Source organism: Alcanivorax sp. (genome assembly GCF_002726155.1).
Classification (GTDB): domain Bacteria; phylum Pseudomonadota; class Gammaproteobacteria; order Pseudomonadales; family Alcanivoracaceae; genus Alcanivorax.
This window is the reverse complement of sequence record NZ_PBSH01000039.1, coordinates 1-198,101: the sequence shown is the minus strand read 5'-3', so window position 1 is coordinate 198,101 and position 198,101 is coordinate 1. Positions and strand designations below refer to the sequence as shown.

The following is a 198,101-nucleotide window of genomic DNA, read 5'->3' as shown; positions in this document are numbered from 1 at the left end:
TGGCGCCACCATGCTCTCCACCCGCGACAACTTCCTCTACCACGAGATGATGTCGCACCCGGTGCTGTTCAGCCACGCCAACCCCAAGCGCGTCATCATTATTGGTGGCGGCGACTGCGGCACCCTGCGTGAAGTGCTGCGGCATCCGAGCGTGGAAAAAGCCACCCAGATCGACATCGACGAAATGGTCACCCGCTACTCCGAGAAATACTTCCCGGAACTGTGCGAGTCCAACGGCGACAGCCGCGCCGAACTGCTGTTCGAAGACGGCGTGCAATACATGCGCGACTGTGAAGACGGCAGCGTGGACGTGATCATCGTGGATTCCACCGACCCTGTGGGCCCGGCAGAAGGCCTGTTCAAGGCCGACTTCTTCCGCGATTGCCACCGCGTGCTGGCCGAGGGCGGCATCATCGTGCAGCAATCCGAATCCCCGCTGCTGCACAGCGATACCATCATCAAGGACCTGCACGCCAACATGCGCGAAGCGGGCTTCACCACCACCCAGACCCTGCCCTTCCCGCAGCCGGTATATCCCAGCGGCTGGTGGAGCTGCACCCTGGCGGGCAAGAACACGGATGTAAGCGAATTCCGGGAAACGGACGCTATCGGGAAAGGGTTTGATACGCGATATTATTCAGCGGCGATTCATAAGGGGGCGTTGGTGATGCCGCCGTTTATGGAGAAGGCGATTAAGGGCTAAGAAGCTAAGAAGCTACGAGCTACGAGCTACGAGCTACGAGCTACGAAAAAAGAATGCCCTTGTCTTCGTTGGAAGCAAGGGCATTCTTCATTAAAAAAGCTTTTGAGAAATGGGAGACCTGACTCTAATCATCCGAAAGGCGAGAAATCTCTTAGCTGTAACTTTCCGAACCAATCCAATCTAGAACCACTAAAGCCCTACTTTTCAAATCTTGTCGACCGCTTTTGATAATAGTATTTAGCGTATAAGTACACTTTCTCAACTTCTGTCTAAGATGCTTATCTTTTTGCGAATCGTTCAATTTTTCAAACTTTTCTTTCATTTTTTCCATAAAATTGAGAGATTCTTTATAATTTCCAGCTTTCGACAAATCATCAGCTCGTCTATATAAAACCTGAATTTCTGTATCGATATACATTTTCACCAAGTGTGAATAAGCATCATTTATTCCTTCAGATATTGAGTCCAGTATCTTCTGTGTTTCATCAAAATCATGCTGAAAAAGAAGCCCCCTTGCTAGAGCAAGAGAAACCTCAACCGAATCGGGATCCGATTTACTCGCAAGCCTAAACTGCTCAACAGCCTCATCCAAACTTTCTTCAGAATACAATAGAAATTTTCCAAACCAGTAATGAAGTTGAGACGTCGCTGGAGAAAGAATAATAGCCAGCTTATATTGCTCTCTAGCATCAGAATAATTTCCACTTTTCTGATAAAAATAAGCCATAAATCTAGCAACCTCAAAATAATCAGGGGCCAGCCTCTGAGCCTCCTGTAGAATCTCAAAGGCAACATCGTGCTCCCCATTCGATATATGATTTTGCGCATCATATAACTTCCTAGCTATAACTCTATCCGACTTATCTCTAAACTTAATATTTCTAGGTGAATATTTGTTCCCTGTTCTTCGACTCATTTGATCTTCAAACATAGAATTAAGCTTATTTCTTTTTCCTCTTATTTCTCTCTGAAAACTCTGCGATGGCTTATGATGCTTCCCTAGATAAGCTCGAGCCAATTCCGAAAGCTGATAGGTCGTTTTTACACTTGCTCCTTTTGTAACAGATGCCTGAGAGAGCATATTTGTTGCCATTAACTCTTGGATTGCTTTTTGAGCCTGTATAGCTTCAAAGTCATTTAGGTACGTCAGCTCAGGTATATCCCGAAGCCCTGGAGAACACTGCATGGAGCTGGTCAATTTTTGCGCATCAGGAGAAAGATACTCGTAAACATTGGACATGCAAAATTCCAAAAAATCGTCAGAATTCTGAAGAACAGTTTCTGGACTCATTCCTGTCTGCACCGAGCTAACGAACCATTTTATATAACTCGGATTTCGATGCATTCTGTTGACATAGAGACGAAGCGTAGCCTCTTTCAACTTAGACAAAGCATCTACACCTCTTATTTTCGCCACTGACCGCAAAAGTTGAGAGGCATAAGACTCTTCAATACCCTGAAGTTTAATAGGATACTCATAAGCCCCCAAACCTATTCTAGATGTAATGATAATCTTACTACCCTGAGGAAGAGCACCAACAAATTCTCGAATATTTTCATCCAAAATTGTTTCTAGGTTATCGATAAACAAAGCAATTTTGAATGTCGCCAGATACTCAACAACCTCATTGAGGTTGCTTTTATCGAAATCATCCCCAACAACCTTTCTACCAATTTCATGAATAACACCAATAGAGCTATCAATTGCCCCTTTTATTTCCCTTATTTCGTTTAGAGTTATTTGTGTGGTTTTAGATGTAACCCACACAACAGCGTCAAAAGGAGAGCTTTTATCTATTAACTCATAAGCCACCTTGAGAGCCAAGGCTGACTTCCCAATACCCCCTTCACCAACAATTGATATTACGGGAAACCCACCTAAACATAGCTGCTTAACCTTCTCGACTTCATCATCGCGACCAATCAATCCAGTCTCATCAAAATCAGGTATAGGAAGGTTGTTATTTATAGATGCATCATCATCCAAGTTAACGATATCCAAAGACAGCACAAAGCTAGGGTCTTTATCAAGCCTTTTAAGAGTACCCTCAATGCCGGGCCACGAAACAGAATCGTCTAGCTTTAACAGCTTATTGCAAAACTCACTTATTATTGGAAGATCATCAAAATTCAAAGGGCGTATATGCATAACCCTATTCCTTATAGATATAATAATCTCCAGATCTTTTGTTACTGACCTTATTAATTTTGAAATATGCTCAGGGAAGCGGGATTTATTAGAGTTGATTGTCTGAAAAGTATCCCCGAGATCAAAATAATCAATTAAGTCATTTAGCCCTATATCGCTAAAAAGCTCACCAATATCCTTTTCAATTCTTCCCTTTGCTCTTTCAAACAAAGCTTGATCGATAATATTTTCGTCAAATAAATGGGTCTTCACTAAAGAGCGAAAATCTTCCTCAATTGCTGCAACCAAAGCGTAAATTGTCATTCTCGTTAAATTAAACGCCATTTCATTTCCTTTCTGATCAAACAATGCATATCAAGCTAGCTCAGCAGGGCTGCCAGCACATATTTCTCTAGCACAGAGGAAGCGGAATATTTTTACGGAAACCAGCCGCAGGCCAGCACAAAGATAAACAGACAGGCATCCCTTCCCCCGATTCGCTTTCGCAGGCCATGCCACCTTGGCTGACCGGTTGTTATTTGTGATCCAGTTCCGAATCTACACAATGCACCCGCACAAATAAATGCACATGGGGAAAAGTCTGTTTACGGCTGGCCCTCGGCCTTGTCGGCGGCGGCGAAGTGGGCCATTTGGTCGGCGTGGGCCTTGATAAAGGCCGGGCGGGCGGTGGCGCGGGTGATGTAGGCCCGGCAGGCCGGGTGATCTGACAGGCCGTCGAAGCGGTCTACCAGGCGCAGTACGTCGACCATAAGAATGTCTGCGACAGAGAAAGTATCGGTGAGCCATTCACGACCGGTGAGTGTGGTTTCCATCTGCTGGAGCCGGGCGGCGAGGAAAGCATCCAGGTGTTGCCGGCCCGGGGTTGGCTGGTTATCGCCGGCGAACTGGTAGAGGGACCAGGGCAGGCTGGCGGCTTCCACGGAATTGAGGGCGGCGAACAGCCAACTGATGACCGCGCTGCGGGCGTTCGGGTCGGTGGGCATCAGCGATTCACTGCGTTCTGCCAGATGCAGAAGGATAGCACCGCTTTCGAACAGCAAGAGATCGCCATCGGTGAGCCAAGGCACCTGCCCGAAGGGCTGATGCGCAAAGTGATCGGCGCCCCGTTCGTGGAACGGAACACTCTGCACCCGATACGGCAACCCGGCCTCTTCCAGCGCCCAGCGCACGCGCAGATCTCGCACGTAACCCCGTGGCATGTCGGGCACCCAGTCATAAGTGGTAAGGGCAAGATCCGTCATAGCGCGCTCCCTCGCGTTAGTCTCTTTTCAAGACCCTGAATCTACACAATATTGGGGCGTGACGACACGAAGCCCAAGTAATCGCCAGCGCTCTGCGCATTGCCAACTCAAGACACGTACAGTATCCTGTACGCATTGATAGCCCCGCGCAGGAGTACATTTTATGGATGCAATCAGCTATACGGCAGCCAGGGCCAAACTGGCAAAAACCATGGAGCAAGTCTGTGAAGACCACTCTCCCGTTATTATCACCAGGAGCAAAGCGCCTTCCGTGGTAATGATGTCCTTGGAGGATTACGACTCTCTCCAGGAAACCGCTTACCTGTTACGCGCCCCGAAAAATGCGAGACGTTTGCTTGAGTCAGTGGCAGAGCTTGAAAATGATGGCGGCCAGGAACGGGACCTCATTGAATGAAGCTCACGTTTTCCGAACACGCCTGGGAGGACTACCTTTACTGGCAAAAGACAGACAAGAAAGTCATTCGGAGAATCAATCTACTGATCAAGGAAATCCAGCGCACCCCCTTTGAGGGAATCGGGAAACCTGAGCCACTCAAGCACAGCCTCTCAGGTTATTGGTCCCGCCGGATCACTGATGAGCATCGCATCGTTTACAAGGTGACAGAATGCTCGCTCCTGGTGGCCCAGCTTCGCTACCACTATTAAGAGCAACAGCTCCGCAACCATAAGCGAGCACTTCTTTTCCCTGTAGCTTGCAGCTATTTTTTCACTTCTTCCTCAACAAAATCCAGCCGGTCCTGCCCGAAGAACATTTCATTGCCCACAAACATGGTCGGCGCGCCGAACACGCCGCGCTTGATGGCAGCTTCGGTATTCACCTTGAGCTGCTCTTTCACTTCGCCGCTGGCGGCTTTGTCCAGCCAGGCTTGCGCATCCAGCCCTGCCTCGTTGAGCACGCGGGTGATTTCGTTCGCGTCTGACAGGTTGCACGGCTCGCGCCACATGGCGTTGTAGAGGGCGGTGATCACGGCATCCTGTTCCGGGGTGCCGATGGCGGCGGTGATGATGCGCATGGGGGTGATGGTGTTCACCGGGAAGTGCGGGTTCATGGTGAGCGGCACCTGGTAGCGCGCGGAGTAACGGGCCAGGTCGCGCATCATGTACATGCCTTTGGCGGGAATGGTGCCGGGGGCTTTATTGCCAATGGCCTTGAAGATACCGCCCAGCAAGACGGGGACGTAGACCAGTTCAGCGCCGGTGCGCTCGCACAGGGCGGGGAGTTGGCTCCAGGCCAGGTACGCGGTGGGGCTGCCCACGTCGAAGAGAAATTCGATTTTTTTGCTCATTGGTTTTGTCCTTTCTGATTGTCATGTAGGAGCGACGCTTGAGTCGCGAAGCCGGCGGTGGAATTCGCGACTCGAGCGTCGTTTTCGCTGCGCTCACCCCTTTCGGGGCCGCCCTGCGGGCGTTGCTTCGCTGCGCTACGCTCCTACGGCGGGTTCTGTTTCAGCGTGTTGCGTGTTGCGTGTCGCGTGTTGCGTTCTTTAAAACGTCTCCATCCACGGGCGCAGGTCGATTTCGTGGGTCCAGGCGTCGCGGGGTTGTTGGTGGAGCATCCAGTAGGTGTCGGCGATGTGTTCCGGGTTGAGAATGCCATCCTGTTCTTTCTGGGCATACTTGGCCGGGAAGTTGTCGCGGATAAAGGCGGTGTCGATGGCACCATCGATGATCGGGTGCACCACATGAATCCCTTCCGGCCCCAGCTCCCGCGCCATGCTTTGCGCCAACGCGCGCAGCGCAAACTTGGCACCGGAAAAGGCGGAGAAGCCCTTGCCGCCCCGCAGGGAGGCGGTGGCACCGGTGAAGATGATGGTGCCCTTGTTGCGCGGCACCATCACGCGGGCGGCTTCGCGGCCCGCCAGGAAACCGGCGAAGGCGGCCATCTCCCAGACCTTGCGGTACACCCGGGCAGTAGTTTCACGGATGGAGAAGAACACGTTGGCGCCGATGTTGAACACCACCACTTCCACCGGGCCGACCTCTTTTTCGATGGTGTCGAACAGCGCCACCATCTGCTCTTCGTCGCGGGCATCGCAGCCGAACGGACGGGCTTTGCCGCCGGCGGCTTCGATCTCCTGCACCAGCGGCGCCAGGGCGTCTTTACTGCGGCGGGTAACGCAGACGGTGTAGCCTTCGCGGGCAAAACGTTTGGCGATGGCGCCACCGGTGGCATCACCGGCACCGATTACCACTACGGCGGATTCTGGCATGGGGCCTCCTGTTCTTCATCAAGGCAAGAAGTAAGTTCCAATTAGGAACTGATAGTCGATTCTTTTTGGGAACCCGTCAAGCGGGTATGATCAGAAAATGTTCCCGGAGGTTTACTATGCGCTGGCAAGACATCGACCAACAGCCCTGCTCACTGGCCCGTTCACTGGCCATTATTGGCGATAACTGGACGTTGCTGGTGCTGCGTGACTGCTTTCTGGGTGTGCGCCGCTTTGATGACTTTCAACAGCGTCTCGGCGTCACACGCCACGTGCTCAGCGATCGTTTGCGCAAGCTCACCGATGGCGGCGTGCTGGAAAAAGTGGCCTACCAGGAACGCCCCCTGCGCCACGAATACCGGCTCACCACCATGGGCCGCGACCTCTACCCGGTGATTGCCCACCTGGCCCAGTGGGGCGACAAATACCTGGCCGACGAGGCCGGCCCCCCGCTGGTGCGCGTGCACCGCCAATGCGGCGAACCGCTGGAGGCCAAACTGCAATGTGGCCATTGCGGTGAGAACGTGGAGCCCAAGGACATTCGCCTGGAAGAAAACCCGCACTGGGCCGGGCAATTATTGCCGACCAAGGCGGGCTAGAGGCTTTGTCGGATTACGCCTTTTAGGCTAATTCGACCTACCCGACTACCAAACCACGCTTCAGGTAGGTCGTGTTCACCCAAGGGCACAGAGAGGCGTAGCCGTAACCCGACATTGAGCGTTGCGAGAAAGACTCAGTGCTCAGTACCGTTGAGCGCATGGAAGATGTGCTCCAACGCCGGGCCAAAGCAGCCATCGGCACCGTAATGGCCATGACTTGCCGGCCACTGCGCCTGCGCCAGGGACACACCCAGCGGCGGTGCCACTAACGCAGTGGCCGCAGCGGCGGCTTCATCATCACTGCGCTGATAAATGCTTTCCCCTTCCTTGATGGTTTCCAGCACGGTCAGTGAATGCAGCGTTTGCGGCTCCACGTCCAGCGGGTTATCCGACAGCACTACAAAGTCCGCCAGCTTGCCCACTTCGATGGAGCCTTTGCTGTCTTCTTCAAAGTGCTGATAGGCGGACCAGATTGTCATGGCCTTGAGTGCCGTCATCACGCTGACTTTCTGAGCGTCCCCCAGCACCTTGCCACTGCGGGTGGTGCGATTCACGGTGGCATCCAGTACGCGCATGGAGTTGGGCAGCGCTACCGGGGCATCGTGATGGGTGGTAAAGCGCATGCCCGCTTCCCGAACCCAGCCGGTGGGCGAAATGTTCTCCGCCCGTTCCGGGCCGAGCACGGAATCGCGGTGCCAATCCCCCCAGTAGAAAGTGTGCATGGGAAACAGGGAGGGGAAGATTCCCAGGGTTTTCAGTTCGGGAACCTGATCCTGGCGCAAGGTCTGGCCGTGAATCAGCACCGGGCGCACATCCACACCGGGCACGGCTGCTTCGGCTTTTTCCCAGCCCATGATCATCTGGTCGATGGCGCGGTCGCCGTTGGCGTGGGTCAGCGTTTGCCAGTGGTTTTCCAGGGCCTTGGTGTACACCTCCACCACTTTTTCATCCTTCACCACACCGTAACCGGCATAGTCATCGGCCTTGCCGTGGGGCGGCTTGTAGTAGGGTTTGGTTAGCCAGGCCGTTTTACCCTGGGGAGAACCGTCCAGGGTCAGCTTGATGCCACCGATGCGAAAATGGTTATGGTACTGCGGTGTGCTGTCCACGTTGTGGTAGAACGGCGGCACCATCAGTTCTTCCACCCCCTCATTGAGGATATCCGGGTAGGACACGATATCCGCTTTCAGCACGCCCGCCTGAGCGGCGCCCATGGCGACTTTCACATGCTGTGGTGAGCTGCGGCCATCCTGCAGGGTGGTGTAGCCGAAACGGGTGTACAGCCGCTCGCCTTCCTTGAGCATGGCCACGGCTTGCTCGCCGTTCATTTTCGGGAACAGTTTACCCAACGCCATAAAGAAGGCATTTTCTTCCAGCAAACCAGTGGGCTCGCCGGTTTTCGGGTCTTTAACGATAACGCCGCCGGGCGGGTTCGGGCTGTCGGTGGTGATGCCGATTTTTTTCAACGCCGCGCTGTTGAGCACCCCGAAGTGGGCGCTTTGATGCACGATCAATACCGGCGTATCAGCACTGACCTGATCCAGTTCTGCACGGCTGGGGTGGCGCTGCTCCGCCAGCTGGGAATCGTCATAACCGAAGCCATAAATAATCCCGAACTGTTTGTTCAGTTCCGAGGTTTTGGCAAACGCCTGCAAGGTAGAAACGAGATCGCCCACGCTGCTAATGCCACCATCCGGCGGCGGTAACAGGTTGGCGCTCATGGCCTGGAAGCCGACAAAAGACACATGGCCATGGGCGTCCACAAAACCGGGCAGCAACGTCTTGCCTTGCAAATCGTGCAGGGCCGTAACCTCACCCTGGTAGCGCATCACGGCGTCTTTATCGCCCACGGCCACAATACGACCGTCGCGTACAGCCACGGCCTCGGCGCGAGGCGCATCATCGTTAACGGTCACCACCGGCCCATTGAACCAGATGGCTTCGGCCGGAGGAGGCGGCGGCAGATCGGTCTGACACCCGAACAAGGCGGTTACTGCCAGGGCACCCGGCAGCCACTTGCTGATGGAATATTTCATTACTCTCCCTTTTTCATTTCTTATCAATTTTTCAAACGTTGTAGCGCCTTTCGACACTAGCAAGCCTGGGAGAGAAGCAATAAACGGAACCTTATAAAAATGTTTCAAAGCCGGAACGGCGTCGCGTTTGCGAGCACCGTTAGGGTGTGTCGGATTACGCCTTTCAGGCTCGCTGTGCCCTTGGGTAAACACGACCTACCAAAACTCCCTTTTAGGTAGGTCGTGTTTACCCAAGGGAACGGAGAGGCGTAGCCGTAACCCGACAGAGCACCTACAACGAAGGCGCGCTTAGCTGGATTTCGTTCTGCATGGTTTGCAGCTGGGCCAGCACTCGCTGGCGCAGCCAGCTGTGCGCCGGGTCCGCACTCTGGTCACGGTGCCAGTAAAGGTGCATTTCCAGCCCGGGTAATTCGCCGGGGAACGGTTTCAGCACCAGGCCCTGACGGCTCAATTGCCCGGCCAGGCTGGCGGGCATGGTGAGCAATAAATCGGTTTGCTGCACGGTGCTGAGCGCCGCCTGATAATGCTGACACCGCAGGCGGATATGACGCCGGTAGCCCTGCCGGGCCAAACCAAAATCTTCCAGCCCCGGCCCTTCGCGACGGGACGATACCAACACATGCTGGGCGGCCAGATAGTCAGGCAGATCCATGCCTTCGGCCAGCGGATGCGACTCACGCATCATTACCACCAGCGGGCCATGCAGCACTGCCTCATGTTCGATGGCTTCCGGCAGCGCCAGCATCACATCGCAGGCCAGATCCAGCCGGCCGCTGGCCAGCTCGGTGGCCATTTGCCGGCGGCTCACGGTGAGTGACTGCAACTTCACCCCCGGCGCTTCATCCATGAACTGGCTCATCAGCGCCGGCAGCAGCCGCCCTTCCAGCCCGTCACGCAGGCCCAGCACGAAGGTGCGCTCCGCCTCGCTGGCATCGAAACCACCCTCTTCGCTCAGGCAACGCTGGAACCCGCCCAGCGCGTGGCGCACAGGGCTGACCATGGCGCGCGCTCTGGCGGTGGGCACCATGCGGCTGCCTTGACGGACAAACAAGGGGTCATCCAGACGGTCGCGCAGCCGCCCCAGGGCATGGCTGACCGCCGGCTGGGTGAGGTTGAGCACCTTGGCCGCGCGAGTCAGCGAGCCCTCGGTGTAAATGGCATCGAAGACCACAAAGAGGTTTAGATCGAATCGCGAAACATGCATCAGATTTATCCAGAATTATTGCAATGATTCATTGGATTTATTGAAACGCGGTCTCTAGCATCGGTCAATGGGCATCTATCATTCATTTTTGTAATACAGACAAACTATGAGCACATCGGCAAACACCACCACATCTCCCCACGCGCAGCGGGTACTGATTACCGGCGGTGCCTCCGGGCTGGGCCGCGCCATGGCCGAAGCCTGGCTGCGCGATGGCGCACGCGTCCTGATCGGCGACGTGAACCAGGAGCGCGCGGCGGAAACCCTGGCGGCCCTGAAGGATCTGCCCGGGGAATTGCAGTACCAGTATCTGGATGTGCGCGATGCCGCCAGCTTCAACAATTCACGGGAATGGCTGGAACAGAACTGGGGTGGGCTGGATGTGCTGGTCAACAACGCCGGGGTGGCTGGCGCCGCCCGCATCGACCGCGGCGACATGGCCGACTGGGACTGGATTTTCGATATCAACGTGAAAGGCGTGGTGCGTGGCTGCAAGGTATTCGTGCCGATGATGAAGCGCCAGGGACATGGCCACATCGTCAACATTGCCTCCCTGGCCGGGCTGCTGAATGCGCCGGTAATGGGCAGCTATAACGTGACCAAGGCTGGCGTGATTTCCCTGTCCGAAACCCTGCGTTTCGAACTGGCGCCCTATGGCATTCATACCACCGTGGTCTGCCCCGGCTTTTTCCGCACCAATCTTCACGAGTCCATGCGCACCCCGGAACCGGGCATGATCGAAACCGTGGACAAACTGCTGTCCAGCGACGAGCTCAACGCCCAGCAGATTGCCGAGATGATCAAGCAGGCGGTGGCCAGGCAGCAGTTTTTCCTGCTGCCTCACAAGAGCGGCCGTCGCGCCTACTGGATGAAACGGTTCATGCCGTTCGTGTTCAACCGGATCATGCTGAAAGGCGCAGTACGCCTGCAGCGCAAACTGGAAAAAACCGAACAAAGAAAAGAGCACTAATTTATGCCGGTGATTTACCTTATTCGCCACGGACAGGCCAGCTTCGGCAAGGAAGATTACGACCAGCTTTCCGAGCCAGGCTGGGAACAGAGCCGTATTCTTGGCCGCGCCTTGCAGAACCAGTCACTGGGCTTTCCCCGAGCCATCTGCGGCACCATGCGCCGCCACCGGGAAACCGCGGAAGCCACGCTGGGCGAGCTGGGCCTGCCCAAAGAATGGCACACTGACACCGGCTTTAATGAGTACAACCACGAAGAGCTGCTCGCCGTGGACTGGCCCCTGGCCACCGACCGCCCCGCGCTCACCGCCTGGTTAGCGGAACAGGAACAACCCCGCAAGGTGTTCCAGGCGCGCTTTGAGCAGGCCCTGCGCCGCTGGCAGCGCGGCGAAGGCGACTACAGCGAAAGCTGGCCTGCCTTTCGTGAACGGGTGCTGGCCAGCACCTACAGCCTGGGCAACAGCCTGAGCAGCGGCGACAGCGCCCTGGTATTCACCTCCGGCGGCGCCATCAGCGTCATCATCCAACAGTTAATGGCTCTGGATTCGGAAGCGCTGATCACCTATAACCGCAACCTGATCAACACCAGTGTGACCCGCGTGCTTGTGAACGCTGGCAAGTTACGGCTAGTGTCAGTGAACGAACACCTGCACCTGCCCAGCGAACAGGTGACGTATAGATAGTTTCGAGTTTCGAGTTTCGAGTTTCGAGTTTCGAGTTTCGAGTTTCGAAGAGAAGAACCCACTCCAACTGAAAGCCAAAGGCTTTGCGTTAACGCTTTTGATTTTCGCAACTCGCTACTCGACACTCGCTTCTGAGTTGCTGCACTCAGACCCATGCCGCAAAGCCGCGCTTCTACCAACACCTTCTATGGAGAAATAATCATGCCCGTCCGCAAGAACATTCTAATCACCGGCGCCAGCTCCGGCCTTGGCGAAGGCATGGCGCGCCTGTTTGCGGCCATGGGTCGCAACCTGGCGCTGTGTGCCCGGCGCATGGATCGGCTGGAAACGTTGAAGGCCGAGCTGGAAGAAAAACATCCCGGCATCAAGGTGCTGATCAAGCCGCTGGACGTGAACGACTACGATCAGGTGTTTGCGGTATTCGACGCCTTCCGCACGGAACTGGCTGGCATCGACCGCATTATCATCAACGCCGGGATGGGCAAGGGCCAACCCCTGGGCACCGGGTATTTCTACGCCAACCGCCAGACCGCCGAAACCAACTTCGTGGCTGCGCTGGCACAAACCGAAGCCGCCATGGAAATTTTCCGCGCCCAGAACAGCGGCCATTTGGTAATGATTTCTTCCATCAGCGCCATGCGCGGCATGAAGAAAAACCTGACCACCTATGCGGCCACCAAGGCCGGCGTGGCCATGCTGGCAGAAGGCTTGCAGGTGGAACTGCAGAATTCACCGATCAAGGTTTCCACGATTTTTCCGGGTTTCATTCGCTCCGAGATTAACGAAAAAGTGAAGAACACCCCGTTTCTGGTAGACACCGAAACCGGTTGCAAGGCACTGGTGAAAGCCATCGAGAAAGAGCCGAAGAATGCGTCGGTGCCTGGATGGCCCTGGGGGCCGCTGGGGTTTGCTATGCGGAATTTACCGTTGGGGATGGTCGGGAAAATAATGTAAGAAGCAGCACGCTGCAATGAGGTTTGAGGTCAGCGAGAAAGAGGATATCGTCGATTATTAAACCCCAGCCTATCTATTAGGTCCCCTCTCCCTTGAGGGGAGAGGGACAGGGAGAGGGTGATACGGCGCTGAAGATTACCTCCAACACCTGATCTGTATTGTTCAAGATATCGTTATTCCAAAATCTGAGAACGCGAAAGCCTTCAGACTTTAACCAGGAATCACGCACCTGATCCGTTTCGCTTTCATTGTGCTGACCGCCGTCAGCTTCAACAATCAGCCTCGCCCCAAGATGAACGAAGTCAACAATGTAGGGCCCTATCGGTTGCTGGCGTCGGAATTTCTGTCCATTTAGCCGATGCGCGCGCAAGTGTTTCCATAGAATGCGTTCGGCATCTGTCATGCGAGTTCGCAAATCCTTTGCGAAGCGGTGACGGTAATCCATTACTCTGCCTTTTGAGCTTCTTGTGCGTTGTAGCCTCACCCTCTCCCTGTCCCTCTCCCCTCAAGGGAGAGGGGACCCTCTAGAAAGGGGAGAGAGGTTTGTGATGGTGCACTCTTTTCCTGCATCCTTGCAGATAAACCCATGCCTATGCATGGATCTCCACTCCATCAACACCCTATCAGTATGGGAGAAGATTTACCTTCACCCCTACTGCCACTTCATAATCGGCGCCCACTCTCGCCAGTCGTCTTCCGGTTGTTTGTACAAATCAAACCGCTCCCCCGCTTTCGCCAGCGGACCCGCTTCGGGCGGGGTGGCGAAGCTGATACCGCCACGGAGTAAATTTTCCAGGGAGCTGGCCTGCACTTCCGCGCCCTTGAACAAGCCGATGTCTACGGTCAGTCCGGAGCTGTTCCAGAAGCGGGTATTGCTGCGCACCAGTCTCGCGTATTTCGGCTCGATAATGGCCTGAATTTCCACAAAACGGCCATCCTGACTGAGTTCACTTTCGCCAATGGTGCCCACCTGCAAGTCGCGGTAATAAATCTTGCGTCCTTTTTTCAGTGACCCCAGATGGTCTGCCACCAGCGTCACTTTCAGCCCCAGATTCGGCTGTTGCTCCGGGGGCGTTTCCAGCCCTTCAAATTCCTTTTCGGGCTCGCCTTCGCCCGGCTCCACGGCAATATATTTGCCTGACACCAGGGTATCCAGATTCCGCGCACCGGCGATGCCCAGTTCCGGTTCCACAATCCAGAACCGGCTTTTCTCCCGGGCCAGTTTTTCCGCATCCCGGTTCAGGCTGGCATGAACACTCACCTGCTTGAGATCATCGCTCAGGACAATTTCATCCACGCTGCCCACGGGCACGCCCCGGTAGCGCAGATCCACCCCCGGCTTGATGCCTGAGCCATTTTCAAAGGTGATTTCGATCTGCACGTCACGCTGCAATAACTGGTCGTACAACAACCAGCCCGCCACCAGCAGGCTGACCAGAGGCACCAGCCAGATAGGGGAAGGCCAGCGGGAATGTTTCACTTCAGGCGTGTCCATGGTCCGCTCCGTCAGGGTCTTGAATCCATAATTGTTGGGGGGAGAAAGCGTGGGCCGACAACATGGTCAGCACCACCGCCAGGGCGAAAGCGAGAATACCCGGCCCCGGTTCCACCCGGGCCAGATTGCCGAATTCCACCACCGCCGCCAGCAGCGCCACTACAAAGACATCCAGCATGGACCAGCGACCAATCCAGTACACCAGCCGATAGGCACGGGTACTGATCCGTGGATTATTTTCGTGGGGAACCCGCCAGTAGATCACCGCCAGCACCAGCACCTTGAAGAACGGCACCAGCAGGCTGGCAATAAAAACAATAATGGCGATGCCGGGCATGCCGGCTTCGAACAGTTGCCAGATACCATCGGCAATGGTGCTGGCTTTGCCACGTCCGGTTTCAGTGACCGCCATGATCGGTAGCAGATTGGCCGGCACCAGCCAGACGACGGCGGCAATCAGCAACGACCAGGCCAGCGCTCGCTGCTGCCCCGGGGACACATCAGTCGCCATTGCGCGCCTCCAGTAACCGTTGCAGTTGATCCGGCTGTGCCAGGGTTTCCACAATCAACCGCAACAACACCGCTACCACCAGACAAAATAGCCCCGGCCCCGGGGTCACCGTGGCCATGTCACCCAGCTTGGTCATGGCGATAAGAATGCCGAGCAGAAAGATATCCGTCATGGCCCATTCCCGACTGTGCCGGTAAACCTTCATCCAAAAAGGGGCGGGCTGCCCTGTCGACGACGTATGATCGCGGGCAGCCCACAACAGGCGCCCTGCTGACAGCAGATTCAGCAACGGCATGATCACCAGCGTAAACAACAGCAGCACCCCGACAGGAAAGTAAACGCCCTCCATAAGCCGCAAGACGCAATCCAGCAAGCTCGCCTCACGGTCCAGGCCGAGGTTTTCCAGGCGCATCAGCGGCAAGATCAGCGCCGGCAGCCACAACACGGCGGTGGCCACGGTCAGCGCAAGCAGGGAGTCGGGCCGCAACGCCCAGGCACCACTCAGCTGGGAGTCACAACGGGGGCAACGCCAGGCGCCACGGGCACGGCGAGCAGGCACAGCAAGCTGCGTGCCGCAATCCGGGCACTGCAGTGCATCAGCAGACATCGGCTCCACTCTCCTGTGTTCCGGCACAGCCACCTCCTTGGAATAACCGTACCAGAATGACGGCAAAAGCGCCGAAAGAACGTGAAAGGGGCGGGAATTTTACGGAGTTTTAAAGAGATGCATCATGCTGCACGCTGCACGCAACAACGCGAGCAGGGTGATTCAGGTGTTGAAACGTAAGAGGCCGCGCTGAATATTACGGCGCGGCCTCTTAGGTTTATATCACCACAGTCCTTGATCGTGTTGTTGCGTGTTGCGTGAAGCGTCTCTTAATCCAAAGGCCCGGGGGTCTTTTTCCGTTTCACTGTGGCGAAGCCACCCTTGGTGTCCTGGGTGGGCGGCTTGGCATTGCGTTTGGGTCTGGCGGTTTTTTTCTTGGCACCGGATTTCTTGATGCCTTTTTTGGCATCTTCTTTCTTCTTCATTTTTTTCTTTTTATTGCCGGCGGCCTTGCCGTTGGACTTCAGGTTTTTCGGCCCCAGGAAGTTGCCACGCAAGGCTTCCACCAGACGGTATTCAAAGTTCTGGCGCAGGTAGCGTTGAATGCCGGCCATCAGGTTCCATTCGTGGGCGGCGATCAGGGAAATCGCGGTGCCTTCACCACCCACCCGACCGGTGCGCCCAATACGATGCACGTACTCGTCGCCACTGCGGGGCATGTCAAAGTTGATCACCAGATCCAGGTTATCCACGTGAATGCCACGGGCAGCCACGTCGGTGGCGACCAGCACTTTCACGGCACCGGCCTTGAGGCGATCCATGGCCAGCTTGCGGTCTTTCTGGTCTTTCTCGCCGTGCAGCACAAACACTTTCAGGTTGGAGGCCACCAGCACGCCGCCAAGCCGATCCGCCTGCTCGCGGGTGTTGGTGAATACCACAGCCTTCTCGTAGGACTCGTTGGCCAGCAGCCATTGCACCAGCCGCTCTTTGTGCTTCACGTCATCGGCGGTAATGATTTGCTGGCTGACGGACTCGTTCAGGTCGCGCACGGAATCGAGCACCAGCGATTTGGGGTCACGGAGTACGCTGCTAATCATGTTTTCCATGGCGTTACCGCCAGTGGTGGCAGAAAACAGCAGAGTCTGCCGCTCGGCGCGGCATTCCGCAGCCAGACGCAGCACGTCGTCGTTGAAGCCCATGTCGAGCATGCGATCGGACTCATCCAGCACCAGCATTTCCAGGTCCTGCAGGAGCAGGTTGCCCGCGTCCAGATGCTCGATAAGGCGCCCCGGCGTGCCAATCAGGATTTCCGGGTTCTTGCGCATTTTCGCGGCCTGCACCTTGAAGTCTTCACCGCCGGTCAACAGCTCTGCCTTGATAAAGGTGTAACGGCCCAGTGCCTCTACCTGCTTGAGGGTTTGCTGAGCCAGCTCGCGGGTAGGCAGCAGAATCAGGGCACGGGTGTCGGTGCGCGGGCGGGAATACTGGAGCAGCTGATGCAGCATTGGCAACAGGAACGCCGCCGTTTTACCGCTGCCGGTGCGGGCCACCACCCGTAAATCACGGCCTTCAAGCGCTGCCGGAATTGCTGCCGTCTGAACAGGGGTCGGGGTGGTAATTTCCAGCTCGCCAAGCGCCTTGATCAGGCGCTCGTGCAGGTTCAGGTCGGCAAACGAAGACATAACGGGCTAACTCCATGAATAAGGCGGCTATTGTAGCATCCGAGGGAGATTAAAGTGGAAAGTTAAAAGTTGAAACGCGGTGATCCGCACCTCTCAGCCGGAGGGGGTATCGCTTCGCGCTGGCAACATAGCTTGAACGCGCCCTCCGCCAACCAACCCACCAACAGCCCAGCTCGCGCCTTTCAACTTTTAACTTTGAACTTTCAACTCAGTCGCCTATCCGCGCAAAACGGGGTTGCACTTTGCCGTCGCGGTCCACTGTCTCGGTGAACATGGTCAATGGGCGCACCCACAGGGCCTGATCCCCGTAGAGCGGGTGGTAAACCACCACGGTTTCACCGGTCTCGGAATGGGTCGCCAAGCCAAGCACCTGGTACTCGTTACCCTTGAAATGCCGGTAGCGACCGGGTTGTAACTCGCTCATGGTAAATCTCCTGGCAACGGGCTGCGTGGCAGGCGCTCGGCAATGGCCGCCAGCACCAGTGGATTCCAGGGTAGCCCTACGTGGGTCCCCTGCACTTCCACATTTTCTGTCATCGGCCCTTCCTCTTCCTGGCTGCACTGCCAGGCTACGATGCCGTCCTCGCGGGTAAAGATGGCCGTGCACGGCACCGGCGGCGCCGCTATTCGTTGATTGAACGCATCCCGGTCCGCCGGCGGCCGGTTCGGGTTGAACAGATTGAAGAGCGTGGAGACATTGTTGGCCTCCGGGTCGCCATTGATGGGGCTACCCAGGGTGAATACCTGACTCACCTGGTCCGGGAAGGCCCGCGCCAGCTCCCGGGCAAACACCCCGCCCAGGCTCCAGCCCACCAGGGCCACGGGTTGCCCGTGGCGGGTATTGATCGCCTGCAACTGGGAAACTAACAGGTTTTTACGTTTGCTGTTCATGCCCAGATTAGTGCCCTGGGCCCAGCCGTAAACGTTATAGCCCAGCTTGCTCAATGCCCTGCGCAGTGGCCGCGTACTGGCATCGCTGGCGCCAAAACCTGGCACAACAAGCACTGGCTGGCCCTTGCCCAGCGGCAGCTGCCGATGGCCGAGCCCACGCAGCAGATAGCGCCCATAGGCCCACGCGGCGCGGCTTTCACCCAGCAGCAACTTGATGGATGGTGGTGCGATCGTTGTTGTCATCACTGGCCCTCCGGCCTTTTTCCTGGCGCCTGCAGCAGGCCGGTTTATTAACCTGCCGGCAACGGCGCATTTGCAACAATGGTAACCTGTCAGGAAGGGGCGCGGATGGCTGACTGGCGACAGCCTGCAGCCAGAGAGTCAATGATTTGCCGGGGAACGGTCTGCGGCGAATACAGTCATACCCTGCCAACAAGGGTGCACACGGCACCCCGTTTACGAATACGGCTTTCACGATCAAGGAGTGCCCATGAAAAAAGGACTCATCGCTTTTATTACCGCCTCACTGCTGAGCAGCACTGGCTTGGCCATGGCCAAATCTCCGGACAGCCCCAAAGTGTTTGGCTGGGTGGAAAAATCCACCTTGATGCCCTGGGGGGTGGAATTGAAGACCAAGCTTGATAGTGGCGCACTCACTTCCTCCCTGCATGCCACGGATGTGGAGGTTTATGAAAAGGATGGTGAGGACTGGGTGCGCTTTACCGTGGATGTGATGGACGAAGCCACCGGCAAGAAAGCGGAGAAAACCTTCGAAAAACCCCGTTACCGCAAGGTGCTGATTCGCGGGGCCGGTGGCACGGAACGTCGCCCGGTAGTGCTGATGAAGGTGTGCATGGGCAACACCGTGTATGAAGAGCAGTTCACCCTGAACGACCGTTCGGACATGATCTATCCAATCCTGCTGGGTCGCCGCACCATTTCCCACCTGGGCTATCTGGACGTGACCCAGACCTTCCAGCATTCACCGCAATGCGATGAAAACTCACCGGTGAAGATGGACAAGGATCAGCAGGACGATGAGGATATCAACGACTAACGCAAGATGCCTCACGCCTGACGCACCACGCAACAACGCGGGTTAACCCTCTTGGGGCTTGAAAGACTGTGCCCGCGCTGACACCTTCAGCGCGGGCACAGCTTTACTGAAAAAGATAACACCCTTCGCATTCTTACGTGATGAGTGCTACGTGATGCATGCAGCGTGAAGCGTCTCTTTAAACTTCAAAATAGCCGTACAGGCTGTCCAGCGCTTCGCGCAGCACTGTGCCTTGCAGGCTGATACGGGCCTGCAATTCGGCGACCGCATCGTCCGCATCCAGCGCATCGATGTTTTCCTGCAATAGATCCAGCGGCTTGATGCGCTTGATCTCCAGCTTTTCGTTGATATCCAGTTCCAGCGAATCCTGCCACGCCAGATTGATACGGGTGGCGACCATGCCGGTTTCCAGGTGCGCGAGGATTTCTTCCTGCCCCAGATCCACGGCGGTGAACTTCACCGCCGCCCCTTCGTCCTTGACGCCTTTCAGTTCGCAACGGTCACCCAACGTGAAGCCTTCCGGCAACAGCTTGGTATCACGCAGCCAGTTACTGAAGCTGGTGTAGGGGGCCGAGTTCGGCGCTGGGTACGCCACAGGCAGAGAACCGATGGCTTTACGCAGGCAGGCGATCACTTCTTCACCGCGACTGGCGGAGGAAGAATCCACCATCACCCGCTTGCGTTCGGTGTCGATGAGCAACGAGGTGCGGCGTGAACGGGTAAACGCCCGCGGCATCAGCTCGAAGGTAATCTGCTCTTTCAGATCCGCCTTTTCCTTACGCCCCACCTTGCGACCTTCTTCCTGCTGGATGTGCTCCACTTTTTCATCCAGCAGCTCCTTGATCACCGGCCCGGGCAGCAGGCGAGCGGTTTCCTGGTAGGTGCAGAAAATAAACCCGTCAACCGCGTAGGCCATGGGGTCCTGCCCCTTGAGCGGCGGCACAAAGCCTTCCGTGCGTTCGGTCTGTGAACCGCACGGCTGGCAGCGGTTCTGGTCCAGAATTTCATCCAGTTCGGCCACGGAACAGGGGAAGGTTTCTTCGCCCACAAAGACAGTCAGGTTCTTGATCCACATAGAGTTTTCCAAAAGCAGGGGCAGTGAGAAAAGGCACTGCCGATAATGAGGGCGGCCAACGCCGGTCGGCCACAGTAGCGAAATGCCGGGGGCGGCTCAAGCAGGGAAACCGCTGAAGCCATGAATCAGGAAAAGAGAGCGCCGTGGAGAATCGAGCAAGGATTCAACGGGAACCCAACAGGGGGGTGCAAAGTCCCTGTAGTAGGGTTGCAGATTGTTTCCCGTCCCGGCGGCCACAAGCCAGCCGGGAGTCGTACGCTTTACAGGAGCAGACCATGAAAACGCTGACCTTCGATAATGGCGATACCCTGCCCATGCTGGGCCTGGGCACCTGGAAATCCGAACCCGGCGAGGTGTACAAGGCGGTGAAGAGCGCCATTGAAACGGGCTTCCGCCACATCGACTGCGCCCATATTTACAGCAACGAAGAGGAAATCGGCCAGGCCCTGAGCGATGTGTTTGCTGCCGGCACGGTAACGCGCGAAGAGCTGTGGATCACCTCGAAGCTGTGGAACAGTGATCATGCGCCGGACGACGTGCAGCCCGCACTGGAAACCACCCTGCGCAACCTGCAGCTGGATTATCTGGACCTTTACCTGATGCACTGGCCGGTAGCGCTGAAGCCTGGCGTGCCGTTCCCGAAATCCGCGGACGACATGGTGTCTCTCAAGGAGCTGCCAGTGGAAACCACTTGGGCGGCCATGGAAACACTGGTGGACAATAACCAGACGCGGCAGATCGGCGTGTCGAATTTCAGCGTGAAAAAGCTGCAGGATTTGATTGGCAAAGCACGCTACAAGCCCGCCATGAACCAGATTGAACTGCACCCCTATCTGCAACAGAACGACATGCTGGCCTTCTGCAAGGAACAGGGCATTGCGCTCACCGGCTATTCTCCACTGGGATCATTTGATCGCCCTGCGGGCATGAAAGCCGATGACGAGCCGGTGCTGCTCGAAGACCCGGTGATCCTGGAAATCGCCGACCGCCACGGCGCCTCCCCGGCACAGGTGCTGATCAGCTGGGCATTACACCGTGACACCGTGGTGATCCCCAAATCCGTGAACCCGGAGCGCCTGAAGCAAAATCTGGCCGCCGCCGAGCTGTCACTCAGTGACGCGGACATGGATGCCATCCGCACCCTGGACAAGCACCGTCGCTACGTGGACGGCGGCTTCTGGGCCCAACCGGGCAGCGATTACACCCTGGCCAATCTTTGGGATGAGTAAGCGCGCCCCCTAAAGAAAAGCCAGACTGTCCTGTAACGACATGGCCGATCCTGTCATCTACTGGTATTCCTTATACACACGTTGCTATCAGTACTGACAAGGATCGACCATGGATTACCTGCGCACCCCGGATTCCCGCTTCGAGCGACTGCTCGACTACCCCTTCGAACCGAACTACGTGGATGTGGGCGGGTTACGCATGCACTACGTGGATGAGGGACCCGCCGACGGCAAACCGGTGCTGATGCTGCATGGGGAGCCGTCCTGGTCGTACCTGTATCGGCACATGATTCCCATCTGTGCCGCCGCCGGCCATCGCGTGATCGCCCCGGATCTGATCGGCTTCGGCAAATCAGACAAGCCTACCGATATCAATGCCTACAGTTACCAGAGCCACATGGATTGGGTGAAATCGCTGCTTGATCAGCTGGATCTCACCGAGATCACGCTGGTCTGCCAGGATTGGGGGTCACTGATTGGCCTGCGCCTGGCTGCTGAAAACGAATCCCGCTTTCGCGCCATCGTCGTGGGCAACGGCATGCTGCCCACTGGCGATCAGCAGGCGCCAAAAGCGTTTCACCTGTGGAAGAACTTTGCGATCTACAGCCCTGTTCTGCCCATTTCCCGCATTCTGAATACCGCGACCTTCCGCAAACTGGGCCCGGACGAAATCCGCGCCTATGACGCACCGTTTCCCAACAGAAAATACAAGGCCGGGGCGCGGGCCTTTCCCAAGCTGGTGCCGGTGACACCGAACGATCCGGCCAGCGATGCCAACCGGGCGGCCTGGACAATTCTGGAGCAATGGAAAAAGCCCTTCCTGACCACCTTCAGCAACGGCGACCCGATTACCCGTGGCGGGGACAAGTACATGCAGGAACGGGTCCCCGGCGCGCAGGGGCAACCGCATCAAACATTGGTGGGCGGGCATTTCTTGCAAGAGGATTCCCCGATGCAGTTTGCCCAGGCCGTGAATGGCTTGCTTGAAAAAATGGGCTAACCCGGGAACGCAAATCTGATTCGTGGGAGCCCGCAGGTGGGCTCCCACACCTGACAACGGTCAGGCAGTTTGCAAACCGGGCTCGGCGCTGCTCACCCGGGCCTTCACGTCCATATTCGACAAAAACTGCCCGAAATTCCGCTCACGCCCCAACTCATCGTCAAACCCCTGAACACGGTCATAGGCCACCCGGCCGTTAATGATGGTGGCCGTCACGGCGTCATCGTTGCGCTTCACCAGGCGGTTCAGCGAGGTGCCTTCCAGCGGCGCCCAGGTGACTTCATCCAATTCATCGGTCAAGCCTTGCGGATTCACGATAACCACATCCGCCCGGCTACCCTGACGCAAGCTGCCCGCCTGCAAACCAAACCAGTCCGCCAGATCCGCGGTTACCGCATTCACGCCTTCTGCCACACTCATGAAGGGCAACCCGGCTTCGTCCGCATCACGAACATATTTCAGCAATCGCAGCGGGAAGTTGTACTGGGCGATAGATTCCAGATGCGCACCGGAATCGGCAAAGCCCACATGGGTATACGGGCTCGCCAGCAGCTTGTGCATGATCTCCGGCCGATGGTTGCCGTAATTGGTTTTCCAGCGCAGATCGCTGCGATATTGCACCGCCAAATCAAAGTAGGCGTCCACCGCATCCTTGCCTTCAACCGCACCGATTTCTTCAAAGTTTTTTCCGATCAGGGATGCATCCGGGCAATCCACCACCCAGCAATCACTGAAATCCCGGTGCCAGAGCCCTTTGGTGAACAAGGCATTAACGTGCTTTTTGAACAGTTTGCGAAAATCGGGATCATCCACCTTCGCGTACATGGCATCTTCATCCTTGTAATCACGCAGCAATTCACCGGATGAAAATTCCTCAAACGCATTCACATTCAGCCCACTGAGATGCAGGGTGAAGGGCGCCGGCAGTGTTTGCCAACGGAAATTGCCGCGCAATATTTTATTGGCAACAAAACCACTCAACCGCGTCACCACGTTAAGCCAGGGATTGGATTTGAGATCCAGAGCAGTGAGCATGGAACATTTCATGGGGCGACGAAAAAGACCGTGGGCTTGCCACAAGAACCGCACCACATTCACTTTTTTTACCGCGTCCGGAGCACCCTGCATTACCGCATTTCGGCGACGCAGAATCCGGAACAACCGTTTGAATTCGTTCCAGCGTGCATAGGTGGACGGCAAGGGCCGCGACCAGGCTCGATCTCCGTCTACTTTGTCCAGCCGTGTCGTCATCAGCGACATGCCAACACAGCCGGCATCCAGCGCTTCTTCCAGCAAGCGCTCCATGTCCTGCAATTCTTTTTCGCTGGGCTTTTCCGGGGAGGTCGCCCGCTCCAGGCCCATGACCGCCACACGAATATCGGAATGCCCCACAAAGGACCCCACATTCGGCCCCAGCGGCTGTTTGTCATAAAAACCCCGGTAGCCGGCAGCGTCACGCCATGTTTTTTTCTCTTCCAGAATCGGTAACACCGCTTCACGGGGCACCGCTTCCACCCGGGTAAAAAGGTCCGAGCAATCTTCCGGCTGGGCATTGATCATACTGATCGAGCAGGAACCGATCAGCACCGAGGTCACCCCGTGACGCACCGACTCTTTCAGTGACGGCGTGGCAATAACTTCCGCATCGTAATGGCTATGGGTTTCGATAAAGCCCGGCGTGACCCATTGTCCGGTGGCGTCATACACTTTGGGCGCCGCATGGTCAGGCAACGGCACATCACTGATGGTGACAACGCGCCCATCACGAATACCCAGATGCCGGATACTGCCGTCCCGGCAACTGCCATCAAAGAACTGCCCATGATTGATCACAATGTCGTAAACGTATTGCTGCATGATGCTCCGCCGCGATGTTGTTGTTGGATGGCACGGAAAATGGCGTACACAATTAACAACCATAGAGTGGGCACAGGAACAGCACCCGGCCATTACGCGACAGGAATTGGTTAATCAGGGACAAGACGTCAGGCTGTAGCCACCTCGAGCATGGCCGATGACCAGAATTCCACCCGGTTGCGCCCGCGTTGCTTGGCCAGGTAAAGCGCATCATCGGCACGGGATACCAGTTGGGATTCCGTGGCATGCTCGCCGGCAAGCGCAGTGACCACCCCGAAGCTGGCACTGACGGTGAGCGACTCCCCCACATCAAGCATCACCGGGGTGCCAACCAGGGCAACGCGACACCGCTCGATCACTTTTTTGGCTCCCTCGTGGCCGGTATCCGGCAACACCAGTACAAACTCTTCGCCACCAATACGCCCTATGCGATCCGTTTCGCGCAGGCATTCACGCAACAATTCTGCCACTCGCACCAGCACCGCATCCCCTGCCGCATGCCCGTGACGGTCGTTGATCTGTTTGAAATGATCCAGGTCCATGACACACACGGAAAGCGCTTCCCCGCTGCGCCGGGCACGCGCCATTTCATGGGCAAACTGGTCAAACAGGGCGCGCCGGTTCGACAGCCCCGTAAGCGGGTCCTGCACGGCCATGGCGCGCACCTGGGCTTCACGGTATACCCAGCGGCGCAGCAGCAGGGACACCAACGTCAGCACCCCCGCTACGAAAGGTACCGAAAAGGCGACAGTACTGGCGATCCAGTAGTAGGACAGGGAGCCCTTGGCCGCCGGATCGGAACGGAAATACAACGCGTAAATATCGTGACCTCGGGCTGCCAGCCAGGACAGCAACAACACCATCACGGTGCTCACGGTGAAACCCCAAATCACTGGACGGAAGCCAAACAGGATGAACCCCACCAGGGGCGAGCCGAGCAATACCATTCCCGTGATCGGGCTATAAAGCCCGAACATCAGGCCCAGCAACAGAAAGCTGACCCCAAAAAACTGCACAAAGCAGTGCACAAACAGCGGCGATTGGCGCCGGCTCTTACGTAATAGTGAAGCCCAGAAAATGAGCAGCAGATAGCCGCTCAAATTGAATAACAGCACCCAGGAAAGCTGCCCGGCCCCGGCCGGGGAAACGTACTGCGCGCCGAAGTCCGTAAAAAACGCGGTGACCAGATGCCAGACCAGATAGAAGGACATGTAGATGAACAGTAACACCGACAACAGCAGGCATTTTTCGCTGTCCTTCCAATCGAGCAACCGGTAAATCGCAGGGGATTTCGAAGCGACTTTTCGCATACACATCTGTGACCTGATTCACGTCCGTTTCGGAATTATGTCACCCTGAAAGCCGCAGCGGAGCCAGCACGAACCACGCTGGTGCAGCCATTGCTACCAATGGTCGGAAAGCGGCGATAAAGTGAGCATCGCCATCGCATTCGGAACGTTATCGCGGCCGCGACGAAGTCATACGCCTTTGCCCCCTTTACCTCAACCGGGGTTGAGGCCGTACTCTCCCTTTTTCTGTTGATGAACCCGGAGCCTGCCATGCCTCTTGATCTGGATGCCTACTGCCAACGCGTCGGTTACACCGGTGAACGCACGCCCACCCTGGCAACCCTGCGCGCCTTGCAACAATGCCACCTGCTGAATATCACTTTTGAAAACCTGAACCCGCTACTGGGCAAGCCGGTGCCTCTGGATCTGACCAGCCTGGAAGACAAGCTGATTCATCAAGGTCGTGGCGGTTACTGCTTCGAGAACAACGTGCTGTTTATGGCGGTGCTGACGGCGCTTGGCTTTACCGTGAGGGGCATTACCGCCCGGGTCTACTGGAACCAACCGGAGGACGCCCAGCCACCCCGCTCGCATATGTTGTTGCTGGTAACGGTCGACGATGAGGAATACTTGAGCGACGTAGGGTTTGGAGGCATGACACCGACAGCCCCGTTAAGGCTGCACAGTCAGGTAGCCCAAAGCACTCCGCTGGAAAATTTTCGTGTTCTTCCCCAGAACGATCACTACCGTATTGAAGTGCAGCTGGGCAGCGTTTGGCGACTGTTGTACCGGTTCGATCTGATGACGCAGTGGCCCATCGATTTCGAAATGGCCAACTGGTATGTGGCTTGCCATCCTGCGTCCAAATTCGTCAATAACCTGATTGCCGTGCGCACCGACGTGGAGTGCCGTCACACGCTCTTGAACGGGCTCTATACGGTACGCTACCCGGACGGGTGCAGTGACAAGCAAAACATAACCGACCCACAGGCGATGACTCGCCTGCTAGCCGATACTTTTCAGATTAATCTGCACGGGCTGGAGCAAGACCTGCAGACTACGCTGACCGATAAGACGCTGCTTTAACCGGTGCCTTTCCCCATGTTAGAACCGTACTGGCAAGGCGAATTTTGCAGGTCGGGTTCACCCAAGGGCACAGAGAGGCGTAGCCGTAACCCGACATCTGCCCGAACCAATAGCGAAAACGGTTAATGTCGGATTACGCCAGTAGGCTCTCTGTGCCCTTGGGTAAATTCGACCTACTTGGCAGCTTAAATTGGATGCGATTCATTCGGAGAAGGTATCGATGAATAACGCTTCCACCTTGTCTCTCGCCCAGGGTGTTTTGCGCAGAAACTTCAAGCTGGACTTCACTGACGGATCGCTGATAAAACAATTGATGCGAATGCGATCCCCCAGCTCGTCCCAGCCATAGTATTCAACCAGGCGCGTCACCACGGTTTCCAGGGTGATGCCATGCAACGGATTGTTCGGTTGGCTCATCTGCGTGGCCCTTCAGTCTGCTTTTGAAAGGACAAAACCGTCGCGGGGAAAATGCACTTGAATCTGCCCCACCACGGGATCATCGCGACGAACCACCAGCGTGCGGTCATCGCAATAACACAGTTCACCGAACACCGGCTCACGGCCATAATCTGACGGTGCCACTCGCACTGCCTTACCCAGCAAAGATGTCTGCTCCACCTGTTCGGGCAGGGCCCGCGGCGTAGCCTGGCGAGCGATCTCCAACGCCTCATCCGCACTGATATCCTTGCGTGTGCCCTGCCCGAAGGCTTGCATGCGGTTCATCCAGGCCTCCACTTTCGGATGGCTGCCCGCAATATTTCGCCCGGCCAGATCACGGCGAAACCAGAGGCTGTGATAGGCGGAAAAGTCACCGGCATTGGGCGCATCACCAAACAGGAAATGCCCGGTCAGCAGGGTTTCCATATGATCCAGATGCGCGGCCACCTTGCGACGCATCTCCCGTGGGCTGTCGGCTTTCACTTTCGACTTGCTGCCCATCTTGATCCGGTCCAGCAACAGGCGCCCCAGATCCAGCAGTGACGACTCTTTCAGCACCCGGCGCAACAGGGTGAAATTCCCGGCCGTGACAATGGAGGCCAGGAATATCTCCAGGTCCACCTCACGGACAAAGGCCTGCACCTCTTCACTGCAATTCTCCACCACCAGCTCGGGCTTGTTGCTCAGCCGGGCAATTTCGCGGCTGAGGGTGCGGGTATCACAAAAAACATCAGCGCCAATCTGCGCCACCGGAATTTTCCGGTAGCCGCTGGCCAGCGGCGCCAACTTGGGGCGCGGTGGCATTTCCGCCACAGTGACCGACTGCCATTGCAAGCCGGCATAACCCAACATGGCGCGGGCTTTCTCGGAAAACGGGGACAGCGTGTAGTGGTGCAGAATCAGTTCTGACATGAAAGCATCCTGAATTAAGTGATCCGTATGGCGGCAAGCCTCATATCCCCGCGCGACAAGGTCAAGCATCCATTGCCCTACCCCTGCGTTGGCAACCCTGTAATATACGCAACTCTTTGCTCTTTGAGCCCCTCACTGCCGACGGACCTGCAGATAATGAAATGGATTTACCGTTTATTGATTGCCGCCTTTATTGCTCTGGTTGTGGGGGGCGCCGTTTCCACCGCCCAGGACCACTGGCGCATGCATCAGGACGCCATGATCCGCATGCAGGAAAACCTGCTCAAGCAACAACAAAAGCAGCAGGAGCTCAGCAACCGTATTGCGCAGACCCGGGCCAAACCCACCCTCAGTGACCACGACCGCTGGTTGATTGCCCACCTGGAAAAGGCCCGTGCCGGCCTAGACAAGATACTGGTTACCCAGCAGTCGGGCGTCTCCCGGCTGCAACGCAGCTTCCTGCGTACCTGGGTCGGCAACCTGGTGCTGTTCATCGCGCTGGCCGGGCTGGGGCTCGGCATAGTGACGCGTTCCGGTAATGCCCTGAACAAGGAAGAGCAGCGCTGGCTGGCCAGCCGCCCGGAGGACATTCCCTCACTCAGGCTGGATCCCGGCGCGCACCGCAACGCGACGGCCCCTACCCGTAACGCCAGTAACTTTGTGACCGGGCGCATCCGGGCCGTGAAGGCTGACCGGCTACAGGTAAAGCGCAGCGGCATACTCAGCGCCATGGGCTTGAGCTTTATCATCGCCCCGCAAGGCGGGCTGATCGTGGAACTGTATTTCCTCTACGACGCGCTGATGGTTGCCCATACTCCGTTTCAACAACTGGAATGGGGCGGCATGATGCAAAGCCTGATGTTATCGATCCCATTCACCCTGGTGGGCCTGTACCTGCTGGCATCCAGCACCAGCCAGGCCAGCATCAATCGTCGCGAACAAATCATCACCCTGCCCGATGGCCCCCGTACCATTGCGTTCAGGGACGTGGAATCCATTCAGCTCAACCAGATACTGAGCACCGGCGAACGCAGCTACCTGAACAGCCAGATTCAGTTAAACCTGAATAACGGCGAGGTCCTGTCATTGCTCAGCCATGGCGGCAAGGAGCAGATCTATGTGGACCTGATCCGCACGGCCCTGTTTATGGACAAACCCGCAGTGCTGTCGCACCACTAGACGACCGGTCTAATTAGGTGATAAAGTGCCGCCCATGAATACGCAAACCGCTATCCGTCAGCCCGGCAAACACCGTGACACCCGCCAGCACCTGCTGGATACGGGCCGTGACATTCTGGCTGCCCGCGGTTTCAGTTCCGTCGGCTTGAGTGCCATCCTGCAAGCCGCCGGCGTGCCAAAAGGCTCGTTCTACCACTATTTCCAGTCCAAAGAACAATTTGGCCAGGCATTGCTGGAAGATTATTTTGCCAGCTACATTCAAGACCTGGATGCCCGCTTCGCCGATGACGGCACACCGGCCATCAGCCGACTGATGAGTTACTGGCAGGGCTGGCAGGAAAACTACTGCGGCCCGGCCGGCCTGCGCGACTGCCTGGTGGTCAAGCTGAGCGCGGAAGTCGCCGATCTGTCTGAAGCCATGCGCATCACTCTGCGCGACGGCACTGACCAGGTCATGGCGCGAATCGCCAACTGCATAGAGGCAGCCATCGCCGATGGCTCTCTGCCCCCGCAACCGGCACACCAAACGGCAGGCAACCTGTACCAGCTGTGGCTGGGCGCCAGCTTGCTCACCAAGCTGCATCGCAATGCCGCCCCCATGAACAACGCCATGATGCTGACCCATAGCCTGCTGGCGCGCTGACACCCACAGAACATGAATGCGGCCTGCTTTCGAGCGGGCTTTTTTACCACTCGACTCTAGACGACCGGTCTAATTTAAATACTTTACCGACCAAGGATACCGCAGCATGAATAACTTCGATTTCTACAACCCCACCCGCATCGCCTTTGGCGAAGGAAAGATAGCCGCCCTCGACACCCTGGTACCTAAAGACGCCAAGGTCCTGGTTCTGTTTGGCGGCGAAAGCGCTCGCCGCACTGGCACCCTGGATGAAGTGGAAGCCGCATTGGACGGCCGCCAGGTGCAACTGTTTGGTGGCATTGAACCCAACCCGAGTTTTGAAACCTTGATGGAAGCCGTCAGCGTGGTGCAGCGCGACGGCATCGATTACCTGCTGGCGGTGGGTGGCGGATCCGTCATCGACGGCACCAAGTTTGTCGCCGCGGCCTCCGTATTCGAGGGCGATGCCTGGGACATCCTGCTAAAGGGCGGCACCAATATTCATCGCGCATTGCCGTTCGGTTCAGTGCTGACCTTGCCTGCCACCGGTTCGGAAATGAACAAGGGCGCCGTGGTGACACGCAAATCGCTGCAAGCCAAATTGCCGTTTCACAGCGAGCAGGTGTTCCCGCAATTTTCCGTGCTGGATCCCACCAAGAGCTTCACCCTGCCCCCTCGGCAGGTGGCAAATGGTGTGGTTGATGCCTTTGTCCATATCGTCGAGCAATATCTCACCTACCCGGCCAATGCACCGGTACAGGACCGATTCGCCGAAGGCCTGCTGCAAACCCTGATCGAGATTGGCCCACAGGCCCTGGCGGATCCGGAAAATTATGATGTGCGCGCCAACCTGATGTGGGTCGCCACCCTGGCACTCAATGGCCTGATCGGCTCCGGCGTTCCCCAGGACTGGGCCACCCATATGCTGGGCCATGAACTCACTGCCCTGCATGGCCTGGACCATGCGCAGACCCTGGCCATTGTGCTCCCTGCCATGCTGACAGAACGCAAAGACGCCAAGCACGACAAACTGGTGCAGTACGCACAACGGGTCTGGTCCATCAATGAAGGCAGCGAGTCAGACCGGGCCGAGGCGGCAATCGAGAAAACCCGTGCTTTCTTCGAAAGCCTGGGCGTAAAGACCCGTCTCGGGGATTACCAATTGGCAGAGGAACATATCGAACCGCTGGTCAACAGCCTTGAAGCCCACGGCATGACCGCGCTGGGTGAACATAATGATGTCACCCCCGACGTGTGTCGCCGCGTGCTGCACGCCAGCCTTTAGCCAATGGCTGAACAGTCTTGCGACAACGCCATCCCGATTCCGGGGTGGCACTGCGATGATAGATAAGGAGAGCACCCCATGAATATTCTGATGATTCTCACTTCCCACGACCAACTGGGCGACACGGGCAACAAGACCGGTTTCTGGCTGGAAGAATTTGCCGCGCCCTACTACGTTTTCAAGGATGCAGGCGCCACCATCACACTGGCCTCCCCCAAAGGCGGCCAACCGCCGCTGGACCCAAAGAGCGATAGCCCCGACGCGCAAACCGCCGCCACCGATCGCTTCAACCAGGATACCGACGCCAAATCTGCACTGGCCAATACCAGGCCCTTGTCCGAACTGGATCCCCAGGCATTTGATGCCGTTTTCTATCCCGGCGGCCATGGTCCTCTCTGGGATCTGGCTGAAGATGCCACCTCCATTGCCTTGATTGAAGCCTTCAACAACAGCGGCAAACCCATCGGCGCGGTGTGTCACGCTCCCGCTGTCTTTCGCCACACCCGCCATAACGGCGAACCGCTGGTCAAAGGCCGCGCCGTCACCGGCTTCACCAATGGCGAGGAAGACGGTGTGCAACTCACCGACATCGTTCCCTTTCTGGTGGAAGACATGCTCAAGGCCAACGGCGGCGTTTATGAAAAAGGCGACGACTGGGCCAGCCATGTAGTCACCGACGGCAACCTGGTGACCGGGCAGAACCCCGCCTCATCAGAAGCAGGAGCAAAAGCCTTGCTGGCATTGCTTTCGTAGCAGGAAAATAAAAAAGGGCGCCAACAGGCGCCCTTTTTTATGGCGGTTTACGCCAGGCATCCGGCGTCGAGCGTTTGGCAAAGCGCCGGGTATGCGGGATAAACCAGGCCGATGGCGAGAAGCATGTTATTTACTCTAATCCGCGAAGCACCTTTTCTATTCGTAGCTCAGGTCTGTGGCCTTGCCGCGAAAGACCCGGTAGATAAAAAACGTATAACAAAGAATCATTGGTAGCGTAATCACCGTTCCCCAGAACGTGAACAACAACGATTCCGTCGCCGATGCGGCTTCCCAGATCGACAACCGCCCCAGCACAATATCCGGAAACAGGCTGTAAGCCAGCCCGATACTCGCCAGCACACACATCACAATCAACGACAGAAACGCCAACCAGCCATACCCGTTGTGCAGAATCCGGTTGCTGTTAAACACCCAGATCAATCCGGCATACGCCAGCCCTGTGGCAATCGGAATGGGCATCAGACCAATGGCGTTGGGCAGGGTGAACCATTTCTCTGCAATCGTGGCACTGACCAGCGGCGTGGCAATGGAGATCAGCAATAAAAATGCCCCCATTGGTAACACCGCTAGCCGCCCCCAATGCACCGCCTTTTTAAATAGCGCCCCTTCAGTCTTGATCAGTAACCAGGAGGCCCCCAGCATGATGTAGAGTGCCGGCAGAGCCAGCGCAATTAAAAAGGCGAACAAGGTGTTAGTGGCATCCCCGGTGAGACCGGTCACAAAAGCGCCCAGCATCCAGCCCTGGGACACCGAGGCTATCAGGGACCCCACGGCAAAAAGCATGTTCCATTTGGCCTTGTGCTTGTCCCCTGCCTTGACCCGGAAATCAAACGACACACCGCGCAGTATCAGCCCCATAAGCATCAGCGTCACGGGCAGATAGAGCGAGGTCAGCACCAACCCATGAGCTTGGGGAAAAGCGATCAGCAAGATACCCACGCCCAGCACGATCCAGGTTTCGTTGGCATCCCAGAACGGGCCGATGGCGGCCACCATGACATCCTTCTCGTCCTCATCGGCAAAGGGCAACAGCAAACCGATGCCCAGATCATACCCATCAAGCACCACATAAATCAGCAGCGCCAACCCCATGGCGCCGGCAAAGAACAGCGGAAGCCAGTATCCCAAATCCATCACGCCTCTCCTTGTGCTGATTCATCGTCGATCCTTTCCGCCTTCATGGCTCGCTGCTGAGGCGTCAGTGTCAGCGAACGCGCCGGTTTGGTCGCCATGTACCGCAACGCGGCTATGTAGGACACCAGCAAAAAGGCATAGAGCAGCACATAACCAAACAAGGTTCCCATCACCGTGGCACTACTGTGATCGGCCACCACCTCGGACGTGCGCAAAAGCCCGCTGACAATCCACGGCTGACGGCCGATCTCGGTCACGTACCAGCCCGCCAATACCGCAACCCAACCCGAGAAGGTCATCACTGACAAGGCTCGCAGCAACCAGATCTGGTTGTCCCGGTTTTCATCACGCCGCCGGAACAGGCGCCATGCTGCCCACCAGCCGACCAACACCATCAGCATGCCCACGCCCACCATGACCCGGAACGACCAGAACACCGGCGCCACCGGCGGAATATCGTCGCCGAATTCATTCAGGCCCTGGATTTCCCCGTTCCAGTCATGGGTCAGAATCAGGCTGGCTCCATGGGGAATGGTAATGGCCATGTGGTTGGTTTTTGCCTCTTCATCGGGGAAGCCAAACAGCGTCAGTGGAGCCCCTTTTTCGGTCTCCCATATGCCTTCCATGGCAGCAATCTTGGCGGGCTGATGCTCCAGCGTATTCAAACCATGCAAGTCACCAATCCAGACCTGAAGTGGCGCGAGCACCGCCGCCATCAATGCGCCGGTACGCATGACTTTCCAGGTCGCCGGACCGTCCACCTGACGTCTGGCTCGCCAGGCACTCACCCCCATGATCAGAAACGCCGCGGTTAACAGCGAAGCATTCAGCATGTGGGCCAGTCGATAGGGGAAAGACGGGTTGAAGATCGCCTCCCACCAGCTGTCTACAAAAAATACGCCGTCTTCAAGACGGAATCCGGTGGGGGTCTGCATCCAGGAATTCAGGCTGAGGATCCAGAATGCGGAGAAACTGGTCCCCACTGCCACCAGCGCACAGGACACCAGGTGAAGGCGGTTGGACACCCGATTTTTCCCGAACAACATGATGCCAAGAAATGAGGCTTCCAGAAAAAAGGCCGTCAGCACTTCATACCCCAGCAACGGGCCGGCGATATTCCCCGCCCGCTCCATGAACCCGGGCCAGTTAGTGCCGAACTGAAAACTCATGGTGATGCCCGACACCACCCCCAGGGCAAAACTGAGAGCAAAAATCTTCACCCAGAAAAAATAGGCATATTCCCAGGCCTTGTCACCGGAGAAGGTGTAGCGCAAACGAAAATAGAACAGCACCCAGCACAGGCCGATGGTGATAGTGGGAAACAGGATATGAAAGCTGATATTGGCGGCGAACTGCAGCCGGGCCAACAGGAACGGATCAAATTCCACCGGGGCGACTCCTTCCTTTCGTCCAGTGACGAAGTTTCATTCCTCCAGACAGTAGCACAGGGGGATGCAGGGTAAATGAGACAAAAGGTCCATGCAGGGCGCCACCGCACGTGAAGAAGACGACAAGAACCAACAGGTGTTAACACTTTGTATACACCCGCAACATTTCCCCGTCCTGTCCACAACACGTTATGCACAGCATCCACCAGGTTTAGCCAACAAAATGCACTTCATGAAACTGGCAATCCGTTTTTGGTCATGCCAGCAAGTTCACTTTCTGGAGAGCACACCATGAAAACAAGAATGGGGCTGGTAGCCCTGGCCACCGCAGCCATATTATCCCTGAGCGGCAATGCCATGGCACTGACCAAGCGAACCTTTTGCGTCTTCGACATCATCGGCGCCAATGGTGACACCTTTAACATCATGCGCGACTACAAGACTGCCGCTGTCGAGTGGGGCGTGGATGTAGAGCTGAAGCCCTACACCGATGAAAAAATTGCCTCTGAAGACCTGAAAGCCGGGCAATGTGATGCCGCCGTGCTAACCGGTATTCGTGGGCGTCAGTTCAACAGCTACACCGGCAGCATGGATTCCATTGGCGCCATCCCCAGCTACGATGCCATGAGAACAGTGATTGCGGTGATTGCCAGCAACAGCCCCAGCGTCAACCAGCATCTGGTTTCCGGCCCCTATGAAGTGGGCGGGGTTGCCCCGCTCGGCGCGGCCTTCCTGTTCCTGAAAGACAAGGAAATCGACACCGTTGAAGAACTGGCGGGCAAATCCATCGCGGTACTGGAATATGACAGCGCCCAGGCCAGCATGGCGTCCCGGGTCGGCATGTCGCCGGTCATGTCCGATATCACCAACTTCTCCACTCGTTTCAACAACGGTTCCGTGGATATCTGCTTTGCTCCGGTAATGGGTTACTCCGCGCTGGAACTGTACAAGGGCATGGCTCCGGATGGCGGTATCCTTGACTACGTACTGGGCCAGCTGAGCGCTCAGGTCATTCTTAAAAAGGATAAATTCCCGGAAGACTATGGCCAGAAATCCCGAGCCTTCATGTTCAGCCAGTTTGATCGCGCCATGAAGCTGATTGATAACGCCAGCAATGAGATTGCCGACCGCTGGTGGATTCGCATTCCCGAGAAAGACAAGCTGCGTTATGACGAAATGATGCGCGAAGCCCGCATCGAGCTGACCAAGAAAGGGGTCTACAGCAAAGACATGATGTCCCTGCTGCTCAAGGTTCGCTGCAAGCAGGATCCATCACGGGCGGAGTGTGTTAACCCGGTGGAATAACCGGCTTTTAACAGACGACTCCGATAAAACGCCGCCAGCATCCCTGGCGGCGTTTTCGTTTCACGCTGGCGCAAACGCCTCACCTTAAGGCCCCATTGCCCTGGCCGAACAGCAATTGAACGCCACCACAAAGCTGGGTAGGTTATTTAAGGAACCTCTGTAAAACTCCTTACATGCTCAGTCTTTCAGAGGTTCCTTAACGCACCGCCTGTGCGGCGCCCCACTTTCACTCTGAGCTGCAACGAGCCATGGCCCTGACTTCCGCGGATGTTCGCAACGCCGAACCACTCCAGAAAGACTACAAACTCCATGACGACAAAGGGCTCTACCTGTTGGTAGAAACCGATGGTAACCGTACCTGGAAACTCAGCTACCGTTTCGACGGCCGCAGCAAAGTCATCACCCTGGGGCCCTGCCCGGAAGTCACTCTTGCTTTCGCCCGCCAGCTTCGCGATGAAGCCCGGGAACTGATAGCCGACGGCATCGACCCGATCAGCCGTTGTGTAAAGCGGGAAGTGTTCAGCCCTTCGGTGGAAACCTTTGAAGCGGTGGCACAGGACTGGCTGGAACGAGTCTACCGATTTGAAGTGTCCGAAGAGCAATTCCGGCGCACCAAGCGGCAAATGGAAAACTACCTGATTGCCAGCATTGGCAAACGGGTCGTCAGTGAAGTGACTCCCGAAGACCTGAAATCCCTGGCGGCCGCTCTTGGCGCCGAGGGGCACCTGGACAGGGGCAAGCGTGTTCTGGGCATCGGCAAGCGAATCTACACCCATGCCCGTGATACCGGCGTGGCCGGCTACCAGCAAACCGGCGCCCTGCGCCGCCGCCTCACCGGCTCCGGCACTGAACCGGAGTTTTTGCTCAGCACCCGTGAGCAGATTTTCAATCTGGCCAGCGGCGTTCTCGGCCAGTGGAGCCGCACCACCACTACCGCCGCCCTCAAACTCACTGTGTGGTTGCTGGCCCGCCCCAGCGAGATCGTCAACGCCCGCTGGTCCGACATGGACCTGGACGCCGGCGAGTGGCGCATTCACCGCAAAAGCACTGAGAGCCCGACGGGTAGCAAGGTCATCACCGTGCCTCTGCCGCGCCAGGCGGTGGAACTGTTGCGGGAAATCGAGCCCATCACCGGCCGCCAGGAGTACATCTTTCCCGGCACCGGCAATCGCAAAAAACACCTAGGCGCCAACACCCTTTCCGCGGCACTGAAAAAAGTCACACGGACCACGCCGGTTTCCACCGACAACCTGCGCACCCTGGCCGCCACCGCACTGGGGGAGCTGGGCTATCAGGCAGAGCAGATTCAGTCCCAGCTGCTCAACCAGACCGGCGACGAACCGGCCGACCGGCAAGCCTACCTGGATAAACGCCGGGAGATGCTGCAGGCCTGGGCGGACTATCTGGACAATACCGCCATCGGCAAGGTCACCCGCCCACGCAGACTCTGATACCCTGTAGGCAGTCACATTCACTGCCATCTTTCAGGATATTGCATGCCAAGCCCGTTCGGCTTCCGTTTCGACAACACCTACCGCCGGCTTCCGCAGACTCTGTTTTCAGAGTGCTCGCCACAGCCGGTCAGTACACCGGCCTTTGCCCTGTTTAACGATGCGCTGGCCCGGGAGCTTGGGCTCGATAGCGAGGCTTTGTCGACGCACCCCGAATTTTTCAGTGGCAATGCATTACTGGAGGGCAGCGAGCCCATTGCCCAGGCGTATGCGGGCCACCAGTTTGGCAACCTGACCATGCTCGGCGATGGCCGCGCTGTACTGCTCGGTGAGCATGTGAGTGACAGCCGGCAACGCCGCGACATCCAGCTTAAAGGCGCCGGGCGCACCCCTTTTTCCCGAGGTGGCGACGGACGCGCGGCGCTGGGCCCCATGTTGCGCGAATACATAATCAGTGAAGCGCTACACGCCCTGAATATTCCGTCCACTCGCAGCCTGGCCGTCACCCACACCGGTGACCGGGTGCACCGGGACACACTGCTTCCCGGCGCCGTCCTGGCCCGGGTGGCAACATCCCATATTCGTGTGGGCACCTTCCAATACGCCGCTGGACAACCGGATCCCGCCCTGCTGGAACAACTGGTGGATTACACCATCGCGCGTCATTACCCGGAATTGCACGGAGCCGACAACAAGGCACTGGCCCTGTTCGACGCCGTGATGGATCGTCAGATAGATCTGGTGGTCAACTGGATGCGCGTGGGCTTTATTCACGGCGTACTCAACACCGATAACGTGACCCTGTCCGGCGAGAGTATCGATTTTGGCCCCTGTGCGTTTATGGACAATTTTGACCCGAACACGGTGTTCAGCTCCATCGATCGCCAGGGGCGTTATGCCTATGGGAACCAGCCCAGCATCACCCAGTGGAACCTGGGCCGCTTTGCGGAAACCCTGCTCGGCCTGATCCACGAGGACACGGACACCGCAATCGAAAAAGCCACCGCCTCGCTGAAGTCATTCAGTCAGCGTTACGAAGAAAAATGGCGCGCCATGATGAACAAGAAACTGGGATTGTTCGCAAGCGAAGCCGGGGACGACAAGCTGGTTGCCGATTTGCTCACCTGGATGCAGGCACAGAACGCGGACTACACCAATACGTTCCGCGACCTGATCAACGACGGCCTGCCTGACGGGGAGCAATACCAGAATGAAACCTTCCAGCAGTGGCACAAACAGTGGCGGGCGCGACTGGCTCGCAACAGCAAACCCCTGGCGTCATCACTGTGCCTGATGCGTAATCACAACCCGGCGGTGATCCCGCGCAATCATCTGGTGGAACAGGCATTGAATGCCGCCAGCGACGATAACGATCTGGCGCCAACCCGTGCCTTGTTAGAGGCGCTCGCCGAGCCTTATGCGGACCGGGACAGTGACGATCCTTATCGGCAATCAGCGGCACCCGGCGAGCAGGTGCTTCAGACCTTTTGCGGCACCTGAAAGAAACCGCGTCTTGGCATTCTGTCGGATTACGGCTGCGCCTAATTCGACCGATCTGAAGCTCAATGTCGGGTTACGCCACTACGCGGCTAACACGACCTACAAACGGGGCCGATGTGGTCACACGGTCGCTATTGTCTGTAGGTCGAATTCACCCAAGGGCACAGAGAGCCTGAAAGACGTAATCCGACACTCCGCGCTAAACGAACGCCCTCAGCCTTGCAGCTTGTCCATGGTCTTCAACTCAAAGTCACTGGCATCGTGACGCTCAAGCAGCTGGCTGGCCGGATCACCCCAGGCCCGGTTTACCATGCGGCCACGCTTCACTGCCGGGCGCTCGGCAATCTGGTTAGTCCAGCGCAACACATTGGTGTAGGTGTGAGCTTCGATAAACTCCGCCGCTTCATACACCTTGTTGGTGACCAGCGCGCCGTACCAAGGCCACACCGCCATATCCGCGATGGTGTATTCATCACCGGCCAGGTATGTGTTATCCGCCAGGCGACGATCCAGCACATCCAGCTGCCGCTTGATTTCCATGGTGTAGCGATCAATAGGGTATTGGTATTTTTCCGGTGCGTAAGCATAGAAGTGGCCAAAGCCGCCCCCCAGCATCGGCGCACTGCCCATTTGCCAGAATAACCAGTTCAGGGTTTCGGTACGGGCTGCCGGGTCCCGGGGTAAAAACTCACCGAACTTTTCCGCCAGATAAAGCAGAATGCTGCCGGATTCAAACACCCGCTGGGTCGGCTTCACACTGTGATCCATCAGGGCGGGAATCTTGGAGTTGGGGTTCACGTCCACAAAACCGCTACCAAACTGATCGCCATCCTGGATATTGATCAACCAGGCGTCATACTCAGCCCCCTGGTGACCTTTCTCAAGCAGCTCTTCGAGCATTACTGTGACCTTCACCCCGTTGGGCGTGGCCAGGGAATACACCTGCAAGGGGTGCTCACCGACCGGCAGTGTCTTGTCGTGTGTGGGGCCGGCAATGGGGCGATTAATGTTGGCAAACTTGCCACCGCTTTCCTTGTCCCATTTCCAGACCCGTGGCGGTGTGTAGGTATCGTCAGACATGTTGGCTCCAAACAGAATGAGTGCAGTTACGATGACAGTCACTATGGCCACCCGCCCCGGCGTGAACAAGGGCAATCAACCGATTGATTCCTTCAGCTGAATGAATCAATCCGCTTGTTGGGCCTTGCGTTGCTCGCGTAACGTTTTTTCCGCTTTCTTCGCATAGTCGGCACAATCCATCCGTGTCGACTGAGAGGCATCGGTATAATCCCAACCACTGGCACCGGGATGCGGCGTCAGCAACAGGTCGCAAGGTAATTGCTTCACGGTTTTGAAGGTACTGGTGAAAGCCTCAACGATATGGGGATAGCGCGGGTTATTCACCAGCTGATAGCCCGGCGCTGTCAGGCTGTCCACGTAGGCAATATCCACCTTTTCTCCGTCTCGCATGCTCTGCCAGGTCCAGGCCATGCTGCCAGGGGTATGGCCCGGAATAAAATGGACGGTGAGTGTGAGGTCGCCCAGTGAGACTTGTTCGCCGTCCTGAATCTGCCGATCCACCCGCACTGGCGGATAAAGGATATCGTCACCAAAATGAATATCGTGGGCGCCCCCGTCCGCCATCAGCATGGCCGTTTCTGCGTTGGCGACGAGCCGGGCGCCGGTGGCCCGTTTGATCGCCGCCAGTGAACCGGCATGGTCGCCGTGGCCATGGCTGACCAGAATCCACTTGAGGGTCTGCGGGGCCACCCCCACGGCCTCCATGTTGGCCAGCAGATGCTCGGCACTCTGGGGCATCCCGCCATCAATAAGGATGGCGCCCTCGCGGGTTTTCAGCAGCAGCGAGGTCAGCTCGTCGGTGCCTATCTGCCAGACGTTATCAGCAATCTGCAGCGGCGCCATGGGCTGCAGCCAGGCCTCCGGCACCGTGTAGGCTTCCAGCTGCGGCAACGGGGTTACCGGTTCGGCCTGGGCCACGCTGACCAGCAGCACCCCACATAACGTACTGCATCGAATGAATGTCATCGCTGTTCTCCCTGGAAAAACCCTTGGATGCGCTTGGCCGGGTTTGGTTCGCCAAGGCTTACCCTTGTTGCTGCTGAAGCCATACCAGCAGCCCCTGGCTGTTCAGGTTAATGTCAAACCCGAGCGCCTCCTGCAGTTCATCCTCCGACAGGGTGACGCCATGGTCGCGGGCCTTGGCAAACAGGTAATCCTGCATGGCCGATTCCAGCCGCTGCAGCAATGTAGCCTCATCACCCGGAGCGGCTTTTTCTGCCAGTGCCACGTAATCATCCACCATCGCCAGCAACCGTTCGCCGGGCTCCCGGGGGGCATCCATGGCCCCATAATGCGTCAGGAACATGCGCTCCGGGTTCAGCGCCAATAGCTTGCGAATAGACGCTTTCAATGCCTGCGGATCGAATTGCACCGGGGTGGTGGTAGGCAGGATGAACGGGCCTTTTTCCGTCGTCAGGGGCGGATAGGCCAGCCCAAAGGTGTCACCGGTAAAAATACCGGCAGACAGCGAATCATAAACACAGAAATGGTGGCGGGCATGGCCTGGCGTATCGTAAAAATCCAGACGACGGTCGCCGACCAGCACATGGTCCCCATCATGCATTTCTCGCACGCGCTGCGCGTCCACAGGAATAATATCCCCATAGACCTTTGCAAAGGCTTCTTCTCCATACACAGCGGTAGCGCCGGCCTTGAGCTTCGAGGGATCAATCATGTGCCGGGCGCCACGGGGATGAACCAGCAAGGTCGCCTCCGGCAACGCCTGCATCAAGCCACCCACACCGCCGGCATGATCAAGATGCACATGGGTCGGGATGACAAATTTGACCTGTCCGCGCTCGATGCCCCGCTGCGCCAGCAAGGCAAGAATAATCGGCACGGTATTGTGGGTGCCGGTCTCGATAATCGCGCACTCATCGCCACCTTGCAGCAGATAACAGGCCGCCAGCCCTTCACGCATCATGGCGGTGTCGATACGGGTAATATAATGGCCGATTTCGGCATAGGGCTGGGATGACATGGCGCGGCTCCTGGCGAATAAACAACAGCCACTGACTATAGTGGAGTTAGCGGCAAAGGTGCACTCGACACAAGTCCACGTTGACGCAAGAAGCATGATGGATGACGCATGACACATGTTTGATGTGTAGAGGCTGGCGTTATCCATGGCGCCACCTTGCTCGCCTCCCTAAACCAGCGCCAACGTCTCCCCCGTTAGACGGGATGCCAACTCGCTGGCCACAAACCTGGCACGAGCCGACAGTGGCCACTCCGCGCGATAAATCAGCCACAATGCATCGACCACACGCGGACCCATTTCCACTACCCGAATCGCCTCCCCTGGGGCATAGGCTTCACGGGCATAACGCGGAATCACGGTAAACCCAAAGCCACGCGCCACCGGCTCCAGAATCAAGCCGACCTGATTAACAAACCCCTTGCAGGCGATACTGCGAATACCCCGATTACCGGGAAACACCCGGCTTAGTAGACGCGATGCCATGGCGTGCCCATCCGGGTGATCAATGAAGCCCAGGCTTTCAAGGTCTTCCCAGCTGTTTACTGTGGCCGTGGCGGGCACCACCAGATCCAGCGGCTCATCGGCAAAGTGGCACGCCACCAGGCGCGGGTCATCCGGCTTGAGGGTAACCAGCCCCAACTCAAAGTGATTGTTGCGCACACCCTCCAGCACATCCTGATCCGGTGCAAAGCGATGGCGCACAGACAGCCCCGGATAAGAGGCCTGCAAATCCAGCAGCAGCGGATACAACGACAGGCCAATGCTGCCCGGGGTGATCAGGCTGATTTCACCCTGCCTGTCGTCCGCCCCTGACAACCGCAAATTCAAGCGTTTTTCCGCCTGCTCCATATCATCGCAATAGCCCAGCAACGCCTGGCCTGCCGGGGTCAATTCAACCTGACGGGGACGGCGAATCAGCAACGGCCCCAGCTGCGCTTCCAAATGATGGATATGCTGGCTGACCGCCGCCTGCGTCAGCCCCAGCTGGTCCGCCGTGCGCGTGAAGCTGCCACGCTCCGCCAGCACCATAAATGAACGCAACCATTGCGGATTTATCATAAGAAAACCTTATCAATACAATAAGCGGCACTCAGTTTAACTTATACCACGAGACCCATACGCTTTCCTCATGCTCGACAACAGCAATCACCATCAACCATGAGGAGCCCCCATGAGCCAGACTTACCCACGCAATTTTTCTCACATTGGTCTTTCCGTCACCGACCTGGACGCTGCCGTGCGTTTTTACACGGAGGTGCTCGGCTGGTATTTGATCATGCCCCCCACCACCATCAGCGAAGATGACAGCGCCGTCGGCGTCATGTGTACCGATGTGTTCGGTGCTGGCTGGTCGTCATTACGCATTGCCCACCTTTCCACTGGCGACCGTATCGGTGTGGAGATTTTTCAGTTCAACAATGCGGAAAAGCCGGAAAACAATTTTGAATACTGGAAAACCGGGGTCTTCCATTTCTGCGTGCAGGATCCGGACGTGGAAGGCCTGGCAGAGAAGATCGTTGCTGCCGGCGGCAAACAACGGATGCCCGTGCGAGAATATTTCCCAGGCGAAAAACCGTACCGCATGGTCTACATGGAAGACCCGTTCGGCAACATTCTGGAAATCTACAGCCACAGCTATGAGCTGACTTACTCGGCTGGGGCATACAGCTAGCGGGCATCCGGCGTCCAGCGGTTGCCAGGGCGGGGTAATGCGACAAGTTCTGAAGCTGGCTGATCACTCAATGCCGCGACAAACCTAAAAAATGTATCGCGGCATTGAGGGAGTGACATGAACGGAGCAGTGTCTTTCCCTCATACCGCATTGCACAGAGAGCCTGGTGCCTGACGAACACCTTGGCGTCAGTCCTTGGCCAGCTGCAGAAGATCCCGCGCATAGGCGTTGATATCAAACGGCGTCTCGCCATCCATGGTCAGCGCCACATGGCTGGCCAGTACATCCGCCATTTTCTCCAGCGCAGCATCATGATCCAGACCATTCTTCGTCAATGCCATCATCACCATCCCCGCCTCACGGGGGTGACCATCCGCAATCTGGTTTTCCACGGCTTCAACCATTGCCTTCTGGGCAAATTCGTCTTCAGCCTGCTCCATTTCATCCATACCGACTCTCGCTTTGATGAATTTTCATGCTGCCACAGGATCCGTGCCAGATTGGCTAACCAGTCTACCCTCGCTATACGCCACGGTATAACCTGCCTTTCCATCATCTCCGGCAACAAGGGACCTTCTTACATTGATCCGGGAAATAATCCCGCCCCATGAAAACAGCAACCGTCAATCACTAACCGCCAAATGTGGGCCCATCTTCTGCCTGGCCGGGACTTTCTGCATCAGGGAGAAACCGGGCGACCAGCACGGTATTGGTCGACCAGATTCCGGGCCTGTTCCCGCTCCGCCTGGATTATCGCTTTCCAGCCATTGAGCCTGGGAGTCAGCTTGGTAACACCGATAAAATAAGCCAGATCACGATAAGCTGCGTACTGCTCCTCGCTGTACCAGATATCCGCCGTGATATTCTGCGGAAAGGCATTGCGCTGGGCGGATTCACTGTCGTAATAGCGGGCCACATTGCAGGAGTAATGGGCCGCCCCCTCCCCCAGATCCGCCAGCGAAGTCAGGCAGGCCTGTTTGGGCGGCACGGCCAGATTGTCAGCCAGCCTGTTTTCATCAAGCGACAGCTTCACATAAATGATCTGGCTTGGCTCTTGCCAGGGAAAACCGGTTGCTGTCAGCTCAAACACACCGGCGCCCTGGCGCTGAATATAATCACCTGCCAGAGGGCACGCGTCTTCGGCACACTTCAGCTCGATCCCCAAATTGGCATCCAGGTTGGCCCGGATACGTTTGAGCGATTCGAATTCATAGTCGGGGTCATGCTCGGCATCCACCACTACAATCCGCCGGGTACCGCGCTCAATCAGGGAATACAGACCAAGGTTCTCGGCATGGCCGCCATCACTAATACGGAGTGTAGCGTGGTAATCCTCCGGCACGACGAACTTCAAGGGGAAACCACCCAACAGCTTGTAGGTCCAGAACCAGGCACTCCCCATAGGGCCTTCCTGGGTGGCCGGGTTGCGCATCTCATAGCCGAGATTCATGTTGGCTGCAGACACAAAAAAGTCTCCCAGCCCCCGCAACTGTCTGGCCCCCTCATCCACTGCCGCCCCGGATGTAGCCACCGCTTTCGAAAAGGAGATGGGGGCCAGCAGCTGTTGCTCTGGCTGGTAACTGGTATGGGCCGACCCCCATTGAACCGGTGAGAAGGTAAAGACACTTTTCTCCAGTGAGGCCATATCATAATTTTCGTCATCATCAATAAAACTGTACGGCCGGATCAGCTTGGTATTGATAATTGGCAGAGACAATGGCGGCACCGCTTGACCGGCATCGACCAGGGCATCCGCACAGCTGTTATAGGCCAGCGCAAACTCCCGCAGATGGCTAAAATGTAGCTCCTCTGTCTGGGATGCCTTGCGCCAAAACAGCACGCTGCCATTTTGGGCATTCATGAACTGATCCGGTTCATGCTCGAAATAGTCAACGTACTCGTCATGGTCGGCATTGGGTGCCAGGCCGTAAGCCCGCTCCAGCCCTTTTCTATAGGCATTGGTAAACACCGAACCATTGATCAGTCGCAGATTCAGAAAACCATCCGTAACCCAGTAGAAAGGCAACGACACCACATGGGATGCAACCAACCCACCGCTCTCGAGGGCCTGTACGGTACCATTACTGGAATAGTTGATAATGTCAGACTGGGCCGCGATATGGCGCTGATAGGCGTCATCCGCCAAGATGCTGCCATCAGTACGCGACAGAAAAAGCGGAGACAGATTGTCGACATTCTGCTCATCCTGGTGCTTGCTTGCCACCAGTTGGCAAAACGGCGTGGCCGCCACATCGGCGGAACCCGCCATGCCTTTCAATACGTTGGCGTAATAATCCCGGTTAGTAGCGGGAAGTTTTTCTGCCAGGCTTCCATCCAGATTTTCCGCGTACATGGTCCCGTAGAAACGCTGCGACATCAGCCAGTAGGAGGTATAGCCACCACCGGAAACCGATGAAATGGCATCCGCTTCTTCCAATAAACCACTGTGATTGAGCGCCTTCAAAACGCCCATGGAAAACGAAGCCGAACGGGCCCCACCTCCTGACAACGCGATCGAAAAGGCATCCCTGGGATAAGGGGTTGCAGACGCCGTGTCATCAAGACAGCGCTGCAAGGCATCGGTGCGACCGCCGCCCTCGTAGCTTTTTACACCAAAGCGCAGTAGCAGCTCCTGACAGAAACGGCTGCGCAAATAACCTTGTTGATCCTCTGCGGTGACCGCCTTGTCCCCGGACACGCCGGTGATCCGGGATAACCGGTCCGGTGTTTCATGTGTGGCGCAGCCGGATAAGACCGCATACAGCATTCCGCCCAGCAGGCAGGCCGTGAAGTTCCTTTTCATGGTGTCCTTCCCCGTTTTATATTTTTCTTACAGAAGTATGCTCCTCCTGAAGGCAGCAAATAAAGGTGGCAGACCAAGACGATTGAGAGGCGATCAGAGCCAAGAGCAACACCTGCGCCGAGAAGACAGCTAACTCGGTATGCCTCATGAGGAGTGCGCAGAGGACAATCCAGCGGGCACCACGGCTACGCAGGCAAGGCGCTGTCAGCAAACCACTGCAGGATAGCCTCACGCTGACGCTTACTGTGAGGGTGGGCCAACAACCCTTCCACCAGAAAGGTGCCCACTGTGGCCAGCATGGTCGCGCGCTCCTGCGCCACACCGTCCGCTTTCAGGGTATGGATCACCGCCGCCTCCACAAAGCGGTGAAACTGGTCATGCCATTCCCGGATCACCGCGGACTGTTCCAGCCGGGCATGCACCGTGGTGACCAGTTCGCGGCTCTGTTCGAATTCCCGCAACGCCCAGGCCATCTTGTCCTTCAAGGGTTCATCCACGATGGTCGGCAGGTGAACGAGGGTCTGCGACATCTGCCGGTTGAGTACAGCCACCAACAGTTCATCCTTGCTGGCGTAATACCAGTACAGGGTATTCGGGGCGACCCCAAGCTCCCTGGCAATACGGCTCATGGACGTACCATCGTAGCCCAGCGACAAGAACAGCCTGGCTGCTGTGCTCTCCAGTTCGTCCTGCTTTACCTTCAGATCAATATCGCGCTTATTCTTGGCCAAGGGGCCTTCTCCCACAGTCGGTCCGGTCATCTTGTATGGTATTCAAGAATGCTAGTCTTTGCTCTTGAATGCCATACAAGACAACTGGAGCCCGACCATGGATACCCTGCGACATAGCCCCCAGGACCTGACCTGTGACAGCCAGCGAACCGGTTTTTACTCTGGCGGGACCTGGTGTGCAGCCACCCTGCACCGGCCAGCGAAGGCCACGGCAGAAACACTGCCAGCTATCCTAATGCTGCACGGCTGGGGTGGGATTCAGGATGCGCTAACGGTGTCCTACTATGAGGAATTTACCCGCGCTGGCTACGCGGTGATGACCTTTGATTATCGCGGCTGGGGCGATAGTGCCGGCCTGCCCCGACACGTCATTTCCGCCCGCCAGCGGGTAGCCGACGGCGACGCCGCCCTGGCCTTCCTGAAAAGCCAGCCGGGCATCGATCCCCGTCGCATCGTGCTGTGGGGCTCGTCCTTTGGTGGCGGCCACGTGGTGGAGCTGGCCGCCGAACACCCGGAACTGGCCGGGGCCATTGCCCAGGTCCCCATGCTTGATGGCATGGCCGCGGTGCGCGCCGTCCCCTTGCCACGACTGCTACGCTTTGGGCTCTACGCCATGGCCGACCTGCTCAAGCCGGGCCAGCCTATCTATCTGCCTGTGGTCAGTGAGCCCGAAGCGTTTTCCTCCATGGACCGGGATGATGCCGGCAAGGCACTGCAACTGGCCGAAACCAGCATCGGTCGTCGCTACGACAACCGCGTGGCGGCCCGCTCCATGATGACCATGGGCCCCTACCGTCCTTTCAAGCGTCTCAAGAACATCCGCATTCCCACCCTGTTACTGGGCGCCAGCCAGGATTCTGTCGCCCCCTTTGTGGAAAGCGCCATCCGCGGCGTCAACAATCCCAACCTGACCATCGCCAGCATTGACGCCAACCACTTCGAGCCCTATTTCGAGCCGACATTCAGCGGCGTGATCCGCCAGCAACTGCTGTTTTTGGAAGGACTGAACGGTTTTGACAAACCGGCGCAAAGGAAGAGAGCCTGAACGTCATGGGCTGTTATTCTCCATTCTCTTACGGATGCGGGCCCCTTCTTTCCGTTTTTCCTTTTCTTTAATACATCCGTCCCGCCACGGGTTTCCCGTGGCAGACAATCTCCCCATTCTACCCTGCCACCACCTGTAACGAACACGGCTCCTGCGCATCGAAGCAATAACTGAACACGCGCAAAGGCTCGTTATGCGTTCATTTTTTTGTCTGGCTCTGCTGCTGCTTTCTGCACCGTTGTATGCCGACAGCACACCATTGATCCTGAACAGCGGCGAAAAGAAGGTGTCACTGATTGAGCTTTTCACCTCGGAAGGATGTAGCAGCTGCCCACCCGCTGATCGCTTCCTGGCCTCGCTGGGAGAGCAGGAAGAGGCGTTCACAACCTTTATCCCGCTGGCGTTTCATGTGGACTACTGGGATTACATCGGCTGGGCCGATCCCTATGCCAGCCCGGATTACAGTAACCGCCAGCGGCGCTATGCCCAGCTGCACGAATCCGGTCGCGTCTACACGCCCGGCTTCTTTATCAATGGCAAGGAATGGCGCGGCTTCTTCCAGCGCAACCGCCACTGGCAGCGCGCGCTGTCTCATGAAGAAGTGGGAAATTTGTCCATTCGCTATGCCAACCATACCCTCCACGCCACTTTCAACGGCACCCTGCCTGATAACGCCAACCTGAACGTGGCCTGGATTGGCTCCGGCCTGCAGTCCTCGATCCGTCGAGGCGAAAACAGGGGAAAAACCCTGAAGCATGATTTCGTGGTGCTGCACTGGAGTCATCAGCCAATGCCAACGGCCTCGCTAACCCTGCCACTTCCCGCTCCCCCCGATAAAGGGCAGAAACAAACAGGGCTGGTGGCCTGGATCCGTCAACTCACCGACCCACATCCCGTACAAGCTGTGGGCGGCTTTCTTTCGCAAAAAAATAATTCAACGTCTTTCCCGGAGTCACCATGATCACTATTCGACAAGCCCTGCTTGGCACATTGAAACGCTTTTCCTGTCTGCTTTTTCTTATGAGTGCCGGTGCTGCCGTTTCAGCAGCTCCCACGGCCATCAATACCCCGCTATCACGGGCACCGCTGGACGACACCAGTCACTTCGGCATCGGCGCCACCACCTCGATAACCGAACGCCCCTTTGTTGGCGTCGACAGCCAGGACGAAGGGCTTCCTTATTTCTCCATTCGTTATAAGCGCTTTAGCGTGGAAGGCCTTGATGCGGGGCTGGATCTTTTCAAAAACGATAACAGCGTCTTTGGGCTGCTGCTGACACCCCGCTTTTATGAAGTGAAATCCAGCTTTGCCGATGACGGTGAACTCAATGGCATTGATACCACCCGCCGTACCGTATTTGCCGGCGTATCCTATCAATACCAACATGCGCTGTTTCAGGTAGCCGCCAACGCCCTGAAAGACGTCGCCGGGGAAAGCGATGGCACAGAAGCAAATCTGACCGTCAGCCGGGGATTCAACTGGGGAGACTTCACCATCGCGCCCTCATTGGGGCTGGTATGGCAGGACGGCCGACTGGTCGAACATTTCTACGGTGTAGCGGATGACGAAACAGCGCCGGGGCGCCCCGCTTATGGCGAGCACAGTTCTTTGAACTATCAGGCGGCCCTGACCGGAATCTGGACGCCGGGAAAGCACTGGCATCTGTTGGCGGTGGTAAAAGAGGACTATCTCGGTGAGGGCATTACAGACAGCCCGATCATCGATGAGCGATCACTGACGTCAGTGGCAGTGGGCGCGGTATTTTATTTCTGGTGACAAGGCCGGGGAAGCCAGCATTAGCACTCAAGAAAACACCCGACAATGACACTACAGGCGGCGTCGCGACCATTGCATGAGCAAAGGGCGCGGGTCGCTCACCGGCCCCACCCATTGCACCGGTTCTGCGTCGGCCAGCGAGCCGGCACAAAGCATGCACTCGCCTTCCGGGGGTGCCGAACTTTCCACATAACGCACGGTATGCCGAGCGCCTCCGCGGTTGCTGGAATACTGCATTCTGCGGGATCGTTCTTTTCTATCCATACTCACCACCCTGGTGACATCAATGTACGCTTGCTGCTCAACGCCAGAACCATCACGGTTTTCCGAACCGGCCCGCACCCGCAGACCCGCGCGCTTTTTCTCCCTTCTTCCTGGCCAACGCCACCGTCATCAGGCGCCGAAACTGTGGGCACTCCAGGTGGCTGGGGGCCTGACACTTTGCCGCATGCCGCAGCCCGTCCCGCATGGCAGACAACCGGCGAATCGTGACGTCCAGCGAATCCGCCCGGTCTACCAGGGTTTGACGGTCAATCTGTGGCTCGCCACGGGCATCAAACATGGCGCCGATTTCGTCGAGTGAAAACCCCGCTGCCCGGCCCAGCGCAATCAACGCCAGTTGATCCAGCACCACAGGCGCGAACAGGCGTTTTATCCCCCGCCGGCCCGTGGACATGATCAATCCCTTCTCTTCGTAATAGCGCAGGGTCGATGCAGGCAATCCAGCACGCTGCGCCACTTCTGAAATATCCAGCACGGCCTTGACCTCAAGTTGACTTGAAGAAGTACGTTACCACCACACTCTCAACGAGGCACCTGAAATGGCCACTACCACCACCTGTTTTCTCGCTGCCCTGATCACCGGGATTACCGCCACTCTGGTCATGGATAGCTGGAGCGTACTACGTCAACGGGCCTTCGCCATTGCCGCCCCCAACTACGGGCTGGTCGGGCGCTGGATACTGCATATGCGCCACGGCCAATTCCGGCACAACCCGATCACCCAATCCGCGCCGGTAGCTGGAGAAACCGTCAGCGGATGGTTCGCGCACTACTTGATCGGCATTGCCTTTGCGAGCCTGGTACTGGCCACGGGAGGACCGGCATGGATTGAGCACCCTACTGCCGGGCTACCCATCCTGATCGGCCTGATCACCGTGGCAGCCCCTTTCCTGCTCATGCAGCCGGGCATGGGTGCAGGCATCGCCGCCTCACGCACCCCGGCACCGAACAAGGCCCGGCTGCAAAGTCTGCTTAACCATGGCGTGTTCGGCGTGGGCCTGTATATCGGAGGCTGGGCCAGCCACCTCATCCTGTACTAGGGAGCCTCTGACAGGAAGAAAGCAAAAACGCGCGGGAAAATGCGATAATGTCACCGAGACAGACAGCAACGACCACGCCCGACCAACGGTGATACGCCATGACCACACTACTGCTGAATTTGCGCCAGGTACCGGACGACGAGGCCGAGGAAGTGCGTACTTTGTTAGATGAACAGCAGATCCCGTTCTACGAAACCACACCGAGCTTGTGGGGCATTTCCTCAGGGGGCATCTGGCTCACCAACCCGGTAGACCGGGAGCGCGCCAAGGCACTGATGGAAGACTATCAGGAACAACGCACCCGGCGGGAAAGGGAGCGGTTCGAGGAAGCCCAGCGCGATGGTACCGCACCAACGCTGGGTGGCCGCTTGCGCGATCAGCCCGGCCGCGCGCTGGGTGTGCTGATCGCCGTCACGGTATTGATACTGGTGACACTGGTGCCCTTTCTGACGCTGGGAGAGCACTGACGCAGGTAAAACAGCCCCAACGCCTGCCTGCTGACTCAGGCGGAGAAGTAATCCTGCATCCAGGTAAATAACGTCTCCCCACTCACCTCGGCCAGATCCATTCGCTGAAAATCCTCGCCAGCATCCTCATCAATGCTGCCAAATTGGTAAAGAAGCACACCGGGCTGTTCATCATGCAGGATCAGAACAATGCGTCCGCGGGTCTGCAGGCAATCAATGGTCATGGCATCGGCAGGAATACCCACATCACGCATGCCACGGCGCACACCCACCACTGGATTAATATGCTCATAGGTCTGCTGGATCCGCGTATGGGCTGCGGTGATCATATCGGACAAGGTTTCAAGGGCGGCTTCTGACATCGATGTCTCCTGGCACGTTAACGGCACAGGGTAGCAAATTGCGTAAAGCGACAACCACCGATAACCACACTGCCACGGCGAAACGCGATTACAGCAAAAGGTCTCCCTCAATGGGAACAAACCGGCTCGCCGCACGGGCCAATGAATCCGCTGTCAATGGCGCGACGCCATAGACATCCACATGCTTGCCCTTGCCCACTCGCAACTTATCCACCAGCAGATCGAAATCACCGTCCCCGGAGACCAGCACCACGCTGTCCACCTGCGCAGCATATTCCAGCGCATCAATGGCGATACCCACATCCCAGTCCCCTTTGGCGGAGCCATCGGCGCGCTGAATAAAGGGTTTCAGCTTCACCTCAAAACCGATGGCACGAAGAATATTCTGGAACTCACGCTGTTTTTTATCACCTCGATCGATGGCATACGCGATCGCTTTCACCACCTGGCCCTCTGCTGTCACTGTGGACCAGAATTGGTTGTAATCGAAGCGGCGATTAAAGGCTTGCCGTGTTGTGTAATACACATTCTGCACATCAACGAGGATCAGTACTGTCTTCATCAGGCTCCTGGTTTTATTTATAGCAATGGCAGACGGCGCAATGCCGGGTGAACCACACTTCACCTATTGAGTCTTTAATTACGCCATTGCCAAGTCAGAATATGCTCGTTACCCACACCATAGAGATAACGACTGTCATTGGAGAACGTTAAGTCTTCCAGATAAACGCTGTCAGCGTTGAGGCGAAGCGGCGCGGAATTACCCCGGACATCCCAGAGGAAGACGAGGCCATTGCCACCATGGATCGCAAGCCAACGGCCGTCGCTCGAGGCAGCAGTGAGTCGCACAGATCCAGCGCCAGGCAGCACCGCTGAATACAACAGCTCGCTCTTATCCGTGTCGAACAGATGCACCCCTGCTAAAGGGCCTCCGTCTTTTTCTTCAAAGCTGAATGCTGTAGCCAACCATTTTCCCTTGGCGGAAACGATTCCTGGAAAGTTACCTTTCATCGCACGGGGATCCAGACCTGGCCATGGTGACGCACCCGGCAGACCGTCCCGTCGCGCGGGCACCTGCAACGAACGCGTGACCCGCCCACTCTCCGGATCCAACTCTGCCACGCCCTGACCGTCTTCTACCCAGGGCGCAGCACCGCCTGCGAGCAGCCGCAAGCCATTGGGAAACCACTCTTTGCGAGGCACCGGCTGTGGCGATGACAACATGCCACCCTCTAAATGGCGCAAATTGCTCACCGAATACGCAGCGATTACCGGATCGTCGCCATTCACCCACCACTGCGCAAAAGGCAGTCGCTGGCGATCTTCGGCGGGTAAATCCAGCGCGCTGACGCCTTCACCCTGCTGGTACTGGAACAGTGCCGTCTGCGCGCTATTTAGCGGTTGACCAGTGAACCAAAACCGCGAACCTTTCGGGTTTGCGTGTAGATCATCGGCGCCGCTCAGGCCCTGCCAAAGTACCTCCGGCGTGGGCGCCTCTGGCACCAGTCGCCAAAGCTGGGCAATCATCACGGTCTCGTCATTCAATCGCGCCTCCCGCTGTACGCCGACAATCAAGGCGCCATCAGGCAAGGAGTGCACTGCGCGCAAGGTCAGCGCATCCGTGGTGCGCAACGAACGAACTGCTGGCTCTATCGCTGCGCTTTCCGGCGGGTGACGCCAATCCGGCGCGGGCAATTCAGGCGGCATCGGCACCGCTGGTTTCCAAACTTCCGGCGATTCAGCCAGGCGCAGAGCGGCATCCGGCAGCGCTTGCGTCAACGCCGCCAAGGTCGCCTGAAAGTCACCACCGGGCACCAGACCTTGCTTGAAAAATTGCGGCGAGTCCGCCAACCCGCTGAGTATCTGCCGTGGCACACGAAGTATATGTTCACGCTTAACGGTCACGGCAGTAACCGGCAAGCCCATAACCAAGCGCAAATCCAGAATGCTGTAATCATCGACCCAGCGGGCATCGTCATCTACGCGCTGTTCGCGATAAAAACGTGAACGTTGCGCCTCCTTGCGAAAAACCGGCACCTGCAGCAACGCGTCTTCAGTGGCTTGAGTACGAACAGCAAGGCGCTGCAAACGCTGACGTCGCTCGGTTTCAGTCAATGCGCCCTCTTTCACTGCCTGCGCGAGAGCCGGCCCATACACACCGTCCACCAGCGCGGAGCGCAAATCGGGCTGAGCTGCCAACATGATCTGCTGCCATTGCGATACCAAATCGGCCAAGGGCAGAGACGCCTTTTCTACCGCATACCCTCGTTTCTCCCAGACTTGTTCCACCACCGGACGCACCGACTCAAAGGGTGCATCAATCAAAATCACCACAGATTCCGAGGCAGTGCGGCGGTTCTCGCCGAGAATCAAGACTGGCGTACGCATGCTCGCCGGGGTCCGCGCATTGAGCGCGGCACGATTCTCCTCAATACGCCAATCGCTTTGTGTCCAGGCCGGGAAGTCCATCTCAGCGGTAACGGGGCCGGTAATCAGCGTGGCCACCAGCATCAACGGTACAGATTTCCAGTTCCCCATCCTTGAACTCCTCATTCAATGCCACGCCTTGTTGCACGTTACTCTCCTCATCACCCTCATTGCCATGCATTACCCCTCAATCAGCCAAGCGGCCATTTTGTCCGCCAACGCATCCAGCACCCCGTCAGGGTCCATGGCGGGCGGAGCCACCAGCACCAGGTGCGTCAGCGTCCCGGCCACCGAAGTGGTCATCAGGTACAGAGTATGCTGCTGGGCGCTCAAGGCGTACTGTTCCCGCGTATAATCCAGCCCTGTCATCAAGACCTGCTGTAATTCGATTTCCAACTGCCGAGTGGCTGGCAGCTGGTGCAAGTAAGGCACCTGAAAAACCAACACACGCAATAACTCTCGATGCTTGCGCATTAGTCTGTAAATCGCGCCCAGAAAATATCGCATGGCGCTGTTTAAATCATTGCGACTGTCAGTGAGCGCCAACCGGCCTTCCAGCATGGCTCTGGCCTCTGTCACCATCTCCTGCACCAACCTCGCCACAATGGCATCCTTGCCAGGAAAGTATTCATACACCGAACCGATGCTGACCCCTGCCACTTCCGCAATCGCATTGGTGCTTAGTCCAGCATAGCCCCGGCTTTCCAAAATCCGAGCACATGCCTGCACCATGGCCTGCACCGAGGCCCTTGAGCGGGCCTGCCGCGGCTCCTTTTTGGCAGTAAAATCAGAGACATCCCAACGAATCCGCCCCATAAAACCCAACACCTTTGCAACGGATAAATCCGAGTATTTCCGAGTATATGCTCAGGTTACACTGGATGCATTAGTCACCCTGATGCATCAAGCCGAGAGTCCACCATGTCCAATGCCGTGAAATTCAGAACCCCAAAAGTCCTGCCTTATGTAAACCGGCTGCGGGATCACTGGGCCTGGCACCTCAAACGTGCTGTTGCGCCCGGCAAAGCATTGCAGCAACGGGTCAACGGCAAGGTCATTCTGCTCACCGGCGCCAGTTCCGGCATTGGTGCGCTGGTCGCCGACAAGTTGGCCGATGCCGGCGCTACGGTACTGCTGGTGGCCCGCAACAGAGAGAAGCTGGAGGCGATTGCCAGCGCCATTCATCAACAAGGCGGCCAGGCATTCGTATACCCTGGCGACCTGTCCGACCTGGAAGAGTGCGACCGCATCTGTCAGCAGGCCTTGCAGGATCATGGCCGGGTGGATGTGTTGATCAACAATGCCGGGCGCTCCATTCGCCGTTCCATCAAGTTCACCGTGGGCCGCTTCCACGATTATGAACGGACCATGCAGCTCAATTATCTCGCATCCATCCGCCTGGCCATGAACCTGTTACCCGGTATGGAAGCCCGCGACGAGGGCCACATCATCAACGTCTCCACTGTAGGCGTACAAGCGAACCCGGCACGGTTTTCCGCCTACCTGGCGTCCAAGTGGGCGCTGGAAGGCTGGACCTGGGTGGCCGCCAATGAGTACGCCCACACCAATGTGCGCTTCTCATCACTCAACTACCCACTGGTGCGCACCCCCATGATTGCACCGACCAAGATCTATAAATACATGCCGGTCATGTCACCGGAAACCGCCGTGAACTGGATGCTGGACATGATCATCACCCAGGACAAACGCAAACTGGGCGTGCTCGGAAAAGGAGCACTGGCCATGTATTACCTGTTGCCGAAAACATCCGAGTCCATCGTCAACTTCAGCTACCAAAGCCTCTATGAAGAGCCGCCCACTCATTACGTGTCCAGCAAAGTACGGGCCGGGGCTGTGGCCAATACCGGCACCGCCGACAATACAAAAAAACGCCGCGCATAAGCGCGGCGTTTTCCATCCTCAGCAGACGCACCACTGAGACGATCAGACCATTATCTGATGCTAACAATCCTGCAAACGTTGCAGTAATCCATCAATGTCCGCCTTGAGCTCTTTATCTTCTATCTTGTTAGCGCTGACTTTGGCATCCGCCAGGCTCTGAATCGCCGCATCGGTTTTACCCAGTTCTACCTGCAGCGTGGCCATGGAAAACGCGATTGATGAGAGATAGTCCTTCGCGTTCATATCGCGGGCTTTGCCCAGCGCCTTTTCGTACAGGCTCAACGCCACTTCCAGCTCTTCAGTGAAGTCAGCCAGGGTTTCCCATTGCTCAGGATGATCTTTATCGGTTTTTTCGTTGTCGGCACAAATCGCCTGCAGCTGGGCATACAACGAATCAAAATGGTCTTTATGCCCTTTTCTGTCAGCCTCCATCAGCTGCTCAGCCAGACCGTAAACCGCCTTGTGCATCTTGGTATTAATCATTATGACTCCACCGCCATCAACAAACCCTGTTCTGGTGGCTCAAACTACCTGTCCGGGGCTGACAAAAACAGTACTTACTGCCACAAAAAACCAGTGCTAACCTGCTGGCAAGCATTGTGATAAAGCGGACCTGACGCCCCATATCGCTTGGCCAAAGCCTTTACGCCCGCGACAAACCGGCAACCCCGGTGCCGTCGTCGTTCCGCACCGCGAAAATAAACAATAAAAGGGAAGCTATCGTGGAAAACGAATTCGATTATCTCATTATCGGCGGCGGTTCCGCAGGGTGCGCCCTGGCTGGCCGGCTGAGCGAAAACCCGGACACCCGCGTCTGCTTGCTGGAAGCCGGCGGCCAGGGGGACGGCTTGTTGGTCAATGTCCCCTCCGGCGCCGTGGCCATGCTCGCCAAGCCCGTCAATAACTGGATCATGGAGACCGTCCCACAGAAAGGGTTGAACGGCCGGCAAGGCTTTCAGCCCCGGGGGAAATGCCTGGGCGGCTCGTCGGCGATCAACGCCATGGTCTATATCCGCGGCCACCGCGAGGATTACGACCACTGGGCCGCATTGGGTAATGACGGCTGGTCCTATGACGATGTGCTGCCCTACTTCCGGCTTAATGAGCACAATGAACGCATCGACAACGAGTACCACGGCACCGATGGGCCGCTCTGGGTAAGCGACAGCCGTACCGGCAACCCTTTCCAGAACTACTTTCTGGATGCGGCCAGAGAATGCAACATTCCCATTACCGATGACTTCAACGGCGCCGAGCAGGAAGGCGCCGGGGTCTATCAGGTCACCCAGAAAAATGGCGAACGCTGGAGCAGCGCCCGGGCCTACTTGTTCCCCCATCTGGATCGCAGCAACCTGACCGTGGAAACCCTGGCCCAGGTCCAGCGCATTGTGTTCGAGGGCAAACGCGCCGTCGGCGTGGAATTCAAGCAGGGCAAACAGCTTCGCAGTGTTCGGGCTCGCAAGGAAGTGCTGCTATCCGCCGGTGCCTTCCAGTCCCCCCAGCTGCTGATGCTTTCCGGAGTGGGCGATTCCCACGAACTCAAACAACATGGCATCCCCGTGGTGCACCACCTGCCCGGCGTCGGCAAGAACCTGCAGGATCACCCGGACTTCATTTTCGGTTACACCACCGACAGCACTGCCACCTTTGGCCTCTCACCGGGGGGCATGTGGCGAGCCCTGATGGCCATGCGCACCTACCGCAAGGAACGGCGCGGACTGTGGACGTCCAATTTTGCGGAAGCCGGCGCCTTTCTGAAAACACAACCGACGCTCTCCGCGCCGGATCTGCAGCTGCACATGGTTACCGCCCTGGTGGACGATCACGGCCGCAAGAAACACTACACCCAGGGCTACTCCTGCCATGTCTGCCTGTTACGCCCGCGCAGCCGTGGCAGCGTGCAACTGGCCAGCGCCAATCCGGACGATCTGCCGCTCATCGACCCGGCATTTCTGGACGACCCGCAAGACCTGGAAGACATGGTCGCCGGCTACAAGATGACCCGGGATATCATGGAAGCCCCGTCACTCAAGCGCTGGATGAAAAAAGACATGTTCACCGAAAACGTGAACAGCGATGAAGAAATCCGCGAGGTCATCCGGCAACGCACCGACACCGTTTACCACCCGGTGGGTTCCTGCAAGATGGGAACCGATGAAGCGGCCGTGGTAGATCCACAGCTACGGGTTCACGGCATCGAAGGCCTGCGCGTCATCGACGCCTCCATCATGCCCACGCTGATTGGCGGCAACACCAATGCACCAGTGATGATGGTTGCCGAGAAGGCAGTGGATATGATTCGCGGGCAGTCGCGGATTGGCTAGCGCCGCCCAAAAGCAGAAATGACCTGACAGCCAGCATGGGGGCAATCGCCCCCGGCACTGTTGCGTAAAAATGCTCTTTACCTTAATTAAGGCTGGCGAGGATCAATCAGAATCTTGGCATGCAGCTCTGGATCACCCAGCGCAGTGAACGCCTCGTCCACCCCACTCAACCCCACGGTCCCGGTAATCAACGGGTCCACATTAACCTTGCCTTCCGCAATCATATGCAGGGCATCACGGAATTCGATGGGCATGTAGCCCAGCACAAAACGCAGATCAATTTCCTTGTTGATCGCATTCACTGGCACAAAGTTGTCGGTCTTCATGCACACACCCACCACCACGACACAGGAGCGTAGCGGTGCCTCGGCAATGATGCTGTTAATAACACCCGGGACGCCCACGCATTCAAAAATCACCGGGCGTTTGGGCTCGGTGGCTCCGGCCACTTCCGCCGCTCGCCACAGGGGCTCCCAGGGAAACGGCGTCACGCGCAACATGGACATGCCATCCAGCGCCATATCGAACAGCTGCGGAGCATTGACCACAAAGCCACGTTTCGCCAGGCCCTCATAGGGGCTCCCCTGAGAGGGATCCACGACCACATGCGCCCCCATAGCCGTGGCGAGCTTGCGTCGTGTCGGCGAATAATCACTGGCAACAATGTGGCGAACGCCTTTTGCCTTGAGCATGGCGATAACACCCAAACCAATCGGCCCACAGCCAATCACAATAGCCGTGTCCCGACGGCCGATCCCGGAGCGATTCACGGCATGTAGAGACACCGCCATGGGCTCGGTGAGCGCCGCATGATCATCGGAAATACCGTTAGTCACAGGAAAGGCCAAAGACTCTTCCACCACCACCTGCTCGGCATAGGCACCCGGTGCCGCCGTGGATAGCCCGGTCAGGTGCGCAACACCATTGCCCCGCCGCATCGGCATGGCCACAATGCGCCGCCCACCCTTCCAGCGGCGATGGGTCTTGGGACCGTAATCCGCAATCTCCCCCACAAACTCATGCCCCAGCACCACATGCTCGTGGCTGCGCATGATATGCGGGTAACCAACGCGCTCGGTGGCCTCCGCCAGCTCATCAGCATGGTGACGAGCATGCAGGTCCGATCCGCAGATACCGCAGCGCAACACGTTAAGCAAAATCTGGCCTTTGCCGGGCTCCGGATCTGCCACGTCCTGAACCTCAAATTCACCGTGATGACATACAACTGCTTTCATGGCCCTTCCCCTCATCCCTGCGTTAACGTCAGCTAGCAGTTTCACTATGCCACAAGACAATAACAGGTCGGGCGGAGCCATTTTTATTTCGACGAATGGGAGGCGGGGATTGTTGACAACAGAACTCGGGCAGAACTCGGGGACACGCATAAATTTATAGCGATGGAATTCACAGTAGCAAGCGGAGATTGTTCTTATTAGAGAGCGATTTCGGAAAGGTGCTATAAGTTGGGCTAATGAATAGAACTTGCTGAGCTCGACTCAAACTCACGGGGCAAGACCTGATCCCAATGTTCGCTTCAATCTTCTGCAAGCCATATCCTACAAATTCAACTTGCGCGCGGGTGAAAAACGGGGGGCTATCCCCGGCCTGCGAAGCCGGGGATAACGGCTTATCGCTGCAATTCCGCCACCTTCCCCCTCGAAAACACCCCATAAAGACTCGGCAACACCAACAACGTCAACGCCGTCGCCGACACCAGACCACCCACAATCACCACCGCTAAAGGCCGCTGCACCTCACTGCCAACCCCTGTCGCCAGCAGCATGGGAATCAACCCCAACATGGAGGTGAGCGCGGTCATCAGTACCGGGCGCAGGCGCGACACCGCACCTTCAAATATCGCCGTCTCCAGCGACTCACCATCCCGCAACCGATGATTGATGGCTTCCACCATGACTACCCCATTGAGCACCGCCACCCCAAACAGGGTGATAAAGCCTACGGAACTGGGCACGGACAGGTACTGGCCGCTGAGGGCCAATGCGAGGATGCCGCCGATCAGGGCCAAGGGGACGTTGACCAGAATGAGAGCGGCCTGGGCCACGGAGCCGAAGGCGAAGTAGAGCAACAGGGCGATCAGCCCGACCGCTACGGGTACCACCATGGCCAGGCGTTGCTGGGCCCGCTGCTGGTTTTCGTATTGGCCGCCGATGTCCACGCTGTAGCCGGCGGGCAGATCGACTTCGCTATCGATGGCCTGCTGGATGTCGGCCACCACAGAGCCCATGTCGCGCCCGGCCACGTTGGCCTGGACAACCACGCGGCGTTGCACATCGTCGCGGCTGATCTGGGGCGGACCGGAAACCAGGGACACGTCGGCCACATCCATAAGCCGCACCCAGGCACCGTCCGCTGCCTTTAAGCGCAGGTTGCGAATCGCTTCTGCATTGTCGCGCGCGTTTTGTTCCAGCCGCACATAGATGTCGTAGCGTTCGTTGCCATTGATTACCTGCCCGGCGCTACCGCCGCCGAGCCCGTTGCTGACCAGATCCATAACCTGATCCACACTAAGACCGTAGCGACTGAGAGCGTTGCGGTCCGGGGTGACGACAAGCTGGGCTTCACCGGCGATTTGCTCCAGTTGCACGTCGGTGGCGCCCTCCACTTCCTTCACGGCCTGGGTGATGGCTTCGCCTTTTTCCTGCAGCACGCTGAGATCCGGGCCGAACAGCTTGATGGCCAGTTGTGCTTTTACCCCGGAAAGCAGTTCGTCTACGCGCATGGCAATGGGCTGGGAAAAGTTGAGCAGCAGGCCGGGGTGTTTTTCCAGTTTCTGCTGAATTTCTTCCTGTAGCTCAAGCCGGTTGCTGGCGCTTTCCCATTCATCTACAGGCTTTAGGCCGATATAGATTTCCACGTTGCTGACCGGCTCCGGATCGCCACCGATTTCCGCACGCCCTACCCGGCTCAACGCATAGGTCACTTCCGGGAAAGTCATGATTTCCTTTTCCAGTTTTTCACCGACCTCCAACGCGGTATCGAGACTGGAGGACGGCGCCAGCGTCACGCGCAGCGCCAACGTTCCTTCTTCCAGCACCGGCACGAACTCGGTGCCGATAAAAGGCGTGGTCGCCAGTGCCAGGGCGAACAAACCGACCGCGCCACCGACTACCACTTTGCGAGCCCGCATGGCTTTGCCTAACAGGGAGCGGTAGCGGGCTTCCAGCCAGTGCATCAGTTTGTTGGGCTTTTCTTCCACGCCGTTACGGAACAGGAAACCCGCCAGTGCCGGCACCACGATCAGCGCCACCAGAACGGCGGCGGTCATGGCGAGCATGATGCTGATGGCCATGGGCACGAACATTTTTGCTTCTACGCCTTCGAAGGCGAACAAGGGCAGGAACACCACCAGAATAATGCTGGCGGCAAAGAACACCGGCCGCGCCACTTCCTGGGCAGCATCCTTCACCCTCAAGGCAATGCCGCCCTGTTGATCGTGGCTTCCCTCTTTGCGGCTCAGGTGCTTGAAGATGTTTTCCACCATCACCACGGAGCCATCCACCAGCATGCCGATGGCCACGGCCAGGCCACCCAGTGACATCAGGTTGGCAGACATCCCCAGGCTGGCCATCGCCAACAAGGCCAGGCCAATGGAAAGCGGAATGGACAGCAACACCAACGCGGTGGCGCGGATGTTCATGAGGAACAGGGCCAGCACGACGACGATAAACACGAAGGCCAGTAGCAAGGCAGTGACCACGGTGCTCACCGCTTTTTCCACCAAATCCGCCTGGTCGTAGAACACCTCGAACTGTACGCCGTCCGGCAGGGCCTGCTGAATACGCGCTTCGCGAGCCTTGATGCCATCGATGGTGGCCTTGGTATTGGCGCCCATGCGCTTGAGCACGATGCCGGCCACCACTTCACCGAGGGCTTCCGGTTCGCCGTTGGCGTCACGACGGGTCATGGTCAGCGCGCCCTGCCGAATCTCGCCGCCGAATTCCACCTTGGCCACATCGCTAACGCGCACCTGGGTGCCGTCCACTTCCTTGAGGGGAATGGCGGCAATATCGCCGAGCCCCTGCTCGCCGCTGCCCACCCAGCCCATGCCGCGAATGACCAATTGCTCGGCACCGCGATCCAGATACCAGCCACCGGCGTTGCGGTTGTTGGCAGCAATGGCATCCATGACCTGTTGCAGTGACAAATCGTAAGCCAGCAAACGGGTAGGGTTAACGTTGACCTGATACTGGCGCACTTCGCCGCCGTAGCTGAGCACATCGGTGACGCCGCTCACGGGCATCAGCAGCAGTTTTACCACCCAGTCATTAAGGCTGCGCAGCTGCATGGCATCCACGTTGGAGCCGGGCTCGGCGGTGAGCAGGTATTGATAGACCTGACCCAGACCGGAGGTGTTGGGGCCCATTTCCGGAGTGCCGACGCCGTCGGGAATATCTTCCCGGGCGGCCTGCAATCGCTCGAACACCAGCTGGCGGGCGAAGTAAATATCGGTGCCTTCGTCGAACACCACGGTGACGATGGACAGGCCGGTCTTGGAGATGGAGCGCACCTCGGCTACCTGGGGCAGTGCGTACATGACCGCCTCGATGGGATAGGTGATCAACTGCTCCACTTCTTCCGCGGCCAAGCCTTCGGCTTCGGTGTTCACCTGTACCTGGACATTGGTCACGTCCGGGAAGGCATCCAGTTTCAGGTTGGGTAATTGCCAGCCGATCACGCCGATGGTGATGATCAGCAACAGCAACACAATGAGGCGGTTATTCACCGCCCAATCGACAAGTCGATTAAACATGACGGTGATCCTCAGTGATTGTGAATATCGAAACCGGACTTGGCCATTTCACTGGCCAGGAAGAAGGCGCCACGAGTGACCACGCGTGTGCCTGGATCAATCCCCGTGACGATGCGACGGTTTTCCAGCTGGCCATTCAGTTGGATTTCCACGGGTTTGTAGTGGCCAGACTCCTCTTCCACGAACAGTTGCCAGTCACCATCGGCGCTACGGGTGAGCGCCTCTTCCGGCACAGTGAGGGCGTTCTCCGGTGCCGCCAACGCCAGTGCCACATCGGCAAACATGCCGGGGTGCAACAGATGGCCCGCATTGGGAATCGCCACTCGTACCGCCAGGGTACGAGTGACGGGATTGAGGCGATGGCCAGACTGAATCACCTTGCCGTCCACGGATGTGCCACCCACGATGACGCGGGCCGAGGTGCCGGTGCTGATCTGCAAACCGGGGCTCGGCGGCAGGGCCGCTTCGGCCCACAGTTCGGATTCATCCACCAGCGTTACCAGCGCGCTGCCCGCGGTTAACCATTGCCCTTGCTGAAAGGCATCTTCCAACACCAGGCCATCGTCTGGCGCAGCAAGGGTATACACCCCTTTTTCGCTTTTTCCGGCTTCGATATCGGTGATGGCGCCATCACTGAGCCCATAGCCCTTGGCTCGGGCTCGCAGGGACTGGTACCGACTTTGCGCATCCAGATAGCGCTGGTTGCCCACGGTACGCCGGCCGAGATTTTTCACCCGCCGCCAGCCGTCCGCCGCCACTTGCAGTTCACTTTGCAACTGCGCCATGGCCGGACTGAACAAAGTGGCAATGGGGTCGCCTTTTTCCATGTGCTGGCCCAACGTGGCGCTGCGTGATTGCACCTGAGAGTCGATACGCACCGGCACCACCCAGGTGCGGTACTGGTTGCTGATAATTTCCGCCGGCACGGTCAGGGTCCGGGTAGCGTCTGCATCAGGCTGCAGGGTAATGACCTGCAGATTCAGCATTCTTTGCTGTTCGGCCGTCAGTTCCAGTGTCGCGTCTTCATTATGGGACGCTGCACTCTCAGCCTCCCTCCCATGAGCATGCTCATCATGGTTACCGCTATTATCCGGGGCAGCCTGCTGTGCATGCTGTTCGGCTTCGTTGCTTTCGTTGTGGGCATGATCATGATTTTCTTCAGCCCAGGTCGGGTTCGCCAGGGTTGCCAGCAAGAAGATGGCCAGAGGCGCTTTCCTGAAAAATGTTTGGGTTTTCATAAAAATTTCCAATTTTTTTGTAGGAGCACCTCTCGAGGTGCGAAGCCGTCTAAGCCTGAATCATTCGCAGCTCAAGAGGTGCTCCGACAGTGATTTTGTTAGTTAGCGAGGCTATTCAGCCAATCGTTGAGTTGGGCGCTTTCATAGAGCCACTGCACCCAGGCCTGCTGCATGGCATCGCGCAGGGCGATGCCGGCCAGCCGGGTATCGAGCCGCTGATTCAAGGCTTGCAGATAGTTCTGAGTGGTGAGTTCACCCTGCTCCCAGACACGCTTGAGTAAGGTGTCGCTGTGCGCCAGGCTATCGCCGGTCAGTTGCTGCCAGGTTTCCCAGCGCTGGCGGCGCTGCTGGTAATCGATCAACACCCCGTCCAGCCTGGCCTGAATGTCGTTGCGGGTTTTCTCCAGCAGCGCGCGACGCGCTTCACTGTCCGCCAGCGCAGCTTCATAAGCTGGCTTGCCGGTATTGAAGAACTTCAATGGCAGACTGAAATCCACACCCCACAGGTTTTCGCCATCTTCCTGGCCCACCCGCAGACCCAGGGTCGGGTCGGTGTTGCGTTGTTTGTCTGCCACCGATACTCCTCGCTCAGCCAGCGCCAGCTGTTGCTCGGCCAACTGAAAATCGAAGCTGGTGGGGAGCCGTTGCACGACTTCACTGGTGAGTGACGGGGCCTGCCAACGGTCCGCCGGCGGCAGGCCCACCGCGGGTTGTTGGCTGGCCAGCTGTTGACGCAATGTGGTGGCGGCACGGGTGGCGGCACTTTCCGCATCCGCCAGCGCCTGCTGGGCCTGGCCCAGTGACAGGTAGGCCAATTGCGCATCCACCTGGCCCACATCCCCCGCCTGTTCGCGGCGGCGAATCAGGTCAGTGAGATCGCGCAGCTGCTGTTCCTGCTCACGGGCGGCCGCCAATTGTTCGCGGGCAGCGGCATAGGCCACCAGTGCATTAAGGCTGTCCGCCAGCAGGCGAGCGCGAGCCTTGTCGCCGCGCAATTGCGCCAACTGATCCTGCACGGCCACCGCGTCTCGGCTGGCGCGGGCCTTGCCGGACCAGTCCAGCGTCTGGCTAAGGCCGACGGTCTGGGTGATATCCAGACTGTCTTCGTAGTCGATATTCAGTGAGGGGTTATAAAGCGGCTGCGCCAAAGCCCGGCTTTGCGCCAACAGCCGCTCCTGCTCCGCCTGGATGGCACGGCTGGCGGGTAGCTGGCTGACCTGGCGCTGCACCCATTGCGCCCATTGCGCGGGCGAGGAAGAAGAATCGGCCGCCGCGCTGGCATACGCGCACACGGCCAGTAACAGTGCGGCCACGCGCACTGCGGTCTGGATTCCCATGGGGAAACTCCTGATGTTTCAAAACGTCATTTCAAACATTCGCTGCAAACACCGCGCAGCACACGCCCACGGCGTAGTACGACAACGGAACAACGAATAACAAAAACGAAGAAACAATCAGGCTATCGGAGGGCGGAACGGGTTATCGGCCGGAGCATCCGGCAAGAAAGGACGCAGCGCCATTTGTCCCGAGGAGGGAGGCGCCAGGCGCAGCGGTTCGCAATCGGTGGAGGCCATGAAACCATGGCACTGGCAGCAATGATCGCCACCCTGGTCCAGCACATCAGCACTGGCCAGATCCAGCTGGACCTGTTCCAGCGAGGCGGCCACCCCACCATCATGCTCGTGATGCATGGCATCCAGCACCAGTACATGGGTACTGATGACAAGCAGCAATGTGTAAACCAGTGCTTTCATGGGATGCCCGCAAACGAGGGAAGCAAATAGACAAAGAGTCGCAACCTTGCGATACCCATAGACCGCCGTCAAGACAATCGGTTCCCTCGACACCTGTAGCTACAATCCGGTCATCCCGTTTTCCGGGCCAACACCGTATAGTGTCGGCACCGTTTCACCGGAATGAAAAGGAGCCCGCGTGAACCACATTGAGCAGATCAAAGACGACATTCTCGCCCACCCACTGCACCGGGCCTGCGAACTGGAATTGGTAAGCGCGGTGGATGGCCGCAGCGAAGTGCGTTTCCCGGTGAATGATTTCACCACCAACCCCCAGGGTGCCCTGCATGGCGGTATCGTTTATGCCTTGATGGACGTGGCCTGCTTTTTTGCGGCGGCCTCCAAATTACCCCCCGAACAGCACGCGGTGACCATCGAAACCCATAGCAGTGTGCTGCGTGCCGCCAGCCGGGGCGAACAGGTCGTGATCCGCGCCCATGTGGACCGCCTGGGCCGAACCCTTGCTGCCATGCGTGCGGAAGCCTATGCCATCAACGCGGAGCAACAGGAGCGCCTGATCGCCACCGGATCCGTGACCAAAGCTATCGTGCAGACCGCGTAGCCGATTTTTTTGTGCGTCCCCCCCCCGTTTTCCCCGTTTTTTTCCGCTTTCTTCCCCGCGATTGCGCGGTTTTCGTCCCTGCCGGATAAACGGCCATCCGGGCCGCATGACCGGCCCCTTGGGGCGCCCCGAATCAATTGTCAGCCCCTATAGCGGGGCGTATCGTAAAACCTGATACCCGTGTGCCAACCCTTTACCCAATGACAGCGTAAAAGGGCGGGCACAGTGTTGTTGAACGCATGCAGTCGCCGGCAGGACGCCAGCGTAGTAGCACGCCGTGAATGAGGGACTCACCATGTATCAGGTCATGGTCGTGGACGATGAGGAATACATCCTCAAAGCCTTGAAGCGCACTATCAATACCTACACCGACTGGGAAGTGGAAACCTACCAGGACCCCCACGAAGCCCTGCGCCGGGCGCGCACTACCGTGTTCGATGCGGTGATCACCGACTATATGATGCCGGAGATGAACGGCCTGGAATTACTGCAGGAACTGCGCGACCTGCAACCGGACACCATTCGTATTGTGCTCACCGGAGTGATCGATATCGAGACGGTCATGTCCGCAATCAACAAAGCCGGCGCCTTCCGCTTTATTCCCAAACCCTGGGACGACGACCAGTTACTCGACAATATCCGCGAAGGCCTGAAGTTCCGCGATATCCTGCTGGAAAACCGTATTCTGGCGGAAACCGTGCGGGAACAACGCGAGACCCTGCGCAGCATGGGCTACGAAGGCTAATTTTTTCAGGCCGACTAACAACAACTCACGGCGCAGCGCATGAATAGCTTGCTCGACAAAACGGACATCGGCTTTGGCATGGAAGCCCAGGGGCTGTTCCTGGTGTCTTCCACGGTGATCCTGCTGATCATCATTTTCTTCCTGTACAAACCCTACCGCACCTCCATCAACGTGGAAGCCAAACTGGCCGAGTTTTCGTCGCTGACGGACAACCGCTTTGGCCGCAAGATGCACCTGATTGAGGTCAACGCGGACGAATACAAACTCAACAAGGCCCTGCTCGGCCCTCTGGCGCGCATCATCGACGAGTACTGCGTGCTGACCACCGATCGCCACGGCACCATCACTTTTGCCAACGGAAAATTTCTCGCCCTGAGCGGCCACTCCTTTTCTCACCTGATCGGCCAGAACGAGAGCTTCAATCATCCCGATGATGATTCACTGCCGGTGATGCAGTGCGACCAGGCGCTTTCCGGGGTGTGGAACGGGGAGGTCTGCAACCGCCACGCGGACGGCAGCCGTTACTGGATGAACATGTTCCTGTTCCCGCTTTCCTACATTTCCGATGAGGACGACGGCTATATTTATTTCGGTACTGACATCACCAGCATCAAGACCGAAAACAATCAACTGATGCAGGCAGTGAAAGAAAAGGACCAGAAACTCAACCAGGTGGAAACCCTGCTGCTGCACTCGGAAAAAATGGCGTCTCTGGGGACAATTTCTGCGGGCATTGCCCACGAGATCAACAACCCCATTGCCTATATTTCTTCCAATCTGAATCGCAGCCGGGATTATCTCGACGCCATGGCCGGTGTTATTCAGGGGCTAAAGAAACGCATCAGCGAAGACAAGTTTCAGCAATTTCTGAGCACTGAAGAAAAGCTGAATGTGGACACAAGAAAACTGGCCTTCATGATGGAAGACTACCCGGCCCTGCTGGATGAAACCGATGAAGGGATTGAACGGATAAAGAAAATTATTCGCGACCTGAAACACTTCTCCCATAACCGGCCCGATGCATTTTCTCCCACCGATATCGCTTCCTGCCTGGCCATTTCACTCAATCTGGCTAAGCATGAACTGAAAAACCGGATTACAGTGACCCACACCCTGCCCGACTCCCTGCCTTCCATTAGCGGATCGGCCAGCCAGCTGTCGCAAGTGTTCATGAATCTTTTCGTCAACGCCGCCCAGGCCATCGAAGGCAAAGGCAGCATCGCCATTGCTGCCCACTACGATGAACAATGGTGCACCCTGACCATTACCGACGACGGACCCGGCATTGCGGATGAATCACTGCAGCAAATTTTCGAGCCGTTCTTCACCACCAAACCCATCGGCCAGGGGACCGGGCTTGGCCTGTCTATTTCCCACGACATCATTCAACACCACGGCGGCACCATGACCGTGGAAAGCCAGCTTGGCACCGGCACCACCTTTACCATCCGGCTGCCCCTAAAGCAGACCGACCGGGCCGATGCAGCCTGATTTCGTTTACACCCTCACCACGCCAGCCGGGGTGCAACAACGCACCCCGATTACGCTGGTTGAGCAACACGGCACCATCGCCATCCCCGATACCTTTACCCCGCCAGACTGGGCCGCGCTGAGTTACCACCAATGCAGCCACTGCCCTCTGGATCCTGACGAACACCGCTACTGCCCCATTGCCCGCAATCTCGCCTATCTGCTGCCTGATTCCGCATTGGGTGATTCGTTTCAAGCGGTCAACCTGGACGTAGAAACACCACAACGGCGCTACCAACAGGACACCACTCTGCAACGGGCACTCAGCTCCCTGTTCGGACTGATTTGCGCGCTGAGCGACTGCCCGCACACCCGTTTCCTTCGCCCCATGGCCCACTTCCACCTGCCACTGAGCAGCGACACGGAAACCCTGGTGCGCACCGCCAGCCTGTACCTGCTGCAACGTTATTTCCTCAACCGCAAACAACCGGACGCCACTGTTTCACTGGAAGGGTTAAACGCTCGCTACGATGCGCTTAATGAACTGAATCGTTGTTTTACCGGGAGACTGCGCCAGCGCGGCGAATCCGATGCGCCGATCAATGCACTGGTGCTATTGCATGTCACCGCGCGGGAAATGCACTGGAATCTGGAAGAGGAACTGGAGAGCCTGGCTGCGCTTTTTCCCGGGAGCGACGGTTAGATAAACGCCCAGGCGCCAGGATGTCGGGTTAGCCGCGTAACCCGGCACCAGCAAACGCAATCCCCCATTCAATCAGCACCCCAACCAAAACCCACCGTTATTCTTCCGCGCCCAGATAACGATTCAATACCGTGCGCCATTCCTGGGTTGGCAGCACTTGCAGCAGGGCCTGGTCCAGAGACTCTCGCAATGCGCTGCCGTTGGCCATGGCAAATGCGTAGCTTTCTTCACGGACCAGGGCGGGCAACACCAGTGCACTGGTGGTGCCGCGTTCGCGCAACATATAACGCATGACCGGTGCATCAGACACCAGCGCATCCACCTCTCCGATCACCACCGCGCGCAAGGCCTGCTCGTTATTCGGATAGGGCACAAAGTTGGTGCCCTGACCGGCCAGCCAGTTCGCGCCACTGGTGCCCTCCACCGCCGCCACTTTTACCCGTGGCAAATCGGCCGCGCCATTGATGCGCGACTGCAACTCATTAAGCGTCACACTGGAAGCGATAGCCGCCGTGAAACCGGAGATGGTGATTATGCTGACAAACATCCAGACCAGACCCAGAACCCGTCCGCCGGTACTCACCGGCGCTTTGTCACCATACCCCACCGTAGTCATGGTCACTGCCGACCACCAGAAGCCACTTCCAATCCCCTGACTGGCGGACCCCCCAAACTGTTCAGGGTTCTTGCGCCGCTCCAGCAACCAGATCAGCAAGCCCACCAATAGCAATACCAACACCAGAGCCAGTACTGCCGACACAAACTTCCAGCTAAACAGATTACGCAGGGTGGTCACCCAGCCGCTGGCTTCGTTACGCGTGGCGATCCCCAGGCCCGCCCGAAACATGGGCTGGGTAAAATCCAGACGTCGCTCCCGGTCCGCGGTCACACTGATTGCCCCAATCGCCACGTCGGCCTGCCCCTGCTCCACCGCGGCCAGCATCTCCGACACCGATCCATAGGGCCGCAAGCGATACTCATAGCCGGCCTTTTCCGCCACCTTTTCCCACAGCTCCACGCTAATGCCGTCCCAGCGTTCACCTTGCTGATAACTGAAAGGAGGCGACGCTTTGACCGCCACTGTTAATGGCGCAGCCTGGACGGTCGAAACCAGACCCCATAGGCAAGCCATAACCAATGCGAGTATTCTGTAATTCAACGGGTTCTCCTTTTTATCACCAGCAATGCGAAAGCCATGAGCGGACTCACGCGAGCACAGCCTCTTTTATTGTTCGTTAACCTGTTCTTTCTCGTGCAGCCTAGCGAGGCTCACGGCATTCTGCCAGATGAAATTCCCATGGCAGCAGGTACCGCCCTGCGTGATCACGGAAACCTGCCGTCACGAACGGCAGTATTCTCCGATCACTGGACACCGAACGCCCTGACTGTCGATCAGGGGCAGGCCCTGATACTGGCGCTTGATAATGCCAGCCCGGAGTGGCACCTGTTTGCGCTGGTGGATGACGTTGCATTGCGCGACCAGAACCTGATACATCAGCTGATGCCGGACCTGCGCAAGGACTACCCCAACACCCGCCTGAGCGAACCCGGTACAACCGTACAAATTCCTTGGCGTTTTGATATGGCGGGCCAATATACGGTTCACTGCGTCCGCGCTGATCACCAACAACACAGCCCCGTACTAACGATTACCGTTCACCCTATCTCCCCCCACTAAGGGGCCTGCTATTAAATCGCGGGCAAAAAAAGCCCCGGCAAGTGCCGGGGCAAGGGGAAACCGGAAAGGATTCCGGTACAGACTCAGCGTTCTTCAGTTCGGTTCTGCATGCTCTTCCTTCACCCGGAACCAGGCCGCGTACAGCGCGGGCAGGAATAGCAGGGTCAGCGCAGTAGCCACAATCAACCCACCCATGATCGCCACCGCCATGGGGCCGAAGAACACGCTGCGCGACAGCGGAATCATGGCCAGCACTGCAGTCAGCGCCGTCAACGCGATGGGCCGAAAGCGGCGTACTGTGGATTCGATGATGGCATCCCAGGCGGTGAGCCCCTGCTCCATATCCTGGCCAATCTGATCTACCAGAATCACCGCGTTTCGCATGATCATGCCGGCCAGTGCAATGGTGCCCAGCATGGCCACAAACCCGAATGGCTTCTGGAACAGCAACAGGAAGAAAGTCACCCCGATGAGCCCCAACGGCGCGGTAATAAAGACCATCAACGACAACGGGAAACTGCGCAGCTGCAGCATCAGCAAGGTAATCACCACCAGAATGAACAGTGGCATCCCTGCATTCACCGATTTTTGACCCCGCGCGGATTCCTCCACCGTGCCCCCCACCTGGAGCAGATAACCCGGCGGCAGATCTGCCTGCACCTGGGACAGAGTCGGCATGATTTGCTGCATCAACGTGGCCGGCAAGGCATCGTCTTTCACATCCGCCAGCACCGTCACCGTGGGCAAACGATCGCGATGCCAGATGATGCCTTCCTCAAACCCGGACTCCAGCGTTGCCACCTGATTCAACGGCACGCTGCGTCCATTTTCCGTCTGCACCGCCAGGTTGCCCAGCAAGCCCAGCGCATGACGCTCATGGCTATCGCCACGCACTTCCACATTGATCAGTTCGTTGTCTTCCCGGTACTGGCTCACCGCCACGCCGGAAAGCGACGCCTGCAACGCAGTGGACAGATCCGAGGTAGTGATGCCCAAGGTCCGGGCACGATCCTGATCCACAATCAAACGCACCACCTTGCTGGGCTCTTCCCAATCCAGATGCACATTGGCAGTGTGCTCGTTGTCGCGAACTTTTTCTGCCACCCTGCGAGCCAGTTCGCGCACCTGGGGAATATGCTCCCCGGAAATACGCAGCTGAATGGGATACCCCACCGGCGGGCCGTTTTCCAGCCGTGAGACACGGGTACGCACCGCCGGGAATTCCCGCTCCAGGGTGTCCATTAACCATTCACGGACTTCCTCGCGCTCTTCCACGTTGCGTGTGAGCACCACAAACTGGGCGACACTGGCGGCGGGCAGTTTTTGATCCAGAGATAGATAAAAACGGGGCGAGCCGCTGCCCATGTAACCCACGTAATTTTCGATCATCTCGTTCTCGCCAAGCATGGCTTCAAGACGCAGGGCTTTTTCCTGGGTCGCTGTCAGCGAGGCCCCCTCTTCCAGCTTCATGTCCACCATTAGCTCAAGGCGACCAGAGGCCGGAAAAAACTGCTGGGGAACAAAACGGAACAAGACAAGAGAGAAAACAAAGATGCCCACGGTCAGCGCGATAACCGTTTTCCGGTATCGCACACACCACTCAACCCAGCCACGAAAACGGCGATAGAAGGGTTTCTGGTAAGGGTCGTGCACATCACCACTGGCATCATGACGAGCCAGGCTGGGCAACAGCTTTTCACCCAGATAAGGAACAAACACCACCGCCGCCACCCAGGACGCCAGCAGGGCAATGGTGACTACCTGGAAGATAGAGCGGGTATATTCCCCGGTGCTCGATTCTGCAGTGGCAATGGGAAGAAAACCCGCCGCGGTAATCAAGGTGCCAGTGAGCATGGGGAAGGCGGTACTGGTCCAGGCAAAACCGGCCGCCTTGATACGGCTGAAGCCTTGCTCCATTTTAATCGCCATCATTTCCACGGCGATAATGGCATCGTCCACCATCAAGCCCAGCGCCAACACCAACGCCCCCAGGGAAATCTTGTGCAGGCCGATGTCGAAATATTTCATCGACGCAAAGGTCATCGCCAATACCAGCGGAATGGAAAACGCCACCACCAGGCCGGTGCGCCAGCCCAGCGAGAAAAAGCTCACCAGCAACACGATGGCCAGTGCTTCCATCAACACCTGAACAAACTCTCCCACACCGGCTTCCACCGCCGCCGGCTGATCCGAGACTTTGCGTAGCTCCATGCCGATGGGCAGGTTTTCCTGCAATCTGGCGAAGGTCTTGTCCAGGTTGTCACCCAGCTTGAGGATGTCGCCGCCATCCTTCATGGAAACGGCTATACCGATGGCATTCTCGCCCATGAATCGCATGCGCGGTTGCGGCGGATCACTGAAACCACGATAGACGCTGGCAATATCGCCCAGCCGCAGGGTGCGGTTTTCCACCTGAATGGGGAAGTTACGAATATCGTCCACACTGGTGAATTCACCGGAAACACGCAGCCGCACACGACTGCTGGGGGTCTCAAAGAATCCGGCGTCGGCGACAGCATTTTGTGACTGCAACGCCTGCTGCACCGTCACCAGCGGGATACCCAGGGAGGCCAGCTTGGTATTGGCGATTTCCACCCAGATTTTTTCATCCTGCAGGCCGATCAATTCCACCTTGCCCACGTCATCCACCCGTTGCAGCGCGAGCTGCAAGCGGTCGGCGTAGTCTTTCATGATGGCGTAATCGAATCCCTGCCCGGTCAGCGCATAAATGTTGCCGAAGGTGGTGCCGAATTCGTCGTTAAAGAAGGGACCTTGTATGTCCTGGGGCAGGGCATGGTGAATATCGCCCACCTTCTTGCGCACCTGATACCAGAGATCCTTGATTTCCTTGGAGCGCATTTCATCGCGAGCCATGAACATGACCAACGACTGACCGGGCCGGGAATAGGAGGTAATGCGCTCGAAGTCGCCGGTCTCCATCAGTTTCTTTTCCACCCGGTCGGTGATTTGCCGGGACACTTCCTCGGCACTGGCACCGGGCCACAGGGTGTTGATGGTCATCAGCTTGAAGGTGAACGGCGGATCTTCACTCTGGCCCAGGTTGGCATAGGAAATGGCCCCCATGGCACCGAGAAGAATCATGGCGTAGAGCACCAGGGTGCGGTTTTTCAGCGCCCATTCGGAGAGATTGAACGACATGGCCATACTCTCCTTATTGGTCCGCGTCTGGGCTTGGCGTCGCGTCTGCACTGTCATCCGCCGGTGCATCCGGGGCCGCCTGCTCGCCAGGTTCAGCCTCAGCCAGATCCAGCTGACGGTTCTGGCGATCCACCGGAATAACCCTCTGTCCTTCACGCAGCAACTGCGTGCCTGCAGTCACGATCCAGTCCTGTGATGTAAGACCGCGCAATACCGGCACTACCTGCTCCTGATAGGGCCCCACTTCTACCGGCGTTTTCTGTAATGTCAGCGCGTCCGGGTTGACCACCCACACATAGGTGTCGCCTTCCTCGGCAGTGAGCGCCGACAGGGGAATACTGAGCACGTCGGCATTGGCGGCTCCGCTGACAAAGACCCGGGCAGATTGGCCCAGATCTGCGCCGACAGTGGCATTTTCGAAAGCGACCCGTGCTTCAAAGGTACGCGAGCGGGGGTCTGCCGCAGGGGACAACTCGCGGATCTTGCCTTCGAATACTTCTCCGGGGCGCGACCACAATTCGATCGCCACCGGCATACCAATTTTGAAGCGGCCCACGTCCTGCTCCGGCAAATCGATCCGCACTTCGCGGTCGCCGTCGATTGCCAGCACAAACACCGCCTGACCAGCAGCCACTACCTGGCCAGCCTCCGCCAATCGCTGGGCAATCACCCCATCGCGGGGCGCTTTCAGCGATGCGTAATCCGCCTGATTACGGGCCACCTTCAAGTTCGCACGGGCCTGGCGTAACTGCGCCACACTGGCGTCATAACGGCTTTCAAAAGAGTCGAACTGGGAACGGCTGATCACATTGCGTTCCATCAGCTCGCGGTAGCGCTCCAGTTCGCTGCTGGCCAGCTTGTGATCGGCCTGGGCAGACGCCATCTGCGCCCGCACCGCATCCAGTTTCAGGCTGACATCGTCGGTATCCAGCTTGGCCAGTACCGTCCCTTCACTGACCCGGTCACCCACGTCCACCAGACGCTGGCTGATCTTGCCACCAATGCGAAACCCCAGCTCCGGCTCATAACGGGCACGAATTTCACCGGGGAACACGTCCTGACTGGCATCCGCCGACAGCGGCTGGGCCACCAGTGCCGGGCGGGCCGGCGCCTTGTCTTCCGACTCCGGATCGGAACACCCCTGCAGGGACAACGCCCCCGCCGCCATTCCCGTGGCGATCAGCCCCGACAGCACTCTCAACAGCCCTTTCGACAGCACAACAGAACGAAACATGACAGGTTCCCTCATTGACCCCACCTCTTTAGACGGATCCGCCCGTTAAGTCGGCGGATTTTGCCGGTCTTGGCTTGCCGGCATGCTATACTCGCCAGTATAGTAATTTTATTAAACTAAACCGTCCAGTATTGAAATATGACCGATACCGCCTCCCCTGATCAGCCCAATCCGCGCGGCCGCCCCAAAGACCCGGCCAAACGCACCGCTATCCTTGAGGCGGCGAAGACGCTGTTTCTGGGGCAGGGGTTTGCCGGCACCAGCATGGATGCCGTGGCGAAACAGGCTGGCGTCTCCAAACTCACGGTGTATAGCCATTTCAGTGACAAGGAAACGTTATTTTCGTCAGCGATTGAGGCGGAATGTCACAACATGCTGCCCGTACCGATCTTCGAGCTGGACCCGGCACTGCCGATTCGCACCACCTTGATCAACATTGGTTTGGCGTTTCTCGAGCTTATCCATAACCCGGAAGTGATTGAGCTACAGCGGCTCATGGGCAGCCTGGCCACTCAGGACCCGGCCATGTCGCGACTGTTTTTTGAAGCTGGCCCGCAACGCACCATCACCGCCATGGAAAACCTGGTACGCAACGGCAATAACACGGGCCGATTGCAGGCGGACAACCCCAAACAGGCGGCAGAGAATTTCTTCAGCCTGCTGCAAGGCTGTGAGCATATGCGTGTGATTATTGGCTGTAACCAGCCGATGACACCCGATGAAGCACGCCCCCATGCCGAACAAGTGGTGGATATGTTCCTGCGGGCTTACGGAAAGGAAAAGGAATAAACGGATTTAGCAGCATAGTCATGCATTTAAGGCAGCGGGGCCTTGGGCCCCGCCCTGAAAAGATCAGAAAGATTTTCTGACGCCGATGGAGAAGTGGTCGTAATCCAGGTCAAGTTTATCGTTGTCAATCTCGAGTTCGTGGGTCGCATCAACGTACCCCAACACCAGCTCTGGCGCATCAGGGGCGAAGGCGATGGCTACATCCAGACCTAACAATTCCGGGTCAATATCCAGAGAGTCCGTGCCGATCTTGGTATCCGTGTCACCCATGTTGTACCAAAGTGATGCGGTCACCATTTCAAAGTTGGCACGGGCGCCGACTTCCAGACCATACCCCTCACCGGCAATACCAATGAACGTTGGCCGGCTGAACCCGACTGCACCATAAAGGTCGACCATATCCGCCACCGGAATATGCGCACCGACACCAATAAATGTCATGTCGTTGAACACAGCATTATCAGCTTCACCCAATGCAAACCCCAGGTCATCTTCATAGTCCAGCGACAAATGCCGGCCCATTACCATGACATAGTCACCGATCTCGAATCCGCCTTGTAGACCGAATCCCTGCTCAAGATCAAACGACTCGGACATGCCGCCCTCGCTAACTTCCGAGTCCCCGGATACAACATAGTCAAACTGCACGTAGTTGAACGAGGGCGCATCCGCAAAGGCATGTTGACCCGTGGTCCCCATCAGGGTGGCAAATGCAAGCGTGGCAATTTTCTTGTTCATAACTTTCTCCCTGTTATATAAAGACGAGCCAACGATGCCTTAAGCCCGACCACTGGCATCCCTGCCTCCAGACCATTGATAGCCCAATTGTAAAAAAACCGCAATATACAATACATTTACCGCACCAGACCCTTCCCCCGCCAACACTGATTCAAGACACGCCACGCAACGCTTTCACTTCTGCGGCATAAAGCAGAGCCCTGCCCCGACGCCGCTCACCCAATTGCCACCAGATCACCCCAAGCCACCGCATCGCCAGACGATTCTCTGCATTGCAGGACAGAGCTTGCTGGGCGATGCGTAACGCTCGCCGAAGCAAGCACTGGCGATGGCGGGGGAACCGCCTGGCGGCCCGTACAAGCGTTGCAATATGCCCCAGCTCATCGCCACTCACGGTGCGTTACCGTTCTCGGCACTGGCCGCACTCGCCTGCACTTTGGCGGCGGCCTTGCCAGGCACGGCAAAGGCATACCAGTCCAACCGGCGCGTCACCACCATCACCGCCGCCAAGGCGGCAAACAACAACAAGGCTCCCAGCAACAAGGCATAGTCTTCGGCCATAAGAATCCCGTAGATCAACCCTTGCACCAGCAGCAGGCTCAAGGCGAAAGTCCAGCCAGCGGTGAGGGAGCGCATGGCCGCCATCAGATAGACGCCGATTAGCGCACAGCACGATAACGCGGCCACCAGATACGCCAACACAAAATCTATATGTTCACTCAGTGCCACCAGCAGCAGATAGAACATGGCCAGCGCCAGACCGACCAACAGATATTGCATGGCGTGTAATGGATAACGGCGCAACACCTCAAACAGAAAGAAAGCCGCGAAAGCCAGCCCGACAATCAGGTAGCTGTACTTCAGTGCCCGCTCACTGGAGAGAAGCCCGGTCACCGGCTGCACCAACCGCACCCGCAGTGCCTGACCACTGTCACCGCAAGCCGCATCACCCCGAGCGCAGTGGATCACACTGGCCGCCGCCAGGCTGTTGGTACGCCACTGGCTGGTGAACCCTTCCGGGGTAATCTCCCGCTCCACCGGCAGCACCAGCCCTTCAAAGCTGGGGTGCGGCCAATCGGCCCGAAGTGACATGCGGGTTTCCTTGGCCAGCGGTAGCGTACCGAGTGATTCCGTACCGTTCAGGTTCAAACGCACCTTGACGGTAAAAGCCCCGGTCAAATCATCTGGCAGTGCCACAGCCACCGCATTGCCGCCCACGCCATCCGGCAACTGCTCGGTTTCCACCAAGGGCAACGGCACATCATTGACCAGGATTTGTGGCCGCTCCACCAGCCCACGCAAGTCCTGAATCTGCAATAGCAACAACGGCGCCTGTGACGACACCACCTGTTGCGGCTGACTCACTTGCTGCCAGTTGGCAGGAAACACGGCTTCGATGTGCAACAGGCTTCGGTATACCGGCACGCCGTAAATACCGCGATAGCGCATTTCACTTTGCAGCTCGCCATCAATGTTCAGGGTGTCCGGAATCTGGCTATCCAGTACCTGCCTGTGCTCGATGGCCGTACAGGTTTCACCACTGCGGCAGTCGCGTTTTTCCACCAATTGTTTACGGGTTCTGGGCACAACAATCAGCGGCCCACTGATCTGCTGCTCACCACTCACTTGCCGGGTAATCTGGTGTTTGACCTGCAGGGCTTCATTGCTACGGTCGGTGATCTTTCCCTGAATCATCAACAGCGGCACCACCAGCACCAGCATCAGCCCGGCAATGGTGAACATTTTCAATAACAGATTGGGTCGCATGGTTTCTCTCCCACAAATGACGCCTCCTATGGAAAAGCCAGTGTGCGAAACCTGCTTGGGGTTTTTGTGGGGATTGTGTGGGGAAGCGTCGTTGCGAGTTTCGAAAACCGGGTCAGGTTTTTCTTCTCGCTTCTCGCGCTACCAGCGACGCGCCTACGGTAGGGGTTATTCGGGGAGAGTTAGCCTGGCTTGAACGCCCTGATGGGCGTTTTCCAGCTTGAGGCTGCCACCGTGCAGGCTGGCAATTTCGTTGACCATGGCCAGCCCCAGGCCTGAACTCTTTTCCTGGCCCGGCGCCGGCAAGGAATAGAAACGCTCAGTGACACGTCCAAGCGCATAGTCAGGAATCATGGGGCCGGTGTTGGTGACTGTCAGGCAAGCCGCCTCCACATGCACCGTGATAGTGGTGTTTTCATTGGCAAAACGCTGGGCGTTATCGAGCAGGTTGAACAGGGCCAGCTTGAAAGTTTCCGCTTCCGCCTGCAGGGAGCCCTCATTCACGCTGATTTCCAGTTGCTTTTCGGCCAGCAACGCATAGCGGCTACGCCGCCACTCCTGCACCAACGCAGAAACCGAAACGGAAGTTTTGCGAGCCGGCAGGCTTTCCAGTTTTTCCAACCGTGCCATGGCCAGCAATCTATCCAACAGGTCACTGAGGCGCTGGCTTTCATGAATCACATTGTCGGTAAACCGCTGCAACGCGGGTTCCTTCACTTCATCCGCGAGAATTTCCCCGGCACCACGAATCGCCGCCAACGGGCTTTTCATTTCATGGGTCAGCAGGGTCACGTTATCTTCCAGCTGCGCCCGCGCCTCCAGGCGACGACGCATGGCGGTGACGGCATCTGCAAGGTCACGAATTTCATCGTGGCCACGAAAGCGCGGCGGTGACGGACGTTCATCGTTGGCCACCGCTTCGGCATAGCGTCGCAACCGATTGACCCGGCGACTGAGCCACCAGGCCAGCAGCACACCCGACAATAAACAGACCAGTAGCGCCAGGCCGCCGTAGAGCATCAGATAACGTTCCGCACGCTGTACAAAAGGCTCAATGGCACGCCCGGGTTTACCCAGACTGATGACACCAATCAGGCTGCCCTGATCACGAATCGGCGCGGCCACGTACATTATCGAGGTAGATGGATCCTGTGGATCACTGCGTGTAGTGCGGGCGCCATAGCGCCCCTGCAGGGTCAGGTGCACATCGTTCCAGCGGGAAAAATCCTTTCCTTCATCCTGGCCACGGGAATCAAACAGCACCGTGCCGCTGGGGCCGGTGATATACACATGAGTGTGGATGCGCGTTTTCTTTAACCCCCAGATATCCGCATCCGGCGTGCGCCCGGCATAACGATTCAAGGCATCGCGCAAAGCAGGAGTAATCACGATCTGCCCATCGCGGGCATCGCTGGCCACAATCTCGGCCAACAGGTTGGCCGCATCCACCAGGGTTTCTTCTGCAGACTGGCGCACCAGCGGCTTGGCCTGCCCAAACACCAGATCGAGCACGAACCAGCCCACCAGACCCAGGATCAGGAAATAGAATACCAGCAGGCGCTGACCGAGCTTCATGGTGTATCCAGCAGATAACCGATACCGCGCCGGGTCACGATAAGGTGGTCGCCATTCAGCGGGCGCAATTTGGCGCGCAAGGTCTTGATGTGGGTATCCACGCTCCGCTCGAAACTGTCTTCGTCGCTGTCGCAGATATCCAGCAACTGGGCACGACTGAATACCTGCCCGGGTCGCTGCACCATGGTCGCCAGAATGCGGTATTCCGAACGCGTCAGGGATAATTCGGTGTGCCGGAAGAAGACCCGAAAGCCACTGTCATCCACCTGCCACGGCGTTGTTTTATCGGTGTCGATGTCGGCATCCGATTTCGGCGCCAGGCGTTTTAGAATCGCCCGAATGCGAGCCACCACTTCACGGGGGCTGAACGGCTTGGTGACGTAATCATCGCCCCCCAGTTCCAGCCCCAGAATCCGGTCCACTTCATCCTGGCGAGCGGTGAGAAACAGCACCGGCAGCTCACTGCGCTGACGCAACTGTTTGAGCACATCAAAGCCATTCATGTCCGGCAGCCCCACATCCAGAACCACCAGATCCACCGCACTCGCCGCGACCGCGTCCAGTGCCTGCTGGCCCAAGGTCACGTGAGTCACCGCAAAATGCTCACGCTCCAGCGCAAACATCAACGGTTCGGCAATGCGCGGCTCATCTTCTACGATCAGTACAGCGGGCACTTGAAATATTCCTGGCCAGTAACCATGGCATGATAACCAGACCACGAAGGCGTTCCCATGCCAAGGAGGCATTTATGTTGGAACTGATCGACAATCTGCCCGGCGATACCGTTGGCGTCAGCGCTCACGGCGAACTCACCGCCGAGGACTACCGCAAAGTGCTGGCTCCTGCCATCGAAGGGGCTTTGAGCCAGCACGACAAGATCAATGTGTTGTATGAAATCGGCCCCACTTTCGAAAATTTCTCCGCCGGGGCCATGCTGCAAGATGCCCTAGTTGGCTTGAGACACCCGCTAAGCTGGCACCGGATTGCGGTCGTCACCAGCCATGACTGGATCCGCAACACCGTCCAGCAGGCCAGTGCCTTGATTCCCGGCCAGGTCAAAGTCTTCGAATGGGCAGAGCAGAAAGACGCGCTTAGCTGGCTGGCCAGTGAGTAGGAGCCACCGCAGGTAGCCCGGCGCTCACAACCGCGTCTACCCCGCCTGCCGGGCACCCAGTTTCAGCGCATCCAGTAAATCCCGACCGCCGCTGTGCAGTTCCTTAATGTCCTTCAGGAAAAACGTTTTCTTCACCCGGGTCTGCACCACCAGCACCCCATAGAGCACGCTGTCGTACTCCAGGGGAATGCCCAGATAACTGCGAAAATGTTCCTCGTCAGAGCCCGGCACATAGAAGTAATCCATGTGCGCCTGGATGTCCCGGGCCGCCACTGCACGGCGCGTTCGGGCCACCTTGCCGGTCAGCCCTTGGCTGTATGCCAGGGTGGCGCCCAGAACACGCTGATTGAGGCCACTGGTGGCAACAATTTCCAGCGTCTGCTGCTGACCATCAGCCTGGTACAGGCTGCAGACCTGCACATTAAGCTTGTTTCTCACTGCATCCACGCGGGCATGCATAAAGTCCGGGGGTAAAGGCACGCGATTACCTCTCTGTTCGCCAGCGTTAATGCCGACTCTGTATGCCTTTCAATATCTATGCCGGTTTGTTTATCGCGCGTCAGGCACATCACCACCACATGCTTTACACTGTACGCGTTACTCTTGCCGTGGAGCCCTGCGTTGGCCAAAAAAGCAAAAACCGAGGCCGAGATTGCGCGTTTTCGTGAATCTGTATGCGAGGCAGCTACGCGGCTGTTCATCGAACGTGGCCCGCAAAACGTGACCATGCGCCAGATCGCCAGCGAAGTGGGCGTCAGCCCCATGACCCCCTATCGCTATTTCCGCGACAAGGATGAAATTCTGGCCACGGTCCGCGCTGCCGCTTTCAATCGCTTCTCCACCGCCCTTGAGACCGCCGTCGCCAATGCCCCGGACGCCCGTAGCAAGGGCCGCGCCGTAGGCGATGCCTACGTGGACTTTGCCAAGGCCTACCCAGCGGCCTACCAGCTGATTTTCTCCTTTACCCAGCCCGACGAAGACCGCTACCCGGAGCTGCAGGCCGCCAATGGCCGCGCCCAGGAAACCATGGTGGGCTATGTGCGCGATATGATTGAGGCGGGCTTGCTCAAGGGCGACGCCCAACTGATCGGGTATATGTTCTGGGCAACGCTCCACGGCATCGTGGTGCTGGAACTGGCCAGCGGCCTGCGCGGCATGAACGGCGATACCTTGCGTGAAAAGATCATGCGCACCCTCTATGCCGGCATGCAGGTCACGCCCCCTACCCTGGATTCCTGACCGCTTCGCTCAGTCTCGGTATCGGCCGGGCTTGACTCTATAAATATACGGTGTAAATTTTACTTCGTATATTTATCCCACCGGGCCCATTTCCCGGTGGCCCGGACCCCGCCCCGCATGACATTCGGGGCTCAGATTGAGGACACCGTCATGTCTTTGCCCGTTGAAATTCGCTCTCGCCTGCGCCTGCCGGTGATGTGCTCACCGCTATTCATCATTTCCAACCCGGACCTGGTGATCGCCCAGTGCAAGGCCGGCGCCATCGGCTCGTTCCCGTCACTGAACGCCCGCCCGCTGTCACAGCTGGACGAATGGCTGCACCGCATTACCGAAGAACTGGCCGCCTGGGATCGGGACCACCCGGACCAGCCCGCTGCACCGTTCGCGGTAAACCAGATTGTTCACCGCTCCAACGATCGCCTGGAAAAAGACCTGGAGCTGTGTGAGAAGTACAAGGTGCCCATGGTGATTACCTCCCTGGGCGCCCGTGAAGATGTGAACCAGGCCGTCCACGGTTGGGGTGGCATGGTGATGCACGATGTGATCAACAATCACTTTGCCCACAAAGCCATTGAGAAAGGCGCCGACGGCCTGATCGCTGTCGCCGCGGGCGCCGGTGGTCACGCCGGGCAGCTGTCCCCGTTCGCGCTGATGCAGGAAATTCGCAGCTGGTTCGACGGCCCGCTGGCCCTGTCCGGCTCCATCGCCAGCGGCCCCTCTGTACTCGCTGCTGAAGCCATGGGCGCAGACCTGGCCTACATCGGCTCCTTGTTCATCGCCACTCAGGAAGCCAACGCTGACGCTGCCTACAAACAGATGATCGTGGACAGTAACGCCTCCGATATCGTCTACAGCAACCTGTTCACCGGTGTGCACGGCAACTACCTGGCTCCCTCCATCGTTAACGCCGGCATGGACCCGGCCAACCTGCCGGAAAGCGATCCCTCGGCCATGAACTTCGGTTCCGGCGGCAATTCCGACAAGAAAGCCTGGAAAGATATCTGGGGCTGCGGCCAGGGCATCGGCGCGGTAGATGCAGTGCAAAGCGCCAGCGATGCCATCGCCAAACTCAGCGAAGAATACCAACAGGCCCGCCGCGCACTGAATGCGGCCTGAGCCAACGCGGATAAACAAGGAGAGACACCATGGCGAATATTGAAGCCTGGCACGCCGTCGTCAAAAGCCAGGACCCTCAGGCGCTCAGCGAGCTGATTGCGGACCAGGCGGTATTCCATTCACCGCTGGTGCACACGCCACAGGTTGGCAAACCCATCACCACGGCCTACCTGACCGCAGCCATGCACGTGCTGGCCAACGACAGCTTTCACTATGTGCGGGAAATCAATGACGGGCAGCATTCCGTGCTGGAGTTTGCCCTGGAACTGGATGGCATCGCAGTGAATGGCGTGGATATGATCACCTGGAATGACGACGGAAAAATCGTCGACTTCAAAGTAATGATCCGCCCCTACAAAGCCATTGAAGTGGTACGCACCAACATGGCGGCCATGCTGGAAAAACTGGGCTAGAGAAGAGGCACCGCCTTCAGGCACCGATCATATAGGTCCTGAAGGCTTCGGTGGCTGCCGCCACGGTTACCGCCACAAAGACCCCGCTGAACATGATCCCCACAATGGCTACCAGTATCGCCATGAACTTGGTGCTTTTACGCGACGGGCGCAGATCACCATACCCCACCGTCAGCGCTGTGATCATCGACCAGTAGAACGCATCAAACCGGCTCCAGCCTTCGCGATACCCCACCCATTGCCCGAGCCCGACAATCACCACCAGGAAGCCGGCAAAAAAAGGGGCGCCCAACACCATGGCTTTCAGGAACAGGGCGGTAAAGGCAAAGACGAAATCCATTCGTAACCACTCTACAGGCTGAACAGCACCCGGCAGAACCAGGTCTTCAGGTACGCGGTTTCCGCAATGGCCGGGTGAACCGGATGATCCGGCCCCTGCCCTTCATAGCCCACCACCTGAATACTGCGATCAATGTGTCGGGCACTGCTGTGCACCACATCAAGCAAACGCTCTGCGGGCATATGCATGGAACAAGACGCGGACACCAGATAGCCACCCGGTTTTACCAAACGCATGGCCAGCTCGTTAATGGCGTGATAACCGGCCAGGCCATTCTTGAAATCTTTTTTGCGCTTGATGAACGCCGGCGGGTCCAGCACCACCAGATCGTACTTTTCCCCATCCGCGATCAACTGCTTCATGGCCGCAAACGCATCGCCCTGAATGCTGCCCACCGTGTCAGCGACACCATTCAGCTCTGCGTTGCGATGCACATAATCCGTGGCGACTTCGGAACCATCCACACAGGTTACCGATTCCGCTCCGGCCAATGCGGCCTGCACGCCCCAACCGCCACAGTAACTGAACACATCCAGCACGCGAGCGCCCTTGGCCAGGGCCTGCATTTTCTGGCGGGCAACACGGTGATCGTAGAACCACCCGGTCTTTTGCCCTTCCGCTAACGGTGCTACAAATTTGGCACCGTTTTCCGTGAGGCTGACTTCGTCCAGCATCTCGCCTTTCAATGCCTTGGTGTAACGATCCAGCCCTTCAATCTCACGGGCGGCCGCTTCGTTTTTGGCAATGATGTGAGTCGGCGCCAGCACCGCATCCAGGGCACTGACAATCACCTCAAGGTGCGCTTCCATGGCACCGGAGCCGGTCTGCACCACCAACACGTCATGGAAACGATCCACTACCAGGCCAGGCAGGCCATCGGCTTCGCCGTAGATCAAGCGGTAACAGGCATCATCAAACAATTGCTCGCGCAAGGTCAGCGCCTGCTCAATCCGCTTCTTGAAAAAACTGCGCGACAACGCCTGCTTAACATCACGGCTGTAAAGGCGAGCAGCAATCAGCGAATGGGGGCTAAGCAGGGCACGGCCCAGAGGCTTGCCACGGCTGTCTTCCACAACACAGGTACCGGCAGACAAATCCTTGAGTGGGGTTTGCCGGGTATCAATTTCGTTGGCGTAGACCCACAGATGGCCCGCCTTCAGGCGGCGCTCTTCATTTTTGCGCAGGCGAATAACAGTCGGTTCGGTCATGGTGCATACATCAGCTGGCCGGAAAGGGAGGGATGATAACACAGGGAGAGAATGCCACGTTCAACGACAGAGGCAGCTGCGCACGAACACACAAAGAGATCCTGTAGGAGTTCCCTTCCAGGGGACGAACCAACGGCTAACAGGAATGCTCGAAGGTTTGCTGGAGCCGGGCTGACTTCTCACGGTTCGTCCCCTGGAAGGGAACTCCTACAGCGTTTTCGTCGGTTTTCGAGAGCCAACAAAATTGAAAAAGCCCCGACCAACTGGCCGGGGCTTTTCGTGTTGCATGACGCGTGTTGCTTTTTGCGTCTCTTATTAACCCTTCACAAACTCAGGGTAGGCTTCCATACCGCAGTCTGCGATATCCATGCCTTCGTACTCTTCTTCTTCGCTGACGCGGATACCCATTACCACTTTCAGGATACCCCACACCACCAGGCTTGCGACGAACACCCAGGTGAAGATGGTCACAGCACCGATCAGCTGGCCAGAGAAGCTGGCGCCACCGTCATCGGTCAGCGGGTTAGTTACCGGCACCAGCATCAGGCCCAGGAAACCAACCACACCGTGTACGGAGATCGCACCTACCGGATCATCAATCTTCAGCTTGTCCAGAGTCAGGATGCTGAATACCACCAGCACACCACCCAGGGCACCGAACAGGGTCGCCTGCAGGGCAGTCGGTGTAGAGGGCTCGGCGGTGATCGCTACCAGGCCAGCCAGGGCGCCGTTAAGCAGCATGGTCAGGTCGGCTTTGCCGAACAGGATACGGCCAACGATCAGCGCAGCAATGGCACCACCAGCAGCAGCGGCGTTCGTGTTCATGAATACAACCGCAACCGAGTTGGAGTCGCCCACACTGGACGTTGCCAGCACAGAGCCACCGTTAAAGCCGAACCAGCCCAACCACAGGATGAAGGTACCCAGTGCCGCCAGCGGCAGGTTGGAACCCGGGATAGCGTGCACTTCACCGTTCGGGCCGTACTTGCCTTTACGAGCACCCAGCAACAGCACACCAGCCAGGGCAGCAGCAGCACCCGCCATGTGTACGATGCCGGAACCGGCGAAGTCAGAGAAGCCCAGATCGCCCAGGTTATACAGGCCGAAGACATCCGCACCGCCCCAGGTCCAGGAACCTTCCAGCGGGTAGATAACACCGGTCATCACGACCGCAAAGACCAGGAATGCCCACAACTTCATCCGTTCTGCCACAGCACCGGATACGATGGACATGGCGGTTGCAACAAACACAACCTGGAAGAAGAAGTCCGCAGAAGGCGCGTAGGTCGCCGCTTCTTCTGCACCGGCAACACCGTCACCCACAATCCCGGACAGGAAGATGGCGCCGTCGTACATGATGGCGTAACCGCACACCATGTACATGGTGCTGGCAATGGCAAACAAGGCCACGTTCTTGGTGAGAATTTCGGTGGTGTTTTTGGCACGCACCAGGCCCGCTTCAAGCATGGCAAAACCTGCCGCCATCCACATGACCAACGCGCCACAAATCAGGAAATAAAATGTATCCAGCGCGTATTTCAGTTCAAAAATTTGGTTTTCCACAATGCAACCCTCCGAAAATGGAAGCGTGTTTTCCTAAAGCCCTGGCATGGGTCAATTCAAAACACGGTAAAACTTAAATCGCGTCCTCGCCGGTTTCACCGGTACGGATACGAATCGCTTGCTCAAGGGAGGTAACGAAGATTTTGCCGTCACCAATTTTGCCGGTATTAGCGGCTTTCGCGATGGCTTCAATCACCTGGTCCAGGCTGGACTCGGCAATGGCCACTTCGATTTTTACCTTGGGCAGGAAATCCACCACGTACTCGGCACCCCGGTACAGCTCGGTGTGACCTTTCTGACGTCCAAAGCCTTTCACTTCGGTAACAGTGATGCCCTGCACGCCAATCTCGGAGAGTGCTTCACGCACGTCATCCAGTTTGAACGGCTTAATTACGGCAGTAACCAGTTTCATTTCTTTCTCCTCAGCTTTCACCGCGTCCGGTGACGTCCGTTTCTCTTCGAGCCCCGTTATGGTTCCCGATCCACAGCTTGCGCGAACGCTCTGACCCAAATAGTGCACGACCCATGCCAGTTTTAGAAAATCATGCTTTTTCAGGGATTTACATCACAGTCCGGATTCAACATCCAGACCGAGCGCGCCATTATAGCGCACCACAATGGGGCGAGTTCCAAGTTGGTGCAGAACCACTGCCCGGCGCCACCCGGTGCCTCGCCCCCGCACACCGTGCTACCATCCGCGCATCATTACAAGGACGCCGTTGTCATGCCCGATCAGCCTTTTATCGACCGCCTTATGGCCGACATCAGCCGCCGCCTGCCCACCGACCTGGGTGGCCTGCGCAGCGAAGTGGAACGCAACGTGCGCAGTGTGCTGGCGGAAACGGTCAGCCGGCTGGATCTCATTACCCGGGAAGAGTTTGATATCCAGCAGCAAGTACTGCTGCGCACCCGGGAAAAACTGGAAGCGCTGGAGAAACAGGTGGCCGAGCTGGAAAAGTCAGCAGACGCTTGATCAGCGTTTGCGCCTACCGAACCTTCACTGCCAAAAAGCGAGAAACGAGTGACGAGTGACGAGTATCGAAAAACAAACCCACCCCGGGTTTTCGCTTCTCGCTTCTCGCTTCTCGTAACTCGTAACTCGTAACTAACCAAGCCTGATCGTCGTAACGCCCCCTACAGACAGTCCGATTTCCTACGTCTGCCGCCACCAACCTCGCACAGATACGTAGGCCCTCCCACCGTACACTGCCTCACAACCCATTGAATTTGTGAGGAAACGTGACGCATGCGCTGCTATACAGCCGGGCACCGGTAGGCATTGAAGCCCGCACCGTACGAGTAGAAACCCATCTGGCGCCGGGCCTGCCCGCATTCACTATCGTTGGATTGGGTGATACCGCGGTTCGCGAAAGCCGCGATCGGGTCCGCTCCGCGCTGGTTAACAGCGGTTTCGATTTTCCCCAGAGGCGCATCACCGTGAGCCTGGCCCCGGCGGATTTGCCCAAGGATGGCGGGCGTTTTGATCTGGCTATTGCACTGGGCATCCTGATAGCCAGTGGCCAACTGGGTAACATCACCACCGATAACTACGAGTTTGTTGGCGAACTGTCGCTGAACGGCCAGCTCAATCCCGTTTCCGGCATGCTGCCTTCCTCCCTTGCCTGTCTGGCTGAAGATCGCACTCTCGTGGTTGCCATTGATAACGCCGAAGAAGCCAGCCTCCCCGGCACTTCGACCCTCGCCGCCGACCAGCTAGCCCGGGTCGCGGCCCATCTCACAGGCCAGCAGCGCCTGGAACCCCATCAGTGTCAGCCGCCCGCCAACCTGCGCCACCAGGGCGGCTGCCTGTCGGAAATTCGAGGTCAGCAAACCGCCAAACGAGTGCTGGAAATTGCCGCAGCGGGCGGACACTCCCTGCTTTTATGCGGGCCTCCCGGTGCCGGGAAGAGCATGCTGGCCTCGCGCCTGCCCGGGCTGATGCCGCCCATGCGCACGGCCCAGGCTCTGGAAGTTGCAGCCATTCATTCACTCAAACAGCCGCGCAACAGCCAATTGTTCTATCAACGCCCTTACCGGGCACCGCACCATACCTCCTCGGCAACAGCCTTGGTCGGCGGCGGCAGTTACCCGCGGCCTGGGGAAATTTCCCTGGCCCATCACGGCATCCTGTTTCTCGATGAACTCCCGGAGTTCGACCGCAAAGTGCTGGAAGTCATGCGTGAGCCACTGGAAACCGGTGAAGTCAGCATTGCCCGCGCCGCCCAGCAACTCACCTTTCCCGCCCGCTTTCAGTTGGTGGCCGCCATGAACCCCTGCCCCTGTGGGTATCTGGGGGATCCGGAAAAGAGCTGCGGTTATCGATGCGAAAAAGCCAAACGCTATCAGGGCAAGCTGTCCGGCCCATTACTGGACCGCATTGACCTGCATCTGGATGTGCCCGCCGTTGAGGCAAGGGAGCTGCTGGGTGACAAGGAAGGGGAAACCAGCGAAGCCGTAGCCCAACGGGTGCGCCATGCATGGAAACAACAATGGCACCGGCAACAGCGACTGAACCGGGAACTGGGCAGCGACAAACTGGAACCGATGCTGCGCCGGCACCGGGACTGGCTGGCGGGGGTCATGAACCGGCTGGGTTTATCGGCCCGTTCCCTGCATCGTAGCGCGCGGGTCGCCCGCACCATTGCCGATCTGGATAACAGTCCAGAGGTGGAGCGGGACCACCTTCGCGAGGCGCTAAGCTACAGACAAAATGTGCAGCAGGGCTGACACTGCCCTTTACCTGAAGCCTGCTTGCAAGGCCAAGGGGCATACCTTGCGACAACCTGCCCCCCCTTTCTTTTGCGACATGAAAGAAGGCACAACCCGCGACGTTACTGAACCTGCAACTCGACACGTCTATCCTGCCGGTAGCAGGCTTTCAATTCATCAGCCGATACCGACTGACAGCGCGATCCGGAAACCGCCGTGTCTTCGCCGTGCCCTTCCACCTGTAGCGTGGCAATGCTGCCGCCCTGTTCTTTCCACCAGGTGGCTACCGCCTGTGCCCGCTGGTCGGCCAGATGCTGGTTATAGGCGGCACCGCCCAAAGGATCACTGTAGCCATTCACTGCCACCACCGGTCCCTCAAGGCTTGCCACATTCTGATACCAAGCTTTCAGCGCGATCCGGCTTTCGTCAGTCAGGACGGCGGAGTCAAACGCAAAGGTCACCCGTAACCGTTCCGGTGCCACCGTGTCTGGCGCCACTTTTTTTGTTGATGCCTCACTCTTCACTACCACCACCGGCTCTCCGATGAGCGCCACATCGCATTCCGGCACCGCCTTGTCTTCGGTCCAGTCCGCCGTCCGCCAGCAATTGCCGTCGGTGGTTTTTAACAACGCCCCCTTACCGTCGGTGCGATATCCCGGCCAGGCATCATCAGGCGCCTTGCCCGCGCAGCCGCCCAGAAAGAGACCGACACAGCTAGCCACTACGGCCAACGTATTGCATTTTTTCATGGTTAATTCCTTACCAGGTCAGGTTGGCACTGAGCAGCCCACCGTGGCTTTCGGTATCCCCACCAAAGCGCCCGCGGTATCCCAGCCATAGAGAAAAGTCGTCGGTCATGAACCATTCAGCGCCGGCATTGGCGGCCAGTTGGGTGTCGTCCTGGTCCGCGCCGTACACCGTGAAGCCCTGTTGAGCACCGGCAAAGCGAGCGGTCTGTTCTGTCTGGGTATCGCCAAAGGGTTGCACCACCGCCAACCCGCCTTCTGCCACCAGCCAGTCGCCCCCCACCACAAAGGCGCGGGACAGGTCCGCCCCCAGCCAGGCTTCGCCACTGTTTAGCTCACTGTCGTCCACAGTCAGGCCGGCGATGCCGCCGCCGGTTTCGCGAAAGCCGTCCCGCTCGATACGGGTCATGGAAACCATCGCGTAGGGATGCAAACCATTTTCCCCCCAGGCCAGGTCCCAACCGGATTCCAGCGCCACCCGCAGGGCATCCACGCTGCTGTCCGATTCCGCCGGTGCCCCCATGACAATGCGCTGCTGGGACACATCGCTGCTGCCATAACTCAGATCGCCGCGCAGGAACCAGGCCCCCGCACTGCTCCAGCGGCCATACAGGCCAGCAAACCACGAGGACACATCACCATCGGCCTGACGATTGTCGTAATCCAACGTGCCATCCGCACTGCCCGCTGCAACACCTAGCAGCCAGTGATCCCACTGATGATCGACACCCAGTGCTAGCTGGTCTCCCCGGAAAGCATAGGCTGCATTGCCGATATCTCCCTGGCTATCTTCTTCAAAGCGGGAGGACTGGGCCTGCACCCAGACACCGTTGCGTTTGCCCACCGCACCGTCGCCCGCGGCCGGAGCCACCAGGCCGGCTGCGGCGGCCTGCGCATAAGGGTCGGACGGCGCCGCCAGCGCCTGCAACTGCTGCGACAAACGGGCATCCATGCCACCACCGGACTGCCCGCCCACGTTGCGGCCACGCTGGCGCATGCCGATGGCGAAGCGCTGCTGCAGCTGCTGCCCGGCCGTCAAACCGGCCAGCAAGCTGTCACCACTAAACGCCTGGAAAGCATCAGCGGCCTGCGCCCTGCTCATCTGCAACACCTGCCGATAGAGACTGTGCGTCATGGCCATGCCATCCACGTTGTTGGCCACCGCTCGCTGATTGTCAGTAAGGGCAGCACTGGCAAACGACTGGTCATTGCGCAGCAATTCCAGCGACGCGCTATTACTGCCATAACTCAACACCGGGTTCAGAAACGCATAACTGGAGCTCACGTCATCAAACTGGCCATTGATTCCCCCGGCCGCATTGAGAAAGGTATAGGTACTAAAGGGCAGATAGGTACCGTCGTTGCCCACATGCAACACAGACCCTGCCAGATTCGCCTGCCCGCTGACCTCGATTCGGTCGCTGCTGGTGCTGACCGGATCCACTTCCAGTGCCAGCTGGCTGCCGCTGTTGAAGGTCAGGTCGCCGTTGACATTCAAGGTGCCAATGGAGTTGCCCGCGGCCAGCGTACCGCCGGACTCGATGGTGGTATCACCCACCTGACCGGTACCGCCGAGCACGGCGTTGTTTTCTACAGTGAAGGCACTGTTGCTCCAGTTGCTGTTGGCATTGAGCCGCCCCTGCTGAATCACGGTGTTGCCCGTGAAGGCGGTGGCATCCTGGGCCAGAGAAACTTCACCACTGCCGGTTTTTTGCAGATCACCGCTGCCTGTTAGTACGTTGTCGAACACCCCATCTGCGGTTTGATCCAGCACCAGAAGAGTCCGGCTCCAGATGGCAGCGCTGCCAAAGGAATCCGTGTCACCGATCAAGGTACCGTTAAACAGGCCGAAATCGCCGTCAAAAAGGGCATTGTTGCCAGTCAGGCGAACCTCGCCCCCGCCGCTCACACTGATCGAGCCGGAGCCGAACAGGTCATTGCCCAGCTCGGCTTGCCCGGCATCCAGCAGCACAAGATCAGCGTTATTCTCGATGAAACCGGAGCCCAATGCGCTGACCTCACCCTGCACAATGCCGCCGGCAATCATTAGGCCGCCGGAGAAGTCATTGTTGCCTTCCAGATCCAAGGCCCCGTGGCCCTTCACGATTAGCGCACCGGTACCGCTCAGGTCGCTGCGGATAGTCGCAGAGTCATACATCAAGAGGGTGCCGCCCTGGCTGCCCAGTGCCAGTTGATAACGATTGAAGAGGTCTATCATTGCTGGCCCCTCTACATGGAACGCACCGCCATCCAGGACAAGGCGGTTACTGGCATCCCCCAGCGCGTCATACTTCACGCTACGCAAGGTGCCTGCAGCGATAACGGTGTCTCCGACGTAGTCGTTGCTGCCCCCCAGTACCAGCGTGCCTTCTCCGGTTTTCATCAAGCCGTTGCTGCCACTGATCACACTGTAGATGGCGGCCTCATAGCCACTACTGGCCGCACTGCCATCGCCAACACGGATCTCACCGTCCGCACCGGTCAGCGTGAGGCCATCACCTATCACGTTGTAGCCATCACTGGCAAACTGCAGGCCGTCGGCTTCCACCGCGCCATCCGCATCAGATATCGTTACGGTGCCGGCATCCCCCGCGAAGATGGCAAAGCCCGGACGGGGGATCATGGGGCCTGTGGCCGCGCCGGTGGCATCGGTCCAGACGGCATTGGTGGCCGTCCAGGTGCCATCCCCGCCGCCCTGGGTGGTACCGCTGGCCAGGCCATTGGCGTTCCAGAAGTTCAGCGTCAGGCCGCCAGTATTGAGCAGGTTGATCTGCTGGTTGCCGGACAGGTATTGCAGGCTGAGCGACGGATCCGGGTTGGCCAGTTGCAGGCCGCCGTTGCTTTCGGAGAAGGTGCCTGTGTAATCGAACAGGCGATACAGCCCCGGGCCGAAACTGCCGGTGTCGTTCAGGGCAAGCGTGGCGCCATTGATGGCCAGATCGCCGTTGACGGTCACGCTGTCGCTTTGCCCCGGGGTAGAGAAATCGCTCCCCGGTGCGCCAAACTCAAAATCCAGCAGGCTGCCTTGGGCCAGGGTCAGGTTGCCGTTGATGGAGAGCGTGCCCAAGCCATCGCCCGGCGCCAGGGTGCCACCCGATTGCACCGTAATATTGCCCAGCGAACCACTGCCGCCCAGCAGGCCGCCATCGTTCACGGTAAAGGCCACCCCATTCATGGCGCCGTTCACGAACATGCCTCCGGCATTCACCGTGGCGTTGCCCGTCATGGAATGATCGGCAGAGAGACTATAATTGCCGGCACCGTTCTTGATCAGGTTGCCGGTGCCAAAGATTATGCCGTCGTAAAAATAGTCATTGCCACGATTGATTTCCAGGGTGCCGGGAGTGCCACCAAACAGCACATCCCCCACGATGGAGCCTGTGCTGCCGCCCGTGCCAAGGGTAAGGTGCGCGCTATTATAAAGACCCGTCACCCCTGTAAAACCGGTGTGATCTCCCGTCCAGGTAACATTCCCACCGTTTTTTAAAAAACGCCCCTCACCCGATATCACCCCATCATACTGAGCGGATCCTGTTACACTGTTGGCCGTAATCTGTGTGCCAGCCTCCAGCAAAATATCCCCAACAAAGGGAACAGCAGAGTTAACTGTTATGTAACCTGACATGATATGCGTCAGGCCGGTGTAAGTCTGTGCATTGCTCTTATGGATGTCATTCACATTCCAGGTAACACTGCCGCTACCGGTGATTTGCCCTTCGTATTCATTAGCAAACCCATCGTCAATCAAAACATGTCCGTCGTTAAGAATATTGCCACCCAGGTTATCGGCGCTCCCCTGCAGCGTACCCTCTCGTACCCACCAGTCCTGAGGCCTGGTGCCCGTCAACGTCCAGGTGCTGGCACCGGTTTTTTCAAAACCTTCAAAACCCTGAAAGGTGCTTCCCACCCCATTGGTATCAAAGGTGCCATCCACATCGCCACCCAGCGCCACTACGTCATTGCTGCCATTGGCCAGCACATTGCCGCCCAGGCTGTAGCCGCTTTCCAGGGTCAGGCGATTGTCACCACTTGCAAAGTGAATCGCCGTGGCCTGGTTAGCCCCGGCATTCACCGTGCCGGCCAGGTTCACCTCAAGGTTGGAACCGCTGATACCGTAGCCGCCGATGCCATCGGCCCCGGCCGTGCCACCGGCGCCGCCCTGGCCGCCATCACCGCCGGCCAACAGGGCACCCGCCTTAATATCCAGGCGCCCATCCTGCAGGGCCAGAAAACCCACCCCGCCGTCGCCACCGTCGCCACCAATACCGCCCGCACCGCCGTCGCCGCCTTTACCGCCAGCGCCACCGACCGCTTCAGACCCGCTGAAAAAGGTATAGTCGTCATCATCGGAGGTGGCCGTCATGCCGACGCCGCCATTGCCCCCGTGGCCGCCGTTGCCATAAAAGTAATCCGAGTGCCCCCCGGCGCCTCCTGCGCCACCGGCTGAATCAAGCGCGAAGTAAAAGTTACCGTCACCCAGCTCCGTCCCATCGCCCCCATCACCGCCGTTACCGCCATGACTGAAGGGGCGGGCAGCAATCCCCAGTGTTCCGGGCAGAGTGGGGAAAGTAAGGCCCGTGGACGAAAAAGGCGTGCCCGTGACATTCAAGATCCGCAGGTCCAGAAAGTTCCGGGCACCATGAATCTCCAGCCGCCCATTGTCCCCGGAGGGCTCAGCATCAATCTCTGCTCTCATCTCGTAGGGGGAAAGGACCTGATCGATCTCTGCCGCTACATCCTCCAGGGTGTTACCGGTGTAGATGGTGATCCTGTGGGCCGTCCCATCCACGGTGACAGTGAACTGGTCACCATTATTGATCCCCGCCAGCGTCGTGAGATCCGTGGTATCCGCATCAATATAGGGTGTGGTTGACACGGCAACGGGCGCACTGCCCGTGTACACCAGGCTCGCCCCATCCCCGCCCTTGCCGCCAATATGCACACCGTCCTGGCCATCCTCGCCATGCCCGCCGGTCACCCCGTCATGGCCGGTGCCATCGGCGCCGTCAGATGCAGACCAGGCAATCAGAGGAAACAACAACAGCAAAGAAAAAACCGCGCTGGAAACAGGGTAGAATCCAGCGCGGACAAGACAACGCCCCCCAATATGGCGCTGAGAAAACTGTGACATGAAGCCCCCGGTACATGATTTTCCACCAATAGCCCTGTAGGGTAGAAGCGGGGCAAGGCAAGAACCACGTCTCACTTTTATCACTTTCCGGTGTTTTATCATTTTCCCGTCCGGCTTCCTGCAAACCGCAACCCACAGCCGGACTGACAATAACAATGCATGGCACAGGATCATGGCGATTACTGACACCATCTCATCGCACGGCAGCACCCACACCCTTTACATGGCCGGCGGAGAAACCTTCGATATTCCCGGAGTACGTGGGCGCATGGAGCGCCTGGAGTTTGCTTCCGGCATCGTGCTGTACCGGCTGGAATATGAAGCGCTGGACGACTGCTTTCTGGAAATGCAGGGCGCCTTTAACGAGCCCTGGATCGGTAGCTCCCTGCATATTCAAGGACAATCCGAACTGCTTGCCCCCAACGGTGACCGCTACACGTTTGATCCCAACAATGCTGTTCTGATGCGCATTGACCAGCACGGCTCCCGCTTCCAGTTATTCAAAGGGCAACTGGTTCGCCATGTCGGCGCCGCCTCAACATTGAAAATGCTGCGCGAGCGTTTCGGCGGCACCCTGCCAACCGCTATTCAAGAATTTGACCTACCCTACGGCGACAACGTCCATGTCCGCACACAAACGCCCAGCGCCCGGTTACGACAACTGGCTTCCGGGCTGTTTTCCCAGCACGCCAATGGCGCCTGCCGGGAGCTGAAACTGGAAGCCATTGCCAACCTGTTTTTGTCTGAACTGATTGAAGGGCTGGAAGATGCATCATCCACCGACGATGCCTTGCCCCTGTGGGAAGAGCAGGCCTACCAAGAGCTAATCGATCAAGTGCGCAGCAATCTGGATTCCCCGTTGTCCATTCCCACCCTGGCCGACCATGTTGGTTTGACCGAAAGTCGGGCGGACCAGCTGTTCAAACGAAAAAACGATAAGACTTTCGCAGAGTTCATTCGCAATGAGCGTATGGCGCTGGCACAAAAACTACTGGAAACCGGCGCGCACCCGGTGAAGGTGGTAGCCGACAAGGTGGGCTATGGTCACGTGAGTAATTTTTCCCGCGCTTACCGGGCCCACTTCGGAGAAACCCCGGCGCGAACATTGCGTCGGGCGACCAACGGGTAACGCCACCCTGAAAAAATTTGCCTCCCTGCAGAAGCGTCGCTTGAGACGTGAAACGGGTACAGGGAGGCGAACGAAGGGTGTTTTCAGTACATACCTAACGACCCCATATACCTCTGATCGCCCTCCGCCGATTCCGTGCTTCGCACGGTTCGTCCCTCAAGCGGGACTCCTACAAAAATCGCTTTATACCCATGGTGCGATACCCACCCTTCTGGCACAAAAAAAGCCCCGCAAATGCAGGGCTTTTTTAGTTTTGCATGATCCGTGGTGCGTGAAGCGTGTTGCCGCTGCGAAGCAGCCTCACACTCCCCACTTGAAGAAGTCGCGCTTCTCTTTCAGGTAGAAACGGGACAGCACCATCTTGTGCACTTCGCTGGCACCGTCCACCAGACGGGCCTGACGGGCGTAGCGGTAGATCCACTCCAGCAGGGTGTCCTTGGAGTAACCGCGAGCACCACACAATTGAATCGCAGTATCTGCCGCTTTGTGCAGCGTGTCGGCCACATGGATTTTTGCCATGGAAATTTCTTTCTTGGCAAAATCGCCCTGATCCAGCATCCAGGCCGCCTGCATGGTTAACAGACGCCCCACTTCGATCTCTTTGGCAACATCGCCCAGCATCCACTGCACGCCTTCGTGCTCGGCCAGTGTGGTACCGAAGCTCATGCGGTTTTCCACATAACTTGCCGCCTCTTCCATGCAACGCTTGGCCAGACCCAGCCAGCGCATGCAGTGCGTCAGGCGCGCGGTACCGAGACGAATCTGCGTCACCTTGAGACCGTCGCCCACTTCCAGCAGACGATTCTCGTCAGGAATCACCAGGCCATCGAACTTGAGTTCACAGTGACCGCCATGTTCTTCCGGGCCCATGATCGGAATGCGGCGCACCACTTCCCAGCCTGGCTGGTCGGCATCAAACAAAAACGCGGTCAGACCCTTGCGCGGATCATCGCTGGTCTTGGCGATCAGGATAAACGTCTGCGCGCCTTCGGCACCGGTAATAAACCACTTGCGGCCCTTGATAATCCAGTTATCACCTTCACGTGTAGCCGAGGTGTAGGTCAGGGACGGGTCGGAGCCGCACCCGCCATCGGGCTCGGTCATGGCAAAGGCCGAACGCACCTTGCCGTCGATCATGGGTTGCAGCCAGCGCGCTTTCTGCTCGTCGTTGAGAATCTTGTTAAGCAGGATCATGGTGCCGTCATCCGGCGGCGCACAATTGAACACCACCGGTCCGAACGGGCTACGTGCCGCCTCTTCATACAATACCGCCATGCCGGCCACGCCCACGTCCAGGCCGCCCCGCTCTTTTGGCAACTGAAAGCCCCACAGCCCTGCGATTTTGGCTTTTTCTCTCAGCGTATCAACCACGCTTTCCTTGAAGTTTTCATGCTCATCGTAGTTCGCCTTGTCGCTTTCCAGCGGCATGATTTCCGCTTCAACAAACGCCGCCACTTTCTGGCGCAGGTTTTCAATTTCCGGGCTCAGGGAGAAATCCATGATCTGTCCTCGGTGAATTCAGTGAGATGCTGTTTAAAGTGTATTGCAGAGGTGACCGCCATCCACGGCGATGATGGCTCCGCTCATGTAGGAGGAGGCGTCAGAAGCCAGTAGCAACAGCGGCCCAACCAGTTCGTCGATGTTGCCCAGCCGACGATAGGGAATGCGCTTGAGCATTTTCTCGGCCAGCGGGCTGTTGAAAAAATCCCGGTTGATGTCGGTTTCCACATAGCCCGGACAAATGGCATTGCAACGAATGCCGTAACGGGCGCAATCCAACGCCAGGGATTTGGTCAGCTGCACGACCGCGGCCTTGGAAGCAGTGTAAGGCGCCACTCGCCCTCCCACTCGCAGGCCAAGTATGGAAGCAATGTTCACCAGGCTGCCGGGGCGCTCATCACGCTTCCACTGCTGGATGGCAAACTTGGATACCGCCCAGACCCCTTTCAGGTTGGTATCGACCACCCGATCCCACTCGTCTTCAGTAATATTTTCGGTGGGCCCTTCATGGGAGACACCGGCATTATTCACCACCACATCCAGTGCTGGCATGTCGGCAAAGGCGGCCTCGACGCTGGCGTGATCGCTCACATCCATGGGCACCACCGTGGCTTCACGGCCCAGGTCGCGTACAGCCTTTGCGGTGTCCTCCAGCTTTTCCACACGACGGGCGGCCAGCACCAGGTCCGCCCCTTCTTCAGCGAGCGCTATCGCAAAATGTGCACCAAAACCACTGGACGCACCGGTAATCAGAATTCGCTTACCGGCCACACTGAATCGCTGGGACATAACTTCCTCATCCTTTTTTGCATGAGGAAGAGAAACTAACCATCCCGCCCCACAGCCACAAGGACGAAAACGCTCAGAAAGACGATGACAACAGCAAGGACAGGGCGTGACACGTATCCGGGGTGGCACCGGGTAGCGCCAATGCCTGCCGGACAGGCAGCCATTGCACGGCCACCACTTCATCGCTGAGGGAAACAGAATCCGGGCAGCCCACCGTCGATGACAGGGCGCCCCAGACACGGTGATGGGGGTTGGCAAACCAGAACCACTGCCAGCGGGAGAACTGGCGCTGCAGCCCCAGCTCTTCATACAACTCCCGCGACAGCCCCTGAGCCACACTTTCATCCGGGTGCATCACGCCGCCCGCCGCCAGATCCCAGCCACCGGGGTAGAAATGCTTGTCCGCTGCCCGTTTCTGCACACACACGCGCCCGGCCAGATCCTGCACCACCACATAAGAGGCACGGTGGATCAAACGCTGGCGCTGCATACGCCCACGCTGGCAACTGCCACGAGGGTGATTATGCCGGGACACCAGCAGGACGGGTTCGTGGTTACTCATAGGGGGTGTTGTTTTTGCTGAAACAGACGAGGAACACTAGCGTTATGGGGAGGCGATTGCCAGATGTGGGAGAGCGACAACACGGGGTATGACCTCATCATTTGCAACGCGGTGCCAGCGAACCACATGGCGGGTGCGCGGGCGCGGGGCCAAGGAAACCCCACGGCCCGCTGCGTGTTGCAGCTTGAAGCGTGCAGCTTGCCGCTTGTGTTATTAAGGCTGGAAATGACTGGGGGGGTGCCCGGTCCATTTGCGGAAGGCGCGGGCGAAATTGCTGGGATCCGCGTAGCCCAGCTTGATCGCCACCTGCTGCACAGTGATATTGGCCTGAAGATACGCCATGGCCTTAGTCATCCGCACCTCTTCCAGCAAGGAGCGATAACTCACGCCCAACGCATTGAGATAACGACGCAAGGTCCGCGAGGTCACATGAAAGTTTCCGGCCAGCTGCTCCAGGCTGGGCAGCATGCCTTCCGCCTGCATCAGGCGCGCACGGACCCGGCTGGCCCAGTCCTGATCCGCTTCCAGACGCTGCAGCTCTTCTTCGCATTTCTGCGCAGCCATATGCCGGGATGCCGGGTCGGACAAGGTGAAGGGTTCGCTGAGCAAGGAATGCGGCAATCGCAAGGCGGCCACCTCCGCCCCAAACTCAACCGGCATTTGCAGCAGCTCGCGGTAGCGTTCCGCGTGCGCCGGCGGCGCGTAGGGTAACTCCAGTACGGCACCACGGAAACGTTCACCCAGCAGGTAGCGAATACCACCCACCACTGCGGCCACCACCACTTCCAGGTAGGTTTCGCGAATATCACCCAGCGGCACACTTTCCAGCAAGCAGAAACGCACCCCTTCCGTGGACGGCTCAATACGCGGTACGCACAGCCGCGTACGGGTGCGGAAATAACGCTCCAGCAAACGCAGCGCATCGCCGAGGTCAGCACTGCTGATCGCCGCATACCCCAGCAGGCCGTGGGCGGTCAGCGTCAATTGCTGCCCCAGGGCCAGGCCCAGCGCCGGATTACCGGTCATATCCCGGGCCCCAACCATCACCCGGCGGAACTGCTCGAAACGCAACGCCGGCTCCGGGTTATAGACTTCTTCTTCCGTTAGCCCCACCTGGCGCAGCAAACGCCGGGTATCCACGCCCACATCGCTGATCAATTCGACCAGATTGCGGACGTAGTTCACCGGCACCGGCGAACGGCCAGTGCCCGGATCAAGCTGGATAAAGCGGTCACGGTTCATGGGTCCATCATACGCTACTTTTTGACCTGTCCGGAAATGACCGAAAAGTGTCCAGCCCTGCACTTCGCCGTTGGCCTCCTCTCTCCGACAATGCCTGCCTCGGAATTTCCCGGCTGCATTCAGCCAGCACAATCCAAGGACAGCCCCATGACGACGGATTCACCCGCTTACAGCCGCCAGTTCGGCGCCGATGATGCCCGCGCTATTCGCGATGCCGTGAAGAAGGACCTGGGACCCGGCGCCTTCAAGGCCCGCCCCCTGCGAGCGCTGTGGTTCATTCCCCTCAATATCGTCATCATTGGCAGCATCGCGGCCATTCTGGTGCTGAACCTGCCCTGGTGGGGCAACCTGTTGTTGTCCCTGCTCGCCGGCCACACTCTGGCCTGCCAGGCACTGTTGGCCCACGAGGTCCTGCACGGCGCCCTGGGCATGAGCAAGCGCATGCAGAACACGCTGGGCTGGATCGGCTTCGGGCCGGCGCTGGTGCCACCGGAGTTCTGGCGCCGCTGGCACAATGTGGCTCACCATGCCCATACCAACCTGGGCGACAAGGACCCGGACTCTTTCGGCACCATGCACCGCTACGAGAAACACCCCAAAACGGCCAACTTCACCAAGCTGGCCCCCGGTGGGGGCACCTGGTACAGCTACCTGTTCCTGTTCTATTCCTTCATGTTCCATGCCCAGCTGGTGCTGCGCCTGCAGACCCGCAAGCGTGAAGAGTTCAAGGGCTTCGACCGTAAAAAGGCCATCCGTCAGTCCTACCTGTGCATGGCCGCCTGGATCACGTTGGCCATCGTGTCCGGCCCGTTGACCATCTTCACCGTGTTGATCCCAATGATGATGATCAACTTCATCGGCCAGGGTTATATCCTCACCAACCACATGCTGCGCCCGCAGATGGACAACAATCATCCGGTGGACAATTCCATGAGCGTGCGCGCCTGGCGCTGGATCGACCCACTGCACTTTCACTTCAGCCACCATGTGGAGCACCACCTGTTCCCGAAAATGGGTTCGGATCAGGCCCCGAAAGTGCGCGCCTGGCTGGAACAGGAAATGCCGGAACGCTACGTGGCGCCCAGCCATGTGAAAGCAGTGGCCATGCTGTACCAGACGCCGCGGGTGTACAAAGACGCGAACACGCTGATCGATCCGCTAAACCCGGAAAGAACGGTGGATGTGATGGAGTTGCAAGGGCAGTTGGGGTAAGCGCCTGACGCATGACGCTAAAAAACGCTGGGCGGAGATACCGGCAAGGTATCTCCGCCTTTTATCTTTCTACAGAAACGTCGCTTGAGCGACGCGAATAATCCCCGGGGACCGAGCCAAGCTCGGATTCGACCCTCAAGAAGCCCCCTAAAGCCGTTTTATCGCTGTGTCGTTACAGGGGCTCCCCCGAATAGGCCCGCAGGACTTTCACCACTTCCACCTTGTAGTGTTTGTACCAACCCTGCTGACCCAATCTCTGGGCCACCTGGTGCTCTGCCTGCTGTTTCCAGGCTTTGATGGCTCCTTCATCCGGCCAATAGGAAATGGCAATTTCCTGCTTACCTTCCGTGGCACTGACAAAACCGCTACATCCAAATTCTGCCGTGGCCAGATCACGCAATTTTTCAGCCATGTCACCGTAACGTTCGTCCTGATCACCGACCGTGGCGGTGAAGATCACAGCGTACATTTTCACTCCTTGTGATTCAGAAAAAAGCCTATCGGAAACTGCCTATCAAAGCGCCATGAGCGCCTCATCAAACACCGCTTTGTCAGCATCACTAAACAAGACAAAACGAATAGTCCGAACAGCATCCAACGAGGGGGTAACCTCGACCACCGCTTTCAGGGTAACAGCGGCGGCCTCCTCGATGGGATAGCCAAAAACACCGGTGGAAATGGCGGGAAACCCGATGGCGACAATGCCCTTCTTCTCCGCCAGCAATAACGCTTTCCGATAGCAGGACGCCAACAGCTGATCCGACGGTTCATCCCGGCCATACACCGGGCCGAGACAATGAATCACATGGGCATTGGGCAAATTGTGGCCGCCGGAGATCACCGCTTTGCCGGGACGGATGGGACCCAGCGGAATGCACTCCTTCTCAAGCCCCGGTCCGGCGGCCCGGTGAATGGCGCCAGCCACCCCACCGCCAATACGCAACTCGGCGTTGGCCGCGCTGACGATGGCACCCAGGTCCGGCTGGTTGGCGATATCGCCCTGCACGGTTTCCACGGTGACGGTATCGAATTGACGTTGCGCCATGACAAGCCCCTACGTTCAAAAAAATGATTTCGGAGCCGCTGTAGGAGTTCCTCTTGAGGGACGAACCACGCGTTAGCGTGGCCGATGTAGCAGGACGCATTTTAATAACCTGGTGCCGCCTGCTATGCCGTCACCTCGCTAGGGCTCGGATTCGTCCCCTGGAAGGGAACTCCTACAGCGGCGTTGCAGAAAGCCTCTTAGATGCCCGCGACCTCTTCCTCTGTCAGCGCCCGGAACTCCCCTGGCGCCAGATCCGCATCCAGTACGATGTCGCCGATCTGCTCCCGATGCAGCCCCACCACCTTGTTACCGCGGGCAGCCAGCATCCGTTTGACCTGATGGTAGCGCCCTTCCGTGATGGTCAGGCGCAAGGTGTGCGTATTCACTCGCTCAGCCAGGGCCGGCAAGGTCGGGCTGTCCTCGCCGCGTAACAGGATTCCCTCACGCAACGCCTGCAAATCCTCGTCACTGACCGGATCCGCGCAGGTCACCCGATAGCACTTGCCACAGGCATGGTTCGGGGACGTGAGGCGGTGGGACCACTGCCCGTCGGAGGTCAGCAGCACCAGCCCGGTGGTATCCCGGTCCAGCCGGCCGGCCGGGTACACCTGGGTGCGCAACTCAGGCGGCAACAGGTCCAATACCGTGCGGTGCTCCGGATCGTCCGTGGAGCAGACCACATCAACGGGTTTGTACAGCATCAGGTAACGGTGGCCGGGAAGTTGCACGACTTCACCATGCAACATCACCACCTGATCCGGGCGCAACTGCAGGTTGGCTTTGGGCTTTGCCTCATCAGCGACCGTTACCGCCCCGCCGCTGATCAGCTTTTTCGCCTCCTTGCGGGTAAGGCCGGCACTGTGGGCAAGAAAATAGTCCAGACGCATGGGCAAAACCGTTATCCGTAAAACCGCCATGATAACCGACATAAGGTGTCTGGAGTGCAGGGCCATCACTGGTATCATGGCGACCCGATTTCACCCCCCAGCGTTACCGGAGCCCCATGAGCAAACTTAACCCCCGCCAGCAGGAAGCCGTGAACTACGCGGACGGCCCCCTGCTGGTACTGGCCGGTGCGGGCTCCGGCAAAACCAGCGTGATCACCCGCAAGATCGCCTGGCTGATTCAGGAGCGGGGTATCCCGGCCCGCCATATCGCGGCGGTGACCTTCACCAACAAGGCGTCCCGGGAAATGAAGGAACGGGTGCAACAGCTGGTCAGCCGCGACCTGACCCGGGGGCTGATTGTCTCCACCTTCCACAACCTGGGCCTGCGCATCCTTAAATCGGAATTGAAAGCCTGCGGCCTGCGCAACGGTTTCTCGATTCTGGACGGTGCCGACAGCAAGGAAATCCTCAAGGAGATCCTGCGCCAGGGCGAATCGGAACGAGACCTGGACGCGGTGGATGTGATCCACAAACGCATCTCCGACTGGAAGAACGCGCTGGTACTGCCCGAGGAAGCGGTAAGCACCGCCGAAACCGACGACGACCTGCGCGCGGCCATGGCCTACGGCGGTTACGACCGCATGCTACGGGTGTGTAATGCGGTGGATTTCGACGACCTGATCCTGATGCCGGCGCGCATGTTCCGCGAACAGCCGCGCATTCTGGAGAAATGGCGCAACCGCATTCAGTACCTGCTGGTGGATGAATACCAGGACACCAACGGTGCCCAATATGAGATGGTGAAAATGCTCACCCTGCCGGAGGGCAAGTTCACCGTGGTGGGCGATGACGACCAGTCCATCTATGCCTGGCGCGGCGCCCGCCCGGAAAATCTGGCCCAGCTGCAGGAAGACTGGCCGACCCTGAAAGTGGTGAAGCTGGAACAGAATTACCGCTCCACCGGGCGCATCCTCAAAGCCGCCAACACCGTCATCGCCAACAACCCCCACGAGTTTGAAAAAAGCCTGTGGTCGGATTACGGCTACGGCGAACCGATTCGTTTTTCAGCCTTGCGTGATGAAGAGGCAGAAACCGAATGGATCGCCAGCGATATCTTTCACCGCCGCCTGCAGAAAGGCCTGCAGTGGAAAGACTTTGCGGTGCTTTATCGTGGCAATTTTCAGTCGCGCATTCTGGAAATGAAACTGCAAAGCCTGTCGATTCCCTACAAGGTCTCCGGTGGCAAAAGTTTCTTCTCGCGCAGCGAGATCAAGGACCTGATGTGCTACCTGCGCCTGCTGGTGAACCCGGACGACGACAACGCCTTTCTCCGCATCATCAACACACCGCGCCGGGAGATCGGCCCCGCTACGCTGGAAAAGCTGGCCACCTGGGCACTCAAACGCGAGCAAGGCCTGTACCACGTGTGTGATGACTTTGCGCTCAGCGAAGTCATGAACCCCAAAGCTGCGGAAAAGCTACAAAAGTTTAAAGCCTGGCTGGACGCCAAACGGCAGTTTTGCTTTGGCCAAAACAGCCTGCAAGCAGTGCAGGAACTGATCACCGATATGGATTATGAAGGCTGGCTGATGCAGAACGCCTCCAGCCCGCGCATCGGTGAAAAGAATATCGAGAACATCTGGCAACTGGTGCGCAGCATCGAGCGCATGCTGGAAAAACAGGAAGACGAAGAAGAGGGCGCCAGCGATCTGGAATCGGTGATCAAGAAACTGGTACTGCTGGACATGCTCGAACAACAACAGGAAGAAGACGATTCCGACCGGGTGCAGCTAATGACGCTGCACGCTTCCAAAGGCCTGGAATTTCCCCACGTCTACATGATGGGCGTAGAAGAAGAGTTCCTGCCCCACCGCACCAGCATCGAAGAAGACAACATCGTCGAAGAGCGCCGCCTCATGTACGTGGGCATCACCCGCGCCAGGGAAACCCTGGCCATGACCCAGGCGCTGACGCGCAAACAATACGGCGAGCGAATCGACACCACCGCCAGCCGCTTCGTGGATGAAATGCCCCAGGACGATATCGACTTTCTGGGGATCGGCATGATTAAAGACGAAGAAAAGGAAACGGCGGTAGCAGAAGCCAGCATTGCCAACCTTCGGGCGTTGCTGGATTAGGTAACGCCGCACGCCACACGCTGCACGCAACAACACGGGAACGCTCTACAGGCTCCCAACGCAAAGAGGCCGCGCTTCCGTTTGGGGCGCGGCCTCTTTGCGTTACAAGACAGAAGAATTATTTCGCGTTGTTGCGTGCAGCGTGCAGCGTGCAGCGTCTCTTATTTCGCCCCACTTTTCTGCAGCATGTAAATCACGGTGCTGCGAATTTCGTCGTCGCTGCAATCGAAGCATCCACCGCGAGGAGGCATCGAGTTGATGCCATTGATCGCTTCCTGCACCAGAGTATCGAAACCTTCTTCTTCGACCTCGTGCGACCAGTAAAGGCGATGCTCCTTGCCGACACCGGGAGCGCCCAGCGCACCGGAACCGTGACAGGTCACACAGTACTGCTTATACAACTGCGCCCCGTCACGCGCCGCTGCCTTGTCGGTAGCCGTCGTGTCCGGGGCGCTGTCGTCGGAGCAGGCTGCCAGCACCAGCGCTGACAGCATGATTCCGGGTAAGGACCAGCGGAGTCTCAACAAGATTATTGACTCTTGCTGACCATGTATTCGATAGCGTCTTTGAGTTCGTCATCAGAGCAATCCATGCACATGCCTTTCGGGGGCATGGCATTGATGCCATTGATGGCGTTCTTCAGCATGGTGGCTTCGCCTTTGGCGATGTGCGGAGCCCAGGAGGCAGCATCACCCACTTTCGGAGCGCCGGCAGCGCCAGTGCCATGACAGGCGGCACAGGAGGCGTTGTACACCTGCTCACCGGAACGGGGGCCACTGGCCACTTCTTCGGCCGGGGCGGCAGCGCTGCCACATTCGTCGCCTTCCACACACACAGAGCCCACCGGCTTAATACGCTCTTCGATGGCGCGATCACTGAATACAGAGCGCTCGCCCAGCGGGTAAGGGGAGATTTCCTTGGTGCTCTTGGCAGCCACGCTACCGGCGGCAAACAGGGTAGCGACCAGGACCAGGCTGGCAGTCAGCATCTTTTTCACAATTACACCTCTAATTCTCTGTGGTTCGCCGCGGGAAGCCCTTAACGGCCTCTTGTGGGCGCTGCGGCTGGCGATTATACCCGCTCCAGCCGTAGGGACAAAACGCTTGATGTTACGCCGGAGGCTTCACGGCGCATACCGGGCCAGGAATCCGCCATGCCAGAGCATCTGCTAACGGGGGAGACAGCCCCTCGCGCAGCGTTATCGTCCCAGTCTCAGGCCAGTTCAATACGCGGCAACAGCAGGGTAAAGCGACTGCCTTCGCTGACCACACTGTGCACCCGAACCTCGCCGCCATGACGTTCGGTAACCACCTTGACGAAACGCAGGCCCATGCCGGCCCCACGGGTGCGGGCACCGCCGCTGGTGCTGGCCCGGCTGAAACGATCGAACAGCCGCTCCTGGAATTCCGGCGGAATCCCTACCCCCCGGTCACGCACTTCACAGCCCACCTGATTGTCCTGCGCATACAAGGTCACATCAACGGAACTGCCCTCATGGCTGTATTTCACCGCATTGGTCAGCAGGTTCACGACCAGGCGTTCCAGCAGCTCATTGTTGCCCAGCACCCAGACCTCCTGGTCCGGGTCGTATTCGAACCGCAGGGTGATATCACGCTGCTGCGCCTGAATCTGCACCTGATCGATGGCACTTTCGACCACGTCGAGCATGTCCTGCTCATTCATTTCCACGGATTCCACCGCTTCCACCCGTGCCAACTGCAGGAATTGCTCGGCAATGTTCAGGTTGCGTTGGGCATAGTGCTGAACATTATCGAGGAAGGCAGGCAGACCCTCATGATCGCCGCTCTGGCGCATTTTTTCCGTGAGCGCCAGCACCGACACCATGGGCGAGCGCAGGTCGTGGGAGAGGAAATCCAGCATTTCGGAACGGGCCCGCATCGCCTGCTTCACATCGCTGATGTCCTTGAAGGAAATGATCATCATCCGGCCCGGATTGTCGCCAGCATGCACCAGCAACATATCCAGATACAGGTCGGTGCCCTGACGGTTGCGACACTCCACCTGGGTGCGGCCTTCGCCCAGAGTCCGGCACAGCAGGGCATCCCAACTTTGCTCGCGCAGTTCCAGCTCCCGGTCCAGGTCCGTGACCATGGGCTGCCCGGCATCCAGGGCTCCCATTTCCAGGCCCAACAGGAAGGCCGCCTGGGGGTTGGCGTAAACAATCACCCCACAGGCATCGGCGATCACCACCCCTTCGCGAATCTGTGCCAGGGTGACCTGAAAGAAGCGGGTCAGGGCTTCCTGGCGCTCTTCCTCCCGGCGCAACCGTTCGATGTGCTTTTCCAGTACTTCATAGCGCGGCCCCACATTGGGCGCCCGGGTACGGATACGGACCAGCATGGCGCGCACCCAGTAATCGTAGGTATCCGCGTGCAGCGCCTGGTCCCAGACCAGATCCAGCTCATAGCGACGGCCTTCGTGACGGAACCGGTACTGGCGCGCCAGCGCGCCCTTCCAGGTTGCCGCCGGCAGGCTGTCGCCACCCCGCAAGGGTTTCTCGCCGCCCAGTAGGCGCCAGGAACGTACCGGCAACACCTGCTCCAGCATGCGCCCCATCTGCTCCAGCGTGGACGGCTGCGTCAGGCGCTGGTTCAGGTCACTGTATTCCGACAACCGTTCCAGGGCATTACGCATATAGGACAGGGAGTATTCCAGCCGCCGCCAGGTCCACAATGGATAAGCCATGATCGCCGAGGCCATGGCCGCAGACGGCGGGAACCACAACCGCAGGGAAATCAGCGTGGCCATGCTCACCAGCATGCACAGCAACAGCACGGCAAACACCAACGGCATACTCCAGCGCGGCAACACATAGGGCAGCAGCAATGGCGCCAGCAACGCCAGCACCACTCCCAACACCAGTGCGCTGGGCATGGGCAGGTCGCGCACCAGCCGGTCCGAGCGCAGGGCATCCAGCAGGTTGGCATTGATTTCCACCCCGGCCATCAGCTCGCCCTTGCTTGCCATGGGAGTCGGCAGCATGTCGCCCAGGCCGGCGGCGGTGGCACCAATCAGCACAATCTTGTCGCGGATCAGTTGCTCGGGAATCAGGTTTTCCAGCAGCTCCACTGCCGACACCTGGGGGTAACTGTTGGGGCCACTGACAAAGGGAATATAGCGATGATAGCGCCGCACATTGGCCAGCCCGGAGAACTCTTCGCCCTTGTCCGCCGGGAAGACCTGTTCGGACAGAATGCCTTCCTGCACCAGCAATGTCTGGGTGATATGGGGCCACCAGGCCTGGCCAATCCCCGAGCGCATATAGACCGAGCGGGCCACGCCATCGGTATCCAGCTCCAGGTCCACATGCCCCAGCCCGGCCGCGGCGCGGGCAAACGGCGAATAGGGCAGCACTTCGATTAACTGCCCGCCGGCGCGCAATTGCTCCACATGTACCGGCAGGTAGACATGTCCGTTAGCCGCCATGGCCTGTACCAGGGCCAGGTCGGAATCCGGGTTATTGCGGTCCGGTTCGGAAAGAATCAGGTCCATGAGCACCGCACGGGCGCCCATGTCGGTCAACCGGTCAATCAATTGTGCGTGGACTTTGCGATCCCAGGGCCAGCGACCGATTTCACGCAGGCTGTATTCATCAATACCGACGATCACCACATCCTGGGATGGATCATCCGGGAGCGTTTGCAGCAGGTTGTCGTAGATATAGCGGTCGACAAAGGAGAGCGCACCGCTGATTGTCAGCAGTGCACACAGCCCCACCACCAGGCATAGCACCGATACATGCTCTGCCAGATAACGGCGCTGATCCGGGCTCAGACGATTGCGCATGATTTATAGTGCCAGCAGCAAAGCCGCCGCGCCGACGAAGGCCCACAGATCCCAATGCGACTCTTTTTCCGGCTCGGGCTCAGGGGGTGGTGGCGGTGCCGGGGTTACACTAAATACGTGCCAGCTTTCCTGGCCCCGCAGGCCGTTTTCATCTATCGCCCGCACCAGCAGACGGTAATCCCCGGTGGGCAGATCTTTTTGCCAATGGCCAGTAGACAGGTGGGCCTGGGTCAATAACCGACCTGCTGGCTGACTATAGAGCTCCAGCAGATAAGCACTGGCCTTGGCCTGGGTCGGCCATACCGCCACCACATCGGTGTGCGAGGCACTCACCTCCATGGCCGGCGCCGGCAGCAGCTCCACCGGTTCGATTGGCGCTTCATCCAGACGGGCCAGGGTAGCGTAGCCGCCTTCGATCTGGCGATCGGTGCCGCGCGCGCCCACATCCACACGCCCGTCGATCACTTCGTTACGCGTGGTCTCGGCACCATCCACACTCAGGTAATATTCCGTGCCACGCACCGCCGCCACGGCGCCGGGCGTATAGACTTCAAAAGACGCTTCATCGCTTTGCCGGGGAGTGACGCTGTTACGAATATTACCGCGCTGCAAACGCAGCTCGGTGCGTTCATTCTGCTTATCCAGAAAGCGACGATAACGGCTCACCACCAGCAGGCTGGCTGGCTTGATGTAGACTTCAGACTGATCGGCAAAGCGCAGGCGGGCACTGCTTTTCGCGGCCGTTTCCAGGGCATCACCAAATGCCACCGCATCACCGCTTTGCAGCTGACGGGGCTCCCCGCCCCTGGCCGGGTACAACATGACTTCACCGGTAACCGCATCCACGGTGGCGGGAATGGGCTTTTCTTTCAGCCAGCTGATCGGCACCCGCAAGGCATTACCGGGGCGCAGGGAATGGGGGTTGTCCAGCCCGTTATAGCGAGCCAGCTCTCCCCAGCAGGTTTGCGGAGACTGGGCAAACTGTTGACAGACTTTCCATAGAGAATCACCAGGACGCAAGGTGTAATGCCAATCATCCCCGGCCCAGGCCGTTGATAGCAGGCACAGCAGCATGGCTGTGCTCAACCAGACCCTCATAGATGTGTCCTTATTCTTCAATCGGCTCCAGACGATACCCGTGCTGGTACACCGTTTTAATTCGATAGCCACGTTCAGGGCGAATATGCAGGCTACGTCGAATCCGACTGATATGCACGTCAACGGTGCGCGATTCGATCGGGGTCATGATACCCCAAACTTTCTCCAACAGGTGCGCACGGCTCATCAGCTTGCCTACATTCTGGAACAGATAGCAGGCCAGTTCGTAATCCTTGTCCGTCAATTTGATTGCGTCTTCATCCAACAGGATCTGACGACGGGACCGGTCCACGGTCCAGGGCCCCACACTCAGGGCGGTCTCTTCATCCATTTCCGATACCCCTGCCCGGCGCCCGAGAGCGCTGATACGGGCCAGCAATTCCGCTTGCTTGGTCGGTTTCACCATGTAGTCATCCGCCCCCTGGGAGAGCGCGCCAACGATCGATGATTCATCATCACGCTGCGTCGCAAACAACACCGGGGTGCGATTACCACTGGCACGTACTTCTTCCAGCACGGCGTAGCCATTCATGTCCGGCACTTCCCAATCGAGCACCAGAATGTCGAAAGTATCGCGCCGTAACAGGGACATGAATTCACGGCCACTGGCCATGTGGATACAGTTATGGCCAGCCTCTTTAAGCCAGTGAGTGACCAGCTCTGCCTGAGCCATGTCATCTTCGAGATAAGCAATGCGCACGGTTAAACTCCATCTGTTGCAGGCCGACATCTGCCCGCAAAGGGTACCGATCTACCAACGGATTAGCGGGAAAAGATTGTAAAATGCCGAAACGAACGATTCGACACCAAAACGGCGGCCCCGTCCAATCCTTCCGGGTTTGTGGCCCTGCTGGCAGGACGCTCAGGCTGGAGCGCTGGTCAGTTTCAGACCGATCACGCCCACCACAATCAGCGCCATAAAGGCCAGCCGCGACGCATTGGCCGGATCCTTGAAGAAGACAATCCCGAGCAAGGTAATCCCTACTGCGCCAAGCCCGGTCCAGATCGCATACGCGGTGCCCACGGGGATACCGCGCATGGCATAAGACAGCATCAGCATGTTCAAGCCGGTGAGCACCAGTGAGGAGCCGATAGACAGCACCCCGGGGTTAATCTGGATCCACTTGAGGCTCATGGCCCAGGCGATTTCCACGATAACGGCCAGTAGCAACACCACCCAATACAGATTCATCCTGCTTTCTCCAACACACTTGCCCACCACGGTACAATTTACCGAAAGCAGGCACGGGCTCGTCAGGAAAACAGTACTGTCGGAAACCCGCAAAGAGACAGTCTGCTTATACAGATACCGGGAGAGGGTCCCGGCGCGCCGATTATAGCGATCCCGCCACAGGATGCACCCAATCCATGGACGAGGCCGCCGCAACCCGCTATCATTCGCGCCCGTTGAACCCCAAGTTCTTCAAGTTTTGCGCCCGTAGCTCAGCTGGATAGAGCGTTGCCCTCCGGAGGCAAAGGTCAGAGGTTCGAATCCTCTCGGGCGTACCAGATTAAAAAGGCCTCCCAAACGGGAGGCCTTTTTTATGGCTCTTCGTAAATCATCAGCGCCGTGCCCAATCAATCATTTCCGCGATAGGCACTGGGGGAACACCCTTCCCAGCGTCGAAAAGCACGCACGAAACCACCCGCATCGGTATACCCCAAGTGAGCCGCCAGCTCCTCGATTTTCATGGTGGTGCTATCAAGAAGTTGCAAGGCCAGCTGACGTCGCTCTTCTTCGACCAAATCACGGTAGCTGGTGCCCTCCTGTTCCAGCTTGCGACGCAGGCTTCGGGTGGAAAGGGCCAGCTCGCTGGCCATGTCGGTGAGGGTGGCACCCAGCCCCAATTCACCAAGTAATTTCTGGCGCACCTTGCCCGCAGTGCCACTGTTTTCCACTGTGTCCATGCGTTGCTGGCATTGCTGTTCAAGCATGCGGGTGAGCACCGGATCGTAACCGGGGAACGGCTGACTGGCCCCCGCCCGATTGACCAGAATACGGTTGGCACTGGCATGGATGACTGGGGCCATGCCGCACAGGGTTTCAATGGCCGAGGTAGCAACATCCGGCTCACCGGTGAATTCCACCCCCTTGAATTCCACGCCCTGAAAGGTGATTTCCCGCACCAGGTTGAGGGCAGTCGCCATATCGCGCTCAAGAAGGAACTGGCGCAGGTGTGGGGGGATGGGGTCCGGGTCGAAGATCACACCGAACGCATCACTGTCCTCACAAACGGTAATGCGGCAGTAGGCGGTGCTGAGTGGCAGGTAGCGCAGCCCCAGAGAGACAGCATCGCGCAGGGTCTTGCAGGTACGCAGGGCAAAGCCCCACACACCGAAGGTGGCCAGGTTGTATTGCAGGCCCAGTTCAAAGCCACCCACTCCCGCTTCCGGCAGAGCCAGCATCAGGTTTTCGATCAGGCGCATTTCCTGGGTCCGCGTCACCAACCCCTCACCACTGGACAATTCGGTTTCCGAGATGCCCGTGCCGAGCAGACAGGTCTGCTGGTCGATGCCGTTGCGCAGGGCAAAGTTAAGCATGACCTGACTGATGGCCACCGGGTGCAATTTGTCATCTGAGTGCTGCATTGCCCGTTCCGCTGGTTCCGCCCTGTCACACCCTGGCCACTTCTGCAGGGTGATTGGCCACGGTGGCTATTCTGGTTTTTTCGCTGTCAACGTAGTGTTTACCCTGATGATACCAACAAGAGGCAAGATCATGGATGCGGCAGCATTGAACAAGCAGGCCATTGCCTGTGCCAAGCACTATATGGGGAAAATCGCCTGGCCGACAATTTTACTGACGGCGGGTGTGTTGATGGCTTTTGTTACCACACTCACGTTGTTTGCCAATGGCGCCCTGCCCGCCTGGGGCGCCTACCTACTCGTCGCTGCACTGACCTATATGTCTTACACACCCCTGCATGAGGCCGCCCACGGCAATATTCACGGGCAGAATGACCGCCGCAAGTGGATCAACGATTTGTGCGGGTATCTGGTGGCGCCCATTATTGCGATCCCCTACGCCTCGCACCGCATCGAGCATTTCACCCACCACCGCTATACCAACCAGCCAGGCAAAGATCCGGACTTTATTATCAGCGGAATGCAGAAAGGGCTACTGGGTTTATTGGCCGCAGGACTGCGTTTTCAATGGGTGCAGAATACGTTCTTCGTACAGCACAGCTGGTCCACTGCATCGCTCAAGGAAAAGCTGATTTATTGCACCGAGCTGGCGGTGTCAATTGGCTGGCGGGCTGCCTTCCTGATAATGGTCACCCAACCCGGTACCGTGGTCGTAATTCTGCTGGGGTATTACACCGGCGGGCTGTTCACTGCCTACTGGTTTGCCTATCGCCCCCATCACCCCTACAAGGTGAATGAGCGTTATCGCAACACCAACAGCCTGATCATGCCGCGCTGGATGAAGCCACTGGAATGGTTCTGGCTGGGCCAGAACCTGCATTCCATTCACCACCTGTTTCCGCGCGTACCGTTCTACAAATACCACGCATTACACCGGGATATTGAGCCCATTCTGCAGGCCCAGGGCACCCCGATTATCGGTATTTTTTCCCGTAAGCCCGTAGCCGACAAGGCCGCCTGAGATGCTATAACCCACCCTGGGCTCCATAAGGGTGGGCTGTGTGGGTTCAGGCTGCAGAGGCGCGACCGGCTACCGTGGGCGCATCCGATGAGGCCACCCAGTCCAGCATGGTCGCCCGAATTTGCGGGAAATAGCGGCCACCGACACTCCAATGGCAACACCCCTGAACTTCCACCAGCCTGGCCTGATCACCAAACCGCTGAGCGATTTTACGTTGCACCCGCAACGGTGTGATGCGGTCTTCGGTCCCACCGATAATCAACACCGGACACTGGATTCGGCTCACCTCCACATGGGCCGCGGAACGGCGGCCCAGCAATGGCGCCATGCTGATCTGGAAGGTCGCCATGCCGGATTCATAGGTACTGCTGTCGGTAATTTCCTTCTGCACTTCCGGGGTCTGACGATTGGCCACCCCGTATTGCACATTAGCCAGGCGCATCTCGGTAAATTTCTTCCACAGCGGGAAACGCAACATATTGCGCCCCAGAGTCCGAATCACTGAGATTCCCAGGCCATTGATGCCTGCCGGCGCCGCTGAAGACAACAGTATCAACCGCTCACAAGGCACCTTGGCTGCCGCCAACTGTGCCAAAAGGGCCCCCATGGAATGACCCACCAGAATAGGCGGGCGGGGCTGGCGCTGTATCGCCTCAACGATGGCATCCACATAATCTTCCAGCCTGGCATTGGCCAATGCCGCCAGACTGGATGAGCTGTGCTCCTGCTTGCTGCGATGGAACGGCAGAGTTAACGCCTCCACGTTGTAGCCTGCATCGTCAAAGGCATCACGAAGCTCCTGCAAGGTATTCGCATCGCTCCACATGCCGTGCACCAATAGCACTGGTGCCTTGCTGTTATCACCGTTCGTCATGATGGTCTCCTTTTTACGCGCCCTGCTCATGCCGTTGCCTTGATCGGCTGAACATTGTCATGGCGGGCAGCCTTGGCTGGCGTGGAAAAAGCCAGAATGCCGTCATCCACGGCCTGATTGACCAGGGTGTCCTTGTCCTTGCCATAGTGCATGGTCACCGCCCAGGGCGCCTCTTTACCCTGGCGGGGCATGCGATCTTTAGCTCGATTGATATAACCTGGGGCAAAACCATCCAGCATACCGGTATCGGTGATGTTATCGCCGTGGTCCACGGGCGTGGCCGCGCTGAAGCCCTGTTTTTCCATGTAGGCTAACAGGCGACACAGATATTGCCCGCCGATGTCACTCTTGAGCGTCCAGGGCGCATTGGTATAACCGAAGATCCAGCCGTAGTTGGGAATATCCTGAATCAGGATGCCCTTGTAGGTCATCTTCCTGGGCAGTGCGACCGGCTCGCCATCCAGTTTCAATTCCAGACCACCCATTAACTGCACATCCAGACCCGTGGCAGAAACAATAATGTCCGCCTCGAGGTGCTGCCCGGATTTGAGCACGATGCCGGTTTCATCAAAACGCTCAATATGATCGGTAGCGATATCCGCCTTGCCGGAACGCAGGCTGGTGAAGAAGTCCCCATCCGGCGCAGCACACAGGCGCTGATCCCATGGCATATAGGTTGGACTGAAGTGTCGCACATCGATGTTTGGCGCCTGCTTGTGCATGTGGGTGATCAGCAGTTTTCGGGCACGCTCTGGCCAACGCTGGCAGGCCAGATACAGACCGCGCTGAATCAGGATATTTCTCTTACGGGTCATGTTGAACACCCATTTTTTCGGCAGTACCTTGTTCAGCGCCATGGTTATTTTATCGGTGTCTGGCATAGCCATAATGTAGCTGGGCGAACGCTGCAGCATGGTCACCTTGGCCGCTTTTTCCGCCATCGCCGGCACTACCGTAATCGCCGTGGCACCACTACCAATCACCACCACCTTCTTGCCGCTGTAATCCAGCTCTTCTGGCCATTGCTGCGGGTGAATAATCTGGCCCTTGAAGTTCTCTTCTCCGTCGAAGTGTGGCCGGTAACCATGGTCATAGTTGTAGTACCCAGTGCAATTCACCATGAACCCGCAGGTGAATTCACGGCTTTCGCCGCTGGCTTCATGCTGGGTATAGAGTGTCCATTGCTGCTCATTGCTGGACCAGTCTGCGTTATCCAGTTTCAAGCCGTACTGCACTTTCTCGTAGAGGCCGAACTCCCGGGCCGTTTCCGCCACGTACTCACGGATATCTCCGCCCTTGGCCAAGACCTTCTCGGAGTACCAGGGCTTGAAGTCAAAACCGAAGCTGGCCATGTCGGAGTCCGAGCGGATACCGGGATAACGGAACAGATCCCAGGTGCCGCCCACTTTTTCCCGTCGCTCGATAATGGCCATGCTTTTATTGGGAAACCGGCGAGCGAGGTGGCAAGCGGTTCCGATACCGGATAGTCCGGCGCCTATTATCACGATGTCGTAGTGCTGGGCGCTCATGGCGGCCTCCTTATTCTGAGTATTGAATTTCGCTACCTGCCACTATTTCAGAAGCCAACCTTGACAATATTGACCTATGTGGACATATTTTTGACATAATGCGACAATGTCGTCCGTTATTGAGCCCGCCATGTGCAACGAGTGACATCATCAAAGGGCAACCGCCCAAACAACGGCCCCCACCATGAGTGATCTGATTCGCGCCACTAACCTGTGGGGGTTCGACGACCTGGTGCGCCAACTGGGCGGCGATCCTCTGCCCTTGCTGGAGCGTTACCATATTCCTCCGGAGGAACGGCGGGATGACAGCTCTTTCCTGCTTTATCGCAACCTTGCTGCGCTGTTCGAAGACACCGTCCAAGCCTTAAATTACCCCCAGCTAGGCCTCAAGCTGGCGGAGTACCAGGGCATGGATATTCTTGGGCCGATTAGCGTGATCGCGCGCAGCGCGGCCACAGTGGGCGACGCCATCAGCAGCATTGCCCGCTACCTGCATCTGCACAGCCCGGCGTTGGGCATCAGCAATACCGTGTGCGAACACCAGGGCCAATCCTGCATTCGCTTTCAATTCACTATTGATGAAGACAGCTCCGGGGGCTATCGCCCCCAGGCCTATGAGTTGAGCTTGTCGAACTCGATGCAGGTCATGAAGTTGCTCTGCGGAGAGACATTCCGCCCCTACAGCGTCCACTTCATGCACCCTCGCCAGGCTGACCTTGATGCGTATCATGACGTGTTTCGCTGCGACGCTTATTTCGAGCAGGATTGGTGTGGCTGCTATTGGCCTGTCGCAGCCTTCGCCATGCCGTTATCCAGCGCCGACCATCACACATGGGAACTGGCGGAGCGTTATCTGGCTTCCCAGCAGGCCCCCAACGCCATCACGCTCAGCGAAGATGTCACCCGCCTGATCACCACCCTGCTTCCCACCGCCCAGTGCACCAGCGCCGTCATTGCCTCACACCTGTCCATGCATAAACGCACCCTGCAACGACGCCTGGCTAATGAAGGGGTCAGCTATGAACAATTGCTGGGAGAGGTGCGCCTGAAACTGTTGCGTGAATATTTGATGGAACCCAACCTGAAGCTCAGCCAGATCGCCGGGCTGCTCGGCTACTCCGAGCAATCGGCCTTCAACCGGGCCTGCCGCCAATGGCTCGGCACAACGCCACGGGCCTATCGCCGCCAGTTATTGAGCCAAACCTAGACAGACGACGCGCTTACAATTCCTCAAAAGAATCGTAATAATCGGCAAGACGATCAATCAGTGTACGCACCGCCGGCAACATGCCCCGGCGTGATGGGAACACCGCATGGATAATGTCTTTCGCCAACGCCCAGCGGGGCAGTAGCTGCACCAACTCACCACGCTCCAGCTGGTGCTGCACAGTGAGGACCGGCAGCTGCACCACCCCCACACCTGCCACCGCCGCACGGCGCAGGGCAATCATGTCGGTGGTCACATAACGGGGCTGGTAAAACACTCGAACCTCACTCCCATCTTCCCCGCGCAGGGACCAGCGAAAATCCGGGCGCGGCGTTCCCAGCCCGAGACTCGGCCAGCTGGACAGCTCTTGCGGGTGGCCCGGCATGCCGTACTCCGCCACCAGCTCCGGGCTTGCCACCAGCGCCAGCCGCCGGTCAGACAACACCCGTACCACCAAGTCACTGTCCTCCAAACCCGGCGGGCGAACCCGGATCGCCACATCCACTCCTTCGCTGATCACATCCACGCGCCGATTGGTGGCTTCCAGATGCACTGTGATTTCCGGGTACTGTTTCATGAAGTCGGCCAAGAAAGCGCCGATATGCACATGCAGCAGCGTAATCGGGCAAGCCAGACGAATAACCCCACGGGGTTCCGCCGTCACGGTATCAATGGCTTCCTGGGCCGACTCGGCCTCCACCAGCATGGCCTTGCAGTGCTCATAGTATTGCTGCCCGACCTCGGTCACCGAGAACTGTCGGCTTGAGCGATTGATCAGCCGCACCCCCAGCCGCTCCTCCAGCCCGGCCACCCGTCGGCTCAATTTTGACTTGGGCACCGTGATCGCCCGGCTGGCCGGGGCAAAACCGCCGAACTCCACCACCTTGGCAAAGTAAAACAAGTCATTTAGGTCCACCATCTATCGTCCCGTTATTGCAACGCTGAGTTGTAATTTTGCCACCTTCCCGCCCATTCGTTCCATCCATAACATGAATCCATGACCAAAACGGAGGAACCCGCCATGAAAAAGATTCTCGGTATGTATTCCGCACCCGCCCCGCACTGGGTAGGAAACGGCTTCCCGGTTCGCTCCCTGTTTTCCTACGAAAGCCACGGCAAACAGCTGAGCCCCTTCCTGCTGCTGGATTACGCAGGGCCGGCACGCTTCCCCGCTGCCACCAAGCCTCGCGGCGTTGGTGAGCACCCACATCGCGGCTTTGAAACAGTGACCATCGTCTACCAGGGAGAGGTGGCTCACCGGGATTCCACCGGACAAGGCGGCGTGATTGGGCCGGGTGATGTGCAGTGGATGACCGCCGGTGCCGGCATCCTCCACGAGGAGTTTCACTCCCCCGCCTTCACCTACCAGGGCGGAGAGCTGGAAATGATCCAGCTGTGGGTGAACCTGCCCGCCGCGGACAAGATGACCGCCCCGTCCTATCAGGGCATCCGCAGTGACGAGATCCCGCTGGTGCCACTGGCGGATAACGCCGGGGAAGTGCGCGTCATCGCCGGGGAGTTCCAACAGCACGCAGGGGCGGCCAACACCTATTCGCCCATGCAGGTATGGGATATCCACTTGCGGGCGCATGCCACGGTGACGCTGGACCTGCCCGAAGGCTGGAACACCGCGGTCATCACCCGCAAAGGCGATGTTGAAGTCAACGAACATACCCGGGCGGCTGCGGCACAAATGGTGGTGCTCGACGCAAAAGGCACGCAAGTGCAGCTCCACGCCGAGACGGACAGCGATCTGCTGCTGATTGCCGGTGAACCACTGAATGAACCCGTGGTGGGTCACGGTCCTTTCGTGATGAACACCCGGGAAGAGATTCAGCAGGCGATACGCGATTTCCAAAGCGGCAATTTTGGCCAGATCCCGGCCTAACCCTTAACCAACGGGTGGCAATCAACGCCACCCATCACTCGCAGGAGAAAGACCATGGGTAAGCAATACAAACGACTCGACAAGGACAATGCAGCGGTACTGCTGGTGGACCATCAGGCCGGCCTGCTGTCACTGGTGCGCGACCTTGATCCGGACAAGTTCAAGAACAACGTGCTGGCACTGGCCGACATGGCCAAGTACTTCGAACTTCCGACCATCCTCACCACCAGCTTTGAAACCGGCCCCAACGGTCCACTGGTGCCAGAACTCAAGGAGATGTTCCCCGATGCGCCCTATATCGCCCGCCCCGGACAGATCAATGCCTGGGATAACGAAGACTTCCTCGCCGCGGTAAAGGCCACCGGCAAGAAGCAGCTGATCATCGCCGGTGTGGTCACCGAAGTCTGCGTGGCGTTACCGGCCCTCTCGGCCCTGGAAGAAGACTTCGAGGTGTTCGTGATCACCGATGCCTCCGGGACCTTTAACCCCATGACCCGGGACGCCGCCTGGGACCGCATGAGCGCCGCCGGCGCCCAGTTGCTGACCTGGTTTGGCGCAGCCTGCGAGCTACACCGCGACTGGCGCAATGATATCGACGGGCTGGGCGCACTTTTCTCCAACCACATCCCGGATTACCGCAATCTGATCACCAGCTACAGCACTCTCACCGAAGGGAAATAGTCCGCTAGACAGCGGTCTGCTGGCCATCACAGTCAGAGGCGCCCAGCAGACCGCACCCGCATAAGCATGCCCATGCATATTTTGGTAAACATACCGCTCATCCTTGAACCTTCTTCACAACAATAAACACCCTGTTTCCCGAAAATAGTCGTTTTTTGCACGATTTACCGTTAATTATGACGATAAACAACCTGTAATATTTTGTGACTGAATGTTAACTTGCGCCGGCAAAATCATAACTCGGGAAAGTTACCATGAAGTATTCAAACAAAGCCGTGCTGGCAGCCGCGATTGCTGCTGCGTCTACCCAGGTGATGGCCAATGGCCTGGCCCTGAACGAACAGAGTGCCAGCAGCGCCGGTTCTGCCTACGCAGGCCGCGCCTCCACCGCTGCCAACGCCAGCACCCTGTATGGCAACCCTGCCGGCATGAGCCGCCTGGACCGCGCCGAAGTGAGCGGCGGTCTGGCCTTTATTGATGCCAGCACTGACATTAGCGATGCCGAAGGGCAGCTGGCCCCTGGCCTCCCCGTATCTGGCACAAACGATGGCGACATGGTGCCTTTTACCACCATTCCTTTCGGCTACTACGTCAGCCCGATCAGCGACAAACTGCATGCCGGCATTGGCGTGTACGCGCCCTTCGGCGTAGAGAGTGACTACGAAGACAGCTTCCAGGGCCGCTACCACGGCGTGACCAGCATGGTTCAGGTTGTCACCATCCAGCCCACCATCAGTTACGCCTTTAACGATAGCGTCTCTGTGGGCTTTGGCCCGACCATCAACCACATCTCCGGCGAACTGACCAGCAAGGTTCCCGGCGCTGCCTTTGCACAGATCAATCCCGCCTTCGTTAACGCAGCAGACAGCGATGTGGAAATTGAAGGGGACGATATTGCCTACGGCTTCAACCTGGGCACGCTGATCGCGGTCAACGACCGTCTCGACTGGGGCCTGACCTATCACTCCAAGATGGACTTCTCCCTGGAGGGTGACACCACCGTGAGCGGCTCCCCATTAGGCACTGTGCTGGATGGCGAATACGATGCCGAGCTGGACATCACCATGCCGGAATCCGTGGATACCTCTGTCAGCTTCCAGGCTACAGACAATCTGGACCTGTATATGGGCGCCACCTGGACTCGCTGGAGCCGACTGGAAGGCATTGAAGTAGAAAACAGTGGCGTAAACCCTCTTCTGCAGGCTCAATTCGGCACCATCACCGAAGAGCTGAACTGGGAGGATACCTGGTCCTTCGCCGTTGGCGGCGCCTACCAACTGAACCCGAAGTGGGTTGTTCGCGCCGGCTATGCCACCGACAAGTCTCCCACCAGCGATGCGGACCGTACCGTGCGCATCCCGGTGAGCGATCGTGATATCTACACCCTGGGCGCCGGCTGGAGCCCCACCGCTGACCTGACCTTTGATGCAGCCTACGCCTACATCAATGAAGAGAAAGGCCGCGTGTCGCAGGATAGCTACAGCGCCGATTTCGAAAACAGCGCTCACGGTCTGGCCCTGCAGGCGACGTACCGCTTCTGATTTCAGAGACCGTAACGTCACAAAAAAACGGCGCCCTCGGGCGCCGTTTTTTATGCCGCTCTGCGGCCGCAACGCGGTTCACGTACCATGCAGCACGCCAACCAAATCAGCTCACCGCTTCCCGTTCCGTTTCGGTAAGGTGCTTGGGATGCCCCTGCGTCACCTTGCCCACCCAGAGCGGATGAGGCTCAGCCAGACGCACACGCTTGCGAAACTGGCGACGCACCACCCACAGGGATGACGCCACCAGCAGCAACAGACCGTTGATCAAAAGGTTATCGGCCTCAAGAGCGTGACCACCTTCCAGCACCACCTGCAACAACGGCACCGCCAGATAACACAACGGCGCCACCATCAACATCAGGCCACTGAACCGCAGCGGCGAGGCACGCAAACTCCACAGCACCAGCAGCACGACCACCACACCACAAACTGCCCGCTCCGCGGTAGCGACCCAGGCCGCCCAGGGCGTATAAGGCAGACCCTTGCTGACCAGGAAACTGCACGCCACGCCGATCACGACACCGAAACAAAGCCCGAGGGTCAGGCGCAACAGAAACGCCGATCCACGGCTTGGCCCCTGGCGATCACTGCGGCGCTCGCACCACAGCACATTACCGGACACGAACAGCAACGCCCCCAGCAAGCCCATGGCGAAGTACAACCCTTTCACCAGCATCCCGCCGTAATCGCCAAAATGCAGAGAGTACACCGGCGAGAACGAATCAAAGTTCAGGCTGCGCTGCCCCGGAGCGATCACGTTCAAGACACCCATCGCAGGGTCCAGCACCACATGCGCATGATGCCCCACATCCCCCGGCACGGAACCGGCCACATCCACCCAGCCGGCGGCGTCGCCGTAACCGCGAATTTCCACCCAATCCACGCTCATCTCAGGCAACGCATCAGCCGCCGCAGACAGATAATCCGCCATCGGCACCATGGCAGCGTTTTCTCCCTGGCTTTGCACCGGGGGCCATACCGCCGTTTCCTCTTCAATAACCCCACGCAGCTGCGGGCCAAACACCAGGGTACCCAGCACCACAGCCACCAGGGTAAAGGCGCCCATGGCGGCACCGGTCACCGACATGATCAGATGGAACGGCAAACTCACCACCCCGATCAGGTTGTGCATGTTCTTCCAGTAACGGCGCATGTTGCCCTCATGCTTGAGGGCAAAGAATTCCTTGCGCAGTTTCGGCCAATGAATCACCAGGCCGGTGAACAGGGCTGCGCCGTACAGTATCGAGATCAGCCCCATGAAGGTCATGCCAAGGTTGATGGGCAGGCCGCCACTGGGGATCGCTAACTGGTAATGCAGCTGATTGATAAAATCCGCCAGCGCTGAACGAGGCTTTTCGACATACTTGCCCGCCTCGTCGAAATCCGTGGCATGGGCTGTAAGCCACTCCCCCGCACCCCGCTCTCCCGCACCAGCATCGCTGGACTGAAACCACATTACCGCTGGGTCTTCCTCTGGCAGGAAAAAAAGGCGCTTACGCGCATCCGGGTATTGGTCTGTCACACGGTCCAGAAGCGCCTGCCCATCGATGGCGTCTTGCGATGCCGCCTCCGTGGCCTGCGGTGTCTGCCAGTGGTGCAATTCGTGATGGAACACATTGAGGGCGCCGGCAAAAAACGCCACAAACAGGGCCAGACCACTGGCCATACCCAGCCAGGCATGCAGGTCGATAAAGCGTCGCAAGCGGTCTGCCTTCATGCTCCCCCCCCATATAAGGCGGTGGTTTGCAGCGCCACCCAGGCCAGCCCATTCATTACCAGCAACGCCACCAGCGGGGGCCAGGTACGCTCGGGCAACGCCACCAGAGTCACCAGCAGCATCCACAACAGGGTCACGCCCAACAGTTGCAGCACCAGCCAGGACTGCCAGGGCGCCGGCACCGCTGCCGCCAACAACCCCATCAGCATTACCGACAAGGGCAGGCTCAACAAGAACGCCAGAAAGGCTCTCATCGATTGCCTCCCCGGCGCTGATAGCTATCGCGGTAATGACTGACCAGCAGCGGCACCAGCAGGGCCGGCAGCGTGAACACCCACAGCCCCACAAACAGGCCCACACTAACGCCCAACTGCAGCGACAACAGCCACAGCCCGCCGACCAGCATGGCCAGGGCGATTAAACGGGTAACGGCGGGGAGTGGCTGATCCAGCCAGCGTTGCTGGCGATCCGACAGATAAAACAGCAACACACTGGCAAGTGTGGCCAGAACGGCAACCAGCATAGGGAGAGAACCATTAATCCATGATAATGGTTCTCATTTAATAGCAGCAGGGCGTTCTCGTCAAGGCGCCCAGGGGCCCCACCGGCTCAGCGGGGGCGCAGCTCGCGCAAATAATCACTGGCCTCGCTAAGGCGCGCCGTGGACAGGCGATCCCAATCCACCGATTCGCGATCCGGCATCCATACACCGGAAAACGTGGACGCATCCGCCAGCACCAGCTCCGCATTGAGCATGGGCACACCGTGGTAATCACCGGCCATCCCCCCGGCCCGGCGAATCGCCGACCACCAGGCCGGCGGCCGCCAGTGCAGGCGCACATCCGGCAAATGGCAACTCAGTTCGGTTTCTGCCACGCAGCATTCCAGCACGCTGTCCTGCTGACGACTCAACCCCTGCCGCCACAATGCCGACCCGGCCACCATCACCAGCGACGGAAAGGCCCGCAGCAATGCCCGGCAACGGTCCTCATCGGTGAGCGGATCGCCCAGCACCACCTTGTAGAATACCGGTCGCGGCGGCGCCACCTGCTTGACAACCCCGGCTTCCAGCCAGCGCAGCACGGTATCCAGCGCGCCGCCAGATTCCTCCGGTTGCAGCTGCTTGAGATCCGAGAGGGTAAAAACCCGTGGCAAACTATCCAGCGCGGGAGACAACATCGTCATTGCCTGCATCAACGGTCCGCCACATCCGCCAGGGGAAGCCGCAAGCCCAGGCAGGAACGCAGGGCCATGGTCCACGTCAGCAGATGGCAAATCACCGTAAGCTGCCGGGCCTCCGGCAGGCCGGCCAATCGCAGCAGCACCACTTCATCCACCTGACGCTCGAGTCTCTTGATTTCCCGGGCCCGCAGGTCATTGGGGTTCTGACGTTGCGCCAGGCGCAAGGTCAACAAACGCCCCTGGATATCATCTTCCTGAGCCGCATAGGCGCGCTCGACCAGACTGTAACTGGACAAATGCCGCATAGTGCGCGTGCGCTGCTGGCGCCGGGAACGATGCCTTTGCGGCACCACCAGCACAGAGAAAACCCGCGCCAACCACTGCACAACAGGCAACCAGCGAGCGCCATCGCGACACGCGATCAGGTACCAGCCCCAGGCCCGCAGACGAGAGACATCCCGGCGCAGCACCCGTACCCGGGCATGACTATCCGCACTGCCCGACGAGGCAAAGCTCGCCCGGTAAACGGCCAGGTACTCCTGCAGGGCCTGCAGCCGTGTCTCCACCGCCTCCAGCCCCAACTCCTGCTGACGCCATTTTCCCGCGCCCTGCTGTGTCCCCATAAACTGCAACTCCTGCATAGCCACTACTCATAGACAATGCATAAAAAGTGAATGCCGGCGCCACTGTGAAACAGATTCAGCACGGCACCGCTAACTCTAACGATGCGGCCCAGCCTACCCCAGAACAAAACGGTCCGATTTCCGTGTAGCCACGTAGCCGTTTTGTATCTTCCTGATACAGCCCTTGGAACCAGTTCACACTTTCCTCTGATGTACGATTTCACCTACAACAAAATGCATGGATATCTTATCCTCCTGCGCCACCACAGACAGGATATATCCCCTTGCACCTACCCCCCTTGTCCCTCTGGCTTTGCATCGCCCTGCTTTCCGCCACCACCCCCGTTCAGGCTCACCCCGGCGGGCTCGATCAACAGGGCGGGCACACCGACCGACGCACCGGTGACTATCATTGCCACCGGGAGCCCTGCCTCACCCTGCATCGCCAACAGCAACAGGCCGAACAGGACGCCGCTGACGCCCAGCGCGCCTTCAGCGGGCTCTATGACCGGGACCGCTGGCCCCACTGGATTGACGAAGACCAGGATTGCCAGGACACCCGGGCTGAAGTCTTGATTGCCACCAGCCAGATAGCCGTGACCTTCACCGGCCCGGACCACTGCACCGTGGCCAGCGGCCGCTGGTACGATCCGTACACCAACCAGACCTTCACCCGGGCCGGCGATCTGGATATGGATCATTTTGTCCCCCTGCGCCATGCCCACGGCCACGGCGGCGACCAGTGGGATGAACCGCTACGCCGGCAATTTGCCAACGACGCGGACAACCTGATCCCGGTATCCGCCAGCGCCAACCGCAGCAAAGGCGCCCGCAGCCCGGACCAGTGGCTCCCCGACAACCGTCGCTACTGGTGCGAATACGGGCAACAGTGGGAACGGATCAAGCAACGCTACCAATTGATGGTCACACTCCAGGAAGCCGACGCCCTGAAACAACTGTTAGGCCATTGCCCGTTGGCGGCACACCCCTGACAAGCTTTTGCAAACCCAAAACGACAAAACCCCGACCACAGGGCCGGGGTTTTGCTTGTCACTTACCAAAAGCCGTTACTTGCTGCGCTAGCCGGCAACCAATACCGCCAGCAAGCACGCCATGCCACTCAACATCGTTACCAGCAGCATCCGCCGGCCAACCACCGGCCAGTCGATATAAACAAGATTGTATCTCTCCTTAAATTTCATCCGCCGCCCCTTTCCACTCAGCAATCTTGGTGGTGTGCTGCGCAGTACCATCGGTTTTCCAGAGGCTGTGGTCCTCATCATTGAACATGACGTAATACACAGTGTCGCCGACTTTGGCCCACACCTCAGCCCCATCTTCACACAGCTCGGGAGACAGCATCACAGTGCCCGCCTCGGTGCCATCGGTACGCCAGGCGGCATAGCCATTGTCATCCTGTTTTGCCGAGAAAAAGAGCCAATCCCCCACAGACTCCAGCGCATACGGCCAGGCGGCCCCATCCGGGTTAATCGTCTTCACTACGTAGGTGCCGCCAGGCGTACCATCACTGGCCCACACCTGTGGTTTGCCCGGACTCACCGGTGCGGAAAAAAACACGCTGTCACCATGAAGAGCCAGCGATTCCACCCCACTGCCAACGGGACCGGATAAAGAAACCGTCTTCCCCACCACTGAGAATTTCCAGATTTTATTCGCGACACCATCTGTTGCCCGAACGAAGAGCGCATTGCCCTTTACCCGGAAATTAGTTGGGTTACTGCCCGCAGGGTCCGGATTCGGGGTAGAAAATAAAAACGTCCCGGATTCAGTGCCATCAGTTACCCAAAGGTCCCTCCCATAGGCAGGCAAATAGCCACTAAAAAACGTCAGCGCTCCCACAGCGTGGAAGTTATTAAATGAGGAGTTCGAGGAGATTTTCCGAACTGTCGACTCTCCCGCATCCAGCCGCCAGCTACCTTCCATACTGCCTTGATGGCACGTTAAATAAAGTTGATCGCCCGTACCCTCCATACCACAAGATGAAGCATTGAACGGCTGTTCATCTGGGCCAAGCAAAACGAGAGGCTGCCCGCCCTCATTAATAGCCAGCACCTGATTTTCTGAGATCACATACAACCAATCACCAGCGGAGGCCATACCACCAAGCCCCGAGGCAACTACTCCTCCCGGTTCTGGCCCTTCCACTTTCATTGCACTCCCACCTTGCGCCACCCACAACAGGCCGTTATTGGTAAAGTAAAAGCGATTGCCTACCGTCCGCCAAGACCAGCCCAGCTGATCCAGAAGTTCCCCATTCTTGCCTGCTACTCTCTGAGTGCCAGACGGGGTGCCGTCACTGAACCAGAGATGCCTCTCATTATTCCCCGTCGTCACGAACAATACGCCGCCCTCACTCAGAAAAAACCCGGAAAAAAGCTCCTCGTTCACATTCAACGAACGGGTTCCCTCCGGGTTACCGTCACTCACGACAGGGAGGCCCTGGTTATCGAACAGAAAAAACAGGCCGGAACAGTGAATCTGCAAATTCCCGAGGGCGTCAGCGTCTCCCTCGGCAACACCTTCCGCACTCATACCTTGCAGCACGCAGCGCTGCATAACCGGACTTTGACCCCGGTTTTCGCCATCGCTTACAGCAGGGTTGCTGGCCAGCAACTCAATGTCGTAAGACTCATTGGGGTAAAGCAAACCATCAAACTGGAAACGGCCATTTTCAGTCAGCGTGAGTGATGGCAGGCTGCTGCCCGGCGTGACATCTCTGGCAACCAGTTCCGTACCCGGCATCAGACCAGTCAGCGTACCGGCCACGGTATAACTGGAAGGGGGCGCCTCCACAACAGTCTCCGATCCACCGCCACCGCCACCACAGCCGGCCAGCAACAACGTCACCGCTGCCCCCATCAGCCCGGCCACTCGCCAACCCCCTGTCATTCGATTTTGTGCTTTCATTGATGTACCCCGTTACAGCCTGAAGGAATAAATACGTCGCAAGGCCTGAATTGAACGGGGTCTGTTCTGTGATGGATATCACTGAACTTGGGGATTTTTCCTGATTCTGCCCTCGATGGTACGCTATTGACCTGTTATGACTGGCCCAGCGGAAGCCGCACCTCGAGGACAGTGGCCCCAGGCTGGGAGCACAGCGTCAACGCGCCTCCATGTCGCTCTGTTCGGGCGCGCATACTTTCCAGCCCGATGCCCAGGCCGCCGCCTTGCACGGCCGCCACATCGAAGCCCACGCCATCATCTTCCACACGCAACAAAAGCAGCGCGTCATCCGGCAATTGCAACGTCACCCGGGCACACCGTGCCTGGCTGTGCTTGACGATATTGGTGAGCGCCTCTTCAACCAGCCTGGCCAGCAGCAGGCACTGAACCGCTGTCGGTTGCGCGCGCCAGGCATCCGGCACATTCCAGACCAGCGACATCTCCAGCGCATCAAACAGGTTGGCAAACCGGTAACGTAACGGCGCCAGCCATTCAACCGGCGTCTGCGGGGGCGCCGCACTGGCACTGGCGCCACTATCGACCAGTTGACGTAGATCATCGCGCAGCAGTTTGAGCATGGACAGGTAACGACTCTTGTCCAAGTCATTGTCACTCTGTTCAACCACCATGATAGAACGCACCAGCTGCCCGCCCAGGCCATCATGCAGGTCATGGGCAAGCTGCAAACGTTCCTGCAGGCGGGTGTTATCCAGCGCCAAACGGTGCTCTTTACTCATTGTGGCACTAAGGTCGTCACAGGCTTTCTCGATTGCCACACTGAGCTCCTGATTAAAACGCTCAATACGACGAGCATCTCCCGCAACACGCAACCCCAGAAACACAGCGGCCATTACCATGAACAACAGGCAGCTGTATTGGGAAAGATAAAAATCGCTTGAGAGCAACCCGGTCAGTATCAGGACATCGCGCACCCCGATAGCAATCAACAACAGATAGAAACCGGCCACCACTAACGGTCCAGCTTCCCGTCGGCGTAACGCCCAGCCAGTGATGCAGAACCCATTCAGCAAGAAGACCAGTGAACTCAGATGCCCCGCCCATTGCAGCCCCTCCCAACCCGGCAACAACACGATTACGCCAGCAAGGCCCGTGACCAGCGCCAATAAAGGGAGCTCTCGCCATACTGCGCAACGAAGCTCAAGCAACCGCCAACTGAACACACAGAAACTGGCAATAAAAAAGAGGTACGCCAGGGTGTTGGCCTGCGCCACCATCCGGGTATCCGAAAAAGGCCAGGCTTGTGTGGCCAGGGTATTCACACCAAACAACACCCAGCAAAACGCCGTCACCGCATACCAGCCAAACACCTGCTGTGAGCGAAACGCCAACCAGATAAACAGCGCCAGGAACCCCAAAACCGCAGACACAACCAGATTGATAAAGGGCAGAGTCCGTGTGCGCCAGTGTGTCTGCTCCATCACCGCCAACATCGCCTCTGGCGAACCCAGCCTGACCCGCCCCAACCCCGGCGTTTGTGCAGCAACGCCAGCCACACGCACCCATAGCACGCGCCCTTCGCGCAAATGCGATGCCGGCAACAACCAATAGCGAGGCGAATTCCAGGAGCGCGATAACGGCTCCTGCAGATGACGATCACGCCAGAGCAGGGAGCCCTCGCTATAGACCGCACCGGCCATAATGATCGATTCAATCACCAGCCCCACCGGTGAATCCCCGTTGTCCGCATCAACACAGCCAGGCTGCCAATCAATCCGGTACCAGACGGTGCCATCGTAACCAGGCCAGCGCTGGCTCCAGTTATCCGGCAGGGTAACCGCTTGCCAGCCCGCCACCGGGCGCGTGGCGTCCTCACTTTTTGCCGCCATCACCGACACAATTTGAGGCTCACAATCCAACACATCATGCCGCAGTTGCGCATGACCTCCCGCCGAAGCCACACACAGCCAGAGCATCAGCCATATCGGCAGGAAAGATTTCATCCGTCGAGCAACCCCCGGGAACGGGCTTCGCTGATCGCACGAATACGCGACGACACCGCCAGTTTGCGATAGATATGTTTAACGTGGGATTCCACTGTATACCGGGAAATGAACAGCCGTTCGGCAATTTCCCGATTGGACAGCCCCTCGGCCACCAGCGTCAGCACTTCGCTTTCGCGGGCGCTCAAGGGCGGCTCACCTGATGCCGAAGGCGCCTGGTACAACTCGCCAATCACCCGGCGGGCAATGAATGGATCAATAGGCGCCCCGCCGCGCAGCACACTGCGTATGGACAGCGAGACTTCCAAATCATCGCGCTCCTTGAGCACGTACCCCGTAGCGCCGGCGCGCAGGGCCGCCATGATGGCATCCTCGGTGCTCCAGGCAGAAATCACCAGGATACCCATGGCCGGGTCGGCAGCGCGTAACTCTGCAATCAACGCCGTCCCATTCCCGTCAGGCAACCCCAGGTCCACCAGAGCCAACGCCACCGGCTGCTCCTCCAGCCATTGCCGGGCCTGGGCCAGGGAGGCGGCACAACACAGCATCTCGCTGTGATAGCCCAGTTGCACAAGAACGCGCTCCAGACGGTTCTGGATCAGAGGATCATCCTCCACAATCAACACCGGCGCGGGCAGCGTTGATTCAGTCGAAAAGCGGGCGGACGTATCCATGCTTGGCTCATGAGGAATTAAGTCATCGTGAAGTATGGCGACTATTCCTCAGCGCGCCCATCCCTGTAAGCAGGTATTTGCCCGCCGCTCAGCCTCCCGAAAAGACTGCCCCCTCTTAAACGACAAAACCCCGGCCACAGGGCCGGGGTTTTGATTATCGCATCACCCGCCTTGGGGGCGGTGAGCTCACTGCATAAAAGGCTTACTGCTCGGCAGCGTCTTTCATGTCTTCGGCAGAGTCTTTGGCATTGTCATAGGCGTTATCCATATCTTCGCCCATTTCTTCCATCGGCCCTTTGCTATCCGGGGTGATGCTTTCTACTGCCTTGTCTACCTTCTCGCCAGCGTCCTCAACCGGACCGTCGTTGGCATCACAGGCTGCCAGCAGGGCAGAAGAGGCGAAAATGGCGGCCAATGCCGCTTTACCGAAAGTACGCATAGAATCACTCCTTGAATTAACTGATTCGGACAGTGAGCACTCTAAGCATGTTCCTGGCACTTAGCCAAGCGGATTCGCACATTTAGCGGCCATTTTACGAAGAGTTACAGATGGGCACGCGCCGATTGGCATAACGTTTTTTCCTTTCTCAGCGCCCTCAGCCGGGTAAGATGCCCCCATAACAAGGAGAAAACATGAAACAACTCGGCCGCAATGCGGGAAGGAATGTCGGGGGACTGGCGCAACTGGTCACCCGTTTCGGCAATGAAATTACGCAGGTGGTTCAGGATATTCACGGCACCATCGCCAACCCGTTTAGCCTGCGCGGACACGATTACACTCCTGCCCCCATGGTCTACAACCTGATCCGCTACGGCTTTCGCCAGGCGGGCAATCTGGCCGGCATGGCTGACTTGCTCGCCGACCCGCACCAGGAGTTGCGCGATAGCCTGGACCTGCAAAGCATCATCAACGGTATTTTCGGCCAGCTGTTGGTCGAGCAGAACAATCGTTATGCCTTGCCCATGACGCTACTGCCAAAAGCGCCACCGTCGGCGGGTGCTGACACCCTGGTGATTTTCCTGCACGGGCTGTGCATGAACGACGCCTGCTGGAACAACCCCGCTGCCGACGGCTTCAGCCAGTGGGTCCGCCAGCATCTCAGCGCAGACATCCGCTATCTGCGCTACAACACCGGCCTGCACATTTCCGATAATGGCCGCAAGCTCGCCGGGTTGCTGGCCCATACCGCCTTGCCGGAACGCGTCATTCTGGTTGGTCATTCCATGGGCGGGCTGGTGGCGCGCAGCGCCTTGCATCAAGGACGCCAGCGCGGTGACAGCTGGGTGGACAAAATCAGCCACCTGGTGTGCCTGGGCTCCCCCCATCAGGGCGCTCTGCTGGAACGATTCGGCAACGAAGCCAACCGATTACTGGGTCGCACGCCCTACTCACGCCCGCTGATGCGGCTGGGCAACCTGCGTTCCGATGGCATTCGCGACCTGCGTTTTGGCTATGTACTGGAAGACCAGTGGCGGGACCGCCCGCTGGACGACCCCCGCCCCACCAGCAAGGTGCCACTGGACCCACAGGTACAGCAGCTATTCATCGCCGGCAGCGTCAGTGAACCCGGCCATGCCCAGCCCCGTGGCGACTGGCTGGTAACGGTGAACAGTGCTCTGGCGGAGCAGCTTTATCCGCAAGCGGACCACCTGACCCGGGAACTGTTTTACCAGATGGGCCACATGACCATGATCGAGGAAACCCGCACTTACGCCCGGGTACAGCGTTGGTTGGACGAATCTACGCCCATCAAAAAACAATCAACGACTCAGTTGAGTGGCTGAAGGGGCGAGCCGAGTAAAGCAGCGTGGGCGGTTTCAGTTTTTGCCGGCGCTACTCTTTTTCTGCCGCGCCCCTTCCTCAACGAGCCACGACGGTCAGCTCAGCCAGCGACCAGCACGGCGACACCCAATGCAAATAGCGCCAACGGCAAGATGATGATGCCATTGCGGATAGCGCGTTCACGCCAGAGCGTCCAACGATAGTAACGGTGCATATGAGTTCCCCAATCCCCCAAATAAACAGGGAGTATAGGGATATCAAAACAATATCAAATCGCCCAAATGGGGTATATGCAACAACGCGTCGCCTCTGCCTACAACGAGTGCAGCCAGAACTGCATTGCTTTGCGGCTGGGGGCACTGTCACCCACATCGGTCCAGTCAAAATGAGCCACGAGCTGATTCTGCGGAAAGTAGTCCCGACTGCGCCAGAAGCCATCCAGCGGCTGGTAATCCGCCGGGCACGCAGGATGACCAGGCTCCCGCGCTACCGCACAAAAGGCGGTATGCCGAAATCCGAAATCCGCCGCGTATTGCTCGCGCAGATCAAAAAACCGGTGGCCGACGCCCTCGCCCCGGTAGGGCTTGAGCAGCACCGACTCACCAAAATAGAACACCGAATCCAGCTCCGCGCCCAGCTGCCGGAAAGGCGCCTGAAACTCCTCGTCCGCTTCACGTAATGGCAGGGCTGTTGCCGCCCCCACCAGCCGGTTGTACTCCAACGCCAACACAAACACGCTGCGATCCGACTGGGCATAGCGGTCCAGATAACGCCGTTCGTAGTCCAGATTCCCGTCATAGAGATAGGGAAAGTCCCGAAACACCGCAATGCGTAATTCCGCCAACGCATCCAGCCAGGGTTCGACGGCAATACCGGTAACCGGACGAATTTCCACTGTGGACATGGCGCCTCCTGAATGCCTGCGAACAAGGAATCACATGAATACCATGGCAGGAGCTTGGTGGCGATGAGGAGGTGAGTTGAAAGTGTAAAGTTCAAAGTTGAAACGCGAAGATGGCTCCGCACTAACCGGATAATATTTTTCTCCGCGCTTTACCCTAAGAGTGAACGCGGGCACCGCCTTCGCAAATAAGAGCCACCGCCCCGCGCTTTTAAACTTTGAACTTTCAACTCTTCATTCACCCCGGCCAGGCCAAAATCAGCCCGGTACACCAAAGCACCATAAACACGGCCTGACGAAAACGCTCTTCATTCACCCGGTGATGCAGCCACTCACCCAGCAGTATCGCCGCGATAACCACCGGCACCAGCAAGCCGATGCGCGGTGCCGCCGGCAACAAGGTTCCATCCAGCAGGAACACCAGCGTCAGCAAGCTGTTCAGCGACAGCCAGACCAGAATCAGAGTGGCACGAAACGCTTTTTTTTCCAGCGACAGGCCACTCAAGGCATACACCAGCAACGGCCCACCGGAGGCAAACAGGCCATGGGTGATCCCTGCCAGAAACATCCAGCAGCGCGACCACCAGGCTCCATGGGGCGCTACCTTGATGCCCTTCCACATACGCCACAGCTCACGGCTACTGAACCACACCACCAGCAGCCCGAACCCGTTTTTCAGCAGCTGATCGCCCATCCACGGACGCAAGCCATAACCGGTCAGCGTCCCCAGCACCATCAATGGCAGGATGAGCCGCCACAGCGTCGGCCAATGAATATGCTGGCGGTGACGCCAGCTCAAGGTGGCACTCATGACAATATTAAGCGGCACCAATACCGGCAGGATTTCCGGGATCGGTAACAGCAAGGCGCCCAGAGAAAGGGCGATCACGATACTGCCAAAGCCGGTCATGGCTTCGGTGGTAAAGGCAAAAAATATGAACAGCGCCAGCAACAGCCAGGGCAAGGTCATCAGGTCCGTCACGGGGACTCCTACTGGTTCAGTTCGCTGGCAAATTTACGCTGCATCATGCGTTGATACAGATCCGGCAACAGTCGCCAGAGCAAGCTGGCAAACCAGGTGAAGCGATCCGGGAATAAACGTTTCTTTTTCTTTGCGTAGGCTTCGAACACCAATTCAGCCATCCATTCCGGGCTGCGCATATCGCCCACCATGGAGCGTTTATGGCTGGCCGGGCGTCCATCATGCCCCAGGGCGTTGGTTTCAATGGGGGTATCCAGAAAACTGGGGTACGCCATCAGAATATGCACGCCATCGCGGGCCACTTCGCCCCGCAATACTTCAAAAAACTGGCTCAAGGCACTTTTCGCACTGCAGTAACCGGCGCGCCCAAGCACCGGCATCCAGCCCGCCATGGAACCAATATTGATAATCCCGCCACGGCTTTTTTTCAGCAGCGGCAAAAAACCAACCGCCAGCTCCACTGGCGCTTGCCAGTCCACGGCCATGACTTTGCGAAAGACGGCCATGCGGGTTTTTTCCGCCAATGAGCGGTGCGTAATGCCAGCGTTATTGATCAGGACATCCAGCGATAGCTCGTTATCCCGCACCCAATGCACCAGTGCTTGCACGGCGTCGCCATCCGTAACATCCAGATCCCGGAAGGTGACACGGGCAGGATCTTCGCCAGCCAACGTATCCGCGCGCGATGCCAGCAACGCAGCATTCATGTCGACCAGTATCACCCTGTGCCCCAGCGCAAACGCCTGTCGAGACAAGGCCCACCCCAGCCCGGAAGCCGCGCCAGTAATCAATACGGTTTTCATAACTGCCCTCGCTGCCGCGCGGCGGCCATGAAAAAGCGGAAGACCTGCTCGGAGGTCTTGCGGGGAATATAGCCGAATTCCTCTTTCAGCCGGCGGTTGCTGAGTACCGGACGATAGCGCAGGAAGTTTACTTGCGCAGGCACATACTGAGTCAGCCGCAATCGATTCCCGATCCATAACCCACTGCGAATCAGCCAGGCCGGCACATGAATCACCGGCTTACCCAGCAAATCGCCCAGCGCATCAATGGACAGGGCACCGTCACCGGCCAGGTTGAAGCAACCGCTACGATCCTGGTTGACCCCCTGCTCGATGATACCCACCACATCCTGATCCCAGATAAAGACAAAGGGAGAAGGCGAGCCAGCCACGGCCAACAGTCGATCGCCCTCGAACAGACGGGTAATCAGGTTACGCGTTTCCGCACCCAGCACCGTGCCGGGGCGTAACACCAGCTGCTTAAGGGCTGGATATTTTGTCCGGTAATCGGCCAGCAATTCTTCTACTTGACGCTTGTGGTCCGAATAGGGAAATTCCGGGTTGCCCCGCAACGCATCCTGTTCATCCAGCCAGGCCGGATTGTCGGCGTAGTAGCCATAGGCGGCACCTGAGCTGGTCACCACCAGCTGTTCGACACCGCTGGCCACACAGGCATCCAGTACATTGCGCGTGCCATTCACATCGATATCGAAATCACGCGCACGGTCACCGGAATCTTCCAGCACCGCAGCTAGATGCACCACCTGATGAATACCGTGCTCTTTCATCATTTGGCCAATCTTCGGATCACGAATATCCATTTGGTAAAACGGAAAATCCGCACTGTCGTCCTTGCGGATATCCATGCCCACCACGTAATGATGCTGCTGCAGCTGCCGGGCCAGCTGGCTGCCAATATAGCCAGCGGCGCCGGTGATCAGAATGCGTCGCGACATGCATCCTCCTGCGCCGGGGTCCGTGACCACCACCAGGCCAATAACAAGCCGCTGATCAGATGCCAAACGCCCCAGAATGCAGCGATCAAAATCATTTCACTGGCGTCCGGAAAAAAGGTAAACAGGATGGCCAACCCGAGGCCCGAATTCTGAATCCCTACCTCCATGGTGATGGCACGCCGATCTCCCCGGGGGAGCCCGGTAATCATGCCGGCCATGGCCCCCAACCCCAGCGCCAGAAAGTTCTGCAGCACCACCAGCCCGACAATACGGTTCGCCGTGGCCAGGAACACATCCATGTTATTGCCAAACGCAATGCCCACGAACAGCAACAACACCAGCAAGGTGACATAGCGCATGGGCTTCTGGGCTTTTTCCGCAAACACCGGAAACGCCTTGCCCACCAACATACCCACCAACAACGGCAGCCCCAACACTAACGCCACCAGAATCAGGATATTCATGCTGTCCATCTGGATGTCGGTGAGGATGGGACGGGTAATCGGGTTCAGCCAGCCATAAAGGGAAAAATTGAACGGCGTCATGACAATCGCCACCACGCTGGACACCGCCGTCATGCTGACCGACACCGCCACGTTCGCCCGCCCCAGCCAGGTCATGATGTTGGAGAACGAACCGCCGGGACACGACGCCACCAGTATCATGCCCAGCGCCAGTTCCGGATCGACTTCGAAATACCAGGTGGTGACACAGGTGGCCGCCGGCAACAGCACAAACTGGGCAAGCAATCCGACGATGGGGGCATCCGGGCGTTTCAGCACACGTCGAAAATCATCACCGGTGAGCGACAGGGACACACCGAACATCATGAACGCCAGGATGACGTTCAGGATCAGCAGATTCTCACTTCCGAAATGTATTTCCATCTCACACCTCCGCCTTCAAGTTTTTCAGTTCGGCAATGTGAGTGTTGACCGCCTTGCGGTAGCAGTCCTTGTTGACGTAATACGCCATACGCGCCAACTTCAGATAGGCGTAACCACCATCCAGATTTTTTTCCGCTTCCTGACGTACTGTTTCTTCCAGGGCTTTCGCAGCGGCTGCCCCCTGCTGGCTGGCACGAATATACAAGGCCACCATTTCCGCCTGTTCGTTACGCCCTTCCCAACCCAGTCCGGCAGCTTCCACCATCCCCATCATGAACAGATTACGATGCATCGGATTAAATACGTTCAGGTAAAGTTGCGGGGCGTCACTGTTGTTCCAGTTCAGCTCGGCCGGGTCGATGAAAGGGTAGTCCAGCTTGTAACCGGTGCCCATGAGGATCAGGTCATACTCCCGTGATTGGCCATCGGCAAAGGTCACAGTCTTGCCTGAAACGGCAGAAATATCCCCGCGCGGGGCAATGTCGCCGTGGCCAATGTGATGCAGTACCAGCGAGTTGATCACCGGGTGGGACTCATACAGCTTGTAATCCGGGTCCGGCAAACCGTAGTCGCTGGGCTTGCCGATGATCATGCGGATCAGGCGATCATCCACCTTTTGTTTGAGCGCACGGGGCAACTTGATTTTGCCGCCAATGGAATCGGTGGCCTTGCCGCCAATAAACTTGGGCAGGAAGTAATACCCCCGGCGCACGGACATATCCACACTGGCCGCCCGGTGCACCGCATCCACGGCAATATCACAGGCCGAATTACCACAGCCCACCACCAACACCCGCTTGCCATCAAAGCAGGACGGGTGGCGGTACTCACAGGAATGCATCAATTCGCCATCAAAGCGGCCCGGCAGGTTGGGCAGATTCGGCGTATGCAGTGTGCCATTGGCAATCAGCACCCCGGAAAAGCGTCGGCACTGTTCCTGCCCATTTGCCTCGGTGGTCACCAGCCACTCATCGCCATCACGCGCCACCTTTACTACTCGGGTGGAGAACTCGTAGTGCTCATAGAGTCCAAAATGCGCAGCGTATTGCTGGAAGTAACGCTTCATTTCGCGGTGATGGGGGTAGGTAGCAACGTCATCCGCCATGGGAAACTCTTTGAATTCGGTCATCCCCTTGGAGGAAATCAGATGCGCCGATTCATACATGGTGCTGTGCGGGTTATCGATATCCCACAGGCCACCCACATCGGTATTCAAGTCAAAACCGGCAAAAGGAATACCGTATTTCTTCAGGTTTCTGGCCGTGGCCAGGCCCATGGGCCCCGCCCCTATCACTGCGTACATAGCTATCCCGTTTTATTGTGTCTTTTTATTCGGTCACCGGTGCCCGGCAAGCGAAGCGGAGCACAGAGTTTGGTATGCTTGCTACTCTAGGATCGGCCAGCAATAGACACACGGCTATTTCAGGACTTTGTCACGGTTAATTCGGGACCTCACTTACACCCATGTCGCATACCCCCACCGTCACGGTACGCTTTACCCAGGCCATCAGTCAGGCCGCAGAGCAGTTGGGATTTTCCCTGCCTGCGCCCCTGAAGAACGCCTTTGCCGAGCAGGAGCGGGTAAGCCTGGAGTTGCAGGGTGAAATCTGGGAAACCTTTTGCCAGCAGGCAGACGATCCGCTGATCGGCATCCAGTTCGGCCAAGCCATACAAGTAGGCCATCTGGACACCGTGGGCATGGTGCTGATGAGTTGCGACACCGTGGCCGAAGCGCTGGACTCGCTGATGGATTATTACCCCATCGTGGGAGAAGGTGGCGCGTTCGAATACGCCGTGGCGAGTGATGTATGCGAAATTCGTTACCAGCCGCAGTACACCACCCGCCAGTCCGAACGGGTGGAAGCCGCGCTGGCGTCGCTGCTGCAGCTCACCCGCTGGTCCACCGGTGAACAGGTCCACGCCGACAGCATTACCTTTGCCCACCCGGCACTGGATACCCCGGCGCGCTATGAGGCGCTAATGGGCGTCCCTGTGGCGTTTTCCGCCCCCCATAACGCCCTGCGTATTCCCGCTTCCGCGCTATCGCTGCCACTGATTTATGCCAACCCGGCCCTGTGCCAGCACTTGCGCACCCTCGCCGACCAGCTGCTGGAGGAACTGGGGAGTCAGTCGTTGAGCGTGAGCGTGCGCGACCTGCTGCGTCAGAATCCCCGATGGGGCAAGGAAAAAGTGGCCGAACAACTGGCCATGAGCGGCCGCCACCTGATCCGCAAACTCAGCGAAGAAGGCACCAGCTTCAAACTGCTGCGCGATTCACTGCTGCAGGGCATGGCCGAACAGGCATTGAAGGAAGGATTAAAGCTTTTCGATATCGCCGACAAACTGGGCTTTTCCGATGAAAGCGCCTTTGCCAAAGCGTTCAAACGCTGGACCGGCATGACGCCGGCCCAGTTTCGAGCACAGGGCTAAACCGCCGCCAGCGCCTGTTCGATATCAGCCAGGATATCGTCCACATGCTCGATACCGATGGACAAACGCACCAGATCCGCACTGACCCCGGCCTTGCTCAGCTCTTCATCATTCAACTGCCGGTGCGTGGTCGTGGCCGGGTGACACGCCAGCGATTTGGCATCGCCAATGTTCACCAACCGTTTGATTAGCAGCAACGCATCAATAAAACGCGCTCCCGCCTCACGGCCACCGTCCACACCAAAACTGAGAATGGACGAAGGCACACCGCCATCCATGTATTGCTGTGCCAACGCATAATCCTTGTCGGTTTCCAACCCGGCAAAATTGACCCAACTGACCTTGGCATGGTCACGCAGGTACGCAGCCACTTTCATGGCATTCTCGCAATGGCGCTCCATACGCAGGCTCAAGGTTTCAATACCCTGCATGATCAGGAACGCATTCATCGGCGACAACGCGGCGCCCATATTGCGCAAGGGGACAACCCGGGCACGACCGATAAATGCTGCTTCACCCATGGCCTCCACGTACACCACCCCATGGTAGCTGGGGTCCGGCTCGTTGAACTGCGGAAAACGCGGGTTATCTTTCCAGGGGAATTTGCCGGAATCCACGATGGCCCCAGCAATGGTCGTGCCGTGGCCGCCCATGTACTTGGTCAGCGAGTGCACCACAATATCGGCACCGTGTTCGAAGGGACGACACAATGCGGGGGTTGCCACCGTATTATCTACCACCAGCGGCACGCCTGCGTCATGGGCAACCTTGGCCAGCGCGGCCATGTCCACCACATTACCCGCCGGGTTACCGATGGATTCGCAGAACACCATTTTTGTTTTTTCATCAATGGCATCGGCAATCGCCTGGGGATTACGGCCGTCGGCCATACGCACCTCGATGCCCTGATTCGGCAAGGTATGCGCGAACAGGTTATAGGTACCGCCATAAAGCTGACTGGTGGAAACAATATTGTCCCCGGCCTTCGCCAATGTCTGAATCGTCGCAGTGATCGCCGCCATACCTGACGCCATGGCCAACGCCCCAATGCCGCCTTCCAATTGCGCAACACGCTCTTCCAGCACCCCATTGGTCGGGTTCATGATGCGGCTGTAAATATTCCCTGGCACTTTCAGATCGAACAGATCCGCCCCATGCTGGGTATCGTCAAAGTAGTAGCTGGTGGTCTGGTACATGGGCACAGCCACCGCATGGGTCTGCGGATCACCGGCAAAACCGCCATGAATGGCTATGGTTTCTCTTTTCATCATTCCCTGCCTCATATCACATTGTCGCCTGGCGACACACACGCAAAAAGGCCGCCAAACGGCGGCCTGAAAAATCGGTCGCTCTATTTAATCGGGGGTTCGTTCCAGAAATCAAACTGTTTGGGCACATCCGCCAGTGAGGTCTCAAAACGCGGATCGCGTTTTTCCAGGAAAGCGGTGAAACCATCCTTGCCGTCCCAGAACTCGTTGGACCAGTAAATCATTTTCGATTCGACCACATGGGCTTCCGCCGGATGGGAGAAATTGGGGTTGCGCCACAACATCTGCTTGGCCAGCGCCACCGCCACCGGGGAGCTTTTGGCGATCAGTTTGCGGGCGATGCAGCGGGCCACATCCAACACTTCACCCTTGTCATGCACACTGTGGAACAGGCCGGCCTTCTCGCCTTCTTCGGCCATGAAAATGTCGCCACTGATCACCCACTCCAGCGCCTTCTGTATACCCACCACGCGGGGCAGGAACCAGGAGGAGCAGGCTTCCGGGGTAATGCCCCGCTGGGTAAAGACGAAGCCGATCTTGCTGTTGGCCGCCACCAGACGAATATCCATGGGCAGGGTCATGGTAATCCCCACACCCACCGCCGCGCCATTGATGGCCGCAATCACCGGTTTGCGACAGTTATAAATCGCCAACGACAATTCACCACCGGAATCGCGAATGGTTTCCAGCGGCGGGTCCATACCTTCCGCATCGTCATAACCGAACAGGTGCCCACCACCTTCAGGCTGCATTTCCATTCCGGCACAAAACACCTTGCCCGCACCGGTCACAATCACTGCGCGGATGTCGTCATTGCTGTCCGCTTCTGCCAGGGCATGCACCACTTCATCTTTCATACGCAGGGTAAAGGCATTCAGGCGGTCGGGACGGTTAAGGGTGATGGTCAGAATCTGCTCGGCCAGATCGGTTTTAATATCCTGATAATCCATGATCACTCCACAGGGGTTGTGCGGTTTTCAGCAGGTATCGACAGAGGCACGACCTGCACCGTTTGACCCCGAGCATACCCCGACGGCAAGGCATCGAACATGGCACGAAGTGTCCGGTTGAGATGAGGCTGATCGTAAAAGCCGGCCAGCACCGCCAGATCGGTAAAGTTCATCCCGCTCTGCCAGAGCGACAGGGCGCGCTGGCATTTTAGATGCAGCAGATAACGCTTCAGCGTTACCCCCATCTGTTCCCGGAAAAGGTGGCGAAAGCGGGATTCGGACAGCCCGACCTGCTGCGCCAGGCGAGTCATGGTGGGCGCCGGCTCCGGCGCATCACGCAGCCAGGCACAGCTGGCGGCAATGCGCGCATCCAGCGGCGGCGGGGACGCCAGCCGCCGCAGTTGCTGCACAAACGTCACCACCCCGGTTTCGGGGTGAGCCGTCCGCGATAAATCACGCAAGGTATCGCTGAGCCACTGCTGGTGCGCCGCCGATAACGGCTGCTGCAGGGCCAGGGATCGCCAGGCCGGCTCGTCCGGGTCGAGATGCAGGATCGCCACCGGGCCATCGCTGTGCAGGCTTTGCTGGCACTCCGGGGGCACCAGGACGGCCCGGGCACAAAGAACCCGGCCTTCACGGGTGACCCGGATATCCTTTTCCAACCCGACCAGTAACGACGCCGCCACATGCTGGTGGGGCTGGTTGTGCAGCGAGGAAAGCGCCATCAGCCAACCGCCCCGCCAGAGAAACAGCGGGGTCAGCAGACGGGGATCGGAAGCCGGCGACGATTGGGACATGCCGGAAATAGTGCCCGCCCGGGGCCGGGCAGGCAACGCTCATTAGCGCCTGATCAATTCACCACACCGGAGCGGCGCAGCCCCAGCTTGTGGGCCAGCTCAATGCTGACGAACATGGGGCCGACCAACAGGAACACCAGATCATCCACAAACGACGGCTTCTTTCCCTCTACCTTGTGGCCCCACACCTGTACGGCCCAGGCCAGCAACCACAAGGCCGCCGCACTCCAGCCCAACGACAGGGCACTGCGATCCACGGCCACCACGGCGGCAAGGGACAGGGCCAGCCAAACGCCCATCAGTACCGTCATGCCCGCGGACATGCGCAGATAGAATGGCATGCAGATCGCCGCCAGCAAGGTGCCGCCGTTGACCCAGTACGCCAGGCTGCCTTCCAGGCCCAGCCAGTGCCCCAGCGGTATCAGCCAGAACAGCCCCAGGGTGGACACAAAAATGGCCGGCACACAGAGGATGTGTACCCATTGATTGACCGGATTGCGGTGGCTATCGCCATAGTCCGCCAGAAAAGTATTGAGATCACGCATGGACAGCTCTCCCGAGTTGTTGTTTTGAGCTGTCACAGAGCTTACCGGCAGCCCCTAACCGGGAATTGTACGCAACGGTCATCGCGCTACTGGCAGGAGAAGCGGGCGCAACCCCCAGTCAGTCGCAGCCCCGACGGCTGTCCTTCAGCGCACGCAGCACCTGCTCGCGGGTCAACAGCCCCGTCAGTTTCCCTTGGCCATCCACCACCGGGTAAATCTTGGGTTTTTCCGTGACCATTAGCTCCGCCACGTTCACCGCAGAATCATCCTCTTTCACCGTCAGCGGCTGATCATGCATGAAGTCTTCCACCACCAGCGCCCCTTCACAGTGATAACTGGAAATCAGCAGCTTGCGCAGGCAATCCTGTTCGGAGACAAACCCCACCACCTTGTTCTGGCTGTCCACCACCGGCAGCCCGGTGAATTTGTGCTGCAACAGCGCGTCCACCACTTCGGTCAGCTCGGTGCCGGTCTTGATTGCCATGGGGTGCTTGGCCATCAAGGCTCGCACAGTCATCTCTTGCATGTCGCTCTCCTTCTGCCGGTCCGATCCATGCCGGAACAGTCCAGATTCATGTCTTTGACTATAGCACCCCCTGCAGAACCTCTGCCTGCGGTTCTTGCCCATCCCTGCGATCAATTCCTGCAATCGCTATACAACGCAGGCATCGCCTTCCTACAATGGCTTCCGAGACAACAAGAAGCCTGACCGCAGGCCCACATGGAGCAGAGGAACAGCGAATGGTATCGCCCCGCGTCTGGCTGGTTTTCGGGCTATTGGCCCTGTTGGTGATTTCCCCGCTGCACGCGGCCGAAAATGCGGCCTGCGATGCGGCAGAGCTGACCCTCGCCCAACTGAAACAACAGCGCCAACTGCTGCGTACCGATCGTGACACCCTGCAATCCATCCTGGATGGCGACATTCCCGCCCCACACCAGCTCAATACCCTGCTGGGCCGCCCCCTGAACCAAAGGCCACTGCTGCCCCTGGCCACTCCGCAGCCGCTTTCAGTGGTCGACAGCAAATGCCCGGCCACCCAGAATGATATCGATACGCTGACCCAGCAGATCAACACCCTGGAAAACACGCGCCACACATTGCGGCAGGGGTTTTTCGCACTCAATTACCCCCAGCGCCAGGCCTTTATGAACCTGGCAACGCACCATACCCAGCTGCAGGCCCTGTCCGAGAGTCCGGAGACGGACCCATCCATCAGCCAGGCCAGCCAGATCCTGCAACAGCACATCCAGCAAGTGTGGACGGTGCTGGGCAAGCTGCAGAGCGCCCCTGAAGAGGCACTGCAAACCCTGGATACGCTGTGGCTGCAGTTACCCACATTGCGCCCCCCCACCGGCACCAGCTCCTCGGCGTGGCGCAGCTTGCTCAAGACCCGACTGGACATTCAGAAAGACGTACGCGCGCTCCGCGCCGAACTGTGGCAGAGCCGCCCGCTACTGGACCAGATCAACAACCTGGGCGGACTGAGTCAGGCTCCGCTGCTGTTACAGCACGAAAGCCACCGCATTGGTCTGCGCGTGCTCGATATTCTCTCGTTGATGCGTTACGACCTGAATGGCCCCATCCGCAACGGCGGCTTCATGCCAGTGGTACAAAACATCCTGGCGCTGATTCTCGGGGGTGTGGGTTTCTGGTTGCTTATTCACCTGGCCCAGCGCACCCGCCGCTGGGCGCTGTCCCTGCATGATCGGGTGGTTCAGCTCAGCGGTGAGCGCCGCTGGCTGCTCAACGCCAGCCGCCTGATCAGCGGGCTGGCACCGATTCTGCCGTGGATTCTGATCTGGCTGGTACTCGGGCGGCTGGACCCGCTGCTGGACACCCCGTCCAGCAAGATCCTGTTGTGGCTGCTGCCACTCGCGCAACTGTATGTAATCTACGGCCTGCTCTGCCTGATCGGCGAATGGCTGGTAATGCGCGTTGCGCAGAGCGCCAATGCTTACCTGGGCGGTGGACAGACCCAGCAGGTAACACACCACGCCCGAAACCTGGCGCGCTGGATGATTGTCCCCTGGGTGCCGGTCATTGTGGTCTGGGAAAGCCTGGGCCCATCCCTTATGTATTACCTGTTTCTCGGGGTACTGCTGGTGGCCATTTACTGGGGGCTCGGGCGCTTGCTGGCGCTGCGCCACCAGGACTATCAGGTGTGCCTGCAGACCTTGATGCCCTCGCGGGTAGACCCGCTCATCGCCCGTCTACTCAGCCCCAGCCTGTTCTGGCTGTTCGCGCCCTTGCTGCTACCGGTCGCATTGATCAGCTTTCTGGTCGGCTTTGTGGACCGGGTGCTGGCGGACTTCGACTGGTACATGCGGCTCAAGGCCCGCTGGTTCCGGTTCCGTGCCACGGTGGCCACCGACGAAGACGAGACCGATGACGCAGAACAACCGGCGGCACAGTCCTACGAGCGCTGGTTTGCCTCCGCCCTGCCGGACGATGCGAACAAAACCCCGTTTATCGATACCGGGCTGGTGGCGGCCATGGAGAAAAGCATCCAGCGCTGGCACGAAGACAAAACCGATGAAAATGCGTTGGTGGTAGCGGGTGAAAAAGGCTGTGGCAAAAGTGTGTCGTTGGGCAAGCTCAACACGGTGCTGGAAAAAAGCTGTGAATCGTTAACAACCCTGCACCTGAAAGTCCCCCCGAAAACCTGCACACCGGAAGCCATCCATCAATTGATTGGCGACGCCCTGGGGTCGGACCTGGTCAACGACGGCCCCGCCGCCCTGGTCAAGGAAGACGAACAACGACCACCCACGCTGGTGGTACTGGATGAAGCGCAGAACTTTTTCCTGGCACAGTTGGGCGGCCTGGAAGGCTGGCGTACGGTGCTTAACCTGGTCAATGCCCGGCTGGACAATGTGTTTTGGTTACTGCTGATCAACAACCAGAGCTGGGCCTATCTATGCAATGTCTTCGGCCGCGAATACCAGTTCCGCAATGTGGTCCGGGTGAAACGCTGGGGGCAAACCGATATTCGCTCGCTGATCCTCAGCCGCAACCACCTGAGCGGCTTCAAGTTACGCTACGACGAAGTGCTGCTGTCCTCGCGCGGGCCAGAAGCAGGCAATTTGCGCAACGCGGAACAACGTTATTTCAGCCTGCTGTGGGACGCCAGCCGCGGCAACCCCATGGTGGCCTTACGGTTGTTCCTGACCTCGGTGAAAGTGAAGGGCCGGCAGGTCACCGTTGGGCTGCCCAACCCGCCTTCCGCCAGCCTGCTCGACGGCATGGGCGACAACTCCCTGTTTGTGTACGCGGCCATTGCCACCCACGAGAATCTGACCAGCCACGAAATCAGCGCGGTCACCCATTTGTCGGAAAACATCGTGCGTTACGCATTGAAAGGCGGCTTCGATGCCGGCTTTCTGCACAAGGATGAAAACAGCCGCTACCGCCTGGTCCCCTTGTGGTACCAGCAGGTGATCAGTTACCTGACACGGAAGAACCTGCTCAATGAATGATGGAAATATCGTCAACGACCTGACTGTCGTGGTGGAACTGTTCAATGTCTACGCATTGATGCTGCTGTTTATCGGCGGCCTGGTGCTATGGGCGCTGAACTGGGGTATCAGCAAGGCGAGCCAGAAAATCACCGAGAAAATGCCCACCCGGCGCTTCCTGATTCTGCAGATCACCACCCTGATCGGGTTTGTGCTCTACACCGTGGGTGCCATTGCGCTGGTGATCGGGGTGCTGCAACCGCCCAAGGAATTCATGCTCGCCGCCGGGGGCTCCATTGCGGTGGCACTGGGCTTTGCCCTGAAAGACATCGCCGCCTCGCTGGTAGCCGGGCTACTTCTGCTGTTCGACCGCCCGTTCCGGGTGGGCGACCGGGTCAGCTTTGATAACGTTTACGGGGAAATTGTCTCCATTGGTCTGCGCACCGTGCGCCTGCAAACCCTGGACGACAACCTGGTCACCATTCCCAATTCACGTTTTATCACCGACGTGGTGGCCTCCGGTAACGCCGGCGAACTGGACATGATGGTGGTCACCGATTTCCACGTGGCGCTGGATGCCAACATCGAGCAGGCCCAGGCCATCGTGGAGGAAATCATCGTCACCAGCCGTTACGCCTACCTGAAAAAACCGGTCACCTTTGCCATTGAAGAAATCGAGGTGGGCTACCGGTTGGCCATTCGGCTGCGGGCCAAGGCCTATGTGCTGGATGTGCATTACGAGAAAGCATTTCAGAGCGATATCGTCGTGCGCGTTTCCAAGCGCTTTAGCGAAATGCAGGTGGCCCGGCCCGCATAAACAGTCGGGCCGTTATTCCGCGTTCTTTTTGCCATCATCGCTGGCAGGCTTGTCAGCCTCGCCGGACAACACCTCTTCCAGCTCATCACGGGGCATATAATCCAGATCCCAGTGGCTGGTGTAGGTTTCTTTCAAACGCCGTCGCCCCCGGTGCAACGGTTCCGGGTCTTCATCACTGCCATGGGCGGCGTGGTGTTCACCCAGCGCTGGCCCCGGTGCGATCTCACTCTTCTCTTCGGCCAGCCCGGTTTCCTGCTCAGGCTTGTGTTGCTTGCGCCCCGGGGTCAGCCATCGTTTCAGCCAGTGCATACCATCCTCTGCGGCCATTGCTGTTCTGCCCACCCTATCATCCCGGCTTGCCATCCACCCGTGGGCGGGTCAGCACTGGCCCGTAGAGCAGTAAAAAACCGGCAAAAGCCAGGCTCCACAAACCGGCGGACAGCCACACACCGGATAACCAGGGCAGCCAGCCCAACGCCGCCAGCACCCGCAAACCGCCCGCCGTCAGCACCAGGGCATACAGCAGGATCCCGCCGGGCGGCAGCGCCATGGCACGGCCGGTATGCCCCACCGCCACACGGGTCATCACCCCCATAATGGTAGTGCCCATGGCCCCGGCCCCAAGGGCATGCAGCCAGCTGGTCGGCGCCACCCAGTGCCACTGGGCCAGCGCCAGCAACACAAACCCCAGCACCACCCACACATGCCCCAGGTGCAAGATCCACAGCAACGGTTCATCGCGAATCTGCCAGGACGACCAACCCGCCAAGCGCAGCAGCGCCATAGCCGCAGCAACGAATGCCAGCACCGCCAATACCGCTCCCTGCATATTGAGCGCCACCAGCACCGCCACCGCCAGCGCCGCTCCCAGGCCCACCGGTGTCATCCAGGGGATAGTACGCACCCGGGTACTGTCCCGCCCGCGGGCTTGCAGCCAGTTACGCGTAAACGCCGGAGTAATGCGTCCACCGATAATCAATATCAGCACCGCCGCCAACACCACCAGCGCATGCAAATACCGAGGCGACGCGGACAGATGAAACAACAGATCCAGCCCCCAGCAGGCCGCCAGCACCATCATCAGAATCAGTTGCCGATACTGACGGGCATGCCAGATGCGAATCCCGGCCAGCCAGGCCAGTAACGGCAAGAAGGCCAGATCGATCACTGTCGCCAAGAGTGGCCAGGCTCCCCCGAACATCATCGCCAACCGACCGGCCAGCCACAGCAACCACACGGCTAATAGCGGTCCGCCGGCCACCGGGCGCGCCCCGGTCCAGTTGCAGACCGCGGTGAGAAGAAAGCCGGCAATGGCCGCATTGAGAAACCCCGCCAGCATTTCGTGCTGATGCCAGTGCAGGGGCGCCAACGCCAGGTGACTCATGCCGCCCTGAGTCAGCACAAACAGCCATAGCGGCACCAATAGCGCAGCAACCAGGGCCGCGGATAGAAAAAACAGGCGAAACGGAAACGCGAGCACCGGCGCCTGTAATCCGCGCGCGACCTGTCGCGTTTCAGTACTGGAGGAATGAGAAGGGGAATCTGGCGGTGTCATCAGGCGCTCCCTGCCGAAACAGACACCTTCGAATATACCCGGTTGCAGGGGAACTTGATGGTAAGAACGCGGTAAAAACTGACCGAGGTCACGCCCCGGTCAGTCAGGCAGAGTCAGGACAGCAACTCAGGGCGCTTCATCAGCCGCGACAGTTTTTCCAGACCCTGCTGGCGCAGGTGGGCACTGTCGCGCTTGGAAGGGTGAAAATCACGCTTGTAATAGGCCAGGTAGGATTTACCCAGCTTGCGCAGCCAACCGGGCTTGCCCACCAACCAGTTGAGCCCCTGACGCACAGATTTCCAGTCAGTGGGATCATCCATTTCGGCGCGCAACTGGTTGTAATGCAGGATGGTAAAACCAATAAACTCCACCGTGGTAAAGGCCATCTCCGAGGTACGCACCCAATAGCTGTCCACCTGGTCACGGTACACATCAAAGGCCACGGATTTGTGTTCGCTTTCTTCCACCGCATGCCACAACCACAGCGGCACCATGCGCTCGTCCATGCCTTCGATAAATTCCGGATGTTCCAGAATCATTTCCGCCAGCATGGCGGTGAAATGCTCCAGCGCGCAGGTCTTGGCCAGCTGCCGCTCCGGCGACAACCACTTGGCCATGAATTTCAGACCGTCTTTCACATAAGCATCCACCTTGCCGGTGGGCACACCCTTGGATTCCATAAAGGCATTGAAGGCATCGTGCTCATTGCCGTGATGCGCTTCCTGGCCGATAAACCCTTTCACCTGCTCACGCAGCAGAGGGTCAGTAAGGTTTTTCTGGAAATGGCGCACGGAACGAACGAAGAAGCGCTCACCTTCCGGAAACGTGCAGGACAGGGCCGTCAAGAGCATGGTTTTGAACTGGTCATTGTCGAACCAGTAACGGGGCATGGACGGATCAAATTCAAAATCCATCTTGCGGGGCTGAATGTCACTTTTATTCACTTTTTTCGGCGGCTGACGCTTGGCCGCTTGATCGCGTTGCCCTGTAGTTATAGTAGTGGCTGCATTGGCATTCATGGCGGTGTCCTCGTTGCTCATGGACACAGTATTTGCCAGTCACAACTGGCACACTAGTGCAAGTTGTGCCATTTTGCTGGCGCAACCTGCCCATGCCCGGCTCAATGGGATGAGACCTGTGCGCGGGCGCCGGTTTACTGTGCCGTCACGCCATCCCGCCACGGCACGGGTCAAACCGCGTCGGGTTCCCGCCGGTACAACCGCGCATGAATATCGCCGCTGCTTTTTTCTTTCGACAACACCCAGTGCGCCGGTACCGCAGGCACCTCGCCCTGGCGGCGACTCTCCACATAGATAATGGCCCCGCTCGCTAGCAGCCCATGGGCTTCCAGCGCCTCACAGGCCGGCGTCACCAGGCCCAGGTCGTAGGGCGGATCAATGAAGATCAGGTCAAACGGTTCCTGTTGCGCAGGCAGCCAACTCAACGCATCGGCGCAATGCACGGTGATGCGTCCCTCAAACAAAGGGGTTAACTGACGGCTCAAATCCGCGCAGCGTTCGCGCTGTTTTTCGACCAACACCGCATCACGGGCTCCCCGGCTGAGTGCTTCCGCGCCCAGCGCGCCGGAGCCGGCAAACAGGTCCAGCACACGCAGCCCCGGCACCTCGAATTGCAGCCAGTTAAACAGGGTTTCACGCATGCGGTCCGACGACGGGCGCAGATCACCGCCGTGGTCCACAAAGTGCAGACGGTGGCCACGCCGTTCGCCACCAATGATCCGCACCTGACCTTTCTGCGCCGCCCCGGCACTGGCACCGGGGCGTTTGCTGGAACGCTTACGGGGCACGATCAGCGGGCTCCTCGGCTGCGGCCGCGCCAGCGTCACTATCGGCCGGACGAATCTGTGGCGCCTTGGGGCCGATGCTGACAATAGCCAGGTTGTCCGGCGTCAGGTTGCGCTGGAACGCAGCCTGAATATCCTCCGCCGTCACCGTGCGCACCTGCTCGTTGAACCATTGCAGGTAATCCAGCGGCAGGTCATAAAAGCCGATAGCGCCAAGCTGGCCGATGATGTCGCTATTATCCGCCGTGCCCAAGGCAAAGCTGCCCAGAATACTGGCGCGGGTCTCTTCCAGCTGTTCTGCGGTGGGGCCGTCCTGCACGAACTGGTCGATCAGATCCAGGGTCAGGGTCAACGCGTCGTCGGCATTGTCGTTACCCGTCTGCAGACGCACCTGAAACGGGCCACCGGCGGCCATGGGGCCGAAGTGGCTGCTGATACCGTAGACGTAGCCACGCTTCTGGCGCACTTCATCGGTGAGGATGGAGGCAAAGCCGCCACCGCCGAGCACCTGATTGCCCACATACAGGGCTACATGGTCCGGGTTGCCCCGCCAGGTGGCTTGATTACCCAGCAGGATATGGGTCTGGGCGGAGGGAAAGGTGATGTGCTGGCGCTGCCGCTCTGCCAGCGGGGTGGCCCGCTCCAGCTGCGGCGCCGCCTGGCCCTCCGGCAGAGCTGCGCTGATGTCCCCGGCAATTTTCTCCGCCTGGGCGCGATCCAGATCACCCACCATGGCAATCACGGTGTTACCTGCCGCGTAGTAGGTGCGGTAAAACGCCTGCAGTTGATCACGGGCAATGGCCGGCAGACTCTCCAGGGTGCCATCACTGGGCTGCCCATAGGGGTGGCCGGCAAATACCGTAGACTGAAACGCCTTGTTCACCTGCGGCCCCGGCACCTGAGTCTCCATGCGCAAGCCCTGCATCATCTGGGTGCGAATTCGCGCCAGGGTATCCTGCTCAAACGTCGGGCTGCCGATCACCTGATTGAACAGCGCCAATACCGGTTCACGGTACTGCGCCTCGGACAGGGTGCGCAGGCTGATCACCCCCATGTCCCGGTAGCTGGACGACGAAAAGCTGGCGCCCTGGTCTTCGAAACCACGGGCAATATCGTCCACGCTCATGCCATCAGCGCCTTCACCCAGCAAAGCGCTGGTGAGTGACGCCAGGCCCGGGTGCGCACCATCACGGGCGGAGCCGGCATCACTGACCAGACGAATATCCAGCATGGGCAGCGCATCGCTGGCCACAAACAACACCTTCGCCCCTTGTTCGGTTTGCCAGGACTGGATATCCAACGCTGGCGCTTGCGGGTCGGTTGCTGCGACCTGCGCTTCGCTACGGGGGAAAGAACCCGAAAAAGTCCCGGCACAGGCACTCAGTAGCGCGCCCAAGACGAGCAGGCAGGCCAGTCGGAAAACGTTCATCTTCATGGTTGCGGCTCCGCTTGCGGTTGATCAGAGGTAGGCGCTTTCGGTTTCACCGTGCCCACGGTCAGGCGCTCCGGCACCAGCCATTGCTGTGCCACGCGCTGCACGTCCTCGGCGGTCACCGCTTCCAGGTTCTCGGCGAAACGGGCAGACAAATCAATATCCAACCCAAGGGTACTCAACATGCCCAGTTCCATGGCCTGCCCCATGACCGAATCTTTCTCGAACACCTGCCCCGCCAGCACCCCGGCTCGCACCCGGGCCATTTCCGCGTCAGTGGGCAACGTGGTCTGCAATCGTTCAATCTGCGCCAGCAGCCCTTTCTCCACTTGTTCCAGGGTCACATCCGGGCTGGGGGCGGCGGTTAGCGTGAAGGTGCCATCGCCCCGCTGAATCCCGCTGTAGCTGGCACCGGCGCCGGCCACCAGCCGTTCGCCACGCACCAGGTCCGTTTCGATCCGTGCGCTCATGCCGCCATCAAGCACGCCAGCCAGCATGGTCAGGGCATAGAAATCGGTCTTGTCTTCCAGCGTGACCAGCGACGGCACGTTGTACATCATGTACAGGGAGGGCACTTTTACCGGCAGATTCAGCGCCAGACGACGCTCGCCGGCCGGCGGGTTCACCGTCTGCCTGGGGCGCGGAGGTGTCTGCCCGGACGGCAGGTCCGCAAAGAATTTCTCCACCAGAGGCTCCACCTGCTCGCGGGTCACATCCCCGGCAACCACCAGGGTGGCGTTGCCCGGCACATAGAACCGCTGATACCAGCTACGCGCCTGCTCTGGCTGCAGCTGAGCCAGTAGTGAGCGCCAGCCAATAATCGGGTGGGCGTAGCCTGTACCCGGGCGAGCCACGGCCTGGAATTTTTCCCAGGCCAGCGCATTGGGGTTATCGTCGGTGCGCATGCGCCGCTCTTCCATCACCACGTCCAGCTCGCGAGCAAATTCCTCGTCATCAATCTTCAGGTGCCCAAGGCGTTCTGCCTCCAACTCCAGCGCCAGTGGCAAACGCGACACTTCGTATTGCTGAAAATAGGCGGTGTAGTCATAACTGGTGAAGGCGTTATCGCTGCCCCCGTAACGGGAGACCAGTTTGGAAAAGTCACCGGGGCCCAGTTTTTCGGTGCCCTTGAACATCATGTGCTCGAGCACGTGGGCCAGCCCGGCTTCATGAGGGGCTTCGTCAATGCTGCCTGCCTTGAACCACACCATCACCGTAACCACCGGCGCCCGGTGATCTTCGCGGACCAGCACTTTAAGGCCGTTATCCAGCGTAAAGGCATGGGTCGGCAGCGCCGCCTGGGCCGTCAGCGACCACAGGCCCAGCGCCAGTACCGTTATCAGTCTTTTCATGGAATACCTCTATTGGGGGCACACATGTGTTGAGAACCACAAACCCGAAGCTGCTCCCCTCTCCCCATAATGGTAGGATAGCGGCGCGTTCGCCCCCGCGAACGGCAACTCTGCAAGCAGGGCCTTTTTTTCTCCGGCATAGCATACCGGGTTATCGCCCTGCTCTTGCAGCCTCATTGCAAAAGAAGGATCACCCTTCTTGATTGGATACGACTGATCATGAGCGACGAAGTTTCCCGCGACGACAACAACCGCCCTCAGCCAGACGGAAAACCGGAAGAAAAGAAAACCGGTTTCTGGAAGCGCATGTTCACCGGTGTAGAAGCCGACGAGGCAAGCAGCGCCCCCCCCGAGCCCAGCGCCGAAAGCGCCCCGGAGCCGGCTGAGCCTGCCGTGCAACCACCTGCAACCACGCCGGACCCCATACCTTCTGCGCCAGCCGCCCCCGAGGACAACCCTCAGAATGATGACGGTGACGGCGGTTTCTGGACCCGCATGAAGCAGGGCATGAGCAAGACCCGCAAGGGGCTGGGCAAAGGCCTGGCGGATTTGCTGGTAGGTGCCAAGGAGATCGACGACGAGATCTTCGAAGAAATCGAAACCCAGCTGCTGGTCGCGGATGTGGGCGTGGAAGCCACCGACGTGATCGTGCAGGCCCTCACCGACCAGGTGAGCCGCGAAGAACTGGTAGACGCCGACGCCCTCTACGAATCCCTGCAAAATGAATTGCGCAAACTGCTGGTGCCGGTGGATCAGCCCATGCAGATCGACGGCAGCAAAAAGCCCTACGTGATTCTGATGGTAGGCGTAAACGGGGTCGGCAAGACCACCACCATCGGCAAGCTGGCCTGTCGCTTCAAGGCGGAAGGCAAGAGCGTGATGCTGGCCGCCGGTGACACCTTCCGGGCTGCCGCCGTGGAGCAGCTGCAGGTGTGGGGCGAGCGCAACGAGATCCCCGTGGTGGCCCAGCACACCGGCGCCGATTCCGCCTCGGTCGTCTATGACGCGGTGCAGGCCGCCCAGTCGCGCGGCGTTGATATCCTGATCGCTGATACTGCCGGGCGCCTGCATACCCGTGGCAACCTGATGGACGAACTCACCAAGGTCACCCGGGTCATGAAGAAACTGATCCCGGATGCCCCCCATGAGGTATTGCTGGTACTGGATGCAGGCACCGGCCAGAATGCCATCAATCAGGCAGAACAGTTCCGTGATGCCGCCGGCGTGACCGGGTTGGCACTCACCAAGCTCGACGGCACCGCCAAAGGCGGTATCCTGTTTGCCTTGGCCAAACGTACTGGCCTGCCGATCCGTTTTATCGGCGTAGGGGAACGGCTGGAAGACCTGCGTCCCTTCCATGCGGAAGAGTTCGTGCAGGCACTATTTGAAGATGTGACCGGTTAACGCCGCACGCATCACGCTTCACGCACCACGCCGCGTGCAAGCCTGATGCGTGAAGCGTGCAAGCGGTCGAGCCTAGGCGAGACACAAATGATTCAGTTTGACCGGGTCAGCAAACGCTACCCGAACGGGAAAGACGCGCTCAGCAAAGTGAGCTTTACGCTCCCCGCCGGGCAGTTGACGTTTCTCACCGGTCACTCCGGGGCGGGCAAGTCCACCCTGCTGAAACTGATCATGATGATTGAGCGCCCGACCCAGGGGCAGGTGCTGATTGATAACCAGAACCTGAACGGCTTCGGCAATCGCCATATCCCCCTGCTGCGCCGCAAAATCGGCATGGTGCACCAGAACCATCAGCTGCTGTTCGACCGCAGTGTTTTCGATAACGTGGCCCTGCCGCTGGTTATCGCCGGTTATGCCCGCGCCGACATCGGCAAACGGGTGCGCGCCGCCCTCGACAAAGTCGGCCTGCTGGACAAGGAAAACCTCAACCCGATCATGCTCTCCGGTGGCGAACAGCAACGCGTGGGGATCGCCCGGGCGGTGGTCAACAAACCCCCGCTACTGCTGGCCGATGAGCCCACCGGCAACCTGGACCCGGCCCTGTCTGAGGAAATCATGGACCTGTTCAAGGATTTCGCCCGGGTCGGCGTGGCCGTACTGATCGCCACCCACGATCTCAGCCTGATCGCCCGCTACAACCACCGCCTGCTCACCCTCCGCGAAGGCCGCCTGATCCACGACGGCGATGAGTCGGGAGATGCCCATGGCGCCTAACAACACCAACAAGGGCAAAGGCAACAAGGGCGCGCGTAACGCCACCCCGATCAAGGCCGGCCGCAACAAGGCAGAACGACCGCGCCGCGTAGCCGGCGCCCACAGCGCCCAGACCTCGCTGCGAGACCGTTTTATCAGCTGGCGCCAGCATCACCGCGATTCCCTGGGCGATGCCCTGCAGCGGCTCAACGCCGCCCGGGCCAGCAGCGCCATGACCATTCTGGTGATCGCCATTGCCCTGGCCCTGCCCGCCGGGCTGGCGGTATTGCTGGACAATGCCCGCGCCATTACCCGCGGCTGGGACGGCAATGCACACCTGTCCGTGTTTCTCGACATGGACACCAGCGAGGCCCGCCAGCGGGAGCTCGCCAGCGAATGGCAAGGCACCGGCCACATTACCCGCACCGAAGTGGTCACCCGGGAACAGGCACTGGCGGAGTTCAAGGCCCTGTCCGGCTTTGGCGAAGTGCTGGAAGCACTGCCGGACAACCCGCTACCACCGCTGATTGTGGTCTTCCCCGACAGCACCGACCCGGTGACCCTGCGCGCCCTGGAGAACCGTCTGGGCGAGGCCGACGACGTGGACCTGGTGCAACTGGACGTGGAATGGGTACGCCGCCTGCACGCCCTGATCGAACTGGGCGAGCGACTGATTTCCGCCCTCACCCTGGCGCTGGCTGCGGCGGTAGTGCTGGTCATGGTCAACACCATCCGCCTGGCCATCGAGAGTCGGCGTGAAGAAATCGTGGTGGTGAAAATCGTCGGTGGCACTGACGGCTTCGTCCGCCGTCCCTTCCTCTATACCGGCTTCTGCTTCGGTTTCGCCGGTGGCCTCACCGCCGTCATTCTGGTGCAGGTTGCCCTGTGGTGGCTGGGCGGCCCCATTAATGAGCTGCTGATGCTATACAGTAGCGAGCAATCACTGACCTCCATGGCCGCATCCAGCCTGATTATCCTCCCGCTTTTCAGCGGTGCATTGGGCCTGCTCGGCGCCTGGCTCGCCGTCGGCCGTCACCTGGGTGACATCGAGCCGAATTTCTGAGTTGCCCCCGGCACCCCCCTGTAGGAGCGGCGCTTGAGCCGCGAACATACTTGCGACACGCCGTGCCAGGCATTCGCGGCTCGAGCGCCGCTCCTACAGCAAATCCCCCGGAACCTTCCCCCCTTCATCCGCGTCCAATCTTCTGTTCATCCGTGCTTAACATGGGCGAGGCACGCTCTTAAGCACCGATCAACTGAGTCGATCAAAGGGAACCTTTCTGCCTATTAGCACTCTATTAATGCGAGTGCTAATATCAGGACTCAAACGGATTGGGATGCTCGTCAACGAGCGACGCCAACGAGGAGAACACGCGCATGACACACCTTTCAGAACGCGCACAGGCGCTCACATTAGCCGTACCGGGTAACGACCTGGACGCCTACATGCGAGCCGTTAACGCCGTGCCGGTACTCAGCGCAGAGGAAGAACAACGTCTGGGCGAACGACTTTATTACGATCAGGACCTGGATGCTGCACGCAGCCTGGTGCTGTCTCACCTTCGCTTTGTGGCCCATATTGCTCGCAGCTATACCGGCTACGGCCTGCCGCTGGGCGATCTGGTGCAGGAAGGCAACGTGGGCCTGATGAAAGCCGTAAAACGCTTTGACCCCACCAAGGGTGTGCGGCTGGTGAGCTTTGCCGTCCACTGGATCAAGGCGGAGATCCACGAATACGTGATCAAGAACTGGCGCATCGTGAAAGTGGCCACCACCAAGGCCCAGCGCAAGCTGTTCTTCAACCTGCGCGGGCAGAAAAAACGTCTGGGCCGCCTGACCCTGGAAGAAGCCCAGCGGGTAGCAGACGACCTGGGTGTCACCGCCGCCCAGGTGAAAGAAATGGAAGGCCGACTGGGCGCCTATGACGCCAGCTTTGATGGCCCCACCAGCGATGACGACGACAGCACCGTGGTGTCGCCGGCAGCCTATCTGCACAGCGACAACAGCGACCCGGCTGACCTGCTGGCCGAACAGGACAAGCAGCAGCGCGAAAGCCGCCAGCTGAGTTCTGCACTGATGGCACTGGACGAACGCAGCCGCGACATTCTGGAGCGCCGCTGGCTGGCAGACCAGAAATCCACCCTGCAGGAGCTGGCCGACGAGTACGGTGTCTCCGCTGAGCGGATCCGGCAACTGGAAAACAACGCCATCAAGAAACTGCGTAACGCCATCGCAGCGTAAAAGAGACGCTGCGTGCTTCACGCAACAAGCAACACGCTAAAAGCCCCTTTCGAGGGGCTTTTTTGTGCCGCTTTACGGCAACGACATGTATCATGCGGTCGTGACACGCAAGAACCTTATTCCCGCTGCAGGAACCGAGCTTGCGAAGGTAACAGCCACAGGCTGGCCCGTAAGGGTGAGCGAAGCGAATAACGCCACTTGAGGCGCGAATAGCGGCCCCTCGCAACCCCTTCTCGTTACTCGAAACGACATTCCTCGCCAAGGCTCGGGTTCGCGCCCCAAGCGGCGCCCCTACCCTCGCAACGAATGTACCCCGCGACACGGATATTCCGGTACACTATGCAACCCGAGGCGGCACTCGTTTTGACCGCCACTGCGGAGTCCCGAATGAAAACCCTGCTTATCCTCGGCGCCCTCAACAGCGCCCTTGCCGTTATGCTCGGCGCCTTCGGCGCCCATGGCCTGAAAGCCCGTGTGGACGAATCCCTGCTCGCCACCTGGGCCACCGCCAGTGAATATCACTTTTTCCATGCACTGGCGCTATTACTGGTGGGCTTACTGGCAAAGACCTTCGGCGCCTCCAGCATGATTACCGCCGGCTGGGTGCTGTTTGCCGGTATGCTGGTATTCAGTGGTAGCCTGTACGTACTGGTGTTGAGCGGACAGAAATGGCTTGGCGCCATCACTCCGCTAGGCGGCACCGCCCTGATCATCGGCTGGATGATGCTGGCCTGGTCCCTTTTCAAACACGTTTGATAAAGATCATGAAGCTCACTGTTAATGGCGATACTCTTTCCTTGGACGGCAACACCATTGCCGACCTGGTAACCCAGATGGAACTGGCTGGCCGCCGGCTGGCGGTGGAAGTGAACCGGGAGATCATCCCGAAAAGCCAGCACGCCGACTTCGCCCTGAACGAAGATGACGTAGTGGAAATTGTCCACGCCATCGGCGGCGGCTAATCCGCACCACCCGAATTATCCTGACAGCACACTACTCACCGAATTATCGAGGCCAGAATGTCCGACCTGCTGACCATTGCCGGAAAAACCTACTCCTCCCGCTTGCTGATCGGCACCGGCAAGTACAAGGATTTCGACGAAACCCGCGAATCCATTGAAACCAGCGGTGCGGAAATTGTCACCGTCGCCATTCGCCGTACCAACATTGGCCAGAACGCGGACGAACCCAACCTGCTGGATTTTGTCAGCCCGGATAAGTACACCATCCTGCCCAACACCGCCGGCTGCTTTAGCGCCGAAGATGCGGTGCGATGCTGCAAGCTGGCACGGGAACTACTGGATGGCCACGACCTGGTAAAACTGGAAGTACTCGGCGACCAGAAAACCCTGTACCCGAATATTACCCACACCCTGCGCGCCGCCCGCGAACTGATCGACGACGGCTTCAAGGTGATGGTGTACACCAACGACGATCCTATCGTGGCAAAAGAACTGGAAGACATGGGCTGTGTGGCGGTGATGCCGCTGGGTTCACTGATCGGCTCCGGGCTGGGCATTCTCAACCCGCACAACATCAAGCTGATCATGGAAGAAGCCAATGTGCCGATCATTGTGGATGCAGGCGTAGGCACCGCCTCCGATGCCGCACTGGCCATGGAAATGGGCTGCGATGGCGTCCTGCTGAACTCGGCCGTGGCCCATGCCCAAAAGCCGGTATTGATGGCCTCTGCCATGAAGAAAGCCATTGAAGCTGGCCGTGAAGCCTTTTTAGCAGGACGGATGCCGCGCAAGGCCTACGCCTCCGCATCCTCACCACTGGATGGCCTGAGCCGCTAGCCCAACAGCACCTGCGCAGCAGGCAAAAAAACGGCGCCACTCGGGGGAGAGCTGGCGCCAAGGGGAAGTGTTGAACCGTTGATGCTCGTGCACTTCAGGGCAGAATTGTATTGGTCTATGCGTTCAATATACGCATCACTGATCAATGCCGCGTGAAGACAGCACCTTCACCGTCACCCGTCCCTTTTTGCTATAATCGCCCGGTTGAAATCCTTTTTCCATCCGCCCTTTTTCACTACGGTAGCCCGGCCCCATGCTCGATTTCATCAACCACGATAAAGACCCGAAAACCGGCAAGGTCATGCGCAAGGTACGCAGCTTTGTGCTGCGCGAGGGGCGTCTGACTGCCGGGCAACGCAATGCTCTGGATACCCTGTGGCCCCGCTTCGGGCTGGAGCGGGATCAGGGAATCCTTGATCCTGAAGGCGTTTTCGGCCGCAATGCCCCACGGGTTCTCGAAATTGGTTACGGCATGGGCCAGTCACTGGCACAAATGGCCGCCGCCGACCCGGACAAGGATTTTATCGGTATCGAAGTGCACCGTCCCGGCGTGGGCGCCCTGCTCATAGAAATCGAGCAGCAGGGCCTGAATAACCTGCGCAGCTACTGTGACGATGCGGTAGAAATCCTGGAACTGTGTATTCCCGACAACAGCCTGGCACGGGTGCAACTCTATTTCCCCGACCCCTGGCACAAGAAAAAGCACCACAAACGCCGCATTGTCCAGCCCGCCTGGGTAGCACTGGTGCAGCGCAAACTACAGCCAGGCGGCATCCTGCATATGGCCACAGACTGGGAAAATTATTCCGAACACATGATGGAAGTGATGAACACAGCCGAGGGTTTCAACAATGTGGCGGGGCCTGGCGGGTTCTCGCCGCGCCCGAGCTGGCGCCCGGAAACCAAGTTTGAACGCCGCGGTGAAAAACTTGGCCACGGAGTCTGGGACTTGTTATTCGAGAAGCTCTGATCCCGCCAGTAACGCCCGCCCACAAAAAAGCCCCGGCGTTTTACGTCGGGGCTTTTTGTTTCCAAGACCAGGAGCAACCGTTAGAAAAAGAACTCGAAACCACCGCCAAAGGTAGTGAATTCAATATCATGATCCAGCGTGCCGGTAAAATCTGACGTACCGAGTTTGTAACGGTTAATGGAAGCCGTCACCGCGCCCATTTCCTGAATCTTCCATTTCGCACGAACACCGTAAAAAACATCACTTCCGTCGTCTTTAAACTTGTCGCCGTCCGCATCCACTTCAGCATCCCAGTTCTGGATACCCAGGGTACCACCCAACGCAAAGGTTTCATTCAGTGGCATCATCAGGTCCAGCGCGACGTACATACCATCGGTTTCTACTTCGAAATCACCAGAGCCACCCAAGACGTAATCCACGTCCGCTTCCTGCACACCAAAGACGCGATACCCCACCCGCACAGTAGACGCGCCAGCAAACATGAAACCAGCATAGATATCAGCACCAATACCCGGAACATCCTCGTCCAGGCTAGCAAACGCAGCGTCATCATCAACCTGTTCGATGTAATCGCTGACATCCACAGAAAGCGCACCACCCAAAGTAAACGCTGACGTCTTCTCCGCATGTACGCCAGTTGCGGCAGCCAGAAGCGCTAAAGTAGTAAGTGTTTTTTTCATGGTCGTCCTTCCCCTCAAGTAAAAAACGAGAGCATAAGGAGGATTACAAAAATGTAAAGGTGCCCGCTCAACTTTAGGAAAAGGCTTACACCAGTTACCGAAGAACGACACTTGAGATTCCCGCTCACACCTCGCTTAGCAACCTGGCACTCACAACGCCCATGGCGCCCATCGTGCCCAGCACCAGCAACGCCCAGTCGTTCCCCAACAGGGCCACCGCCGCACTGATACCGCCCACCGCCAGCAACAGGACACCAATCACGGTATTACTCACCGCAGTGTAATCGGTGCGCTTGGTGCCGCCCGCCATGTCCACCATGTAAGTCTTGCGGCCGATGCGCACGCCGGCATGGGCAATGGCCAGGATGAAAAAAGCCACCGGGTACAACCAGTGCATCCCCTCTGTCTGCACGCCGGACACCGACACCGCCCCCGCCACCACACACACCAATGCCGCCAGCGCACCACCGCGAACCATCACGGTGCGGCTGGAGCTGTCCGCCATATAGCCCCACACCGTAGCACTCACTGCACTGGCCAGGCTCGATGCCAAAACGAAACTCCCCAGCAGCAACGCCAGGCTGGACTGCTCTTTCGCCAGCAACACCAGAAACGGCGACGCCAATGACGACGCCATCAGCAAGGCACGAGTGATGACGAAACGCCGAAAAGGCGCATCGTCCTTCAACAGGGACAAGCTGTTCCAGGCCTCGCGAAGGGCGTTGTTGCCGCCCTCGCTGGCACCGGGATATTCATCCACGGACAGAAACACCAGCGCGGCCACCAACCAGGCCGCACCGGCACCGGCCAGTAGCGCACTGTAGAACAGGACGGAAGGGTCGCTGTCGCCACGGAAAATCAGCAGCGTCAGCCCGAAGGTCAGCGCGCCGGACAACGTGGCCGACAGGCCGGTGAGCCGGCCACGGCGGGATTTGGGAATACACTTGCCCTGCACATCCTTCATGGACACGGAACAGAAGCCCCGGCTGATGCTAAAGAGCACCAGCAGGCCGACAATCCCCCACCCCGCAGCCAGGCCATCCAGCAACCAGACCACCAACGCCATCCCCAACACCGATAGCCCCTGCAACGCCGCACCCAGCACCCAGAAACCCTTGCGGACCGGGTAGCGACGCACCAGTGCGCCGATCATCAACTGGGGAATCAACGAGCCGGACTCGCGAATGGGCACCAGCAGGGCGGCCAGTGAGCCTGGCGCCCCCACCGCACTGATCAACCAGGCCAGCACCGTTTTCGGGTTGATCAGCAGGTCGCCGACCTTGGTCAGGGTATTAGCGGCAATAATCCGAAAGAAATTCCCCGGCACCTCCCGGCAAGCATCCTCACTGATGTCCGTACAGGTGCGCGCATCTTCATCGTTGGCCACTTTTTCATACAAAGCGTCCACTACCGATTCTTTCGCCATGCAACCCGTCCCCTTTAAGCGACTGCCTTCAGTAAAAATAACGTACCGATTCAGCAGGATACCATGGCAACGGCCGGGCTTTGATTGCGCCCCCACCGGGCGGGCTTTAGACTTTGCGACATCTCTTGCTAGCGAGTCACCATGTCGCAACAGAATTCCGACGTCTTGCCCCATGCCGCCGCCGGCTCCGTAGGGCTGATCGAGCCACAGGTTCACCACTTCGACACCCCGTTGGAGCTGGAATGTGGCCGCACGCTGCCGACCTATGATCTGGTTTATGAAACCTACGGCACCCTGAACAGCGACGCATCCAACGCGGTGCTGATCTGCCATGCCCTGTCTGGCCACCATCATGCCGCCGGCTATCACCGGCCAGACGACAAGCGCCCGGGCTGGTGGGATACCTGTATCGGCCCCGGCAAGGTCATCGACACGGATCGCTTCTTCGTAGTGAGCCTGAACAACCTGGGCGGCTGCCACGGCTCCACTGGCCCGGCGTCCCTCAACCCGGAGACCGGCCAGCCCTGGGGGCCGGACTTCCCCATGATGACAGTGAAAGACTGGGTGAACAGCCAGGCACGGCTGGCCGATGTGCTGGGCATTCAACGCTGGGCGGCAGTCATCGGCGGCAGCATGGGGGGCATGCAGGCCCTGCAGTGGTCCATCGATTACCCGGAACGCCTCAGCCATGCAGTGGTCATCGCCGCCGCGCCAAAGCTCTCTGCCCAGAATATCGCCTTCAACGAAGTGGCCCGGCAATCCATTCTGACCGACCCGAACTTCCATGGCGGGCGCTATTACCTACACGATACCTACCCGCGTCAGGGGCTGATTCTGGCGCGCATGGTCGGCCACATCACCTACCTGAGTGACGACGCCATGCGCATGAAGTTCGGCCGCGACCTGCGCGCCGGGCGCTTCCATTTCGGCTTCGATGTGGAGTTCCAGGTGGAATCCTACCTGCGCCATCAGGGCGAGGTGTTTTCACGCAACTTCGACGCCAACACCTACCTGCTGATGACCAAGGCACTGGACTATTTCGACCCGGCCCGGGAGTTTGACCATTCACTGGAGCAGGCCCTGGCCAAGCCCAGCTGCAACTTCCTGGTCATGTCGTTTACCTCGGACTGGCGCTTCGCGCCGGAACGCAGCCGGGAAATCGTCAACGGCCTGGTCCACGCCGGCCGCAATGTGAGTTACGCGGAAATCGATACCCCCAAGGGGCATGACGCCTTCCTGCTGGACATCCCCGAGTACACCAAGTTATTCGGCGCCTACATGCACAGGGTCGCCAACGAGGTGGAAAACAGCGCTAACGAAACCGAAAACCGGACAGAACACGGGGAGGCCGGCAACCATGCGTGATGACCTGCAGCTAATCAGCGACTGGATTCCCCGCAACGCCACCCTGCTGGATCTGGGTTGCGGCGATGGCACCCTGCTGGCCCACCTGAAAGCGCATAAACAAACCGCTGGCTACGGCCTGGAAATCAACCAGGACAACCTGGCCGCCTGTTTTGAAAAGGGCGTGAATGTGCTGGAGCAGGATCTGGATGGCGGCCTTGGCAATTTCCAGGATCACCGCTTTGATTACGTGGTGATGACCCAGGCGCTGCAGGCGGTGCTGCGTCCGGACCAGATTCTCAACGAAATGGTCCGCGTGGGCCGCGAAGCGATTATTACCTTTCCCAACTTCGGCCACTGGAAAGTGCGCGCTTACCTGGGCCTGAAAGGGCGTATGCCGGTCTCGTCCGCACTGCCCTACGAGTGGTACAACACCCCGAACATTCACCTGTGCACCGTGCAGGATTTTGAAACCCACTGCCGAAAGCACGGCATTCGTATCCTCGAACGCCAGGTGATTAACCGTAATCACCGCACCAGCATGCTGAGCAAATGGTGGCCAAACCTGTTCGGGGAAATCGCCATTTATCGGGTGACAGTTTAATTCAGGAGCAAGTTGAAAGTTCAAAGTTGAAAAGCGCGGTAGAGTTGGCAGGGCTCTGTCAGGCCCTCCCCGCGATACCTCTCCTTTTGCAACTCGAGGACATTGCCATTTCGAGCAACCCACAGCCTTTCCCCGCGTTTTGAACTTTCAACTCATCAGGATTCCCCATGGAAAAACTCGTTCTCGCCTCCGGCAACGCCAAAAAACTCGCTGAAATGCAGCACCTGCTGGCCCCCCTCAACATTGAAGTGGTCGCCCAGAGTGAATTCGATGTACCGGAAGCCGAAGAAACCGGCAGCACCTTTGTGGAAAACGCCATCATCAAGGCCCGCAATGCCTGCAAGCACACCGGCCTGCCCGCCATCGCCGACGATTCCGGGCTAGAGGTCGCCGCGCTGAACGGCAGCCCCGGCATCTTCTCCGCCCGCTTTTCCGGAGTCGGCGCCACCGACGCCAAGAACAACGCCCTGCTGGTAGAAATGCTCACCGAGATTCCGGAAGAGGCTCGCCAGGCCCGCTACGTGGCACTGATTGTATTGATGCACCACGAAGACGACGCCACCCCACTAATCTGCCAGGGCAGCTGGAACGGACGCATCGTACTGACCCCCCAAGGCGAACAGGGCTTTGGCTACGACCCCCATTTCTTTGTGGAAGAAAAAGGCTGCACCGCCGCGCAGCTACCTGCGGAGGAAAAAAATGCCATCAGCCACCGGGGCAAGGCCATGACTCACCTGATCGAAGCACTGAAAGCCTGACGAGCGCACAGGGAGTAAGCGCCTTCACCGTGCCTTCGCTCCCCTCTGATAAGGTCAGGGTTTACCGTCAGCAAGGAGCCGCTTCGGTGCCAACCCCACGTCGCCACCATCCACAGCATTGCCTCTGCCTTGCCCTGCTACTGCCTGCTGCCTTGAGCGAAGCCGCGCCCGTACACGGCAGCCTGCAGACGCAATGGCACAGCCGCTATGTCAGCGAAGGCCGCGACAATCTCGATGGCCACAGCCTGCATAGCCTGGGCGGCGACCTGACAAAAGACCACGGGGCCCTGGGGGCCTGGCAAGCCTGGGGTACCGGCAGCAGCAATTACCGGGAAAACAACCTGTTTGCGGAGTACGCGCCGGGCATCGGCCGCTGGGAGCCCTACCTCAACGTGACCTACCTGCAGTTCCACGCGGACGACCCGGCACTGGACACCCCTGATGACGTAGAAGCCGGCTTCGGTATTGCCACCCATCTACGGCCCTGGCTGGCCCTGCGCGCAGACGGTACCTGGAGCAAGCAGGCCGACGGCGCTTTTTATGCGCTATCGCTGGTGGGAGAACAGCAGCTCTGGCCAACCGGCATCGCGCAGCTGCGGCTAACGCAAGCCTATGATCAGGGCTACGCCAGCGAAGAGTATGACGGCCCCAATCACCGCGAAGTGGGCGTGATGCTGACCTGGCATTGCCACCGGTCGGTCAACCTGTGGGCCGGCTGGCAGCACAGCTGGGCCGGAGAAGATGTGCGCCGCGACGGCGGTGGTGACCTCAGCTGGGGGCAGGTCGGGGTGATGGCTTATTTCTGAGCTCGCGCCAACCACCGGTCCAGCGCATTGGCAAAGCGCCCCTTGTCTTGGCTGGAAAAACTGGCCGGGCCGCCAGTCTGCATCCCCGCCGAACGCATTTCTTCCATGAAATCACGCATATTCAGGCGTTCACGCACGGTATCCTTGTCCAGCCAGTGGCCACGGGGCGTCACCGCTTCTGCGCCCTTTTCCACCACTTCAGCGGCCAACGGTATGTCCTGGGTCACCACCAGATCGCCGGCCTCACAGCGCTGCACGATTTCATTATCCGCCACGTCAAAGCCCTGCCCCACCTGGATGGAGCGGATCAACGGCGTACGCGGTACGGCGATATGCTGATTCGCCACCAGCGTGCAGGGAACCTGCGCTCGCTGTGCAGCACGGAATAACACTTCTTTCACCGGACGCGGGCACGCATCCGCATCAACCCAGATATGCACAATAAAATCCAATTGATAGTTGATAGTGGACAGCTAACCCGTCGGGACCTGCTGAGACCGCGAACTCTTTGTTTTTCGCTGTCCATTGTCAACTATCAACTATCAACCATTCTGCTACCATGCCCACTCTCTTCCCATTGCCTCAGCTGCTTCAACACTCATGCCCCTGACCAACCCGCCGCTCTCGCTGTACATCCACACCCCCTGGTGCGTGCGCAAATGCCCCTATTGCGATTTCAACTCCCATGAGCGGGGCGAGATTCCGGAAGCCGCCTACCTGCAGGCCCTGCTTACCGACCTGGAACAGGATTTACCCCTGATCGGTGAGCGTCCGGTGGAAACGGTCTTCATTGGCGGCGGCACGCCCAGCCTGATGTCCGCCGACTTTTACCGGCAACTCTTTCAGGGCATTCGCCAGCGGCTCACCCTGCAGGCAGACGCCGAGATCACCCTGGAAGCCAACCCCGGCACCCTGGAAACTGGCCGCTTCGAAGGCTTTCGCGACGCAGGCATCAACCGCCTGTCGATCGGTGTCCAGAGTTTCAATAACGCGCATCTGCAAGCGCTGGGGCGCATCCACGATGCCAGCGCCGCCATTGACGCCGCCCACCAGGCGCGGGCCGCCGGCTTCGACAATTTCAACCTGGATATCATGCATGCGCTGCCCGGGCAGACCCACGCCCAGGCCCTGGACGATCTGCAGCAGGCCATCGCCCTGCAGCCCACTCACCTGAGCTGGTACGAACTGACCATCGAGCCGAACACCGTTTTCTATCGCTCACCGCCGGTTCAGCCCGACAGCGACGCCATGGCCGACACCGAACAGGCCGGCTTCGCCCTGCTCGCTCAGCACGGCTACCAACGCTACGAGATTTCCGCCTTCGCGCAATCTGGACGCCGCTGCCGGCATAATCTGAATTACTGGCAATTCGGGGACTATCTCGGCATTGGCGCCGGCGCCCACGGCAAGATCACCCAAGCCGCGCAGGGTCACGTGCACCGGCACCAGAAAACCCGAAAACCCGAGGACTACCTGGCCGACGCCGCCCATGCCCGCCGCCAGCACCAGCCCATTGCCCGCGAGGATCGCCTGTTCGAGGCCCTGCTAAATGGCTTACGACTGGTGGACGGCATCACCTGGCACACGCTGGCGCAAGCCACCGGAGAGCCGGTCTCACAATGGCAAAACGCACTGACCCCGCTGGAGCAGCAGGGGTTGCTCGCCATCACAGACCAGCGGCTGGCCTGTACCGATAATGGTTTGCGCCACCTGAACGGATTGCTGGAAAAACTGGCGGCGGCGCTTTTGTAAACGGCACGCCCGTCTACACGCAGACAAAAGCGCTTGAACCCTATTGCAAGGCTATTCACACTGAATGGCGGGATCACAAAAGATTATGACTATGACAAAAACACGCAGCGGGCGCGAACAGGCGCTAGCAGAAAGAGAACAGCTCTTTATTGAGGCAACCCGACAGCAGCTTTGCGATGAAGGCTTGCTGGGCGTGCAGATGGCGGCCATTGCCCGCAGCTGCAATTTTGCCACTGGTACGCTCTATCACCACTTCGCGTCCAAGGAAGACCTGCTCATCGCGGTCTGCACCGAGCTGACCACCACACGGCGGGAATACTTCGAGAAAGTCGCCCATTCCGACCTGTCCAGTCGCGACAAGATGCTGGGGTTTTCCCTGGCCTACTCATTGTTTGCCCAGCACTACCCCGAACACTTCCGGCTCGAACAGTACATCATGACAGAAGTGGTCTGGCTGGCGTCGTCGCCCAGCCGTCGGGAGCAGTTCCTGACCGCCACCCAGCCCATTGGCAGGATGGTAGAACAGGTCGTTCGCGATGCCATTGGCAATAACGAACTGGAAGACCATGGTCAGGACCCGCTGACATTCAGCATCGGCCAGTGGTCCATGGCCATGGGCATGCATACGCTGATCCATGCCGACGGCATCCTGGATATGTACGACCTGAAAGACCCCCACCGATTGCTACTGCGCAACGTACAGCTGCAACTCAATGCCATGCAGTGGCAACCGCTTGACGACAGCCCTTTTGATGACGACGCACTGAGCAGCAAAGTCACCAGCCTCTGCGATTACCTGTTCGCGGATCTGTGCAAGGAGAAAGGCAGTTGCCTCAAACTTGGCAGCACCTGATCCCGTCTCGACCGTTTGCTCACCCACAAAAAAGCCCCGCAAGTGCGGGGCCTTTTTGTGGTGAACGATAACCGGCGGTTATTCCGCGCTGGCCACCGCTTCCTGTTCCTGCTTCTCGTTGTCACGCAGCTCTTTTTCCGCCTTCAGGCTCTCGTGCTGAGCCGGCGTACAACCGAGGCAACGAACGAAGGTATTCTTGCCCGGGTTCATGACCAGCACTTCACCGGCCTCTCCCGGATTGCCCCCCAGCAGACTGAACGGCAGTGTGACCACATACAGGCCAGCCCCCACCACCGTGGAAACCAGCAGCAATGGGCGCGCAAAAACCGCGTCACCGATCATTGCCATTTCCCCCGGCCGATCCAGCTTCGATGATTCAGCCGCCTGTGCCGTGACGGGCGCCATGGCAGCAAACAGCATGGTGGAGGCGAGTACGGATGCCACTACCGGGCGCTTTGCTCGCTTCATGGTGAGTCCCTCTTGTATTTTTATAGTTAAAGTATCGCTGACATTGTTTCAGCTAAGTCGTTAATATTCCGACAATTGCATCACAATCTACACCTTTGTTCTTAGGCCAGCAATAGGTCGGACGCTCAATCATTGATCAGCACCGACGCGAGGCGATCCCCCGTCCTTCGCCCCGTCACCGCTGGCATTGCGGGCAATAGGCGGTACTGCGCTGACCATGCCGATCCGCCTTCAGGATGGCTTCGCATTGCAGGCAGGGCTGGCCGGCGCGGCCATACACATTCAGCGACTGGGCAAAATACCCGGGCTGACCATCCGCCCGGGTGAAATCCTTCAGGGTGGTCCCGCCCGCTTCAATCGCCCGGGCCAACACCACCTTGATGGCCTCCGCCAGCGCCTGATAGCGCGCCAGGGAAATACGCCCGGCTGCCCGCGACGGATGAATACCGGCCATGAACAAGCTTTCCTGGGCGTAAATATTGCCCACCCCCACCACCGTGGCGTTATCCATGATGAAGCTCTTCACCGCCACCTTGCGCCCCCGGGAGCGGGCAAACATTCCCTCACCGTTGAAAGCCTCACTGAGCGGCTCCGGCCCCAGTGACTGCAACAAGCTGTGTGGCTCTTCGCCGGCCTGGAACAACACCGTGCCGAACCGGCGCGGATCGTTGAAGCGCAGTGCCTTGCCACTATCGAGCAGCAAGTCCACATGGTCATGTTTGCGCAACGGCAAGGTCGCATCCACCACCCGCAGGGTGCCGGACATACCCAGATGAATCAGCACCTGCCCGTGCTCCAGCTCAATCAACAGGTACTTGGCCCGCCGGCGCAGGGCCACAACGGGGCAATCGCGCAACGCATAAAGCGCCTCGCTGACCGGCCAGCGCAGGCGCGGCTCACGCACCGTGACCGACGTCAAAATACGCCCCTGCACATGCGGACGAATGCCGCGCAGGGTGGTTTCCACTTCAGGTAATTCAGGCATAGGAAAGTCAGTTGACAGTTGATAGTGGACAATTGACAGCTAAGGGCGTGCTGGTGCCAGCTATGTTACCTTGCTGCCAGTTTTTTTGTCTTTCGCTGTCAACTTTCAACTGTTAACTGTCAACTGATATGTCCGTTTCTTACTGGCTCGGCGTCGATACCGGCGGCACTTTTACTGATTTTGTTCTTCTGGGCGACGGTGAGCCGCGCATCCACAAAGTGCTGTCTACACCCTCATCCCCGGAGCGCGCCATCCTGCAGGGCATCCAGGAGCTGGGCCTGCGTGATGCCATGAGCAATGGGCAGTTGGCCATCGTGCACGGCACCACCGTGGCCACCAACGCGGCCTTGGAAGGCAAGGGCGCCCGCACCCTGCTGATTACCAATGAAGGACTGGAGGATATCCTCCGCATTGGCCGCCAGAACCGCCCGGAACTCTACAATCTGACGCCCCCCAGCAACGCCTCTGCGGTCAGCCTGCTGCCCGCGCTCGGCTGCCCGGCACGGCTGAATGCCACCGGCCACCCCGTGACACCGCTCACCGACGACCACATTGCCACCCTGTTGAGCGCCGTCCGCGAGCTGGCCCCGGAATCCATCGCCCTGTGCCTGCTGTTCAGCTACCTGAACCCCGCGCACGAACAACGACTCAATGACGCCTTGCGTGATGCCGGCTTTGCGGTGAGCCCATCGCACCAGATACTGCCGACCCGGGGAGAATACGAACGGGGCATGGCCACCTGGCTCAACGCCTGGCTGGCCCCCCGCGTCGCCGACTACCTGCAACGCCTGCAACAGGCCACGGCCCCCGCGCCACTGGCGATCATGCAATCCCACGGCGGCACCATCGCCTCACAGCAGGCGGCGGATCTGGCCGTCAACCTTCTACTGTCCGGCCCTGCCGGCGGCCTGGCCGCTGCCCAGCGGCTCGGTCAGCAACTGCAGAAACCGCAGCTGATGACCTTCGACATGGGCGGCACCTCCACCGATGTGGCCTTGCTTGATGGCGATATTCGCCTGACGCAGCAGGGCCACATTGGCCCCTATCCGGTGGCCGTTCCCATGGTGGATATGCACACCATCGGCGCTGGCGGCGGCTCGCTGGCCTATGTGGATGACGCGGGCCTGCTGCACGTGGGGCCGCAATCCGCTGGTGCCGACCCCGGCCCCGCCTGCTACGGCAAAGGCGGGCAACAAGTTACGGTCACCGATGCCAATGTGGTGCTGGGCCGGCTGCAGCCGGACTTTGCCCTCGGCGGCTCACTGACGCTGGATGTGCCCGCCGCGGAACAGGCCATGGACAGGCTCGCCCTGGCGCTGGGCCTGACGCGCCAGCAAGCCGCCGAAGGCGTGCTGGCCCTGGCCAACGAGCACATGACCCAGGCGCTGCGGGTGATCTCCATCCAGAAAGGCTTCGACCCAGCGGACTTCGCACTGATGAGCTTCGGTGGCGCCGGCGGCCTGCATGTCTGTGCGCTGGCCGACAATCTGGGTATGACCCAGGCCATTGTTCCGCAACGGGCGGGCGTCCTGTCTGCGGAAGGGCTGGTCTACGCCCCGCGCAAACGGGAAATGCTACAGGCACTGCCAGAACAGGCGAACCAGGCCCTCTTGCTCGAACGTATTGAGCAATTGCAACAACAGGGCCAGGTCGAACTCATGACGGAGGGCGTCAGCGCAGACCGGATTCGCCACCGGGTGTTTGTGGACATGTGCTACCGGGGGCAATCCTCCGTACTGCAGATTGACTGGGCGCCCACGCAAGCCGACCGGGAAACCCGCTTCCACGCGGCCCATCAACAGCGCTTCGGCCATCAATTAGGTCTCCCCGTCGAGCAAGTTAATTTACGCGTCCAGAGCCTGGCCCACAGCACCCCGCCAAGCCAGCCGAACCACCATACTCAGGAAGCGCCAGCGGAGCGCCGCATCAGCTTGCCGGGCCAGAGCACCCCTGTGGCCGTGTATAACCGCGAAACACTGGGTGCCGGGCAGCATATCGCCGGTCCCGCCCTGATCTACGAAGCCGTGGGCACCACCTGGCTGGCCGCTGGCTGGCATGCCTCCGTCGATTCCCGGGGGCACCTGTTGTTGCAACGGAGCGAATAGCCGCAGTACCCATTCGTCAGCCAGCAAGCACCTTTGGGACCCTGATTGGCCGTAAAGTCCGAATTTGACCCGTTTAGTGTCTTATGTCCGTCATCCCGGGTAGGGCACAATAGCGGCTCCGTCTTTTTATTGTGCGACATCTATGCTGAATTATCTGAGTGAGGGCCTTCTGGCTCCGAGTCTCGGTGCCTTGGTGCTGATCACCCTGGCCATGACCCACGTGACCATTATCAGCGTCACTGTTTACCTGCACCGCTATTCCGCGCATCGGGCGCTGGACATGCACCCGGTGCTCAAGCATTTCTTCCGTTTCTGGCTATGGCTAACCACCGCCCAGAACACCCTGGAGTGGACTGCCATCCACCGCAAACACCACGCCAAGTGCGAGACCGAAGAGGACCCGCACAGCCCGGTGGTGAAAGGCATTCGCAAGGTACTCAGCGAAGGGGCCGAACTGTACCGCGAAGAAGCGGAAAACGAAGAGACCCTGAAGAAATATGGCGCTGGCTGCCCGAACGACTGGGTGGAACGTAACGTCTATTCCCGCTTTCCCATGGGCGGCATTGCCCTGATGGCCGTCATCGACCTGCTGCTGTTTGGCGCCGCGGGCATTACCGTGTGGGCCGTTCAGATGATCTGGATCCCGCTGTTCGCCGCCGGTGTCATCAACGGCCTGGGCCACTACTGGGGTTATCGGAATTTCGAGTGCGCTGATGCGTCGCGCAATATTTCCCCCTGGGGCATCCTGATTGGCGGCGAAGAGCTGCACAACAATCACCACACCTACCCGAACTCCGCCAAGCTGTCCGTACGCAGCTTTGAATTCGATGCCGGCTGGGCCTGGATTCGCCTGTTCGAGATGCTCGGACTGGCCAAGGTGAAGAAAGTCGCGCCGAAACCAGCACTGGAAAAAAGTGCCCGCGGCATCGACCTGGACGCGCTGCGCGGTGTCATGCAGCACCGTTTTCAGGTCATGCGTCATTACCGCAAAACCGTGATCGCGCCGGTCTTCAAACAGGAACAGGCCCGCGCCTGTGACGCCACCCGAGACCTGTACGGCCGCGCCAAGGCGTTGCTGCACCGGGACCTCACTCTGATCAAGCCCAATCAGGAACTGCGCCTGAAGAGCCTGACCGAGAACAACGAAACCCTGGAAGCGATTTACCAGTTCCGTCTGCGCCTGCAGGATATCTGGACACAGACCAGCCGCAGCTCATCGGAAATGGTGGACGCATTGGAGAAGTGGTGCCACGACGCCCGCGAATCCGGCATCCATGCACTACAGGAATTCGCCGATCGGCTGCCCCACTACCGGCACGCCACTGCCTGAACCGAAAACGGCCGCTAATGCGGCCGTTTTTGATTCATCTCCTCCTAAGCATTTTCTCCGTTTTTTGGCTCATCGCGAAATTGAGTGATGAGTCGATTTCAGACGTTATCTCGTTATCCAGCCCCGACAATCGCTGGGCGCTAGATGCCCGACGACGGACGCTTGCATGCAAAGCCATGGCCGCTATGTGATCTTCGCAAAACGAATGGCTCAATGACTCCCTGAATAATGGATCTGGATAGCCCTCAAAAAAGATACCGTAATAGCGACAGCCACTCAGACTATGAGGTTTTACGTCAAGCATCCGGTGTCGAGCGTTTAGCTAAGTTCAGGGGTACCAACAACACGACAAAAAGTGTCGTCATTCACGCTAATCCGTGATGAACCTTTCTTGGTCGGCCAGCATTGAATACCGACTTACATGTTCAGCCCTGCCCGGACGCAACGGTGATGTTCTCAATCACCTGAATGGCATCCTGGTTTGCCGCTGAAACGTTCACCGAAATCCCTCCCAGACCGACGCCCAATGTGCGCAGCAGAGGATTGATCAACGCATCGCCCAGACTAACAACCACGTCCGCAAGCAGACCCTCAACCAAATCGACCACGGGGTTCAAAACCTGCCCAAGCGATATACCCCCCAGCGTCCCTTCCAGCAAACTTGCGTTCACCGTAAGCCCAAGATTAAGACCGGCCAAGCCACTTCCCAGATCCTCATAGCCCACTTCGGCACAGCCAGCCAACGGGTCACAATAAAGATCATAACGAGGATCCAACACCACCGTTTCTGCTACCCCCGGTACAGTGCCATCAAGTTCGGCATCAAGATGCAGCAGCGGATCAATCGACAACAAACCGAACAGGAGACTGACGCGGCCCACATCCGCATCCAGAGGCGAGGATTGCAATTCGCCCTCACTATCCAAGCTTCCTGTCACAATTCGGGCTACCTCCCTTTCCAGGTCGACCGTAAATTCCACCGTATTGGAAGAACCCGCCGCACAGTCAGCAGCAACCAAGTACCCACGCCCGCCCCCTGCGTTCACCGCCAAGGGGATTTCCAAATCCGCCAGAGAAAATGTCACAAGACCCAATATATTGATTGGCAGAATCTCGGCGCTTGCCCGTAACTGCAAGGTCACATCCGGCGCGTAAAACTGCGTCCTCCAGTTACCATCAGCATCCTGCCTCGCCGGACCGATGGCCACCGTGGGAGGTTCACCCACGTGCAGCCCCAGATCCACCGTTTCAATATCTGCAATCAATGGGATATTGAGGTCATTGATATTCAATGGCAGAGCCAGCACCCCTCCTTCACCGGCCTGTTGCTGCTCAGCCAGATTCAACACCAGGCTGATCACCAGATCATAGACCGGAAACTCACTGTCTTCCGGTACTGAGGTCGCCTCAACCACCTCAATCACATCGCTGACCTTGATGGTTTCAATACCTTGCGAGGTAGCAATATCATCCAGCAAAGAAGCAACCGGTGCGGCAACGCCTCCCACATCCGCAATCGCCGACGCCAGCTGATCGGCATCCAGCCCCAGCAACTCCGTCAGATCATCCACTCCCAACGTGGACAATAAATCTCCCAACTGCACGGTGGCGTTTTCCAGGCTATCCAGACTGGTTGGATCCAGAGAAAAACCCGGCTGATTCAAGACCACACCCAGCAACGAGCCCAACAGTGAGCCATCGCCACCCACCCCGGCAGTACCTCCGGCAGCGCTAATCGTCGCGGTTACTTCTTTGCGGGCAGCCGCATTCACCGACATTTCCAGCGTGCCAAAGGTGGACTCGGGCAATAACAAAGAAATGGGTTCGCTACGGGTATAGGTCACCAGCACAGCATTACTTTCTTCAACAAAATTCACCGGACGAAACGAAAGGACATTGCTGCCGTCCGCATCTTCAATCAGCCCGACCTGAACTTGCAGCGTGCCGTCCTCTGCATTAAAACCCTGAGCCTGCGCAGCAGCCAGGGCCCGGGACTGAATCACGGCCGTACTGACAAACTGACCACCGCAACTTTGCGCTTCGCCCGCCGCCGCCTGTGCCGCCACATTCACCTGCGCCTGCATTTCGCCGCGCAGCATGTACAGGCGCGCGCCATCCAGTGCCATCACCGACAGGATGACGACAATCAACAACAGCAGCGGTGTAATCACCGTCAGGGCGCCCTGCTCGCGCCGGCGATTACTCGTCGCGGGTCTGTTCACCGAAGGTGTCCGGTATGGCCGTGCGGAAGGAATCCGCCAGGCGACGCTGAGTATCCACATAGATAGGCGCTGAGAGCTCGCTTTTTGCTGCCGGACGAGAATCCCGCTGCTGGTTTAGCAACCAGTCGGTGACGGTTTCCGGCACGTTGTCTACCACTTGATCGGATACACCGAAGCTATAATTCTGCTCGGGCTCGGCCGCCACGGCCAGGCCCGGCAGAAGAAGCACAAGAAGCCATTTATTCATGGTGCAACCCTCCCGAACTGTTGACTGAGTTTCTCCGCATAGGCCATTTCGTCCTCGGAAAAACCGTACTGAGACTGCAATTCCTGAATGCCTTTTTGGTTATTGCTCATCAGGTAAGCCACCGCCAGGTTCTGGCGAACCGGACCCTGGCCATTCGCCAATTCCAGGGCCGTGCGCAATTCAAATGCCGCATCGTCATAACGGCCGACCAGCAACAATGCATAACCGTAATCGTTGCGCACCTGGGAGGTGGCCGGTGCCATATCACGGGCTTTTTCCAGATGTGAAATTGCCGACATGACCTCATGGCGCTTCAGCAACACCATGCCCAGGCCATGCTCGCTGCGGCCATCACCACAACGGTTGGCCATGGCCCGATACACCTCTTCCGATTCTTCCAGTTTGCCGGACGCCGCCAACAACTGGCCGTAACGCAACCAGTGATCGATGGCGTTCATCGGATCATTCTCCAGCTGCGCCAGCGCCGCATAGTTGCGCCCCTTGGCCATCAGGGTATCGACCATTTCCAGGTCCACCCTTTGCTCTGGCTGCAGTGCGTCCTTGCAGACAATGCCAGACACATCCACGGTGCCGCTCGCCTGTGCAGGCGCGCTTTGGTGGGCGCAGCCCGCCAGCACTGTCAGCAGCGCCCCAGCGCACAGACCTCCCCAATTACTGCCACGCATGTCCCTGCTCCCTTTCATCGTGTCAACGCCTCGGCAATGGACACCACCGCCGGGCCACCAATCAGAATAAATAACGCCGGCAACATGAATGCCATCATGATCACCGTCATTTTCGCCCCGATCCGGTTGGTTTCTTCCCGAATCCGGTTGCGCTCCACGTTCTGTGCTTCGTCAATAATCTGGTCCAAGCTGTGCGATACACCAGCCCCTAACTGACTGCTCTGTTTCATCAGCACCACATAACTGCGCAGCACCGGGATCCGTTTATTTTCACCCAACTCATCCAGCGCCTGGGTACGCTCCGCGCCGGATTTCATCAACCGGTTGAACCGGTCAATGCGCGCAATCAGGATTGGCAGCAGCGGCCGGCCCTGCACACCAATAATGCGTAGCACCCGCTCCAGCGACAGCCCCGCCTCCATCAGCATCCGCGTCATATGACACAGCTCCACGGCTTCCAGGTTCTGACGCATTTCTGCCTGCGCCCCCATGCCTCGAATGGTTCTGCGCGGCAGAATAAATCCTGCCGCTGACATCAACAGCCCACCCAGCGCGCCGAAAAAGAGAAACCCAATCACCGCCACGAACACGGGCAGCAACCAGCAGGACAACAAGTAGATAACCTGAGACTGCTCGCGGCTTTTCCCCATGCCTTTCAGCGCAAGGCGGATATCTTCGTAATCACTGGCAGCCAGCGACGATTCCGTCAGCGCTCCGGACAAACGCCATAACCAGAAACCGCTCCCTTCGCTCTCCACACGGGTGCCCGCTGTGTCGTGCAAGCGGGCCTGCACCCTCGCCCGCATTTCCCATTCCCGCGCCTTGAACAACAACAGCCACAGGGCCACCAGCACCAGGGCGACGGCCAGAACCAGAAACAGATCACTCACGCCCCACCCCCTGCACCATGCGCCAGATAATCACCACACCAATGCCCTGCAGTACGCCGGCGATAATCAACATGGTGTGCCCGGTGTCCGTACGCAAAAGCACATCGGCATACTTTTCGTTAATCAGCATCATGTACACCGCCATCCCCAGTGGCAGCAGCGTAAAGGCCCCCGCGGTAAACCGGGTTTCTGCGGTTGACGCCAGAAACTCACGGCGCAACTCCTGCTGCGAACGCAGGGAGTTGGCTACCTGCTGCAAGACCGGCCGGATGGAAGAGCCGAAGCGGGCAGAGGTGCGCAGGGCAATGGATACCAGCACCAGTGATGGCACTCGATAAAGCCGCGCAAAATCATCGAACAAGCCGGTGTAATCACGCCCGGATTCCACTGCACTGCGCAGCCGGAATGTCAGCGGTTGAAACACCGGTGGTGCATCGTGGAACGACTCCAGCAGCGACGCTTCCAGAGAACGGCCCGCCCCCATGTAGCGCAGGGTCGAATCCATAATCCCCGGCAGGGATTCAAAAATGGCACGGCGCTGCTGCTGAAAGCGGAAACGCCAGTACAGCCACAGGCTCGCCATAATGAACAAGGCCACCACGACGGCCGCAATAAAACCGGACGACGCCAACACCAGCGCCAGCATGACAAAGATGACAATGCCCATCAGCGTCAACTGGGTACGCGACAGGCGAATATCCGCGCGCAGCAACAGACGCTCCAACGGCCCGCTGACCACCCGTGTCTGCCCCAGTTCCTGGCCCAGCTCGGTGCGTTGCTGTAACCGCTGGCGCACCCGGTCGCTGACCAGGCTGCGCTGCCGGTAACGGAACCAGAGCAGCTGCAACAGCACCGTCAGCACCGCAATGATGCCGAGCACCTGTGCCATGCCGAGCAGCTCAACCGCGCTCATCATTACTCCGGTACAGGTAATCCATGTGGTAAAGATCATCACTGGTCGGTGTTAACGCCACCACTTCACTCACCCGGCGACGACCATCCGAAGTGCGCTCCAGCTGGATAATGATATCCAGAGCCGAACCGATCAGTCGCCCAATGGCGGTTTCGCTTGCGTCATAGCCACTCACCGCCAGCAACGTCTCAATACGCACCAGCGCATCGCGGGAACTGTTGGCGTGGATGGTACTCATGGAGCCTTCATGGCCGGTGTTCATGGCTTGCAGTAACTCAATCACTTCATTGGAGCGCACTTCACCGAGAATCACCCGGTCCGGGCGCATCCGCAGGGCATTGATCACCAGCTCGCGGGCACTGATCCGGCCCTTTCCCTCGGTGTTTGCCGGGCGCGTTTCCAGCCGCACCACATGGGGATGATTCAGCACCAGCTCCGCCGAATCCTCGATGGTGAGAATGCGTTCCGGGCGGGGAATGTACTGGCTGATCAGGTTCAGCATGGTGGTTTTACCGGTACCGGTACCACCGCTGACAATAATATTGCGGCGCGACTCCACCGCCTTGATCATGATGTCCAGGCAGGCCTCGGTAAGCGAGCCGGAATCGATCAGGTCCTGGGCGCTCAGATGGTTACGCGTGAACTTACGGATACTGATGCTGGGGCCATCCAGCGCCAGCGGCGGGATAATGGCGTTCACCCGCGAGCCATCCGGCAGACGGGCATCCACCATGGGGCTGGATTCATCCAGCCGTCGACCCAGCGGCGCCAGCATGCGGCGAATCACTCTCACCACATGGTCGTCATCGATAAAACGCACCGATGCCTTTTGCAGCACCCCGGACACTTCAATGAACACACTGTCAGGACCGTTCACCAGGATGTCATTGATGCGCTCGTCCGCCAGCAACGGTTCCAACGGGCCAAAGCCGGTGACTTCGTCCAGCGCATCGCGGGCAAGCTGATTGAGATCCTGGGTGGAAAGAGGGACCCGGTTCAGGGCGATATACTGGCCCACGGTGGTACGGACAAAATCCGACAGCTGGTCGCTGCCGGCATTGCCGACCTCGATCCCTTCTTCGTCCAGGCGCTCTACGACCCACCGATGGGTGCGATCCTTGAGCTGCTGATATTCCGCATCGATCCGTCCGGCCACAACTGCTCCTGCTATCCGTTGCCTTGAGTGCTATTCAGGCCAGGCACCACGCTCATTGCGCAGGCCAGCTACCCATTACTGCGCACACGTTGCCACCAGCTGGAACTGGTCACATCGTCCTGCTGCATTTCCAGCTTGCCAACCAGCGCCTGCAAAGTCCGGCTATAACGGCACCGGGGCGACTGCTCCTGAATCGGCAACCCGCTATTCATGGCCAACAGCCGGTACCGCCAGTCCATTGGCAAGCCACCAAGCAACGGTACGCCGGCGGTGTCCGCCAGTTCGTCCAGACCCGGCGGCACATGGCTGTCCACGCCATCCACCACCAGGCTCACCTGGCTCTCGCGGCCCAGATGGGAGCGCCAGTCGTTGCCCAGGCTGCGCACCGCATGGGCCTGATCCACCAATGGATGCATAGCCACCAGCAGGTGGCGGGCATGAATGCCCAGCGCACGTACCCAGTGACGGCTTTCCAGCGTCCCCACATTGATGACAATGCGATCGAACATCTGCATCAGGTGATTCAGGGCAATAAACAGGTCTGCGCTGCGATCCCCCTGCAAGTTGCCACTGTCCACGCCGCCAGCCAGTAACCGCAGCCCGGGCCGGTATTCTTCCAGCGCCGTGCCGATGAGGGTTTCATCCAGGGTTTCCGGGCTGGCCAGCAGGTTCTCCAGGTTGTACTCGTTATGCACATCCAGGTAGAAAATACCGCGCTCACCCGGCTGGGTATCAATGGCCAGGCAACGCTCGCCGGGAAACAGCCGGTTCAGCGCCAACGCCACGTTCTGGGTCAAAAATCGGGTATCCACCGTGGCACTCGCCGAGGCCACCAGGGTGAGATTATTGGTGCCGGAACGCACTTCGTCACCGTAATGCCCCACCCGCAATAACTGATGGCGGCGTAAGCGCTCCCGGACATCGCCGGCATCCGTACCCGCAACAAAACAATCCCGTGCACCGGCACGCATGGCCTGCAGCAACAATTCCTGATTGGCCCGGGCACAAACGGTGATCACCGTTACCCAGGGCCGGGCACTGGTCAGTGCGGTAATAATGGCCAGGGACTGGTCCATATCCGCTTCGGAAATCTCCACCATCACCACATGGGCGGTAGTCGCCTCCAGCAAACGCAGCACCCGGGTCAGGTCGGAACGGCTGACCTGCTCCAGCCGAAACGGTTCGTCGACGACCCGCTCCAGCCAGGCCTCAATACCATCATCATCAACAACCGAAAGAACAATGTCGTGGTCACTCATAGCATCACCAGCTCAGTCCATGACGGATGGGTTGGGAGCCGCGACGGCTTTCGGTGGCCATATCCAGCCAGCCCATGCTGCTGGAGTGATAGCCTGCGCCCGGCAAGGTCACCGGCGGACTGGTGGCTTCCTGCGGCGTGACCAGATGCGGTGTCACCACCATCACCAATTCCTTGTCGTCCTTCTCGATCCGTGAGGAACGGAAGAAGGCGCCGAGCAACGGAATGTTACCGATACCCGGTAAACGGGAACTGCTGTTAATGGTGTTACGACTTACCAAGCCACTGATGATGAAAGTTTCCCCCGGCGCCAGGGACACAGTGGTTTCTGCTCGCCGCACCCGCAGACCCGGTACCGCCACTCCCCCGGTTTCCACCCCGGCGGAAAAATCCAGTTCAGACACTTCGGGGGCCACCTTGAGAATAATCTGATTCTTGTCGATAACGGTGGGCGTCAGGCTCAGGCCGATCCCGAATTCCTTGAATTCGATCTGCACGCCATCGGTGGTACTGCGGGTGGGCACCGGAAATTCGCCACCAGACAGGAAACTTGCGCTTTGCCCGGACAGGCTGGTCAATGACGGCTCCGCCAATGTATAGGCAAACCCCCCGGCTTCCAGCGCATTGATAGCCAACACCGAGTTGGGCCCAAAACCAAACAAGTTGAAGCCTTCAGTGCCCAGCGGGGTCGGTACTGCCCCTGGCACCTGAAAGCCGGAGCCTGGCGACGCAATACCGACCGCAGACTGGCCACCATTAAAGGTGTTGCTGTAACTCATGCCCAGTTGATTCAGCTCGGAACGGCTGACTTCCAACACACGAATATCCGTTTGCACCTGGGTCCCGAACGGCAAGGCATCCCCCAGGGTTGTCGCCACCACCACCGTGCTGCGCAGCGGCTTGCTGCTGTCGCGCAACCAGACCGACAGCACGGCTGACCCTTCCGCTTTCGCGGTCAGCAACAATTCCGCACTGCCGGTGACGGTCAGTGCCGCCACCCCCGGGTCCGAGGTCGCCACCTTGGACACCGCCGACGGGAACGTAAGCACTTTCTGGTCCCCCGGCGCCAGCCGCATGGAATCGGTCAGATCCTGTGCCTGCGCCACAGTGGTCATCAACCACAGTAACGTTGCCATTGCGGCCCAAACGGCCCCTTTCATCCCACCCTTAACGCACATAAGTGCTCCTTGAGTCCGATCCTTCATAGACTTCGACTCGCTGTCCCGGCGACTTGGCCTGCGGCGCAGGGGCGCGAGTGGTCGGGAACAGATCCTTGTAATAAACCGGTTTGCTCTTGCTATCCCGGGCGCTGGCCACCGCCTCTTTATCGCCGTCCTTGTCATCACTGGCGACCACCGCCAGACGCACCGAGCCCTCTTCTGCGGCCAACAACAGCGGCGGCACTTTATCTTTAGGCACAGCCAGCACCACGGTGTTGTTTCGGCGCTGGGCCTCACGGTCCTGGTCACTGGTGGCTGCAGCCATGGCGCCTTTTACCGCCAGCACCTGAATATTGCGCAGCAGCACCAGCGCCGCCGGGTTATCCCGCTCGACCTTGCGAAACGCCACCACCACATCCACCAGGTCGCCGGGCTGTAACAAGCCACCTGCCATGACCACGTCATCCACGGCAACCCCCACCGCACGGAACCCCGTGGGCAAGGCACCGGGAAGCGTGCCGCCTGGTTCAAGATGATTACGGGAAAGCAGCTCACCCGGACGGGCAAACTGGCGAAGCTCCTTGCCCACCACCGTTTCATCGGCGGTCAGCACATTGGCAATTGGCGCAGGGGATGACACCACCGCCAAGGACTCTTCATCAAGTGTATCCCCGACATTCAGGCTTTGTGTCACCACCCAATAGCGATAGCTCGGCGCTTCCTGAGTGGACGACGTTGTATCCGCCCCCTCATTCTTCACCACCAACGCTGGTGTCGGATCGCGACTTAATCCCACCAATGCCAAGATCAACGCCACCAGCGCCACTGCCAGCGCCGGCAACATGTACAGCAGTCTTGATCCCATGTTCTCTCCGGAACATCCCTGTCTGTTTCTGGTTCTTGTGGCGGGCACGCAGAATCAGAATGCGGCCCGCGCCTCCGCATCCAGCCGGTCCGGCAAGGGAGGAAACTCCCCCAACATACCGAAGCTCAGCGCCGGCACCACCGGATTAGTCTGATAATTCGGGTAAACCAGGCGACAGTGGAGCATTTCTATCCCCCCCACTGTTTCCATGTTGCAGGCACCGTCAGCATTCAGATCGCGCAGACTGGGTGGCAACTCTGCCACCAACCCGGTCAGTGCCGTATTGGCACGCTGCGTCACTGAAGTAGCCAACGCCGCCCCCTGTAACGCAGACCGGTCAATGTACAACGCGGTGGATACCGCATTGTCCACCGCATCCTGCATCCGGTACTGGGCAAAGAATGTCAGGCCGTATACCGCCGCGCCGTATAACATGGCGACAACGAAGGGGAACAGCATCAGAAACTCCAGCGCTACAGCCCCAACGATTTTTTGTCGCTTTCGCATATAAACGATCCTAACCAGCCGGAGGAGTCGTGTCAGACGCCTCAGTAAACAAGTCAGTAAACGCAGTCTCTAGTGCCGTTCTAACAGTACCATTCGTCGCCAACACGCCAATGATAATGATCAGCGCAGCGGCCAGAACAATGTACTCCAGCGCACTGGCACCACGCTGCTTACGCGCGCGACCTGGCAACTGGCTGTAAAGACGGGTAAAGATAAATTGAGAAATCATAGTCAAAGTACTCATAGTGCTCTCCGTGCACGCTCTTTGTGCGGGTTACCAAACTTATCCCAAAACCATCACATATGCGCAAATATGAACTTACGGTTCAATCCTATGCAACTGTGATGTCCTTCACAACGCTGGGCATGTAGCCTTTTGTTGCAAAACCTCCCGGTCCTGTAAAGCTAGCACCAGCACCGTTTTGTGACGCAGGTCAAACCTCTGTTCGGAGCAGGAAAGACGATAGACGGACTTTCCAAGCGCAGATTTGATATGCAAATCAGCCTCTCTTGCGCGCACTTTTCTCCAGACATAAAAAAACCCGGGAGATCCCGGGTTTTTTTATGTCCGCTGCCAGGCAGGCAAGCTAGAAGATCATTACTTGATCTTCGCTTCCTTGTAGGCCACATGCTTACGCACGACCGGATCATACTTCTTGGTTTCCATCTTTTCAGGATGAAGACGCTTGTTCTTGGTGGTGGTGTAAAAATGACCAGTGCCAGCAGAGGACACCAGGCGGATTTTTTCACGAATAGGACCGGCCATGGGTTAACTCCTTCTGTTAGCCTTAAACGCGATCGCCGCGAGAACGGATATCGGACAATACAGAGTCGATACCTTTCTTGTCGATGATGCGCATACCTTTAGAGCTCACCCGCAGACGCACGAAACGCTTCTCGGACTCAACCCAGAAACGGTGGTGGTGCAGGTTCGGCTCGAAACGACGCTTGGTCTTGATGTTCGAGTGGGAAACGCGATTGCCCGTTACAGGGCGCTTACCGGTCACCTGGCAAACTTTGGACATTGTCTTGCTCCGTAAAACTTCTTGCGGGGGACGGTAGAGCCCCGGAAAAGGCGCGTTTTATACCAATCCACCGCTCAAGTTTCAAGCGAAATCTTGATTTAAACGATAGCTGGACGCCAAACACCGAAACCCAAACGCCGATAAATGGCCATCCATGACGGCTGGAACGTGGGCCACACGCGGCATAGCGGCATCAACGGCCCATTGACGTGCCACAGACGCCCCATTTCTTCCGTCAGGAATCCAGCCTCAAGCGTCAGGCATTTTCACAACGCCCCACGAGACGCCAGCGACACCCAGCCGCCATCGCCAATCACCAGATGATCCAGCACCCGCACCTCCACCAGGCCCAATGCCTCCACCAGCCGACGCGTAATCGCATGATCCGACTGGCTGGGCTCAGCCACACCCGATGGGTGGTTGTGAGCCAGGATCACCGCAGCAGCGTTATGCTCCATGGCTCTACGAACCACTTCCCGCGGATAAACCGCCGCCGCATCAATGGTGCCTTGAAACAGCTTTTCAAAGGCAATCAGACGGTGCTTGTTGTCCAGAAACAGGCAGGCAAATACCTCGAACGGCAACCCGCGCAACTGAGCCATGAGCAGCTGTCCGGCCTTGTCCGGGTTATCCAGAGGCTGCCCTCGCTCCAGAGGTTCGGCCAGATACCGCCGCCCCAGCTCCAGTGCCGCCAGCAACAACGCCCGCCGGGCCGTCCCCATACCGGGCAGATGCGCCATACGCTCCGGACTCAAGTCCAGCATGGCCCGCAAGCCCCCGCTGCCCGCCAACTGCCGACGGGCCAGATCCACCGCCGTCAGGCCCTGCTGCCCGGTACGCAGAAAAATCGCCAACAACTCCGCATCACTGAGCGCCTCGGCACCCCGTGCCAACAACTTCTCCCGCGGCCGCTCCTCCGTCGGCCAGTCTGTTATGGCCACAAGCACGCTCCACGCATCATGCACACACGCAACACGGAAAAATCACTCATCACCTTGCCTCCAGCTTTCTCAACATGCCCGACAGAAGGGCAAACACTTTTTCGATCATGGGTTTCAGGTCCTCTTTCCCGCCATACCCGAGACGCTCCGCCACCATAAGCTGAGTCTCCAGCTCAAAGAGCGACCCTCTCGCAATACGCAGGAAACGCCTGAACTCCACATCACCACCCCGGCCATAGCCTTCCGCAATATTGGACGGCACACTCAGGCCGGCTCGCTGCATCTGCGACGCCAATCCGAACACCTCCCCTTGAGGAAACCTGCGCGACAATCCATACGTAGCCACAGCCAGCTCCATCGCCGCCTGCCACACTCGCAATTCCTTATATCGCCGACTCAAAACTCACCACCTCCGATGCCACATTTTGTTTTGCGTGCAGCCTGTTGCGTCCTGCGTGCCGCGTCTCTTATACAGTGCTACTCTATGCAGCCTGACTTGATAGCAGCCTTGCAGCTGCAGCGGCAGTGGAGATTCGCCATGCCTGCCGTCATCCAAACAAGGGTTTTTGCATGCAACGTCTGATGAACAAACGGGTCCTGCTGGGCGTCACCGGCGGTATTGCCGCCTATAAAGCCGCCGATCTGGTGCGCCGGCTGCAGGATGTGGGCGCACAAGTGCGAGTCGTCATGACCCAGGGCGCCTGTGAATTCATCACTCCGCTGACCATGCAGGCCCTCTCCGGCCACCCGGTGCACACCACCCTGCTGGACCCCACCGCCGAAGCGGCCATGGGCCATATCGAGTTGGCCCGTTGGGCAGACCTGGTGTTGATTGCGCCAGCGTCCGCCAATTTCATGGCTCGTTTGGCCCACGGCCACGGCAACGACCTGTTGACCACCCTGTGCCTGGCCACCGGCGCACCGATCGCCATTGCCCCGGCCATGAACCAGCAGATGTGGGCAGATCTCAGCACCCAGAAGAACCAGCTGATCCTGCAGGAAAAAGGCATCACCGTGTTCGGCCCGGGCAGCGGCAGCCAGGCCTGCGGCGAAGTGGGCGCCGGACGCATGATCGAACCGCTGGAAATCATCCAGCAGGCCGCGGAAGTGTTCGACTACCAGCTGCTCACCGGCAAGCATGTGGTGATCACCGCCGGCCCCACCCGCGAATCCATCGACCCGGTGCGCTACATCACCAACAAAAGCTCCGGGAAAATGGGTTTTGCGCTGGCCGAAGCCGCCGCCGAAGCAGGAGCCAAAGTCACCCTGATCGCCGGGCCGGTGAATCTGCCCACCCCGTCACGGGTAGAGCGCGTGGATGTGGTGCGCGCCGTGGACATGTACGAGACTTGCATGGACGTGGTGGAAAACGGCTGCGATGTGTTTATCGCCACCGCCGCCGTGGCGGATTACCGCCCCACCGTGACCGCTGACCACAAGATCAAGAAATCCACCGAGGAAATTCACCTGACACTGGTGAAAAACCCGGACATCGTGGCATCCGTGGCCGAACACGCCAAACGCCCCTTTACCGTCGGTTTTGCAGCAGAGACCCAGGACGTAATGGCCTACGCCCAGGGCAAGCTGGTGAACAAAAAGCTCGACATGATCGCCACCAACGACGTCTCCGGCACCAACGTGGGATTCAACAGCGACAACAACGCACTCACGGTGATCTGGCCCAGCGGCCACAAGGTGCTGCCACTGGCCTCCAAGGCCCAGATCGCCAAGCAGCTGATCGAATTGATCGCGATACGGTATAAAGATTGATAACGCCAGACGCCCAATGCCGGACGCCTGACAAACAATAAAGTCTGCCGGACGCCAGACGCCAAACACCGGATCCACGTTGAAACGCCTGTTTTGATGTTTGTCTGGCTTCAGGCTTTTGGCGTCCAGCGTTTAATCAGGAACAGACCCATGAAACTGCAATACCGGGTACTCGACGCCCGCCTTGGCAACAGCATTCCACTGCCTCACTACGCCACCGACGGCTCCGCCGGGCTGGACCTGCGCGCCATGGTCAAGGAACCCATGACGCTGCAACCCGGGGATACCGAACTGCTGCCCACCGGCATGTCCATTTTCATTGACGACCCGGGCTACGCCGGCATGATTCTGCCGCGCTCCGGCCTGGGTCATAAGCACGGTATTGTGCTGGGCAATCTGGTGGGGCTGATCGACTCGGACTATCAGGGCGAGCTGATGGTTTCCTGCTGGAACCGGGGGCAACAGCCTTTCACCCTGGAACCCGGTGAGCGCATCGCCCAGCTGGTGATCGTGCCGGTCATGCAGGTAGAACTGGAACAGGTGGAAAGCTTCAGCGCCAGCGAACGGGGCGAGGGCGGTTTCGGCCACAGCGGGCGTCACTGAGGCCCGGCACAAGAAGCACCGGACACAAAACAACAACCACAGCAGCACAAGTACGCATCACAGCGCGCACCACGACCCAAACACAACAACACCGTGGCAGCGCCGGGCAAGCGGAGGGGATATGGGGAACAAGAGCGACAACAAGCAAGGCAAGTCCACCAGCACCATGAAGCAGCTGCTACCGCTGGTCGCCGCCGGCATCGTGGCCGTGGTCGCCGCCACCGGCTGCCTCTACGCCTACCAAGCCAGCCAGCTGCAGCCCGAGCAACAGAACGCCCAGGCCCGACTGCTGGCTCAATCACTGGCCAGCCAGGCGAGCAACACCATCCAGGCCTCCCGCCAGCAGCTGGACATACTCAGCGACCGCAGCGACGTGAACCAGGCACTCTCCGACGGCAACCTGTCCAGCTTCAACGTGCACCAGAACCAGTGGCTTCCCGATGCTACCGTGCAGCTCGTTCCCCGCCGCGGGGCAGATACCGCCCAGTTCAGCTACACCGCCCAGGAGCTGCTCAAAAATGTCCGTCTGGGCCAGCAGCCCGGTCCGGTGATTATTGCCGGTGCTCCCCCCCAGTTGGTCATGGCCCGCGCCACCAAAAACCAGACCGGCAGCCTGTTGCTCACCCAGTCTCTGGCTCCGCTGGCCACCACCCTGCGTGCAGCCATGCCGGAGGGCAGTGCGCTCAGCGTCACCTACGGCGGCAGCCCCCTGTTCGATAACAAACAACGCGCCAACGGCGGCACCGCCCAGGTCAGCCAGGGCCCGGTTCAGGTCACCCTGACCTTGCGCGCACCGGACGGCAACAGCCTGATCGTCGCCACCCTGGGCATCGCCCTGGGGGTAGTCGTGATCCTGTTATGCACCCTGCTGGTGAACCGCCTGCTGACCCGGGCACTGCGCCAGGACGCCGCCGAACTGATTCGCTACAGCGATGAGCTGACGCGCCAACCCGGCGTCACCGCCCGCGACCATTTCCACTTCCCGCTCTTCACCAGCGTCAACGAAGCCTCCGCCCGCCTGGCCAAAAAACTGCGCGACCGCGCTGGCCCCGCACGCCCCAAAGCTACCGCCAAACCCGATGCCCTGATAGTGGAAGAAAGCGACGACGACAGCATTCTGTTGATGGATGACGACAACGGCACCGAGTCCCTGCCGGACAGTATTTTCCGCGCCTACGATATCCGCGGCGTGGCCGGCGACACCCTCACCGCCCAGGGCGTCTACCTGCTGGGCCGTGCTATTGGCACTGAAGCCGGCGAACTGGGTCAGCAAACCGTACTGGTGGCCCGCGACGGCCGCTTGTCCAGCCCGGAGCTCAGCCGCTCACTGATCAAGGGCCTGCTGGAATCTGGCCGCGACGTGGTCAACTTAGGGCAGGTACCCACCCCGGTGCTTTACTACGGTACCGAAGTGCTGGAAACCCAGACCGGCGTCATGCTCACCGGCAGCCACAACCCGGCTCAGCACAACGGCCTGAAAATCGTCATGAACGGCGAAACGCTACACGGCGACCGCATTCAGACCTTCAAGCAGCGCATCCAGAACAAGGCCTTCAGCGAAGGCAGCGGCCGCGAAGAAGAGCGCGACATCAGCGACCGCTACCTGAACGACATCGCCAACGACATCGTGCTGGCCCGGCCCCTGAAAATTGCCATCGACTGTGGCAACGGCGTCACCGGCGAGCTGGCCCCACGGCTGTTCACCCAGCTGGGCTGCGAGGTGACGCCGCTGTACACCGAGATCGACGGCAACTTCCCCAACCACGCCCCGGACACCGGTAACCCGGACAACCTGGCCGACCTGATCCGCATCGTCCAGCAGGAAGACCTGGACCTGGGCCTGGCGTTCGACGGCGACGGCGACCGCGTGGCCGTGGTCACCAACAGCGGCGAAATCATCTGGCCGGACCGCCTGCTCATGCTGTTTGCCAAGGACCTGCTCGGCCGCAGCCCCGGCGCCGACATCCTCTTCGACGTGAAATGCAGCCGCGCCCTGCCCGCCATTATCCGCAAGAACGGCGGCCGCCCCCTGATGTACAAAACCGGGCACTCTCTGATCAAGGCAAAAATGAAGGAAAGCGGCGCCGCCCTGGCTGGGGAAATCAGCGGGCATATCTTCTTTGCCGACCGCTGGTTCGGCTGCGACGACGGCGCCTATGCCGGCGCCCGGCTGCTGGAAATCCTCTCCTTGCAGGACGACACCGCTGGCCAGGTGTTCGACCAGCTGAAAACCGGTGTCACCACCCCGGCGCTCTATATTGATGCCAGCGATGACAACAAGTTTGCGCTGATCGATGCTCTTACGGCCCGCGCCGAACAATTCGCCGGTGGCCGACCTACCACCATCGACGGACTGCGTGTGGATTTCCCCGATGGCTGGGGGCTGGTGCGCGCCTCCAATACCACGCCCTCGCTGGTGGCCCGCTTCGAAGGCCGCGACGAAGAGGCACTGGAACGGGTCAAAAACCAGTTCCGCAAGCACCTGCAAGCTGTGGATGAGAGCCTGACACTGCCGTTTTGATCAAGTTAGCCGCACGCAAAACGTAACAAGCGGCACGCCAGCGCGTATAATCGCCAGCATTCGCAAGGCGGAAATGGCCACAATGCCATCTCCGCCGCACAGCTCGGCCCGCAGCAGAGTGCGCCGATGCAATACCTGACCGCTACGATTTGGCGTGCTTGCGTGCACCGCACCGCGTGCAGGCCCCTATTCAAGGAGACTCCATGGACACCAACAGTGCCCACGACACCGCCCGGATTCTGATTGAGGCCCTGCCCTACATTCAGCGTTTTTCCGGCACCACCGTCGTTATCAAATATGGCGGCAATGCCATGGAGAACGAGGAGCTGAAGAACAGCTTCGCCCGTGACGTGGTGATGATGAAGCAGATCGGCATCCACCCGGTGATCGTGCACGGCGGCGGCCCCCAGATCGGCGACCTGCTGGAGCGGCTGGGCAAGGAATCGAAATTTGTTCAGGGCATGCGTGTCACCGACCGGGAAACCATGGACGTGGTGCAAATGGTGCTCGGCGGCCTGGTCAACAAGGACATCGTCAACCTGATCCAGCACAACGGCGGCCAGGCCATCGGCCTCACCGGCAAGGACGGACGCCTGATCAAGGCCCGCAAGATGGTGCTCAAGGCCAGCGACGCCGACAGCCCGGAACTGCAGGCCTCGGAAATCATCGACATCGGCCACGTGGGCGAAGTGCAGGGCATCGACACCCGCATTATCGACCTTCTCGCCGGCAGCGACTTCATCCCCGTTATCGCCCCCATCGGCGTGGACGACAACGGCACCAGCTACAACATCAATGCCGACCTGGTGGCTGGCAAGGTGGCCGAAGTGCTGCGGGCAGAAAAACTGATTCTGCTCACCAACGTGGCCGGCCTGAAAGACAAACAGGGCCAGATCCTCACCGGGCTCACCACCGAACGGGTCAACAGCCTGATCAAGGACGGCACCATCTACGGGGGCATGCTGCCCAAGATCGGTTGCGCCCTGGAAGCAGTACAAAACGGCGTCCACACCGCCCACATTATCGATGGCCGGGTGTCCCACGCGGTACTGCTGGAAATCCTCACGGACAAGGGGATCGGCACCCTGATCAGCAAAGACTAGTTGAAAGATGAAAGTTCAAAGTTGAAAGCGCGCCAAACGTGTTTTGGGTTTTTAACGGCAGCAGCCCGCGCCCTTACCGGCAATCGCGGGCACGCCCCTGCAAAATCCACAGACTCAAACCGCGTTTCAACTTTAAACTTTTCACTTTCAACTAAATCTGCGGCAAAGGGGATTGCCGCGAAACGCTACAACAGTGAAAAATAAAACCGCAGTAACAAGCCCGGGAACGTTGGGCGCGATGTTTGCCTGTGATATACCTCTGGCACTCGCGTTGCAACCAGAAACTTGTTGCTTAGAACTGGGAACGATACTTCATGACCGATAAAACACCGTCGCGCAAAGAGCAGATTCTGCAGTCGCTCGCCCACATGCTGGAAGCCGCTCCCGGTGGGCGCATTACCACCGCCGGGCTGGCAAAAGAAGTGGGGGTATCCGAGGCGGCGCTGTACCGGCATTTTCCCAGCAAGGCGAAAATGTTCGAAGGGCTGATCAGCTTTATTGAAGAGGCCATTTTTTCGCGCATCAACCGCATCATGGAAGACGGCAAGGCCAGTGATCAGGTAGAACAGATTCTCACCCTGCTGCTGGCGTTTACCGAGCGCAACCCGGGCATCACCCGGTTGCTCACCGGCGACGCCCTCACCGGCGAAAACGCCCGTCTGCACCAGCGTATCCAGCAGTTCTACGATCGGGTGGAAAGCCAGGTAAAACAGGTGCTGCGTGATGCAGAGTTCAAGGAAGGGTTGCGCACCCAGGCGACCCCGACCATTACCGCCAACCTGCTGTTGGCCGTGGCCGAAGGACGCATCGCGCAATTTGTGCGTTCCGGTTTCAAAACCCTGCCCAGCCAGGACTGGCCAGCGCAATGGGCGCTACTGCAACCCACCCTGTTTCGTTAAGCGCTCACGACGAAGGCGGCCTCAGCCGCCTTCGTTTTGTTGTTTCTCAATCGCCTCAAGCCGCTCGATAATCGGGGCGTATTGCTGGTTGGCCTGTTCGATTTCCTTGTCGAATTCCAGCAGCTTTTGCTCCGCTGTCTGAATCTGGCGCTGCAGGCGGTCGATGGCCTCTTTCACCACCTCCGGCACGTCCCGGCCCGCCCTTTCGTTGCGCGCCGCCGTGGCAATTTCGTCATCCAGCTTCATCTGCAACTGGGCAAGATTGTTCTCTTCGTAGCTGATGCTCAGCTCCAGCGCCTCGACCTTGCGATCGCGCGCCCGTACCGCATCTTCCGGGCCGGCATACAGACGCAGCATGTCCCGGTCCTCGCGGGCCTGGCGAGCCTGCTGCATCCGCTGGGCTTTCGCTTCGGCGTCATTCAGCTGCACCCCCTCCACGTCTTCCAGCACCCGGCCATACTGATCCAGTAACTGGTAGCCGTTACGGATGGCATCCATGGTCAGGGTTCGGTTCAGGTGGACCACGCCGTCAGAGGTTTCATACCGAAAGTAGGCGCCATCCGGCATGCGCTCATTGGCACGTTGCCCCGAGCGAGCCCACACCGACGAAGTCAGGATCAGCGCCATCAACAAGACGACGATTTTCATTATTATTGCACTCCATAACGCTCCCGGTACTCACGCATAGGCGCCACCATTGTCTGGCTGTCCGGTTGCTGTTCCAGCCAGTCGATGATATCGCTCATGGTGACGATACAGCCCACTGGCACCCCCAAAGCTTGTTCCACTTCCTGGATCGCCGACAGGCCCTTGCCCGCCTCGGAAGGCTCTTTCGCGCACTCCTGCCGATCCAGTGCCACCATCACCCCCGCCATGGTCGCGTCCGTCTTCTCGAACAGCGTCGCCACTTCACGAATCGCCGTTCCCGCCGTGATCACATCATCTATCACCAGCGCCCGGCCCTGCAATGGCGCGCCGACCAGCCAGCCGCCCTCACCATGGTCCTTGGCTTCCTTGCGATTGAACGCCCAGGGGTAATCCCGGCCATGGTGCTCAGCCAATGCCACAGACACCGCCGCCACCAGCGGGATGCCTTTATAGGCCGGCCCGAACAACATATCGAATTCCAGCCCGGATGCCATGATCGCATCCGCATAATAGCGACCCAACCGGGCCAGGGCCTCACCGGTGTGAAAAGTGCCCGCATTGAAGAAATACGGACTCTTGCGCCCGGACTTCAGGGTAAATTCCCCGAATTTCAGCGCGTCACGCTCTTCAGCAAAGCGCAGAAAGTGCTTCTTGTAGTTCTTCATACTCAAGCCTGTGTGCTAGCCAGTCTGTTCGCAACTGCGCGACGCCGTGCCGCCACAACGGCACGGCCCGCCTTTTTGTCTTTAGCGTGTTACCAGCCCAGCGCCACTTGCTGGGCCTTGATGATCTCGCCAATGCCTTTTTCCGCCAGCCCCAACAGGCTATCGGACTGCTCACGGGTAAATGGCGCGCCCTCTGCGGAGCCCTGAATCTCGATAAAACCGCCCTGCTGGGTCATCACCACGTTCATGTCGGTACCCGCATTGGAATCTTCGGCGTAATCCAGATCCAGCACCGGAGCATCTTCGTACATGCCCACGGATACCGCGCCCACCAGGCCGGTGAGCGGGTCACTCTTGATCTTCTTGGTTTCCAGCAGGTGGGTAAAGGCATCCACCAACGCCACGCAGGCCCCGGAAATGGATGCAGTACGCGTGCCACCGTCGGCCTGCAGCACGTCGCAATCCAGGTAGATAGTGCGCTCGCCCAGCGCTTTCATGTCCACCGCCGCACGCAGGGAGCGGCCGATCAGGCGCTGAATTTCCAGCGTGCGTCCGCCCTGCTTGCCCCGTGTCGCCTCACGGCCGGAGCGGGTGTGGGTGGAACGCGGCAGCATGCTGTACTCTGCGGTCAACCAGCCCTGGCCCTTGCCCTTGAGAAAGCGCGGCACGCCTTCTTCCACGGACGCGGTACACAGCACCTTGGTGTTCCCGAACGCCACCAATACGCTGCCCTCGGCATGAACGGTGTAGTTGCGGGTAAAGCTCAGTTCACGCAATTGGTCGGGGGCTCGGCCGGATGGGCGCATGGAATCTCCTGGTAGTCTTGGAATCAAAAGGGCGACCATTGTAGCAAACACCAGCGCCAATGCCTGCCTTGCACCCAACCCCGTCTCGACTAGACTAGAGAGCCCGGCAACAGCCCACTGTGGGAGCTTGCCTGCAAGCGAAAAGACAGCCCCGAGTGACGAGAAGCGAGTTTCGAAAGGCAAGACTTGATATTGGGAAAGCCGGGGTTTCGCAACGCGTGACTCGATACTCGATTCCTGCATTGCCTTTTCGCTTGCAAGCAAGCTCCTACAAGGCACGAACACCGGGACATCCCATGGCCAACACAGAGGTTCACCATGATTTGCAGCATGACCGCTTTTGCCCGCGCCGACCGCCCGCTCGAAGGCTACGGCCTGGTCTGGGAAATCAAGGCCGTGAACCACCGCTACCTGGAAATCAGCCCACGCCTGCCCGACGCCCTGCGCTCACTGGAGAACGCCGTGCGCGAGCGCTGCCGCAAGGCGCTGGCCCGGGGCAAGGTGGAAGTCACCCTGCGCTACCAGCAGGACGTCAGCGACGCCGCTCTGGAACTCAACGAGCCCCTGGTCAAACAGCTGTCCGAGATCTCCCGCCGGGTCGGCGACCTGGTGCAGCACCCCGGCCAGGTCAACCCCATGGAAATCCTCCGCCATCCCGGCGTGCTCAGCACCCGCGAACTGGACGTGGACCTGCTGCAACGCGAATCCCTCACCCTGTTGGATGAAGCCCTCCAGGCCCTGATCGACACCCGCAGCCGCGAAGGCCAACAACTGGGCAAACTGATCGAAGAACGCCTCGACGGCATCATCACCCAGGTGGAGATCGTCAAAACCGCCGTGCCGCGCATCAAAGACGCCCAACGCGAACGCCTGCGCAGCCGCATCCAGGACGTGATCGACTCACCGGACCCGGATCGCCTGGAACAGGAGCTGGTGCTGCTGGCGCAAAAAATGGACGTGGACGAAGAACTGGACCGCCTGCTTACCCACGTCACCGAAGTGCGCCGCATCCTCAAAAAAGGCGGCCACATCGGCCGGCGCCTGGATTTCCTCATGCAGGAACTCAACCGCGAAGCCAACACCCTGGGCAGCAAATCCGTCGACAGCGAAACCACCGCCGCCGCCGTGGAATTAAAGGTGCTTATCGAACAGATGCGCGAACAGATCCAGAATATCGAGTAAAATCCAGGGAAGTCCATAATCGTATTTAATTCATTGTTTTTAAAGAATTAAATGCGAATCTCAGTCCATGGAAATCCACTGCCATCCACCCCTATCCAGACAAAAGTGGTGGGCAAAATGGTGGGCAAAAACGTGACTTTTTCCTCCCCCGCACCTATATTGACCTGAAATGGTGGGCAGCTCTCAAGGGGCTGCCTGCAAACCATTGATGACAGAGAATTTTTCTCTTCAATCAACAAACAAAAAGTGGTGGGCAGCCTGTTTTTATAGGCTCAAACGCCACAAGGTCAAAATGAGCAAACTCACCGCCACTCAGATCAAGTCCCTGGCAAAGCAGGCCCCCAAGAAACACACCGATGGCGGCGGCCTCTATTTCTGTGTACGCAAGTCCGGCATGCCCTACTGGATGCTGCGCTACAGCGCCCAGGGCAAGCGCCACGAAATCACCTTGGGCCAATACCCACAGATGTCCCTGGGTGACGCCCGGGAAGCCGCTGTGCTAACCAAGCAAGGCATCCGCACGGGCACCGATCCAATCCAGGAAAGAGCCAAAGTTGTCCAGCCCGACATCCGCACCGTCAAAGACCTTTTCCAGGACTGGCATGAGACCGATCTGTCCCGGCGCCTGAAACACCCCAACATCCCCAAGCGCATCTACCAGAAAGAAATTCACCCGGTGATCGGCCTCTACCCGATTGCCGACGTCACCCCAAGGGATATCCGGGCCGTCCTGCAGCGCGTCCAGCGCAGCAACCGCCCCACCATCGCCAATGACACCCTGATGTACATGAAGCAGTTGTTTCGTCATGGCATCAAACTGGACCTGTGCCAGAACAACCCGGCCAGCCCATTCACCGTCAGCGACGCCGGCGGCGTCGAAGCCAGCCGGGAGCGCACCCTGACGCAGGAAGAAATCGAACATGCCTTTGGGGTCTTCCGTGAACACATCAGCAGCTTTGGTCGAGACAACTATCGGGCCTGCTGCTTGTTCCTGGTGCTAGGCGTGAGAAAAAGCGAGCTATGCGAGGCCCGCT

General features: G+C 58.6%; 195 protein-coding genes and 1 tRNA gene. 76 read left to right on the top strand and 120 right to left on the bottom strand.

Annotated elements, in window-relative coordinates:
- On the top strand, positions 1 to 703 hold a 703-nt coding region (gene speE, locus CL546_RS12725), incomplete at its 5' end, for a polyamine aminopropyltransferase (protein ID WP_290495557.1).
- Between the two features lie 151 nt (positions 704 to 854).
- On the opposite strand, the gene CL546_RS12720 is transcribed toward speE, so the two are convergent.
- Positions 855 to 3,176: a tetratricopeptide repeat protein gene (locus CL546_RS12720; protein WP_290495555.1), complete on the bottom strand. Its 2,322-nt coding sequence runs from the start codon at positions 3,174 to 3,176 to the stop codon at positions 855 to 857.
- 260 nt (positions 3,177 to 3,436) lie between these two features.
- Positions 3,437 to 4,093 (bottom strand): glutathione S-transferase family protein, encoded by a 657-nt coding sequence (locus CL546_RS12715; protein ID WP_290495553.1) that lies wholly within the window; start codon positions 4,091 to 4,093, stop codon positions 3,437 to 3,439.
- Positions 4,094 to 4,256: 163 nt separating this feature from the next.
- Here CL546_RS12715 and CL546_RS12710 point away from each other — a divergent pair, with 163 nt between their 5' ends.
- The gene (locus tag CL546_RS12710; RefSeq protein WP_290495551.1) at positions 4,257 to 4,508 is read left to right on the top strand and encodes a type II toxin-antitoxin system Phd/YefM family antitoxin; all 252 of its coding nucleotides are present in this window, start codon (positions 4,257 to 4,259) and stop codon (positions 4,506 to 4,508) included.
- A complete protein-coding gene (locus tag CL546_RS12705; protein ID WP_290495548.1) occupies positions 4,505 to 4,759 on the top strand; it encodes a Txe/YoeB family addiction module toxin in 255 nt (84 codons plus the stop codon). The genes CL546_RS12710 and CL546_RS12705 overlap by 4 nt, the downstream gene beginning before the upstream one ends.
- Before the next feature lie 53 nt (positions 4,760 to 4,812).
- Here the strand turns inward: CL546_RS12705 and CL546_RS12700 are convergent, their stop codons facing one another.
- Together CL546_RS12700 and CL546_RS12695 are read right to left on the bottom strand one after the other, a co-directional pair.
- Positions 4,813 to 5,400, bottom strand: coding sequence for a 2-hydroxychromene-2-carboxylate isomerase (locus tag CL546_RS12700; RefSeq protein ID WP_290495546.1), 588 nt, complete (start codon positions 5,398 to 5,400; stop codon positions 4,813 to 4,815).
- 198 nt (positions 5,401 to 5,598) lie between these two features.
- The gene (locus tag CL546_RS12695) at positions 5,599 to 6,324 is read right to left on the bottom strand and encodes an SDR family oxidoreductase (RefSeq protein WP_290495544.1); all 726 of its coding nucleotides are present in this window, start codon (positions 6,322 to 6,324) and stop codon (positions 5,599 to 5,601) included.
- A 116-nt stretch (positions 6,325 to 6,440) separates the two neighbouring features.
- On the opposite strand from CL546_RS12695, the gene CL546_RS12690 reads away from it, so the two are divergent.
- The gene (locus CL546_RS12690; protein ID WP_290495542.1) at positions 6,441 to 6,920 is read left to right on the top strand and encodes a winged helix-turn-helix transcriptional regulator; all 480 of its coding nucleotides are present in this window, start codon (positions 6,441 to 6,443) and stop codon (positions 6,918 to 6,920) included.
- Positions 6,921 to 7,054: 134 nt separating this feature from the next.
- On the opposite strand, the gene CL546_RS12685 is transcribed toward CL546_RS12690, so the two are convergent.
- Both CL546_RS12685 and CL546_RS12680 read right to left on the bottom strand, forming a co-directional pair.
- Positions 7,055 to 8,956: an amidohydrolase gene (locus CL546_RS12685; RefSeq protein ID WP_290495540.1), complete on the bottom strand. Its 1,902-nt coding sequence runs from the start codon at positions 8,954 to 8,956 to the stop codon at positions 7,055 to 7,057.
- A 271-nt stretch (positions 8,957 to 9,227) separates the two neighbouring features.
- Positions 9,228 to 10,160 carry a LysR family transcriptional regulator gene (locus tag CL546_RS12680; protein WP_290495538.1) on the bottom strand — a complete coding sequence of 311 codons (933 nt, stop codon included), beginning with the start codon at positions 10,158 to 10,160 and terminating at the stop codon, positions 9,228 to 9,230.
- Between the two features lie 106 nt (positions 10,161 to 10,266).
- Between CL546_RS12680 and CL546_RS12675 the strand changes: the two genes are divergently transcribed.
- The 3 genes from CL546_RS12675 to CL546_RS12665 all read left to right on the top strand — a co-directional run bounded on the left by CL546_RS12675 (position 10,267) and on the right by CL546_RS12665 (position 12,765).
- On the top strand, positions 10,267 to 11,130 hold the full coding sequence (locus tag CL546_RS12675) for an SDR family oxidoreductase (protein WP_290495536.1): 864 nt from the start codon (positions 10,267 to 10,269) through the stop codon (positions 11,128 to 11,130).
- 3 nt (positions 11,131 to 11,133) lie between these two features.
- A complete protein-coding gene (locus CL546_RS12670; RefSeq protein WP_290495534.1) occupies positions 11,134 to 11,811 on the top strand; it encodes a histidine phosphatase family protein in 678 nt (225 codons plus the stop codon).
- Between the two features lie 201 nt (positions 11,812 to 12,012).
- Positions 12,013 to 12,765, top strand: coding sequence for an SDR family oxidoreductase (locus CL546_RS12665; protein WP_290495532.1), 753 nt, complete (start codon positions 12,013 to 12,015; stop codon positions 12,763 to 12,765).
- A gap of 76 nt (positions 12,766 to 12,841) precedes the next feature.
- On the opposite strand, the gene CL546_RS12660 is transcribed toward CL546_RS12665, so the two are convergent.
- The 7 genes from CL546_RS12660 to CL546_RS12630 all read right to left on the bottom strand — a co-directional run bounded on the left by CL546_RS12660 (position 12,842) and on the right by CL546_RS12630 (position 18,134).
- Positions 12,842 to 13,210: an endonuclease domain-containing protein gene (locus CL546_RS12660; RefSeq protein WP_290495530.1), complete on the bottom strand. Its 369-nt coding sequence runs from the start codon at positions 13,208 to 13,210 to the stop codon at positions 12,842 to 12,844.
- 207 nt (positions 13,211 to 13,417) lie between these two features.
- Positions 13,418 to 14,260, bottom strand: a complete 843-nt coding sequence (locus tag CL546_RS12655) for a PqiB family protein (protein ID WP_290495527.1) — start codon at positions 14,258 to 14,260, stop codon at positions 13,418 to 13,420.
- On the bottom strand, positions 14,247 to 14,771 hold the full coding sequence (locus tag CL546_RS12650; RefSeq protein ID WP_290495526.1) for a paraquat-inducible protein A: 525 nt from the start codon (positions 14,769 to 14,771) through the stop codon (positions 14,247 to 14,249). Before CL546_RS12650 ends, CL546_RS12655 begins: the two co-directional genes overlap by 14 nt.
- Positions 14,761 to 15,378 carry a paraquat-inducible protein A gene (locus CL546_RS12645; RefSeq protein ID WP_290495524.1) on the bottom strand — a complete coding sequence of 206 codons (618 nt, stop codon included), beginning with the start codon at positions 15,376 to 15,378 and terminating at the stop codon, positions 14,761 to 14,763. The genes CL546_RS12650 and CL546_RS12645 overlap by 11 nt, the downstream gene beginning before the upstream one ends.
- A gap of 269 nt (positions 15,379 to 15,647) precedes the next feature.
- The gene (locus tag CL546_RS12640) at positions 15,648 to 17,000 is read right to left on the bottom strand and encodes a DEAD/DEAH box helicase (protein ID WP_290495522.1); all 1,353 of its coding nucleotides are present in this window, start codon (positions 16,998 to 17,000) and stop codon (positions 15,648 to 15,650) included.
- Positions 17,001 to 17,208: 208 nt separating this feature from the next.
- Positions 17,209 to 17,424: a DUF1653 domain-containing protein gene (locus CL546_RS12635; RefSeq protein WP_290495520.1), complete on the bottom strand. Its 216-nt coding sequence runs from the start codon at positions 17,422 to 17,424 to the stop codon at positions 17,209 to 17,211.
- Positions 17,421 to 18,134 carry an alpha/beta fold hydrolase gene (locus CL546_RS12630; protein ID WP_290495518.1) on the bottom strand — a complete coding sequence of 238 codons (714 nt, stop codon included), beginning with the start codon at positions 18,132 to 18,134 and terminating at the stop codon, positions 17,421 to 17,423. The genes CL546_RS12635 and CL546_RS12630 overlap by 4 nt, the downstream gene beginning before the upstream one ends.
- Before the next feature lie 247 nt (positions 18,135 to 18,381).
- On the opposite strand from CL546_RS12630, the gene rloA3 reads away from it, so the two are divergent.
- The gene (gene rloA3, locus CL546_RS12625; RefSeq protein ID WP_290495516.1) at positions 18,382 to 18,948 is read left to right on the top strand and encodes a retropepsin-like aspartic peptidase RloA3; all 567 of its coding nucleotides are present in this window, start codon (positions 18,382 to 18,384) and stop codon (positions 18,946 to 18,948) included.
- A gap of 178 nt (positions 18,949 to 19,126) precedes the next feature.
- Here rloA3 and CL546_RS12620 read toward each other — a convergent pair whose 3' ends face one another.
- Positions 19,127 to 20,023: a recombination-associated protein RdgC gene (locus tag CL546_RS12620; RefSeq protein ID WP_290495514.1), complete on the bottom strand. Its 897-nt coding sequence runs from the start codon at positions 20,021 to 20,023 to the stop codon at positions 19,127 to 19,129.
- 275 nt (positions 20,024 to 20,298) lie between these two features.
- Here CL546_RS12620 and CL546_RS12615 point away from each other — a divergent pair, with 275 nt between their 5' ends.
- Positions 20,299 to 21,252, top strand: a complete 954-nt coding sequence (locus CL546_RS12615) for an aldo/keto reductase (protein ID WP_290495512.1) — start codon at positions 20,299 to 20,301, stop codon at positions 21,250 to 21,252.
- A gap of 109 nt (positions 21,253 to 21,361) precedes the next feature.
- Positions 21,362 to 22,252, top strand: a complete 891-nt coding sequence (locus tag CL546_RS12610; protein ID WP_290495509.1) for a haloalkane dehalogenase — start codon at positions 21,362 to 21,364, stop codon at positions 22,250 to 22,252.
- Positions 22,253 to 22,312: 60 nt separating this feature from the next.
- Here CL546_RS12610 and CL546_RS12605 read toward each other — a convergent pair whose 3' ends face one another.
- A complete protein-coding gene (locus CL546_RS12605) occupies positions 22,313 to 24,109 on the bottom strand; it encodes an N-acyl-D-amino-acid deacylase family protein (RefSeq protein WP_290495507.1) in 1,797 nt (598 codons plus the stop codon).
- Positions 24,110 to 24,237: 128 nt separating this feature from the next.
- On the bottom strand, positions 24,238 to 25,419 hold the full coding sequence (locus tag CL546_RS12600) for a GGDEF domain-containing protein (RefSeq protein WP_290495505.1): 1,182 nt from the start codon (positions 25,417 to 25,419) through the stop codon (positions 24,238 to 24,240).
- 249 nt (positions 25,420 to 25,668) lie between these two features.
- Between CL546_RS12600 and CL546_RS12595 the strand changes: the two genes are divergently transcribed.
- Positions 25,669 to 26,484 carry an arylamine N-acetyltransferase family protein gene (locus CL546_RS12595; protein WP_290495503.1) on the top strand — a complete coding sequence of 272 codons (816 nt, stop codon included), beginning with the start codon at positions 25,669 to 25,671 and terminating at the stop codon, positions 26,482 to 26,484.
- Between the two features lie 201 nt (positions 26,485 to 26,685).
- Here the strand turns inward: CL546_RS12595 and CL546_RS12590 are convergent, their stop codons facing one another.
- Positions 26,686 to 26,901, bottom strand: a complete 216-nt coding sequence (locus tag CL546_RS12590; protein WP_290495500.1) for a VF530 family protein — start codon at positions 26,899 to 26,901, stop codon at positions 26,686 to 26,688.
- Positions 26,902 to 26,913: 12 nt separating this feature from the next.
- Positions 26,914 to 27,834, bottom strand: coding sequence for a glutathione S-transferase family protein (locus CL546_RS12585; RefSeq protein ID WP_290495498.1), 921 nt, complete (start codon positions 27,832 to 27,834; stop codon positions 26,914 to 26,916).
- A gap of 156 nt (positions 27,835 to 27,990) precedes the next feature.
- Here CL546_RS12585 and CL546_RS12580 point away from each other — a divergent pair, with 156 nt between their 5' ends.
- From CL546_RS12580 to CL546_RS12565, 4 genes are all read left to right on the top strand, one after another.
- Entirely contained in the window at positions 27,991 to 29,013 is a 1,023-nt protein-coding gene (locus tag CL546_RS12580; protein WP_290495496.1) for a hypothetical protein, read from the top strand.
- A 34-nt stretch (positions 29,014 to 29,047) separates the two neighbouring features.
- A complete protein-coding gene (locus CL546_RS12575) occupies positions 29,048 to 29,656 on the top strand; it encodes a TetR/AcrR family transcriptional regulator (RefSeq protein ID WP_290495494.1) in 609 nt (202 codons plus the stop codon).
- A 106-nt stretch (positions 29,657 to 29,762) separates the two neighbouring features.
- Positions 29,763 to 30,920 carry an iron-containing alcohol dehydrogenase gene (locus CL546_RS12570; RefSeq protein ID WP_290495492.1) on the top strand — a complete coding sequence of 386 codons (1,158 nt, stop codon included), beginning with the start codon at positions 29,763 to 29,765 and terminating at the stop codon, positions 30,918 to 30,920.
- 78 nt (positions 30,921 to 30,998) lie between these two features.
- Positions 30,999 to 31,673: a type 1 glutamine amidotransferase domain-containing protein gene (locus tag CL546_RS12565; RefSeq protein ID WP_290495490.1), complete on the top strand. Its 675-nt coding sequence runs from the start codon at positions 30,999 to 31,001 to the stop codon at positions 31,671 to 31,673.
- A gap of 156 nt (positions 31,674 to 31,829) precedes the next feature.
- On the opposite strand, the gene CL546_RS12560 is transcribed toward CL546_RS12565, so the two are convergent.
- Together CL546_RS12560 and CL546_RS12555 are read right to left on the bottom strand one after the other, a co-directional pair.
- On the bottom strand, positions 31,830 to 32,828 hold the full coding sequence (locus CL546_RS12560; protein ID WP_290495487.1) for a cytochrome d ubiquinol oxidase subunit II: 999 nt from the start codon (positions 32,826 to 32,828) through the stop codon (positions 31,830 to 31,832).
- The gene (locus CL546_RS12555; RefSeq protein WP_290495485.1) at positions 32,828 to 34,216 is read right to left on the bottom strand and encodes a cytochrome ubiquinol oxidase subunit I; all 1,389 of its coding nucleotides are present in this window, start codon (positions 34,214 to 34,216) and stop codon (positions 32,828 to 32,830) included. The genes CL546_RS12560 and CL546_RS12555 overlap by 1 nt, the downstream gene beginning before the upstream one ends.
- Positions 34,217 to 34,507: 291 nt before the next feature.
- Here CL546_RS12555 and CL546_RS12550 point away from each other — a divergent pair, with 291 nt between their 5' ends.
- The 3 genes from CL546_RS12550 (at position 34,508) to CL546_RS12540 (ending at position 38,472) form a co-directional block, all read left to right on the top strand.
- Positions 34,508 to 35,521, top strand: a complete 1,014-nt coding sequence (locus CL546_RS12550; protein ID WP_290495483.1) for a putative solute-binding protein — start codon at positions 34,508 to 34,510, stop codon at positions 35,519 to 35,521.
- Positions 35,522 to 35,769: 248 nt separating this feature from the next.
- Entirely contained in the window at positions 35,770 to 36,972 is a 1,203-nt protein-coding gene (locus tag CL546_RS12545) for a tyrosine-type recombinase/integrase (protein WP_290495481.1), read from the top strand.
- A gap of 45 nt (positions 36,973 to 37,017) precedes the next feature.
- Entirely contained in the window at positions 37,018 to 38,472 is a 1,455-nt protein-coding gene (locus CL546_RS12540; RefSeq protein ID WP_290495478.1) for a protein adenylyltransferase SelO, read from the top strand.
- A gap of 213 nt (positions 38,473 to 38,685) precedes the next feature.
- Here CL546_RS12540 and yghU read toward each other — a convergent pair whose 3' ends face one another.
- The 4 genes from yghU to CL546_RS12520 all read right to left on the bottom strand — a co-directional run bounded on the left by yghU (position 38,686) and on the right by CL546_RS12520 (position 42,592).
- Positions 38,686 to 39,552, bottom strand: coding sequence for a glutathione-dependent disulfide-bond oxidoreductase (yghU, locus tag CL546_RS12535; protein ID WP_290495476.1), 867 nt, complete (start codon positions 39,550 to 39,552; stop codon positions 38,686 to 38,688).
- Between the two features lie 105 nt (positions 39,553 to 39,657).
- Positions 39,658 to 40,518: a subclass B3 metallo-beta-lactamase gene (bla, locus tag CL546_RS12530; protein WP_290495473.1), complete on the bottom strand. Its 861-nt coding sequence runs from the start codon at positions 40,516 to 40,518 to the stop codon at positions 39,658 to 39,660.
- 58 nt (positions 40,519 to 40,576) lie between these two features.
- Entirely contained in the window at positions 40,577 to 41,533 is a 957-nt protein-coding gene (locus CL546_RS12525) for an MBL fold metallo-hydrolase (protein WP_290495471.1), read from the bottom strand.
- Positions 41,534 to 41,701: 168 nt separating this feature from the next.
- On the bottom strand, positions 41,702 to 42,592 hold the full coding sequence (locus CL546_RS12520) for a LysR family transcriptional regulator (protein WP_290495469.1): 891 nt from the start codon (positions 42,590 to 42,592) through the stop codon (positions 41,702 to 41,704).
- Between the two features lie 112 nt (positions 42,593 to 42,704).
- Here CL546_RS12520 and CL546_RS12515 point away from each other — a divergent pair, with 112 nt between their 5' ends.
- Positions 42,705 to 43,205: a lactoylglutathione lyase family protein gene (locus CL546_RS12515; protein WP_290495466.1), complete on the top strand. Its 501-nt coding sequence runs from the start codon at positions 42,705 to 42,707 to the stop codon at positions 43,203 to 43,205.
- Positions 43,206 to 43,393: 188 nt separating this feature from the next.
- Here CL546_RS12515 and CL546_RS12510 read toward each other — a convergent pair whose 3' ends face one another.
- The 3 genes from CL546_RS12510 to CL546_RS12500 form a co-directional block, all read right to left on the bottom strand.
- The gene (locus CL546_RS12510) at positions 43,394 to 43,654 is read right to left on the bottom strand and encodes a hypothetical protein (RefSeq protein WP_290495464.1); all 261 of its coding nucleotides are present in this window, start codon (positions 43,652 to 43,654) and stop codon (positions 43,394 to 43,396) included.
- Positions 43,655 to 43,884: 230 nt separating this feature from the next.
- Positions 43,885 to 46,008, bottom strand: coding sequence for a patatin-like phospholipase family protein (locus tag CL546_RS12505; RefSeq protein ID WP_290495462.1), 2,124 nt, complete (start codon positions 46,006 to 46,008; stop codon positions 43,885 to 43,887).
- A gap of 185 nt (positions 46,009 to 46,193) precedes the next feature.
- Positions 46,194 to 46,739 carry a TetR/AcrR family transcriptional regulator gene (locus CL546_RS12500; protein WP_007150516.1) on the bottom strand — a complete coding sequence of 182 codons (546 nt, stop codon included), beginning with the start codon at positions 46,737 to 46,739 and terminating at the stop codon, positions 46,194 to 46,196.
- A 97-nt stretch (positions 46,740 to 46,836) separates the two neighbouring features.
- Here CL546_RS12500 and CL546_RS12495 point away from each other — a divergent pair, with 97 nt between their 5' ends.
- The 3 genes from CL546_RS12495 (at position 46,837) to CL546_RS12485 (ending at position 49,560) form a co-directional block, all read left to right on the top strand.
- Complete coding sequence (locus CL546_RS12495) at positions 46,837 to 47,784, top strand: alpha/beta hydrolase (protein WP_290495458.1); 948 nt, start codon at positions 46,837 to 46,839, stop codon at positions 47,782 to 47,784.
- Between the two features lie 193 nt (positions 47,785 to 47,977).
- Positions 47,978 to 48,745 carry a DUF1223 domain-containing protein gene (locus CL546_RS12490; protein ID WP_290495456.1) on the top strand — a complete coding sequence of 256 codons (768 nt, stop codon included), beginning with the start codon at positions 47,978 to 47,980 and terminating at the stop codon, positions 48,743 to 48,745.
- The gene (locus tag CL546_RS12485; RefSeq protein ID WP_290495454.1) at positions 48,742 to 49,560 is read left to right on the top strand and encodes a MipA/OmpV family protein; all 819 of its coding nucleotides are present in this window, start codon (positions 48,742 to 48,744) and stop codon (positions 49,558 to 49,560) included. Before CL546_RS12490 ends, CL546_RS12485 begins: the two co-directional genes overlap by 4 nt.
- 51 nt (positions 49,561 to 49,611) lie before the next feature.
- Here CL546_RS12485 and CL546_RS12480 read toward each other — a convergent pair whose 3' ends face one another.
- Positions 49,612 to 49,797, bottom strand: a complete 186-nt coding sequence (locus tag CL546_RS12480; RefSeq protein ID WP_290495452.1) for a hypothetical protein — start codon at positions 49,795 to 49,797, stop codon at positions 49,612 to 49,614.
- A 79-nt stretch (positions 49,798 to 49,876) separates the two neighbouring features.
- Positions 49,877 to 50,317, bottom strand: a complete 441-nt coding sequence (locus tag CL546_RS12475; RefSeq protein WP_007148868.1) for a helix-turn-helix domain-containing protein — start codon at positions 50,315 to 50,317, stop codon at positions 49,877 to 49,879.
- Positions 50,318 to 50,381: 64 nt separating this feature from the next.
- Between CL546_RS12475 and CL546_RS12470 the strand changes: the two genes are divergently transcribed.
- Together CL546_RS12470 and CL546_RS12465 are read left to right on the top strand one after the other, a co-directional pair.
- Positions 50,382 to 50,882 (top strand): DUF2938 domain-containing protein, encoded by a 501-nt coding sequence (locus tag CL546_RS12470; protein ID WP_290495448.1) that lies wholly within the window; start codon positions 50,382 to 50,384, stop codon positions 50,880 to 50,882.
- A 98-nt stretch (positions 50,883 to 50,980) separates the two neighbouring features.
- Positions 50,981 to 51,349, top strand: a complete 369-nt coding sequence (locus CL546_RS12465) for a DUF6164 family protein (RefSeq protein ID WP_290495446.1) — start codon at positions 50,981 to 50,983, stop codon at positions 51,347 to 51,349.
- A 35-nt stretch (positions 51,350 to 51,384) separates the two neighbouring features.
- Here CL546_RS12465 and CL546_RS12460 read toward each other — a convergent pair whose 3' ends face one another.
- The 4 genes from CL546_RS12460 to CL546_RS12445 all read right to left on the bottom strand — a co-directional run bounded on the left by CL546_RS12460 (position 51,385) and on the right by CL546_RS12445 (position 54,954).
- Positions 51,385 to 51,711, bottom strand: a complete 327-nt coding sequence (locus tag CL546_RS12460; protein ID WP_290495444.1) for a hypothetical protein — start codon at positions 51,709 to 51,711, stop codon at positions 51,385 to 51,387.
- An 88-nt stretch (positions 51,712 to 51,799) separates the two neighbouring features.
- On the bottom strand, positions 51,800 to 52,273 hold the full coding sequence (locus CL546_RS12455; RefSeq protein ID WP_290495442.1) for a LabA-like NYN domain-containing protein: 474 nt from the start codon (positions 52,271 to 52,273) through the stop codon (positions 51,800 to 51,802).
- Positions 52,274 to 52,347: 74 nt separating this feature from the next.
- Positions 52,348 to 54,249 (bottom strand): WD40 repeat domain-containing protein, encoded by a 1,902-nt coding sequence (locus CL546_RS12450; RefSeq protein ID WP_290495439.1) that lies wholly within the window; start codon positions 54,247 to 54,249, stop codon positions 52,348 to 52,350.
- Between the two features lie 69 nt (positions 54,250 to 54,318).
- Positions 54,319 to 54,954 (bottom strand): TetR/AcrR family transcriptional regulator, encoded by a 636-nt coding sequence (locus tag CL546_RS12445; RefSeq protein ID WP_290495437.1) that lies wholly within the window; start codon positions 54,952 to 54,954, stop codon positions 54,319 to 54,321.
- Positions 54,955 to 55,059: 105 nt separating this feature from the next.
- Here CL546_RS12445 and CL546_RS12440 point away from each other — a divergent pair, with 105 nt between their 5' ends.
- Positions 55,060 to 56,040, top strand: a complete 981-nt coding sequence (locus CL546_RS12440; RefSeq protein ID WP_290495435.1) for an SDR family NAD(P)-dependent oxidoreductase — start codon at positions 55,060 to 55,062, stop codon at positions 56,038 to 56,040.
- A gap of 60 nt (positions 56,041 to 56,100) precedes the next feature.
- Here CL546_RS12440 and CL546_RS12435 read toward each other — a convergent pair whose 3' ends face one another.
- On the bottom strand, positions 56,101 to 56,523 hold the full coding sequence (locus CL546_RS12435; RefSeq protein ID WP_290495434.1) for a tetratricopeptide repeat protein: 423 nt from the start codon (positions 56,521 to 56,523) through the stop codon (positions 56,101 to 56,103).
- 239 nt (positions 56,524 to 56,762) lie between these two features.
- Between CL546_RS12435 and CL546_RS12430 the strand changes: the two genes are divergently transcribed.
- Complete coding sequence (locus tag CL546_RS12430) at positions 56,763 to 58,364, top strand: GMC family oxidoreductase (RefSeq protein ID WP_290495432.1); 1,602 nt, start codon at positions 56,763 to 56,765, stop codon at positions 58,362 to 58,364.
- Between the two features lie 86 nt (positions 58,365 to 58,450).
- Here the strand turns inward: CL546_RS12430 and CL546_RS12425 are convergent, their stop codons facing one another.
- The 5 genes from CL546_RS12425 to CL546_RS12405 form a co-directional block, all read right to left on the bottom strand.
- Positions 58,451 to 59,599 (bottom strand): zinc-binding dehydrogenase, encoded by a 1,149-nt coding sequence (locus CL546_RS12425; protein ID WP_290495430.1) that lies wholly within the window; start codon positions 59,597 to 59,599, stop codon positions 58,451 to 58,453.
- Between the two features lie 392 nt (positions 59,600 to 59,991).
- A complete protein-coding gene (locus CL546_RS12420) occupies positions 59,992 to 63,135 on the bottom strand; it encodes an efflux RND transporter permease subunit (protein WP_290495428.1) in 3,144 nt (1,047 codons plus the stop codon).
- An 11-nt stretch (positions 63,136 to 63,146) separates the two neighbouring features.
- Positions 63,147 to 64,373 carry an efflux RND transporter periplasmic adaptor subunit gene (locus CL546_RS12415; protein WP_290495426.1) on the bottom strand — a complete coding sequence of 409 codons (1,227 nt, stop codon included), beginning with the start codon at positions 64,371 to 64,373 and terminating at the stop codon, positions 63,147 to 63,149.
- Between the two features lie 98 nt (positions 64,374 to 64,471).
- The gene (locus CL546_RS12410; RefSeq protein WP_290495424.1) at positions 64,472 to 65,710 is read right to left on the bottom strand and encodes a TolC family protein; all 1,239 of its coding nucleotides are present in this window, start codon (positions 65,708 to 65,710) and stop codon (positions 64,472 to 64,474) included.
- Positions 65,711 to 65,827: 117 nt separating this feature from the next.
- Positions 65,828 to 66,127, bottom strand: a complete 300-nt coding sequence (locus CL546_RS12405; protein WP_290495422.1) for a hypothetical protein — start codon at positions 66,125 to 66,127, stop codon at positions 65,828 to 65,830.
- A 178-nt stretch (positions 66,128 to 66,305) separates the two neighbouring features.
- Between CL546_RS12405 and CL546_RS12400 the strand changes: the two genes are divergently transcribed.
- The 4 genes from CL546_RS12400 (at position 66,306) to CL546_RS12385 (ending at position 69,646) form a co-directional block, all read left to right on the top strand.
- Positions 66,306 to 66,728: a PaaI family thioesterase gene (locus tag CL546_RS12400; protein ID WP_290495420.1), complete on the top strand. Its 423-nt coding sequence runs from the start codon at positions 66,306 to 66,308 to the stop codon at positions 66,726 to 66,728.
- A gap of 277 nt (positions 66,729 to 67,005) precedes the next feature.
- Entirely contained in the window at positions 67,006 to 67,473 is a 468-nt protein-coding gene (locus tag CL546_RS12395) for a response regulator (protein WP_156496819.1), read from the top strand.
- A gap of 39 nt (positions 67,474 to 67,512) precedes the next feature.
- Entirely contained in the window at positions 67,513 to 68,964 is a 1,452-nt protein-coding gene (locus CL546_RS12390; RefSeq protein ID WP_290495418.1) for a PAS domain-containing sensor histidine kinase, read from the top strand.
- Entirely contained in the window at positions 68,954 to 69,646 is a 693-nt protein-coding gene (locus CL546_RS12385; RefSeq protein ID WP_290495416.1) for a DUF6901 family protein, read from the top strand. Before CL546_RS12390 ends, CL546_RS12385 begins: the two co-directional genes overlap by 11 nt.
- A 97-nt stretch (positions 69,647 to 69,743) precedes the next feature.
- Here the strand turns inward: CL546_RS12385 and CL546_RS12380 are convergent, their stop codons facing one another.
- Complete coding sequence (locus CL546_RS12380; protein WP_290495414.1) at positions 69,744 to 70,805, bottom strand: transporter substrate-binding domain-containing protein; 1,062 nt, start codon at positions 70,803 to 70,805, stop codon at positions 69,744 to 69,746.
- A 138-nt stretch (positions 70,806 to 70,943) separates the two neighbouring features.
- On the opposite strand from CL546_RS12380, the gene CL546_RS12375 reads away from it, so the two are divergent.
- Positions 70,944 to 71,324, top strand: a complete 381-nt coding sequence (locus tag CL546_RS12375; protein WP_290495412.1) for a cupredoxin domain-containing protein — start codon at positions 70,944 to 70,946, stop codon at positions 71,322 to 71,324.
- A gap of 93 nt (positions 71,325 to 71,417) precedes the next feature.
- Here CL546_RS12375 and CL546_RS12370 read toward each other — a convergent pair whose 3' ends face one another.
- Together CL546_RS12370 and CL546_RS12365 are read right to left on the bottom strand one after the other, a co-directional pair.
- Positions 71,418 to 74,483, bottom strand: coding sequence for an efflux RND transporter permease subunit (locus CL546_RS12370; RefSeq protein WP_290495410.1), 3,066 nt, complete (start codon positions 74,481 to 74,483; stop codon positions 71,418 to 71,420).
- A 13-nt stretch (positions 74,484 to 74,496) separates the two neighbouring features.
- Positions 74,497 to 75,717 carry an efflux RND transporter periplasmic adaptor subunit gene (locus tag CL546_RS12365; RefSeq protein WP_290495408.1) on the bottom strand — a complete coding sequence of 407 codons (1,221 nt, stop codon included), beginning with the start codon at positions 75,715 to 75,717 and terminating at the stop codon, positions 74,497 to 74,499.
- A gap of 138 nt (positions 75,718 to 75,855) precedes the next feature.
- On the opposite strand from CL546_RS12365, the gene CL546_RS12360 reads away from it, so the two are divergent.
- The gene (locus tag CL546_RS12360; RefSeq protein ID WP_290495406.1) at positions 75,856 to 76,506 is read left to right on the top strand and encodes a TetR/AcrR family transcriptional regulator; all 651 of its coding nucleotides are present in this window, start codon (positions 75,856 to 75,858) and stop codon (positions 76,504 to 76,506) included.
- 63 nt (positions 76,507 to 76,569) lie between these two features.
- Here the strand turns inward: CL546_RS12360 and CL546_RS12355 are convergent, their stop codons facing one another.
- The 4 genes from CL546_RS12355 to creB form a co-directional block, all read right to left on the bottom strand.
- Entirely contained in the window at positions 76,570 to 77,244 is a 675-nt protein-coding gene (locus CL546_RS12355) for a hypothetical protein (RefSeq protein WP_290495404.1), read from the bottom strand.
- Between the two features lie 390 nt (positions 77,245 to 77,634).
- Entirely contained in the window at positions 77,635 to 79,011 is a 1,377-nt protein-coding gene (gene creD, locus CL546_RS12350) for a cell envelope integrity protein CreD (RefSeq protein WP_290495402.1), read from the bottom strand.
- Positions 79,012 to 79,176: 165 nt separating this feature from the next.
- The gene (gene creC, locus CL546_RS12345; protein WP_290495400.1) at positions 79,177 to 80,583 is read right to left on the bottom strand and encodes a two-component system sensor histidine kinase CreC; all 1,407 of its coding nucleotides are present in this window, start codon (positions 80,581 to 80,583) and stop codon (positions 79,177 to 79,179) included.
- Positions 80,580 to 81,257, bottom strand: a complete 678-nt coding sequence (creB, locus tag CL546_RS12340; RefSeq protein WP_290495398.1) for a two-component system response regulator CreB — start codon at positions 81,255 to 81,257, stop codon at positions 80,580 to 80,582. The genes creC and creB overlap by 4 nt, the downstream gene beginning before the upstream one ends.
- 74 nt (positions 81,258 to 81,331) lie before the next feature.
- Between creB and CL546_RS12335 the strand changes: the two genes are divergently transcribed.
- Positions 81,332 to 81,697 (top strand): SpoIIAA family protein, encoded by a 366-nt coding sequence (locus CL546_RS12335; protein WP_290495396.1) that lies wholly within the window; start codon positions 81,332 to 81,334, stop codon positions 81,695 to 81,697.
- A gap of 36 nt (positions 81,698 to 81,733) precedes the next feature.
- Here CL546_RS12335 and CL546_RS12330 read toward each other — a convergent pair whose 3' ends face one another.
- Positions 81,734 to 82,177, bottom strand: coding sequence for a GAF domain-containing protein (locus CL546_RS12330; protein WP_290495394.1), 444 nt, complete (start codon positions 82,175 to 82,177; stop codon positions 81,734 to 81,736).
- A gap of 141 nt (positions 82,178 to 82,318) precedes the next feature.
- Here CL546_RS12330 and CL546_RS12325 point away from each other — a divergent pair, with 141 nt between their 5' ends.
- The 3 genes from CL546_RS12325 (at position 82,319) to CL546_RS12315 (ending at position 84,465) form a co-directional block, all read left to right on the top strand.
- Entirely contained in the window at positions 82,319 to 82,936 is a 618-nt protein-coding gene (locus tag CL546_RS12325; RefSeq protein ID WP_290495392.1) for a TetR/AcrR family transcriptional regulator, read from the top strand.
- A gap of 150 nt (positions 82,937 to 83,086) precedes the next feature.
- A complete protein-coding gene (locus CL546_RS12320; RefSeq protein ID WP_290495390.1) occupies positions 83,087 to 84,052 on the top strand; it encodes an NAD(P)H-dependent flavin oxidoreductase in 966 nt (321 codons plus the stop codon).
- A gap of 29 nt (positions 84,053 to 84,081) precedes the next feature.
- Positions 84,082 to 84,465, top strand: a complete 384-nt coding sequence (locus CL546_RS12315; RefSeq protein WP_290495388.1) for a nuclear transport factor 2 family protein — start codon at positions 84,082 to 84,084, stop codon at positions 84,463 to 84,465.
- 16 nt (positions 84,466 to 84,481) lie between these two features.
- Here CL546_RS12315 and CL546_RS12310 read toward each other — a convergent pair whose 3' ends face one another.
- From CL546_RS12310 to glnK, 4 genes are all read right to left on the bottom strand, one after another.
- Positions 84,482 to 84,805 (bottom strand): potassium channel family protein, encoded by a 324-nt coding sequence (locus CL546_RS12310; protein WP_290495386.1) that lies wholly within the window; start codon positions 84,803 to 84,805, stop codon positions 84,482 to 84,484.
- An 11-nt stretch (positions 84,806 to 84,816) separates the two neighbouring features.
- Positions 84,817 to 86,013 (bottom strand): class I SAM-dependent rRNA methyltransferase, encoded by a 1,197-nt coding sequence (locus tag CL546_RS12305; RefSeq protein ID WP_290495384.1) that lies wholly within the window; start codon positions 86,011 to 86,013, stop codon positions 84,817 to 84,819.
- Between the two features lie 315 nt (positions 86,014 to 86,328).
- Positions 86,329 to 87,576, bottom strand: a complete 1,248-nt coding sequence (locus tag CL546_RS12300; protein WP_290495382.1) for an ammonium transporter — start codon at positions 87,574 to 87,576, stop codon at positions 86,329 to 86,331.
- A 73-nt stretch (positions 87,577 to 87,649) separates the two neighbouring features.
- Positions 87,650 to 87,988 (bottom strand): P-II family nitrogen regulator, encoded by a 339-nt coding sequence (gene glnK / locus CL546_RS12295; RefSeq protein ID WP_008930504.1) that lies wholly within the window; start codon positions 87,986 to 87,988, stop codon positions 87,650 to 87,652.
- Positions 87,989 to 88,300: 312 nt separating this feature from the next.
- Here glnK and CL546_RS12290 point away from each other — a divergent pair, with 312 nt between their 5' ends.
- Together CL546_RS12290 and CL546_RS12285 are read left to right on the top strand one after the other, a co-directional pair.
- On the top strand, positions 88,301 to 88,549 hold the full coding sequence (locus tag CL546_RS12290; protein WP_039926478.1) for an accessory factor UbiK family protein: 249 nt from the start codon (positions 88,301 to 88,303) through the stop codon (positions 88,547 to 88,549).
- Positions 88,550 to 88,815: 266 nt separating this feature from the next.
- Positions 88,816 to 90,303 (top strand): YifB family Mg chelatase-like AAA ATPase, encoded by a 1,488-nt coding sequence (locus tag CL546_RS12285; RefSeq protein WP_290495374.1) that lies wholly within the window; start codon positions 88,816 to 88,818, stop codon positions 90,301 to 90,303.
- A 104-nt stretch (positions 90,304 to 90,407) separates the two neighbouring features.
- Here CL546_RS12285 and CL546_RS12280 read toward each other — a convergent pair whose 3' ends face one another.
- Positions 90,408 to 91,034 carry an OmpA family protein gene (locus CL546_RS12280; protein WP_290495372.1) on the bottom strand — a complete coding sequence of 209 codons (627 nt, stop codon included), beginning with the start codon at positions 91,032 to 91,034 and terminating at the stop codon, positions 90,408 to 90,410.
- Positions 91,035 to 91,044: 10 nt separating this feature from the next.
- Positions 91,045 to 96,162, bottom strand: coding sequence for an autotransporter domain-containing protein (locus tag CL546_RS12275; RefSeq protein WP_290495370.1), 5,118 nt, complete (start codon positions 96,160 to 96,162; stop codon positions 91,045 to 91,047).
- A 172-nt stretch (positions 96,163 to 96,334) separates the two neighbouring features.
- Between CL546_RS12275 and CL546_RS12270 the strand changes: the two genes are divergently transcribed.
- Positions 96,335 to 97,291, top strand: a complete 957-nt coding sequence (locus CL546_RS12270) for a helix-turn-helix transcriptional regulator (protein ID WP_290495368.1) — start codon at positions 96,335 to 96,337, stop codon at positions 97,289 to 97,291.
- A gap of 300 nt (positions 97,292 to 97,591) precedes the next feature.
- Here the strand turns inward: CL546_RS12270 and CL546_RS12265 are convergent, their stop codons facing one another.
- The 4 genes from CL546_RS12265 to CL546_RS12250 form a co-directional block, all read right to left on the bottom strand.
- Entirely contained in the window at positions 97,592 to 98,791 is a 1,200-nt protein-coding gene (locus tag CL546_RS12265; RefSeq protein ID WP_290495366.1) for an acyl-CoA dehydrogenase family protein, read from the bottom strand.
- A 33-nt stretch (positions 98,792 to 98,824) separates the two neighbouring features.
- Positions 98,825 to 99,580: an SDR family NAD(P)-dependent oxidoreductase gene (locus CL546_RS12260; RefSeq protein ID WP_290495364.1), complete on the bottom strand. Its 756-nt coding sequence runs from the start codon at positions 99,578 to 99,580 to the stop codon at positions 98,825 to 98,827.
- A gap of 73 nt (positions 99,581 to 99,653) precedes the next feature.
- Entirely contained in the window at positions 99,654 to 100,142 is a 489-nt protein-coding gene (locus CL546_RS12255) for an NUDIX hydrolase (protein ID WP_290495362.1), read from the bottom strand.
- A gap of 213 nt (positions 100,143 to 100,355) precedes the next feature.
- A complete protein-coding gene (locus tag CL546_RS12250; RefSeq protein WP_290495361.1) occupies positions 100,356 to 101,384 on the bottom strand; it encodes an AraC family transcriptional regulator in 1,029 nt (342 codons plus the stop codon).
- A 147-nt stretch (positions 101,385 to 101,531) separates the two neighbouring features.
- Here CL546_RS12250 and CL546_RS12245 point away from each other — a divergent pair, with 147 nt between their 5' ends.
- Complete coding sequence (locus CL546_RS12245) at positions 101,532 to 102,596, top strand: fatty acid desaturase family protein (protein ID WP_290495359.1); 1,065 nt, start codon at positions 101,532 to 101,534, stop codon at positions 102,594 to 102,596.
- A 172-nt stretch (positions 102,597 to 102,768) separates the two neighbouring features.
- On the opposite strand, the gene CL546_RS12240 is transcribed toward CL546_RS12245, so the two are convergent.
- The 3 genes from CL546_RS12240 to CL546_RS12230 all read right to left on the bottom strand — a co-directional run bounded on the left by CL546_RS12240 (position 102,769) and on the right by CL546_RS12230 (position 104,528).
- Positions 102,769 to 103,065, bottom strand: coding sequence for an antibiotic biosynthesis monooxygenase family protein (locus CL546_RS12240; RefSeq protein ID WP_290495357.1), 297 nt, complete (start codon positions 103,063 to 103,065; stop codon positions 102,769 to 102,771).
- Between the two features lie 45 nt (positions 103,066 to 103,110).
- Positions 103,111 to 103,641, bottom strand: coding sequence for a macro domain-containing protein (locus tag CL546_RS12235; RefSeq protein WP_290495355.1), 531 nt, complete (start codon positions 103,639 to 103,641; stop codon positions 103,111 to 103,113).
- Between the two features lie 197 nt (positions 103,642 to 103,838).
- Complete coding sequence (locus CL546_RS12230; protein ID WP_290495353.1) at positions 103,839 to 104,528, bottom strand: pseudouridine synthase; 690 nt, start codon at positions 104,526 to 104,528, stop codon at positions 103,839 to 103,841.
- Between the two features lie 116 nt (positions 104,529 to 104,644).
- Here CL546_RS12230 and rep point away from each other — a divergent pair, with 116 nt between their 5' ends.
- Entirely contained in the window at positions 104,645 to 106,666 is a 2,022-nt protein-coding gene (gene rep / locus CL546_RS12225) for a DNA helicase Rep (RefSeq protein ID WP_290495351.1), read from the top strand.
- A gap of 161 nt (positions 106,667 to 106,827) precedes the next feature.
- On the opposite strand, the gene CL546_RS12220 is transcribed toward rep, so the two are convergent.
- From CL546_RS12220 to CL546_RS12195, 6 genes are all read right to left on the bottom strand, one after another.
- Positions 106,828 to 107,193: a c-type cytochrome gene (locus CL546_RS12220; protein ID WP_290495349.1), complete on the bottom strand. Its 366-nt coding sequence runs from the start codon at positions 107,191 to 107,193 to the stop codon at positions 106,828 to 106,830.
- 2 nt (positions 107,194 to 107,195) lie between these two features.
- Positions 107,196 to 107,654 (bottom strand): c-type cytochrome, encoded by a 459-nt coding sequence (locus CL546_RS12215; RefSeq protein ID WP_290495564.1) that lies wholly within the window; start codon positions 107,652 to 107,654, stop codon positions 107,196 to 107,198.
- A gap of 224 nt (positions 107,655 to 107,878) precedes the next feature.
- The gene (locus CL546_RS12210) at positions 107,879 to 110,473 is read right to left on the bottom strand and encodes a CHASE2 domain-containing protein (protein WP_290495348.1); all 2,595 of its coding nucleotides are present in this window, start codon (positions 110,471 to 110,473) and stop codon (positions 107,879 to 107,881) included.
- A gap of 3 nt (positions 110,474 to 110,476) precedes the next feature.
- The gene (locus CL546_RS12205) at positions 110,477 to 111,571 is read right to left on the bottom strand and encodes a FecR domain-containing protein (RefSeq protein ID WP_290495347.1); all 1,095 of its coding nucleotides are present in this window, start codon (positions 111,569 to 111,571) and stop codon (positions 110,477 to 110,479) included.
- A gap of 10 nt (positions 111,572 to 111,581) precedes the next feature.
- Positions 111,582 to 112,271 carry a response regulator transcription factor gene (locus CL546_RS12200; RefSeq protein ID WP_007148755.1) on the bottom strand — a complete coding sequence of 230 codons (690 nt, stop codon included), beginning with the start codon at positions 112,269 to 112,271 and terminating at the stop codon, positions 111,582 to 111,584.
- 162 nt (positions 112,272 to 112,433) lie between these two features.
- Positions 112,434 to 112,763 carry a DMT family transporter gene (locus CL546_RS12195; RefSeq protein ID WP_290495344.1) on the bottom strand — a complete coding sequence of 110 codons (330 nt, stop codon included), beginning with the start codon at positions 112,761 to 112,763 and terminating at the stop codon, positions 112,434 to 112,436.
- A gap of 240 nt (positions 112,764 to 113,003) precedes the next feature.
- Here CL546_RS12195 and CL546_RS12190 point away from each other — a divergent pair.
- A tRNA-Arg gene (locus CL546_RS12190) sits at positions 113,004 to 113,080 on the top strand.
- Between the two features lie 69 nt (positions 113,081 to 113,149).
- On the opposite strand, the gene CL546_RS12185 is transcribed toward CL546_RS12190, so the two are convergent.
- Positions 113,150 to 114,160, bottom strand: a complete 1,011-nt coding sequence (locus CL546_RS12185) for an AraC family transcriptional regulator (protein ID WP_290495342.1) — start codon at positions 114,158 to 114,160, stop codon at positions 113,150 to 113,152.
- Between the two features lie 130 nt (positions 114,161 to 114,290).
- Here CL546_RS12185 and CL546_RS12180 point away from each other — a divergent pair, with 130 nt between their 5' ends.
- Positions 114,291 to 115,178 carry a fatty acid desaturase family protein gene (locus CL546_RS12180; RefSeq protein WP_290495340.1) on the top strand — a complete coding sequence of 296 codons (888 nt, stop codon included), beginning with the start codon at positions 114,291 to 114,293 and terminating at the stop codon, positions 115,176 to 115,178.
- Between the two features lie 46 nt (positions 115,179 to 115,224).
- On the opposite strand, the gene CL546_RS12175 is transcribed toward CL546_RS12180, so the two are convergent.
- Positions 115,225 to 116,052, bottom strand: coding sequence for an alpha/beta hydrolase (locus tag CL546_RS12175; protein WP_290495338.1), 828 nt, complete (start codon positions 116,050 to 116,052; stop codon positions 115,225 to 115,227).
- Positions 116,053 to 116,078: 26 nt separating this feature from the next.
- Entirely contained in the window at positions 116,079 to 117,581 is a 1,503-nt protein-coding gene (locus CL546_RS12170) for a flavin-containing monooxygenase (RefSeq protein ID WP_290495336.1), read from the bottom strand.
- 184 nt (positions 117,582 to 117,765) lie between these two features.
- On the opposite strand from CL546_RS12170, the gene CL546_RS12165 reads away from it, so the two are divergent.
- Entirely contained in the window at positions 117,766 to 118,788 is a 1,023-nt protein-coding gene (locus tag CL546_RS12165; RefSeq protein WP_290495334.1) for an AraC family transcriptional regulator, read from the top strand.
- Positions 118,789 to 118,801: 13 nt separating this feature from the next.
- Here the strand turns inward: CL546_RS12165 and CL546_RS12160 are convergent, their stop codons facing one another.
- Complete coding sequence (locus CL546_RS12160) at positions 118,802 to 119,707, bottom strand: LysR family transcriptional regulator (protein ID WP_290495332.1); 906 nt, start codon at positions 119,705 to 119,707, stop codon at positions 118,802 to 118,804.
- Between the two features lie 102 nt (positions 119,708 to 119,809).
- On the opposite strand from CL546_RS12160, the gene CL546_RS12155 reads away from it, so the two are divergent.
- The 3 genes from CL546_RS12155 to CL546_RS12145 all read left to right on the top strand — a co-directional run bounded on the left by CL546_RS12155 (position 119,810) and on the right by CL546_RS12145 (position 122,898).
- Positions 119,810 to 120,676 (top strand): pirin family protein, encoded by an 867-nt coding sequence (locus CL546_RS12155; protein WP_290495330.1) that lies wholly within the window; start codon positions 119,810 to 119,812, stop codon positions 120,674 to 120,676.
- 54 nt (positions 120,677 to 120,730) lie between these two features.
- Positions 120,731 to 121,357, top strand: a complete 627-nt coding sequence (ycaC, locus tag CL546_RS12150; RefSeq protein WP_290495328.1) for an isochorismate family cysteine hydrolase YcaC — start codon at positions 120,731 to 120,733, stop codon at positions 121,355 to 121,357.
- A gap of 254 nt (positions 121,358 to 121,611) precedes the next feature.
- On the top strand, positions 121,612 to 122,898 hold the full coding sequence (locus CL546_RS12145) for an OmpP1/FadL family transporter (RefSeq protein WP_290495326.1): 1,287 nt from the start codon (positions 121,612 to 121,614) through the stop codon (positions 122,896 to 122,898).
- Between the two features lie 106 nt (positions 122,899 to 123,004).
- Here the strand turns inward: CL546_RS12145 and CL546_RS12140 are convergent, their stop codons facing one another.
- The 5 genes from CL546_RS12140 to CL546_RS12120 all read right to left on the bottom strand — a co-directional run bounded on the left by CL546_RS12140 (position 123,005) and on the right by CL546_RS12120 (position 126,423).
- Positions 123,005 to 124,618, bottom strand: coding sequence for a PepSY-associated TM helix domain-containing protein (locus CL546_RS12140; protein WP_290495325.1), 1,614 nt, complete (start codon positions 124,616 to 124,618; stop codon positions 123,005 to 123,007).
- On the bottom strand, positions 124,615 to 124,872 hold the full coding sequence (locus tag CL546_RS12135; RefSeq protein WP_290495323.1) for a hypothetical protein: 258 nt from the start codon (positions 124,870 to 124,872) through the stop codon (positions 124,615 to 124,617). The genes CL546_RS12140 and CL546_RS12135 overlap by 4 nt, the downstream gene beginning before the upstream one ends.
- The gene (locus CL546_RS12130) at positions 124,869 to 125,141 is read right to left on the bottom strand and encodes a hypothetical protein (RefSeq protein WP_290495321.1); all 273 of its coding nucleotides are present in this window, start codon (positions 125,139 to 125,141) and stop codon (positions 124,869 to 124,871) included. The genes CL546_RS12135 and CL546_RS12130 overlap by 4 nt, the downstream gene beginning before the upstream one ends.
- Positions 125,142 to 125,227: 86 nt before the next feature.
- Positions 125,228 to 125,812, bottom strand: coding sequence for a hypothetical protein (locus tag CL546_RS12125; protein WP_290495319.1), 585 nt, complete (start codon positions 125,810 to 125,812; stop codon positions 125,228 to 125,230).
- On the bottom strand, positions 125,812 to 126,423 hold the full coding sequence (locus CL546_RS12120) for a hypothetical protein (protein WP_155136579.1): 612 nt from the start codon (positions 126,421 to 126,423) through the stop codon (positions 125,812 to 125,814). The genes CL546_RS12125 and CL546_RS12120 overlap by 1 nt, the downstream gene beginning before the upstream one ends.
- Positions 126,424 to 126,707: 284 nt before the next feature.
- Between CL546_RS12120 and CL546_RS12115 the strand changes: the two genes are divergently transcribed.
- Positions 126,708 to 127,415 carry a YHYH domain-containing protein gene (locus CL546_RS12115; RefSeq protein WP_290495316.1) on the top strand — a complete coding sequence of 236 codons (708 nt, stop codon included), beginning with the start codon at positions 126,708 to 126,710 and terminating at the stop codon, positions 127,413 to 127,415.
- An 87-nt stretch (positions 127,416 to 127,502) separates the two neighbouring features.
- Here the strand turns inward: CL546_RS12115 and CL546_RS12110 are convergent, their stop codons facing one another.
- The 5 genes from CL546_RS12110 to CL546_RS12090 form a co-directional block, all read right to left on the bottom strand.
- Positions 127,503 to 127,625 carry a hypothetical protein gene (locus CL546_RS12110; RefSeq protein WP_290495314.1) on the bottom strand — a complete coding sequence of 41 codons (123 nt, stop codon included), beginning with the start codon at positions 127,623 to 127,625 and terminating at the stop codon, positions 127,503 to 127,505.
- Positions 127,615 to 129,351, bottom strand: a complete 1,737-nt coding sequence (locus CL546_RS12105; RefSeq protein ID WP_290495312.1) for a hypothetical protein — start codon at positions 129,349 to 129,351, stop codon at positions 127,615 to 127,617. Before CL546_RS12105 ends, CL546_RS12110 begins: the two co-directional genes overlap by 11 nt.
- 134 nt (positions 129,352 to 129,485) lie before the next feature.
- Positions 129,486 to 131,351 carry a sensor histidine kinase gene (locus tag CL546_RS12100; protein ID WP_290495310.1) on the bottom strand — a complete coding sequence of 622 codons (1,866 nt, stop codon included), beginning with the start codon at positions 131,349 to 131,351 and terminating at the stop codon, positions 129,486 to 129,488.
- Complete coding sequence (locus CL546_RS12095) at positions 131,348 to 132,025, bottom strand: response regulator (RefSeq protein WP_290495308.1); 678 nt, start codon at positions 132,023 to 132,025, stop codon at positions 131,348 to 131,350. Before CL546_RS12095 ends, CL546_RS12100 begins: the two co-directional genes overlap by 4 nt.
- A 202-nt stretch (positions 132,026 to 132,227) precedes the next feature.
- Positions 132,228 to 132,464, bottom strand: coding sequence for a hypothetical protein (locus CL546_RS12090; RefSeq protein ID WP_290495306.1), 237 nt, complete (start codon positions 132,462 to 132,464; stop codon positions 132,228 to 132,230).
- Positions 132,465 to 132,658: 194 nt separating this feature from the next.
- Between CL546_RS12090 and CL546_RS12085 the strand changes: the two genes are divergently transcribed.
- A complete protein-coding gene (locus CL546_RS12085; protein ID WP_290495304.1) occupies positions 132,659 to 133,810 on the top strand; it encodes an alpha/beta fold hydrolase in 1,152 nt (383 codons plus the stop codon).
- A gap of 311 nt (positions 133,811 to 134,121) precedes the next feature.
- Here the strand turns inward: CL546_RS12085 and CL546_RS12080 are convergent, their stop codons facing one another.
- The 6 genes from CL546_RS12080 to CL546_RS12055 form a co-directional block, all read right to left on the bottom strand.
- A complete protein-coding gene (locus tag CL546_RS12080) occupies positions 134,122 to 134,712 on the bottom strand; it encodes a GNAT family N-acetyltransferase (RefSeq protein ID WP_290495302.1) in 591 nt (196 codons plus the stop codon).
- Between the two features lie 235 nt (positions 134,713 to 134,947).
- The gene (locus CL546_RS12075) at positions 134,948 to 135,691 is read right to left on the bottom strand and encodes a sulfite exporter TauE/SafE family protein (protein WP_290495300.1); all 744 of its coding nucleotides are present in this window, start codon (positions 135,689 to 135,691) and stop codon (positions 134,948 to 134,950) included.
- An 8-nt stretch (positions 135,692 to 135,699) separates the two neighbouring features.
- Positions 135,700 to 136,494 carry an SDR family NAD(P)-dependent oxidoreductase gene (locus tag CL546_RS12070; RefSeq protein WP_290495298.1) on the bottom strand — a complete coding sequence of 265 codons (795 nt, stop codon included), beginning with the start codon at positions 136,492 to 136,494 and terminating at the stop codon, positions 135,700 to 135,702.
- On the bottom strand, positions 136,491 to 137,429 hold the full coding sequence (locus tag CL546_RS12065) for an SDR family oxidoreductase (RefSeq protein ID WP_290495297.1): 939 nt from the start codon (positions 137,427 to 137,429) through the stop codon (positions 136,491 to 136,493). The genes CL546_RS12070 and CL546_RS12065 overlap by 4 nt, the downstream gene beginning before the upstream one ends.
- Entirely contained in the window at positions 137,411 to 138,316 is a 906-nt protein-coding gene (locus CL546_RS12060; RefSeq protein ID WP_290495296.1) for a bile acid:sodium symporter family protein, read from the bottom strand. The genes CL546_RS12065 and CL546_RS12060 overlap by 19 nt, the downstream gene beginning before the upstream one ends.
- 1 nt (position 138,317) lies before the next feature.
- On the bottom strand, positions 138,318 to 139,619 hold the full coding sequence (locus CL546_RS12055; protein ID WP_290495295.1) for a flavin-containing monooxygenase: 1,302 nt from the start codon (positions 139,617 to 139,619) through the stop codon (positions 138,318 to 138,320).
- 161 nt (positions 139,620 to 139,780) lie between these two features.
- Here CL546_RS12055 and CL546_RS12050 point away from each other — a divergent pair, with 161 nt between their 5' ends.
- Positions 139,781 to 140,746, top strand: coding sequence for an AraC family transcriptional regulator (locus CL546_RS12050; RefSeq protein ID WP_290495293.1), 966 nt, complete (start codon positions 139,781 to 139,783; stop codon positions 140,744 to 140,746).
- On the opposite strand, the gene CL546_RS12045 is transcribed toward CL546_RS12050, so the two are convergent.
- The 5 genes from CL546_RS12045 to CL546_RS12025 all read right to left on the bottom strand — a co-directional run bounded on the left by CL546_RS12045 (position 140,743) and on the right by CL546_RS12025 (position 144,832).
- Positions 140,743 to 142,014 (bottom strand): O-acetylhomoserine aminocarboxypropyltransferase/cysteine synthase family protein, encoded by a 1,272-nt coding sequence (locus tag CL546_RS12045; RefSeq protein WP_290495562.1) that lies wholly within the window; start codon positions 142,012 to 142,014, stop codon positions 140,743 to 140,745. The two genes, CL546_RS12050 and CL546_RS12045, sit on opposite strands and share 4 nt — an antisense overlap.
- A gap of 83 nt (positions 142,015 to 142,097) precedes the next feature.
- Positions 142,098 to 142,964, bottom strand: coding sequence for a crotonase/enoyl-CoA hydratase family protein (locus tag CL546_RS12040; protein WP_290495291.1), 867 nt, complete (start codon positions 142,962 to 142,964; stop codon positions 142,098 to 142,100).
- Positions 142,965 to 142,966: 2 nt separating this feature from the next.
- Positions 142,967 to 143,761, bottom strand: a complete 795-nt coding sequence (locus tag CL546_RS12035; protein WP_290495289.1) for a helix-turn-helix domain-containing protein — start codon at positions 143,759 to 143,761, stop codon at positions 142,967 to 142,969.
- 53 nt (positions 143,762 to 143,814) lie between these two features.
- A complete protein-coding gene (locus CL546_RS12030; RefSeq protein WP_290495287.1) occupies positions 143,815 to 144,306 on the bottom strand; it encodes an Mpo1 family 2-hydroxy fatty acid dioxygenase in 492 nt (163 codons plus the stop codon).
- A gap of 118 nt (positions 144,307 to 144,424) precedes the next feature.
- Positions 144,425 to 144,832, bottom strand: a complete 408-nt coding sequence (locus CL546_RS12025; RefSeq protein WP_290495285.1) for a CBS domain-containing protein — start codon at positions 144,830 to 144,832, stop codon at positions 144,425 to 144,427.
- A gap of 215 nt (positions 144,833 to 145,047) precedes the next feature.
- Between CL546_RS12025 and CL546_RS12020 the strand changes: the two genes are divergently transcribed.
- Positions 145,048 to 147,783: an ATP-binding protein gene (locus CL546_RS12020; protein ID WP_290495283.1), complete on the top strand. Its 2,736-nt coding sequence runs from the start codon at positions 145,048 to 145,050 to the stop codon at positions 147,781 to 147,783.
- Positions 147,776 to 148,579 carry a mechanosensitive ion channel family protein gene (locus tag CL546_RS12015; protein WP_290495281.1) on the top strand — a complete coding sequence of 268 codons (804 nt, stop codon included), beginning with the start codon at positions 147,776 to 147,778 and terminating at the stop codon, positions 148,577 to 148,579. The genes CL546_RS12020 and CL546_RS12015 overlap by 8 nt, the downstream gene beginning before the upstream one ends.
- A gap of 12 nt (positions 148,580 to 148,591) precedes the next feature.
- Here CL546_RS12015 and CL546_RS12010 read toward each other — a convergent pair whose 3' ends face one another.
- From CL546_RS12010 to CL546_RS11985, 6 genes are all read right to left on the bottom strand, one after another.
- Positions 148,592 to 148,906: a hypothetical protein gene (locus CL546_RS12010; RefSeq protein ID WP_290495279.1), complete on the bottom strand. Its 315-nt coding sequence runs from the start codon at positions 148,904 to 148,906 to the stop codon at positions 148,592 to 148,594.
- Positions 148,907 to 148,925: 19 nt separating this feature from the next.
- Entirely contained in the window at positions 148,926 to 150,134 is a 1,209-nt protein-coding gene (locus tag CL546_RS12005) for an NnrS family protein (RefSeq protein WP_290495277.1), read from the bottom strand.
- 113 nt (positions 150,135 to 150,247) lie between these two features.
- On the bottom strand, positions 150,248 to 151,153 hold the full coding sequence (locus tag CL546_RS12000; RefSeq protein ID WP_290495275.1) for a metal-dependent hydrolase: 906 nt from the start codon (positions 151,151 to 151,153) through the stop codon (positions 150,248 to 150,250).
- Between the two features lie 170 nt (positions 151,154 to 151,323).
- Entirely contained in the window at positions 151,324 to 151,941 is a 618-nt protein-coding gene (rsmD, locus tag CL546_RS11995; protein ID WP_290495273.1) for a 16S rRNA (guanine(966)-N(2))-methyltransferase RsmD, read from the bottom strand.
- Positions 151,931 to 153,373: a M16 family metallopeptidase gene (locus CL546_RS11990; RefSeq protein ID WP_290495271.1), complete on the bottom strand. Its 1,443-nt coding sequence runs from the start codon at positions 153,371 to 153,373 to the stop codon at positions 151,931 to 151,933. The genes rsmD and CL546_RS11990 overlap by 11 nt, the downstream gene beginning before the upstream one ends.
- Positions 153,370 to 154,722 carry a M16 family metallopeptidase gene (locus CL546_RS11985; RefSeq protein WP_290495269.1) on the bottom strand — a complete coding sequence of 451 codons (1,353 nt, stop codon included), beginning with the start codon at positions 154,720 to 154,722 and terminating at the stop codon, positions 153,370 to 153,372. Before CL546_RS11985 ends, CL546_RS11990 begins: the two co-directional genes overlap by 4 nt.
- 219 nt (positions 154,723 to 154,941) lie before the next feature.
- Here CL546_RS11985 and ftsY point away from each other — a divergent pair, with 219 nt between their 5' ends.
- From ftsY to trmB, 8 genes are all read left to right on the top strand, one after another.
- The gene (ftsY, locus tag CL546_RS11980; protein WP_290495267.1) at positions 154,942 to 156,126 is read left to right on the top strand and encodes a signal recognition particle-docking protein FtsY; all 1,185 of its coding nucleotides are present in this window, start codon (positions 154,942 to 154,944) and stop codon (positions 156,124 to 156,126) included.
- An 87-nt stretch (positions 156,127 to 156,213) separates the two neighbouring features.
- The gene (ftsE, locus tag CL546_RS11975) at positions 156,214 to 156,900 is read left to right on the top strand and encodes a cell division ATP-binding protein FtsE (protein ID WP_290495266.1); all 687 of its coding nucleotides are present in this window, start codon (positions 156,214 to 156,216) and stop codon (positions 156,898 to 156,900) included.
- Positions 156,890 to 157,942, top strand: coding sequence for a permease-like cell division protein FtsX (gene ftsX / locus CL546_RS11970; RefSeq protein WP_290495264.1), 1,053 nt, complete (start codon positions 156,890 to 156,892; stop codon positions 157,940 to 157,942). Before ftsE ends, ftsX begins: the two co-directional genes overlap by 11 nt.
- A gap of 314 nt (positions 157,943 to 158,256) precedes the next feature.
- Positions 158,257 to 159,120, top strand: a complete 864-nt coding sequence (rpoH, locus tag CL546_RS11965; RefSeq protein ID WP_290495262.1) for an RNA polymerase sigma factor RpoH — start codon at positions 158,257 to 158,259, stop codon at positions 159,118 to 159,120.
- A 387-nt stretch (positions 159,121 to 159,507) separates the two neighbouring features.
- The gene (locus tag CL546_RS11960) at positions 159,508 to 159,876 is read left to right on the top strand and encodes a DUF423 domain-containing protein (RefSeq protein ID WP_290495260.1); all 369 of its coding nucleotides are present in this window, start codon (positions 159,508 to 159,510) and stop codon (positions 159,874 to 159,876) included.
- 8 nt (positions 159,877 to 159,884) lie between these two features.
- A complete protein-coding gene (thiS, locus tag CL546_RS11955) occupies positions 159,885 to 160,082 on the top strand; it encodes a sulfur carrier protein ThiS (protein WP_290495259.1) in 198 nt (65 codons plus the stop codon).
- A gap of 57 nt (positions 160,083 to 160,139) precedes the next feature.
- On the top strand, positions 160,140 to 160,919 hold the full coding sequence (locus CL546_RS11950; RefSeq protein WP_290495257.1) for a thiazole synthase: 780 nt from the start codon (positions 160,140 to 160,142) through the stop codon (positions 160,917 to 160,919).
- Positions 160,920 to 161,172: 253 nt separating this feature from the next.
- Positions 161,173 to 161,889, top strand: a complete 717-nt coding sequence (trmB, locus tag CL546_RS11945) for a tRNA (guanosine(46)-N7)-methyltransferase TrmB (RefSeq protein ID WP_290495255.1) — start codon at positions 161,173 to 161,175, stop codon at positions 161,887 to 161,889.
- A gap of 80 nt (positions 161,890 to 161,969) precedes the next feature.
- Here trmB and CL546_RS11940 read toward each other — a convergent pair whose 3' ends face one another.
- Entirely contained in the window at positions 161,970 to 162,569 is a 600-nt protein-coding gene (locus tag CL546_RS11940; RefSeq protein ID WP_290495253.1) for an outer membrane beta-barrel protein, read from the bottom strand.
- A gap of 124 nt (positions 162,570 to 162,693) precedes the next feature.
- Positions 162,694 to 163,995, bottom strand: coding sequence for an MFS transporter (locus CL546_RS11935; RefSeq protein ID WP_290495251.1), 1,302 nt, complete (start codon positions 163,993 to 163,995; stop codon positions 162,694 to 162,696).
- A 141-nt stretch (positions 163,996 to 164,136) separates the two neighbouring features.
- Between CL546_RS11935 and metX the strand changes: the two genes are divergently transcribed.
- The 4 genes from metX to CL546_RS11915 all read left to right on the top strand — a co-directional run bounded on the left by metX (position 164,137) and on the right by CL546_RS11915 (position 167,507).
- Entirely contained in the window at positions 164,137 to 165,360 is a 1,224-nt protein-coding gene (metX, locus tag CL546_RS11930; RefSeq protein WP_290495249.1) for a homoserine O-succinyltransferase MetX, read from the top strand.
- The gene (gene metW / locus CL546_RS11925) at positions 165,353 to 165,943 is read left to right on the top strand and encodes a methionine biosynthesis protein MetW (protein WP_290495247.1); all 591 of its coding nucleotides are present in this window, start codon (positions 165,353 to 165,355) and stop codon (positions 165,941 to 165,943) included. The genes metX and metW overlap by 8 nt, the downstream gene beginning before the upstream one ends.
- A gap of 167 nt (positions 165,944 to 166,110) precedes the next feature.
- The gene (rdgB, locus tag CL546_RS11920) at positions 166,111 to 166,701 is read left to right on the top strand and encodes an RdgB/HAM1 family non-canonical purine NTP pyrophosphatase (RefSeq protein ID WP_290495245.1); all 591 of its coding nucleotides are present in this window, start codon (positions 166,111 to 166,113) and stop codon (positions 166,699 to 166,701) included.
- Between the two features lie 86 nt (positions 166,702 to 166,787).
- Positions 166,788 to 167,507: a hypothetical protein gene (locus CL546_RS11915; protein WP_290495243.1), complete on the top strand. Its 720-nt coding sequence runs from the start codon at positions 166,788 to 166,790 to the stop codon at positions 167,505 to 167,507.
- Here the strand turns inward: CL546_RS11915 and CL546_RS11910 are convergent.
- Positions 167,498 to 167,947: a YaiI/YqxD family protein gene (locus CL546_RS11910; protein ID WP_007149403.1), complete on the bottom strand. Its 450-nt coding sequence runs from the start codon at positions 167,945 to 167,947 to the stop codon at positions 167,498 to 167,500. The genes CL546_RS11915 and CL546_RS11910 overlap by 10 nt on opposite strands.
- Positions 167,948 to 168,107: 160 nt before the next feature.
- On the opposite strand from CL546_RS11910, the gene hemW reads away from it, so the two are divergent.
- Positions 168,108 to 169,259, top strand: coding sequence for a radical SAM family heme chaperone HemW (hemW, locus tag CL546_RS11905; protein WP_290495240.1), 1,152 nt, complete (start codon positions 168,108 to 168,110; stop codon positions 169,257 to 169,259).
- A gap of 91 nt (positions 169,260 to 169,350) precedes the next feature.
- Positions 169,351 to 170,112: a TetR/AcrR family transcriptional regulator gene (locus tag CL546_RS11900; RefSeq protein WP_290495238.1), complete on the top strand. Its 762-nt coding sequence runs from the start codon at positions 169,351 to 169,353 to the stop codon at positions 170,110 to 170,112.
- 78 nt (positions 170,113 to 170,190) lie between these two features.
- On the opposite strand, the gene CL546_RS11895 is transcribed toward CL546_RS11900, so the two are convergent.
- Together CL546_RS11895 and mutM are read right to left on the bottom strand one after the other, a co-directional pair.
- Positions 170,191 to 170,580 carry a hypothetical protein gene (locus CL546_RS11895; RefSeq protein ID WP_290495237.1) on the bottom strand — a complete coding sequence of 130 codons (390 nt, stop codon included), beginning with the start codon at positions 170,578 to 170,580 and terminating at the stop codon, positions 170,191 to 170,193.
- A gap of 175 nt (positions 170,581 to 170,755) precedes the next feature.
- Positions 170,756 to 171,565 (bottom strand): bifunctional DNA-formamidopyrimidine glycosylase/DNA-(apurinic or apyrimidinic site) lyase, encoded by an 810-nt coding sequence (mutM, locus tag CL546_RS11890; RefSeq protein WP_290495235.1) that lies wholly within the window; start codon positions 171,563 to 171,565, stop codon positions 170,756 to 170,758.
- Positions 171,566 to 171,693: 128 nt separating this feature from the next.
- On the opposite strand from mutM, the gene CL546_RS11885 reads away from it, so the two are divergent.
- Together CL546_RS11885 and CL546_RS11880 are read left to right on the top strand one after the other, a co-directional pair.
- Positions 171,694 to 173,670, top strand: coding sequence for a hydantoinase/oxoprolinase family protein (locus CL546_RS11885; protein ID WP_290495233.1), 1,977 nt, complete (start codon positions 171,694 to 171,696; stop codon positions 173,668 to 173,670).
- A gap of 142 nt (positions 173,671 to 173,812) precedes the next feature.
- Positions 173,813 to 175,000, top strand: a complete 1,188-nt coding sequence (locus CL546_RS11880) for a DesA family fatty acid desaturase (protein WP_290495231.1) — start codon at positions 173,813 to 173,815, stop codon at positions 174,998 to 175,000.
- Between the two features lie 425 nt (positions 175,001 to 175,425).
- Here CL546_RS11880 and CL546_RS11875 read toward each other — a convergent pair whose 3' ends face one another.
- The 15 genes from CL546_RS11875 to CL546_RS11805 all read right to left on the bottom strand — a co-directional run bounded on the left by CL546_RS11875 (position 175,426) and on the right by CL546_RS11805 (position 187,243).
- A complete protein-coding gene (locus CL546_RS11875) occupies positions 175,426 to 177,222 on the bottom strand; it encodes a hypothetical protein (RefSeq protein WP_290495230.1) in 1,797 nt (598 codons plus the stop codon).
- Complete coding sequence (locus CL546_RS11870) at positions 177,200 to 177,469, bottom strand: hypothetical protein (protein WP_290495223.1); 270 nt, start codon at positions 177,467 to 177,469, stop codon at positions 177,200 to 177,202. Before CL546_RS11870 ends, CL546_RS11875 begins: the two co-directional genes overlap by 23 nt.
- Positions 177,466 to 178,155, bottom strand: coding sequence for a tetratricopeptide repeat protein (locus CL546_RS11865; protein ID WP_290495221.1), 690 nt, complete (start codon positions 178,153 to 178,155; stop codon positions 177,466 to 177,468). Before CL546_RS11865 ends, CL546_RS11870 begins: the two co-directional genes overlap by 4 nt.
- A gap of 14 nt (positions 178,156 to 178,169) precedes the next feature.
- Positions 178,170 to 179,045, bottom strand: a complete 876-nt coding sequence (locus CL546_RS11860; protein ID WP_290495219.1) for a type II secretion system F family protein — start codon at positions 179,043 to 179,045, stop codon at positions 178,170 to 178,172.
- Positions 179,038 to 179,958, bottom strand: a complete 921-nt coding sequence (locus tag CL546_RS11855; RefSeq protein ID WP_290495217.1) for a type II secretion system F family protein — start codon at positions 179,956 to 179,958, stop codon at positions 179,038 to 179,040. The genes CL546_RS11860 and CL546_RS11855 overlap by 8 nt, the downstream gene beginning before the upstream one ends.
- Positions 179,945 to 181,114 (bottom strand): CpaF family protein, encoded by a 1,170-nt coding sequence (locus tag CL546_RS11850; RefSeq protein WP_290495215.1) that lies wholly within the window; start codon positions 181,112 to 181,114, stop codon positions 179,945 to 179,947. Before CL546_RS11850 ends, CL546_RS11855 begins: the two co-directional genes overlap by 14 nt.
- A 68-nt stretch (positions 181,115 to 181,182) precedes the next feature.
- Positions 181,183 to 182,373: an AAA family ATPase gene (locus tag CL546_RS11845; protein ID WP_290495213.1), complete on the bottom strand. Its 1,191-nt coding sequence runs from the start codon at positions 182,371 to 182,373 to the stop codon at positions 181,183 to 181,185.
- A gap of 4 nt (positions 182,374 to 182,377) precedes the next feature.
- Complete coding sequence (locus CL546_RS11840; protein WP_290495211.1) at positions 182,378 to 183,508, bottom strand: type II and III secretion system protein family protein; 1,131 nt, start codon at positions 183,506 to 183,508, stop codon at positions 182,378 to 182,380.
- Positions 183,509 to 183,539: 31 nt separating this feature from the next.
- Entirely contained in the window at positions 183,540 to 184,397 is an 858-nt protein-coding gene (gene cpaB, locus CL546_RS11835; RefSeq protein ID WP_290495209.1) for a Flp pilus assembly protein CpaB, read from the bottom strand.
- A 54-nt stretch (positions 184,398 to 184,451) separates the two neighbouring features.
- The gene (locus CL546_RS11830) at positions 184,452 to 184,904 is read right to left on the bottom strand and encodes a TadE/TadG family type IV pilus assembly protein (protein ID WP_290495207.1); all 453 of its coding nucleotides are present in this window, start codon (positions 184,902 to 184,904) and stop codon (positions 184,452 to 184,454) included.
- A gap of 10 nt (positions 184,905 to 184,914) precedes the next feature.
- Complete coding sequence (locus CL546_RS11825) at positions 184,915 to 185,148, bottom strand: Flp family type IVb pilin (RefSeq protein ID WP_290495205.1); 234 nt, start codon at positions 185,146 to 185,148, stop codon at positions 184,915 to 184,917.
- Between the two features lie 354 nt (positions 185,149 to 185,502).
- Positions 185,503 to 185,670: a 50S ribosomal protein L33 gene (gene rpmG, locus CL546_RS11820; RefSeq protein WP_007151127.1), complete on the bottom strand. Its 168-nt coding sequence runs from the start codon at positions 185,668 to 185,670 to the stop codon at positions 185,503 to 185,505.
- A gap of 22 nt (positions 185,671 to 185,692) precedes the next feature.
- Entirely contained in the window at positions 185,693 to 185,929 is a 237-nt protein-coding gene (gene rpmB, locus CL546_RS11815; protein WP_007149468.1) for a 50S ribosomal protein L28, read from the bottom strand.
- Between the two features lie 266 nt (positions 185,930 to 186,195).
- Positions 186,196 to 186,870, bottom strand: a complete 675-nt coding sequence (gene radC, locus CL546_RS11810) for a RadC family protein (protein ID WP_290495199.1) — start codon at positions 186,868 to 186,870, stop codon at positions 186,196 to 186,198.
- A gap of 49 nt (positions 186,871 to 186,919) precedes the next feature.
- Complete coding sequence (locus CL546_RS11805) at positions 186,920 to 187,243, bottom strand: four helix bundle protein (protein ID WP_290495559.1); 324 nt, start codon at positions 187,241 to 187,243, stop codon at positions 186,920 to 186,922.
- Between the two features lie 197 nt (positions 187,244 to 187,440).
- Between CL546_RS11805 and coaBC the strand changes: the two genes are divergently transcribed.
- The 6 genes from coaBC (at position 187,441) to slmA (ending at position 193,766) form a co-directional block, all read left to right on the top strand.
- Positions 187,441 to 188,640 carry a bifunctional phosphopantothenoylcysteine decarboxylase/phosphopantothenate--cysteine ligase CoaBC gene (gene coaBC, locus CL546_RS11800; RefSeq protein WP_007149642.1) on the top strand — a complete coding sequence of 400 codons (1,200 nt, stop codon included), beginning with the start codon at positions 187,441 to 187,443 and terminating at the stop codon, positions 188,638 to 188,640.
- A gap of 150 nt (positions 188,641 to 188,790) precedes the next feature.
- Positions 188,791 to 189,243 carry a dUTP diphosphatase gene (dut, locus tag CL546_RS11795; protein ID WP_290495197.1) on the top strand — a complete coding sequence of 151 codons (453 nt, stop codon included), beginning with the start codon at positions 188,791 to 188,793 and terminating at the stop codon, positions 189,241 to 189,243.
- A gap of 121 nt (positions 189,244 to 189,364) precedes the next feature.
- Positions 189,365 to 191,764 (top strand): phosphomannomutase/phosphoglucomutase, encoded by a 2,400-nt coding sequence (locus CL546_RS11790; RefSeq protein WP_290495196.1) that lies wholly within the window; start codon positions 189,365 to 189,367, stop codon positions 191,762 to 191,764.
- Between the two features lie 203 nt (positions 191,765 to 191,967).
- The gene (argB, locus tag CL546_RS11785; protein ID WP_007149034.1) at positions 191,968 to 192,867 is read left to right on the top strand and encodes an acetylglutamate kinase; all 900 of its coding nucleotides are present in this window, start codon (positions 191,968 to 191,970) and stop codon (positions 192,865 to 192,867) included.
- Entirely contained in the window at positions 192,868 to 193,071 is a 204-nt protein-coding gene (locus CL546_RS11780) for a hypothetical protein (RefSeq protein ID WP_290495195.1), read from the top strand.
- Positions 193,072 to 193,181: 110 nt separating this feature from the next.
- Entirely contained in the window at positions 193,182 to 193,766 is a 585-nt protein-coding gene (gene slmA, locus CL546_RS11775; RefSeq protein WP_290495194.1) for a nucleoid occlusion factor SlmA, read from the top strand.
- Between the two features lie 21 nt (positions 193,767 to 193,787).
- Here the strand turns inward: slmA and CL546_RS11770 are convergent, their stop codons facing one another.
- The 3 genes from CL546_RS11770 to rph form a co-directional block, all read right to left on the bottom strand.
- The gene (locus CL546_RS11770) at positions 193,788 to 194,414 is read right to left on the bottom strand and encodes a hypothetical protein (RefSeq protein ID WP_290495192.1); all 627 of its coding nucleotides are present in this window, start codon (positions 194,412 to 194,414) and stop codon (positions 193,788 to 193,790) included.
- Positions 194,415 to 194,416: 2 nt separating this feature from the next.
- Positions 194,417 to 195,079, bottom strand: a complete 663-nt coding sequence (gene pyrE, locus CL546_RS11765; RefSeq protein ID WP_290495190.1) for an orotate phosphoribosyltransferase — start codon at positions 195,077 to 195,079, stop codon at positions 194,417 to 194,419.
- Positions 195,080 to 195,168: 89 nt separating this feature from the next.
- A complete protein-coding gene (gene rph / locus CL546_RS11760; protein ID WP_290495188.1) occupies positions 195,169 to 195,885 on the bottom strand; it encodes a ribonuclease PH in 717 nt (238 codons plus the stop codon).
- A gap of 330 nt (positions 195,886 to 196,215) precedes the next feature.
- Between rph and CL546_RS11755 the strand changes: the two genes are divergently transcribed.
- Together CL546_RS11755 and CL546_RS11750 are read left to right on the top strand one after the other, a co-directional pair.
- Positions 196,216 to 197,067: a YicC/YloC family endoribonuclease gene (locus tag CL546_RS11755; RefSeq protein WP_290495186.1), complete on the top strand. Its 852-nt coding sequence runs from the start codon at positions 196,216 to 196,218 to the stop codon at positions 197,065 to 197,067.
- Between the two features lie 292 nt (positions 197,068 to 197,359).
- The coding region (locus tag CL546_RS11750; protein WP_290495184.1) for a tyrosine-type recombinase/integrase at positions 197,360 to 198,101 on the top strand (742 nt) is incomplete at its 3' end.

Excerpts from the sequence above, each read along its gene's own strand:
- CL546_RS12580 (WP_290495496.1), top strand. The coding sequence starts at position 27,991 with ATGAAATGGATTTACCGTTTATTGATTGCCGCCTTTATTGCTCTGGTT.
- CL546_RS12600 (WP_290495505.1), bottom strand. The coding sequence starts at position 25,419 with ATGCGAAAAGTCGCTTCGAAATCCCCTGCGATTTACCGGTTGCTCGAT.
- CL546_RS12645 (WP_290495524.1), bottom strand. The coding sequence starts at position 15,378 with ATGTCTGCTGATGCACTGCAGTGCCCGGATTGCGGCACGCAGCTTGCT.
- CL546_RS12310 (WP_290495386.1), bottom strand. The coding sequence starts at position 84,805 with ATGGATTTCGTCTTTGCCTTTACCGCCCTGTTCCTGAAAGCCATGGTG.
- mutM (WP_290495235.1), bottom strand. The coding sequence starts at position 171,565 with ATGCCTGAATTACCTGAAGTGGAAACCACCCTGCGCGGCATTCGTCCG.
- cpaB (WP_290495209.1), bottom strand. The coding sequence starts at position 184,397 with ATGGGATCAAGACTGCTGTACATGTTGCCGGCGCTGGCAGTGGCGCTG.
- CL546_RS12715 (WP_290495553.1), bottom strand. The coding sequence starts at position 4,093 with ATGACGGATCTTGCCCTTACCACTTATGACTGGGTGCCCGACATGCCA.
- CL546_RS12175 (WP_290495338.1), bottom strand. The coding sequence starts at position 116,052 with ATGACGAACGGTGATAACAGCAAGGCACCAGTGCTATTGGTGCACGGC.
- CL546_RS12280 (WP_290495372.1), bottom strand. The coding sequence starts at position 91,034 with ATGAAAAAATGCAATACGTTGGCCGTAGTGGCTAGCTGTGTCGGTCTC.
- CL546_RS12685 (WP_290495540.1), bottom strand. The coding sequence starts at position 8,956 with ATGAAATATTCCATCAGCAAGTGGCTGCCGGGTGCCCTGGCAGTAACC.
- CL546_RS12130 (WP_290495321.1), bottom strand. The coding sequence starts at position 125,141 with ATGCTGGTTGCCGTTCTGGCCACACTTGCCAGTGTGTTGCTGTTTTAT.
- CL546_RS12185 (WP_290495342.1), bottom strand. The coding sequence starts at position 114,160 with ATGCAGCACTCAGATGACAAATTGCACCCGGTGGCCATCAGTCAGGTC.
- creD (WP_290495402.1), bottom strand. The coding sequence starts at position 79,011 with ATGCGACCCAATCTGTTATTGAAAATGTTCACCATTGCCGGGCTGATG.
- argB (WP_007149034.1), top strand. The coding sequence starts at position 191,968 with ATGGACACCAACAGTGCCCACGACACCGCCCGGATTCTGATTGAGGCC.
- pyrE (WP_290495190.1), bottom strand. The coding sequence starts at position 195,079 with ATGAAGAACTACAAGAAGCACTTTCTGCGCTTTGCTGAAGAGCGTGAC.
- CL546_RS12415 (WP_290495426.1), bottom strand. The coding sequence starts at position 64,373 with ATGAAAACCCAAACATTTTTCAGGAAAGCGCCTCTGGCCATCTTCTTG.
- CL546_RS12605 (WP_290495507.1), bottom strand. The coding sequence starts at position 24,109 with ATGCAGCAATACGTTTACGACATTGTGATCAATCATGGGCAGTTCTTT.
- CL546_RS12105 (WP_290495312.1), bottom strand. The coding sequence starts at position 129,351 with ATGAAAGCACAAAATCGAATGACAGGGGGTTGGCGAGTGGCCGGGCTG.
- CL546_RS12505 (WP_290495462.1), bottom strand. The coding sequence starts at position 46,008 with ATGAAAAGGAACTTCACGGCCTGCCTGCTGGGCGGAATGCTGTATGCG.
- CL546_RS12630 (WP_290495518.1), bottom strand. The coding sequence starts at position 18,134 with ATGACAACAACGATCGCACCACCATCCATCAAGTTGCTGCTGGGTGAA.
- ftsY (WP_290495267.1), top strand. The coding sequence starts at position 154,942 with ATGAGCGACGAAGTTTCCCGCGACGACAACAACCGCCCTCAGCCAGAC.
- CL546_RS12195 (WP_290495344.1), bottom strand. The coding sequence starts at position 112,763 with ATGAATCTGTATTGGGTGGTGTTGCTACTGGCCGTTATCGTGGAAATC.
- CL546_RS12210 (WP_290495348.1), bottom strand. The coding sequence starts at position 110,473 with ATGCGCAATCGTCTGAGCCCGGATCAGCGCCGTTATCTGGCAGAGCAT.
- CL546_RS12230 (WP_290495353.1), bottom strand. The coding sequence starts at position 104,528 with ATGCGTCTGGACTATTTTCTTGCCCACAGTGCCGGCCTTACCCGCAAG.
- CL546_RS12665 (WP_290495532.1), top strand. The coding sequence starts at position 12,013 with ATGCCCGTCCGCAAGAACATTCTAATCACCGGCGCCAGCTCCGGCCTT.
- rpmG (WP_007151127.1), bottom strand. The coding sequence starts at position 185,670 with ATGGCCGGTCCTATTCGTGAAAAAATCCGCCTGGTGTCCTCTGCTGGC.
- CL546_RS11830 (WP_290495207.1), bottom strand. The coding sequence starts at position 184,904 with ATGCGAAAGCGACAAAAAATCGTTGGGGCTGTAGCGCTGGAGTTTCTG.
- CL546_RS12145 (WP_290495326.1), top strand. The coding sequence starts at position 121,612 with ATGAAGTATTCAAACAAAGCCGTGCTGGCAGCCGCGATTGCTGCTGCG.
- CL546_RS12510 (WP_290495464.1), bottom strand. The coding sequence starts at position 43,654 with ATGGATGAAATGGAGCAGGCTGAAGACGAATTTGCCCAGAAGGCAATG.
- CL546_RS12485 (WP_290495454.1), top strand. The coding sequence starts at position 48,742 with ATGATCACTATTCGACAAGCCCTGCTTGGCACATTGAAACGCTTTTCC.
- CL546_RS12450 (WP_290495439.1), bottom strand. The coding sequence starts at position 54,249 with ATGGGGAACTGGAAATCTGTACCGTTGATGCTGGTGGCCACGCTGATT.
- ycaC (WP_290495328.1), top strand. The coding sequence starts at position 120,731 with ATGGGTAAGCAATACAAACGACTCGACAAGGACAATGCAGCGGTACTG.
- CL546_RS12360 (WP_290495406.1), top strand. The coding sequence starts at position 75,856 with ATGACCGATACCGCCTCCCCTGATCAGCCCAATCCGCGCGGCCGCCCC.
- CL546_RS12250 (WP_290495361.1), bottom strand. The coding sequence starts at position 101,384 with ATGAACCGTGACCGCTTTATCCAGCTTGATCCGGGCACTGGCCGTTCG.
- CL546_RS12690 (WP_290495542.1), top strand. The coding sequence starts at position 6,441 with ATGCGCTGGCAAGACATCGACCAACAGCCCTGCTCACTGGCCCGTTCA.
- CL546_RS12425 (WP_290495430.1), bottom strand. The coding sequence starts at position 59,599 with ATGAAAGCAGTTGTATGTCATCACGGTGAATTTGAGGTTCAGGACGTG.
- CL546_RS12550 (WP_290495483.1), top strand. The coding sequence starts at position 34,508 with ATGAAAACAAGAATGGGGCTGGTAGCCCTGGCCACCGCAGCCATATTA.
- CL546_RS12670 (WP_290495534.1), top strand. The coding sequence starts at position 11,134 with ATGCCGGTGATTTACCTTATTCGCCACGGACAGGCCAGCTTCGGCAAG.
- CL546_RS12595 (WP_290495503.1), top strand. The coding sequence starts at position 25,669 with ATGCCTCTTGATCTGGATGCCTACTGCCAACGCGTCGGTTACACCGGT.
- CL546_RS12240 (WP_290495357.1), bottom strand. The coding sequence starts at position 103,065 with ATGTACGCTGTGATCTTCACCGCCACGGTCGGTGATCAGGACGAACGT.
- CL546_RS12055 (WP_290495295.1), bottom strand. The coding sequence starts at position 139,619 with ATGTACGCAGTGATAGGGGCGGGGCCCATGGGCCTGGCCACGGCCAGA.
- CL546_RS12165 (WP_290495334.1), top strand. The coding sequence starts at position 117,766 with ATGAGTGATCTGATTCGCGCCACTAACCTGTGGGGGTTCGACGACCTG.
- CL546_RS11885 (WP_290495233.1), top strand. The coding sequence starts at position 171,694 with ATGTCCGTTTCTTACTGGCTCGGCGTCGATACCGGCGGCACTTTTACT.
- CL546_RS12520 (WP_290495469.1), bottom strand. The coding sequence starts at position 42,592 with ATGATAAATCCGCAATGGTTGCGTTCATTTATGGTGCTGGCGGAGCGT.
- CL546_RS12575 (WP_290495494.1), top strand. The coding sequence starts at position 29,048 with ATGAATACGCAAACCGCTATCCGTCAGCCCGGCAAACACCGTGACACC.
- CL546_RS11880 (WP_290495231.1), top strand. The coding sequence starts at position 173,813 with ATGCTGAATTATCTGAGTGAGGGCCTTCTGGCTCCGAGTCTCGGTGCC.
- CL546_RS12640 (WP_290495522.1), bottom strand. The coding sequence starts at position 17,000 with ATGTCTTCGTTTGCCGACCTGAACCTGCACGAGCGCCTGATCAAGGCG.
- CL546_RS12435 (WP_290495434.1), bottom strand. The coding sequence starts at position 56,523 with ATGATTAATACCAAGATGCACAAGGCGGTTTACGGTCTGGCTGAGCAG.
- CL546_RS12275 (WP_290495370.1), bottom strand. The coding sequence starts at position 96,162 with ATGTCACAGTTTTCTCAGCGCCATATTGGGGGGCGTTGTCTTGTCCGC.
- CL546_RS12655 (WP_290495527.1), bottom strand. The coding sequence starts at position 14,260 with ATGGACACGCCTGAAGTGAAACATTCCCGCTGGCCTTCCCCTATCTGG.
- CL546_RS12085 (WP_290495304.1), top strand. The coding sequence starts at position 132,659 with ATGAAACAACTCGGCCGCAATGCGGGAAGGAATGTCGGGGGACTGGCG.
- CL546_RS12245 (WP_290495359.1), top strand. The coding sequence starts at position 101,532 with ATGACGACGGATTCACCCGCTTACAGCCGCCAGTTCGGCGCCGATGAT.
- CL546_RS12335 (WP_290495396.1), top strand. The coding sequence starts at position 81,332 with ATGTTGGAACTGATCGACAATCTGCCCGGCGATACCGTTGGCGTCAGC.
- CL546_RS12205 (WP_290495347.1), bottom strand. The coding sequence starts at position 111,571 with ATGAGGGTCTGGTTGAGCACAGCCATGCTGCTGTGCCTGCTATCAACG.
- thiS (WP_290495259.1), top strand. The coding sequence starts at position 159,885 with ATGAAGCTCACTGTTAATGGCGATACTCTTTCCTTGGACGGCAACACC.
- CL546_RS12120 (WP_155136579.1), bottom strand. The coding sequence starts at position 126,423 with ATGGGGACACAGCAGGGCGCGGGAAAATGGCGTCAGCAGGAGTTGGGG.
- CL546_RS12480 (WP_290495452.1), bottom strand. The coding sequence starts at position 49,797 with ATGCAGTATTCCAGCAACCGCGGAGGCGCTCGGCATACCGTGCGTTAT.
- ftsE (WP_290495266.1), top strand. The coding sequence starts at position 156,214 with ATGATTCAGTTTGACCGGGTCAGCAAACGCTACCCGAACGGGAAAGAC.
- CL546_RS12570 (WP_290495492.1), top strand. The coding sequence starts at position 29,763 with ATGAATAACTTCGATTTCTACAACCCCACCCGCATCGCCTTTGGCGAA.
- CL546_RS11770 (WP_290495192.1), bottom strand. The coding sequence starts at position 194,414 with ATGAAAATCGTCGTCTTGTTGATGGCGCTGATCCTGACTTCGTCGGTG.
- CL546_RS12720 (WP_290495555.1), bottom strand. The coding sequence starts at position 3,176 with ATGGCGTTTAATTTAACGAGAATGACAATTTACGCTTTGGTTGCAGCA.
- CL546_RS12375 (WP_290495412.1), top strand. The coding sequence starts at position 70,944 with ATGGCAGCAGGTACCGCCCTGCGTGATCACGGAAACCTGCCGTCACGA.
- CL546_RS12540 (WP_290495478.1), top strand. The coding sequence starts at position 37,018 with ATGCCAAGCCCGTTCGGCTTCCGTTTCGACAACACCTACCGCCGGCTT.
- CL546_RS12490 (WP_290495456.1), top strand. The coding sequence starts at position 47,978 with ATGCGTTCATTTTTTTGTCTGGCTCTGCTGCTGCTTTCTGCACCGTTG.
- CL546_RS12015 (WP_290495281.1), top strand. The coding sequence starts at position 147,776 with ATGAATGATGGAAATATCGTCAACGACCTGACTGTCGTGGTGGAACTG.
- CL546_RS12405 (WP_290495422.1), bottom strand. The coding sequence starts at position 66,127 with ATGAAAGCACTGGTTTACACATTGCTGCTTGTCATCAGTACCCATGTA.
- CL546_RS12660 (WP_290495530.1), bottom strand. The coding sequence starts at position 13,210 with ATGGATTACCGTCACCGCTTCGCAAAGGATTTGCGAACTCGCATGACA.
- CL546_RS12270 (WP_290495368.1), top strand. The coding sequence starts at position 96,335 with ATGGCGATTACTGACACCATCTCATCGCACGGCAGCACCCACACCCTT.
- CL546_RS12305 (WP_290495384.1), bottom strand. The coding sequence starts at position 86,013 with ATGACCGAACCGACTGTTATTCGCCTGCGCAAAAATGAAGAGCGCCGC.
- slmA (WP_290495194.1), top strand. The coding sequence starts at position 193,182 with ATGACCGATAAAACACCGTCGCGCAAAGAGCAGATTCTGCAGTCGCTC.
- CL546_RS11900 (WP_290495238.1), top strand. The coding sequence starts at position 169,351 with ATGACAAAAACACGCAGCGGGCGCGAACAGGCGCTAGCAGAAAGAGAA.
- CL546_RS12700 (WP_290495546.1), bottom strand. The coding sequence starts at position 5,400 with ATGAGCAAAAAAATCGAATTTCTCTTCGACGTGGGCAGCCCCACCGCG.
- CL546_RS12590 (WP_290495500.1), bottom strand. The coding sequence starts at position 26,901 with ATGAGCCAACCGAACAATCCGTTGCATGGCATCACCCTGGAAACCGTG.
- CL546_RS11960 (WP_290495260.1), top strand. The coding sequence starts at position 159,508 with ATGAAAACCCTGCTTATCCTCGGCGCCCTCAACAGCGCCCTTGCCGTT.
- CL546_RS12070 (WP_290495298.1), bottom strand. The coding sequence starts at position 136,494 with ATGAAAACCGTATTGATTACTGGCGCGGCTTCCGGGCTGGGGTGGGCC.
- CL546_RS12515 (WP_290495466.1), top strand. The coding sequence starts at position 42,705 with ATGAGCCAGACTTACCCACGCAATTTTTCTCACATTGGTCTTTCCGTC.
- CL546_RS12370 (WP_290495410.1), bottom strand. The coding sequence starts at position 74,483 with ATGTCGTTCAATCTCTCCGAATGGGCGCTGAAAAACCGCACCCTGGTG.
- CL546_RS12025 (WP_290495285.1), bottom strand. The coding sequence starts at position 144,832 with ATGCAAGAGATGACTGTGCGAGCCTTGATGGCCAAGCACCCCATGGCA.
- CL546_RS12005 (WP_290495277.1), bottom strand. The coding sequence starts at position 150,134 with ATGACACCGCCAGATTCCCCTTCTCATTCCTCCAGTACTGAAACGCGA.
- CL546_RS12440 (WP_290495435.1), top strand. The coding sequence starts at position 55,060 with ATGTCCAATGCCGTGAAATTCAGAACCCCAAAAGTCCTGCCTTATGTA.
- CL546_RS11935 (WP_290495251.1), bottom strand. The coding sequence starts at position 163,995 with ATGGCGAAAGAATCGGTAGTGGACGCTTTGTATGAAAAAGTGGCCAAC.
- CL546_RS12135 (WP_290495323.1), bottom strand. The coding sequence starts at position 124,872 with ATGAGAGCCTTTCTGGCGTTCTTGTTGAGCCTGCCCTTGTCGGTAATG.
- CL546_RS12460 (WP_290495444.1), bottom strand. The coding sequence starts at position 51,711 with ATGTCAGAAGCCGCCCTTGAAACCTTGTCCGATATGATCACCGCAGCC.
- CL546_RS12260 (WP_290495364.1), bottom strand. The coding sequence starts at position 99,580 with ATGTCCCAGCGATTCAGTGTGGCCGGTAAGCGAATTCTGATTACCGGT.
- yghU (WP_290495476.1), bottom strand. The coding sequence starts at position 39,552 with ATGTCTGACGATACCTACACACCGCCACGGGTCTGGAAATGGGACAAG.
- CL546_RS12000 (WP_290495275.1), bottom strand. The coding sequence starts at position 151,153 with ATGAATGCCAATGCAGCCACTACTATAACTACAGGGCAACGCGATCAA.
- metX (WP_290495249.1), top strand. The coding sequence starts at position 164,137 with ATGTCGCAACAGAATTCCGACGTCTTGCCCCATGCCGCCGCCGGCTCC.
- CL546_RS12565 (WP_290495490.1), top strand. The coding sequence starts at position 30,999 with ATGAATATTCTGATGATTCTCACTTCCCACGACCAACTGGGCGACACG.
- CL546_RS12160 (WP_290495332.1), bottom strand. The coding sequence starts at position 119,707 with ATGGTGGACCTAAATGACTTGTTTTACTTTGCCAAGGTGGTGGAGTTC.
- rph (WP_290495188.1), bottom strand. The coding sequence starts at position 195,885 with ATGCGCCCATCCGGCCGAGCCCCCGACCAATTGCGTGAACTGAGCTTT.
- CL546_RS12710 (WP_290495551.1), top strand. The coding sequence starts at position 4,257 with ATGGATGCAATCAGCTATACGGCAGCCAGGGCCAAACTGGCAAAAACC.
- CL546_RS11840 (WP_290495211.1), bottom strand. The coding sequence starts at position 183,508 with ATGGCAACGTTACTGTGGTTGATGACCACTGTGGCGCAGGCACAGGAT.
- CL546_RS12680 (WP_290495538.1), bottom strand. The coding sequence starts at position 10,160 with ATGCATGTTTCGCGATTCGATCTAAACCTCTTTGTGGTCTTCGATGCC.
- CL546_RS12090 (WP_290495306.1), bottom strand. The coding sequence starts at position 132,464 with ATGCGTACTTTCGGTAAAGCGGCATTGGCCGCCATTTTCGCCTCTTCT.
- CL546_RS12620 (WP_290495514.1), bottom strand. The coding sequence starts at position 20,023 with ATGTGGATCAAGAACCTGACTGTCTTTGTGGGCGAAGAAACCTTCCCC.
- CL546_RS11940 (WP_290495253.1), bottom strand. The coding sequence starts at position 162,569 with ATGAAAAAAACACTTACTACTTTAGCGCTTCTGGCTGCCGCAACTGGC.
- CL546_RS12560 (WP_290495487.1), bottom strand. The coding sequence starts at position 32,828 with ATGGATTTGGGATACTGGCTTCCGCTGTTCTTTGCCGGCGCCATGGGG.
- CL546_RS12495 (WP_290495458.1), top strand. The coding sequence starts at position 46,837 with ATGGATACCCTGCGACATAGCCCCCAGGACCTGACCTGTGACAGCCAG.
- CL546_RS11845 (WP_290495213.1), bottom strand. The coding sequence starts at position 182,373 with ATGAGTGACCACGACATTGTTCTTTCGGTTGTTGATGATGATGGTATT.
- CL546_RS11985 (WP_290495269.1), bottom strand. The coding sequence starts at position 154,722 with ATGAAAAGACTGATAACGGTACTGGCGCTGGGCCTGTGGTCGCTGACG.
- CL546_RS12635 (WP_290495520.1), bottom strand. The coding sequence starts at position 17,424 with ATGAGCGAGTTACAACCCGGTCGCTACCGGCATTTCAAGGGTAACGAG.
- CL546_RS12170 (WP_290495336.1), bottom strand. The coding sequence starts at position 117,581 with ATGAGCGCCCAGCACTACGACATCGTGATAATAGGCGCCGGACTATCC.
- CL546_RS11895 (WP_290495237.1), bottom strand. The coding sequence starts at position 170,580 with ATGAAGCGAGCAAAGCGCCCGGTAGTGGCATCCGTACTCGCCTCCACC.
- dut (WP_290495197.1), top strand. The coding sequence starts at position 188,791 with ATGAAACTGCAATACCGGGTACTCGACGCCCGCCTTGGCAACAGCATT.
- CL546_RS12215 (WP_290495564.1), bottom strand. The coding sequence starts at position 107,654 with ATGCTGACTGCCAGCCTGGTCCTGGTCGCTACCCTGTTTGCCGCCGGT.
- CL546_RS12525 (WP_290495471.1), bottom strand. The coding sequence starts at position 41,533 with ATGTCATCCCAGCCCTATGCCGAAATCGGCCATTATATTACCCGTATC.
- CL546_RS12080 (WP_290495302.1), bottom strand. The coding sequence starts at position 134,712 with ATGTCCACAGTGGAAATTCGTCCGGTTACCGGTATTGCCGTCGAACCC.
- CL546_RS11825 (WP_290495205.1), bottom strand. The coding sequence starts at position 185,148 with ATGAGTACTTTGACTATGATTTCTCAATTTATCTTTACCCGTCTTTAC.
- rpoH (WP_290495262.1), top strand. The coding sequence starts at position 158,257 with ATGACACACCTTTCAGAACGCGCACAGGCGCTCACATTAGCCGTACCG.
- CL546_RS12065 (WP_290495297.1), bottom strand. The coding sequence starts at position 137,429 with ATGTCGCGACGCATTCTGATCACCGGCGCCGCTGGCTATATTGGCAGC.
- ftsX (WP_290495264.1), top strand. The coding sequence starts at position 156,890 with ATGGCGCCTAACAACACCAACAAGGGCAAAGGCAACAAGGGCGCGCGT.
- trmB (WP_290495255.1), top strand. The coding sequence starts at position 161,173 with ATGCTCGATTTCATCAACCACGATAAAGACCCGAAAACCGGCAAGGTC.
- CL546_RS12365 (WP_290495408.1), bottom strand. The coding sequence starts at position 75,717 with ATGTTTCGTTCTGTTGTGCTGTCGAAAGGGCTGTTGAGAGTGCTGTCG.
- CL546_RS12040 (WP_290495291.1), bottom strand. The coding sequence starts at position 142,964 with ATGGATTATCAGGATATTAAAACCGATCTGGCCGAGCAGATTCTGACC.
- CL546_RS12545 (WP_290495481.1), top strand. The coding sequence starts at position 35,770 with ATGGCCCTGACTTCCGCGGATGTTCGCAACGCCGAACCACTCCAGAAA.
- CL546_RS11790 (WP_290495196.1), top strand. The coding sequence starts at position 189,365 with ATGGGGAACAAGAGCGACAACAAGCAAGGCAAGTCCACCAGCACCATG.
- CL546_RS12265 (WP_290495366.1), bottom strand. The coding sequence starts at position 98,791 with ATGGATTTCTCCCTGAGCCCGGAAATTGAAAACCTGCGCCAGAAAGTG.
- CL546_RS12695 (WP_290495544.1), bottom strand. The coding sequence starts at position 6,324 with ATGCCAGAATCCGCCGTAGTGGTAATCGGTGCCGGTGATGCCACCGGT.
- CL546_RS12100 (WP_290495310.1), bottom strand. The coding sequence starts at position 131,351 with ATGAAATCTTTCCTGCCGATATGGCTGATGCTCTGGCTGTGTGTGGCT.
- CL546_RS12060 (WP_290495296.1), bottom strand. The coding sequence starts at position 138,316 with ATGGAAATACATTTCGGAAGTGAGAATCTGCTGATCCTGAACGTCATC.
- CL546_RS11870 (WP_290495223.1), bottom strand. The coding sequence starts at position 177,469 with ATGAATAAATGGCTTCTTGTGCTTCTTCTGCCGGGCCTGGCCGTGGCG.
- CL546_RS12390 (WP_290495418.1), top strand. The coding sequence starts at position 67,513 with ATGAATAGCTTGCTCGACAAAACGGACATCGGCTTTGGCATGGAAGCC.
- CL546_RS11990 (WP_290495271.1), bottom strand. The coding sequence starts at position 153,373 with ATGAAGATGAACGTTTTCCGACTGGCCTGCCTGCTCGTCTTGGGCGCG.
- CL546_RS12650 (WP_290495526.1), bottom strand. The coding sequence starts at position 14,771 with ATGGCGACTGATGTGTCCCCGGGGCAGCAGCGAGCGCTGGCCTGGTCG.
- CL546_RS12180 (WP_290495340.1), top strand. The coding sequence starts at position 114,291 with ATGGATGCGGCAGCATTGAACAAGCAGGCCATTGCCTGTGCCAAGCAC.
- CL546_RS12410 (WP_290495424.1), bottom strand. The coding sequence starts at position 65,710 with ATGGGAATCCAGACCGCAGTGCGCGTGGCCGCACTGTTACTGGCCGTG.
- CL546_RS11755 (WP_290495186.1), top strand. The coding sequence starts at position 196,216 with ATGACCGCTTTTGCCCGCGCCGACCGCCCGCTCGAAGGCTACGGCCTG.
- CL546_RS11855 (WP_290495217.1), bottom strand. The coding sequence starts at position 179,958 with ATGAGCGCGGTTGAGCTGCTCGGCATGGCACAGGTGCTCGGCATCATT.
- CL546_RS12675 (WP_290495536.1), top strand. The coding sequence starts at position 10,267 with ATGAGCACATCGGCAAACACCACCACATCTCCCCACGCGCAGCGGGTA.
- CL546_RS12095 (WP_290495308.1), bottom strand. The coding sequence starts at position 132,025 with ATGGATACGTCCGCCCGCTTTTCGACTGAATCAACGCTGCCCGCGCCG.
- CL546_RS12020 (WP_290495283.1), top strand. The coding sequence starts at position 145,048 with ATGGTATCGCCCCGCGTCTGGCTGGTTTTCGGGCTATTGGCCCTGTTG.
- bla (WP_290495473.1), bottom strand. The coding sequence starts at position 40,518 with ATGACATTCATTCGATGCAGTACGTTATGTGGGGTGCTGCTGGTCAGC.
- CL546_RS12445 (WP_290495437.1), bottom strand. The coding sequence starts at position 54,954 with ATGGGGCGGATTCGTTGGGATGTCTCTGATTTTACTGCCAAAAAGGAG.
- CL546_RS12610 (WP_290495509.1), top strand. The coding sequence starts at position 21,362 with ATGGATTACCTGCGCACCCCGGATTCCCGCTTCGAGCGACTGCTCGAC.
- rep (WP_290495351.1), top strand. The coding sequence starts at position 104,645 with ATGAGCAAACTTAACCCCCGCCAGCAGGAAGCCGTGAACTACGCGGAC.
- CL546_RS12470 (WP_290495448.1), top strand. The coding sequence starts at position 50,382 with ATGGCCACTACCACCACCTGTTTTCTCGCTGCCCTGATCACCGGGATT.
- CL546_RS11865 (WP_290495221.1), bottom strand. The coding sequence starts at position 178,155 with ATGCGTGGCAGTAATTGGGGAGGTCTGTGCGCTGGGGCGCTGCTGACA.
- CL546_RS12125 (WP_290495319.1), bottom strand. The coding sequence starts at position 125,812 with ATGCAGGCAATGACGATGTTGTCTCCCGCGCTGGATAGTTTGCCACGG.
- CL546_RS12355 (WP_290495404.1), bottom strand. The coding sequence starts at position 77,244 with ATGAACAAGAAAATTGCCACGCTTGCATTTGCCACCCTGATGGGGACC.
- CL546_RS11950 (WP_290495257.1), top strand. The coding sequence starts at position 160,140 with ATGTCCGACCTGCTGACCATTGCCGGAAAAACCTACTCCTCCCGCTTG.
- hemW (WP_290495240.1), top strand. The coding sequence starts at position 168,108 with ATGCCCCTGACCAACCCGCCGCTCTCGCTGTACATCCACACCCCCTGG.
- CL546_RS12140 (WP_290495325.1), bottom strand. The coding sequence starts at position 124,618 with ATGAAGGCAGACCGCTTGCGACGCTTTATCGACCTGCATGCCTGGCTG.
- CL546_RS12050 (WP_290495293.1), top strand. The coding sequence starts at position 139,781 with ATGTCGCATACCCCCACCGTCACGGTACGCTTTACCCAGGCCATCAGT.
- CL546_RS12030 (WP_290495287.1), bottom strand. The coding sequence starts at position 144,306 with ATGCGTGATCTCAATACTTTTCTGGCGGACTATGGCGATAGCCACCGC.
- metW (WP_290495247.1), top strand. The coding sequence starts at position 165,353 with ATGCGTGATGACCTGCAGCTAATCAGCGACTGGATTCCCCGCAACGCC.
- rloA3 (WP_290495516.1), top strand. The coding sequence starts at position 18,382 with ATGAAAAAAGGACTCATCGCTTTTATTACCGCCTCACTGCTGAGCAGC.
- rpmB (WP_007149468.1), bottom strand. The coding sequence starts at position 185,929 with ATGTCCAAAGTTTGCCAGGTGACCGGTAAGCGCCCTGTAACGGGCAAT.
- CL546_RS12315 (WP_290495388.1), top strand. The coding sequence starts at position 84,082 with ATGGCGAATATTGAAGCCTGGCACGCCGTCGTCAAAAGCCAGGACCCT.
- CL546_RS12010 (WP_290495279.1), bottom strand. The coding sequence starts at position 148,906 with ATGGCCGCAGAGGATGGTATGCACTGGCTGAAACGATGGCTGACCCCG.
- CL546_RS12110 (WP_290495314.1), bottom strand. The coding sequence starts at position 127,625 with ATGAAATTTAAGGAGAGATACAATCTTGTTTATATCGACTGGCCGGTG.
- rdgB (WP_290495245.1), top strand. The coding sequence starts at position 166,111 with ATGGAAAAACTCGTTCTCGCCTCCGGCAACGCCAAAAAACTCGCTGAA.
- CL546_RS12235 (WP_290495355.1), bottom strand. The coding sequence starts at position 103,641 with ATGGCGCAACGTCAATTCGATACCGTCACCGTGGAAACCGTGCAGGGC.
- coaBC (WP_007149642.1), top strand. The coding sequence starts at position 187,441 with ATGCAACGTCTGATGAACAAACGGGTCCTGCTGGGCGTCACCGGCGGT.
- CL546_RS12455 (WP_290495442.1), bottom strand. The coding sequence starts at position 52,273 with ATGAAGACAGTACTGATCCTCGTTGATGTGCAGAATGTGTATTACACA.
- CL546_RS12290 (WP_039926478.1), top strand. The coding sequence starts at position 88,301 with ATGCCCGATCAGCCTTTTATCGACCGCCTTATGGCCGACATCAGCCGC.
- CL546_RS12255 (WP_290495362.1), bottom strand. The coding sequence starts at position 100,142 with ATGAGTAACCACGAACCCGTCCTGCTGGTGTCCCGGCATAATCACCCT.
- CL546_RS12385 (WP_290495416.1), top strand. The coding sequence starts at position 68,954 with ATGCAGCCTGATTTCGTTTACACCCTCACCACGCCAGCCGGGGTGCAA.
- CL546_RS12465 (WP_290495446.1), top strand. The coding sequence starts at position 50,981 with ATGACCACACTACTGCTGAATTTGCGCCAGGTACCGGACGACGAGGCC.
- creC (WP_290495400.1), bottom strand. The coding sequence starts at position 80,583 with ATGAAGCTCGGTCAGCGCCTGCTGGTATTCTATTTCCTGATCCTGGGT.
- CL546_RS12035 (WP_290495289.1), bottom strand. The coding sequence starts at position 143,761 with ATGTCCCAATCGTCGCCGGCTTCCGATCCCCGTCTGCTGACCCCGCTG.
- glnK (WP_008930504.1), bottom strand. The coding sequence starts at position 87,988 with ATGAAACTGGTTACTGCCGTAATTAAGCCGTTCAAACTGGATGACGTG.
- CL546_RS12585 (WP_290495498.1), bottom strand. The coding sequence starts at position 27,834 with ATGTCAGAACTGATTCTGCACCACTACACGCTGTCCCCGTTTTCCGAG.
- CL546_RS12420 (WP_290495428.1), bottom strand. The coding sequence starts at position 63,135 with ATGTTTAATCGACTTGTCGATTGGGCGGTGAATAACCGCCTCATTGTG.
- CL546_RS12045 (WP_290495562.1), bottom strand. The coding sequence starts at position 142,014 with ATGAAAAGAGAAACCATAGCCATTCATGGCGGTTTTGCCGGTGATCCG.
- CL546_RS12705 (WP_290495548.1), top strand. The coding sequence starts at position 4,505 with ATGAAGCTCACGTTTTCCGAACACGCCTGGGAGGACTACCTTTACTGG.
- CL546_RS12155 (WP_290495330.1), top strand. The coding sequence starts at position 119,810 with ATGAAAAAGATTCTCGGTATGTATTCCGCACCCGCCCCGCACTGGGTA.
- CL546_RS12320 (WP_290495390.1), top strand. The coding sequence starts at position 83,087 with ATGTCTTTGCCCGTTGAAATTCGCTCTCGCCTGCGCCTGCCGGTGATG.
- CL546_RS12615 (WP_290495512.1), top strand. The coding sequence starts at position 20,299 with ATGAAAACGCTGACCTTCGATAATGGCGATACCCTGCCCATGCTGGGC.